Origin of the sequence: Promicromonospora vindobonensis (assembly GCF_042685865.1) — a bacterium.
Lineage (GTDB): Bacteria > Actinomycetota > Actinomycetes > Actinomycetales > Cellulomonadaceae > Promicromonospora > Promicromonospora vindobonensis.
Map to the genome: position 1 here is coordinate 968,271 of NZ_JBHUOG010000002.1, position 226,580 is coordinate 1,194,850.

211 protein-coding genes, 1 tRNA gene, 4 pseudogenes and 1 riboswitch (2 of these 217 cut by a window edge) are annotated in these 226,580 nt (G+C 72.2%); of the genes and pseudogenes, 83 read left to right on the top strand and 133 right to left on the bottom strand.

Annotated features, from left to right (window positions below; all coding sequences use genetic code 11):
- Positions 1 to 640, top strand: partial view of a tyrosine-type recombinase/integrase gene (locus ACFS27_RS17510; protein ID WP_377185370.1) — the 3' portion only. The gene continues 392 nt to the left of window position 1, outside the view; only the last 640 of its 1,032 coding nucleotides appear in the window; its start codon lies off the left edge, out of view; it ends in the stop codon at positions 638 to 640.
- A gap of 114 nt (positions 641 to 754) precedes the next feature.
- Positions 755 to 1,984, top strand: a complete 1,230-nt coding sequence (locus ACFS27_RS17515) for a phospholipase D-like domain-containing protein (protein WP_377191071.1) — start codon at positions 755 to 757, stop codon at positions 1,982 to 1,984.
- Between the two features lie 59 nt (positions 1,985 to 2,043).
- On the opposite strand, the gene ACFS27_RS17520 is transcribed toward ACFS27_RS17515, so the two are convergent.
- The 10 genes from ACFS27_RS17520 to ACFS27_RS17565 all read right to left on the bottom strand — a co-directional run bounded on the left by ACFS27_RS17520 (position 2,044) and on the right by ACFS27_RS17565 (position 9,485).
- The gene (locus ACFS27_RS17520; RefSeq protein ID WP_377185372.1) at positions 2,044 to 3,129 is read right to left on the bottom strand and encodes a mechanosensitive ion channel family protein; all 1,086 of its coding nucleotides are present in this window, start codon (positions 3,127 to 3,129) and stop codon (positions 2,044 to 2,046) included.
- Positions 3,130 to 3,263: 134 nt separating this feature from the next.
- Positions 3,264 to 3,944 (bottom strand): MBL fold metallo-hydrolase, encoded by a 681-nt coding sequence (locus tag ACFS27_RS17525; RefSeq protein ID WP_377185374.1) that lies wholly within the window; start codon positions 3,942 to 3,944, stop codon positions 3,264 to 3,266.
- 101 nt (positions 3,945 to 4,045) lie between these two features.
- On the bottom strand, positions 4,046 to 4,636 hold the full coding sequence (locus tag ACFS27_RS17530; protein ID WP_253868105.1) for a MerR family transcriptional regulator: 591 nt from the start codon (positions 4,634 to 4,636) through the stop codon (positions 4,046 to 4,048).
- Between the two features lie 99 nt (positions 4,637 to 4,735).
- On the bottom strand, positions 4,736 to 5,239 hold the full coding sequence (locus ACFS27_RS17535) for a bifunctional nuclease family protein (protein WP_377191073.1): 504 nt from the start codon (positions 5,237 to 5,239) through the stop codon (positions 4,736 to 4,738).
- 177 nt (positions 5,240 to 5,416) lie between these two features.
- On the bottom strand, positions 5,417 to 6,226 hold the full coding sequence (gene ftsR / locus ACFS27_RS17540) for a transcriptional regulator FtsR (protein ID WP_377185377.1): 810 nt from the start codon (positions 6,224 to 6,226) through the stop codon (positions 5,417 to 5,419).
- Positions 6,223 to 6,696, bottom strand: coding sequence for an FHA domain-containing protein (locus ACFS27_RS17545; protein ID WP_116675148.1), 474 nt, complete (start codon positions 6,694 to 6,696; stop codon positions 6,223 to 6,225). The genes ftsR and ACFS27_RS17545 overlap by 4 nt, the downstream gene beginning before the upstream one ends.
- Positions 6,697 to 6,918: 222 nt before the next feature.
- A complete protein-coding gene (locus ACFS27_RS17550) occupies positions 6,919 to 7,719 on the bottom strand; it encodes a DUF881 domain-containing protein (protein WP_377185379.1) in 801 nt (266 codons plus the stop codon).
- 13 nt (positions 7,720 to 7,732) lie between these two features.
- Positions 7,733 to 8,065, bottom strand: coding sequence for a small basic family protein (locus tag ACFS27_RS17555; RefSeq protein ID WP_275003637.1), 333 nt, complete (start codon positions 8,063 to 8,065; stop codon positions 7,733 to 7,735).
- Positions 8,062 to 8,934 (bottom strand): DUF881 domain-containing protein, encoded by an 873-nt coding sequence (locus tag ACFS27_RS17560; protein WP_377185381.1) that lies wholly within the window; start codon positions 8,932 to 8,934, stop codon positions 8,062 to 8,064. The genes ACFS27_RS17555 and ACFS27_RS17560 overlap by 4 nt, the downstream gene beginning before the upstream one ends.
- Positions 8,931 to 9,485 (bottom strand): CDP-alcohol phosphatidyltransferase family protein, encoded by a 555-nt coding sequence (locus tag ACFS27_RS17565; protein ID WP_377185383.1) that lies wholly within the window; start codon positions 9,483 to 9,485, stop codon positions 8,931 to 8,933. Before ACFS27_RS17565 ends, ACFS27_RS17560 begins: the two co-directional genes overlap by 4 nt.
- Before the next feature lie 363 nt (positions 9,486 to 9,848).
- Here ACFS27_RS17565 and ACFS27_RS17570 point away from each other — a divergent pair, with 363 nt between their 5' ends.
- A complete protein-coding gene (locus ACFS27_RS17570; protein ID WP_377185385.1) occupies positions 9,849 to 11,951 on the top strand; it encodes a DEAD/DEAH box helicase in 2,103 nt (700 codons plus the stop codon).
- Between the two features lie 170 nt (positions 11,952 to 12,121).
- Here ACFS27_RS17570 and ACFS27_RS17575 read toward each other — a convergent pair whose 3' ends face one another.
- The 12 genes from ACFS27_RS17575 to rpe all read right to left on the bottom strand — a co-directional run bounded on the left by ACFS27_RS17575 (position 12,122) and on the right by rpe (position 22,233).
- The gene (locus tag ACFS27_RS17575) at positions 12,122 to 12,619 is read right to left on the bottom strand and encodes a PH domain-containing protein (RefSeq protein ID WP_377185387.1); all 498 of its coding nucleotides are present in this window, start codon (positions 12,617 to 12,619) and stop codon (positions 12,122 to 12,124) included.
- Positions 12,620 to 12,624: 5 nt separating this feature from the next.
- Positions 12,625 to 13,488, bottom strand: a complete 864-nt coding sequence (gene hisG / locus ACFS27_RS17580) for an ATP phosphoribosyltransferase (RefSeq protein ID WP_377185389.1) — start codon at positions 13,486 to 13,488, stop codon at positions 12,625 to 12,627.
- A 59-nt stretch (positions 13,489 to 13,547) separates the two neighbouring features.
- Positions 13,548 to 13,811: a phosphoribosyl-ATP diphosphatase gene (locus ACFS27_RS17585; protein WP_108494143.1), complete on the bottom strand. Its 264-nt coding sequence runs from the start codon at positions 13,809 to 13,811 to the stop codon at positions 13,548 to 13,550.
- 66 nt (positions 13,812 to 13,877) lie between these two features.
- The gene (locus ACFS27_RS17590; RefSeq protein ID WP_377185391.1) at positions 13,878 to 14,504 is read right to left on the bottom strand and encodes a hypothetical protein; all 627 of its coding nucleotides are present in this window, start codon (positions 14,502 to 14,504) and stop codon (positions 13,878 to 13,880) included.
- 117 nt (positions 14,505 to 14,621) lie between these two features.
- Positions 14,622 to 15,101 carry a 6,7-dimethyl-8-ribityllumazine synthase gene (ribH, locus tag ACFS27_RS17595; protein WP_377185393.1) on the bottom strand — a complete coding sequence of 160 codons (480 nt, stop codon included), beginning with the start codon at positions 15,099 to 15,101 and terminating at the stop codon, positions 14,622 to 14,624.
- Positions 15,098 to 16,525, bottom strand: coding sequence for a 3,4-dihydroxy-2-butanone-4-phosphate synthase (ribB, locus tag ACFS27_RS17600; RefSeq protein WP_377185395.1), 1,428 nt, complete (start codon positions 16,523 to 16,525; stop codon positions 15,098 to 15,100). Before ribB ends, ribH begins: the two co-directional genes overlap by 4 nt.
- A complete protein-coding gene (locus tag ACFS27_RS17605; protein ID WP_377185397.1) occupies positions 16,522 to 17,163 on the bottom strand; it encodes a riboflavin synthase in 642 nt (213 codons plus the stop codon). The genes ribB and ACFS27_RS17605 overlap by 4 nt, the downstream gene beginning before the upstream one ends.
- Positions 17,163 to 18,317, bottom strand: coding sequence for a bifunctional diaminohydroxyphosphoribosylaminopyrimidine deaminase/5-amino-6-(5-phosphoribosylamino)uracil reductase RibD (ribD, locus tag ACFS27_RS17610; protein WP_377185399.1), 1,155 nt, complete (start codon positions 18,315 to 18,317; stop codon positions 17,163 to 17,165). The genes ACFS27_RS17605 and ribD overlap by 1 nt, the downstream gene beginning before the upstream one ends.
- 119 nt (positions 18,318 to 18,436) lie before the next feature.
- Positions 18,437 to 18,571, bottom strand: a riboswitch (FMN riboswitch).
- Positions 18,572 to 18,640: 69 nt separating this feature from the next.
- A complete protein-coding gene (locus tag ACFS27_RS17615) occupies positions 18,641 to 19,309 on the bottom strand; it encodes a DUF2306 domain-containing protein (protein WP_377185401.1) in 669 nt (222 codons plus the stop codon).
- Positions 19,310 to 19,397: 88 nt separating this feature from the next.
- The gene (locus ACFS27_RS17620; RefSeq protein ID WP_377185404.1) at positions 19,398 to 20,108 is read right to left on the bottom strand and encodes a response regulator; all 711 of its coding nucleotides are present in this window, start codon (positions 20,106 to 20,108) and stop codon (positions 19,398 to 19,400) included.
- Positions 20,105 to 21,424, bottom strand: coding sequence for a sensor histidine kinase (locus ACFS27_RS17625; protein ID WP_377185406.1), 1,320 nt, complete (start codon positions 21,422 to 21,424; stop codon positions 20,105 to 20,107). The genes ACFS27_RS17620 and ACFS27_RS17625 overlap by 4 nt, the downstream gene beginning before the upstream one ends.
- Before the next feature lie 146 nt (positions 21,425 to 21,570).
- Entirely contained in the window at positions 21,571 to 22,233 is a 663-nt protein-coding gene (gene rpe / locus ACFS27_RS17630) for a ribulose-phosphate 3-epimerase (RefSeq protein WP_377185408.1), read from the bottom strand.
- Positions 22,234 to 22,298: 65 nt separating this feature from the next.
- On the opposite strand from rpe, the gene ACFS27_RS17635 reads away from it, so the two are divergent.
- A complete protein-coding gene (locus ACFS27_RS17635; protein WP_377185410.1) occupies positions 22,299 to 22,727 on the top strand; it encodes a DUF1761 domain-containing protein in 429 nt (142 codons plus the stop codon).
- A gap of 207 nt (positions 22,728 to 22,934) precedes the next feature.
- Positions 22,935 to 24,050, top strand: a complete 1,116-nt coding sequence (locus ACFS27_RS17640) for a hypothetical protein (RefSeq protein WP_377185412.1) — start codon at positions 22,935 to 22,937, stop codon at positions 24,048 to 24,050.
- 114 nt (positions 24,051 to 24,164) lie between these two features.
- On the opposite strand, the gene ACFS27_RS17645 is transcribed toward ACFS27_RS17640, so the two are convergent.
- Entirely contained in the window at positions 24,165 to 25,730 is a 1,566-nt protein-coding gene (locus ACFS27_RS17645) for an RsmB/NOP family class I SAM-dependent RNA methyltransferase (protein WP_377185414.1), read from the bottom strand.
- Positions 25,727 to 26,695, bottom strand: a complete 969-nt coding sequence (fmt, locus tag ACFS27_RS17650) for a methionyl-tRNA formyltransferase (RefSeq protein WP_377185416.1) — start codon at positions 26,693 to 26,695, stop codon at positions 25,727 to 25,729. The genes ACFS27_RS17645 and fmt overlap by 4 nt, the downstream gene beginning before the upstream one ends.
- 180 nt (positions 26,696 to 26,875) lie before the next feature.
- Between fmt and ACFS27_RS17655 the strand changes: the two genes are divergently transcribed.
- Positions 26,876 to 27,592 carry a hypothetical protein gene (locus tag ACFS27_RS17655; protein WP_377185418.1) on the top strand — a complete coding sequence of 239 codons (717 nt, stop codon included), beginning with the start codon at positions 26,876 to 26,878 and terminating at the stop codon, positions 27,590 to 27,592.
- Between the two features lie 44 nt (positions 27,593 to 27,636).
- Here the strand turns inward: ACFS27_RS17655 and ACFS27_RS17660 are convergent, their stop codons facing one another.
- The 7 genes from ACFS27_RS17660 to mihF form a co-directional block, all read right to left on the bottom strand.
- Positions 27,637 to 28,287: an HAD family hydrolase gene (locus ACFS27_RS17660; protein WP_377185420.1), complete on the bottom strand. Its 651-nt coding sequence runs from the start codon at positions 28,285 to 28,287 to the stop codon at positions 27,637 to 27,639.
- Entirely contained in the window at positions 28,284 to 30,584 is a 2,301-nt protein-coding gene (locus tag ACFS27_RS17665) for a primosomal protein N' (protein ID WP_377185422.1), read from the bottom strand. The genes ACFS27_RS17660 and ACFS27_RS17665 overlap by 4 nt, the downstream gene beginning before the upstream one ends.
- 53 nt (positions 30,585 to 30,637) lie before the next feature.
- A complete protein-coding gene (metK, locus tag ACFS27_RS17670; protein WP_377185424.1) occupies positions 30,638 to 31,828 on the bottom strand; it encodes a methionine adenosyltransferase in 1,191 nt (396 codons plus the stop codon).
- A gap of 76 nt (positions 31,829 to 31,904) precedes the next feature.
- A complete protein-coding gene (gene coaBC / locus ACFS27_RS17675; protein WP_377185427.1) occupies positions 31,905 to 33,173 on the bottom strand; it encodes a bifunctional phosphopantothenoylcysteine decarboxylase/phosphopantothenate--cysteine ligase CoaBC in 1,269 nt (422 codons plus the stop codon).
- A gap of 71 nt (positions 33,174 to 33,244) precedes the next feature.
- The gene (rpoZ, locus tag ACFS27_RS17680; RefSeq protein ID WP_129788923.1) at positions 33,245 to 33,580 is read right to left on the bottom strand and encodes a DNA-directed RNA polymerase subunit omega; all 336 of its coding nucleotides are present in this window, start codon (positions 33,578 to 33,580) and stop codon (positions 33,245 to 33,247) included.
- Positions 33,581 to 33,674: 94 nt separating this feature from the next.
- Complete coding sequence (gene gmk / locus ACFS27_RS17685) at positions 33,675 to 34,274, bottom strand: guanylate kinase (protein ID WP_377191075.1); 600 nt, start codon at positions 34,272 to 34,274, stop codon at positions 33,675 to 33,677.
- Between the two features lies 1 nt (position 34,275).
- On the bottom strand, positions 34,276 to 34,587 hold the full coding sequence (gene mihF, locus ACFS27_RS17690) for an integration host factor, actinobacterial type (protein WP_377185429.1): 312 nt from the start codon (positions 34,585 to 34,587) through the stop codon (positions 34,276 to 34,278).
- Positions 34,588 to 35,058: 471 nt separating this feature from the next.
- On the opposite strand from mihF, the gene ACFS27_RS17695 reads away from it, so the two are divergent.
- A complete protein-coding gene (locus ACFS27_RS17695; RefSeq protein ID WP_377185431.1) occupies positions 35,059 to 37,227 on the top strand; it encodes an SGNH/GDSL hydrolase family protein in 2,169 nt (722 codons plus the stop codon).
- Positions 37,228 to 37,344: 117 nt separating this feature from the next.
- On the opposite strand, the gene pyrF is transcribed toward ACFS27_RS17695, so the two are convergent.
- From pyrF to soxR, 17 genes are all read right to left on the bottom strand, one after another.
- Entirely contained in the window at positions 37,345 to 38,280 is a 936-nt protein-coding gene (pyrF, locus tag ACFS27_RS17700; protein WP_377185433.1) for an orotidine-5'-phosphate decarboxylase, read from the bottom strand.
- Positions 38,277 to 41,663 (bottom strand): carbamoyl-phosphate synthase large subunit, encoded by a 3,387-nt coding sequence (gene carB / locus ACFS27_RS17705; protein WP_377185435.1) that lies wholly within the window; start codon positions 41,661 to 41,663, stop codon positions 38,277 to 38,279. Before carB ends, pyrF begins: the two co-directional genes overlap by 4 nt.
- The gene (gene carA / locus ACFS27_RS17710) at positions 41,663 to 42,922 is read right to left on the bottom strand and encodes a glutamine-hydrolyzing carbamoyl-phosphate synthase small subunit (protein ID WP_377191077.1); all 1,260 of its coding nucleotides are present in this window, start codon (positions 42,920 to 42,922) and stop codon (positions 41,663 to 41,665) included. Before carA ends, carB begins: the two co-directional genes overlap by 1 nt.
- Before the next feature lie 8 nt (positions 42,923 to 42,930).
- A complete protein-coding gene (locus tag ACFS27_RS17715) occupies positions 42,931 to 43,572 on the bottom strand; it encodes a PH-like domain-containing protein (RefSeq protein ID WP_377185437.1) in 642 nt (213 codons plus the stop codon).
- Positions 43,569 to 44,936 (bottom strand): dihydroorotase, encoded by a 1,368-nt coding sequence (locus ACFS27_RS17720; protein WP_377185439.1) that lies wholly within the window; start codon positions 44,934 to 44,936, stop codon positions 43,569 to 43,571. The genes ACFS27_RS17715 and ACFS27_RS17720 overlap by 4 nt, the downstream gene beginning before the upstream one ends.
- The gene (locus tag ACFS27_RS17725; RefSeq protein ID WP_377185441.1) at positions 44,933 to 45,943 is read right to left on the bottom strand and encodes an aspartate carbamoyltransferase catalytic subunit; all 1,011 of its coding nucleotides are present in this window, start codon (positions 45,941 to 45,943) and stop codon (positions 44,933 to 44,935) included. Before ACFS27_RS17725 ends, ACFS27_RS17720 begins: the two co-directional genes overlap by 4 nt.
- Positions 45,940 to 46,632 carry a bifunctional pyr operon transcriptional regulator/uracil phosphoribosyltransferase PyrR gene (gene pyrR, locus ACFS27_RS17730; RefSeq protein WP_377185443.1) on the bottom strand — a complete coding sequence of 231 codons (693 nt, stop codon included), beginning with the start codon at positions 46,630 to 46,632 and terminating at the stop codon, positions 45,940 to 45,942. The genes ACFS27_RS17725 and pyrR overlap by 4 nt, the downstream gene beginning before the upstream one ends.
- Before the next feature lie 162 nt (positions 46,633 to 46,794).
- Positions 46,795 to 47,148, bottom strand: coding sequence for an ArsR/SmtB family transcription factor (locus tag ACFS27_RS17735; protein ID WP_377185445.1), 354 nt, complete (start codon positions 47,146 to 47,148; stop codon positions 46,795 to 46,797).
- Positions 47,145 to 47,618 (bottom strand): SRPBCC domain-containing protein, encoded by a 474-nt coding sequence (locus ACFS27_RS17740; RefSeq protein WP_377185447.1) that lies wholly within the window; start codon positions 47,616 to 47,618, stop codon positions 47,145 to 47,147. The genes ACFS27_RS17735 and ACFS27_RS17740 overlap by 4 nt, the downstream gene beginning before the upstream one ends.
- Positions 47,619 to 47,835: 217 nt before the next feature.
- The gene (locus tag ACFS27_RS17745; RefSeq protein WP_377185450.1) at positions 47,836 to 49,161 is read right to left on the bottom strand and encodes an MFS transporter; all 1,326 of its coding nucleotides are present in this window, start codon (positions 49,159 to 49,161) and stop codon (positions 47,836 to 47,838) included.
- 37 nt (positions 49,162 to 49,198) lie between these two features.
- Entirely contained in the window at positions 49,199 to 49,615 is a 417-nt protein-coding gene (nusB, locus tag ACFS27_RS17750) for a transcription antitermination factor NusB (RefSeq protein ID WP_253868067.1), read from the bottom strand.
- A 54-nt stretch (positions 49,616 to 49,669) separates the two neighbouring features.
- Positions 49,670 to 50,233, bottom strand: coding sequence for an elongation factor P (efp, locus tag ACFS27_RS17755; RefSeq protein WP_377185452.1), 564 nt, complete (start codon positions 50,231 to 50,233; stop codon positions 49,670 to 49,672).
- A gap of 112 nt (positions 50,234 to 50,345) precedes the next feature.
- Positions 50,346 to 50,867: a hypothetical protein gene (locus ACFS27_RS17760; RefSeq protein WP_377185454.1), complete on the bottom strand. Its 522-nt coding sequence runs from the start codon at positions 50,865 to 50,867 to the stop codon at positions 50,346 to 50,348.
- A 16-nt stretch (positions 50,868 to 50,883) separates the two neighbouring features.
- On the bottom strand, positions 50,884 to 51,675 hold the full coding sequence (locus tag ACFS27_RS17765) for a hypothetical protein (RefSeq protein ID WP_377185457.1): 792 nt from the start codon (positions 51,673 to 51,675) through the stop codon (positions 50,884 to 50,886).
- A 160-nt stretch (positions 51,676 to 51,835) separates the two neighbouring features.
- On the bottom strand, positions 51,836 to 52,294 hold the full coding sequence (locus ACFS27_RS17770; protein ID WP_377185459.1) for a type II 3-dehydroquinate dehydratase: 459 nt from the start codon (positions 52,292 to 52,294) through the stop codon (positions 51,836 to 51,838).
- Positions 52,295 to 52,390: 96 nt separating this feature from the next.
- The gene (locus ACFS27_RS17775) at positions 52,391 to 52,978 is read right to left on the bottom strand and encodes a hypothetical protein (RefSeq protein ID WP_377185461.1); all 588 of its coding nucleotides are present in this window, start codon (positions 52,976 to 52,978) and stop codon (positions 52,391 to 52,393) included.
- Between the two features lie 126 nt (positions 52,979 to 53,104).
- Positions 53,105 to 53,593: a redox-sensitive transcriptional activator SoxR gene (gene soxR / locus ACFS27_RS17780; protein ID WP_377185463.1), complete on the bottom strand. Its 489-nt coding sequence runs from the start codon at positions 53,591 to 53,593 to the stop codon at positions 53,105 to 53,107.
- A 108-nt stretch (positions 53,594 to 53,701) separates the two neighbouring features.
- Here soxR and ACFS27_RS17785 point away from each other — a divergent pair, with 108 nt between their 5' ends.
- Positions 53,702 to 54,886 (top strand): alcohol dehydrogenase catalytic domain-containing protein, encoded by a 1,185-nt coding sequence (locus tag ACFS27_RS17785; RefSeq protein ID WP_377185465.1) that lies wholly within the window; start codon positions 53,702 to 53,704, stop codon positions 54,884 to 54,886.
- Entirely contained in the window at positions 54,883 to 56,319 is a 1,437-nt protein-coding gene (locus ACFS27_RS17790; protein ID WP_377185467.1) for an MFS transporter, read from the top strand. The genes ACFS27_RS17785 and ACFS27_RS17790 overlap by 4 nt, the downstream gene beginning before the upstream one ends.
- A gap of 43 nt (positions 56,320 to 56,362) precedes the next feature.
- On the opposite strand, the gene ACFS27_RS17795 is transcribed toward ACFS27_RS17790, so the two are convergent.
- Positions 56,363 to 57,550: an HNH endonuclease signature motif containing protein gene (locus ACFS27_RS17795; protein WP_377191079.1), complete on the bottom strand. Its 1,188-nt coding sequence runs from the start codon at positions 57,548 to 57,550 to the stop codon at positions 56,363 to 56,365.
- A pseudogene (locus ACFS27_RS17800) lies at positions 57,551 to 58,237 on the bottom strand (hypothetical protein); the annotation flags it as partial.
- On the opposite strand from ACFS27_RS17800, the gene ACFS27_RS17805 reads away from it, so the two are divergent.
- Positions 58,215 to 58,571, top strand: coding sequence for an iron chaperone (locus tag ACFS27_RS17805; RefSeq protein WP_377185469.1), 357 nt, complete (start codon positions 58,215 to 58,217; stop codon positions 58,569 to 58,571). The pseudogene ACFS27_RS17800 and the gene ACFS27_RS17805 sit on opposite strands and share 23 nt — an antisense overlap.
- An 87-nt stretch (positions 58,572 to 58,658) precedes the next feature.
- Complete coding sequence (locus ACFS27_RS17810; RefSeq protein WP_377185471.1) at positions 58,659 to 59,852, top strand: sigma-70 family RNA polymerase sigma factor; 1,194 nt, start codon at positions 58,659 to 58,661, stop codon at positions 59,850 to 59,852.
- Positions 59,853 to 59,885: 33 nt separating this feature from the next.
- Here the strand turns inward: ACFS27_RS17810 and ACFS27_RS17815 are convergent, their stop codons facing one another.
- Positions 59,886 to 61,286 carry an MFS transporter gene (locus ACFS27_RS17815; protein ID WP_377185473.1) on the bottom strand — a complete coding sequence of 467 codons (1,401 nt, stop codon included), beginning with the start codon at positions 61,284 to 61,286 and terminating at the stop codon, positions 59,886 to 59,888.
- Between the two features lie 114 nt (positions 61,287 to 61,400).
- Positions 61,401 to 62,744 carry an alpha-hydroxy-acid oxidizing protein gene (locus tag ACFS27_RS17820; RefSeq protein WP_377185475.1) on the bottom strand — a complete coding sequence of 448 codons (1,344 nt, stop codon included), beginning with the start codon at positions 62,742 to 62,744 and terminating at the stop codon, positions 61,401 to 61,403.
- Between the two features lie 83 nt (positions 62,745 to 62,827).
- Between ACFS27_RS17820 and ACFS27_RS17825 the strand changes: the two genes are divergently transcribed.
- The 4 genes from ACFS27_RS17825 to ACFS27_RS17840 all read left to right on the top strand — a co-directional run bounded on the left by ACFS27_RS17825 (position 62,828) and on the right by ACFS27_RS17840 (position 66,680).
- On the top strand, positions 62,828 to 63,400 hold the full coding sequence (locus tag ACFS27_RS17825) for an ArsR/SmtB family transcription factor (protein WP_377185477.1): 573 nt from the start codon (positions 62,828 to 62,830) through the stop codon (positions 63,398 to 63,400).
- Positions 63,397 to 64,710, top strand: coding sequence for an MFS transporter (locus tag ACFS27_RS17830; RefSeq protein WP_377185480.1), 1,314 nt, complete (start codon positions 63,397 to 63,399; stop codon positions 64,708 to 64,710). Before ACFS27_RS17825 ends, ACFS27_RS17830 begins: the two co-directional genes overlap by 4 nt.
- A gap of 83 nt (positions 64,711 to 64,793) precedes the next feature.
- Positions 64,794 to 65,804 carry an alpha/beta hydrolase gene (locus ACFS27_RS17835; RefSeq protein WP_377185482.1) on the top strand — a complete coding sequence of 337 codons (1,011 nt, stop codon included), beginning with the start codon at positions 64,794 to 64,796 and terminating at the stop codon, positions 65,802 to 65,804.
- Between the two features lie 102 nt (positions 65,805 to 65,906).
- On the top strand, positions 65,907 to 66,680 hold the full coding sequence (locus ACFS27_RS17840) for a glycerophosphodiester phosphodiesterase (RefSeq protein WP_377185484.1): 774 nt from the start codon (positions 65,907 to 65,909) through the stop codon (positions 66,678 to 66,680).
- 26 nt (positions 66,681 to 66,706) lie between these two features.
- Here the strand turns inward: ACFS27_RS17840 and ACFS27_RS17845 are convergent, their stop codons facing one another.
- From ACFS27_RS17845 to ACFS27_RS17905, 13 genes and pseudogenes are all read right to left on the bottom strand, one after another.
- The gene (locus ACFS27_RS17845; RefSeq protein WP_377185486.1) at positions 66,707 to 67,318 is read right to left on the bottom strand and encodes an excalibur calcium-binding domain-containing protein; all 612 of its coding nucleotides are present in this window, start codon (positions 67,316 to 67,318) and stop codon (positions 66,707 to 66,709) included.
- Positions 67,319 to 67,834: 516 nt separating this feature from the next.
- Positions 67,835 to 68,992 (bottom strand): 3-dehydroquinate synthase, encoded by a 1,158-nt coding sequence (aroB, locus tag ACFS27_RS17850; RefSeq protein ID WP_377185488.1) that lies wholly within the window; start codon positions 68,990 to 68,992, stop codon positions 67,835 to 67,837.
- The gene (locus ACFS27_RS17855) at positions 68,989 to 69,558 is read right to left on the bottom strand and encodes a shikimate kinase (protein WP_377191082.1); all 570 of its coding nucleotides are present in this window, start codon (positions 69,556 to 69,558) and stop codon (positions 68,989 to 68,991) included. Before ACFS27_RS17855 ends, aroB begins: the two co-directional genes overlap by 4 nt.
- A 17-nt stretch (positions 69,559 to 69,575) precedes the next feature.
- Positions 69,576 to 70,818 (bottom strand): annotated as a pseudogene (gene aroC / locus ACFS27_RS17860) (chorismate synthase).
- Between the two features lie 56 nt (positions 70,819 to 70,874).
- Positions 70,875 to 71,744, bottom strand: coding sequence for a shikimate dehydrogenase (locus ACFS27_RS17865; protein ID WP_377185490.1), 870 nt, complete (start codon positions 71,742 to 71,744; stop codon positions 70,875 to 70,877).
- A 2-nt stretch (positions 71,745 to 71,746) separates the two neighbouring features.
- The gene (locus tag ACFS27_RS17870; RefSeq protein WP_377185492.1) at positions 71,747 to 72,829 is read right to left on the bottom strand and encodes an endolytic transglycosylase MltG; all 1,083 of its coding nucleotides are present in this window, start codon (positions 72,827 to 72,829) and stop codon (positions 71,747 to 71,749) included.
- Between the two features lie 279 nt (positions 72,830 to 73,108).
- Positions 73,109 to 74,245, bottom strand: coding sequence for an endolytic transglycosylase MltG (gene mltG, locus ACFS27_RS17875; RefSeq protein ID WP_377185494.1), 1,137 nt, complete (start codon positions 74,243 to 74,245; stop codon positions 73,109 to 73,111).
- Positions 74,246 to 74,281: 36 nt separating this feature from the next.
- Positions 74,282 to 74,839: a Holliday junction resolvase RuvX gene (gene ruvX, locus ACFS27_RS17880; protein WP_377185497.1), complete on the bottom strand. Its 558-nt coding sequence runs from the start codon at positions 74,837 to 74,839 to the stop codon at positions 74,282 to 74,284.
- Between the two features lie 5 nt (positions 74,840 to 74,844).
- Positions 74,845 to 77,559, bottom strand: a complete 2,715-nt coding sequence (alaS, locus tag ACFS27_RS17885) for an alanine--tRNA ligase (RefSeq protein ID WP_377185499.1) — start codon at positions 77,557 to 77,559, stop codon at positions 74,845 to 74,847.
- 165 nt (positions 77,560 to 77,724) lie between these two features.
- Positions 77,725 to 77,979 carry a hypothetical protein gene (locus tag ACFS27_RS17890; RefSeq protein ID WP_377185501.1) on the bottom strand — a complete coding sequence of 85 codons (255 nt, stop codon included), beginning with the start codon at positions 77,977 to 77,979 and terminating at the stop codon, positions 77,725 to 77,727.
- Complete coding sequence (locus ACFS27_RS17895) at positions 77,976 to 78,386, bottom strand: DUF948 domain-containing protein (protein ID WP_377185503.1); 411 nt, start codon at positions 78,384 to 78,386, stop codon at positions 77,976 to 77,978. Before ACFS27_RS17895 ends, ACFS27_RS17890 begins: the two co-directional genes overlap by 4 nt.
- Before the next feature lie 270 nt (positions 78,387 to 78,656).
- Positions 78,657 to 79,283 (bottom strand): 30S ribosomal protein S4, encoded by a 627-nt coding sequence (gene rpsD / locus ACFS27_RS17900; RefSeq protein WP_377185505.1) that lies wholly within the window; start codon positions 79,281 to 79,283, stop codon positions 78,657 to 78,659.
- Positions 79,284 to 79,495: 212 nt separating this feature from the next.
- Positions 79,496 to 80,902, bottom strand: coding sequence for a replication-associated recombination protein A (locus tag ACFS27_RS17905; protein ID WP_377185507.1), 1,407 nt, complete (start codon positions 80,900 to 80,902; stop codon positions 79,496 to 79,498).
- Between the two features lie 128 nt (positions 80,903 to 81,030).
- Between ACFS27_RS17905 and ACFS27_RS17910 the strand changes: the two genes are divergently transcribed.
- Positions 81,031 to 83,382, top strand: a complete 2,352-nt coding sequence (locus ACFS27_RS17910; RefSeq protein WP_377185510.1) for an MMPL family transporter — start codon at positions 81,031 to 81,033, stop codon at positions 83,380 to 83,382.
- Here the strand turns inward: ACFS27_RS17910 and ACFS27_RS17915 are convergent.
- The 4 genes from ACFS27_RS17915 to ACFS27_RS17930 all read right to left on the bottom strand — a co-directional run bounded on the left by ACFS27_RS17915 (position 83,375) and on the right by ACFS27_RS17930 (position 87,189).
- Positions 83,375 to 83,995, bottom strand: coding sequence for a GNAT family N-acetyltransferase (locus ACFS27_RS17915; RefSeq protein ID WP_377185512.1), 621 nt, complete (start codon positions 83,993 to 83,995; stop codon positions 83,375 to 83,377). The genes ACFS27_RS17910 and ACFS27_RS17915 overlap by 8 nt on opposite strands.
- A 40-nt stretch (positions 83,996 to 84,035) precedes the next feature.
- Positions 84,036 to 85,274: an AI-2E family transporter gene (locus ACFS27_RS17920; RefSeq protein ID WP_377185514.1), complete on the bottom strand. Its 1,239-nt coding sequence runs from the start codon at positions 85,272 to 85,274 to the stop codon at positions 84,036 to 84,038.
- Positions 85,275 to 85,278: 4 nt separating this feature from the next.
- Complete coding sequence (locus ACFS27_RS17925; protein ID WP_377185516.1) at positions 85,279 to 86,505, bottom strand: AI-2E family transporter; 1,227 nt, start codon at positions 86,503 to 86,505, stop codon at positions 85,279 to 85,281.
- Between the two features lie 102 nt (positions 86,506 to 86,607).
- Complete coding sequence (locus ACFS27_RS17930) at positions 86,608 to 87,189, bottom strand: GNAT family N-acetyltransferase (RefSeq protein ID WP_377185518.1); 582 nt, start codon at positions 87,187 to 87,189, stop codon at positions 86,608 to 86,610.
- Positions 87,190 to 87,240: 51 nt separating this feature from the next.
- On the opposite strand from ACFS27_RS17930, the gene ACFS27_RS17935 reads away from it, so the two are divergent.
- The 3 genes from ACFS27_RS17935 to ACFS27_RS17945 all read left to right on the top strand — a co-directional run bounded on the left by ACFS27_RS17935 (position 87,241) and on the right by ACFS27_RS17945 (position 89,564).
- Positions 87,241 to 88,044 carry an NAD(P)H-binding protein gene (locus tag ACFS27_RS17935; protein WP_377185520.1) on the top strand — a complete coding sequence of 268 codons (804 nt, stop codon included), beginning with the start codon at positions 87,241 to 87,243 and terminating at the stop codon, positions 88,042 to 88,044.
- Positions 88,045 to 88,170: 126 nt separating this feature from the next.
- Positions 88,171 to 88,255: transfer RNA gene (locus ACFS27_RS17940), tRNA-Leu, on the top strand.
- A gap of 187 nt (positions 88,256 to 88,442) precedes the next feature.
- Complete coding sequence (locus ACFS27_RS17945; protein WP_377185522.1) at positions 88,443 to 89,564, top strand: DUF998 domain-containing protein; 1,122 nt, start codon at positions 88,443 to 88,445, stop codon at positions 89,562 to 89,564.
- Between the two features lie 3 nt (positions 89,565 to 89,567).
- On the opposite strand, the gene ACFS27_RS17950 is transcribed toward ACFS27_RS17945, so the two are convergent.
- Positions 89,568 to 89,705 (bottom strand): hypothetical protein, encoded by a 138-nt coding sequence (locus tag ACFS27_RS17950; RefSeq protein ID WP_377185524.1) that lies wholly within the window; start codon positions 89,703 to 89,705, stop codon positions 89,568 to 89,570.
- Between the two features lie 138 nt (positions 89,706 to 89,843).
- On the opposite strand from ACFS27_RS17950, the gene ACFS27_RS17955 reads away from it, so the two are divergent.
- On the top strand, positions 89,844 to 90,206 hold the full coding sequence (locus tag ACFS27_RS17955) for an aminotransferase class I/II-fold pyridoxal phosphate-dependent enzyme (protein ID WP_377185526.1): 363 nt from the start codon (positions 89,844 to 89,846) through the stop codon (positions 90,204 to 90,206).
- A 25-nt stretch (positions 90,207 to 90,231) separates the two neighbouring features.
- Here ACFS27_RS17955 and dinB read toward each other — a convergent pair whose 3' ends face one another.
- Both dinB and ACFS27_RS17965 read right to left on the bottom strand, forming a co-directional pair.
- Complete coding sequence (gene dinB / locus ACFS27_RS17960) at positions 90,232 to 91,488, bottom strand: DNA polymerase IV (RefSeq protein WP_377185528.1); 1,257 nt, start codon at positions 91,486 to 91,488, stop codon at positions 90,232 to 90,234.
- An 89-nt stretch (positions 91,489 to 91,577) separates the two neighbouring features.
- Entirely contained in the window at positions 91,578 to 94,142 is a 2,565-nt protein-coding gene (locus tag ACFS27_RS17965) for a DUF1963 domain-containing protein (RefSeq protein ID WP_377185533.1), read from the bottom strand.
- Positions 94,143 to 94,243: 101 nt separating this feature from the next.
- Here ACFS27_RS17965 and recQ point away from each other — a divergent pair, with 101 nt between their 5' ends.
- The 8 genes and pseudogenes from recQ (at position 94,244) to ACFS27_RS18000 (ending at position 102,350) form a co-directional block, all read left to right on the top strand.
- Entirely contained in the window at positions 94,244 to 96,091 is a 1,848-nt protein-coding gene (gene recQ / locus ACFS27_RS17970) for a DNA helicase RecQ (protein ID WP_377185535.1), read from the top strand.
- Between the two features lie 84 nt (positions 96,092 to 96,175).
- Positions 96,176 to 96,400, top strand: a pseudogene (locus tag ACFS27_RS29760) (GntR family transcriptional regulator); the annotation flags it as partial.
- Between the two features lie 102 nt (positions 96,401 to 96,502).
- Positions 96,503 to 96,838, top strand: a pseudogene (locus ACFS27_RS29765) (FCD domain-containing protein); the annotation flags it as partial.
- A 117-nt stretch (positions 96,839 to 96,955) separates the two neighbouring features.
- Positions 96,956 to 98,302, top strand: coding sequence for an MFS transporter (locus ACFS27_RS17980; protein WP_377185539.1), 1,347 nt, complete (start codon positions 96,956 to 96,958; stop codon positions 98,300 to 98,302).
- Entirely contained in the window at positions 98,299 to 99,222 is a 924-nt protein-coding gene (locus tag ACFS27_RS17985) for a dihydrodipicolinate synthase family protein (protein ID WP_377185541.1), read from the top strand. Before ACFS27_RS17980 ends, ACFS27_RS17985 begins: the two co-directional genes overlap by 4 nt.
- A complete protein-coding gene (locus ACFS27_RS17990) occupies positions 99,219 to 100,355 on the top strand; it encodes a mandelate racemase/muconate lactonizing enzyme family protein (RefSeq protein ID WP_377185543.1) in 1,137 nt (378 codons plus the stop codon). The genes ACFS27_RS17985 and ACFS27_RS17990 overlap by 4 nt, the downstream gene beginning before the upstream one ends.
- Complete coding sequence (locus ACFS27_RS17995; protein ID WP_377185545.1) at positions 100,346 to 101,917, top strand: aldehyde dehydrogenase (NADP(+)); 1,572 nt, start codon at positions 100,346 to 100,348, stop codon at positions 101,915 to 101,917. Before ACFS27_RS17990 ends, ACFS27_RS17995 begins: the two co-directional genes overlap by 10 nt.
- A gap of 130 nt (positions 101,918 to 102,047) precedes the next feature.
- Positions 102,048 to 102,350, top strand: a complete 303-nt coding sequence (locus tag ACFS27_RS18000) for a hypothetical protein (RefSeq protein ID WP_377185547.1) — start codon at positions 102,048 to 102,050, stop codon at positions 102,348 to 102,350.
- 4 nt (positions 102,351 to 102,354) lie between these two features.
- On the opposite strand, the gene ACFS27_RS18005 is transcribed toward ACFS27_RS18000, so the two are convergent.
- Positions 102,355 to 103,641: a hypothetical protein gene (locus ACFS27_RS18005; protein ID WP_377185549.1), complete on the bottom strand. Its 1,287-nt coding sequence runs from the start codon at positions 103,639 to 103,641 to the stop codon at positions 102,355 to 102,357.
- Between the two features lie 88 nt (positions 103,642 to 103,729).
- Here ACFS27_RS18005 and ACFS27_RS18010 point away from each other — a divergent pair, with 88 nt between their 5' ends.
- Positions 103,730 to 104,371, top strand: coding sequence for a hypothetical protein (locus ACFS27_RS18010; protein WP_377185552.1), 642 nt, complete (start codon positions 103,730 to 103,732; stop codon positions 104,369 to 104,371).
- 6 nt (positions 104,372 to 104,377) lie between these two features.
- Here ACFS27_RS18010 and ACFS27_RS18015 read toward each other — a convergent pair whose 3' ends face one another.
- Positions 104,378 to 104,557 carry an SDR family NAD(P)-dependent oxidoreductase gene (locus ACFS27_RS18015; RefSeq protein ID WP_377185555.1) on the bottom strand — a complete coding sequence of 60 codons (180 nt, stop codon included), beginning with the start codon at positions 104,555 to 104,557 and terminating at the stop codon, positions 104,378 to 104,380.
- Between the two features lie 161 nt (positions 104,558 to 104,718).
- Here ACFS27_RS18015 and ACFS27_RS18020 point away from each other — a divergent pair, with 161 nt between their 5' ends.
- The 3 genes from ACFS27_RS18020 to ACFS27_RS18030 all read left to right on the top strand — a co-directional run bounded on the left by ACFS27_RS18020 (position 104,719) and on the right by ACFS27_RS18030 (position 109,649).
- Positions 104,719 to 105,372, top strand: coding sequence for an RICIN domain-containing protein (locus tag ACFS27_RS18020; protein ID WP_377185557.1), 654 nt, complete (start codon positions 104,719 to 104,721; stop codon positions 105,370 to 105,372).
- A gap of 57 nt (positions 105,373 to 105,429) precedes the next feature.
- Entirely contained in the window at positions 105,430 to 105,840 is a 411-nt protein-coding gene (locus ACFS27_RS18025; RefSeq protein ID WP_377185559.1) for a nuclear transport factor 2 family protein, read from the top strand.
- A 137-nt stretch (positions 105,841 to 105,977) separates the two neighbouring features.
- On the top strand, positions 105,978 to 109,649 hold the full coding sequence (locus ACFS27_RS18030; RefSeq protein ID WP_377185562.1) for a glycoside hydrolase family 97 catalytic domain-containing protein: 3,672 nt from the start codon (positions 105,978 to 105,980) through the stop codon (positions 109,647 to 109,649).
- Positions 109,650 to 109,676: 27 nt separating this feature from the next.
- On the opposite strand, the gene ACFS27_RS18035 is transcribed toward ACFS27_RS18030, so the two are convergent.
- Positions 109,677 to 110,165, bottom strand: a complete 489-nt coding sequence (locus ACFS27_RS18035) for a heme-degrading domain-containing protein (protein WP_377185565.1) — start codon at positions 110,163 to 110,165, stop codon at positions 109,677 to 109,679.
- Positions 110,166 to 110,265: 100 nt separating this feature from the next.
- Between ACFS27_RS18035 and ACFS27_RS18040 the strand changes: the two genes are divergently transcribed.
- Positions 110,266 to 110,643 (top strand): ANTAR domain-containing protein, encoded by a 378-nt coding sequence (locus ACFS27_RS18040; RefSeq protein ID WP_377185567.1) that lies wholly within the window; start codon positions 110,266 to 110,268, stop codon positions 110,641 to 110,643.
- Positions 110,644 to 110,668: 25 nt separating this feature from the next.
- Here the strand turns inward: ACFS27_RS18040 and ACFS27_RS18045 are convergent, their stop codons facing one another.
- The 3 genes from ACFS27_RS18045 to ACFS27_RS18055 all read right to left on the bottom strand — a co-directional run bounded on the left by ACFS27_RS18045 (position 110,669) and on the right by ACFS27_RS18055 (position 114,033).
- Complete coding sequence (locus ACFS27_RS18045) at positions 110,669 to 111,487, bottom strand: alpha/beta fold hydrolase (protein WP_377185570.1); 819 nt, start codon at positions 111,485 to 111,487, stop codon at positions 110,669 to 110,671.
- Positions 111,462 to 111,950: a hypothetical protein gene (locus ACFS27_RS18050; RefSeq protein WP_377185572.1), complete on the bottom strand. Its 489-nt coding sequence runs from the start codon at positions 111,948 to 111,950 to the stop codon at positions 111,462 to 111,464. The genes ACFS27_RS18045 and ACFS27_RS18050 overlap by 26 nt, the downstream gene beginning before the upstream one ends.
- A gap of 181 nt (positions 111,951 to 112,131) precedes the next feature.
- Entirely contained in the window at positions 112,132 to 114,033 is a 1,902-nt protein-coding gene (locus tag ACFS27_RS18055) for a glycoside hydrolase family 76 protein (protein WP_377185574.1), read from the bottom strand.
- A gap of 246 nt (positions 114,034 to 114,279) precedes the next feature.
- Between ACFS27_RS18055 and ACFS27_RS18060 the strand changes: the two genes are divergently transcribed.
- On the top strand, positions 114,280 to 114,726 hold the full coding sequence (locus ACFS27_RS18060; protein ID WP_377185576.1) for an HNH endonuclease signature motif containing protein: 447 nt from the start codon (positions 114,280 to 114,282) through the stop codon (positions 114,724 to 114,726).
- A 36-nt stretch (positions 114,727 to 114,762) separates the two neighbouring features.
- Here the strand turns inward: ACFS27_RS18060 and ACFS27_RS18065 are convergent, their stop codons facing one another.
- The 6 genes from ACFS27_RS18065 to ACFS27_RS18090 form a co-directional block, all read right to left on the bottom strand.
- Positions 114,763 to 115,857 carry a GntR family transcriptional regulator gene (locus tag ACFS27_RS18065; protein ID WP_377185578.1) on the bottom strand — a complete coding sequence of 365 codons (1,095 nt, stop codon included), beginning with the start codon at positions 115,855 to 115,857 and terminating at the stop codon, positions 114,763 to 114,765.
- Between the two features lie 63 nt (positions 115,858 to 115,920).
- Complete coding sequence (locus ACFS27_RS18070; protein ID WP_377185580.1) at positions 115,921 to 116,967, bottom strand: glycoside hydrolase family 76 protein; 1,047 nt, start codon at positions 116,965 to 116,967, stop codon at positions 115,921 to 115,923.
- Between the two features lie 113 nt (positions 116,968 to 117,080).
- Positions 117,081 to 118,346, bottom strand: a complete 1,266-nt coding sequence (locus ACFS27_RS18075; protein WP_377185582.1) for an ABC transporter substrate-binding protein — start codon at positions 118,344 to 118,346, stop codon at positions 117,081 to 117,083.
- A gap of 26 nt (positions 118,347 to 118,372) precedes the next feature.
- Positions 118,373 to 119,323, bottom strand: coding sequence for a carbohydrate ABC transporter permease (locus ACFS27_RS18080; RefSeq protein WP_377185584.1), 951 nt, complete (start codon positions 119,321 to 119,323; stop codon positions 118,373 to 118,375).
- A complete protein-coding gene (locus ACFS27_RS18085; protein ID WP_377185586.1) occupies positions 119,320 to 120,207 on the bottom strand; it encodes a carbohydrate ABC transporter permease in 888 nt (295 codons plus the stop codon). The genes ACFS27_RS18080 and ACFS27_RS18085 overlap by 4 nt, the downstream gene beginning before the upstream one ends.
- Entirely contained in the window at positions 120,204 to 121,565 is a 1,362-nt protein-coding gene (locus ACFS27_RS18090) for a glycoside hydrolase family 125 protein (RefSeq protein WP_377185588.1), read from the bottom strand. The genes ACFS27_RS18085 and ACFS27_RS18090 overlap by 4 nt, the downstream gene beginning before the upstream one ends.
- 172 nt (positions 121,566 to 121,737) lie before the next feature.
- Between ACFS27_RS18090 and ACFS27_RS18095 the strand changes: the two genes are divergently transcribed.
- Positions 121,738 to 122,493 carry an SDR family NAD(P)-dependent oxidoreductase gene (locus ACFS27_RS18095; RefSeq protein ID WP_377185590.1) on the top strand — a complete coding sequence of 252 codons (756 nt, stop codon included), beginning with the start codon at positions 121,738 to 121,740 and terminating at the stop codon, positions 122,491 to 122,493.
- On the opposite strand, the gene ACFS27_RS18100 is transcribed toward ACFS27_RS18095, so the two are convergent.
- The 4 genes from ACFS27_RS18100 to ACFS27_RS18115 are packed head-to-tail and all read right to left on the bottom strand — an operon-like array spanning position 122,490 to position 128,448.
- Positions 122,490 to 125,354 (bottom strand): alpha-L-rhamnosidase, encoded by a 2,865-nt coding sequence (locus tag ACFS27_RS18100; protein WP_377185592.1) that lies wholly within the window; start codon positions 125,352 to 125,354, stop codon positions 122,490 to 122,492. The genes ACFS27_RS18095 and ACFS27_RS18100 overlap by 4 nt on opposite strands.
- A gap of 13 nt (positions 125,355 to 125,367) precedes the next feature.
- Entirely contained in the window at positions 125,368 to 126,195 is an 828-nt protein-coding gene (locus ACFS27_RS18105; protein WP_377185594.1) for a carbohydrate ABC transporter permease, read from the bottom strand.
- Positions 126,192 to 127,121 carry a carbohydrate ABC transporter permease gene (locus ACFS27_RS18110; protein WP_377185596.1) on the bottom strand — a complete coding sequence of 310 codons (930 nt, stop codon included), beginning with the start codon at positions 127,119 to 127,121 and terminating at the stop codon, positions 126,192 to 126,194. Before ACFS27_RS18110 ends, ACFS27_RS18105 begins: the two co-directional genes overlap by 4 nt.
- 7 nt (positions 127,122 to 127,128) lie before the next feature.
- Positions 127,129 to 128,448, bottom strand: a complete 1,320-nt coding sequence (locus tag ACFS27_RS18115) for an ABC transporter substrate-binding protein (RefSeq protein ID WP_377185598.1) — start codon at positions 128,446 to 128,448, stop codon at positions 127,129 to 127,131.
- Positions 128,449 to 128,579: 131 nt separating this feature from the next.
- Between ACFS27_RS18115 and ACFS27_RS18120 the strand changes: the two genes are divergently transcribed.
- Positions 128,580 to 129,626, top strand: a complete 1,047-nt coding sequence (locus ACFS27_RS18120; protein ID WP_377185600.1) for a LacI family DNA-binding transcriptional regulator — start codon at positions 128,580 to 128,582, stop codon at positions 129,624 to 129,626.
- Between the two features lie 73 nt (positions 129,627 to 129,699).
- Positions 129,700 to 130,515 (top strand): GNAT family N-acetyltransferase, encoded by an 816-nt coding sequence (locus ACFS27_RS18125; RefSeq protein WP_377185602.1) that lies wholly within the window; start codon positions 129,700 to 129,702, stop codon positions 130,513 to 130,515.
- On the opposite strand, the gene ACFS27_RS18130 is transcribed toward ACFS27_RS18125, so the two are convergent.
- From ACFS27_RS18130 to ACFS27_RS18145, 4 genes are all read right to left on the bottom strand, one after another.
- Positions 130,505 to 131,449, bottom strand: a complete 945-nt coding sequence (locus ACFS27_RS18130; protein WP_377185604.1) for a DUF808 domain-containing protein — start codon at positions 131,447 to 131,449, stop codon at positions 130,505 to 130,507. The two genes, ACFS27_RS18125 and ACFS27_RS18130, sit on opposite strands and share 11 nt — an antisense overlap.
- 131 nt (positions 131,450 to 131,580) lie before the next feature.
- Positions 131,581 to 133,020, bottom strand: coding sequence for a glycerophosphodiester phosphodiesterase family protein (locus ACFS27_RS18135; RefSeq protein ID WP_377185606.1), 1,440 nt, complete (start codon positions 133,018 to 133,020; stop codon positions 131,581 to 131,583).
- Positions 133,021 to 133,117: 97 nt separating this feature from the next.
- Positions 133,118 to 135,850 (bottom strand): glycoside hydrolase family 97 catalytic domain-containing protein, encoded by a 2,733-nt coding sequence (locus tag ACFS27_RS18140; RefSeq protein ID WP_377185608.1) that lies wholly within the window; start codon positions 135,848 to 135,850, stop codon positions 133,118 to 133,120.
- Positions 135,851 to 135,990: 140 nt separating this feature from the next.
- The gene (locus ACFS27_RS18145; RefSeq protein ID WP_377185610.1) at positions 135,991 to 137,949 is read right to left on the bottom strand and encodes a heavy metal translocating P-type ATPase; all 1,959 of its coding nucleotides are present in this window, start codon (positions 137,947 to 137,949) and stop codon (positions 135,991 to 135,993) included.
- A 9-nt stretch (positions 137,950 to 137,958) separates the two neighbouring features.
- On the opposite strand from ACFS27_RS18145, the gene ACFS27_RS18150 reads away from it, so the two are divergent.
- A complete protein-coding gene (locus tag ACFS27_RS18150; protein WP_377185612.1) occupies positions 137,959 to 138,183 on the top strand; it encodes a hypothetical protein in 225 nt (74 codons plus the stop codon).
- A 240-nt stretch (positions 138,184 to 138,423) separates the two neighbouring features.
- Here ACFS27_RS18150 and ACFS27_RS18155 read toward each other — a convergent pair whose 3' ends face one another.
- The 6 genes from ACFS27_RS18155 to ACFS27_RS18180 all read right to left on the bottom strand — a co-directional run bounded on the left by ACFS27_RS18155 (position 138,424) and on the right by ACFS27_RS18180 (position 144,775).
- Positions 138,424 to 140,145 carry an HNH endonuclease signature motif containing protein gene (locus tag ACFS27_RS18155; RefSeq protein ID WP_377185614.1) on the bottom strand — a complete coding sequence of 574 codons (1,722 nt, stop codon included), beginning with the start codon at positions 140,143 to 140,145 and terminating at the stop codon, positions 138,424 to 138,426.
- 457 nt (positions 140,146 to 140,602) lie between these two features.
- Positions 140,603 to 140,944: a metal-sensitive transcriptional regulator gene (locus ACFS27_RS18160; protein WP_377185616.1), complete on the bottom strand. Its 342-nt coding sequence runs from the start codon at positions 140,942 to 140,944 to the stop codon at positions 140,603 to 140,605.
- Positions 140,945 to 140,967: 23 nt separating this feature from the next.
- The gene (locus ACFS27_RS18165) at positions 140,968 to 141,261 is read right to left on the bottom strand and encodes a YHS domain-containing protein (RefSeq protein ID WP_377185618.1); all 294 of its coding nucleotides are present in this window, start codon (positions 141,259 to 141,261) and stop codon (positions 140,968 to 140,970) included.
- Positions 141,262 to 141,288: 27 nt separating this feature from the next.
- Entirely contained in the window at positions 141,289 to 143,610 is a 2,322-nt protein-coding gene (locus ACFS27_RS18170) for a heavy metal translocating P-type ATPase (protein ID WP_377185620.1), read from the bottom strand.
- The gene (locus tag ACFS27_RS18175; RefSeq protein WP_377185622.1) at positions 143,610 to 144,566 is read right to left on the bottom strand and encodes a heavy-metal-associated domain-containing protein; all 957 of its coding nucleotides are present in this window, start codon (positions 144,564 to 144,566) and stop codon (positions 143,610 to 143,612) included. Before ACFS27_RS18175 ends, ACFS27_RS18170 begins: the two co-directional genes overlap by 1 nt.
- On the bottom strand, positions 144,563 to 144,775 hold the full coding sequence (locus ACFS27_RS18180) for a heavy-metal-associated domain-containing protein (RefSeq protein ID WP_377185624.1): 213 nt from the start codon (positions 144,773 to 144,775) through the stop codon (positions 144,563 to 144,565). Before ACFS27_RS18180 ends, ACFS27_RS18175 begins: the two co-directional genes overlap by 4 nt.
- A 131-nt stretch (positions 144,776 to 144,906) precedes the next feature.
- On the opposite strand from ACFS27_RS18180, the gene ACFS27_RS18185 reads away from it, so the two are divergent.
- The 3 genes from ACFS27_RS18185 (at position 144,907) to ACFS27_RS18195 (ending at position 146,747) form a co-directional block, all read left to right on the top strand.
- Entirely contained in the window at positions 144,907 to 145,209 is a 303-nt protein-coding gene (locus ACFS27_RS18185) for a hypothetical protein (RefSeq protein ID WP_377185626.1), read from the top strand.
- Positions 145,210 to 145,284: 75 nt separating this feature from the next.
- On the top strand, positions 145,285 to 146,151 hold the full coding sequence (locus ACFS27_RS18190; protein ID WP_377185628.1) for a metalloregulator ArsR/SmtB family transcription factor: 867 nt from the start codon (positions 145,285 to 145,287) through the stop codon (positions 146,149 to 146,151).
- On the top strand, positions 146,148 to 146,747 hold the full coding sequence (locus ACFS27_RS18195; RefSeq protein ID WP_377185630.1) for a dihydrofolate reductase family protein: 600 nt from the start codon (positions 146,148 to 146,150) through the stop codon (positions 146,745 to 146,747). The genes ACFS27_RS18190 and ACFS27_RS18195 overlap by 4 nt, the downstream gene beginning before the upstream one ends.
- Positions 146,748 to 146,763: 16 nt before the next feature.
- Here the strand turns inward: ACFS27_RS18195 and ACFS27_RS18200 are convergent, their stop codons facing one another.
- Complete coding sequence (locus ACFS27_RS18200; RefSeq protein ID WP_377185632.1) at positions 146,764 to 150,000, bottom strand: efflux RND transporter permease subunit; 3,237 nt, start codon at positions 149,998 to 150,000, stop codon at positions 146,764 to 146,766.
- 185 nt (positions 150,001 to 150,185) lie between these two features.
- Between ACFS27_RS18200 and ACFS27_RS18205 the strand changes: the two genes are divergently transcribed.
- Positions 150,186 to 150,635, top strand: coding sequence for a MarR family winged helix-turn-helix transcriptional regulator (locus ACFS27_RS18205; protein ID WP_377185634.1), 450 nt, complete (start codon positions 150,186 to 150,188; stop codon positions 150,633 to 150,635).
- Between the two features lie 42 nt (positions 150,636 to 150,677).
- Here the strand turns inward: ACFS27_RS18205 and ACFS27_RS18210 are convergent, their stop codons facing one another.
- Entirely contained in the window at positions 150,678 to 151,166 is a 489-nt protein-coding gene (locus tag ACFS27_RS18210; protein WP_377185636.1) for a DUF5946 family protein, read from the bottom strand.
- A gap of 125 nt (positions 151,167 to 151,291) precedes the next feature.
- Here ACFS27_RS18210 and ACFS27_RS18215 point away from each other — a divergent pair, with 125 nt between their 5' ends.
- Positions 151,292 to 152,464 carry an epoxide hydrolase family protein gene (locus ACFS27_RS18215; protein ID WP_377185638.1) on the top strand — a complete coding sequence of 391 codons (1,173 nt, stop codon included), beginning with the start codon at positions 151,292 to 151,294 and terminating at the stop codon, positions 152,462 to 152,464.
- Between the two features lie 72 nt (positions 152,465 to 152,536).
- Positions 152,537 to 153,529 carry an aldo/keto reductase gene (locus ACFS27_RS18220; RefSeq protein ID WP_377185640.1) on the top strand — a complete coding sequence of 331 codons (993 nt, stop codon included), beginning with the start codon at positions 152,537 to 152,539 and terminating at the stop codon, positions 153,527 to 153,529.
- A gap of 32 nt (positions 153,530 to 153,561) precedes the next feature.
- Here ACFS27_RS18220 and ACFS27_RS18225 read toward each other — a convergent pair whose 3' ends face one another.
- The 7 genes from ACFS27_RS18225 to ACFS27_RS18255 all read right to left on the bottom strand — a co-directional run bounded on the left by ACFS27_RS18225 (position 153,562) and on the right by ACFS27_RS18255 (position 160,795).
- Positions 153,562 to 155,058 (bottom strand): aldehyde dehydrogenase (NADP(+)), encoded by a 1,497-nt coding sequence (locus tag ACFS27_RS18225; RefSeq protein WP_377185642.1) that lies wholly within the window; start codon positions 155,056 to 155,058, stop codon positions 153,562 to 153,564.
- A 43-nt stretch (positions 155,059 to 155,101) separates the two neighbouring features.
- Complete coding sequence (locus ACFS27_RS18230) at positions 155,102 to 156,103, bottom strand: proline racemase family protein (protein WP_377185644.1); 1,002 nt, start codon at positions 156,101 to 156,103, stop codon at positions 155,102 to 155,104.
- Between the two features lie 29 nt (positions 156,104 to 156,132).
- Positions 156,133 to 157,059, bottom strand: a complete 927-nt coding sequence (locus ACFS27_RS18235) for a dihydrodipicolinate synthase family protein (protein WP_377185646.1) — start codon at positions 157,057 to 157,059, stop codon at positions 156,133 to 156,135.
- Entirely contained in the window at positions 157,056 to 158,531 is a 1,476-nt protein-coding gene (locus ACFS27_RS18240) for an FAD-dependent oxidoreductase (protein WP_377185648.1), read from the bottom strand. The genes ACFS27_RS18235 and ACFS27_RS18240 overlap by 4 nt, the downstream gene beginning before the upstream one ends.
- Positions 158,528 to 158,842, bottom strand: a complete 315-nt coding sequence (locus tag ACFS27_RS18245; protein ID WP_377185650.1) for a (2Fe-2S)-binding protein — start codon at positions 158,840 to 158,842, stop codon at positions 158,528 to 158,530. The genes ACFS27_RS18240 and ACFS27_RS18245 overlap by 4 nt, the downstream gene beginning before the upstream one ends.
- Complete coding sequence (locus ACFS27_RS18250) at positions 158,839 to 160,050, bottom strand: NAD(P)/FAD-dependent oxidoreductase (RefSeq protein WP_377185652.1); 1,212 nt, start codon at positions 160,048 to 160,050, stop codon at positions 158,839 to 158,841. The genes ACFS27_RS18245 and ACFS27_RS18250 overlap by 4 nt, the downstream gene beginning before the upstream one ends.
- Before the next feature lie 64 nt (positions 160,051 to 160,114).
- Positions 160,115 to 160,795 carry a GntR family transcriptional regulator gene (locus ACFS27_RS18255; protein WP_377185654.1) on the bottom strand — a complete coding sequence of 227 codons (681 nt, stop codon included), beginning with the start codon at positions 160,793 to 160,795 and terminating at the stop codon, positions 160,115 to 160,117.
- A gap of 237 nt (positions 160,796 to 161,032) precedes the next feature.
- On the opposite strand from ACFS27_RS18255, the gene ACFS27_RS18260 reads away from it, so the two are divergent.
- The 10 genes from ACFS27_RS18260 to ACFS27_RS18305 all read left to right on the top strand — a co-directional run bounded on the left by ACFS27_RS18260 (position 161,033) and on the right by ACFS27_RS18305 (position 175,333).
- On the top strand, positions 161,033 to 162,991 hold the full coding sequence (locus ACFS27_RS18260; protein ID WP_377185656.1) for a glycoside hydrolase family 127 protein: 1,959 nt from the start codon (positions 161,033 to 161,035) through the stop codon (positions 162,989 to 162,991).
- Positions 162,992 to 163,103: 112 nt separating this feature from the next.
- Positions 163,104 to 164,813, top strand: a complete 1,710-nt coding sequence (locus tag ACFS27_RS18265) for an ABC transporter substrate-binding protein (protein WP_377185658.1) — start codon at positions 163,104 to 163,106, stop codon at positions 164,811 to 164,813.
- 4 nt (positions 164,814 to 164,817) lie between these two features.
- The gene (locus tag ACFS27_RS18270; RefSeq protein WP_377185660.1) at positions 164,818 to 165,810 is read left to right on the top strand and encodes an ABC transporter permease; all 993 of its coding nucleotides are present in this window, start codon (positions 164,818 to 164,820) and stop codon (positions 165,808 to 165,810) included.
- Positions 165,810 to 166,805, top strand: coding sequence for an ABC transporter permease (locus tag ACFS27_RS18275; RefSeq protein WP_377185662.1), 996 nt, complete (start codon positions 165,810 to 165,812; stop codon positions 166,803 to 166,805). The genes ACFS27_RS18270 and ACFS27_RS18275 overlap by 1 nt, the downstream gene beginning before the upstream one ends.
- A complete protein-coding gene (locus ACFS27_RS18280; protein WP_377185663.1) occupies positions 166,802 to 167,701 on the top strand; it encodes an ABC transporter ATP-binding protein in 900 nt (299 codons plus the stop codon). The genes ACFS27_RS18275 and ACFS27_RS18280 overlap by 4 nt, the downstream gene beginning before the upstream one ends.
- Positions 167,698 to 168,549 carry an ATP-binding cassette domain-containing protein gene (locus ACFS27_RS18285; protein ID WP_377185665.1) on the top strand — a complete coding sequence of 284 codons (852 nt, stop codon included), beginning with the start codon at positions 167,698 to 167,700 and terminating at the stop codon, positions 168,547 to 168,549. The genes ACFS27_RS18280 and ACFS27_RS18285 overlap by 4 nt, the downstream gene beginning before the upstream one ends.
- Positions 168,546 to 169,850, top strand: a complete 1,305-nt coding sequence (locus ACFS27_RS18290) for an alpha/beta fold hydrolase (RefSeq protein WP_377185667.1) — start codon at positions 168,546 to 168,548, stop codon at positions 169,848 to 169,850. The genes ACFS27_RS18285 and ACFS27_RS18290 overlap by 4 nt, the downstream gene beginning before the upstream one ends.
- The gene (locus ACFS27_RS18295; RefSeq protein ID WP_377185669.1) at positions 169,847 to 171,289 is read left to right on the top strand and encodes an aminopeptidase P family protein; all 1,443 of its coding nucleotides are present in this window, start codon (positions 169,847 to 169,849) and stop codon (positions 171,287 to 171,289) included. The genes ACFS27_RS18290 and ACFS27_RS18295 overlap by 4 nt, the downstream gene beginning before the upstream one ends.
- Positions 171,282 to 174,011 carry a beta-L-arabinofuranosidase domain-containing protein gene (locus ACFS27_RS18300; RefSeq protein WP_377185671.1) on the top strand — a complete coding sequence of 910 codons (2,730 nt, stop codon included), beginning with the start codon at positions 171,282 to 171,284 and terminating at the stop codon, positions 174,009 to 174,011. The genes ACFS27_RS18295 and ACFS27_RS18300 overlap by 8 nt, the downstream gene beginning before the upstream one ends.
- Before the next feature lie 68 nt (positions 174,012 to 174,079).
- Positions 174,080 to 175,333 carry a hypothetical protein gene (locus ACFS27_RS18305; RefSeq protein WP_377185673.1) on the top strand — a complete coding sequence of 418 codons (1,254 nt, stop codon included), beginning with the start codon at positions 174,080 to 174,082 and terminating at the stop codon, positions 175,331 to 175,333.
- Between the two features lie 33 nt (positions 175,334 to 175,366).
- On the opposite strand, the gene ACFS27_RS18310 is transcribed toward ACFS27_RS18305, so the two are convergent.
- Positions 175,367 to 176,653 (bottom strand): glycosyltransferase, encoded by a 1,287-nt coding sequence (locus tag ACFS27_RS18310; protein WP_377185675.1) that lies wholly within the window; start codon positions 176,651 to 176,653, stop codon positions 175,367 to 175,369.
- Positions 176,650 to 177,315 (bottom strand): TetR/AcrR family transcriptional regulator, encoded by a 666-nt coding sequence (locus tag ACFS27_RS18315; protein ID WP_377185677.1) that lies wholly within the window; start codon positions 177,313 to 177,315, stop codon positions 176,650 to 176,652. The genes ACFS27_RS18310 and ACFS27_RS18315 overlap by 4 nt, the downstream gene beginning before the upstream one ends.
- Before the next feature lie 83 nt (positions 177,316 to 177,398).
- Here ACFS27_RS18315 and ACFS27_RS18320 point away from each other — a divergent pair, with 83 nt between their 5' ends.
- The 5 genes from ACFS27_RS18320 to ACFS27_RS18340 all read left to right on the top strand — a co-directional run bounded on the left by ACFS27_RS18320 (position 177,399) and on the right by ACFS27_RS18340 (position 183,260).
- Entirely contained in the window at positions 177,399 to 178,085 is a 687-nt protein-coding gene (locus ACFS27_RS18320) for a TetR/AcrR family transcriptional regulator (RefSeq protein WP_377185679.1), read from the top strand.
- Positions 178,082 to 179,701 (top strand): ABC transporter permease, encoded by a 1,620-nt coding sequence (locus ACFS27_RS18325; RefSeq protein WP_377185681.1) that lies wholly within the window; start codon positions 178,082 to 178,084, stop codon positions 179,699 to 179,701. Before ACFS27_RS18320 ends, ACFS27_RS18325 begins: the two co-directional genes overlap by 4 nt.
- A gap of 83 nt (positions 179,702 to 179,784) precedes the next feature.
- Positions 179,785 to 180,054 (top strand): hypothetical protein, encoded by a 270-nt coding sequence (locus ACFS27_RS18330; RefSeq protein WP_377185683.1) that lies wholly within the window; start codon positions 179,785 to 179,787, stop codon positions 180,052 to 180,054.
- A gap of 103 nt (positions 180,055 to 180,157) precedes the next feature.
- On the top strand, positions 180,158 to 182,101 hold the full coding sequence (locus ACFS27_RS18335) for an HNH endonuclease (protein ID WP_377185685.1): 1,944 nt from the start codon (positions 180,158 to 180,160) through the stop codon (positions 182,099 to 182,101).
- 34 nt (positions 182,102 to 182,135) lie between these two features.
- The gene (locus ACFS27_RS18340; RefSeq protein ID WP_377185687.1) at positions 182,136 to 183,260 is read left to right on the top strand and encodes an epoxide hydrolase family protein; all 1,125 of its coding nucleotides are present in this window, start codon (positions 182,136 to 182,138) and stop codon (positions 183,258 to 183,260) included.
- Positions 183,261 to 183,281: 21 nt separating this feature from the next.
- On the opposite strand, the gene ACFS27_RS18345 is transcribed toward ACFS27_RS18340, so the two are convergent.
- Positions 183,282 to 183,713, bottom strand: coding sequence for a nitroreductase/quinone reductase family protein (locus tag ACFS27_RS18345; RefSeq protein ID WP_377185689.1), 432 nt, complete (start codon positions 183,711 to 183,713; stop codon positions 183,282 to 183,284).
- An 85-nt stretch (positions 183,714 to 183,798) separates the two neighbouring features.
- Here ACFS27_RS18345 and ACFS27_RS18350 point away from each other — a divergent pair, with 85 nt between their 5' ends.
- Complete coding sequence (locus ACFS27_RS18350) at positions 183,799 to 184,419, top strand: TetR/AcrR family transcriptional regulator (RefSeq protein WP_377185691.1); 621 nt, start codon at positions 183,799 to 183,801, stop codon at positions 184,417 to 184,419.
- Positions 184,420 to 184,466: 47 nt separating this feature from the next.
- Here the strand turns inward: ACFS27_RS18350 and ACFS27_RS18355 are convergent, their stop codons facing one another.
- Genes ACFS27_RS18355 through ACFS27_RS18370 form a run of 4 tightly spaced genes read right to left on the bottom strand, consistent with a single transcriptional unit; the run spans position 184,467 to position 187,515 of the window.
- Positions 184,467 to 185,390, bottom strand: coding sequence for a cation diffusion facilitator family transporter (locus ACFS27_RS18355; RefSeq protein ID WP_377185693.1), 924 nt, complete (start codon positions 185,388 to 185,390; stop codon positions 184,467 to 184,469).
- Positions 185,383 to 186,126, bottom strand: a complete 744-nt coding sequence (locus ACFS27_RS18360) for a cation diffusion facilitator family transporter (protein WP_377185695.1) — start codon at positions 186,124 to 186,126, stop codon at positions 185,383 to 185,385. Before ACFS27_RS18360 ends, ACFS27_RS18355 begins: the two co-directional genes overlap by 8 nt.
- Complete coding sequence (locus tag ACFS27_RS18365) at positions 186,123 to 186,524, bottom strand: ArsR/SmtB family transcription factor (RefSeq protein WP_377185697.1); 402 nt, start codon at positions 186,522 to 186,524, stop codon at positions 186,123 to 186,125. The genes ACFS27_RS18360 and ACFS27_RS18365 overlap by 4 nt, the downstream gene beginning before the upstream one ends.
- A 49-nt stretch (positions 186,525 to 186,573) precedes the next feature.
- Positions 186,574 to 187,515, bottom strand: coding sequence for an NAD-dependent epimerase/dehydratase family protein (locus ACFS27_RS18370; protein WP_377185699.1), 942 nt, complete (start codon positions 187,513 to 187,515; stop codon positions 186,574 to 186,576).
- Between the two features lie 80 nt (positions 187,516 to 187,595).
- Here ACFS27_RS18370 and ACFS27_RS18375 point away from each other — a divergent pair, with 80 nt between their 5' ends.
- On the top strand, positions 187,596 to 188,729 hold the full coding sequence (locus tag ACFS27_RS18375; RefSeq protein WP_377185701.1) for an L-talarate/galactarate dehydratase: 1,134 nt from the start codon (positions 187,596 to 187,598) through the stop codon (positions 188,727 to 188,729).
- 27 nt (positions 188,730 to 188,756) lie between these two features.
- Positions 188,757 to 189,452 (top strand): FadR/GntR family transcriptional regulator, encoded by a 696-nt coding sequence (locus ACFS27_RS18380; protein WP_377185703.1) that lies wholly within the window; start codon positions 188,757 to 188,759, stop codon positions 189,450 to 189,452.
- On the opposite strand, the gene ACFS27_RS18385 is transcribed toward ACFS27_RS18380, so the two are convergent.
- Genes ACFS27_RS18385 through ACFS27_RS18400 form a run of 4 tightly spaced genes read right to left on the bottom strand, consistent with a single transcriptional unit; the run spans position 189,449 to position 193,015 of the window.
- Positions 189,449 to 189,844 carry a universal stress protein gene (locus ACFS27_RS18385; RefSeq protein WP_377185704.1) on the bottom strand — a complete coding sequence of 132 codons (396 nt, stop codon included), beginning with the start codon at positions 189,842 to 189,844 and terminating at the stop codon, positions 189,449 to 189,451. The genes ACFS27_RS18380 and ACFS27_RS18385 overlap by 4 nt on opposite strands.
- The gene (locus tag ACFS27_RS18390; RefSeq protein ID WP_377185706.1) at positions 189,841 to 191,379 is read right to left on the bottom strand and encodes a tripartite tricarboxylate transporter permease; all 1,539 of its coding nucleotides are present in this window, start codon (positions 191,377 to 191,379) and stop codon (positions 189,841 to 189,843) included. The genes ACFS27_RS18385 and ACFS27_RS18390 overlap by 4 nt, the downstream gene beginning before the upstream one ends.
- Positions 191,380 to 191,427: 48 nt before the next feature.
- A complete protein-coding gene (locus tag ACFS27_RS18395) occupies positions 191,428 to 191,988 on the bottom strand; it encodes a tripartite tricarboxylate transporter TctB family protein (RefSeq protein WP_377185708.1) in 561 nt (186 codons plus the stop codon).
- 7 nt (positions 191,989 to 191,995) lie between these two features.
- Positions 191,996 to 193,015, bottom strand: a complete 1,020-nt coding sequence (locus tag ACFS27_RS18400; RefSeq protein ID WP_377185710.1) for a tripartite tricarboxylate transporter substrate binding protein — start codon at positions 193,013 to 193,015, stop codon at positions 191,996 to 191,998.
- A 168-nt stretch (positions 193,016 to 193,183) separates the two neighbouring features.
- On the opposite strand from ACFS27_RS18400, the gene ACFS27_RS18405 reads away from it, so the two are divergent.
- From ACFS27_RS18405 to ACFS27_RS18425, 5 genes are all read left to right on the top strand, one after another.
- The gene (locus ACFS27_RS18405; protein WP_377185712.1) at positions 193,184 to 194,062 is read left to right on the top strand and encodes a LysR substrate-binding domain-containing protein; all 879 of its coding nucleotides are present in this window, start codon (positions 193,184 to 193,186) and stop codon (positions 194,060 to 194,062) included.
- Positions 194,063 to 194,230: 168 nt separating this feature from the next.
- A complete protein-coding gene (gene kdgD / locus ACFS27_RS18410; protein ID WP_377185714.1) occupies positions 194,231 to 195,169 on the top strand; it encodes a 5-dehydro-4-deoxyglucarate dehydratase in 939 nt (312 codons plus the stop codon).
- On the top strand, positions 195,166 to 196,770 hold the full coding sequence (locus tag ACFS27_RS18415; protein WP_377185716.1) for an aldehyde dehydrogenase (NADP(+)): 1,605 nt from the start codon (positions 195,166 to 195,168) through the stop codon (positions 196,768 to 196,770). Before kdgD ends, ACFS27_RS18415 begins: the two co-directional genes overlap by 4 nt.
- Positions 196,767 to 198,095: an enolase C-terminal domain-like protein gene (locus ACFS27_RS18420; protein WP_377185718.1), complete on the top strand. Its 1,329-nt coding sequence runs from the start codon at positions 196,767 to 196,769 to the stop codon at positions 198,093 to 198,095. Before ACFS27_RS18415 ends, ACFS27_RS18420 begins: the two co-directional genes overlap by 4 nt.
- A gap of 29 nt (positions 198,096 to 198,124) precedes the next feature.
- A complete protein-coding gene (locus ACFS27_RS18425) occupies positions 198,125 to 199,099 on the top strand; it encodes an AEC family transporter (RefSeq protein ID WP_377185720.1) in 975 nt (324 codons plus the stop codon).
- On the opposite strand, the gene ACFS27_RS18430 is transcribed toward ACFS27_RS18425, so the two are convergent.
- From ACFS27_RS18430 to ACFS27_RS18450, 5 genes are all read right to left on the bottom strand, one after another.
- Complete coding sequence (locus tag ACFS27_RS18430; RefSeq protein WP_377185722.1) at positions 199,096 to 199,722, bottom strand: TetR/AcrR family transcriptional regulator; 627 nt, start codon at positions 199,720 to 199,722, stop codon at positions 199,096 to 199,098. The two genes, ACFS27_RS18425 and ACFS27_RS18430, sit on opposite strands and share 4 nt — an antisense overlap.
- Positions 199,723 to 199,775: 53 nt before the next feature.
- Positions 199,776 to 200,666, bottom strand: coding sequence for an SDR family NAD(P)-dependent oxidoreductase (locus ACFS27_RS18435; RefSeq protein WP_377185724.1), 891 nt, complete (start codon positions 200,664 to 200,666; stop codon positions 199,776 to 199,778).
- A 79-nt stretch (positions 200,667 to 200,745) separates the two neighbouring features.
- Positions 200,746 to 201,489, bottom strand: a complete 744-nt coding sequence (locus ACFS27_RS18440; RefSeq protein ID WP_377185726.1) for an SDR family oxidoreductase — start codon at positions 201,487 to 201,489, stop codon at positions 200,746 to 200,748.
- 128 nt (positions 201,490 to 201,617) lie between these two features.
- Positions 201,618 to 202,553, bottom strand: a complete 936-nt coding sequence (gene bla, locus ACFS27_RS18445; protein WP_377185728.1) for a class A beta-lactamase — start codon at positions 202,551 to 202,553, stop codon at positions 201,618 to 201,620.
- A gap of 127 nt (positions 202,554 to 202,680) precedes the next feature.
- Positions 202,681 to 204,078 carry a cation:dicarboxylate symporter family transporter gene (locus ACFS27_RS18450; protein WP_377185730.1) on the bottom strand — a complete coding sequence of 466 codons (1,398 nt, stop codon included), beginning with the start codon at positions 204,076 to 204,078 and terminating at the stop codon, positions 202,681 to 202,683.
- A gap of 141 nt (positions 204,079 to 204,219) precedes the next feature.
- On the opposite strand from ACFS27_RS18450, the gene ACFS27_RS18455 reads away from it, so the two are divergent.
- Together ACFS27_RS18455 and ACFS27_RS18460 are read left to right on the top strand one after the other, a co-directional pair.
- Entirely contained in the window at positions 204,220 to 205,935 is a 1,716-nt protein-coding gene (locus ACFS27_RS18455) for a sensor histidine kinase (RefSeq protein ID WP_377185732.1), read from the top strand.
- Positions 205,932 to 206,627 carry a response regulator gene (locus tag ACFS27_RS18460; RefSeq protein WP_377185734.1) on the top strand — a complete coding sequence of 232 codons (696 nt, stop codon included), beginning with the start codon at positions 205,932 to 205,934 and terminating at the stop codon, positions 206,625 to 206,627. The genes ACFS27_RS18455 and ACFS27_RS18460 overlap by 4 nt, the downstream gene beginning before the upstream one ends.
- Before the next feature lie 18 nt (positions 206,628 to 206,645).
- Here the strand turns inward: ACFS27_RS18460 and ACFS27_RS18465 are convergent, their stop codons facing one another.
- Together ACFS27_RS18465 and ACFS27_RS18470 are read right to left on the bottom strand one after the other, a co-directional pair.
- The gene (locus ACFS27_RS18465; RefSeq protein WP_377185736.1) at positions 206,646 to 207,176 is read right to left on the bottom strand and encodes a hypothetical protein; all 531 of its coding nucleotides are present in this window, start codon (positions 207,174 to 207,176) and stop codon (positions 206,646 to 206,648) included.
- 51 nt (positions 207,177 to 207,227) lie between these two features.
- Positions 207,228 to 208,232 carry a helix-turn-helix transcriptional regulator gene (locus tag ACFS27_RS18470; RefSeq protein ID WP_377185738.1) on the bottom strand — a complete coding sequence of 335 codons (1,005 nt, stop codon included), beginning with the start codon at positions 208,230 to 208,232 and terminating at the stop codon, positions 207,228 to 207,230.
- Between the two features lie 104 nt (positions 208,233 to 208,336).
- Between ACFS27_RS18470 and ACFS27_RS18475 the strand changes: the two genes are divergently transcribed.
- Together ACFS27_RS18475 and ACFS27_RS18480 are read left to right on the top strand one after the other, a co-directional pair.
- Positions 208,337 to 209,407, top strand: a complete 1,071-nt coding sequence (locus ACFS27_RS18475) for an ATP-binding cassette domain-containing protein (protein ID WP_377185740.1) — start codon at positions 208,337 to 208,339, stop codon at positions 209,405 to 209,407.
- Positions 209,404 to 210,222, top strand: coding sequence for an ABC transporter permease (locus ACFS27_RS18480; protein WP_377185742.1), 819 nt, complete (start codon positions 209,404 to 209,406; stop codon positions 210,220 to 210,222). The genes ACFS27_RS18475 and ACFS27_RS18480 overlap by 4 nt, the downstream gene beginning before the upstream one ends.
- 53 nt (positions 210,223 to 210,275) lie before the next feature.
- Here the strand turns inward: ACFS27_RS18480 and ACFS27_RS18485 are convergent, their stop codons facing one another.
- The 3 genes from ACFS27_RS18485 to ACFS27_RS18495 are packed head-to-tail and all read right to left on the bottom strand — an operon-like array spanning position 210,276 to position 212,924.
- On the bottom strand, positions 210,276 to 210,953 hold the full coding sequence (locus ACFS27_RS18485; protein ID WP_377185744.1) for a response regulator: 678 nt from the start codon (positions 210,951 to 210,953) through the stop codon (positions 210,276 to 210,278).
- Positions 210,950 to 212,137 (bottom strand): sensor histidine kinase, encoded by a 1,188-nt coding sequence (locus ACFS27_RS18490; protein ID WP_377185746.1) that lies wholly within the window; start codon positions 212,135 to 212,137, stop codon positions 210,950 to 210,952. The genes ACFS27_RS18485 and ACFS27_RS18490 overlap by 4 nt, the downstream gene beginning before the upstream one ends.
- Before the next feature lie 19 nt (positions 212,138 to 212,156).
- On the bottom strand, positions 212,157 to 212,924 hold the full coding sequence (locus ACFS27_RS18495) for a hypothetical protein (protein WP_377185748.1): 768 nt from the start codon (positions 212,922 to 212,924) through the stop codon (positions 212,157 to 212,159).
- A gap of 84 nt (positions 212,925 to 213,008) precedes the next feature.
- Between ACFS27_RS18495 and ACFS27_RS18500 the strand changes: the two genes are divergently transcribed.
- The 4 genes from ACFS27_RS18500 to ACFS27_RS18515 all read left to right on the top strand — a co-directional run bounded on the left by ACFS27_RS18500 (position 213,009) and on the right by ACFS27_RS18515 (position 216,702).
- Complete coding sequence (locus ACFS27_RS18500) at positions 213,009 to 213,656, top strand: cation transporter (protein ID WP_377185750.1); 648 nt, start codon at positions 213,009 to 213,011, stop codon at positions 213,654 to 213,656.
- Between the two features lie 196 nt (positions 213,657 to 213,852).
- A complete protein-coding gene (locus ACFS27_RS18505) occupies positions 213,853 to 215,325 on the top strand; it encodes a hypothetical protein (protein ID WP_377185752.1) in 1,473 nt (490 codons plus the stop codon).
- Positions 215,229 to 215,921 (top strand): HNH endonuclease signature motif containing protein, encoded by a 693-nt coding sequence (locus tag ACFS27_RS18510; protein WP_377185754.1) that lies wholly within the window; start codon positions 215,229 to 215,231, stop codon positions 215,919 to 215,921. The genes ACFS27_RS18505 and ACFS27_RS18510 overlap by 97 nt, the downstream gene beginning before the upstream one ends.
- A gap of 355 nt (positions 215,922 to 216,276) precedes the next feature.
- Entirely contained in the window at positions 216,277 to 216,702 is a 426-nt protein-coding gene (locus tag ACFS27_RS18515) for an NUDIX hydrolase (protein ID WP_377191084.1), read from the top strand.
- A 6-nt stretch (positions 216,703 to 216,708) separates the two neighbouring features.
- Here ACFS27_RS18515 and ACFS27_RS18520 read toward each other — a convergent pair whose 3' ends face one another.
- Complete coding sequence (locus tag ACFS27_RS18520) at positions 216,709 to 217,302, bottom strand: histidine phosphatase family protein (protein ID WP_377185756.1); 594 nt, start codon at positions 217,300 to 217,302, stop codon at positions 216,709 to 216,711.
- Between the two features lie 28 nt (positions 217,303 to 217,330).
- Entirely contained in the window at positions 217,331 to 217,978 is a 648-nt protein-coding gene (locus ACFS27_RS18525; protein WP_377185758.1) for a transcriptional regulator, read from the bottom strand.
- Positions 217,979 to 218,043: 65 nt separating this feature from the next.
- Here ACFS27_RS18525 and ACFS27_RS18530 point away from each other — a divergent pair, with 65 nt between their 5' ends.
- On the top strand, positions 218,044 to 218,388 hold the full coding sequence (locus ACFS27_RS18530; protein WP_377185760.1) for a PEP-utilizing enzyme: 345 nt from the start codon (positions 218,044 to 218,046) through the stop codon (positions 218,386 to 218,388).
- Here ACFS27_RS18530 and ACFS27_RS18535 read toward each other — a convergent pair.
- Both ACFS27_RS18535 and ACFS27_RS18540 read right to left on the bottom strand, forming a co-directional pair.
- Complete coding sequence (locus ACFS27_RS18535) at positions 218,373 to 219,554, bottom strand: FAD-dependent monooxygenase (protein WP_377185762.1); 1,182 nt, start codon at positions 219,552 to 219,554, stop codon at positions 218,373 to 218,375. The two genes, ACFS27_RS18530 and ACFS27_RS18535, sit on opposite strands and share 16 nt — an antisense overlap.
- 79 nt (positions 219,555 to 219,633) lie before the next feature.
- The gene (locus ACFS27_RS18540) at positions 219,634 to 220,017 is read right to left on the bottom strand and encodes a VOC family protein (RefSeq protein ID WP_377185764.1); all 384 of its coding nucleotides are present in this window, start codon (positions 220,015 to 220,017) and stop codon (positions 219,634 to 219,636) included.
- 92 nt (positions 220,018 to 220,109) lie between these two features.
- On the opposite strand from ACFS27_RS18540, the gene ACFS27_RS18545 reads away from it, so the two are divergent.
- The 5 genes from ACFS27_RS18545 (at position 220,110) to ACFS27_RS18565 (ending at position 224,345) form a co-directional block, all read left to right on the top strand.
- Positions 220,110 to 220,562 carry a nitroreductase/quinone reductase family protein gene (locus ACFS27_RS18545; protein WP_377185766.1) on the top strand — a complete coding sequence of 151 codons (453 nt, stop codon included), beginning with the start codon at positions 220,110 to 220,112 and terminating at the stop codon, positions 220,560 to 220,562.
- A 42-nt stretch (positions 220,563 to 220,604) separates the two neighbouring features.
- On the top strand, positions 220,605 to 221,279 hold the full coding sequence (locus ACFS27_RS18550; RefSeq protein WP_377185768.1) for a DUF1684 domain-containing protein: 675 nt from the start codon (positions 220,605 to 220,607) through the stop codon (positions 221,277 to 221,279).
- Positions 221,280 to 221,336: 57 nt separating this feature from the next.
- Positions 221,337 to 222,053 carry a VIT1/CCC1 transporter family protein gene (locus tag ACFS27_RS18555; protein WP_377185770.1) on the top strand — a complete coding sequence of 239 codons (717 nt, stop codon included), beginning with the start codon at positions 221,337 to 221,339 and terminating at the stop codon, positions 222,051 to 222,053.
- A 16-nt stretch (positions 222,054 to 222,069) separates the two neighbouring features.
- Positions 222,070 to 223,347 carry an arginine deiminase gene (locus ACFS27_RS18560; protein WP_377185772.1) on the top strand — a complete coding sequence of 426 codons (1,278 nt, stop codon included), beginning with the start codon at positions 222,070 to 222,072 and terminating at the stop codon, positions 223,345 to 223,347.
- 527 nt (positions 223,348 to 223,874) lie between these two features.
- Entirely contained in the window at positions 223,875 to 224,345 is a 471-nt protein-coding gene (locus ACFS27_RS18565; protein ID WP_357475089.1) for an HNH endonuclease, read from the top strand.
- 90 nt (positions 224,346 to 224,435) lie between these two features.
- Here ACFS27_RS18565 and ACFS27_RS18570 read toward each other — a convergent pair whose 3' ends face one another.
- Complete coding sequence (locus ACFS27_RS18570; protein WP_377185774.1) at positions 224,436 to 225,491, bottom strand: LLM class flavin-dependent oxidoreductase; 1,056 nt, start codon at positions 225,489 to 225,491, stop codon at positions 224,436 to 224,438.
- A 131-nt stretch (positions 225,492 to 225,622) separates the two neighbouring features.
- On the opposite strand from ACFS27_RS18570, the gene ACFS27_RS18575 reads away from it, so the two are divergent.
- Complete coding sequence (locus ACFS27_RS18575; RefSeq protein ID WP_377185776.1) at positions 225,623 to 226,111, top strand: GNAT family N-acetyltransferase; 489 nt, start codon at positions 225,623 to 225,625, stop codon at positions 226,109 to 226,111.
- Positions 226,112 to 226,285: 174 nt separating this feature from the next.
- A protein-coding gene (locus ACFS27_RS18580) for a metal-dependent hydrolase (protein ID WP_377185778.1) crosses the window boundary here: on the top strand, positions 226,286 to 226,580 show its beginning. Its footprint extends 527 nt past the window's final position; only the first 295 of its 822 coding nucleotides appear in the window; the start codon lies at positions 226,286 to 226,288; its stop codon lies beyond the right edge, outside the window.

The following is a 226,580-nucleotide window of genomic DNA, read 5'->3' on the forward strand; positions in this document are numbered from 1 at the left end:
CGGCACCCTGCGCACGGCCCGCACTGCGCTGTCGGCGGGTGCAGCACGCAGCCTGCTGACCACGGCGCCGTCGGACACGCCTGCCCGCACCGACCAGGACCTGGCCCTGCGTGACCGGCTGGTCGTCGCGCTCCTGCTCGTCCTCGGGCCGCGGGTCTCTGAGCTCGTCCGCACCGATGTCGACGACGTCGCGCGGGAGCCCGAGCGCACCACGTGGCGGATCCGCGGCAAGGGCGGCAACACCCGCACCGTGACGCTCTCAGCACCTCTCGCCCGTGCCCTCGAGGACTATCTCACCCGCCTGCGTCCCACCCTGGCTGCCAAGCGGCCCCAGGACGCCGACGCGCAACGCGCCCTCCTGCTGTCCTGGCGCGGCCGCCGGATCGACACGCAGGCGATCAGGGCCTTGCTGTCCCGTGCCGTCTCCCGCATGCCGGCGCCCTACCAGCGCGAGGCCACCCCCCACGCGCTGCGGCACACCACCGCCACCCTGCTCGTCGCCGACGGGTGGGACGTCAAGGTCGTCGCAGAGCTGCTCGGCCACGCATCGATCGCCACCACCGGCGTCTACCTCGACCGCATCGAGGGCGAGCTCGCCGCCGCCATCCGCTCACACCCCCTGGGAGCCGCCATCGACTGAGACCGCGTCAAAATCCGATGCCGAATCTCCGATACCGGGTACCGTGAGCCCGTGGCGTCTCGCAAGGTCCCCGGTAACCTCCCCAAGCTCACCCTCGACTTCCCGAACGGTTTCATGCAGCGTGCCCGCAGCCTCGCGACCCGGGCCGCGATCATCGCGGCCGCCGTACCCGTCGGGGCAGCGGTCGCGCTCACCGTCACCGACATGGTCCGACGGCGCGTGCACCCGCTCACCGCGAAGTTCCCCACGGAGAAGCCGCTCACCGAGCACATCGACCAGACGGCCACCACGGTCTACACCTACGGCGCCGACCTGTTCGAGGCGATGCTCGAGGCGATCCGCGGCGCTCGCAGCACCGTGATGCTCGAGTCGTACATCTGGAAGAGCGACCACGTGGGCCAGCAGTTCAAGCAGGCCCTCATCGACGCTTCCGCCCGCGGGGTGGAGGTCTACGTCATCGTGGACGGCTTCGCGAACCTCGTCGTCCCGTACTCGTTCTTCCGCTTCCCGCCCGCCGTGCACATGCTGCGCTTCCCCGTGCTGCGCCCCGGGATGGCCTACCTCAACATCCGCACCTCCGGGCGCGACCACCGCAAGATCCTCGTGGTCGACGACGAGATCGGGTTCGTGGGCGGGTACAACATCGGCTCCCTGTACGCCACGCAGTGGCGCGATACCCATGTGCGCCTCGCCGGGCCGTCCGTGTGGGAGCTGCGCAACGCGTTCGTCGACTTCTGGAACCGGCACCGCAAGCCGCGCCACCCCATCCTCCCGGACGTCGGCTCCGAGGCCTGGCTCCCCCACCTCAAGGCCGCCCGCAACGCGCCCTCTGAGCTCGTGTTCCCGATCCGCGGCCTCTACCTCGACGCGATCGACCGCGCCACCAACCACATCTACATCACCCAGGCGTACTTCATCCCGGACCACGACATCCACGCGGCGCTGCTCGCAGCGGCCGCGCGCGGCGTCGACGTCCGGGTACTGGTCCCCCACCGCTCCAACCACGTCGTGGCCGACTGGCTCGCCCGCGGCCAGTACGCGTCCCTGCTGCGCGGCGGCGTGCGGATCTTCCTGTACCAGGGCGCCATGGTGCACGCCAAGACCGCCACCATCGACCGCCGCTGGACCACCATCGGCACCGCCAACATCGACCGGCTCAGCCTGACGGGCAACTACGAGGTCAACCTCGAGATCGTCGACCCCGGCCTGGCCGGCCGCATGGAGGACGTGTTCGCCATGGACCTGTCCAACGCCCAGGAGCTCACCCTGGCGCAGTGGGAGGAACGTGGCGCCCTCGCCAAGATCGGGGAGTACCTCCTGATCCCCCTGCGCCCCCTGCTGTAACCACATGGGCGCGTCATGGGGGCAGCAACCCTCCCTGGTGCTGTCGGCCGCCCGGCGGGCTACGCCACGGCCTCCGCCGTACCCCGCACGAGGGCGCCGGCGCTACCGTCCTCCCACCGCGTCCTGGGCAGGGCGTCCGGCGCCTCGCGCTGCAGCCAGGTCACCAGCCCTTCGCGCACGAGGCACCGCAGGTTCCACAACGCGGAGCTGTCCGCCGCGCTGATCGTCGCCCGGGCCCGCACCACGCCGGACACCGCTGAGGTGACCTGGAGGTTCACCACGCGCCCGTCCCACAGCGGGGACTCGACGACGATGCGGCGCAGCTCCGCCCGCATCGGGTCCAACGGCGCACGGAAGTCCACGTCGATCTCGACGGTCCCCATGACCTCCGACGACTTCCGCGTCCAGTTCTCGTACGGCGTCGAGGTGAAGTAGGTACACGGCAGGATCAGCTTGCGCTCGTCCCAGATCGCCACGACCACGTACGCGAGAGTGATGTCCTCGATCGTGCCCCACTCGCCCTCGACGACCACGACGTCGCCCACACGGACCGCGTCGCTGAACGCGATCTGCAGCCCGGCGAACACGTTGCCCAGCGACGACTGCGCCGCCAGGGCCGCGACCACGGACAGCACGCCCGCGGACGCGAGCAGGCTCGCGCTGGCGGCCCGGGCTTCCGGAAACGTGAACAGGACGGCGGCGCATGCCACCACCGACACGAGCCCCATGGTCAGGCGGCGCACGACCATGATCTGGGTGCGCAGCCGGCGGGCGTCACGGCCGACCATGCTGGAACCGACCCGGTGCAGCGCCCGGTCCTCGATCACGAGTGCGATCGTGGTGACCATCCAGGCCGAGCTGAGGATCACGGACACGACCACCACGTGCTCCAGCACGGGGAACCAGTGGTCACCGCGGTTCGCGGTGGACCAGACGGCGATCCACATGCCGAGGACCATGAACGTGGCGTGGGCGGGCTTGCGCAGCCGCACGGCGATCTCCCGGACCGTCTCGTTGCCGCGTGCGGCGAACCGCACCAGCTTCGAGGCCAGCATCACGGCGAAGAACGCGACGGTGATCGCGAGGGCCACCCACCCGAGCGTGACGGCGAGGTTGGTTGCCTGTTCGATCTCTTCCTCTGCCACGGGCACAGCGTCGCCCATCGGCGCCACACGCCGCAAACTCCTCAAGCAGGACATTGCGGATTTCACCCCCGGGCGCCGTGGGGCGTGGGCCGCGGCACCCGGGGCAGACACCGGGGCGGGGAGTCGGGGTCGCGTCAGACGGTCAGCGACTCCCCCACCGAGAGTCGCGCGTAGGTGTACTCCCCGCCGAGCCGTGCGGTGTCCAGCCACCGTGCGGTCAGGGTGTGGCCCACCTCGGACAGGGGTGCGTCGTGGATCGGCACGACGACGGCGGCGGGGACGGTCCGCGCGAAGTCGATGGCGTGGGCCAGCTTGACCCAGGGTCCGGAGACCGGCACGAGCAGGACGTCCAGGCCGCCGTCGGGCAGCGCCTCTGGTGCGGTGTAGGAGTCGCCGGGGTGGTAGATCCTGCCCCCGGCCGTCTCGATCTGGTAGGTCACGTTCGTGGCGAGCCGGGGGACGTCGGGGTGGATCTCGGCGTGGTCGCCGCCGCCGACGGTGACCTGGGTGCCCGCGATCTGCAGGACCTCACCGGGGGTGACCTCGTGCACGCGTTCGGTGGGTGCGCCGCCGGAGGTCAGCTCGTCCATGGCGGAGCGTGGGCCCCACACGTGGGTGTCGGCAGAGGAGCCGAGGTGCCTGAGCACGGCCTGCGCGTCCAGGTGGTCGGCGTGGTCGTGCGTGATCAGCACGGCGGCGGCGCCGCTGAGCCCGCCCTTGGTGTCGGAGAAGGATCCGGGGTCGATGACGAGGGTGCCGCCGCCGTCGGGCAGGGTGAGGCTGACGCACGCGTGACCGTGGAAGGTGAGCTGCATGCTGGCAGGTTACGCCCGCGCGCCGGATACAGCAGACCGCCTGGTCGGGGTGCGTAGCGGCCCCCGTCCCAGACGGCTGAGCGGTGCGGTGCGGTGGTGGGTCAGACGGCGGACCGTGCGGCCCGGCGTTGTGCGAGCTCGTCGCCCTCGACGACGGGGACGTCGCCGGGTTCGCCCGGGTCGAGCGTCTCGGTCGGCATCTGGGCGAGGGTGCCTTCGATCTCGCGCCACACCCGGCCGACGGCGATGCCGAACACGCCCTGTCCGCCGGCGACGAGGTCGACGACCTCGTCGGGTGAGGTGCACTCGTACACGCTCGCGCCGTCGGACATGAGGGTGATCTGCGCCAGGTCGTCGACGCCGCGCTCGCGCAGGGCGGTGACGGCGGTGCGGATCTGCTGCAGGGAGACACCGGTGTCCAGGAGGCGCTTGACGACCTTGAGCACGAGGATGTCGCGGAAGCTGTACAGCCGGTGGGTTCCGGAGCCGGTGGCCGGTTTGATGCTGGGCTCGACGAGGCCGGTGCGTGCCCAGTAGTCGAGCTGGCGGTAGGTGATGCCGGCGATGTGGCATGCCGTGGTTCCGCGATAGCCGGTCGTGGCGTCCTGCTCCGTCAGGTCCTCACCGAAGAGGAGACCCTGCGCGCCGTGCGGGACCGTAGCGCGTGTGGCTCTCTCACCGCTGGTGTTCACTGTGCCTCCTGGGGTGTCGTGACCACGCTATGGCGCGTCGAAGGTGATTTCAAAGATGCGCGCCGTGAAAGGTTCGGCGTGTCGCGAGTTGGTCCGCTTTCAGCCGGTTCGGCCACCACCCTGGGGGCCACCCGGCGGTCCGAGGAAGTCCTCGGGGGTGACGTGGTCCAGGAAGTCGCGGAACCGCTCGACCTCGGCCTGCTGGTCGACGTCGACGATCTCGACGCCGGCAAGGGCCACGATCTCCGCGGAGCACAGGACAGGGCTGCCGGTGCGCACGGCGAGCGCTATGGCGTCGGACGCCCGGGAGTCGAGGTGCACGCCGTTGCTCAGGACGAGCTCGGCGAAGTAGATCCCGCCCTCCAGGGCGACGATCTCCACGCGTTCGAGCGTGACGCCGACGGCGCCGAGCACGTCGCGCAGGAGGTCGTGGGTCATGGGGCGGGGTGTGGCGAGACCTGCCTGAGCCATCGCGATGGCGCTGGCCTCGCGTGCGCCGATGACGATAGGGATGGCCAGGTCCGCGGCGCTGTCCAGCAGCAGCACGACGATCTCCTGATCGCGTTGCTGCTGTCGAACACCGATGATCTCCACGGGGACCATCGGCACGTCGTCCGGCCTCACGCTTTCACCGTACGGCTTCTCGCGGTCACTCGTCGCGCGCTCGGGACAAATTCCTGGTCACAGACCGGTCGTCCGGCGGCAAAGGTGGGTGATCTTTACGCGTGGACGCGCCGCGCGAACGGGTGTGTCACGGGCCGTGCGGTGCGCGGATGCTGCTCAGCCGAGCTCGTCGATGCCCTGTCGTACCCACGCGGCGTGCAGGCGGGTGAACAGTTCGCCCATGTCGCTGGCCATGCTCGCTGCACGGCCGCGTGCCGCGCTGGCCTGCTGGCTGCGCAGGGGTGCGACGACCTGGTCGACGAGCGCGACCTGCCGGTCGGCGGAGGTGCGGAACGAGCGCAGGTGACGAGGCTCGATGCCGAACTCGGCCAGGGCGCCCGCGATGCGGGCGACGTCGACGGCCCCGGACCCGAACGTGCTGCCCGACGCCGGCAGGAGGCCCGCCCGCGCCAGGTCCTGCACGAACTCCTCGGTGACGCCGGCGGCGTCGGCCACCGACTGCGCGGTCCAGCGGCGCCGCGCGGGGGCGGCGACGCCGGCCAGGCGCGGCGCGGGATGCTCCGCCGAGTCGGGGTCGGCGTCCATCGCGGCGAGGCGTTCCTTGATCACCTTCAGCGGCATGTAGCTGTCGCGCTGCTCGGTCAGGACGAACCGCAGGCGCTCGACGTCGGCCTGGCTGTACTGGCGGTAGCCCGACGGCGTGCGCACGGGCTCGATCAGCCCCTGCTCCTCGAGGAAACGGAGCTTGGAGTGCGATACGGACGGGAACTCCTGGCCCAGGGCGCGCAGGACGTCACTGATGCGCATCGTGGCCTGGCGGGAGATCCCGCGGGGCCACGGCGCATCGAGGTCGTCCTGGTCGTGGCCGTTCTCGTCCTGACCATGCCCGGTGTCCTGAGCCCGGTCGTGGCGCGGGACGGCGGGGCCGTGGACCCCACGATGGTCGCGCGCGGCGCCTGTCGTCACGGGGCGGGCGTCCCCGCGCCCCACTGCGCCGGCGACTGCGGGCTGGCGTGGAAGGTCAGGCGGAACTTGCCGATCTGCACCTCGTCGCCGGTGACCAGCGTGGCGGCGTCGATACGACCGCGGTTGACATAGGTGCCGTTCAGGGAGCCGATGTCGCGTACGACGAACGAGTCGCCCTCACGCACGAACTCCGCGTGCTTGCGGGACACGGTGACATCGTCGAGGAAGATGTCGGCCTGCTCGCTACGGCCTGCGACCGAGCGACCGGTGTCCAGGAGGAAGCGTGCACCGAACCCTGGCCCGCGCTGCACGATCAGCAGCGCGGAGTGCCGCGGCAGGGCGGCGACGGCGGCGGCTTCCTCCGGGCTCAGCGCCGTACGCGGCGCCTGCTCGTCGGAGGTCGGGAACGCGATGCGACCCAGGTTGGCCGTGGTATCGGGCCCGACCGGATGGGCGCTGGGGTCCGTCATCAGGTCTCCTCGGGTGCGGTGATGATGTGCTGGGTTACTACGTTCGGTCAACGGCTGGGACCGTGTCCGGGTTCCACTCAACCTACCCCGACCACGATGGACACGGGAACCAAAGTTGGGAACCAACCCGGATAAAACTACCCACGTCACGGCGGTTCCGCATGCCAGTTTCCGCAGGCCGTGCCACCGCACCCCGGATCAGGGCCCAGAACGTGGCCGGGGTCACTCCTCCTCGGCAGGCTCCGCATGCTCCGGTTCCCCCGGGATACGCAACGCATCCACCCTGACCTGGTCCGAGACCGTCGTCGTCACCTCGCCGCCCGCCTCACGGATCCGCGGCAGCGCACCGCCAGGAATCTCGAGCGCACGATCGATCGTCTCCGGGTCGCCGATGGCCGTCCACTCGTACGGGGAGCTGATCCCCGACCCGTCCAGCACCACGCTGCCACCGGAGTCCACGAAGTAGCTGGTCGTCACCAGCCGCACCCCGTTGACCTGGATCGCCTCCGCCCCCGCGTTACGCAGCTCCTCCAGCAGGTTGAACAAGACCTGCGCCTCCAACGGACGCTCACCGTCCGCCACATGGATCCGCACCCCCGGACCATGGGCAGGCAGCCTGCCCGAGAGGATGCCCTCCTGCTCCGCACGCTGCTGCGCCAGATCCCGCGCAGCCTGGTCACGACCGTCCTCCGACCGCAGCTCGTCCCGGATCTCCTCCAGGTCGGCCACCTCCGCGTCGAGCTGGTCCGCACGCTGCGTCACCTCGTCCAGCAGCCGCACCAGCTCGTCCTGGCGCAGGCTGCTGAGCTGGTCCCCCGTCGACTGCCCCACCTGCACCGCCAGGGCAAAGCCCAGCAGCAGGCACAGCAGACCCGTCAGCAGCTCCGACCGCGTACCGCGCGGCCGCAGCAGCCGCACCACCCGCTTCCAGCCGGACACCGACGGCGCCCCGTCCGCGCTCGCGGGCACGTCCGGCCCTGGCTCCTCGGTCTCGCCAGGAGCCCTGTCACGCTCGTCGTCCATGTTCACGCCTTGCTCACGCCTTGAAGATGTGCCGACGGATAGAGGCAGCGTTCGAGAAGATCCGGATACCCAGCACCACCACCACGGCCGTCGACAGCTGCCCACCCACACCGAGCTGGTCCCCCAGGAACACGATGAACGCGGCCACCACCACGTTCGACAGGAACGACACCAGGAACACCTTGTCGTCGAACAACCCGTCCAGCATCGCCCGCAGACCACCGAACAGCGCATCCAGCGCCGCCACCACCGCGATCGGCAGATACGGCTGCAGTATCAACGGGACGGTCGGCTGCAGCACCAGCCCGGCGACCACCCCCACCACGAGCCCGACGATCGCGATCATCCGTTGTCCTCCTCGGATCGGTCCTCTGATGTGTGCGCATACCGCAGCGTCGGGGAGCCCGCACCCGGCAGGTACATCCCCTCGCTCGTGCTCACCTCGTTCTCGATGCCGTACTCCGCGCTGAGCAGCTGCAAGAAACCCAGCCCCGCCGACCGCGCGAACTCCACCTGCATGTCCTCCGGATCCCCCACGGCCTCGACCGTGTACGTAGGCCCGTTCAACGGCTGCAGATCCACCAGGATCGCGTCACCCGCGTTCCGGATCGCCGACAACGACGTCAACCGCTCGTCGTTCACCGCAACCGCCTCGGCACCCGCCGCCCACAGCTCGTTCACCACGAACTGCACGTCCGCGTCCCGCACCCGCGAATCCGCCGGCGCATCACCCGGATCCACCAGCCCGCCACCCGAACCGTCCGTCAGCTCCACCACCATGCCAGGACCCCGCACCGGCACCGCACCACTCACCCACCGGTCCAGCTCGTTGACCTCCACCAACGCAGACGGCAGCAAACCACCCCCCTGCAACCCGTCCACCTCCGAACGGAGCTCCACCGACCGCCGGGACAACGACTCCACCGCGGCACTGCGCTCCTGGATCTGCTCCATCAGCACCGTGCGCCCCTTCGCCACCGACGGCTGCGGCGCTCGCAGGTCACGTACAGCGATCGTCGTCGCAGCGCCGAGCAGGATCGCCACCAGCAGCCACGTCACCATGCTCGCCCCACCCCGCCGCGACGTCGTCTCCCCCGCCTCCGCAAGCCGCTGAGCCATCTGCGCGTACCCGGGGTCCAGCGGGCGCTCCGTGACCTCGCGCAAGAGCGTCATCGACTCGTCCGGGCGACGGCCCGCCGCACCCGGTACGGTCATGCCCCGGCCGCCAGCCGCCGCACCTGCGCCACGTACTGCAGCCCCGCCAGCCAGTACAGACCGACACCCCACCAGGTGAACGCCCAGCCCACCACGTGGGCGCTCGCGCCGACCCAGCCGGGGACCTCCGCGAGCAGCAGGAGCGGGAACGCGTACAACAGGGCGAACGTCGCGACCTTGCCGACAAGGGTCACGTTGAGCGTGCCGTACCCGAGACGGGCCAGCACCGGCACCGTCACCGCCAGCAGCACGTCGCGCGCCACGATCGCCACCACGAGCCACAGCGGGACCACCTCACGCCAGGCCAGACCGATCAGCGTCACGAAGATGAACAGGCGGTCGGCGAACGGGTCCAGAATCTGCCCCAACCGGGTGACCTGGTTCAGGCGACGGGCCAACACACCGTCGAGCCAGTCCGACACGCCCGAGACCGCGAGCACGAGCAACGCCCAACCGTCCTCGCCCAGGACGATCAGCACGGCAAAGACCGGCACGAGCGCCAGCCGCACCAGGCTGATCACGTTGGGCACGGTCAGGACCCGGGAGCTCATCTCCGCCCCAGTAGACACGCACACCGCCCTTGTTCACGCCGGTTCGTCTCGGCCGCCATCCTACGGGGCAGGCGTTGCGTATCCACACTGGCGCGCCGTCCAACCGCCCAACCAGGCCCCTCACCACGCACAACATCACCCCCGTGCTGCACGTCACGCTCCCAAGACCTGTGCCGAAGCCCCCACCAGCGGATAGAGTGATGACACATCCCCATGGAGTTCGTCGTCTTCCCGTGTGTGCACACAACGTGCGAGGCAGGCCCGCAGCCTTGGCTGCGGGGAAGGTGTTTCGGGAGCGAGCGACGCGAGGGCCCTCACCTCGGCCCTGACTCCGTCACCCGACGACGAACGGTGCAGCACTGCATGTCTATCGACACCCATGACCTGATCGCGCCTGCTGAGCAGGACATCGAGCAGGCCATCGCCGACACCGGCGACCAGACGGCCCCCGAGGCCGCCACCACCTCCGAGCCCACGACCACCGAGGCCACCGCCCCGGAGGCCACCCCGGCTGAGACCACCCCGGCACAGGACGCCCCGAACGCCGAGACCGACGCGCCCCAGGCCGACGCCGACCAGGCCGACACCGCCCCGGCCACCGCGCCCGAGGCCAGCACCCCGGAACCGGCCCCCGCCCCCGAGCCCACCGGCCCGACCTTCGCGAGCCTCAACCTCCCCGCGCCCCTCATGGCCGCGGTCAACGAGCTCGGCTTCGTGACGCCGTCCGCCATCCAGGCCCGCGCCATCCCCGAGCTGCTCGCCGGCCGCGACATCACCGGCGTCGCCCAGACCGGCACCGGCAAGACCGCCGCGTTCGGCCTCCCGCTGCTCGCCGCCGTCGACCCCAAGCTCCGCAAGGTCCAGGCCCTCGTGCTCGCCCCCACCCGCGAGCTCGCCATGCAGGTAGCCGACGCCATCGAGTCGTTCGCGTCCAAGCTCGACGACGTCCGCGTCCTCCCCGTCTACGGCGGCGCCCCCTACATGCCCCAGCAGCGCGCCCTGCGCGACGGCGTCCACGTCGTGGTCGGCACCCCCGGCCGCATCAAGGACCACCTCGACCGCGGCGCCCTCAAGCTCGACGACATCCGCTTCCTCGTCCTCGACGAGGCCGACGAGATGCTCCGCATGGGCTTCGCCGAGGACGTCGAGGAGATCTTCGGCCAGGCACCCGCCAAGCGCCAGGTCGCCCTCTTCTCCGCCACCATGCCGCCGGCCATCCGCAAGGTCGCCGACCACCACATGACCGACCCCGTGCAGATCGCCGTCACCCGGCAGGCCTCCACCGTCACCTCGGTGCGCCAGACCTACGCCGTCGTACCCTTCCGCCACAAGGTCGGCTCCCTCGCACGCGTCCTCGCCACCTCCGACGCCGACGCCGCCATCGTCTTCACCCGCACCCGCGGCGCCGCAGAAGACGTCGGCTCCGCCCTCATCGAGAAGGGCATCTCCGCCGCCACCATCTCCGGCGACGTCGCACAGAAGGAACGCGAGCGAATCGTCGAGCGACTCCGCTCCGGCGCCCTCGACGTCCTCGTCGCCACCGACGTCGCAGCCCGCGGCCTCGACGTCGACCGCATCGGCCTCGTCGTCAACTTCGACGTCCCCGGCGAGCCCGAGGCCTACGTCCACCGCATCGGCCGCACCGGCCGCGCCGGACGCACCGGCGAAGCACTCACCTTCGTCACCCCCCACGAGCGCGGCAAGCTCCGCAGCATCGAGCGCACCATCCGGGCCACGCTCGAAGAGGTCGAGATCCCCTCCCCCAGGGACGTCTCCGCCCACCAGGTCAAGCGCGCCCTCGGCAAGGTCGCAGCACGCCGCGAAGCCGGCCGCCTCGACATGTACACCGAGATGATCCGCACCTACGCCGAAGAGACCGGCGTCGACCCCGTCGAGATCGCAGCAGCCATGGCGGCGCTCGCGGTCGGCGACGACGGTCCCCGTGCCCGTGCGGAGCAGGAGGAGTACGAGCGTGAGCGGACCGAGGCCAAGTCGGCAGCGGCCCGGCGCAACACCCGCGACGGCGACCGCAACGACCGGTCGGGTGACCGGTCCCCGCGCGCCCGTTCCGAGGGCGAGCGCGGCATCCGCCGTCCGGCCCGCGGCACGCGCTACCGCATCGCCGTCGGCCACACGCACGGCGTGCAGCCGGGCGGGATCGTCGGTGCGCTGACGGGCGAGGGTGGCATCACCGGAGCCGACGTCGGCAAGATCGACATCTTCGGCAGCTTCTCCCTCGTGGACATCATCGCGCCGCTCGACAACGACGCGCTGGACCGTCTGGCCCGTGCCCGCGTGGCCGGCAAGCCGCTGCGCATCACGCTCGACCGGGGCCCGGCCGCACGCACCGGCGGCGACCGGGACCGTGCACCCCGGAGCGGTGGCGACCACCGCCGTCCGGACGGTGAGCGCGGCCCCCGCGGCCGCAGCACCACCGCCCACTGGGAGGCCCGCAGCAGCCGCTGAGCCGGCTGACGCTCGACGAGCAGTCGCATGACGACGGCGGTCGAGCTTGCCGAGACCAGGTCTCGGCAAGCTCGACCGCCGTTCTTGTTGTCCGGGTGGGCCGCGCCCAGAGGTGGGGGCCGCCTCTGGGTCCACCTCGGACCCACCTAGGTCCCACCTCGTGCCTAGGGCTACCTCTGGTCGGGCTCGTCCCGGTCCGGCTCGGCGGCCTCGCCCAGCTCGGCGATCAGCGCCACCAGGCGGCGGGCCTCCGCCATGCCGTGCTCCCCGTCGGCACGCTGGATGCCCATGACGGCGAGGACGTCGCCGTCGGCCAGGTCGAGATGCACCCACGGGTCGTTCGGACCGAACCGCACGGTCACGATCTCGGCCCAGTCGAGCCGACGGCGCGTCGCGTAGTTCACCACGGTCAGACCGGTCGGGTCAGGGACGGCACGCACGGCACCGAACCGCCAGGCGATGACGGCGCCGAGCAGCCCGAACACGATGATCCCCGCCCGGTTCGCGGCGTCCGCGGTGTCGGCGGCCAGCGCGACGAACGTGCATCCCCCGGCGACGAGCAGCGCCAGCCCGTATGCCGTCGGGGTGCCGAAGCGGCCGCGGAAGGCACGGAAGCGGTTCCCGCCCCCGCCAGGGCCGGGAGCGCTGCTGCCGGTCTCCGCGCCCATGAGGTCTACAGCCGGGAGGCGTGGATCGAGGTCACGATGATGGCGCGCGCCCCGACGTCGTACAGGGCGTCCATGATCTGGTTGGTCTCGCTGCGCGGCACCATGACGCGCACCGCGCAGGCGTCGCTGTGGTGCTGCGCCGAGACGGTCGGGGACTCCTTGCCCGGAGTGATCGCCACGGCCCGCTCGAGCCGCGCCGCGGGGACCACGTAGTCCATGAGCACGTACTCCCGGGCGGTGATCACGCCCTCCAGCCGCCGCGTCAGGATGTTCAGGCCGGCCGGCTGCTCGACGTCCGCCTGCCGGATCAGCACGGCCTCGGAGCGCAGGATCGGGTCGCCGAAGACCTCGAGGCCGGCGGCCCGCAGCGTGGTGCCGGTCTCCACGACGTCGGCGATGACGTCCGCGACGCCGAGCCGCACGCTCGACTCCACGGCGCCGTCCAGGTGCACGATCGCGGCGGGCTCGACGCCCTGCTTCGCGAGGTGCTGGGCGACGAGCGTGGTGTACGACGACGCCACCCGACGCCCGGCGATGTCGCTGACCTGGGTCACCGGCGCGGTCTCGCCGGGTCCGGCGGGCGCCGCGTACCGGAACGTGGACCGGGCGAACCCGAGCCCGAGGTGCTCGACGGCGTCCGCGCCCGAGTCGAGCATCAGGTCCCTGCCGGTGATCCCGACGTCGACCGTTCCGGTGCCCACGTAGACCGCGACGTCGCGCGGGCGCAGGAAGAAGAACTCGACGTCGTTCTCCGGGTCGGCGAGCACGAGCTCGCGGGTGTCGCGGCGCTGACGGTAGCCCGCCTCGCGCAGCATCTCGGATGCGGGGCCCGACAGGGCTCCCTTGTTGGGGACGGCGATGCGCAGCATGTGTTGGTTCCTCTCTGGGGTGTACGTCGGATCTGTGAGCGCGAGGTCAGGGGACCTCGCTACAGATGCGTGTACACGTCCTCGAGGGTCAGTCCCTTGGCGACCATCAGGACCTGCAGGTGGTACAGGAGCTGGGAGATCTCCTCCGCGGTCTCGCTGTCCGACTGGTACTCGGCTGCCATCCAGACCTCTGCAGCCTCCTCCACCACCTTCTTGCCGATCGCATGGACGCCGGCATCCAGCTGGGCCACGGTGCCTGAGCCCGCCGGACGGGTCTCGGCCTTCTCGGTCAGCTCGGCGAACAAGGTCTCGAAGGTCTTCACGGGCCCAGCCTAGTCGGGCACGGGGGGCTCTACCCGCCGCCGTCCCACGTTCTGACCACGTCAGGCCTATGGCGCAGGCCACTCCAGCGGCAGCGCGCCCTGGGCGGTGGGCGTCACGACGCCCTGGTACGGGGTGAGCAGTGACGGGTCCTGGACCTCCTGGGCACCGGACAGGAGGACGATGACGGCGCCGCCCTCTCCCCCGAGACCCGTGGCGGGGTCGAGCGGGTCGCCGTCGGGATACGCGTCACCCTCCGTGCACGTCTCCGGTGTGGAGACGACGTGGACCCGGTCCCCCGCCGCGACCTCCAGCTCGGGCGGCGGCTCCGCGCCGTCCCGCAGGGGCTCGGGCCGTTCGAGCACGCGCTCGACGTCGAGCACCCAGCGGTTCGCGTCGACACCGAAGAGCCGGACCGTACCCGCCTGCTCCACCACCGTCCCCAGGAGCACGGCGCCGGCGTCGGCGGCCGCCTCCCGGGGCGTCTCGAAGGAGACCCAGTCGACGCACGCCACCCCTGGCTCGCCCATCGGGGCCGCGGTACCCGGGCCGCCCCCACCCGCGGGCTCCGCCGTCGCGCAGCCTGCGAGTCCGCCTGAAGCGGCCACCGCGACGGCGAACGCCAGGACCGTCGTGGTCAGACCCGACCTGCCGGCCGAGCACACCGCCCGCCCTCGAGCGCGTGAGGTTCTCATACCCGGTAAGTGTGCCGAGCCCCCCGTTCTTGCAGGCATGGGTGGGTCATGTCGTGAACCATGGGTGCGTCTGGAACGCTTGGCACACTATTAATGTGAGTCACTCCGACATGCAGGTCACCGTGGCGCGGGCACCAGGTCCCTGAACGTCACCGCCGTGGCGACCGCCGCCTCGGCAGCCTCGGCACCCTTGTCCTCGCGGGAACCCTCCAGCCCGGCCCTGTCCAGCGCCTGCGCCTCGTCGTCGCACGTCAGCACGCCGAATCCGACCGGGACGCCCGTACGCACGCTCACGTCGGTCAGGCCCGTCGTCGCGGCGGAGCACACGTACTCGAAGTGCGGCGTCCCGCCGCGGATCACCACGCCCAGCGCGACGACGGCGTCCGCTCCCCCGGCGGCCGCCCGCGCCGCCGCCACCGGCAGCTCGAACGAGCCGGGCACCCGGACCTCCGTCCAGTCGGCGCCGGACTCCGCCAGCGCCCTGCGGGCCCCGGCCAGCAGGCCGTCCATCACCTGCTCGTGCCAGCTCGCCGCCACCACGACGACCCGCAGGCCGCTCCCGTCGACAGTCACCTTCGGTGCTCCAGCGCCGCTCATGCGCATGCTCCTTCGTCCTCGTTCACGACTGGGCTCATCGCCAGCTTCATCTCGGCGTTCCTGCCGCCGTTCCGGTCGGGGAAGCCTGGACCGCCCCCGGCGGGCGCGGTCCTCCCTACCTCGGTGAGGTCCAGCTTCTCGATGCGGTGTCCCAGGACGGCGCGCTTCGTCTCCAGGTAGCGGTGGTTGTGCACCCCACGCCCCACCACGAGCGCGCGCCGCCCGGCGACGTCCGTGCCCGCCGCCCGCAGGCCCGACACCTTCTCGGGGTTGTTCGTCAGGAGCGTCACGCCGTCCAGCCCGAGGTCCGCCAGCATGGCCGACGCCGCTCCGTACTCACGCGCGTCCACCGGCAGCCCGAGGTCCACGTTCGCCTCGACCGTGTCCCGGCCGCCGTCCTGCAGCGCATACGCCTGGATCTTCGCCGCCAGGCCGATCCCCCGGCCCTCGTGACCCCGCAGGTACACCACGGCGCCGCCCTCTGCGGCCACCGCCGCGAGGGAGGCCTCCAGCTGCGGGCCGCAGTCGCACCGCAGGGAGCCCAGCGCGTCCCCGGTCAGGCACTCCGAGTGCACGCGCACCAGGGTCCCGCGGTCCGGTCCGTCGCGCCATGGCCCGGACGGCGCCACCGGGGTCAGCGCCAGGTGCTCGGCACCCGAGTGCAGGTCCCGGTACGCCACCACCCGGAAGTCGCCGTGCCGCGTCGGCAGCGACGCCTCCCCGACCCGGAGCACCCGGGCGGCCGGGACGTCGTCGGGCGCAGGGACGCCGGGCAGCGGGTCGATCGGCACCTGAACGGGGTCGTGCGCACGCCGCCACGCCACCAGATCAGCGACCGTCAGGACCACGAGCCCGGCCTCGGCGGCCAGGACGCGCGCCTCGGACAGGCGCAGCACGTCGCCGTCGTCCCGGACGAGCTCGGCGATCGCGCCCACCTCGCCCAGGTCCTTGCCCGCACCGCCGGCGAGCCGCACCAGGTCCACGGCGGCCTCCGTGTGGCCCGCCCGCTCCAGCACGCCGCCCGGCCTCGCGCGCAGCGGCAGCACGTGTCCCGGCCGGATCAGGTCCCGCGCGCCCGACGCCGGGTCGCCCAGCACCCGCAGCGTGCGCGCCCGGTCCGCACCCGAGATGCCCGTCGTCACGCCCACCGCTGCGTCGACCGACACCGTGTAGGCGGTGGCACGGGGGTCCTCGCTGCGCTCCACCATCAGGGGCAGCTCCAGCGCGTCGGCCCGGTGGGCAGGCATCGGCGCGCACAGGTACCCCGACGAGTGCCGCACCGTCCAGCCCACCCACTCCGCGGTCGCAGTGCTCGCGGCGAGCACGACGTCCACCTCGTTCTCCCTGCCCGCGTCGTCGGCCACGAGGACCGGTCGGCCCGCGGCGAGCTCGGCGAGGGCCTGCTCCACGAGCCCGGCGCTCATCGTGCGACCTCGGTCGCCGGCGCCGCTGGGACCTGCACACCGGCCGCCATCAGCCGCTCGACGTACTTCGCGAGCACGTCCACCTCGACGTTGACCAGGTCGCCAGGGACGAGCCGGCCGAGCGTCGTCGCGTCGAGCGTGGTCGGGATGAGCGACACGCCGAACCCCTCGTCCGACACCCACGTCACGGTGAGCGAGACGCCCGCAAGGGCCACGGAGCCCTTCTCGGCGATATACCGGGTCAGTGCGGCGGGCGCACCGAACGCGAGGTCGTCCCACCGCGGGCCGGGCGTGCGCCGCACGAGCGTCGCGACGCCGTCGACGTGCCCCTGGACCACGTGCCCGCCCAGCCTGCCGTTGGCGGGCATCGCACGCTCCAGGTTGACCGCCGCGCCCGGGACGAGGCCGCCGAGCGAGCTGCGGCGCAGGCTCTCCGGCATCACCTCGGCCACGAACGCGCCGTCGGTCACCGACGTGACGGTGAGACACACCCCGTCGACGGCGATCGAGTCGCCAGGGCGGGCGTCCGACGCGGCGAGCGGGCCCGCCACCGTCAGGACGGCGTCGGAGCCGTCGTCGCCGTCGGGCCGGGTGAGTGCGACGACGGAGCCGAGCTCCTCGATGATTCCGGTGAACATCAGATCTCCTCCGTGGTGGGCCGGCTGGGCCGACCGTTCTGGCGTGGGTAAGCAGGCTGTGGGTTCGTGAGCGAGTTCGTGACGGGCTGTGTACGGCGCGCGACCATGAGCACGTCGTCCCCGAGCCGGGTCACGTCGTGCGTGGCGAAGCGCGCCGCCGCGCCGATGGTGGTGATGCCGAGGTCCCCTACGACGGTCGGCCCCGAGCCGAGCAGCACCGGCGCGACGTACGCGTGCACCTCGTCGACGGCGTCGGTCGCGAGCAGCGCGGTCGCGAGGGTCGGGCCGCCCTCGACGAGGAGGTGGCGCACCTCGCGCTCCGCGAGCCGCCCGAGCACGACGGCGAGATCGTGCTCGGGCAGGTGCAGCAGGGCGCCGCCAGGCCCGCGCAGGCGGGCGTCGTCGGGCACCGCGGTGCGGCCGAGCACCACCCGGAGCGGCTGGTGCTCGAAGAGCCCGCCGTCGATCGTCCGGGCGGTCAGCGACGGGTCGTCGGTCAGCGCGGTCCCCGTGCCGACCGCTATCGCGTCGACCTGAGCACGGATCGTGTGGGCGTGGGCACGTGCCTGCGGGCCCGTGATCCAGCGGCTCGTCCCGTCCGCTGCGGCCACCCTGCCGTCGAGGCTGGTCGCGAGCTTCAGGGTCACGTAGGGCCGGCCGGTACGAACCGCGTGCAGCCAGTGCCGCAGCAGCTCCTCGCCCTCGTCGGCGAGGGTGCCCGTGGTCACCTCGATACCCGCGGCTCGCAGCGTGGCCGCACCGCCCGCCGCGACCGGGTTCGGGTCGCTGACCGCCACGTGCACGGTCGCGACGCCCGCGTCGATCAGGGCATCGGCGCACGGGCCGGTGCGGCCGTGGTGGGCGCACGGCTCGAGTGTCACCACCGCCGTCGTGCCCCGCGGGTCGATGCCGTGCGAGCGGGCAGCGGCCAGCGCCGCCGCCTCCGCGTGCGGGGTGCCCGCGCCACGGTGAAAACCCTCGGCGACCGGGCGGCCGCCCGGGTCGAGGAGCACGCAGCCGACGCGCGGGTTCGGGCCGTGGGACGGGCCCTGCGCGGCCAGCGCGAGGGCGCGGCGCATGGCGCTCTCGACCGCGGTCGAGACGGCGGGTCCGGCCGTGTGCTGCACGGCCCTGCCCTGCGGTGCGTTGATCATGCTGTCCTCCCCGAGCTTCGGCGCTCCGGGGTGGACGACGGGTACGCGGACGGGGCCTCTCGGCCTCGGCCCGCGCGCACGACGTCACGGCGACGCACGCCCCAGGGGACGGCGACGCCGCACGTGCTTCCTCCCATCCGGACTTTCACCGTCGGTCCTGGAGTTCCACCAGATCAACCGGTCCCCCTTGCGGAGGACGCGGGTCGCGGACTGTTACCGCCGGCTCGGAATTACACCGACCCCGGAGCACGTGTGTGCGTACTGCTGCTTGCCAGCATGCCATATCTCGCGGGGCCAGCGGCATGGCGTGCGTCACAGACCTGTCACACGCTGCGGCGCACCCGGCGCCGCCGGATCACCAGCTCGGCGACGACCGCATTGATGACCCATGCGGCGGTCATGAGGATCGTGACGGGCACCGGGCCCGGGGTACCGACGACGAGCGTGTACGGCCCCAGCAGGACCGCCTGGGTACCGGCCCCCATGGCCAGCGCATAGGCACGTGTCATCCACGCCGAGTGGGTCATGAAGTCACGCCGCAGCACCGCCCGCACAGCCAGGACGATCGCCACGACCATCACCGTGCCGACCACGTAGCGCACCCCGTTGACGACCACCGTGTCCTTGGCCGGCAGGTCGTAGAACGCAGTCATCCAGAGCCCGGTCAGCGCGACGCCGAGGCCCGCAGGGACCAGGACCCGCCCGGCCAGGCGGTGCCAGCTGCGCCGCCGCAGGCTGGGCGCGAACTGGAGGGCGCCGAGCATCCCGTACACCGTCACGCAGACGATGTGGATCAGGACCGGCAGGGGCTGGGTCACGAACCGGGCGTTCGCCGCCGTGACAGCGGGGTCGGAAGCGAGCTCGCTCACGCGGACGGCACCGCCGATCGAGGGGACGATCGTCAGCAGGAGCAGTCCCGCGAGCACGAGCCACTCGTTGCTCCCGGCCCGGGTCTTCTTCGCCTCGGACGTTGTTGCCTTGGTCGTTGTCATGTACCGAGCGTCGCGGCCGGGCAGGGCCGCGTCATCGGTCGTCCGGCCGGTCCGGCCCGGCCGAAAGTACGAGCTGCCCGGTGGGACGTCAGGGCCGTCCGGTCCGCACCCGCCCGGTGTCGTACGCCCAGAGGGCCACCTCGACGCGGTTGCGCGCGCCGACCTTCGTCATGACGTTCGCGACGTGCGACTTGACGGTGCTCAGGGTGACGAACAGCTCGTGCGCGATCTCGGTGTTGGTCCGGCCGCGTGCCACCGCGCGCAGCACCTCCTCCTCGCGTGCGGTCAGCGGGTCGAGGAGTTGCGCGGGCGGCGCGGCGAGCCCGGCGTCGGCGAAGGCTCTCAGCAGGCGAGTCGTGATGCTCGGCGCGATGAGCGCGTCGCCGACGGCGGCGGCTCGCACGGCCTGGGCCAGGAGGGCCGGGCCCGCGTCCTTGAGCAGGAAGCCTCGCGCGCCCGCACGGAGGGCCGCGTAGACGTACTCGTCCAGGTCGAACGTCGTGATGACGACGACGGCGAGCGGGTCGGCGACTCCGGGGCCTGCCAGCATCCTGGTCGCCTCGATCCCGTCGAGCACGGGCATCCGGATGTCGAACAGGCAGACGTCGGGCCGGAGCTGTCTGGCGAGCTCGACGGCGGCTGCGCCGTCGGCCGCCTCACCGATGACCTCGATGCCGTCCTGGACGGCGAGGATCATGCTGAGGCCCGTGCGGACGATCTCCTGGTCGTCGGCGACCAGCACGGTCAGGGCGCGGCCCGCAGGGTGCTCCGGACCTGGTCCTGGTGTCGGGCCGGTCACGCGTGCCCGCCCGTCAGCGGGAGGACTGCCGCAACGGCCCAGCCGCCCGCCGGCTCCGGGCCCGCGGTGACGTCACCGCCCAGCTCCCGGGCGCGCACCTGCATCCCTGCGATCCCGTTCCCGGGCGCGAACGGCGGGCTCGGCGGCACGCCGTCGTCGGAGACGCGCAGCCGGAGCACCTCGGCCTCGACCGTGAGCGCGACCTCGACCCGCGTCCGGCCAGGGGCATGGCGGCGCGCGTTGGTGACCGACTCCTGCGCGATGCGATAGGCCGCCGCGCCGACGTCGGCCCGGACGCCGCCGACCTCGCCCCGGACCGTGACGATCACGGGTGACGGCGGCCCGGCGGCCAGCCGGACGACGTCGGCGGCCTGCGGGCCGTGCCCGACAGGACCATGCCCGCCGGGACCGCGCTCGACAGCGCCGTGCTCGACGGGACCGGGCATGACGGCACCGGGGATGACGAGGCCGTCCGCGCCAGGCTCGTCCTCGCGCAGGGTGCGGACCAGGGCACGCATCTCCACGAGCGTGTCCTTCGCCTCGGTCTCGATGACGCGCAGCGCCGCTTCGAGCGGGTCGCTGCCGTCGGCACCGTCGCCACCGTCGCCACCGTCGCCGCCAGCAGGGCGCACACCGCCGGCTCCGCCGTCGGAACGACCTCGCCGGGCAGCGGCCTGGGCGAGGCCGGCCTGCGCTCGCACCGCGATGCCCGAGACGTGGTGGCCCACGACGTCGTGCATGTCCCGCGCGATGCGCTCCCGCTCCTGCGACCGGGCCTGCGCGAGCGCACGGTGCCGGGCAGCCGCCCGGAAGCGGACCGCCAGCCCGGTGGCGCCGAGCGCAGCGACGACCGACGCCCCACCCAGCGCGTCGCCACCCGTGTCGTGGCCCAGCGCCCAGGGCAGGCCGAGGGCAACGGCCAGGAGGCCGGCGCCGACGACGATGTTCCGCCCGCTCCCCCACCGGAACAGCGCGTAGATCAGGACGACGCCGAACACCGCCGTGACCAGGTCACCGGTACGCCCCATGACGAGCATCACCACGGTCGTGACCGCCGTCGTGGCGACCACGGGCAGCAGGGGGTGCGTCCGGCGCCAGAGCAGCGTGGGGACCAGGACCAGCGCGGCAGCCACCTGGAGCCAGCGCCCCGGCAGGTCGGGGCGCACCATCCCCTCGATCACCACGGCCGGGACCAGGGCTCCCACCAGCGCCCAGTCCCGCCAGACGCGCACCGGCGGATCAGCGGGTGGCGGCTCGTCCCAGACCGCGGACCAGGCTCGGCGCGCCCGGGCGAGCGGGGTCCTGCGCGTTGTCACGGGGCGACCTGGGGGCACGGGCCCAGCCTATGGGGCGGTTCTGGTGACCGTATCGGGCGAAGGTACGAGGTTTGAAGGAGTGTGCTTGGCACACTATTTATGCCAGGTGACCGCTTGAGGGCGATGTCCCAGGGACTCGGCGTGCCCTAGTGGGTGTGCTCGGCCGCCAGCTCGCGCAGGGTCGCGATCTCGGCCGGGATGTCCTCAGCCCCGTACACCGCCGATCCCGCCACGAAGACGTTCGCGCCGGCGTCGGCCGCCCGCTCGATGGTGTCGCGGGACACTCCCCCGTCGACCTGGATCCACACGTCCAGGCCGGACTCACTGACGGCCTCCCGTGCGCGGCGGATCTTCGGCAGGGTTCCCTCGATGAACGACTGCCCGCCGAATCCCGGCTCGACCGTCATCACCAGGATCATGTCGATCTCTGCGAGCAGGTCCAGGTACGGCTCCACCGGCGTCGCCGGCCGCAGGGCGACGCCCGCGCGTGCGCCGAGCTTGCGCAGCTCCCGCGCCAGGCGCACCGGCGCCTGCGCCGCCTCGGCGTGAAAGGTGACCGAAGCGGCCCCTGCCTCGGCGAAGGCCGGTGCCCAGCGGTCGGGGTTCTCGATCATGAGGTGCGCATCGAGCGGGATCGGCGAGACCTTCGCGAGCCGCTCGAAGATCGGCAGCCCCAGCGTCAGGTTCGGCACGAAGTGGTTGTCCATGACGTCGACGTGCGCGTAGTCGGCGTCGGCGATCCGGCCGAGGTCGCGCTCGAGGTTCGCGAAGTCGGCGGACAGGATGCTCGGGGCGATGAGGGCTGCCATGATGCCAGCGTAGAGCGCAATTCACCGCGGGTCCGAACGAGCAGTCCCCACAGACCGGGAGCAAGATGATCCCCGAAGTGAACTACTGGGCAGTCATCGTCGCCACGCTGTCGACGGTGGTCGTGGGCGTCGTCTGGTACACGCCCAAGGTGTTCGGCGGCCGCTGGACGGAGCTGACGAGGGTCGGCCCGAAGTCTCCGAACCAGCCGACCGTCTGGCCGTTCGTCGTGGCGATCGTGGGCGGCTTCGTGACCGCCTGGGTGCTCGCCGGCGCCACGTACATCTCGTGGGAGTTCTACGAGGGCACCTTCCTCATGGCCGCGATCGTCACAGGCGTCCTGCTCTGGATCGGGTTCACCGTCGCGCGCATCGCCATGCACGACGCCTTCGAGGGCCGCCCGGCCGCGCTCACCATCCTCAACCTGGGGCACGAGCTGGTCACGATCCTGGTCATCGCCGTGATCATCGGGGTGTGGCCGCCGGCGGGCGTCTGACGCTGCGGGCCGGCCCGTTACCGACGGACGTTCAGCGAGGTCTGATGTCCCGCGGCCGCACCTGCTGCCACACGGCCTCGCAGCGCGAGACTTCACCCGCCGACGTCCTGGTAGATCACGGGGCGGCTGTCCCGCGGAGCGCTAGTCTCCCAGCGTGATTGAGAATCCGGCCGCAGGCACCGCGAGGATCGACCACAGGTTGCCGGAGTGACGCGGCGCCAGAGGGAAGCGCGCCAGGCGAGGGAACGTCAGATCGTTGCTCGGGAAGGGCCGCCGCGGACCTCCTTCTGGGACAGGACGCGTGCTCGCGCGGCCGCGCAGTCGACGAGGACACGGACCGCTCTCAGGAGTTCGAGCTCCCGTGCTCTCGTGTCGATGGCCTGCTTCCTCCTCGCGCTCCCGATGCTCCCCGGCATACTCACGTTCAACTACATCCGGGACGGGATGATCCTGGAGGACCGCGGTGTGCGGGTCGAGGCATGGGTGGTGGACTACCGCGAGCATGCGCGAGGCTCGGACACGGTGACTGTCAGGCCTGTCGATCCGCCGTACTTCGAGACGACACTCGACCGTTGGCTGGGCAGGCCCGATGTCGGCGACCGTGTTGAGGTGGTCTTCGATCCCCGCAACCCAGGACTGGCGGTCACCGTTGATGCCCCAGCGGTCGACGGAGGGGTCATCGTCATCGCCCTCTTCGACGTCCTGGGCGGCGCGTTCCTGCTCGTTGCGCTTCTACCGGCCGGCGAGCTCGTTCGCCGCGCCTGGGCACGCGTACGCGGGGATGGTGCGCCGCACAGCGACCGCATCCTCAGACACCGACCTCCCCTCGGACGCCGACGCCGCGTCCTCGCCGGCCTCGAGACGGGACAGATCGTCTTCCTGCTCATGGTCGCCCCCGTAGTGGGCACGGTTGCCTTCGGCCTGCTCGCCGCGGAGACCACCGGCGATGCCGAAGCCCTCCGCACCTCCGGAACCCATGCACGAGCAATCGTCGAGAAGAGTGACTGGGACGGCGGAAGCTGGCTCGATGTGCGGTTCACGCCCGCGGACGGCACCGAGACACGGACCACCTTGGCAGCCCAGGACCACGTCTACTACGAGGGCGACTCCATCCTGGTCGTCTACGAACCTGCCGCACCCCACAACGCCCAAGCGGCAGGAGACAGCGGTTGGCAGTCCGAGGAATGGGTCCTCAGAAGCTTGTTCATCGTGTGTGCGTCCGCAGCGGTGGTGGCCGTCCCGCTGGCTCTCGTCGCCCTGGTCCAACGCTCCAGGAGCGTCAGTCAGACAGCGGGCGGAATCCTCGCTCCAGGCTCGAGGTAGCAGACACCCCCGTAGGGTGCGTTGCTCAGAGCGGACGTTGTCCACTCGCAGCAACCCATCCCAAGCGCCTTGGCCCACCACGGGCGACTGACGGGCACGGTGAGTGCGCGTCGCTCAGGTCGTGCGCCGCAGCAGCGTCAGGTGCATCGCGTCCGTCCCGTGGACGTGCGGCCAGAGCTGCACGTCGTCGCGGTCCGACAGCGGGATCTCGTCCGCGGCGCCGCCGGCACGCACGGCCGACCGCACGGCGGCGGGTGTGTCGAGCCGCTCGACGTCGTCGCGCTTCTTCAGCACGTCGGAGACCACGAGCTGCGTCTCCGCCAGGTGCGGGGAGCACGTCACGTAGGCCACGACTCCCCCGGGCCGCACGGCGTCCAGCGCAGAGGCGAGCAGCTCGCGCTGCAGCGCGGTGAGCGCGGCGAGGTCCGACGGCGTCCGCCGCCACCGGCTCTCGGGCCGACGGCGGAGCGCGCCGAGCCCGGTGCACGGCGCGTCGACGAGCACCCGGTCGTAGGTGCCCGGCTCGTCGGCGCCGACCTCGCGCCCGTCCCCGGTCCGGACCTCCTCGACCACGCCGTCGGGCAGCGCGGCGAGGGCCTTCTCCACCAGCCGGGCGCGGTGCGGCGCCACCTCGTTGGCAACCAGCGTCGCGCCGCGCTGGCCTGCCAGCGCCGCCAGCAGGGCCGCCTTGCCGCCAGGACCGGCGCACAGGTCCAGCCAGCGCTCGTCACGGCCCTCCAGAGGCGCGCCGGCCAGCGCGAGGGTCACGAGCTGGGAGCCCTCGTCCTGCACGCCTGCGAGGCCGTTCCGGATCGCGGGGATCCCCGAGGGGTCGGAGGCCTCGAGACGCAGCGCGGTGGGCGCCCAGCGGCCGGCGACGAGGTCGACGTCACCCCAGGCGTCCTGGTCGGACACGTCGACCAGGCCGGGCCGGGCCACCAGGGTGACGCGCGGCGAGACGTTGTCCGCGGCCAGCAGCTCGCCGATCTCGTCGGCGTCGCGCCCGTTGCCTGCCAGCGCCTCGCGCATGGCTCGGGCGATCCACAGCGGGTGCGACTCGGTGGCCGCCAGACCGGTCAGCGCGTCCGGCGCGTCCTTCTCGAGGATCGACATCCACTCGTCGAGCGGGCGCTCCGAGACCCTGCGCAGCACCGCGTTCACCATCTGTGCGGGTCCGGCGCCCACGCGGTTGCGGGCAAGGCCGACCGTCTCGGAGACAGCGGCGTGCACGGGGACCCGCATGCCGAGCACCTGGTGCGCGCCGAGCCGCAGCACGTCGAGCAGCGCCGGGTCCAGGCCGGGGAGCGGACGGTCCACGCAGGTCGACAGGATGGCGTCGTACCGGCCGCGCAGGCGCAGCGTGCCGTAGGTCAGCTCGGTCGCGAACCCGGCGTCGCGCCCGCGGATGTGCCGCTCGCGCAGCAGCGGGGGCAGCACGAGGTTCGCGTACGCGTCCGACTCGTCGACCTCGCGCAGCACGTCGAAGGCCGCCATCCGGGCCGGGTCGGTGCGCTTGCGCCGCTCCGACGGCGCCTGCGAGGTGCGCGACCGGTCGCCGCCCCTGGACCGCGCCGCGGAGCGCTGGCGCCCGGAAGAGTTGCGGCGGTCGTCGTCGAAGCTCCGGCTGCCGCCGCTGGGCCCGCCGTCCTGCGCGCCGCCGTCGCCCTCGTACGCGCTCATGCCGACACCTCCGTCGCGTCCGTCGTGGAGCCGCCCAGCACGAGGCCGGCCTCGACGAGCGGGCGCCCTGCGCCACGGGCCCAGTCGGGTGCGGGCATCGCCTTCTTCCCGACGGGTCGCACCTCGCCGAGCGCGACGGCGTGGGTCGCCGTCCCGACCAGCACCTCGTGCTTCAGCGCGCGCACCTCGCCGGGCCGCAGGTCGGTGACCTCCTGCCGCACCGCGACGGGACCGAGCCCCAGCCTGGAGCCGTCCGGCAGCACCGTCCACGCGCCGGGAGCCGGCGTGCAGCCCCGCACGAGGCGGTCGACGGCGAGCGCCGGTGCCGTCCAGGTGACGCGGGCGTCGTCGGTGGTGAGCTTGGGGGCGACGGAGACGCCGTCGGCCGGCTGGGGCTGGGGCTGGAGGGTGCCGTCCTCCAGGGCGTCGAGGGTCGCGACGAGTAGCTCGGCGCCGGAGACGGCGAGGCGGCCGAGGAGGTCGCCGGACGTGTCGGTGGGACGGATGGTCTCGGTGGCCGTGCCGAGCACGGGGCCGGTGTCCATGCCCTCGTCGAGCAGGAACGTGGTGGCGCCGGTGACCTCGTCGCCGGCGATCACGGCGCGCTGCACGGGAGCGGCTCCGCGCCAGGCGGGCAGCACGGAGAAGTGCAGGTTGATCCAGCCGAGGCGGGGCACCGCGAGCACGGCGGGCCGCAGGATGTGCCCGTAGGCGACAACGGGGGCGGCGTCGATCTCCAGCTCGCCCAGGCGTGCGATGAACTCGTCGCCGCGCGGGACGTCCGTAATGACGGGGATCCCGGCCTCCTCTGCGCGTGCGCGCACGGGGCTCGGGGTCAGCTTGCGGCCGCGGCCCGACGGCGCGTCGGCGCGGGTCAGGACGGCCACGACCTCGTGGCGCGAGCCGATCAGTGCCTCCAGCGAGGCGACGGCGGGTTCGGGGGTTCCTGCGAAGAGAAGACGCACCAGGTCAGTCTAGGTTCGGCACACCGCACGCGGGTTCTCGCAGGGGTTGCAAGGGCCGTGGCCCTCGGCACAGAGACGCTGTAGCAGCGCTACCAGCGGCTACTCGTGCCCTACCAGCGGCTACCCGGTCGGAGGACCATGATGCGTCGAACCGTGCGGCGGACCGTGCCAGGTCCACGTGTGCTCGTCCCACAGGTGCTCGTGCTGCTCGCCGGTGGCCTGCTGGCCGGGTGCGCCGACGATCCGGGGAGCGCTGGTGATCCGGTGAGCGCAGGTGGCTGCGGCACCGGCGCGGGGGCCCGTGCGGGCGATGCCGGCTTCGCCGAGGTGCTCGCCCTGTCCGCGCCGACCGCCGACTACGCCTGGTACCCGGAGACGGTGACCGCCGCTCTGCCGTCGGTCACGTACACCGGCGGCGGGGCAGGGGACGCGCATGCCTCCGAGCTGGCTGCCGTCGGCCGGTTCACCGGCTGGGAGCCCGGCGAGCCGGACCACCCGACCCTCACGACGGTCGACCTGACGTTCGCCGTCGACGAGGTGGTCGACGCACTGGGCGACCTCACCGTGCTCGAGGGCGGCACCGTCACGGTGCACGTCAGCGTCCACGGTTGCGCGGACGTCGACCGCGTGGCCGAGGAGCTCCTCGGGCTGGACGATCTGGTCCTGTTCCTGGACCACGTGGGTCCGGAGCCCTGGCCGCCGCCGGAGTGGGTCATCGTGTTCAACAGCGGCTTCCTTGGCGACGTCCACGACGACGGCGCGATCACCTGGCCCGTCGCGGACGCGATAGCGGCGAACAACGCCGCCGACCACCACCCCGAGGCCGACACAGGCACGCTCGACGATCTCCGGGCGGCGGCCGCGGAGGAACGCACCGTGGATCTCTCCACGGGCTGATGGCGGCCCGGCGGCGCCGGCTGCTCGGCGACCTGCTCGGCGACCTACTCGGCGACGGGGAGCCCCAGGGCGCGCAGGTCCTTGCGGAGGGCCTCCGTGGTCGTGAACACCACGCCGTGGAAGCCGACGCCGCGCGCCGCGTCCACGTTGACGTCCTTGTCGTCGATGAACACCGCGCGGGCGGGGTCGACCCCGAAGCGCTCGACGACCAGCTCGAAGATGCGGCGGTCCGGCTTGGCCATACCCTCACGGCCGGACACGATGACGTCCTCCATCAGCCCGATCGCCGGCGCGGCGGGCTCTGCGCTGTGGAACGTCTCGGCCTGCCAGTTCGTCAGCCCGTACAGCCGCAGCCCGAGCCCCTTGAGCTCGGCGACCAGCTCGGCCGACCCGTCGATCGGCCCCGTGAGCGACAGCTCGTAGTGCTCCACGTACCGGCGCAGGTCGTCGACCAGGTCGGGCCGGGTCCGCTCCACGCGCTCGAGCAGCACCGCGTAGGGCGTTCCGGCGTCGGCGGCGTGGTTGATCGACGCGAAGTCCACCGCCTCGAAGAACGCCTCGATCTCGGCCCGCGGCCGGCCCTCGTACGGTCCGAAGGGGTCCCAGCCGATCAGCACGTTGCCGAAGTCGTACACGACGGTATCGATCGCCGGGCCGTCGTGCGGTACCGACGGGGTCACTGGACTGGTCGTCAAAGCATCTCCTTGGGGTCGAGCTGGACACGGACCGTGCCGCCCTCGCGACGTGCCGAGCGGACGGCAAGGCTCGCCTTGAGCCTACGGGCCAGCTCGTCGCCCTGGGCAAGCGGCACCCGCAGCACGGTCCGTACGGGCAGGTCGAGGGCCTGCACGGCGGACCTGCCGCTGCCCCTGCCACCCGACGGTGCTCCGGTGCCCCGGCCTGCCGGTCCTCTCCCCGTGGCGTCGGGGTCGACCTCGACCGGACCCAGCACACCCGAACCGGTCCCTGGGTCCTCGCGCAGCCCGACCCGCGCGACGACGGCGTCGACCGCCGTCCGCTCCCCGGTCACGGCAGCGACCCGCACCGCAGGGGGCAGGTGCAGCTCGGCCCGCTCGTCCAGCTCACGCGCGGCGAAGCCCGCCGGGTCCCAGCGCACCAGTGCCTGGGTCGGGCCCGGGGCGCCGTCGCCGACGAGCAGCACCTGCCCCTGCGGCCCCGGCCGCACCAGCGACGCGGCCGCCAGCCAGCGGTGCAGCGCCTCCGTGCCGGCGGCGAGGCCCGTTCCGCCCGTCATCACGGCCGCGTCCAGCAGGAGCGCCGTGGCGTACCCGGTCTCGGCGACCGGCTCGGCACCGGGGGTCGCCACGACGAGCGCCGGCGTGGCCGGGACGGTGTCGAGCACCCCACCAGGGGCCGACGCCGACGACAGCCGCACCGGGACGCCCGTGAACGCGCGCCCGAGCTCCTCGGCGGTGCGCGCCGAGCCGACGCGGACCGACCGCAGGCCCGTCCAGCCGCACTCCTCGCAGTGCCAGCCGCCCGCGAGCCGCCCGCACCAGGTGCACTGCGGGACGCCGTCGGCGTGCGGCAGGCCCAGCGGGCCGTGGCAGTGCCCGCAGCGGGCCGCCACCCGGCACCGCGAGCACGCCACGACCGGCAGGTAGCCCGACCGCGGCACCTGCACGAGCACCGGGCCGTGCTCCAGGGCGTCCCGTGCGGCCTTCCAGGCGGCCGACGGCAGGCGAGCCGCCGCGGCGGCGCCGTCCCGCGCCAGCTCGACGGAGGTCAGGGCCCGCACCCGCGGCGCACGACCCCGCACCACGTCCCGGGTAGCCGCCAGCTCGCGGGCCCAGCCCGAGGCCAGCAGGGCCTGCGCCTGCACGGTGCGCCCCGGCGAGCCCAGCAGGAACGCCGCGCCCTCCCGCTCGGCACGGAGCGCCAGCACCTCACGGGCGTGCGGGTAGGGGGCGTGCGGCTCGGCGAGGGTCTCCTCGCCGTCGCCCCACAGGACCACCAGCCCGAGATCGGCGACCGGGGCGAACATCGCGGCCCGCGTGCCCACCACCACCCGCGCGGTCCCGCGCAGGGCGCGCAGGAACGCCCGGTAGCGGGGAGCGGGCCCGTCGTCCGCGAGAAGCCGCACGACGTCGTCCTCACCGAGCCCCGCGCCCGCCAGCGCGGCGGTCACCCGCGCGACGTCCCGGGCGTCCGGCACGACCATCAGTACCCCGCGCCCGCCGGCGGTGCACGCCCGCACTGCCTGCGCGACGGCGGCCGCCCAGTGCGGCGTGCCAGTGTCGGTGCTCGCGTCCGTGCTCGCGTCCGTGCCTACGCCTGTGCCCAGGTCTGTGCCCACGCCCGACAGCGCCGACCAGACGGCCCGCGGCGCCTCGCCCGCCTGGATACGGCGCAGGTACGCCTCTCCCCCGCGGTACGGGACCCAGGCGGAGGACAGCGGCGGCGTGGTGGCGACCTCCGCCGCGGGCTGCTCGGGCGCCGGCTCCTTCTCCACCCGCGCGTGGCGGGGCGGCAGGGCCAGGCGCAGAACGTCGGCGAGCGTGCCCGCGTACCGGTCCGCCACCGCCCTGCACAGCTCCAGCACCTGCGGCGTCAGTACCTGCTCGCCGGACACCACCTTGCGCAGCGGCACGAGGCGGCCGTCATGGTCAGAGGTCTCCTGGCGCGCCACGACGTAGCCGGCGACATCCTGCCGCCCGAACCGAGCCTTGATGCGGACCCCAGGCTGGGCCTCCTGCGCCATCGTGGCCGGGACCAGATAGTCGTACGGCTGGTCGAGGTGCGCCGGCTGCAGGTCGAGCACGACCCGGGCCACCGGAAGCGTCTCGCTGATCGGGATGCCGTTGGTCTCCGCCTTGTCGAGCGGGTTCGTGCCACGGCCGCGTCCACGGGCTGGCGCCGCGCCCACCTCGTCCAGCCCGAGCAGCGCGCCGTCAGGCAGCTCATCGTGCTGCACCGCCTCGTGCTGCACAGCCTCGTCTGGCGACACCGCCTGCCCCACGTCCCCGTTCACGTCCCTATCCCACCACGCGCCACCGACATCCCGAGGCGCGTGCCGAGCAGCCGTCAGAAGAGGCTCAGCAGGTCCTCGACGCGGTCCGTGCGCTCCCACGTGAAGTTGGGCAGGTCGCGCCCGAAGTGCCCGTAGGTCGCCGTCGCGCGGTAGATCGGCCGTAGCAGGTCGAGGTCTCGCACTATGGCGGCAGGGCGCAGGTCGAACACCTCACGGATCGCCGAGGTGATCATCTCGACGGGGACGGTCTCGGTGCCGAAGGTCTCGACGTAGAGGCCCACGGGGTGCGCCTTGCCGATCGCGTAGGCGACCTGCGCCTCGCAGCGCCGCGCCAGCCCTGCCGCGACCACGTTCTTGGCCACCCAGCGCATGGCGTACGCGGCGGAGCGGTCCACCTTGGACGGGTCCTTGCCCGAGAACGCACCGCCCCCGTGCCGCGCCATGCCGCCGTAGGTGTCGACGATGATCTTGCGGCCCGTCAGCCCCGCGTCACCCTGCGGCCCGCCGATGACGAACTTGCCCGTCGGGTTCACGAACTGCTTGGCACCGGCCCACTCCAGGCCGGCCGCGTCCAGCACCGGGGCGATGACGGTCTCGGCCACCTCGACGTGCAGCTTCTCCTGCTGGACGTCGGCGTCGTGCTGCGTGGAGAGCACCACCGTGTCGATCGCGACGGGGCGGTCGCCGTCGTACCCGACGGTCACCTGGGTCTTGCCGTCGGGGCGCAGACCGAGCAGCTCGCCCGACTTGCGCACGGCGGCCAGCCGCTCGGAGAGGCGGTGCGCCAGCCAGCCGGCGACGGGCATCAGGGAGGGGGTCTCGTCCGACGCGTAGCCGAACATGAGCCCCTGGTCGCCGGCGCCCTGCGCGTCCATGGGGTCGAGGTCGCCCGTGTCGTCGCGCATCTCCAGGGCCTTGTCGACGCCCTGTGCGATGTCGGGCGACTGCTGGCCGATCGACACCGAGACACCGCACGAGTCGCCGTCGAACCCGATGGCTGACGACGTGTAGCCGATGCCGCGCACCACGTCGCGCACGATCTGCGGGATCTCGACGTAGGCCTCGGTGGTGACCTCACCGGCGACGTGCACCAGGCCGGTGGTGACCATGGTCTCGACCGCCACGCGCGACGCCGGGTCCTGCTCCAGGAGCGCGTCGAGGATCGCATCACTGATCTGATCGCACACCTTGTCCGGATGACCCTCGGTCACGGACTCGGACGTGAACAGACGCAGCTCGCTCATGCGCACCAGCCTACGGTCTCGCACAGCGAACAGTCGATCCTGAAAGGTGAGACGGCGGTCACGGCCGAGCCGAGAACTACGGCAGCAGCTTGACGACGGCGTCCCACAGGGCGTCCGCCACCTCGCGCTTGGTCCCGGCGGCCTGCCCGACGACGTCGCCCGCCCCGTCCAGGACCGTGACGTCGTTGGTGTCCGTACCGAAGCCCCGTCCCGAACCGACGGCGTTGACCGCGATCAGGTCGGCGCCCTTGCGCCGGGCCTTGGCACGACCGTGCTCGAGCACGCTCCCGGAGGCGTCGCCGGTCTCGGCGGCGAAGCCCACCACCACCTGACCGGGCCGAAGCCGCTCGCGAGCGAGCTCCGCGAGGATGTCCGGGTTCTCGACCAGCTCGATCGGCGCGGGGCCCTGCCCCGGCACCTTCTTGATCTTGGCGTCGGGGGTGGCGGCGGGGCGGAAGTCCGCCACCGCTGCGGCCATCACCACGACGTCGGCGTCCGCACCGGCGGTGCGCACCGCGTCGCGGAGCTCGGCCGTCGACTCGACCTGCACGACGGCGCAGGGCCGCTCGCCCGTCCGGACCTGGTCGGTCACGTCCTGCGCGAGGTTGGCCGCCACCAGGGTCACGTGGGCGCCCCGGGCAGCGGCCGCCTGCGCGAGCGCGACCCCCTGCCTCCCGCTCGACCGGTTGCCGATGAACCGCACGGGGTCGATCAGCTCCCGTGTGCCGCCCGCCGAGACGACGACGTGGCGCCCCGCCAGGTCCTGGGGCTCGGCGGGCTCGACGAGCAGAGGCTCGGCCTGCGCCGGTCCGGCCGGCGACCCGCCGACCAGGGAGAGCGCCTCGCGCGCGATGTCCTCCGGGTCGGGCAGCCGGCCCGGGCCCGTGTCGGTGCCGGTCAGCCGGCCCGCCGCCGGCTCGATCACGTGCACGCCCCGCTCACGCAGGGTGGCGACGTTCGCCCGTGTCGCGGGGTGGTCCCACATCTCGGTGTGCATCGCCGGGGCGAACACCACCGGGCAGCGGGCCGCCAGGAGCGTCGTGGTCAGCAGGTCGTCGGCAAGGCCGAGCGTGGCACGCGCCATGAAGTCGGCGGTCGCCGGTGCGACGATCACGAGGTCGGCGCCCTTGCCCAGCGCCACGTGCTGCACGCCGGGCACGTCGTCGAACACCTCGGTGCTGACCGGTTCGCCCGACAGCGCCTCGAAGGTCGGGGCGCCGACGAACTCGAGAGCCGCGCGCGTGGGGATGACCCGCACGGCGTGCCCCTGCTCGCGCAGCAGGCGCAGCAGGAGCACCGCCTTGTACGCGGCGATCCCCCCGCTCACGCCGAGGAGGATCCTCATCGGTGGTCACCCTTCGGCACGCTCATCAGACAGCTCATCAGCCAGCTCGGGTACCGCGGGTCAAGCCCCGGTCAGGCCGGGAACTCGGGCAGCGGCTGCTCAGCCTTCGCGGCCGCGGCGGCGTCGGCCTGCGCCTGGACCTCCGCCGGGTCGACCTCTTCGATGGTGAGGAGGCCCTGGGTGATCTCGCGCATCGCGATGGAGAGCGGCTTCTCCTGGTTGCGGGTCTCGACGAGCGGACCCACGTTCTCCAGGAGGCCCTCGTTGAGCTGCGAGTAGTACGCGTTGATCTGACGAGCACGCATGGACGCGTACAGCACGAGGCCGTACTTCGAGTCGATGCGCTCGAGCAGCTCGTCGATCGGCGGGTCGGTGATGCCCTCGGGGGCTGCGACGGTTCCGGCCATGGTGAAGCTCCAGAAGTCTGAGGTGAGTGGGGGAAAGTCCGAAGGACGAGTCTACCTGCTCTGTCGCACGGAGGTGTCGGGCGACATGCCCGCCCTAGCCGGCGACGGGTGTGGAAGACCCCACACCCATGACGGAGACCAGCTCGTCGGTGGCGCGGTGGACGTTGTCGTTCACGATCGTGACGTCGAACTCCTCCTCCGCCGCGAGCTCGACCCGGGCGGTGGCGAGCCGACGCTCACGCTCCTCGGAATCCTCCGTACCGCGGCCGACGAGCCGGCGCACCAGCTCGTCGAAGCTGGGCGGTGCGAGGAAGACGAATCGGGCCTCCAGGCCCGAGGTCGTGACAGCGGAACGCACCTGGCGCGCGCCCTGGAGGTCGATCTCCAGGAGGACGGGCACCCCGGCGGCGAGCTTCTGCTCGACCGGCCGGCGTGGCGTTCCGTAGCGGTTGCGACCGTGCACCACGGCCCATTCGAGCATCTCACCGGCGGCGACCATACGGTCGAACTCCTCCGGCGACACGAACAGGTAGTGCACTCCGTCCACCTCGCCCGGGCGCGGCGACCGGGTGGTCGCCGACACGGACAGCCAGACTTGCGGATAACGGTCCCGCACATCGGCGGAGACCGTGCCCTTGCCCACTGCTGTGGGGCCTGCGAGCACGGTCAGCCGTGCGGGTTGTGTCGTACTGATCTCAGCCAAACCTCTCGATGAGCGCCGCCGACTGGTGCGGTCCGAGGCCTCGGACGCGGCGGGTCTCGGCGATCCCGATCTCTTCCATGATCGCCTTGGCCTTAACCTTACCGACCCCAGGCAGCGACTCGAGCAACGAGACGACCTTGAGCTTGCCGACGACGTCGTCCTTCTGCCCCTGCTCGATGACCTCCTTGAGGGACCCTTGCGAGTACTTGAGCTTGTTCTTGATCTCTGCCCGCGCGCGTCGCGCCTCGGCCGCCTTCTCGAGTGCTGCCGCACGCTGCTCGGGTGTGAGTGGAGGTAGTGCCACGCAAGTCACCTACTCGTCTCTCGACCGGTCTCCTGGCTCGGACACCCGTGGCCCTCGCTCGGGCACAATGCCCAAGTCCGTGACCTGGTCCGCAACCGGTCTGGTGTGAACTGCTGCATCGAAAGTAGCCACCGGGTCAGTGGTCGGCAATCGCAGAACGCCACTTCGTGAAAATTCATGCAGACGCGCGATTAGTCATTTAGTACATATCGCACGAAAAGGCCCCCATTAACGACCGTTGAGGCGATCCGGGTGCGGAACAGGCGCGAGACTTCCGGCCGACTTGCCTGCTGTTCGCGAGCACGCACCGAGTGCCACATCGTGCCCTCGACCTTGCATGTTGTCTGCCCAGGACCCGCGACGAAGGTGGACCGGCCATTGACGACGAATCAACGGTCGCCGTAACGTCCATCGACACTGACACCGATGTCATGGCCAGAGGAGTGCCGCGTGCCCCGAAGCAGCAGATCGATGAATCGTCTCGCCTCGCTCACCGCAACCCTTACCGCAGTGTTCGCCCTCTCCACCGCCCTCGCCGTCGGACCGGCAAGTCCTGCCCCCGCTCTGTCCCAGCAACCGCCGGGCTCCGCCGACCGTCCGACCTGGGTCGGCACCTGGTCGGCGGCCCCCAACGGCGGCACCGGCACCACCGGGTACGCCGGATTCACGATCCGCAACCTCGTGCACACCAGCGTCGGGGGCGATCGCGTCCGGGTGAAGCTGTCCAACGCGTTCGGCACCGAGCCGGTGCTGGTGGAGCACACCACCGTCGGCATCCAGCGGCTGCCCGGATCGGCCGCCGTCGCCGCGGGCACCCTGCGCGACGTCACCTTCGACGGCACCACGGCGGTCACCATCCCCGCGGGTGCCGAGATCTACAGCGACCCGGTCGCGCTGCGGCTCGGCGCCGCCTCCGACCTCTTCGTCACCACCTTCACCCCGCAGCCGTCCGGGCCGGTCACCTACCACGCCGAGGGCCTCGCGACGTCGTACTTCGCCACCGACGGGGCCGACCATGCCGCGAGCGTGGACGGGAGCGCCCTGACCGAGACCACCACCGCACTGCACTACGTGACCGAGGTCGACGTCGAGCCAGGGCAGAGCCCCGGCGCCGTGGTCACCCTCGGTGACTCGATCACCGACGGCGTGGGTTCCGGTCGGGACCTGAACCGTCGCTACCCCGACGTGCTCGCCGCACGGCTGCGCGCCGAAGGTGGCGACCTCGGCCGGATCGGCGTGCTGAACGCGGGCATCAGCGGGAACCGGGTGCTGCTGGACGGTGCGGGGGTGCGCGCTACCGAGCGGGTCGAGCGCGACGTCCTCCAGCGGGCCGGTGCCAGCAGCGTGATCGTGCTGCTGGGCATCAACGACATCCAGCAGGACCCGCACCAGCTCGACCCGGACAAGATCATCGCGGGCCTCCGGCAGATCGCCCGCGACTCCCGGGACGCCGGTCTGACGGTGATCGGCGGAACCATCACCCCGTTCAAGGGCTGGTTCAGCTACAGCCCCGAGCAGGAGGCCACCCGCCAGGCGGTGAACGACTGGATCCGGACCAGCGACGAGCTCGACGCCGTGGCCGACTTCGACGAGACGATCCGTGATCCGCAGGACCCCCAGCGGATGCTGCCGCGCTACGACAGCGGCGACCACCTCCATCCGGGTGAGGCGGGGCTGGCGGCGATGGCCGGGGCCGTCGACCTGACCCGGCTCGGCACGCCGGGGAAGGTGCTGCCCGGTGAGCCGGCACCGGTGGAGCGCTCGATCGGCGTCGCGAGCTCCCCGCAGTCCGCCGTTGCCATCGCGGGGCGGCCCGCCGAGGTCGGCTTCAGCGTGCGGGCCGTCGTCCAGAAGCCGGGTTCCGTCGCGGGGACCCTGACCACGGTCGTCGACGGCCACCGCACGGTGACCCCGTTCGAGACGGCCAGCGAGGGCAGGCTCACCCAGGTCGACCTCAGCCCGACGGTGCGGCTGCCTGAGGATGCCGGGCCGGGCACCAGGACCGTCCGGTTCGAGGTCGCCGTGGAGGGAGGCGGGCGGGCCGTCACGACCTCCGAGCTGGAGCTGGTGGCCGTCGGGTGCGCGCAGGACGACGACGTCTGCCCCGTCGACCACGACCACGACCACGACTCGATCGCCAGCGCGGCCGACGACCGCGACGGCAACTTCGACGGGCAGGGGTGGAGCTACGCGGCAGAGACCCTGCCTGCGCCAGGCGCCACCATGCTGGCCGAGATGGCGTACGCGTTCCCGAGCGGCGCCGACGGCGACGACAACACCGTCGTGGCGGACGGGAAGACGATCGATCTCCCCGACCTGAGGTCGGACCGCCTGCACGTGCTGGCGTCCGCAGGCAACGGCTCGGTGGACGAGACCGCCACGGTCACGTACACCGACGGCAGCACGGCAGACGTCTCGCTCGCCTTCAGCGACTGGGCCCAGGGCGCGGGGAGCGGCGAGCACGTGGCGGTACGGGCTCCGTACCGGCTGCGTGCCGGGGTGGGGCGGGACGGTCCTGCCGTCAACATCTACGGCCGGGCGAACGAGCTCGACCCGTCCCGGACGGTGTCCGCCATGACCCTGCCCGACGAGTCACGACTGAAGATCTTCGCCCTCACCCTGGAGGTGGCGGCCCCGTAGCCGAGGCCCGGAACGACTCTCCCGGCCAGACCTGCACGGTCTGGCCGGGAGAGTTTTCGTCAGGACCGACGGGGCTGGGCCGCCCGGTCGCCCGGTCGCCCGGTCAGGGCCGACCGGTCAGGACCGCAGCGCTTCCTGCGCCTCTCGTGCGGCCGCGTGTGCGGCGCGCACGAGCTCGTCCGGACCGGGCCCGGCGCCGAGCACCGCGCGGGACGACGACGCCAGCACGTTCCGCCGGGCGTCACCGAACGTCGTGGCGAGCTCCCGCTCCCCCGCGCCCTGCGCACCCACCCCGGGGGCGAGGAGCGGGCCGTTGACGGCCACCAGGTCGGTTCCCGTGGCCCGGACCGCGTCACCGATCGTCGCGCCCACCACGAGCCCGACGGAGCCCATGGGCTCTGCCCCGGCGTTGAGGACCGCCGCGCGCGCGGCCATGAGCGCAGCCACGGTGCCGCCGGCCGCACCGCCCGGAGCACCCTCCGGTCCGCCGGTGCGCGCGTGCTGCACCTCGAAGCCCTCCTTGTTGGAGGTGAGGCACAGCACGAACAGCCCGCGGCCGGTGGCAGCGGCCAGCTCGACCGCCGGCTGCAAGGAGCCGAACCCGAGGTACGGCGAGACCGTGAGCGCGTCGCCGGCCAGGGGCGAGCCGTCCGCGAGGAACGCCTCGGCGTAGGCGCCCATCGTCGAGCCGATGTCACCGCGCTTGGCGTCCACGATCGTCAGCGTGCCGGTGCCCCCGGAGCCCGCGGCGCGGGCCGCCGCGACGACCTCCTCCAGCACCGCGAGCCCACGCGAACCGTGCCGCTCGAAGAACGCCGCCTGCGGCTTGAAGGCCGCGACCTTGCCCCCGAGCGCGTCCACGACCCGCAGGGAGAACTCACGCAGGCCGTCGACGTCGTCGGGCAGGCCCCACGCGTGCAGGAGCGACGCGTGGGGGTCGATGCCGACGCACAGAGGGCCGTGGGCGTCCATCGCGGCGGCGAGCCGTGCGCCGAAAGGCGCGACAGGCCTGGCCTCGACGGGCCCGGTCTCGACAGGCTCAGCACCGCTCATGCGTTCGCCGCCACCGTCGCGGCTACCTTGGCCGCCGCCAGCCGAGCCACTGTCGCCGCCTGGTGCTCCTGGAGGCTCGCCACCTCGAACGGGCCCGCGAGCACCGCCTCGATGCCCTGCACGGCGGCAGCCAGCTGGTCCACCGTGGTGGCGATCGGCTTGTCCGCCGCCGTCGTGGCCGCCCGGATCTCGTAGCCGTCGGCGCGGGCGCCCTGGCCGGAGGGCGAGTTCACCACCAGGTCGATCTGCCCCTCGGTGATCAGCCCGACGACGGTGAGCTCACCGTCCGGCCCGCGGCCCTCCGTGTGCTTGCGCACCACGGTGGCCTCGATCCCGTTGCGACGCAGCACGGTGGCGGTGCCCTCGGTCGCCAGGACCTTGAACCCGAGCTCCACCAGGCGCTTGACGGGGAAGACGACGTGCCGCTTGTCGCTGTCGGCCACCGACACGAACACCGTGCCCGACGTCGGCAGCCCGCCGAACGCCGCCGCCTGCGACTTCGCGAACGCGTGCGGGAAGTCCTTGTCGAAGCCCATCACCTCGCCGGTGGAGCGCATCTCCGGGCCGAGCACCGAGTCGACGACCAGGCCCTCACGGGTGCGGAAGCGCTTGAACGGCAGCACCGCCTCCTTGACCGCCAGCGGCGCCCCGAGGTCGAGGGTCGCGCCGTCGTGCTCCGGGAGCATCCCCTCGGCTCGCAGGTCGGCGATCGAGTCGCCCACCATGACCCGCGCCGCCGCCTTGGCGAGCGGCGTGCCCGTCGCCTTGGAGACGAACGGCACCGTGCGCGACGCACGGGGGTTCGCCTCCAGGACGTACAGCACGTCGCTCACGAGCGCGTACTGCACGTTCAGCAGGCCACGCACCCCGACGCCGCGTGCGATGGCCTCGGTGGAGCGGCGGATGCGCGCGATCTCGGCCTCGCTCAGCGACACCGGCGGCAGCACGCACGCCGAGTCGCCCGAGTGGATGCCCGCCTCCTCGATGTGCTCCATGACGCCGCCGAGGAACATCTCCTCGCCGTCGAACAGGGCGTCGACGTCGATCTCCATCGCGTCGTCGAGGAACCGGTCGATGAGCAGCGGTGCGGCCAGCGTGCCGTGCGCGCCGGAGTCCGCGTGGCTCACGGCCGCAGCGGCGAGCGCGCGCTCCACGTACCCGGTGAGCTGGTCCTCGCTGTAGACGATCTCCATGCCACGGCCGCCCAGCACGTACGACGGGCGCACGAGCACCGGGTAGCCGATGCGGTCGGCGATCTCGCGCGCCTGGGCGAGCGACCGTGCGGTACCGAAGGCCGGGGCGGGCAGGCCCGCGTCCATCAGGACCTGGCCGAAGATGCCGCGGTCCTCCGCCGCGTCGATCGCCTCGGGGCTGGTGCCGAGGATCGGCAGGCCGGCCTCGGCCAGGCGCCGCGCGAGCCCCAGCGGCGTCTGCCCGCCGAGCTGCACGATGATGCCCTTGACGGGTCCGGCGGCGAGCTCCGCCTGGTAGACCTCCAGGACGTCCTCGAAGGTCAGCGGCTCGAAGTACAGGCGGTCGGCCGTGTCGTAGTCCGTCGAGACGGTCTCAGGGTTGCAGTTGACCATGACGGTCTCGTACTTGTCCTTCAGCGCCAGGGTGGCGTGCACGCACGAGTAGTCGAACTCGATGCCCTGCCCGATGCGGTTGGGCCCGGAGCCGAGGATGATCACCGCCTCGCGCTCGCGGGGTGCCACCTCGGTCTCGGAGTCATAGCTCGAGTAGTGGTACGGCGTCTTGGCCGCGAACTCGGCGGCGCACGTGTCCACGGTCTTGTAGACCGGGCGGACGCCGAGCGCGTGCCGGATCTCGCGGACCGTGACCTCGCCGGACGAGCCCATGCCGCGCAGCCGTGCGATCTGGGCGTCGGACAGGCCGTGCCGCTTCGCGTGCCGCAGCACGTCCTCCGTGACGGTGGGCGCCGCGGCGACCTCGGCGGCGACCTCGTTGACGAGCTGGACCTGGTCAAGGAACCACGGGTCGATCTTGGTGGCGTCGAAGACCTGCTCGAGCGTCGCGTCGCCCGTCGCGACCGCGCGCAGCGCCTGCTGCACCTGGACGAGCCGCTGCTCGGTCGGCCGCTCGATCTCCTTGAGCAGCGTCGCCAGCTCCTCGCCGGCGGGGGCCGCACCGTCCCAGTGGAACGTCACGCCGCCCTTGTCGATCGAGCGCAGGGCCTTGCCGAGCGCCTCGGTGAAGTTACGACCGAGCGCCATGGCCTCGCCGACGGACTTCATGGTGGTGGTCAGCGTGTCGTCGGCGGCGGGGAACTTCTCGAACGCGAACCGCGGGACCTTCACGACCACGTAGTCGAGCGTCGGCTCGAAGCTCGCCGGGGTGACCTTCGTGATGTCGTTCGGGATCTCGTCCAGCGTGTAGCCGACGGCGAGCTTGGCGGCGATCTTCGCGATCGGGAAGCCGGTGGCCTTGGAGGCCAGCGCGGACGAGCGGGACACGCGGGGGTTCATCTCGATGACGATGATGCGCCCGTCGGCGGGGTCGATGGCGAACTGGATGTTGCAGCCGCCGGTGTCGACACCGACCTCGCGGATCACGGCGATGCCGATGTCGCGCAGCTTCTGGTACTCGCGGTCCGTGAGGGTCATCGCGGGGGCCACGGTCACGGAGTCGCCCGTGTGCACGCCGACGGGGTCCACGTTCTCGATGGAGCAGACGACCACGACGTTGTCGTCCTTGTCGCGCATCAGCTCGAGCTCGTACTCCTTCCAGCCGAGGATGGACTCCTCGAGGAGCACCTCCGTGGTGGGCGAGTAGTGCAGGCCCTGGCCGACGATGCGGTGCAGGTCCGCCTCGTCGTAGGCGAGGCCGGAGCCGAGGCCGCCCATCGTGAACGACGGGCGCACGACCATCGGGTAGCCGAGGATCTCGGCGGCCTTCAGGGCCTCCTCGATGGAGTGCACGATCTCGGAGCGGGCCGACTCGCCGCCGCACTTGGCGACGACGTCCTTGAACTGCTGGCGGTCCTCGCCCTTCTGGATGGCGGGGATGTTCGCGCCGATGAGCTCGACGCCGTACTTCTCGAGCACCCCTGCCTCGTCGAGCGCGATGGCCGCGTTCAGCGCCGTCTGGCCGCCAAGGGTGGGCAGCAGGGCGTCGGGGCGCTCCTTCGCGATGATCGTGGTGAGGACCTCGGTCGTGATGGGCTCCACGTACGTGGCGTCCGCGAACTCGGGGTCGGTCATGATCGTGGCCGGGTTGGAGTTGACCAGGATGACCCGCAGGCCCTCCTCGCGGAGCACCCGGCAGGCCTGCGTGCCGGAGTAGTCGAACTCGCAGGCCTGGCCGATGACGATCGGGCCGGACCCGATGACCAGGACCGAAGAGATGTCGGAACGGCGAGGCATCAGTGGTTCTCCTCGGTGTTGAGCTGAGCGGTGTTGAGCTTGATGACCGGCGGCCACGCCGCCGGGTTCGTCAGGAGGCCGACGAACCGGTCGAACAGGTAGGCGGCGTCGTGCGGGCCCGCTGCCGCCTCCGGGTGGTACTGCACGGAGAAGGCCGGCAGGTCGAGGCAGGTCAGGCCCTCGACGACGCGGTCGTTCAGCCCGACGTGGGAGACGACGACGCGGCCGTAGCGGCCGCCGTCGTGCGGGGCGGTCGAGCCGGACTCGTCGAGCGGCGCGTCGACGGCGAACCCGTGGTTGTGCGCGGTGACCTCCACCTTCGCGGTGGTGCGGTCGAGCACGGGCTGGTTGATGCCGCGGTGCCCGTAGCCGAGCTTGAAGGTGCCGTAGCCCAGTGCCCGGCCCAGGAGCTGGTTGCCGAAGCAGATGCCGAAGAACGGGATCCTGCGGTCCAGGACGGCGCGCAGCAGCTCGACCTCGTGGCCGGCGGCGCCCGGGTCACCGGGGCCGTTGGAGAAGAACACGCCGGAGGGGGTGCCGTCGTCGGGCAGGGCGGCCTCGACGTCGGTGATCGTCGAGGCCTGCGGCACGACGACGACGCGCACCCCGCGCTCGGCGAGGCGCACCGGTGTCATGGTCTTGATGCCGAGGTCGACAGCGACGACCGTCGCGACAGGGGCCTTGCCCTCGAACTCGCCCCTCGGCTCGACGGTGTAGGCCTCGGTGGTCGAGACCTCGCGAGCCAGGTCGGCACCGGCCATCTGCGGGGACGCCTGCACCTGGGCGACCAGCTCCTCGACGGGCCGCGGGTAGCCGTCCCTGACGAGGTCGTCGCCGGAGAAGATACCTGCGCGCATCACGCCCTCCTCGCGCAGGCGGCGGGTCAGGGCCCGGGTGTCGATCTCGGAGATGCCGACGATGCCCTGCTCGGCGAGCTCCTCACCGAGCGAGTGCTGCGCACGCCAGCTCGACACGCGCCGCGCGGGGTCGCGCACCACGTACCCGGAGACCCAGATCTGACCCGACTCCGGGTCCTCGTCGTTGACCCCGGTGTTGCCGACGTGCGGTGCCGTCATGACGACGATCTGCCGGTGGTAGGACGGGTCGGTCAGCGTCTCCTGGTAGCCGGTCATGCCGGTGGAGAACACGATCTCGCCGAACGTGGTGCCGGTGGCGCCGTACGCCCTGCCGCGATACGTGGTGCCGTCCTCGAGTACCAGTGCTGCGGATGTGGCTGCGGACGTAGCTGCGGGTGTCATCGGGATGGTCACCGGGCCTCCTGCTGGTGCGGGTCCTGCTGGTGCGGGTACTGCTCGTGCGGGTACTGCTCGTGCTGGTACTGCTCGGAGTGCTGTGCCTGGGCCGGCTGCTGGGCGGCGAGCAGGTAGCGGACAGCGTCGACGAGCCCGCCCCGGTCCTCGGCACGCCGGGTGCGGAGCCCGGTGTCGACGAGGGCCGCCGCGACGTCGTCGGCCGCCGGGACCGCCCAGGTCAGCACGACGAGGCCGTCCGGGCCGACGTACTTGCCCGCCATGCCAGGGGCGAGGCCTGCACTGCGGATCGCGTTCACGGGCACCCACAGGTCGTCGGTGCCGTCGCGCTCGACCAGGACACCGCCGTCGTGCACGGACACGAGTGCGCTCGACCGGTCGCCCAGGCCGTGGGCGCCGACGCGGGCGAGCCAGTCGCCGTGCAGCGTGGTGGACACGTAGACCGCCTCGAGCGGGCCGAACCGCACGGGGCCGACCCCCTCCGCCCCGTCGGCGGGCCCGTCCGCACCGGGCACGGCCGGTGGCCGGGGCACGAGGGTGGTGGTGCGCTGCGCGAGCCGGCGTCGGCCGATGAGGGTCACGTACAGCACAAGGAAGATCGCGAGGGCGACCAGCAGGGCGACGGCGAGGATCTTCATCGGGTGGCTCCTTCGAGGTTCTTGTCGTCGATGACCGTGCCGTCGACGACCGTGCCGTCCAGGACCGTGGCCCGGCCGCGCAGGAACGTCGCGACCACGCGGCCCGGCAGCTCCATGCCGGCGAACGGCGTGTTGTCGCTGGCCGTGACCTGGGTCCGGCCATCGATCGCGCGGATGGCGTCCGGGTCCACCAGGGTCAGGTTCGCGGGCTCGCCGACGGCGACCGGGCGGCCCTGGCTCTGCGTGATCCGGCCGATGCGGGACGGGTTCTCCGACAGCACGCGGGCGACGTCGGCCCAGGTCATGCGGCCGGTGTCGACCATGGTCTGCTGCACGACCGACAGCGCGGTCTCCAGGCCCGTCATACCGAAGGCTGCCGACGACCACTCGCAGTCCTTGTCCTCGACGGGGTGCGGCGCGTGGTCGGTGGCGACGATGTCGATGGTGCCGTCGGCCAGGCCCTCACGGACCGCCTCGACGTCCTTCGCGGTGCGCAGCGGCGGGTTCACCTTGAACACCGGGTCGTAGTCACGGGCGAGGTCGTCCGTCAGGACCAGGTGGTGCGGCGTCACCTCGGCGGTGACGTCGATGCCGCGGCCCTTGGCCCAGCGGATGATCTCCACCGAGCCGGCGGTCGACAGGTGGCACACGTGCAGCCGTGAGCCCACGTGCTCCGCCAGCAGCACGTCGCGGGCGATGATCGACTCCTCGGCGACCGCCGGCCAGCCCGTCAGCCCGATCTGCGCGGAGACGACGCCCTCGTTCATCTGCGCGCCCTCGGTGAGGCGCGGCTCCTGCGCATGCTGGGCCACGACGCCGTCGAACGCCTTGACGTACTCCAGGGCGCGGCGCATCAGGACCGGGTCGTGCACGCACTTGCCGTCGTCGGAGAAGACGCGGACGCGAGCGGCGGAGTCGGCCATGGCGCCCAGCTCGGCGAGCTTCTCGCCGCCCAGCCCCACGGTCACCGCGCCGACGGGGTGCACGTCGACCCAGCCCGCCTCCTGGCCCAGGCGGTACACCTGCTCGACGACGCCCGCCGTGTCCTGCGTCGGCGTCGTGTTGGCCATGGCGTGCACGGCGGTGAACCCGCCGGCCGCGGCGGCCCGGGTGCCGGAGAACACCGTCTCGGCGTCCTCCCGGCCGGGCTCGCGCAGGTGCGTGTGCAGGTCGACCAGCCCGGGCAGCAGGACAAGGCCTGGTCCGTCGCCGGCGGCGAGCTCGGTGGCGCCCTCCGGCACGTCGACCGTCCCGGCCGCGCCGATGGCGGCGATCACACCGTCGGCGAGCACGACATCGACCGGGTCCGTGCCGTAGGGGCGTACCCCACGCAGGACGTAGGCCGTGGTTGAAGCGGTGCTCACAGGGTGTTCCTCTCGTCGGTGCCGGCGCTGTCGTCGCCGGAGAGCAGCAGGTACAGGGCGGCCATCCGGACGGCGACGCCGTTCGCCACCTGCTCCACGATCACGGAGCGCGGGTGGTCGGCGGCCGCCGCCGAGATCTCCAGGCCCCTGTTCATGGGCCCGGGGTGCATCACGATCGCGTGGTCGGGCAGCACGGCCAGGCGACGGGCGTCGAACCCGAACTTGCGGCTGTACTCCATCGGGCTCGGGAAGAACGAGCCCGAGCCGCCCGACATCCGCTCGCGCTGCACCCGCAGCATCATGACCGCATCCGGCTGCCACTGCTCGAGCGTCTCGTCCAGGTGGTAGGAGACGCGGCACGGCCACGCCTCCACCCCCACCGGGACCAGCGTGGGCGGCGCGACCAGAGTCACCTCGGCGCCGAGGGTGCGCAGCAGGTAGACGTTCGAGCGGGCCACGCGCGAGTGCAGCACGTCGCCCACCACCGCGATCCGCAGCCCGGCCAGGTCCGCACCCACAGAGGTGTCCGTGCCGCGGCCGTCGGCGCCCACGTTGCCCACCAGGTGGCGGCGGATCGTGAACGCGTCCAGCAGCGCCTGGGTGGGGTGCTGGTGCATGCCGTCACCGGCGTTCAGGACGCCGGCGTCGAGCCAGCCTGCGTGCGCGAGCTGGTGCGCTGCGCCGGAGGCCGAGTGGCGCACCACCACGGCGTCGGCGCCCATGGCGTGCAGGGTCAGGGCGGTGTCCTTCAGGGACTCGCCCTTGGAGACGCTGGAGCCCTTGGCCGAGAAGTTGATGACGTCGGCGGACAGCCGCTTGGCCGCCGTCTCGAACGAGATCCGGGTACGCGTGGAGTCCTCGTAGAACAGGTTCACCACGGTACGCCCGCGCAGCGTGGGCAGCTTCTTGTTCTCCCGGGACTGGGTGGCGGCCATCTGCGCGGACGTGTCCAGCAGCAGGATGGCGTCGTCCTTGGACAGGCCCTGGGTGGTCAGCAGATGCTTCACAGCGCGGCCTCGCTCTCGCCGTGGCCGGTGCTCTCGCCGGTACCGGTGCCGGCGGTCGCGGCCCCGCTGATCACGACGGCGTCCACACCGCCGTCGACATCGGCCAGCCGGACCCGCACGCGCTCTCGGCGCGACGTCGGCAGGTTCTTGCCCACGTAGTCCGCACGGATGGGGAGCTCACGGTGCCCGCGGTCCACCAGGGCGGCGAGCCGCACCACCCGCGGGCGGCCGAGGTCGTTGAGCGCGTCCAGCGCGGCGCGGATGGTACGGCCCGAGAACAGGACGTCGTCGACCAGGACCACGACCTTGTCGTCGATGGTGCCGTCGAGGCTGCCCGGGAGCACCGTCTGCCCGACGGCGCGGGTGGGCTGCCTGCGCAGGTCGTCGCGGTACATGGTCACGTCGAGGGTGCCGTACTCGCCGCCGAAGGTGGGCTCGATCTGCGCAAGGCGCTCGGCCAGCCGGTGGGCCAGCTGGACGCCGCGCGTCGGGATGCCCAGCAGGACGAGGTCGGCTGTGCCCTTGTTCCGCTCCACGATCTCGTGGGCGATCCGAGTCAGCGCTCGAGCGATGTCCGCCTCGCCGAGCACCGTCCGCTCGGCGACGACGCCGGGGTCCGTACTCGGGGCTGGGCCCGACGACTGGCTCGGTAGGGCGCTGGATTCGGGCATGCGGCTGCCAGGATTCATCTGGCGACCTCCTTCTCCGCCTCACTGGACGGGATTAAAGGGAGTCTGACAGCCACCACCTTAACCTGCCGGACATGTGCCGGATGCCGGTGCGGAAGGCGGCCTTTCTCACACCGCCGCCTCCCGCACCGTCGACTCCCACACCGTCGCAGAGGTCGACGATCAGGTGAGGTTCTCCGCTATGCGCGCGATGCGGGTCAGGCGAGTCTCCCAGGCGTCCCCGATACGCTCCAGCCGCCGGCCCAGCGCCGTCAGCTCGGCGCCGAGCGCGCGGTACCGGCGCTCGCGGCCCACCGTCCGCGACTCGACCAGCCCTGCCGTCTCGAGCACCGCCAGATGCTTGGCGATCGCCTGCCGGGTCACCGGCAGGCGATCGGCCAGGACCGACGCCGTCAGGCCGGCCGCGCCGTCGTCCTGCGCCAACGTCTCCAGCACCGCCCAACGCGTCTCGTCGGCCAGGGCGGCGAACGCCGCGACCGGCGAGCCCTGCGATCCGGGTGAGGTTGCCGAGCTCACCACGCGCGCGCCTCGATGTACTCGACGAGCTCGTCCAGCTCGCCGTCCCAGCCCTCGCGGTTGCCGTCCAGGGCGGCCCGCAGGGCGTCGTCGGTGGCACCGGTGAAGCCGGTCTCGTGCACCGTGAGGTACGTGCCGTCGCCATCGGGCCGCAGGGTGAACTCGGCCTCCGTCATGCGCTCGGGCTCGTCGGGCGACTGACCCCAGCGGTAGGCGAGCAGGCGGCCCGGCTCGGCACGGGTGACCTCGAAGGGGAACCAGCCGTACCCCTCGAAGTGCAGCCGGCCGTGGGTGCCGACGGCGAACGGTCCCCCGTCGTCGGTCTCGCACCCGTCCCCGAACCAGCCCGCGACGTGCTCGGGCTCGGAGAGTGCACGCCAGACCGCCTCCGGGTGGGCGGCGACCCGGACGGTGCGGGTGACGGATCGTGCGTCGAGGTCGACGGTCGCGCGGGGCTGGGTGGTGGTCATGGGTTCCTCCGAGACAGTGATGTGCGATGACAGTAATGTGCAATGAACTGGTTGCACATCGATCATGCACCACGGAGGGCCCAGGTGCAACTGTTGGGTTGCACGGGGCTGGCGGGGTTGGCGGGGTTGGCGGGGTTGGCGGGGTTGGCGGGGTTGGCGGGGTTGGCGAGGCTGGCGGGCGGCAGCCCGGACCTGGCACCGGCCGGCGTGGCCGGCGTCAGTCCCGCAGCACCATGGCCGCCAGCCCTGCCGCGACAGCCACCAGCGCGAGCACCATCCCCACGGTCCCTGGCCAGCCGGCCAGGGCGAAGCCGACACCCCCGAGCCAGCCGAACACGCTGGACCCGGCGTAGTACGCCAGGTTGTAGACGGCGGCCGCCTGGGTCCTGGCCTGCGGTGCGGCGACCGGCGTCCAGCCGCTCGCCACCGCGTGCGCGCCGAAGAACCCGGCCGTCAGCACCACCAGGCCCGCCAGCACGAGCGGCAGCCACCCGGACAGCGTGGCCACCACCCCGACCGCCATGATCCCGGTCGAGACGATCAGCACCCGGCGCCGACCGTGCCGGACCACGAGGCGCCCCGTCCGCGCCGACGACCACGTCCCGGCCAGGTACGCGAGGAACACGAGGCTCACCACGCCGGACGAGAGCCCGAACGGCTCGTCGGCCAGGCGGAAGCCGAGGTAGTTGTAGACCGCGACGAAGCCACCCATGAGCAGCAGGCCCTGGGCGTCGAGCACGAGCAGCCGCGGACTGAGCAGCACGCGCAGCCGCCCGAGGCTGCGGTCGCTCCCGGGGGCGGCCCCGGAGCCGGTCCCGGGGGTGGTCTCGGGGGTGGTCTCGGGGGTGGTCTCGGGAGTGGTCTCGGGAGTGGTCTCGGACCTGGCCTCGGGACTGCTGGCCCCTGCGTCGGAGCCGGTCCCTGCGCCGCCCCCCGACCGCCTGCCCAGCGGACGGTCCCGCGGTGCCAGCCAGACGAAGACGCCCGCCGCGACCAGGCACGCGACCGCGACGGCCCCCACTCCCGCTCGCCAGCCGAAGAGCTCTGCGACCCCGCCGGACACCAGGCGCCCCAGGAGCCCGCCCATGGACGTGCCGGCCACGTAGGTCCCGGCCGCGCGCGGCACGGCAGACGCCGCGCCGGACTCGGTGAGCATCTCGGTCAGGTACGCCATGGCGACGGCGGGCACCCCTGCGACGAGCAGCCCTTCGACGGCACGGCCCGCGATGATCAGGCCGAACGACGGCGCGAACGGGACGGCCAGCCCGACGGCGGTCGCCCCCAGCATCGCGATGGTCATCGACCGGACGCGTCCGATGCGGTCGGCCACCCAGGCCCACGGCAGCACACCCACGGCCAGGCCGAGGGTCGCGGCGGAGACGAGCAGCGCGGTAGCGGAGGCCGACGTCGCGAGCTCGCGGGCGGCGTCGGGCAGGACCGACTGCGGCGCGTAGAGCTGTGCGAACGCAGCAGTCCCGGCGCCGAACAGTGCGACGAGCAGACGTCTCTCGTCGAACCGTTCAGCGCCGGGACCGGTGCTCACGCGTGCCGGCGGCCAGCGCCCGCGGTCATGCCCACCCTCACGCCAGCAGAGTCGGCTTCAGGTCCTTGACCCGGCCGAGCAGGCCGTTCACGAAGGCCGGCGAGTCGTCGGTGGACAGGTCTCCGGCGAGGTCGACCGCCTCGTCCAGCGCGACGGCGTCGGGCACCTCGTCGTTGAAAAGAACCTCCCAGGAGCCGATCCGCAGCAGCGCCCGGTCGACCGCCGGCATGCGCTGCAGCGTCCAGCCCTGCGAGTACGTCTCCAGCACCTCGTCGATGCGGTCGCGGTTGGCGACCACACCCTCGACGATGTCGACCGTGTACTGCGGCACGGCCGCCTCGGTGTGCGGAACTGCCACACGGTCGGCGAGGAGCTTCAACGGGTCGATGCCCCGCTGCTCCGCCTCGAAGAGGATGTCGGCGGCGCGCTTACGCGCCTTGGTGCGTGCGCCCATGGTCTCTCTCTGCTACGAAATCTGCTACGAAACCTACTGGTGGGCTGCTGTGCGTCAGTCCGTGACGCGGCCGAGGTAGTCACCCGTGCGGGTGTCGACCTTGACCTTGACACCCTGCTCGAGGAACAGCGGGACCTGGATCTCCGCGCCCGTCTCGAGGGTCGCAGGCTTGGTGCCGCCCGTGGAGCGGTCGCCCTGGAGGCCCGGCTCCGTGTACGTGATCTCCAGGACCACGGACGTCGGGAGCTCGATGTAGAGCGGCGTGCCGTCGTTCGAGGCCAGCATGACGTTCATGCCCTCGAGCATGTAGTCCTTCGCGTCGCCGACAGTCGCCGCGGACACGTTCACCTGGTCGTAGGTGTCGGTGTCCATGAAGACAAAGTCCTCACCGTCCATGTACAGGTACTGGAAGTCGCGGCGGTCGACGTTGGCCGTCTCGACCTTGATGCCTGCGTTGAACGTCTTGTCGACGACCTTGCCGGACAGCACGTTCTTCATCTTCGTTCGGACGAACGCTCCACCCTTGCCCGGCTTGACATGCTGGAATTCGATGACCGACCAGAGGTTGCCGTCGATCCGGAGCACGGTGCCGTTCTTGATGTCGTTGGAGGTAGCCACGTTCGTCTTCCTGTGTCGGTGAAGGTGTACCCAGGGCACGCCTGCAGGGAGCAGGCGGCTGGGGTGGTCAAGCGAAGGTGTCAAGCAGCAGCGGTCAAGTCTAACGGACCACTCAGACCACGAGCACATTGATCGCCACGAGCCCGAGGAGACCCATCGCGACGGACCAGATGAGCGAGGCGAGCGTGCCCACGACGAACCGCTCCGACGCGATCGGCTGGTCACGCAGCTCCGCGTAGCGACCCAGGCCCTTGATCGCGACCACCACCGCTATGCCGTACGGGTAGCCGGCGAGCAGCGCGCCTGTGATTGCCAGGCGCTCCAGCAGGCCGAGCCACGCGCCGCCACGCAGGATCGCCATGGCGTGCGGGTTCATGGTGCCCGACGGGGGCTCACCGCCGTCTCCCGCCTCGCCCGGCAGAGAGACCCCACCGTCGTCGCCCGACTCCAGCGCCTGCGGGAGGATCGGCGGCTCGTAGCGCGCCCAGGGCAGGTCTCCCCCGCTCGCCCGGCGGAGCACCCACGGCACCACCCACGACCCCACGACGACGCTCAGCAGCAGGGTGACCAGCCAGATCGCTACCGCCGCGACCCAGCGCCACCCGTCGATGTTCTCCATCATTTCCCAGGTCACGGCGTGACGTATCCCCTCAGTTCTTCGCGCGCTTCATCTTCTTGCGTTTGCCCGGTTCGGCGACAGGCCCGGTCACCTCGTCCGCCTCGACGATCACTGAGCTGCTCAGCTCGGCGAGCAGCCGCACCACTATCGGGCGTACCGCTTCCTCCTCATGCCAGAGGGCCGCCCGCACCCGCTGACTCACCGCCTGCTCGCTGACCTTCAGCGACTGAGCGACAATCCGCTGCCGTCCCGGCTTGTCCTCGAGCGAGGCGAGCGTATCGGCGACCTCCCACCCTTGGGGAGTCCGGCGCGCACGAATTGCGGCGAGTAGACGCAGCAGGGCCTCGACCTCGCCGGCGAGATCCGGTTCGGCAGCGGCCTCCGCAGTGTCCCCTGCGGCGCGAGTGGCTGCGGCGGACCGGGCCGGGGCGACACGATCCGGTGCACCTGACGACGGGCCCTCCACCGCCACCGACATGCCCTTGCTGCGGGTCTTGGCCCGCTCAACAGCGTCGCGGGCACGATAGAAGGCGAACCCGCGCGCTTCCCGCGAGACGACAGGCAACGGTCCGTCGACCTGGCCGACGCCGATGCCGATGCTCCAGCCCTGGTCCCGCAGCAGATAGAGGGCGAGGTCGACGGCGAGGGCCGCGCCTGCACGGCCTGCCTCGAGGATGCCCTGGATCTCGTCGCCGACCGTGCGCTCGAACGGCACCACGAGCCCTTCGCGGTCGCGGATGAGGTGCGCGATCTCGGCGAGAATCTCAGGAACACGGTCGGCCGCGTAGGTCGAGCCACGCTGGTCGACGGTCAGGACGATCACATGTCAAGGCTAAAGGCTTTAGTACTGTTGATCAAGCTATAAAGCTTTAGTTCTTCTGGTCAAGCTTCCAGGCTTGATCTTGCAGAGTCAGCCCATCACCTGCTGCGCGAGACCAGATGGCATCGGTGATCCTCGCCGTACTCGGCAGCCAGCTGGACGACTACGCCTCCAACTTCCGTGCGATCGCCGACAGCGCCAGCCGGTAGGAGTCGAACCCGAACCCCGCCACAGTGCCGGTCGCGACCCCCGCCACCACGGAGTAGTGCCTGAACGACTCCCGGGTGGCCGGGTTGGAGAGGTGCACCTCGACGAGCAGAAGGTCCGCTGTGGTGACCTGGGCGGCGGCGTCACGCAGCGCGTAGGAGTAGTGGGTGAACGCCGCAGGGTTGAGCACGACGTGAGCACCGGCGTCGACGGCCTCGTGGAGCCAGCCGACGATCTCCGACTCGCCGTCCGTCTGTCGCACCTCGACCTCCAGGCCGAGCTCCGCACCCCACTTCGCACCGGCGATCTCGAGGTCCGCCATGGAGGCGTGACCGTAGATCTCGGGCTCGCGGACGCCGAGCCTGCCGAGATTGGGACCGTTGAGCACCAGGACACGGGGCAGTGCAGAAGCCATGGCCGCGAGCCTAGTCGGCGCCGACCCCTGTCGCCGTCGCACGCCACCTCCTCGGAGCGCGCAGCGTCAGATCTTCCCGCGTCAGATCTTGCCGCGTCAGATCTTCCCGCGTCCGTTCACGACGCGGTGCCCGCCCGTCGCCTCGGCGATCCAGCGCGGCACGTCCGCCCTGAGCTCGTCCCAGCCCCAGAACACGAAGCCCAGCCGGGCGAGCGCTGCGCCGTCGGCCTGCCACTCGGTGACGGGCGCGACGGCACCGCACGTCCGGCACTCCAGGTCGGCCTCACCGCCCTCGCGCCAGACGGCCGCAGCGTCGTCGAACCAGCGCAGGCCCTCGTCGTCCGTGCACGTCGGGCCGAACTCCTCCGGTGGCCCGTAGAACTCGCGCCGGACCGAGCACCGCGGGCAGGTCACCGCGTCGACGCCGATCTGCGCACCGTTGTGGACCTCCCGGCCCACCCGGACCTCCACGCCCCACGGCGACTCCCCCGAAACCGACACATCCACGGTGTCCGCCCACGCCGGGCCCGCCGGGTAGCCGTCGGCGCCGAGCGCCGCGTCGGGGGACAGCTCAGGGAGGATGACCTTGCGCGCCACCAGCGCTTCCACCACCCGCCGCGCCAGCTCCGGCGCATCGGCCTCGGTCGCGTCCAGATCGGCGACCCACTCGTAGTACGTGCCCACAGCTCTCCCTCGGTCCCGGCACGGCCGACGTCGCCCGCCTGCCGGCGGGTCGCGTGCTGATCGGTGGTGCGCAGTCGCTGGTGTCGGTGTCCAACGTTCGCGCACGCTACCGGTGGTCACCGACACTCACACCGGATCCGGCTCCAGCCCTTCCACCAGCAGGGTCCGCGGACCGGGACCGGCCTCGGCGAGCTCGTCGTGCGGGTTGGTCAGCGCACACCGGCGCAGCGAGAGACAGCCGCACCCGATGCAGTCGGTGAGATGGTCGCGCAGCCGCGACAGCTGCTCGATCCGCGCGTCGAGGTCGTCGTGCCAGGCCTGCGAGATGCGGCGCCAGTCCTTTGCGGTGGGTGTCCGGTCCCCCGGGAGGGTGTCGAGGGCTGCGCCGATGTCCGCGAGCGGGATCCCGACGCGCTGCGACACCCGGATGAACGCCACCCGCCGCAGCGTCTCGCGTCGGTAGCGCCGCTGGTTGCCCGACGTGCGCCGGCTCGCGATCAGGCCCTTGCGCTCGTAGAAGTGCAGTGCGGACACCGACACGCCGCTCCGCGCGGCGAGGTCGCCGACGGTGAGCTCGTCGCGATCCCACGGGACATTGGGGTTGGCTGCTTCCACGTGCTGCCTCCAGCGGTTCTCGGTAGCCCCGGACGGTCGCCGCGTGGTGCGTCGGACCGGACAGGGAGGAGTTGACCTCAACTTTGGTTCAGGTTAAAGGATGACGGCATGGACGCCATCCGACACCACTCCTTCGGCCCTCCTGAGGTCCTCACCCTCGAGCAGATCCCGGACCCCACCCCTGGCCCGGGCGAGGTGCTCGTCGACGCGGTAGCGCACGGCGTGCACCTCGTCGACACGACCGTGCGGCGCGGCGAGAGCGGTCCCCCGCTCCCCCTGCCGAGCCTCCCGACCGTGCCCGGCCGCGAGATCGCGGGCACGGTCACCGCCGTCGGCGCCGGGGTCGATGCCTCGTGGGTCGGCCGGCGCGTGGCGGCCCATCTCGGCCGCGTGCCGGACGGCGGCGGCTACGCCCGGCGGGTCGCCGTCGCGGCCGAGAAGCTGCACGTGATCCCCGAGCGCGACACCGGCGCTCCCCTCGATCCTGCCGACGCGATAGCCATGATCGGTACCGGCCGGATGGCGATCTACACGCTGGACATCGCGGCAGTGACCGCCGCCGACGTCGTCGTGGTGACGGCCGCCGCAGGCGGGCTTGGCACACTTTTTATCCAGGAGGCGCTGAACTCCGGCGCACGCGTCGTCGCGCTCGCCGGAGGTGCGGCCAAGCTGCAGCTGCTGCGGGAGCTGCTGCCCGACGTCCTGCCCGACGCCCTGCCTGGTGCTCAGCCTGGTGCTCAGCCTGGTGCTCGGTCCGACGGAGAAGCGGTTCCTCTCCCGGGACCCGACCGCCTCGCGCTCGTCGACTACACCGTTCCCGACTGGGTCGACGCCGCCCGCGCGGCCCTCGCGGGCGCCCCTGCCACGCTCGTGCTCGACGGCGTGGGCGGAGAGCTCGGCACTGGCGCCGCCGCACTGCTCGGGCGGGAGAGCACGAACGGCGAGGCGACCGACGACACCGCGCCGGCAGACGTCAGCGCGCTCGGTGGCATCGGCGGCACAGGCCCGGCGACGCCGCGGCTCGTCGCGTACGGCTGGGCCTCCGGCGCACCCAACCGCTACACGTCCTGGGCAGGAGCTGACCGGATCGAGTCCTCCGTCGAGGTGCGCTACGCCCTCGGGCCCGATGCTCCCCCGATGCCCGACCAGCGTCCGTACCAGGAGCGCGCGCTGGCCAGAGCCGCGTCGGGCCAGTGGCGCGTGGTGACGCACCGTGTGCCGTTCGCCGAGGCTGCACGGGCACACCGCGAGCTCGAGGAGCGCCGCACCACCGGCAAGGTGGTGCTGGTGTGACCGCAACCGCCCCGACCCCGGACGCGCCACCCACCGCGGCGTCGAGCACGCTGGGCGGCGTCACGCTCGTGAGTGCCACGCTCGGGACCGCCACACTGGGGCCTGGCGCGCAGCGCCTCGTCCTGGCGGGCATGATCGCGCTCTGTTCGCTCGGGGCGTTCGAGTCACTGGCGGTGTCCACGGCGATGCCGACGGTTGCGGTCGACCTGGACGGCCTGCGGCACTACACGCTCGCGTTCGCGGTGGCGTTCGCCACCAGTGTCGTCGGCATGCTGGCGGCCGGGCGCTGGTGCGACCGCAGCGGCCCGACGCCGGCGATGTGGACCGGGGTGGCTCTCTTCGTGGCCGGGCTCGTCGTCGCGGGGACGGCGACCGGCATGGGCGCCCTCGTCGCGGGACGCGCGGTGCAGGGAGTCGGCAACGGACTCTATGGGGTGGCGTTGTACGTCCTGGTGGCTCGCGTGTTCGCGCCCGAGCGGCGGGCCGGCGTGTTCTCGGCGTTCGCCGCCGCGTGGGTGATACCCGCCATCGTGGGGCCCGGCCTGGCCGGGCTCATCGTGGAGCACCTGGGCTGGCGCTGGGTGTTCCTCGGCGCCGCAGCGCTCACCGTCCCGGCCGCAATCCTGATGCGGCCCGGCCTGGCTGCGGCCCGCGCCGACCGGCCCGGGTCGGCCAGCGGTCCGAGAGGCGACGCCCTGGTCGCCTCCGCGGACGAGGACAGCGGAGCACAGGCCAAGGCAGGAGAGACCGAGGCCGGGCAGACCGAGGCAGGACGGCTGGCGCCTTCCCCGCTGCCCGCGCTGCGCCTCGCCCTAGCTGTGCTGCGGGCCGGGCGCGGGTTGCCGGCCGTCATCTCGGTGCGAGCCCTGGTGTCCGCGGCGTTCGTGGGTGCCGAGGTGCTGCTGCCCCTGGTCCTGGTGCACGAGCGCCAGCTGAGCCCCGCGAGTGCCGGCCTGATCCTGACAGTGGGGGCGCTCGGCTGGTCGGTGGCGTCGTGGGTGCGTGGCCGCGACGGGCTGCACCTGAGCCATGCAGGTTACGTGCGGCTCGGCGGGGGTCTGCTGGCCCTGGGGATGATCGGGGCGGCGGTACTCGTGCTCCCGGGAGTGCCCGCCGGGTTCGGGATGGCGTTCTGGGTGCTGTCCGGCAGTGGGATGGGTCTTGTCTACCCGACGCTGTCCGTTCTGACGCTGGAGCTGGCGGCGCCGCACGAGCAGGGTTCGGCGTCGTCGGCTCTGCAGGTGGCCGACGCCGTCGCTGCCGCCGTCGCGTCCTCTGCGACCGGTGCACTCCTGTGGGTGCTGTACGACGTCACGGGGCTGCCCGCGTACGCGGCGGTGCTCGGGCTGACGGGCTTGCTGTCGACGGTCGCCGTGCTGCTGGCAGGCCGGACTCGTGCCATCCCGGAGCGGGTGGTCGCGGAGGCGGCCTGACTCACCGGTCAGGCCGCCTCGTCGGCTGCCGGGTCCCTGCGGGTCAGGCGGCTTCGGCGTCCGGCGGCGGTAGGCCCTCGATGGCGTCGGGTAGGTGGATGCGGTGGCCGCGGGCGTCGGTGAAGGCCCACCCGGTCTCGATCAGCATCCCGGGCGTGTCGGCGTGAGTGGGCTTGCCGGTCCAGTGCATGGTGATGCCACGCGTGTCGACGAGCTGGTGATGGAACCAGCACAGCAACGCACTGTTCGCGACCGAGGTGTCGCCGCCGTCGGCCCAGTGGGTCACCGCGTGGTGGACCTCGCACCGCGACGGCGGCTGATCACACCCCGGATACACACAATGCTCGTCCCGGGCGATCACCGCGCGACGCATCTGCCCCGTCACCGTCCGTCGCGCACGTCCGACATCCAGCGCGGCACCGTCCGGCCCGAACACGATCCTCGTGACCGCGCTGTCGCACGCCAGCCGGCGCACCAACGCCCGCGGTGCACGCCCGCGGGTCTCCGTGAACACGGGACCTCCCGCTGACAACACCCCGGACACCATCACCGGGCCCGCCTGGTTCCCGGGTGCGGGCGCCTGCCCACACGTCACGCACAACCCGTCACGGGTGCGGGTGACCTGGGTGACCAGCTCCGTCCACGACACCGTGACATTCAGATGAGGTGCGATCGCCGCGCCCGGAGAGGCCTGGTTCGTGTCCAGCACGATCCGGGCCACGTCAGCCAGGCCTTGCGCCCGACGCTGGGTGCTCGTGCGGGTGTCCTCCGCCGCAGGTGCGCCCGTGACCGCGTTCACCGCCGCCGAGACCAGCAGACCGTGCTCATCGGTCAGGAACCCCGCGACGTGATACCCACCAAACGTCTTCGACAGGTCCAAGAACTCCCCCGCCGCGGCCTTGTCGTCCTCCACGTCATCGGTGTCCGGATCGGTCACCGACGCGAACCGGCGCGCCACCACCCGGAACTGGTCCGCGTTCAACCCGCCCGCCTCCCGCAGCACCAGACCCTCCCCGGTCACCAACACCCCACCCGCAACCGCTGTCTCGAGCACCGCGGTAACCAGCTCACGCGTGCACGTCCCGTCCGGATCATCCACCGGATCCGGGAAATCGACCGGCACCGTCTGCACGAACTGCTCCGGGGTGGTCGCCTCCCCGGTCCGGGTATCGATCAGCCACGCCAACGCATCCGTACGGGTCTCGCTGGTCGGCGCGACCTCCGTCAGCACCCGCGCATGATCGACACCCAGAGTCCCCGCGACCAACCGCTTCCGTGTCACCGGTAGCGCGGTCGCCAGGCGGCGGGCAATCGTCACATCCCTCCCCGCCGTCGCGGCGGACACGCCCTCCTGCAGCCGCAACCAGGACCTGAACGTGCGCGCCGTCCCACCCGAGCGCCACGACCCCTCCGCCTCGATCCGCGGCAACAACGTGTACCGCACCCCATCCAAACGACCCGCCACCCGACGGACCCGGGCATGCGCCTCCACCAACCGGGCAACAGACGGCGCGTCCCACCCATCCAGCACCCCGGGACCGGCCAGGTTCGCCAGGTCACCCACCGCGTCCTCGATCCGAGCCAACACCTCCTCGATCGACCCCGCACGAGGCAGACCACCGGGCGTGCCGTTCGCCGACTGACCCACTGGTCCCCACCCCCTGCCCCGTGTCCGGTGACCCTGTGGTCCACCTACCCCCCCATTCTCTCGAACATTCGTACGACGCGCACGTGCATTCTGAAATCTGTGGATAACTCTTCGAGTGCGGTAACCAGTCCTCCCGAAGATTGCAGCGGCCGCCGGGCCACGCCGAAATTCCCGGCAGGGACCCCAGCAGAACCCGCACGGCGACGCCCGCCTCGCCGAGCACCGTCCCCGGGACCATGCTGTGGTCATGGACGAGTTCAGCGCGTACATCGCGAGCCTTGACGGTTCAGTGCGGAACGCCGTCGAGCACGTACGAGCGCGGGCGCTCCAGCTCGTACCCGAGGCAGAGGAGGGCAAGAGCTACGGCATGGCCGCACTGCGCTACCGCGACAGCCCGCTCGTGTCGGCGCAGGCCACGGCGAAGCACATCGGGCTGTACCCGTTCAGCCCGCCGGCAATCGAGGCGCTCGCTCCGGCCCTGGCGGGCTTCTCGACGTCGAAGGGAACCATCCGGTTCACCCCCGAGCAGCCGTTGCCCGACGACGTCCTGGACCGGCTCATCCTGTTCCGGCGCGACGAGATCGATGCGATGCGCTCGCGCTGATCGATGTCCCCGTAGCCCGATGCGGCCGTGCTGTCACGTTCGACGCACGTATCTCGTCATCGGAGCATGACGCGAGAGCATGTCCTCATGACGGAACCCGACACCTCGCAGCCGGGCAGTGCGCGGGCCGGCCATCCACAGCCCGACACCGCACGGCCCAGCGACGCACGAGCCAGCGCCATCCGCCTCGACGGCGCGGCGCTGGACCGGCTGCGCCCCCTGGCGTTCTCCGTGGCCTACCGGATGCTCGGCAGCGTGGCCGAGGCCGAGGACGTGGTGCAGGAGGCGCTGATCCGGCTCTCCCAGGCCGATGATGTGCGTAATCCGGATGCGTTCGTGACCACCGTGACGACGCGGATCGCCATCGACGTGCTGCGGTCCGCCCGGGTGCGGCGGGAGTCCTACGTGGGCGAGTGGCTGCCCGAGCCCCTGGTGGGACCGGTGCAGTCGAACCTCCCGGTCGCCATGGCCGCCTTGCCGCCGGACGCCGCCGCCCACGCCGAGCTGGCCGACGATCTCTCGACGGCGTTCCTGGTGCTGCTGGAGACCCTGACGCCGACCGAGCGGGCGGCGTTCCTGCTGCACGACGTCCTGGGCTTTCCGCACAGCGACGCGGCCGAGGTCATCGGCACGAGCGAGGTCGCTGCCCGTCAGCTGGCGTCGCGGGCCCGACGGCGGATCGCGCGGCAGCGCGGCGACGTCGGCGGGCGGGCGCCGTCGGCGGACACGGCCGCGAGCGCCGATCCGGTCCGGTCCGGCACCCCGTCGGGCAACCGGTCGAGCAGCCGGCCGGGCGACCGTTCGGACAGAGCGCGCGGGGACAGAGTACGCACGGACAGAGCGCGCGCGGACGAGCTCGTGACCCGGTTCCTCGCGGCGTGCGAGGAGGGTGCGGTGGACTCGTTCCTCGAGCTGCTCGCCGAGGACGTCGTGCTCACCGGTGACAGCGGCGGGAACGTGCCTCCGGGGATGTCGCTCGCCCGGCCGGTCGCGGGGCGGGTCGCGATCGCGCGTCTGCTCGCTGGCTTCATGCGCCGTGGGGGTCCGTTCCGCTTCGAGCGGGCCCTGGTCGGTGGTGAGCCGGGTCTGCTCATCATGGCGGACGAGTCCATGGGCGGCGGCCTGATCGGCACCTGGGCGTTCGAGGTGTCCGACGGGCAGCTCGCTGGAATCCGGGGGGTGATCAACCCGGAGAAGCTGCGGCACCTGGCGCCTCTGGCGGATCTGGGCCGGATCCAGGCGTGGTTGCGGGGCCCGGGACGGCGCCGGCCGGCTCGCTAGTCCGGGAGCCGGGGGCCGGCGCCGTCGCGCCTCCTAGCGCGCGTCGGCGAGCGGAGCCTCCCGCACGAACCACATCAGGATGAGGCCGAGGAGCACGACGGCGATGATGCCGAGGGTGCCCCAGATGGTCGCTCCGGTGGCGGCGATCGTGATGGTCCACAGCGCGCCCGACATCCATGAGGTGGCGCGGCCGGTGGTGGCGTAGAGACCGAAGATCTCCGACTCCTTGCCTGCCGGCGTCACGCGGGCGAGGTAGGAGCGGGACGCGGACTGTGCCGGGCCGACGCATGCGGACAGGACGAGCCCGCCCACCCAGTAGACGATGGGCCCGAGGTCGCGGAGGAACACGACTGCGAGCCCGGCGACGACGATGATGCTGAGGGTGCTGAGGATCACCGCCCGGGGGCCGAACCGGTCGTCGGCGCGCCCCAGCAGGACCGTGCTGATGCCGGCCACGAGGTTGGCGGCGATGCCGAAGATGATGACCTGGTCGGCGGAGAAGCCGAAGCTGACGCCGCCGATGATGGCGCCGAACGCGAAGACGCCGCTCAGGCCGTCGCGGAACACGGCACTGGCCAGGAGGAACCAGAAGGTGCGGCGCGAGGTCCGCCACAGGCCCTTGATGTCGCGGTAGAGCACCCCGTAGCTGGCGAAGAACCCGACCTTGGGCCGGCCCTTCGTCGGTGGTAGCTCTGGCACGAAGGCGAGTATCGGCCAGGAGAACGCGAGCGCCCAGAGCGCGCAGCCCACTGCGATCACGCGGAAGGCGAGGCCGTTGTCGGTGGGCATGCCCCACCAGTCCGCGGCGTTGGCGACCACCACGAACACGAGGGTGAGGATGCCGCCGACGTATCCAAGGCCCCAGCCGAGGCCGGATACCTTGCCGACGGTCCTCGGCGTGGCGACCGAGACCATCATGGCGTTGTAGTTCACGCCCGCGATCTCGTTGAGCACGCTGCCGAGGCCGATCATGGCGGCGCCGAGCACGAAGTACGCCGGGTCGGCCTCGACGAACCACAGTGCCAGCATGCACAGCACCATGCCGACCGTGCCGCCGGCCAGCCATGCCTTGCGTCGGCCGGTGGCGTCGGCCCGCTGCCCGAGCACGGGAGCGAGGACGAGGATGAGTACACCGGCGAGGGTGTTCCACAGGCCGACGCCGCTGGTCAGCTCGGCGAGGCCGCGCTCGTAGGCGGGGTCGTCGGGGCCGAGGGCCACGACGGCCGGGTCAAGGAACGACTCGGTGGTCAGGTACAGCGCGGTGAAGACGAACGTGAGGATCACCGTGTTGAACGGCTGGGTGCCCCAGTCCCACAGCGCCCAGGAGTAGACCTGGCGGCGCGGGATCCGCACGCCCTCCTGCAGTTCCAGGCCCATCGTGGGGGGCGCCACCGGGCCTGCCGGTGAGTCGGATCGGGGTGCGGCGTCGGTCATGGCCGCAGTCTGCCCGCGTCGCGTGAATCGTGGGTGCTGGGCCGGTCACGATCTCATACCGACCCCGCACGACAGAGCGCGGCAGCCGGCGGGTGAGGGCACGCCAGGTGCGTGTCAGACGGCGAGGTTGTGCCGCCCGATCTGCCCGGTCTCCGTGACGCCCGCGAGCGCCATGGTGAGGTCGAGCTCGGCCAGGACGTGCTCGGTGACGGCGCGTACGCCGTCGGCTCCCGCGAGGGCGAGGCCGTAGACCCAGGGGCGACCGAGGAGGACGGCGTCGGCGCCGAGGGCGAGCGCGGTGAAGACGTCGGCGCCGGTGCGGATGCCGGAGTCGAACAGGACGGGGACGGGCGGCTGTGCCGGGTCGGTGCCCGCGTGCGTGCGGACGGCGTCGGCCACGGGGGCGAGCGTGTCGAGGGCGGCGACGGCGTTGTCGACCTGGCGCCCGCCGTGGTTGGACACGATGATGCCGTCGGCTCCGTGGTCGAGGGCCGCGCGGGCGTCGTCGGGGTGCTGGATGCCCTTGACGAGGAGGGGCAGGGTGGTGCGTTCGCGCAGCCAGGCGAGGTCGGTCCAGGTCAGGGTGGAGCGGGAGAAGACGTCGAGGAAGGTCTCGACGGCGGCGCGTGCGTACGGCTGGGTGAGGTTGCGCAGCGTGGGGCCGGGGTGGTGGGCGGCCATGGACAGCAGGGAGCGGACGGCGGCGACGGTGGGCCGGGCCGTCGTCGTTCCTGGGTCCGACGACGCCGTCGCGCGCACGCGTGCCTCGACCAGCTGCTGGAACACCGGGTCGCTCAGGTACTGGGCGATGCCCTCTGCACGGGCGAACGGCAGGTAGCCGAGGTCGAGGTCCATCGTGCGCCAGCCGAGGACGTGGGTGTCGAGGGTGACGACTATCGCAGTGCAGCCGCTGGCCTCTGCGCGGGCGACGAACGACTCGACCAGGGCGTCGTCGGACGACCAGTAGAGCTGGAACCAGCGTGGGCTGTCACCGAGTGTCGCGGCGGTGTCCTCCATGGGCGTGGACGCCTGGGAGGAGATGACGAGGGGCAGGCCGAGGTCGCGGGCGGCGTCGGCGAGTGCCGGCTCGGCGTTGCGGGGCGCGGCGCCCCGGCCGCCGCGGCCGAGCTGGTGCTGCACGGCGACCTCGAGCGCACCCACCGGCGCGAACAGCACGGGTGCGGGCAGGTCTCGCCCGAGCATGGTGGTGGCCAGGGACCGCTGTCCGACGTCGACCATCTGCCGCGGGACGATCCGGTACCGGCCGAACGCCTCCCGGTTCGCCGCCACGGTGCGCTGGGCGCCCGCGCCCCCGGCGAGGTAGGACCAGGCGGTACGGGTCATCCGACGCCTGGCGGCGGCCGCGAGCGCATCCGGGCTGGTGGGGACGACCGGCCGGTGGCCGTACACCCCGTTGCGGTAGATCGACGACTGCACTGTTCGGCCGATATTGCGCATGCCGGACATCTTGTCACGCGGCCGCGCGCCTACGATGTACAAGACCTCTTGTACAACTGCTCTTGTGGAACTACCGTCTGAACATGCCCACCGACGACGTACGCAAGCTCACCGAGGCCAAGGCGCTCGCCGCGCTCGCCCACCCCACGCGCTCGCGGCTGCTCGACATCCTCACCGTCGACGGCCCCGGCACGGCATCCGCTCTCGCCGAGCGGACCGAGCAGGCGGTCGGCAGCATCAGCCACCACATGAAGGTCCTGGCCGACGCAGGGCTCGTCCAGGAGGCGCCGGAGCTCGCGCGCGACAGACGGGAACGCTGGTGGCGCATCACCCCCGGGCGGGTGTCGTGGTCCCGCACCCAGGTGGCGCACGACCTGGCCTCCGCCCGCACCGCGGTCGCGGCAGAGAAGTTCGTGCTCGCCACGCAGGTGGAGCGCGCCAGCGAGTGGCTGGAGGTCGCCCAGAACGTGGACGAGTGGGACGAGGCCGCGTTCGCCACCCAGGGATGGCTGCACCTCACGTCCGACGAGCTGCGGCAGGTCAACCAGGAGGTGCTCGACATCATCGACCGGTGGAGACACCGCGACGTGCCCGACGACGGCCGCGAGCGCGAGACGATCTTCCTGTTCGCCCGCGGGTTCCCGGCCCAGCCGTGAGCGCGCCCACCGGCAACGCACCGGCCGGGGCGGCGCTCGGCACGACCACGCCGCTGTCCCGGAACGGCTCGTTCTCGCTGCTGTGGCTCGGCGAGGGCGTGAGCGTGCTCGGCAACACCATGACGTCCGCGCTGCTGCCCCTGCTGGCGGTCGTCTCCCTCGACGCGGGACCGCTGTGGATGGGGCTCATCACGGCAGCGGCCTGGCTGCCGTGGCTCGTGATCGGCCTGCCGGCGGGCGCCTGGGTGGACCGGCTCCCGGCCAAGCGGGTCATGATCGTCGCAGACGTCGTCGCCGCAGCATCTCTGGCCTCGGTGCCCGCTGCCTGGGCTCTCGACCAGCTCACCCTGACGCACCTCGTCGTTGCCGCGCTGCTGAACGGGGCGTGCACCGTCTTCTTCCGTACCGCCTACGTCGTGTTCCTGCCCCAGGTCGTCGCGCCGGAACAGCTCGAGGCGGCGAACGCCCGCCTGTTCGGCACCGAGTCGGCGATGCAGCTCGTCGGGCCGGGTGCCGGCGGCCTGCTGGCGCAATGGCTCTCGGCGGCCCTCGGCCTCCTGGTCGACGCCGTGACCTTCCTCGTCTCCGCCGTCTGCCTGTGGCGCATCAAGCCGGCGCACGCACGGCCGCCGTCGGACAGCGGCACGGCGAGCGAACCGTTGTGGGCGCGGATCCGCGAGGGCGTGGCGTACGTACGCAGCGACCGCTACCTGCCGTGGTTCGTGCTGATCGGTGGGCTGTCGAACTTCGGCCTCACCGGCTACACCACGCTCTTCGTGCTCCACCTGGTCCGGGACCTGGACCTGGAGCCGGCCCAGGTCGGGCTGACGTTCGCCCTGGCCGCGTGCGGGGGGCTGCCCGGCGCCGTCATCGCGACCTGGCTCAGCCGGCGTCTGGGGAACGGCCGAGCCTCGACGATCCTGCTGCTGTGCTCGGGCCCCGTGGCGCTGCTGGTCGGCCTGGGACAGCCCGGGTGGGGCGTCGCGGTACCGGTGCTGGGCAGCTTCCTCGCCGGTCTGTTCATCGTGGCGGGGAACGTGATCCGCGGCGCCTGGCGGCAACGGTACGTCCCGCCCGAGATCATGGGGCGCGTCATGACCACCATGCAGATGATCAACTTCGGCACCATGCCGCTCGCGGGGCTCGCGGCGGGCTGGCTCGGTGGATCCCTCGGTGTCCGGGAGACCATCCTGCTGATGGCGGCCATCCACTGCCTGGCCTGCTTCATCGTGCTGATCAGCCCTCTGCGGCCGCTGCGCGAGCTGCCCGGCCGGCCCCCTGCTGCCGCCGACGGGCCCGCACCCCGGTAGCCGGTGCACGACCCGGACGGGAAGCTCGACCCGACCGGCTCGTCGTACCGCACACCAGGCTCCCACCGGGCTACGATCCACTCGTGCCTGTCCCGCCCCTGCCCGCGTCGCCGCAGGTCACGCTCGGCTGGCGCACCGACCGCCTGCTCGGCGAACCGTTCCAGGAGACCCCCATGGGGCCCGCGACGCTGGTGCGGTACCCGCACCCGGACGACGCTCCCCCGCCCCGCGCCGCCGTCATCCACGTGCACGGCTACAACGACTACTTCTTCCAGGACCACGTGGCCCGTGCGTTCGCGGCGGCCGGCTACGCGTTCTACGCCGTCGACCTGCGGGCCGCCGGACGGTCGCTGCAGCCCGACCAGCTCCCCCACTTCGTCATGGACCTGCGCGAGCAGGCCACCGACATCGCCGCCACCGCCCGGACGGTGCGCGCGCTGGAGCCGGGGCTGCCGCTCGTGGTGCACGCGCACTCGACGGGCGGGCTCACCGCAGCGCTGTGGGCGCACGCCCACCGCAACGCCGCCGGGGCCGACGCCGGACCCGACCTGCTGGTGCTCGACTCGCCGTTCCTCGATCTGCAGGCGCCGCACTGGAAGCGCACCTTCGGGACGCGAGTGCTCGACACGGTCGGCCATCTCGCCGCGACCGCCGTCGTCAGCGACGGCCCGTCGCGGTACGCGGAGCACCTGCTCGCGGCCAACGGCGGGCGCTGGACGTTCGACACCACCCTCAAGCGTCCGGAGGGAGTGCCCAGCAGGGTCGCCTGGTTCGTCGCCGTGCGGCGCGGCCAGGCGCGCGTCGCCGCTGGGCTGGACATCGCGTGCCCCGTGCTGCTCGCCCGGTCCGACTCGTCCGGACCGGACACGCTCGACAACCCGCTGCTCGACGCACAGGACACCGTGCTCGACGTGCGGCAGATGGCCGCGCTCGTGCCATGCCTCGGTCAGGACGTCACGGAGCTCGTCGTCCCCGGCGGCGTGCACGACCTGACGCTGTCGGCCGACGGACCGCGCGAGGCCTACCTTGCCGGCATGTTGGAATGGACGAACAGCCGGGTGGGCGCCGCCGTCGGCGTCCGGGACATGACATAGCGAAATGACATAGCGACACGACACAGCACCGATCAGCAGACCAGGACGCAGCACCGAGACCTGCAGCACCGAGAGATGCTGCCGAGACATGAGGGACAGCCAGTGACCTACTTCGAGGGGCCGTTCCAAGCCCTCGCCCATCGCGGGTTCGCACACGCTTCGGCCGGCACCGAGGGCCTGGAGAACTCGCTGGCTGCGTTCGGCGCCGCCGTCGACCTCGGCTACCGCTACGTCGAGACGGACGCGCACGGCACGGCCGACGGCGTCGCCGTCGCGCTGCACGACGAGTCGCTCGACCGCACCACCGACGGCGCGGGCCTCGTCGCCGAGCTGCCCTGGTCCGAGGTCAGCGAGGCGCGCATCGGCGGCGTCGAACCCGTCCCGCTGCTGGAGGACGTGCTGGGCGGCTGGCCGGAGCTGCGGGTCAACGTCGACGTCAAGCACAACTCGAGCATCGGGCCCGTCGCCCGGGCGATCGAGAAGACCGCGTCCTGGGACCGCGTGTGCGTCACCTCCTTCGACGCGGCGCGCCGCCGCGCGACCCTCGCCAAGCTGTCCCGCCCGGTCACGACGTCGGCCGGCCGCAAGGAGATCGTGGCCTTCCTCACCGGGGTGCGGCTCCATGTGCGGCCCCTGGCCCGCCGGGCGCTGCGCGACGTCGACGCGCTGCAGGTCCCGGTGGGCGAGGGAGCCGTCACGGTGGTGGACATCGCGTCGATCGACGCAGCGCACGCTCTCGGCAAGAAGGTGCACGTCTGGACCATCGACGACCCGGACGAGATGAACCGGCTGATCGACGAGGGCGTGGACGGCCTGATCACCGACCGCGCCGACCTGCTCAAGGACATCCTGATCGAGCGGGGCCTCTGGGAGTAACCGACGCCGCGCCGTCGGCCCCCCGCTCACTCGCAGCCGACGCCGTCGCCGTCCCTGTCCAGGTGGGTGCCGTAGCCGGGATCCCCGCTGTACACCGGCGCTGCCCCGGCGGCCCGTGCTGCGTCGCAGTTGTCGTAGTACTCCGCGCCGCCCGTTTCCGCAGCGCCCTCGTCCGACGATCCGCCTGCCGCGCCCGCTGGTACGGCGGCCTCCGCCGCCTCCACCGCCGCCTCGCGTTCCTCGACTTCTGATTCCCTCGTGTCGACCTCAGCCTCGGCGGTCCTGACCGCTTCCTCACGGCCCGTCACCTCCTCCTCGCCCTGCGCGACGGCGGATGCTCTGGCCTTGACGTCCTTCCGGTCGGACGAGAGCTTCGCCTGCTCCTTCTCGAGTGCTTCCTGGGCCCCCGCGAGAGCCTTGACCTCAGCCTTTGCCGCTGCCCTCTCGGAGTCCGCATCGGCTGCCACCGCGGACGCCGACGCCTCGGCCGCGGCAATCGCCTCGGCACCCTGGTCGCCACTGCCGATGCCGAGCCCGAAGAGGAAGACCACGACCATCGCCGCCACCCCGCCGAGGACCAGCAGCGGCTTGCGCCGGGGCGACCTCCGCGCTTCTTCGTCCGGGACGGCGACGGACACGGCATCGCTTCCGATCAACGCCGTGTCCGGTACGTCGACCCACAACTGCCAGCCGGGCGGCAACTTGCTCGGATCGGGTTTCCACTCGAGATCAGGGTTCCAGTCCACAGGTGGAGCAGGCCAGCCGGGTGGGAGGTTGTAGACCTTGCGCACGTGAGCACCCTTCGGTGAGCGCACGGCCGAGGCCGCATGCGTCGGTTCCCCTGTGCCCCGGACGGTAGGCCCCACGGACCCACTTAGCGCTCAAAGTAGGACAAGATCACCCGCGATGTCTCCCGGTCACGGGGTTCGCCGGGGGTACGCGCTGCACCGACGTGCCTGTCTCCGTCGAGGTCAGCGGACCGGTCACCGCGATCGCAGGCACCAGCTGACAGCCGTAGCTCGCCCGCTGCGCGCGGGGGCGCGCTGGGAGACTGTACGAATTCGGGGTCGGTTGCCCTGAGTAGACATTGTCTACTCAGGGCAACCGACCCCGAATTCGTACAGTCTCCCCCGGCCTGGTTGCTCGGGGCCCGCTCAGCCCAGCGTGAGCGTGACCGGCGTACCCGGGCCCTTGGCCGGGGGCTCCTTGGACACCTCCGCGTAGGCGGCGGCCAGGAGCGTCGGGTCGGGGCCCTCCAGGCGGACCGGCTTGGCGACGTCGTCCAGCACGACGAACCGCAACAGGTCGCCGCGCGTCTTCTTGTCCCGGCGCATCGCCGTGAGCAGCTGGTCCCAACGGTCGCCCCGGTAGTGCACCGGCAGCCCGAGCGAGGACAGCAGGGCGCGGTGCCGGTCCGCGACGTCGTCGGGCAGCTTGCCCGCCATGCGCGCCAGCTCCGCCGCGAAGACCATGCCAACGCTCACCGCGGCGCCGTGGCGCCACTGGTAGCGCTCGGCCAGCTCGATCGCGTGGCCCAGCGTGTGTCCGTAGTTGAGGATCTCGCGCAGCCCTGCCTCCTTCAGGTCCTCGCCGACCACCTGGGCCTTGACCCGGACCGACCGCTCGACGAGCTCGGCGACGACGGCCCACGTCTCGTCGGACGCGTCGGCACCCGCCCAGTTCCGCAGCTCGTCGACGTGAGCCTCGACCAGGTCCAGGATCACCGGGTCGGCGATGAAGCCGGTCTTGACGACCTCGGCCAGACCCGCGACCAGGTCCCACTTGTCGAGCGAACCGAGGGCCGCCAGATCGCACAGCACACCGGCCGGCGGGTGGAAAGCTCCCACGAGGTTCTTGCCCTCGGACGTGTTGATGCCCGTCTTGCCGCCGACCGCGGCGTCGACCATCGCGAGCAGCGTGGTCGGTACGTGCACCACGCGGATCCCGCGCAACCACGTGGCGGCCACGAAGCCCGCCAGGTCAGTGGTCGCTCCCCCGCCGACGCCGACGACGGCGTCCGACCGCGTGAAGTCCAGCTGGCCGAGCAGCCCCCACAGGAACGCCGCGACCTGGGGCGTCTTGGCCTCCTCGGCGTCGGGCACCTCGGCCACGAACGCCTCGTAGCCGCCGGCCTTCAGGTCCTCGGCGATCGTGTCGGCCGTCGCGGACAGCGCGGCCGGGTGGATCACCATGACCTTGCGGGCCGCGCCCACCAGCGACGGCAGCTCACCCAGCAGGTGGCGGCCGATGACGACGTCGTAGGGGGCGTCTCCCTGCACGGTGATCCGTGTGGGGGCGCTGTCGGTGCTCACGTGGTGCTCTCCTCGGTACTCTCGTGCGTGCCGCGCTTCGGGTCCACCAGCTCGGGGACCCCCTGGTCGAGGCCCAGGGCCTCCATGATCTCGGCCGCCACCTGCTCGCCCGGCCGCTCGCTCGACACGATGGTCAGGGTCGCGAGCCGCTCGTAGGTGGGCCGCCGCTCGGTCATCAGCTTCTGCCACTGTGCGCGCGGGTTGCCCAGGAGCAGCGGCCGCGCCTGGTTCATACCGACGCGCTGTGCGGCGATCGCCAGCGGCACGTCGAGGAAGACGACGTGGCCGCCGTCGGCCGCGTACTTCTCGAGCGCCTCCTGGGTGGCGGGGTTCATGATGGCGCCGCCCCCGAGCGACAGCACGCCGTCGTGCTCTGCGAGAGCGGCCAGCACCGCCTCGCGCTCGAGCTCGCGGAACCGGGGCTCGCCGTCGTCCACGAAGATCTCGCTCACGGGCTTGCCCGCTGCCGCCTCGATGTCCGTGTCGGTGTCCCGGACCGTGACGCCGAGGCCCGCCGCAAGGATGCGGCCGACCTTCGACTTGCCGGACCCGGGCGGCCCGATCATGACCACGACGGGCGCGCTCACTGCAGCAGCTCCGGGATCGCGGCGAGGTAGGACCGAACGTTGCGGCGCACCTCGGCCACGGAGTCCCCGCCGAACTTCTCGCTCGCGGCCTCGGCCAGCGTGAGCGCGACCATCGCCTCGGCGACGACGGCGGCGGGCGGCACCGCGCACACGTCGGAGCGCTGGTGGTGCGCCACGACGGGCTCACCGGTCGCGACGTCCACGGTCGGCAGGGCGCGAGGCACCGTGGAGATCGGCTTCATCGCGGCGCGCACGCGGACGATCTCGCCGTTCGACATGCCGCCCTCGATGCCACCTGCGCGGTTCGTCGTGCGGCGGATCCGGCCCGGCCCGTCCGCGGTGCCCTCCGCCCCGGCGTCCCGCACGATCTCGTCGTGGGCAGCCGTGCCGCGCCGGCGCGCGGTGCGGAAGCCGTCACCGACCTCGACGCCCTTGATCGCCTGGATGCCCATGAGAGCAGCGGCGAGGCGCGCGTCGAGCCTGCGGTCGCCCTGCACGTAGGTGCCGAGGCCGGACGGCACGCCGTAGGCGAGCACCTCGACCACGCCGCCGAGGGTGTCGCCGTCCTTCTTGGCCAGGTCGATCTCCTCGACCATGAGCTTCGAGGACGCGGCGTCGAAGCAGCGCACAGGGTCGGCGTCGAGCGCGGCGACGTCGTCGGGGGTCGGCAGCTCTGCATCGTCGGGCGCTGCGGCCCCCCCCGATGGCGACCACATGGGAGACCAGGCGGATGCCGAGGGCCTGCTCGAGGAACTTCGCCGCGGCCACGCCGAGCGCGACGCGGGCCGCGGTCTCGCGCGCGGAGGCGCGCTCCAGCACGGGCCGGGCGTCCTCGAAGCCGTACTTGCGCATACCCACCAGGTCGGCGTGACCGGGGCGGGGGCGCGTCAGCGGGCGGTTGCGGGCCACCTCGCGCTCGTCACCGGTCCCCGCGTCGACCAGGAGCGCCTCCGGCGGCACCGGGTCGGCCGACATGACGTCGGTCCACTTGGGCCACTCGGTGTTGGCGATCTCGATCGCGAGCGGGCCGCCCTGCGTGATCCCGTGGCGCAGACCACCGAGCACCCGCACCTGGTCCTGCTCGAACTTCATCCGTGCCCCGCGGCCGTAGCCGAGGCGACGGCGCGCGAGCGCGCCCTGAATGTCCTGGGTCGTCAGCTCCACCCCAGCGGGCAGACCCTCCATCACCCCCACAAGGGCTGGACCGTGCGACTCACCCGATGTCAACCAACGCAGCATGGCGCGATTGTTTCACGCGTGTCACGCAGTCGGCGCCCGCTGTCCAGAGGGCGGCGTCAGCCGAGCGCCGCCCGCAGCGCCTCGTCCATCGCTGCCAGCGGCGCCGGACGCCCTGTCATCAGGCGCACCTGCTCGGCGGCCTGGTGCAGCAGCATGCGTTCCCCGCCCACGGCGTCGGCCCCGAGCGTGGCCCACGCCGCCTGCAGAGCGGTGGGCCGCGGGTCGTAGACGACGTCGAGCAGCACGCCGCGAGGCTTCTCTCCCGCACCCGTCGACAGGTCCGTCAGCAGGGGCGCCCACGTGTCGGCCGCGTACTTCGGCGTCGTGGAGACGACGGCGTCCGCGGTCGCGAGGGCCGACGTCGTCGCGTGCTCGTCGAACACCTCGAACGACGGGCTCACGCCCATCCGGGCCACGGCCTCGCGCAGCGGCCCGATCCGGTCCAGCGACCGGACGAAGACCCGCGGCGAGGCGCAGCCGAGCTCCGCGACCGCCGCGAGGGCCGACGCCGCCGTGGCGCCCCCGCCCAGGACCACGGCGGCCGCGACCTGGCGCGGGCCGAGCCGCTCCCGCAGCGCAGCGACGATGCCGTGCACGTCGGTGTTGGTGCCTGTCGTGGTGACCGCTCCGCGGACGGTGGAGAACAGGACGGTGTTCACCGCGCCGACCGCCTCTGCGAGGGGCTCCACGTGGTCCAGCAGCCCGATGACCGCGTGCTTGAGGGGCATGGTCAGGCTCAGGCCCGCCCAGTGCTCGTCCAGGCCTCGCAGGAAACCCGGCAGGGTCTCCTCCGTGACGTCGTGGACGCCGTACTCCCAGCCGTCCAGGCCCAGCGCCCGGTAGGCCGCGGTGTGCAGCACCGGGGACAGGGAGTGGGCGACGGGGTGGCCGAGGACCGCGGCGCGACGCGTGGTCGTGGTGCTCATGATCAGTAGCCGTTCTCCGCTGCCCAGGACTGGTACTCGTCCTTGAAGACCAGGAACTCGTCGTAGTTGTCGGTGAACTTCGTCTCCTGCGTGTCCAGGTTCACCGTCACGTACCACCGCCACGGCCCCTCGGGCGCGTTCAGGACCGCTTCGAGCGACGCCTTGCTCGGTGCGCCGATGGCGGTAGGGGGCAGCCCAGGGACCACCCGTGAGGCGTACGGGAACGACTCGTCCTGGAACTCCTCCGTCGTGATCTCGTGCGACGGCTTCTTGCGGCCGTAGGAGTCGATGGCGTCCAGGCCCAGCGCCTCGCCAGCGGCGAGCCTGTTCTCGATCACCCGGGCGACCTCGCCCCGGTAGTCGTCCGGCGCTTCCCGCTCGACCAGCGACGCCTTGATGATCAGATCGTTGCGCTGGTCGGCGGGCACGTCCAGGCCGTCCAGCTCCTGCACGGTCAGGGCGACCATCTGCTTGAGCACGTCCGCCGCGCTCGTGCTGTCCGGCCTGACCTCGTAGGTGTTGGCCGCCAGCCAGCCCTCCAGCTCCCCGCCGGCCTCCGCCGGCAGGCCCAGCGCCTTCGGGTCCGCCAGGGCCGCCTCGACGTCCGCCTGAGGCCAGCCCTGGTCGATCATCGTCTGCTGGACCTGCGCCACCGTGTGGCCCTCGACGATCGTCAGGCCGCTGCGGTCCACGTTGTTCTGCGCCAGCAGCTCGACGGCGGACGCCGCGCTCATGCGCAGCTTCATCTCGCGGGTGCCTGGCTGGATCGCCGCTGCGTCCGGGTTGGCGTTGAACGCGTGCACGAACGCCTCGGCGCTGGCGACCACGTCCTGCTCCGCGAGCTCGGCGCCGATCGTGTAGCCGTTGCCCGAGGGGACCTCGACCGTGACCGGCTCGCCGCCCGTGCCCTCGTAGTCCTCGGCTGCCAGCGGCGTACGCAGGCCGAAGAGGTAGCCGTCGTTCTTCAGGGTCCACGCACCGAGCGCGCCGAGCACCAGCAGGACGGCCACCACAGCGATGACCAGCGGTCGCTTCGACTGCTTCGACCGCCTGTTCGGCCGCCTGTCCCGCCGGCTGGTGTACACGTCCCGATCCCCTCGTCCCCCGCGAGAGCCACTGGCGTGCCGCGGTGGCCCCTGATAATTCACTCCGGGCAGGGCCTCGGTCACGCTCGCTCCATCCTCTGCACTGCCTGGATCTGGTCGATCCACGCCTGGTCACCGACCGGGCGCGCGACACCGTGATCGCATGTCACGATCACATCACAGCCCGGGTGCCGCGAACGCTACCCCGATCGGTACATTCCCGGCCAACTCCCGGGATTCACCGCCGTGAACCGTCAGGACCCCGCCTCACCTGCGAATTCACCCGTGCGCTTCCTGCCAGGCGCGCAGCTCCTGGACGTTCCGCTGGTGCTCCTCGAAGTCCTCGGCGAACTTGGTCTCGCCGGTGTCGAGGTTGACCGTGACCCAGAACTTCCAGTCGCCCGGCGTCGGGTTCAGGACCGCGTCGATCGCCACCTCGCCCGGGTTGGCGATCGGGCCGGGCGGCAGACCGGTGTGCTCGTACGTGTTGTACGGGTTCTTCGCGTCGTTGAGGTCGTCCCGCGTCAGCTCCGTGCCGGGCTTGCCGGCTCCGTACGCGACCGCCGCGTCGATCTCGAGGAACGTGTCGTCGTCCAGCCGGTTCTCGATCGCGCGGGCGATCTTCGGCTTGTCCTCAGCGTGCAGGCCCTCGCGCTCCACGAGCGACGCCTTGACCAGCACCGCCTGCCAGTCCTCTGCGGGGACCTCCTTCTTCCCGAGCATGGCCTTGGTGCGGTCGACCATCCGCGACAGCAGGCCGACCGCGGTGTCGTCCGGCTTCACCATGTACGTGTCGGGGTACAGCCAGCCCTCGACCTCGCCGTCGGCCTGCTTCGGCACCCCGATCTTGGCCGGCTTCTTCAGCGCGGCCGCGAAGTCCTTGGCGGGCAGCCCCGTGACCTGGACGGCACGGTCGACGATCTGGTCGACCGTGTAGCCCTCGGGGAGCGTGAGCTGCAGGTCCACGGTGTCGTTCTTGACGAGCAGCGCCACAGCGTCCCGCGCGGGCATCTCCTCGAGCAGGGTGTGGGTGCCCGGCCGGATCAGCACGGAGTCCGGGTTGGCCTCGAACGCCGTCGCGAAGGCGGACACGCTCGCGACGACACCGGCCTCGTAGAGCGACTCGCCCATGGCGGTGCCCGTGGCGCCCTCGGGGATCTCGACGTCGACCGGGTCACCACCGGGCCCGTCGAAGTCCTTGGACTCGAGCGGGTTCGTCAGGCCCGTCAGGGAGTCGAGGTTCATCCAGACCGCGTAGCCCGACCCGCCGACCAGCACGAGGGCGACCAGGAGCACGACGAAGGAGCGCCCGTGCCGGTTGCGCCGGCGTCGACGCTGGGCTCTCCTGCTGGATCTCGGTTCTGGGAACGCGGGGTCTGCCTGGCTACGCGGGGGCGCCGTGAAGAGGTCCGTCACCGGAGACTCACTGTCCTTCGTTGGGGGGCCACTGGGTCAGTCGTGCGTGTCGTGCACCGTCCGCGCCTCGACGAGCTCGCCGGCGCGCTCCCCCTTCGCCCGCTCCGCGTCGAGTGCAGATTGCAGAATGATAACGGCTGCAGCCTGATCAATCACGGACCTGTGCCGCTTACTTTTCCGGCCGGCCGCGTGGAGCGCCTGATGGGCCGAGACGGTGGTCATCCGCTCGTCCACGAGGCGAACCTGCGCGCCCTCGCCCGCCGCCGCCAGAGCGACGTCCAGGCGGGCCGCGAAGGCTCGTGCGTCCGCGGTCGCTGCGCCCTCCTTGCCCGACAGGTGCCTGGGCAGCCCCACGTAGACGACGGCGGCGAACCGCTCCTGCGCCTCCGCGACGATCCGGGCCACGTCGGCGGTGGTCCCCCGGCCGTCACGGACGCGCGGGACCGTCTCCACCGGGGTCGCGACCAGGCCGTCCGGGTCGCTGGCGGCCAGCCCGATCCGGGCCATCCCGACGTCGACCCCGAGCCGGGCCCCACGCGGGAGGCCAGGCTCGGGCTCGACGGGCCCGATCACCGAGGACACGGGTTCGGCCACCGGCGTCAGGCGCCGACGGCGGCCAGGCGCACGCTCTCGGCGATGCCCGCCAGCGCCTCGCCCAGCTTGGCCGGGTCGGTGCCGCCGCCCTGGGCCATGTCCGGCTTGCCGCCGCCACCGCCACCGAGCGTCTGGGCCGCCGTGCGGACCAGGTCGCCTGCCTTGTAGCCCGCGGCGCGCGCGGCGGCGTTGGTCACGACCACCACGACCGGCCGGCCGGCCGACACACCACCGGCGGCGGCGACGACGGGCTCGGCCTCGCCGAGGCGCGAACGCACGTCGAGCACGAGGGCACGCAGGTCGTCGGACTGGGCCTCGCCCGCATCGTGCGCCACGACGCGGACGTCGCCGACCCGGGGAGCCTCGGCGGCGAGCTTGCCCGCCGCGGCCAGCAGCTGACCCTGACGCACCGCCGCGAGCTCCTTCTCGGCCTCCTTGAGCCGGGACACCAGCGAGCCCACGCGGTCGGGGAGCTCCTCGGCCCGCGTGTTGAGCAGGCCCGTGAGCTGCCCGACCAGCGCGTGCTCCTTGGCCTGGAACCCGTAGGCGCCGTCGCCGACGAGGGCGTCGACGCGACGCACGCCGGAGCCGATCGACGACTCGCCCAGCAGCGTCACGCGGCCGAGCTGTCCCGTCTGCTTGACGTGCGTGCCCGCGCACAGCTCGCGCGACCAGTCGTCGCCGATCGAGACCACGCGCACGACGTCGCCGTACTTCTCGCCGAACAGCGCCATCGCGCCGGCCTCGCGGGCCTGGGCGATCGGCATGAGCTCGTCGGTGACCTCGAGGTTGTCGGCGAGGCGCACGTTGACACGCTCCTCGATCTCCGACAGGGCCGACGACGGCACGGCCGACGGCGAGCGGAAGTCGAACCGGATGCGGCTCGGGGCGTTCTCCGAGCCGGCCTGCGTACGGTCAGGGCCCACCAGCTCGTGCAGCGCCTTGTGGATCATGTGCGTGGCCGAGTGGGCACGGCTGATGGCCTTGCGGCGGGCCGTGTCGATCTGGGCGGTACCGGGGTCGCCCAGCGCCACCGTCCCCTCGATGAGGCGGCCGCGGTGCACGCTCAGTCCCTTGATGGGGCGCTGCACGTCGTCGACCTCGATGGTCGCGCCGGCGTCGAGCACGATGGTGCCGTGGTCGGCGAGCTGACCACCGGCCTCCGCGTAGAACGGGGTGCGGTCGAGGATCACCTCGACCTCGGCGGGGGCCGTGACCGCAGGGGCGGGCACGCCGCCGCTCAGCAGGCCGGTCACGCGCACGGAGGCGTCGGTCTGGGTGTAGCCGAGGAACTCGACCGGGGCCGACAGCTCCTTCTCCAGGGCCTCGTAGGCCGCGACGTCGGCCCCGCCCGTGCGCTTGGCGAGGGCGTCGGCGCGGGCGCGGGAACGCTGCTCCTGCATCAGCGAGCGGAAGGCGTGCTCGTCGACCTGCACGCCCTGCTCTGCGGCCATCTCGAGGGTGAGGTCGATCGGGAAGCCGTAGGTGTCGTGCAGCTGGAAGGCGGCCTCGCCGGGCAGCACCAGGCCCCGGTCGCCCGTGCCGCCCTGGTCGGCGGCGCGCCGCTTCAGGTTCGTCACGGCGTTGTCCAGGATGGTGGTGCCGGAGACCAGCGTGCGCCGGAAGGCCTCCTCCTCGGCGTAGGCGACGGCGGAGATCTGCTCGAAGTTGGCTGCGAGCTCCGGGTAGGACGGCGCCATGGCGTCCTTCGAGACCGGCAGGAGCGACGTCAGGGCGAGCCCGTCCACGCCGAGCAGGCGCATCGCGCGCACGGAGCGGCGCAGCAGACGGCGCAGCACGTAGCCGCGGCCCTCGTTGGACGGGCGGACGCCGTCGCCGATGATCATCAGGGAGGAGCGGACGTGGTCGGCGACGACGCGCATGCGTACGTCGTCCTCGCGGTTCTCGCCGTACCTCTTGCCGCTGAGCTTCTCGGCGGCCTCGATGACGGGGAACACCTCGTCGATCTCGTACATGTTGTCCTTGCCCTGCAGCAGGAAGGCAACCCGCTCGAGACCCATGCCGGTGTCGATGTTCTTGTTGTCGAGCTCGCCGAGGACCCGGAAGTCCTCCTTGGACTTCACCTCGTCGATGGCGTACTGCATGAACACGAGGTTCCAGATCTCGACGAAGCGGTCACCACCCTCGTCGATCAGCGGGCCGCCGTCGGGACCGTAGGCGGCGCCGCGGTCGTAGAAGATCTCCGAGCACGGGCCGGCCGGGCCGGGCTGGCCCGTGTGCCAGTAGTTGTCCTTCTTGCCGAGCCCCTGGATGCGCTCGTCGGGCAGGCCGACGATGTCCTTCCAGAGCTGCCGGGCCTCGTCGTCCTCGTGGTAGACGGTGACCCACAGCTTGTCGGGGTCGATGCCGAGCCTGCCGTCGTCGAGCGAGCCGGTCAGGAAGTCCCAGGCCATGCGGATCGCGTCGGCCTTGAAGTAGTCGCCGAACGAGAAGTTGCCGTTCATCTGGAAGAACGTGCCGTGGCGCGTCGTCTTGCCCACGTCCTCGATGTCGAGCGTGCGCACGCACTTCTGCACGCTCGTGGCGCGCTTCCACGGCGGCGTCTGCTGCGCCGTCATGTACGGGATGAACGGCACCATGCCCGCGATGGTGAACAGCGTCGACGGGTCAGGGGAGATCAGCGACGCAGACGGCACCACCGCGTGACCCTGAGCTTCGAAGTAGTCGAGCCAACGCTTGCGGATCTCGGCGGTGCGCATGAGGTCAGTGGTCCTTCTTCTCGGTCGTACGGGGGAATGGGCGCACGGCATGCGTAAGGTTCCTTACGCAGCTCGCGCGGGTCCTATTCTGCCGCTGGTAGCGGGGCAGACGGAAACTGAATGATCGGCAGCTGATCGATCCGGCGGGGCGACGAAGCCGGAACGCTACCGCTCGTCGCGCGGGAGCTCGCCCCGGAGGGACGCCATGAGCTGGGCCTCGCGCTCGGCGCGGGCCGTGGTGAAGTCCGACCGGAACGAGTGCGCCATCCGGTTCAGCCGCACGCCTGCGTCGTCCACGGCAGCCGCGGCGCGCTCGCTCACGGCTTCCGGCGTGTAGCGCGCGACGACCTGGCGGCCCTTGCGGATGACGACGACCGTGACGGTCACCCCGACGCCCACCCAGAACAGCCGGCGGATCATGCGCCGGCCCCGGTGGCGCCCGCGTTGGGGTCGGCGTGCTTGCCGGCCCGGCCCTTGGCCTGGCCGAAGGCCTGGCGGACGCCGTAGGAGAAGGCGGCGACCTTGACGAGGGGCTTGCCGAGCGTCGCGGCGTAGAGGCCCGTCAGCGCGGACACGTTCTCGCTGACCGACGCCGCCGACGTGGTGATCGTGTCGACCTTGACGAGCTGCGTGTTCGCGGACGCGACGGTGCTGGCGGCCTCGTCGAGGATCGGCACAGAGTGCTCGGTCACGTCACGGACGCTCGACCGCGCCTCGTCGAGGAGCTTGCCCAGCTTCCACAGGGGGACGGCGAGAAACCCCACCAGGAGCACGAACGCGATCGCCGCGATCAGTCCCGCCACGTCTCCGAGGTCGCCGAAGGTCATGCGCAAACTCCTACCTGAAGGTCCGCTGGTGGTCAGCTGGTGTCCGGCCTGATGTGTCTGCACGGAACCGTTCGTCACCCTATCCCGGACGCCACCGCCGGCGCCGCCCGACGCCAGCGCGCCGCGAGACGGGGCCGTGTTCGCGCGGGTCCCACAACCGAGCACGAGCCCCTTCTCGCCGGGCCGCACCCCACAGGTCACCGCAACGACAGGACGCCCCGCCTGCGCCGAAGCGCGGACGGGGCGCCCTGGACTGCTGGGCAGACCGGATCAGCGAGCGTAGAACTCGACGACCATCTGCACGTCGCAGGTCACGGGGACCTCGGCGCGCTTGGGCGCACGGCTCAGCGTGGCCGTCAGCTTCTCGATCTGGACCTCGAGGTAGCCGGGGACGGCCGGCAGCACGTCGCGGTGCGCACCGGCGGCTGCGATCTGGAACGGCACGGTGGCCTGGCTCTTCGGCTTGACCTGGATGGTCTGGCCCGGCTTCACGCGGAACGACGGGCGGTCCACGATCTTGCCGTCCACGAGGATGTGGCGGTGCGTCACGTGCTGACGCGCCTGCAGGATGGTGCGGCCGAAACCGGCGCGCAGCACGACGGAGTCGAGACGCGTCTCGAGGTCCTCGACCATGACCTCACCGGTCAGGCCGGCCTGCTTGCGGGCGTTCTCGTACACCTTGAGCAGCTGCTTCTCGCGGAGCATGTACTGCGCGCGCAGACGCTGCTTCTCGCGCAGACGCACCGCGTAGTCTGACTCGGTGCGACGGCGGGCACGGCCGTGCTCACCGGGCGGGTAGGGGCGCTTCTCGAAGTGCTTGACGGCCTTGGGCGTGAGCGCGAGGCCCAGCTTGCGGCTCAGGCGCACCTGACGGCGCGCACGGGTCACAGAAGTCACTGTGAAGTCCTGTCCTGTAGTAAGTGAAGGTCACACCCGGACACGGCTCTCCCGTCAAGGGAGACCACACCGGGTGCGGGACCAGCCGATGGAGCGTGGCGATCAGATCAGCGATCGGACCGTCACGTTCGCGGGGCCGAGGTCCCAGGGGCTGCCATGGGCAACCTGAATATCTTAGCGCACGTCAGCGCTTCGGCCCGCCGTGGGGCTCGTCACTGCCGGCCGTCCTCGCTGCCGAGGATCCCCCGGATGCGTTCGAGGCGCTCCGACACCTGCCGCTCGTAGCCGCGGTCGCTGGGGTCGTAGTAGCGCGACCCCGCCAGCACGTCCGGCAGGTACTGCTGCGGCGCGACGCCGTTCGGCCAGTCGTGCGCGTAGCGGTAGCCATCGCCGTGCCCCATCTCCTTCGCTCCCGCGTAGTGCGCGTCGCGCAGGTGCGGCGGCACCGTGCCGACGCGCCCGGCGCGCACGTCCGCCAGCGCGGCGTCCACCCCGAGATAGGCGGCGTTCGACTTGGGTGCCGTAGCCAGGTGCACCACGGCCTCCGCCAGCACGATGCGCCCCTCCGGCATACCGATGAGCTGGACCGCCTGTGCCGCGGCGACGGCAGTCTGCAGCGCCGAGGGGTCTGCCATGCCGACGTCCTCGGCCGCGGAGATGACCAGGCGCCGGGCGATGAACCGTGGGTCCTCGCCTGCGGCCACCATGCGGGCCAGGTAGTGCAGCGCCGCGTCGACGTCGGAGCCACGGATGGACTTGATGAACGCCGAGATGACGTCGTAGTGCTGGTCCCCGTCGCGGTCGTAGCGGACGGCGGCGACGTCGACGGCGCGCTCGACGTCGGCCAGGCCGATGCGGGGCACCGCGTCCTCGCCCTCGGCGGCCGTCGACGAGACCTTGTCGGACAGGACCGCGCCCGCAGCGGCCTCCAGGATGGTGAGCGCCTTGCGGGCGTCGCCGCCGGCCAGCCGCAGGAGGTGCTCCGTCGCCTCCTCGGCGAGCTCGACCGCTCCGCCGAGGCCGCGGTCGTCGGCGACCGCGCGCAGGACCAGCTCGCGGACGTGCTCCGTCTCCAGTGGCCGGAGCGTGAGCAGCAGCGAGCGGGACAGCAGCGGGGAGTTCACCGAGAAGCTGGGGTTCTCCGTGGTGGCGGCCACGAGGGTGACCCAGCGGTTCTCGACGCTGGGCAGCAGCGCGTCCTGCTGGGACTTGGAGAAGCGGTGCACCTCGTCCACGAACAGGACGGTCTCGTCGCCGCCGGTGGCGAGCCTGCGCCGGGCGTCCTCGACCACCTGGCGCACGTCCTTGACACCGGCGGTGACGGCGCTCAGCTCCACGAAGCGGCGCCCGGACACCGTGGCGACCAGGTAGGCGAGCGTCGTCTTGCCGGTGCCGGGCGGTCCCCAGAGGATGACCGACGACGGTGCCGAGCGGGTGGAGCCCTGGCCCGATGCCGGTTCGATGAGCCGGCGCAGCGGCGAGCCGGGGACGAGCAGGTGCTTCTGTCCGGCGATCTCGTCGATGGACGCCGGACGCATGCGCACGGCGAGGGGGGACGACGCCCGCGCGGCCGGGGTACCAGCCGTGTCGGTCGTCGCGGCATCGAAGAGGTCAACCATGCCCCCAGCCTACGGACGCCCACCGACATCCTCGGCCACGCGGCCCGTCGACGCTGGTCAGAGGCACTCCTCTGGTGTGCTCCGGCGCTCGGCGCGCGAGAAGGCGAGCACGGTGAGATGGTCGCTCGGTGCTCACTTCGCTGTTCGACGCGCTGGGCCGCACCGTCGCTCGCCGTCCGCTGACGACAGTCGCCGTCTGGTTCGTCCTTGCCGCCACCGGGTTCCTCGCTGCTGCCACCGGGCTCGGCGGACCGAGCCTCCTTGACCGGGTCGCGGTCTCCGCGCCGTCCGCCCCTGGCTCGGACAGCGCGGCTGCGGAGGCCGTCCTCGCCGACGCCGCGCCCGGCGGCGGCGCCGTGTCCCTCGTGGTGGAGGGTGTCGAGCCGGACGACCCCGCCGTCGCGTCGACGATGGGCGCGCTGAGCGCTCGGATCGCCGAGCTCGACGGCGTGGCGACCGTCGTCAACCCGTACGTGCTCGACGGCGGGCCGGCCAACCCGGCGGCACGTGACCTCGTGTCGGAGGACGGGGACGGCTTCGTCACCTACGTCCTGCTGGAGGACGGCACCGGGAACGTGGCGCGGGCCGGCCGTTCGGAGGCTGCCGCCGCACGCGACGCGGAGGCCGAGCGCGCCGTCGTCCACGATGCCGTGGTGGACCGGCTGGAAGCCGTGCCTGCCGCGCTGCGCCGGGACGCCGGCGACGCCGCAGCGGCGGCGTCCGGTCTGGTGACCAGCACCGACCTGGTGGACGACGCGGTGCGCGACCAGGCGAGGGACGACCTGCGCACCGGCACGCTCGTCGCGCTGCCGGTGGCGCTGGTCGTGGCGGCGCTCGCGCTCGGCGGGCTGCTGGCCGCTGCCGTCCCGCTGGCCGCTGCGATCGCGGCCCTGGGCACGGGGCTCGGCGTCCTGTACGTGCTGACGTTCCTGCCGACCCAGGCCGTCGTCGTCGACGCCTCGCTGCCCGCGGTCGTCGCCATGCTCGCGACGGGGGTCACGCTGGGCAACGGGCTGTTCCTGACGGCGCGGTTCCGTGAGGAGCTGGCGGCCCTGTCCGGTCTGGCCGGCGAGGCACGCCTGCTGCGGCGGCGACGGCGCGACGGCGTGGTGGTCGAGGCGGTGGCCCGCGCCAGCGCGACGGCCGGCCTGGCGGTGACGCTCTCGACTCTTGCGCTGGTGGCGGCCGCGGCCGGGCTGCTCGTGCTCTCCCCCGCTGTGGTGCTCGGGGCGGGGGCGGGCGCCCTGGCCGCGGCACTGCTCGCTCTGCTCGCGGCGGTCACGCTCGTGCCGGCGCTGCTGGCCCTCACCGAGCGCCGGCTGGCACGCCCCGGTGCGCTCCACCTCGCGGCGGTGGGCCTGCTGGGGCAGCGGTACCGGGCAGCGCGGGAGGGTGCGGCGCGCCCGCGGCGCGTGGTCGCCCGCTTCGTGCGCCGGCGCCGGTGGGCGGTCGCCGTCGGCTGCCTGGCCGTGCTGCTCGGGCTCGCTGCCCCCGCCGTGGCGCTGCAGGTGCGTTCGACGAGCGCCATCGAGCTGCTGCCCGACGACGCCGAGCAGCGCCGCTTCGTCGAGACCCTCGCCGCCTCCTACCCTGCCAGCGAGGGCGCTGAGGTGACGGTCCTCGCCCGGGCGGCCCCCGACGACGTCGGGCCGCTGGCCGCCGAGATCGGGGAGCTGGACGGCGTCAGCCGCGTCGACGAGCCGAGCGCCCTCGACCCTGCCGAGGCGGGGACCCCGCAGATCACCACGCGGACCGACCACACGGTGGTGGGGGTGCACACCGGTGCGGCGGACGCCACGAGCCAGGAGGCCCAGGACGTGGTGCGTGCGGTGCGCGGGCTGGGGGCGCCCTACGAGGTGCTGGTCACGGGCCGGGCCGCGACCCAGGTGGACCTTGCCGAGACGCTCGCGCAGCGCGGGTGGCCCGCCGCCGCTGCGGTGGCCGTCGTGGCGGCGCTGCTCGTGCTGCTCGCGACGGGCTCTGCGACCGTCGCCGCCACCGCCGTCGTCTCCGGGGTGCTGACGCTCGGGGTCTCCCTCGGCGTGCTGGTCCTCGCCTTCCAGCTCGGTGCGCTGACGCTGCCGCTGGGGGTGGCCTCCGTCGGCGGGATCGAGGCGAACGTGCTCGCCACCGTCGCCGCCCTGGCGTTCGGGCTCGGGTGCGCGCACACGCTGCTGGTGACGTCGCGGGTGGCCGAGCTGCGCGCCGCCGGAACGCCCGACACCGAGGCGGTCCGCCGTGGTCTGCATCGTTCCGGGCGGTCGGTGCTCGCGGCCGTCTTGGTGGTCGTGGTGGTGTGCGCCGCGTTCATGGCCGGTGGCGGCCTGGTCATCAACGAGACCGGGTTCGCCGTCACCGTCGCCGCGCTGGTCGACCTGCTGGTCCTCGCCCTGCTCTGGCCCGCCGCCCTGGCCGTGCTGGGCCGCCGGGCGTGGTGGGCTCCGCGCGCGGTGCGCAGGGCCCACGCCCGCCTCAGCTGACGCCGGGCCGGACCCGGGTCCGCGGGGCGTCGGCGGGCCAGGGCTCGTTGGGCTCGCGCGGGTCCTCCGGGAGGACGGTCCCCACCCACGCGTCGCGCCGTACGCCGCGCTGCAGAGCGTGCTTGCGCAGGGTGGCCTCCACGCGGAACCCGAGGCGCCAGGCCACCCGGCGGGACGCCCAGTTGCCGACGTACGCGACCCAGCTCACGACCGACAGCCCCAGCCCCGCCGGGTCGAGGGCCCAGTCGACGACCAGCCGGGACGCCTCGGTGCACAGGCCGCTGCCACGGACGTCGGCCGCCATCCAGTAGCCGAGCTCACCGGCGCGCTCCTCCCCCGGGCTCCCCTCGCACGTGAGGCCGACCATGCCGATCAGCGGCCCGTCGACGTCGCCGGGCGCGCGCACCGCCCACGTGTACACGGAGCCCTTCGCCCAGCCGTCGGCGACGTGGTAGCGCACGAACCCCTCGGCGTGCCTGCGCTCGTACGGCACCGGCACCACCGTCCACTCGGCGACGTCGGGGTCCTGACAGGCCACCGTGATCGCGTCGACGTCCGCGTAGGTGGGGACGGACAGGCGGACGTGCTCAGTGGCCAGGACGAACGGTTCCATGGGTCGATCGTGCCACAGAAAGAGGCCCCGACCTGCAGCTTTACCGTTTCGCGCCGGTTGCGGGACCGTCCGTGGCAGAGCCGTCCGTCGCACGCTCGGCCCGCGGCGCCGGGTCCGCGGCAGGCGGGCCCGTCTCGTCGTCGGGCGGGCCGTCGTCGGGCGGGCCGTCGTCGGGCTCCGTGCGCAGCGTGGTGAACACGGACCACGCCACCGCGATCAGGGGCACGGCGACGATCGCGCCGAGGATGCCGCCCACCACCGTGCCGCAGGTGACCCCGAGGGCGACCACCACGGGGTGCAGCGAGACCTGCTTGCCCATGATGAGCGGCTGCAGCACGTGCCCCTCGAGCTGGCCGATGCCCGCGATGCCGAGCGTGACGACGAGGGCCGCCAGCAGCCCGTCGGCCGCGAGCGCCACCACCGCCGCGATGATCATGGCCAGGGGCGCGCCGATGAGCGGGATGAACGTACCGATGAAGACGAGCACCGCGAGCGGCGCCGCCAGCGGCACGCCGACGATGGACAGGAAGATCCCGGCCAGGATGCCGTTGGTGATGGCGACCAGGACGATGCCGCGGGTGTAGCCGGAGAACGTGTACCAGCCGGCGCCGGCGACGGCGTGCCACCGGTCCCGGGTGCGGGCGGGCACCTGGGTCATGAACCAGCGCCACATCGAGGCGCCCGACGCGACGAAGAAGACGGTGCAGAAGATCGCGAGGACCAGCACCGCGACGCCCTCGACGATCGATCCGGCGCTCTCGGCGGCGCGGCCGACGAGGCTCTCGGCGTTCTGCTGGAGCCAGTCGGCGGCGTCGTCGATCCACTGGTCACGCGTGTCGACGTCGACGTCGACCCGTAGCGGGTTGTTCTCGATGAGGTCGACGATCTGGTCGATGCCGGTGTTGAACTGTCCCGCCAGCCGTTCCCACTGGCCGGCGACCGAGATGACCACGTAGGTCAGCAGGCCGCCGACCACGAGCACGCCGGACAGGATCGCGGCGGCCGTGGCCAGGGCGCGTGGCATGACCCGGTGGTAGAGATCGGTGAGCGGGTTGAGCACGGCGGTGAAGACCAGTGCCAGGAATACCGCCACGAAGACGATGAGCACCTGGGTGACCGCCCAGAACACCAGGGCCACTCCGGCGACCAGCACGATGAGCCGCCAGGACCAGCCGGCGGAGGTGCGCAGCCAGGACGGCGGGACAGGCTCGTCCGGCAGCCGGCCGCGGCGTGCGGCGGCTGCGCGTGGTGCGGGGTCGGGCGGTGCGGGGTCAGGCACCGAGTCAGTTTGCCTCATGGGCGGCCGCTGCGCCCTGTGCTGGAGGCCGTGTCGGGTCCTGTGGTGTGTCGGGGGCGGCTGCGTCGAGCGCCGTCCTGCGGAGCGTGCTGAACACGGCCCAGGTGACCGCCGTGAGCGGCACGGCCACGACGGCACCGAGCAGGCCGCCCAGCACCGAGCCGCCGGCGACCACGAGCGCCATCACCACGGGGTGCAGCGAGACCTGCTTGCCGGTGATGAGGGGCTGGAGCACGTTCGCGTCGATCTGCGCCACCACCACCATGCCGATCAGCACCACGAGCGCCAGCACGGGGCCCTTGGCGGCCAGTGCGACGAGCACGCTGACCACGATCGCGGCGACGGGGCCGATCATCGGGACGAACGCCCCGAGGAACACCACGACGGACAGCGGGAGCGCGAGCGGTACTCCGACGACGGTCAGGAAGATCCCGGCCATGGCGCCGTCGGCCAGCGCGACGAAGAACATGCCGCGCGTGAAGCCGGAGAACGCGGTCCAGCCGGCGGTCGCGGCGGTCTGCCAGCGGTCGTGCCGGTCCGCGGGGACCAGGGACAGTGCCCACTGCCACATCCGGCCGCCCTGGGTCAGGAAGAACACCGTGCAGAAGATCGCGAGCACGACGGCGGTGGCGCCCTCAGCTATCGACCCGGCGCTCTCGGCGGCGGTGCCAGCGAAGGCTCCGCCGTTGTCCTGGAGCCAGGCGCCGCCGTCGGCGAGCCACTCGTCGGGTCCGCCGAGGCCTGCCAGGACCGGGATGCCCGTGAGCAGGCCTGCCAGGTCGGTGAGGCCGGTGCCGAACTGGGTGGCGAGCTCGTCCCAGCGGCTCACGACCGACGAGACCACGTACGTCACCAGCCCGCCGACGGCGAGCACCGCGGTCAGCAGGGAGGCGGCCATGGCGAGCCCGCGGGGCATCACGCGGTCGTACAGGTCGCCGAGCGGCAGCAGCACGGTGGTGAAGACCAGGGCGAGGAACAACGCGACGAACACGAGCTGGACCAGGCCCACCACGTAGAACACCACGGCCACCGCGACCACGATGCCGACCAGCCGCCAGGCCAGGTCGCCGGTGGACCGGATCCAGGGTGCGCCGAAGGTGGTCCGCTGCGAGGGCTGCGTGGCTCCCGGGTCCGGCGCTGCCGGCTGCGGGGTGGTCGGCGACTCCGCCGCTGTCGTCGGCGCTACCGTCGGCGCGTCAGCCGTCATCGCCATGCTCCCACTATTGTTTTGGGCGAATTGTCCAAGCGGACGTTAGCGGCAGGTCGCGGCTCGCGACAACTGGCGCGCGACCGGAGCCTACGGCCACGAGCCGGGTCACCGCTCGTACTCGGGCGGCGGCCGCCCGGATCCGTGCTCGCTCGCGAGGATCGCGTAGTTCAGCTCGGTGGCCCAGGCGCCGTCGTCGGGCCGGATGTCACTCTCGACCAGGCGTGCCTCCAGTCGCATGCCGAGGCGCTCGCACACCCTGGCAGACGGCGTGTTCTCCTCGTCGAGACGCGCGAACACCCGGTGGAAGCCGTAGGTGCCGAACGCGAGCCCGAGCGCCGCACGGACCGCCTCGGTGGCGTACCCGGCGCCCGCCACGTCGGGGCGGAACCCATAGCCGACCTCGGCCTGCCCGGTCCCGGGCGCCCACTTCAGGAGCACCTCGCCGATGACCGAACGAGCGGCGCGGTCGACGACCGCGAGGACGAGCACGTCGCCCGGCATGGTGAACGGGGCGCCCGACCAGTCGACCAGCTTGCGCTCGGCGAGCTCCCGCGTCCACGGGGGCTGGAACATGTAGCGAGCCACTTCCTGCCGCGAGCGCCAGGCGAGGAACGCTTCGGCGTCCGCGGGGGTGACCGGGCGCAGCTCGAGACGTTCGGTGGTCAGGGGCCAGTGCGGGGTCGTCACACCTTGTGAGTGTGCCAGCAGCTCGTGGGTGGTGGCACGTACGGTGGCTGGATGAAGATTCTGGTGACCGGCGCGACCGGGAACATCGGCCGGATGGTCGTGGACCAGCTGCTCGTTCGCGGCGCCGAGGACGTCAGGGCCTTGACCACCAACCCCGCGCGGGCGCAGCTGCCCGACGGCGTGGAGGTCGCCGTCGGCTACCTGCGCGAGCCGGGGACGCTGCCGGCGGCGTTCGCCGGCGTCGACCGGCTGTACCTGGCCCCGGTCCTCGAGACCGTGACGGAGACGGTGCGGCTGGCCAGGGAGGCGGGCGTGCGGCACATCGTCGACCTGTCGGGTGACGAGACCACCGACTGGCAGCCGGTCGCCCAGGCGGTCGAGGCGTCCGGCCTGGCCTGGACGCACCTGTACGCCGGGGAGTTCGTCGAGAACACGACGGTCTGGGCCGACCAGGTCCGGACCACCGGCGGGGTGCGTGAGCCGTACCCTGACGCGGCGAACGCGCCGGTGGCCATGGACGACATCGCGCGCGTCGCCGCAGCGGTGCTGCTCGGGGAGGGTCATGAGGGCCGGGTCCACACCCTGACCGGGCCCGAGACGATGACGCGCGCCGAGCGCGCCCGCCGGCTCGGCGTCGTGCTCGGGCGGGACGTGACGTTTACGCGGGTGCCGCTGGACGAGGCCGCCGCCGTGCTGGACCCGGTGATGGGCGAGTACGCCCGGTGGTACCTCGAGGGGTTCGCGGGGATGGTCGAGCGCCCGCAGGTCGCCACGACCACCGTCGCTGACGTGACGGGGGAACCGGCCACGACGTTCGAGCAGTGGGCCGCTGCGAACGCCGACGCCTTCCGCTGACCGGCTCTCGGCCCGAGTAGACGTACGCGACCCAGGTCACACGCTTTTCGATTCGGAACCGACCCGACCTGCGTGCTATGTTTTTCCACGCACCGAGAAGGCGGAAACGCCGGGAACGGTCCACCTGTCCGGGTGGCGGAATGGCAGACGCGCTAGCTTGAGGTGCTAGTGCCCTTTATCGGGCGTGGGGGTTCAAGTCCCCCTCCGGACACTCGTTGAGACAGCGACGAAGAAGGCCCTTGACCCGCGGAGACGCAGGGTCGAGGGCCTTTTTTGTTCGGCCCGGCCGCCAGCTCCCTCCCCCACCGAATCATCCGGTTCGGGTGACGCGGGCGAAGGGCGCCGCCGAGAGTGTTGATCCGGTTCGCCGCAGCGGCGAGCAGAACCGGAGAACCGAGATGAGCCAGCCGTCACCGATCGCACGCATCCTTCGTCACCCCGTCGCGAGCACCGAGTCGCGTGAGTCGTCAGCACTTCTCACCGGCGCGGGTGCCTTCGTGCCCGGTACGCTCGTGGGGCTCGTCGTGTTCTGGGGTGACGGTGTGCCGATCTCGGGCCACGGCTCGATCGGCAACTTCGTCGCCATCGGCGGAGCGCTCGCCGCGATCGTCGCGTTCCTCCTCGGACGGGTGCTGCGACGTGCCCAGCTGCGAAGCGACCAGTCCGGGGGCGCGGGCCTGCCACGGCCGCGCTGGTTCGACGTCGCGGCCTTGACGATGGCGCACGCGGCCATCGCGATGCTGGGATGGATCGGGCTCGCATCCGTGGTGAGCGAGAGCTTCGTCGGAGCGACCGTGTACACGACGTCCGCCGCGCTGCTCGCCGGTGTCGCCCTGGCCGTGACCGCCTATCTGGCGTTCCTCTCCGCCGTGAACCTCACCCCGATGCTGCTGTCTCTGGTCCTGGCGCTCTTCCTCACTGTCGGCGCTCTGACCAGCATGCTCAGCACCTCCGACCCGTCCTGGTGGAAGGAGAACCTCAGCGCGCTCGGGATCAGCGACGACATCTCCGCGATGGCGTTCAACCTGACGCTCGTCATCGCCGGTGTCATGGTCACGACGATCGCGCACTACGCGACCGCGCCCCTCCCGCGCTCGACCGGCACGGAGGCGCGGAGCAAGCGCCTCGTCCGGCTGGCGCTCGTGCTCATCGGCGTGCTCCTCGCCTGCGTGGGAGTCTTCCCCGCCGACGAGTTCCTGGGGGTGCACAACACCTCCGCCACCGGGATGGTGATCGTGTACATCGCGCTGGTCGTGCGCCTGCGCCGGCTGCTTCCGTCGGCACCGAGGATCTTCGTCCTGCTCGGCTACGTGTACGTCGGCGTCATCATGCTCCTGGCGGTCTTCCTCGTCACCGGGTACTACAACCTCACGGCTGTCGAGCTCGTCGCGGCGGTGCTCATCTTCAGCTGGATCATCGTGTTCCTGCGCAACACAGAAGCGGTCGCGACATCCCGCCCGGAGTCGTCGTCGCCTTGGCGTCCCGGCCCGATGACGACACGACCAACCGCCACCTCGTGACCGTCAGCCCCGGGAGGCGAGGCCGGCCACGGCATCGTCGAGCGGGATGTCGGCGAACCGGCCGGTGTCGTACGGACCCATGGCCGCGAGCGTAACGACGGCCGGCCCGGCGTGGTCGACCTGACGTTCGGCGACCCGCACGAGATGCCGCTGCCCGCTACCCGTGGACCCTGATCGACTACAGCTACGGCAAGGTGCTGCTCGCCCCCGGCCAGCGCCTGGGCTATCTCGCGCTCTCGCCCCTGGTCCCCCGCGCCGAGTGCCGAGCTGCGCGCCGCGATGCTCCCGCTCCAGATGGGGATGGGCTGGGGCTTCCCCGACGCCCTCATGCAGTACGCGGCACCCGCTCTGGAGACGGTCTCCATCGACGTGGCGGAGCTCGGACGCCCGCGCGACCTCATGGTGGGCGCGCTCGGCGAGGCCGGGTACGCGCTCACCGTCCCGGAGTGCACGTTCTACCTGTGGGGCGCGGCACCAGGTGGTGACGCGGTCGCCTTTGTCGCCGCGCTCGCCGAGCGCGGCGTGTTCGTGCTGCCGGGCACCGTGTTCGACAGTCCGGACCACTTCCGGATCAGCCTGACCGCCACCAGCGCCACGCTCGAGCGGGCGCTGCCTGCCCTGCGCGAGCTCGGACCCGGCTGAGACCCCTTCACGTCAGAGATCGTGGTCAGAGATCGTGCTCGGCGAGCTCGCGGAACTCGTCGGGCACGGCGCCGCCGCCGCGCAGCACGACGGGCAGGTAGCCGACGGCGTCCCCGCCGAACCGCGTCCGGATCTGGTCCATCGACTCGTCGACGGCGCTCCGGGCCGCCCCCTGCGCGGAGCCTGGGCGCCACGGGTCCGGCGGCTCGAGGTCCAGCTCGAGCTGGACCGCCCGCTGGTCACCGAGGTTCGAGACCGAGACGCCGAGGAGCGTGATCTCGCACGGTGCGGCGTCCTTGATCGCGGACCAGGCCAGCCGCTCGGCGATCTCGGTGAGCGTGAGCGTGGCCGCGACCGGCACCGGCAGCGTGAGGGACCGTGTCGCCCGGCGCATGCCCGCGAAACGTACCGCGACCGTCACGGTGCGGCCGGCACGCCCCTTGGCCCGCAGCCGCCGCGACACCCTGTCGGACAGGTGCGCGAGGACCGCCCGGACGCCTTCGAGCTCGGGGCGGCGCCGGCTCAGGGCGGACTGTGCCCCGACGGAGCGTGCGCGGCGGGCGGTGACGACCCGGCGGGGGTCCTCGTCCTGCGCCATCGCGCTGAGCTTGTGCCCGACGGCGTGCCCCAGGATGTGCTCGACCGCCGACGACGGGGTCCGCGCCAGCTCACCGATCGTCCGGATCCCCAGGTCGGCGAGGCGCTGCTCGTTCACCGGCCCGACGCCCCAGATCAGACCGACGGGGAGCGGGTCAAGGAAGGCCCGCTCGACGCCCGGGGCGACGACGACCAGACCGTCCGGCTTGGCCACCTGCGAGGCGATCTTCGCGAGGTGCTTGGTCCGCGCGGCGCCGACCGAGATCGGGAGGCCGACGTCGGCGCGCACGCGCTCCCGGATCCGCGCCCCGATCGCCGCCGGCGGGCCGAACAGGTGCGTCGCGCCGGACACGTCGAGGAACGCCTCGTCGATCGAGATCCGCTCGACGGTGGGCGTGACGTCCGCCAGGACGGCCATCACGGCATCGCCGAGCCGCTGGTACTCCCGGAAGTGACCTCGGACGAACACGAGCTCGGGGCAGAGCCGGGACGCCCGCCAGCCGGGCATCCCGCCCTGCACCCCGTGCGCCTTGGCCTCGTACGAGGCTGCGAGCACCACTCCCCCACGAGGCCCGCCGCCGACGGCGATGGGCCGCCCGCGCAGAGCGGGGTCCAGCAGCTGCTCGACCGACGCGTAGAACGCGTCGAGGTCGGCGTGCAGGATCGTGGCGCCGGACACTGGCATGACAACCATCATACTCGAACGCCTGTTCGAGTATGATGGTGATCCCCAGCCGGCACGAGGGCGGGGCGCACGCCCGGGCGCCGGGCCGATCAGGGGTTGGCGTACAGCTGCACGACGACGCGGTCGAAGCGCCGCGCCTCCAGGTCCTGGCGGGTGATGGTCCAGTACAGGATCCCCATCGGTACCCCGACCCACTGCGCGAGCACCACCCAGTCCTCCGGGCGGGTGAGCTCCTCGCCGGGCTCCTGGACCGCCGAGCCGCGAGCCGGGTCCCCGTAGCCGTCGAAGTCGTACGCGTGGCCGCCGAGCTGCCACCGACCGCCCTCGTCGGACTGCTCGGACCACACGTCCTGCAGCGTCCTCGCGAACGGGTGCCCGGCCAGTGTCTCGTCGTCGAGCGGGCACGACGGCAGGGACACACCGGGGACCAGCCGCAGGTCGCCGGTGTGGCGCAGGTCGCCGTCCAGGTCCTCTGGCGAGTCGCACCCGTAGGGCTCGTAGTCGAGCGAGACCTCCCGCTCCTCGACCGGCGTCCCCGCCGGGACGTACACGGCGCCACCAGGCAGGAGAACGTCGTCCAGCTCGACGTTCGCGAACAGGAGCACCTGGCCGTCGGGCGGGAACGGCAGGTCGGTCGCGCCCGGCGGGATCGCCGCCAGGTCGAGCGTCGCGATGAGCTGGTACTCCGAGCGGTCGTCGGGGCCGTACACCGTGGCGGGTGTTTCCACGTCCGGCGGGAGCAGCAGCGGGCTGCCGAGCCTGCCGACGACCGGGCCACCGCCGTCGGCCGCCGTCCGCAGGGTCGGGCGTGCCAGCCCGAGCCACCGGTCGACGTCGTCCGCCGGGACTCCCCGGTCGAGCGCCTGCTCCCGGAACTTGTCCAGCCACCACAGCGTCGCAGCGGGCAGGGTCCGCGCCGACGGGTGGAGCACCCCCTGACCGAACTCCCATCCCGGCTCCGGCCCCACCACGTTGGGCTCACCCAGCTCCGCGAGCCACTCCGCGGCGGACGAGCGCGTGCTCCCGTCGGGGCCGGACAGCGCGTCGAGCGCGGACGCCCGGGCACCCGGGTGGTCACCGAGGACGCGGCGGGCCGACAGGCGGTGGCGGTTCGCGGCGAGCGCCATCGAGGTCAGGCGCGGGACCAGCGGCTCGGGGACGGCAGGGAACCGTTCGAGGATCGTCAGGATCATCGTCGTCGTGTCGACGGCGGACTGGTCCGGGTGCCGCTTGCCGTCGCCCTTGTCGAGGTACTCGTCCGCAAGGTCCAGGCGTTCGGCGAACAGCGGCCACCAGCGCTCGGCGTCCTGCGGCGTCAGGGCGGCACCGATCTTCCGGCCGGTGTGGGTCGTGCGGGTGACCAGGAGCCCAGTGGTCCGCCGGTCCGCGTCGGGCGTCCCGGCGGCGCGGCGCGCGTCCCGCAGGGCACGGACGTCCGGCAGCAGCGCCAGCCGCCCCACGACGTCGTGCCAGGTCCGGTCCTCGTCGGGGCCGCTTCCTGCCGCGAGGATCCGTAGCTCCTCCGCGAGGCCCGCGTCCTGGGGCGCTGCCACAGGGGGCACGCGGACGGCGGCCTTCGCCGAGCGCAGCACCCGCACGCGGTAGACGGCCCGGCGCAGCAGCCGGGCGCGCTCCGGGTCCTCCGACCCGCCGTCGGCGTGGCCGTCACCGTCACCGTCACGGTCACGGTCACGGTCACGGTCACCGTCACCGTCAGCCAGGGCCTCCTCGATCGCCACGACGCCGTCGGCGAGGTCGGCGAGACGCGCCAGGGCGTCCGGCAGCCGGTCCGACGACGCGGTCCGCAGGTGCGGCCGCAGCAGGTCCACCTGCCGGGGCCCGTCGAGCCGGGACAGCGCAGCCAGCGCACTCGCGCGGACGCCTGCGTCGGCGTCGACCGCCAGCCCGGCCGCGAGGCCCGCGTGCGCTTCCGGGCTGCGCGCGCACCGGGCTGCCACGTCCCTCCGGACGTGGTCGGCGAGCCCGGTGACGACCTCCGCGAGCGCGTCCGAGTGCCGGGCGAGAAACGCGACGCCCGCGTCGCCCGCCAGGAGCTGGTGCCTGCGGTGCGCCCCGTTGCGGGAGTCCGCGTACAGCAGCGCCGACAGGGTCGCGTGCACGGCGGTCCGTCCGGGGGCGGCACCGGCGCGGGCGACCTCCGCGACGACGTCCGGGCTCCACCGCCGCAGGACGCTCTGGGCGTCGGCCGCGTCGACGGCGCCGCTCGCCCGCACGACGTCGTCGGCCAGCACCAGGAGCCACGACGGCTCGCCCTGGTCCGGGGCACGGCCGGACGCCGCGTGCAGCACCTGCCCGAACCGGGCGAGCACGTCGGCCGGCGCGGTCCGGTAGACCGTGCGCCGTGCGGCGTCGGCCGCCTGGCGGGTCCATCCGGGATGCAGGTCCGCGACGGCCGCCACCTGCTCGGCTCGCCGGTGGACGACGGGCGCTGCGACCATGCCGGCGTCCACCGAGTGCGTACGAAGCCTCGCCAGCGCCTCCGGCTCGGTACCCCGCAGCACGTGCTCGACCACCGGCTCGAAGACGTGCGACACCTTCAGCGGCGCGAGGCAGTCCCGCACCGCTGCTGCCACCCGGTGCGAGCTGTCCGCACCACCGTCCGGGTCGGCAATTTCTCGTTCAGATTGGTACATACCGGGAGTTTAGGGGCGGGCCCTGACACGCCCTCCTGCCCGACCGGACCTGGCGGCCTGCCGGGCGGCCCGTGTCAGCGACCCCTGGCACACTGGCCGCCATGACGATCCCGGACGCCGCCCTGACCACGCCGGCCCTCGATGTGCTGCGTGAGGTCTTCGGCTACGACGCGTTCCGCGGCGACCAGCAGGAGATCATCGAGACGGTGGCCGACGGCGGCGACGCCCTCGTGCTCATGCCCACCGGCGGCGGCAAGTCGCTGTGCTACCAGATCCCCGCGCTCGTCCGGCAGGGCACCGGCGTGGTGATCTCGCCGCTGATCGCGCTCATGCAGGACCAGGTGGACGCACTGGACGCGCTCGGCGTGCGGGCCGGGTTCCTCAACTCCACGCAGGACCCGGACCAGCGCCGCGCGGTGGAGCAGGCCTACCGCTCGGGCGAGCTCGACCTGCTGTATCTCGCGCCCGAACGGCTCGGGGTCGAGTCCACCGCCCGGCTGCTCGACCAGGGCACCATCGCACTGTTCGCTATCGACGAGGCGCACTGCGTGTCGCAGTGGGGACACGACTTCCGCCCCGACTACCTGCGGCTGGGCGAGCTGGCCGAGCGCTGGCCCGGCGTCCCGCGGATCGCCCTGACCGCCACCGCGACCCAGCACACGCGCGAGGAGATCGCCACCCGCCTCGGTCTGACCGAGGCCCGGCGCTTCGTCGCCAGCTTCGACCGGCCCAACATCACCTACCGGGTCGCCCCCAAGGACAACCCGGGCAGGCAGCTGCTGGACCTGCTGCGCACGGAGCATCCGGGTGACGCCGGGATCGTGTACTGCCTGTCGCGCGCCTCGGTGGAGAAGACCGCTCAGCAGCTGAACGACCAGGGCATCCGCGCGCTGCCCTACCACGCAGGCCTGCCCTCCCACGTGCGCGCCGCCAACCAGTCGGCGTTCCTGCGCGAGGACGGCGTGATCATGGTCGCGACCATCGCGTTCGGCATGGGCATCGACAAGCCCGACGTCCGGTTCGTCGCCCACCTCGACCTGCCCAAGTCGGTCGAGGGCTACTACCAGGAAACCGGCAGGGCCGGGCGGGACGGCCTGCCGTCCACGGCATGGCTCGCCTACGGCTTGGCCGACGTCGTCCAGCAGCGCAAGATGATCGCGGAGTCCGACGGCGGCCTCGCTCACCGCCGCAGGCTCTCTTCCCACCTGGACGCCATGCTGGCGCTGTGCGAGACCGTCGAGTGCCGCCGCGCCCAGCTCCTGCGCTACTTCGACCAGGACCACCCCGGCAGCTGCGGTGCGTGCGACACCTGCCAGAACCCGCCGGAGGCCTGGGACGGCACCGTCCCGGCGCAGAAGCTGCTGTCGGCCGTGTTCCGGCTGGACCGCGAGCGCAACCAGCGCTTCGGCGTGGGGCACGTGGTCGACATCCTGCGCGGGAAGTCGACGCCCAAGATCACCCAGTGGGGGCACGACCAGCTCACCGTGTTCGGCGTCGGCGAGGACCTGGCGGAGGGCGAGTGGCGGTCGGTGGCACGTCAGCTGCTGGCGCTCGGCCTGCTGGAGGTGGACTCGAACCACGGCACGCTGCTGCTCACGGACGCCAGCGCGGAGGTCCTCGGCCAGCGGCGCGAGGTGCGGCTGCGGCGCGATCCGCGGCCCCAGGGCGGTTCGCGCAGGCCCGCACGCTCCGGTGGCACGCGCCCGGAGGCCGCCACGCTGTCGGACGCCGACCAGCCGGTCTTCGAGCGGCTGCGGGCCTGGCGGGCGGCGGCGGCCAAGGAGCAGGGCGTTCCCGCCTACGTGGTGTTCCACGACGCGACGCTGCGCGCCGTGGCCGCCGAGCGTCCGGCGGACCTGGACGCGCTGAGCGGGATCAGCGGCGTCGGCCAGGCCAAGCTGGAACGGTACGGCGAGGGGATCCTGGCGGCGCTGCACGCACCGGAATAGGCCGCAAGGGAGCGACCACCCGGGGTTCCGGCACAGCGTCTGGGCGGGGCAGGCGACGCATCATGCCCTCGCGCGTCATATATGATGTACGACGTGCCTACGATTCCCTCCGCTCCGGTCGCCCTGCCCTCGCGCACCGAACACGCGCTCGCGACCATCAAGGAGGGCATCCTGAGCGGCCGCCTCGCCGCCGGGCAGGCGCTCGTCGAGGCGGACCTCGCGCAGGAGCTCGCGATGTCGAAGACCCCGGTGCGCGAGGCGCTCAAGACCCTGGAGATGAGCGGGCTCGTCGTCGTGCGGCCCTACGTCGGGGTGCGCGTGCGTGAGCTCACGCAGGCCGACGCCGTGGCGATCTACGAGACACGACTCCTGCTCGAGCCAGAGGCGACGCGGCGCAGCGTGCTGGGCGGCGTCGACACCGCAGCGGCACGGGCCGCGCTCGAGCGCGCCGACGCCGCGACCGAGCCCGCACAGCGCAGCCTCGCGAACCGCGCGTTCCACGCCGCGCTCTGGGCCGCCGCGAGCAACCCGATCCTGGTCGGCATCCTGGAGGGCCTGCGCGACCAGGCGGCGCTCGCCGCCGTCACGACCTGGGCGCGGCAGCCGAGCTGGCGTGACGAGGCGCAGGAGCACGCACAGATCCTTGCGGCCGCAGAGGCGTCCGACGCCGACCTCGCGGCCGACCTGACCCGCCGGCACATCGCCGGCTTCCTCGACCGGCTCCGCCAGGGAGGTGCGACCGTCTGACCCGCAAGTCCTGATCTGCGAGGTACGGCCCGTTCACCGCCAAGTTCCCGGGCCGCACCTCTGAAGCGAGTGCTCCGAGACGGAGCACCACACGTCACTCGATAACAAGGAGCAACGATGCTCAATAGTACAAAGCAGCCTGCGCCCGCCGCAGCCCGCGCCCGCCGCAGCCAGATGCGCTGGACGATCGTCGCGTTCTCCGCGCTCGGGCTCACCATCGCCTATCTCGACAGGGCGGCGCTCAGTGTCGCGCTGCCGTTCATCTCGGAGGACTTCCACATCAGCCCTGCCGTGCAGGGTGTGCTGCTCTCCTCCTTCTTCTGGACGTACGCCCTGTTCCAGGTGCCCTCGGGCTGGCTACTGGACAAGTTCGGGCCGCGCGTCATCTACCCGATCGCGGTCGGCTGGTGGTCGCTCTGGACGGCGCTCACCGCCTTCGCGACGGGCGTCACCAGCCTGATCGTCTTCCGGCTGGGCCTCGGCATCGGCGAGGCGCCCGTACAGCCCGCGAACATCAAGGTGGTCTCCACCTGGTTCCCCCGCCGCGAGCGGGCCTTCGCCTCCAGCCTGTTCGACATGGGCCAGCAGATCGGCTCCGCGCTCTCGATCCCGCTCGTCACGTGGATCGCGGTCTTCGCCGGCTGGCGGTGGACCTTCGTCGTCATCGGTGCGGTCGGGCTCCTGTGGATCGTCGGCTGGCTCGCGATCTACCGCGCCCCGCAGAACCATCGCCGGGTGAACGCGGAGGAGCTCGCGTACATCCGGTCCGACCAGGCCGAGATGGTGCGGCACAGCGGGGAGCCGGTCCGGTGGAGCGATCTGCTGCGCGACAACCAGACCTGGGCGCTCATGCTCGGCTACGTCTTCCGGTCCCTCGCCGGCGCGTTCTTCCTGACCTGGTACCCCACCTACCTGCTCGACGAGCGCGGGTTCACCGAGGCGGAGTTCGGGATGGTCGGGGCCCTGCCTGCCGTCATCGCCATCGGATCGACGGTGCTGGGCGGGATCGTCTCGGACCGCATGCTCGCGTCCGGGCTGTCCCCCAACATCGCGCGCAAGGTGCCGATCATCTCGGGGCTCGTGCTGAGCGCGTGCATCGGTTTCAGCCCTTTCGTGGAGAGCAACGTCGTGCTGATGGTCATCCTGACCGTGTCGAGCGCCGCGCACTCCTTCGCCGGAGCCGCGATCCTCAGCCTGCCCGCCGAGGTGTCCCCCAGCCCCGAGCGCGTCGGGTCGCTCGCCGGCTTCCAGAACTTCGGGTCGCAGGTGGGCAACCTCATCAGCCCGATCGCCATCGGCCTGTTCCTCACGGTGTCCGGCGGCTCCTATCTCTGGCCCCTCGTGTTCGCGGCGGTCAGCTGTCTGCTCAGTGCCGCGATCTACGGGTTCTGGGTCCGTATCAAGCCTGTCGAGCAGGCCGACGAGCAGGAGCTCGCCGGCACCCCGCAGAACGGAGAATCATGACCGGGTACCACGACATCGTCGCGCGCCTCCAGACGGTCGTCGGCATCCCCGTCGTCCCCTACGGGTCCGACGGCGGCGTCGACCTCGCGCTGACCGCCACGCTCGCCGACCGGCTCGTCGGCTCGGGGCTCGGCGCGATCACGCCCAACGGCAACACCGGCGAGTTCTACGCCCTGTCGCCGCCCGAGCGTGCCGACGTCGCACGGACGGTCCTCGACGTCGTCGGCGACCGCGCGGTCGTCATCGTGGGCGTGGGGCTGGACCCCGCGACCGCGAAGGCCGAGGCGCGGCAGGCCGCCGAGCTGGGCGCGCACGCGATCATGGTGCACCAGCCCGTGCTCCCGTACATGTCGCGCGCCGGCTGGGTCGAGTACACGGCGGCGGTCGCGAGCGCCGTACCCGGTCTCGCCGTCCTGCCGTACGTGAGCTCGCCGGCGATCCGGGGCACGGACATCGCCGCACTGGTCCAGCAAGCGCCCAACGTAGTGGGGCTCAAGTACTCCGTACCCGATCCTGTCGCCTTCGCCGAGACGGTGCAGGAGACCGATGCCGACCTGCTCTGGATCGCGGGGCTGGCCGAATCGTACGCACCGTCGGCCTGGCATGCGGGAGCGCGGGCCTTCACATCTGGCCTCGTAAACGTGGCGCCAGAGATCTCGTTCGGCCTTCTGGATGCCCTGCGGCAGGACGACACGGAGCGAGCGGCGGCCGTGTGGCGCCGGATCCGCCGGTTCGAGCAGCTGCGCGCCCGCGACCGGTCGGCCGACAACGTCTCCGTCGTGAAGGAGGCCATGCACCAGCTGGGCCTGTGCGACCGGTCCGTGCGGCCACCGAGCACGACTCTGCCGGACGCCGACCGGGCTGACATCGCGCGCATCCTCGAGGACTGGAACAGCAACGACCGGAAGGCTCGCGCATGAAGATCGACAGGCTCACCACCTACCGGCAGCGGGTAGGTGACCGCCCACGCGTGCTGCTTCGAGTCACGACCGACGACGGCATCGACGGCTGGGCGGAGATCTACAACCACGGACCCGATCTCGCCTATCCCGCGATCATCGAGTACATCGCCGGCCAGATCGCCGGGATCGACGCGTCACGCGTCACCTTCGTGAACCAGCTGCTGCACCAGTCGGCACGGTTCCCGCAGGGGGCGCTCGGCCTCGCGGCCATCGCAGCGGTGGACCACGCGCTGTGGGACATCGCCGCGAAGGCCGCAGGGGTGCCCGTGTACCAGCTGCTCGGTGGCCGCGTCCGGGACCGGGTCCGGGTCTACGCCGGGCTGTACTCGGCTCCCGACGTCTCCGAGCTGCGCGATCGCACGGGCGGGCTGCACGCGACGCTCGGCGTCGACGCCTTCAAGCTCAGCCCCTACCGGCGCGACCTGCACCGGTCGCGCTTCGGGCTGGTCGCGAGGGAGCTCGGCAACTGGTTCGCGGACATCCGTGAGGCGCATCCCGACGAGTGGGAGTTCGCGTTCGACGCGCACGGCTGCCTCTGGGAGCCGCGGCAGGCCGTCGATCTCGCCGCGGCGCTGGCACCGAACGAGCCGATGTTCCTGGAGGAGCCGATCCGCCCCGAGTACCTCCCCGCATGGGGCCGGATCCGCGCCGAGATGGCGGTGCCGCTCGCGACCGGAGAGTCGCTGTACTCGCCGAACGAGTTCCTCGCCCTCCTGACCGCGCAGGGCGCAGACATCATCCAGCCCGACATCGCGGTCGTCGGCGGGCTGACCCAGATGCGCAAGATCGCCACCCTCGCCGAGGCGCACGACGTCCCCGTCGCACCGCACAACCCGCTGGGGCCCCTCGCGACGGCGGCCAACGTGCACTTCGCGGCGGCGACGTGGAACTTCTCGATCCTCGAGTACAAACCCGATGAGGTGTCGTGGTGCCACGACCCCTACGTCCCGGTCGACGGGCACCTCGAGCTACGGCCGGACCGGCCCGGCTGGGGCATCGAGATCGACGAGGCGGCGCTGGCCCACGACGACTGGGTGCACTGGGAGCGCAGGGTCCCGGTACGCACGGACGGGTCGACGGCATGGATGTGAACGGCACAGAGGTGAACGGCACGGAGGTGAACGGCATGCACGTGACACCACCGGGCGCGCAGCCGGTGGTGAGCCGCGACGCGCGCACCGGCGAGCAGCGTGAGCTCGGGACCTACGAGACCACGCCGGACGAGCTCACCGCCCTGGTGGACCGCGCCTCCGCAGCGGCGGACGCGCTCGCCGTCGTACCGCGCGAACGGCGAGCGGACGTGCTGGACGTGCTCGCCGACAGCCTGGAGGGTGACCGCGACGCTCTCGTCGCGGAGGCGGACCGCGAGACCGCGCTCGGCCCGGAGCGGCTCGGCGGCGAGATCACCCGGACGGCGTACCAGCTGCGCTTCTTCGCCGACGTCGTGCGCACGGGTGCCTACCTCGAGGCGACGATCGACCACGCGGGCCCTACCCCCATGGGCCCGCGCCCCGACCTGCGCCGGATGCTCGTGCCGCTCGGCCCGGTCGCGGTGTACGCGGCGAGCAACTTCCCGTTCGCGTTCTCCGTACTGGGTGGCGACACCGCGTCGGCGCTCGCTGCGGGCAACCCCGTCGTCGTGAAGGCGCATCCGGGGCACCCGGCGACGTCCGACCGCGTCGCGAGGCTCGCGGAGCGGGCCACCGTGGCGTGCGGTGCGCCTGACGGCACGATCACTCTGGTGCACGGTTTCGACGCGGGGCTCCGGCTCGTGTCCCATCCTTCGATCCGGGCGGCAGGGTTCACGGGATCGTTGGCCGGCGGGCGTGCGCTCGCCGACGCCGCGGCGGCGCGCCCGGCGCCGATCCCGTTCTACGGGGAGCTCAGCAGCATCAACCCGGTGCTCGTCACGCCGACCGGCGCCCGCGCGGACGCCGACGGCTACGGCCAGGGGCTCGCCTCCTCCGTGCTCCAGGGCGGAGGGCAGTTCTGCACCAAGCCGGGCCTGCTGCTCGTCCCGACGGGCGAAGCCGGCGACCGGGTGGTCTCTGCGCTGGCCCGGGCGATCGAGCGAGCGTCCGGGTCTGCCGCACTCACGGCGGGGATGGCGGACGCCTACGAGAAGGGAGTGACGGCACGCTCCTTCGACGCCGCCGTCCGGGCGCGGGGCCAGGGTGCAGGCACGGGGACCACGCGACCGGCCCTGCTCGAGGTCGCGGCCGGGTCGCTCACCGCGCGGCTCGTCGACGAGTGCTTCGGGCCGCTCGCCGTCGTCGTCCGGTACGACTCCGAGGCCGAGGCGGTGGCCGTCGTCGAGCGGGTAGAGGGTTCCCTCACCGCGAGCATCCTCACCGGTGGTGCGGGCGACCGTGACCTGCCCGCGGCGCGCGCCGCGCTCACGGCGCGCGCCGGACGAGTGCTCTATGACGGCTACCCGACGGGCGTGGCCGTCGGCTGGGCCCAGCACCACGGCGGGCCGTGGCCGTCGACCAACACGCTGCACACGTCGGTCGGCGCCACCGCTGTCCGCCGGTTCCTGCGGCCGCTCGCGTGGCAGCAGGCGCCGCAGCATGCCCTTCCTCCCGAGCTGCGGGACGGCGCATCGCTTGTCCCCGTGCGGATCGACGGGACCCTGGTGCTGCCCGAGGGGTGACCGGCGGTGCGGGGGAACGGAACGTGCAGTGGCCGCTCGCCGAGCCCCTGGACGCGTAGCCATCCCGGCTCCGCCGACCTACGCTGGAAGTTTCCATGGTTCCGCGACGACGACGTGGTGGTGGCACCTGATGAGCTGGAACCTCCGGTTGCGGTCGGCGCGTGCGCCGGACCCTCTGGTGACGCTGCGCCTGCAGGTCAGGCTCGGGGAGCTCGCGGCCGAGCTGCGTCGCGTGGAGGAGGATCCGGCCGTGTACGCGCGGGCCCACCACTGGCTCGCCGTACAGGGCGCGTACGACGGGCTGCTGCGGGAGGCCTGCCGCCTCGCAGGCCTGCCCACGGTGACGGCACCGCTGCGCGCGGGCGACCACGCCGCGGCGGGTGAGCGGCTGCGGGAGGAGCTGGAGCTCAGCTCGCGCGGCTGGTCCTGGTGAGGGCTCAGCCCGCGTCAGCAGTGCTGCCCGGGGCCCCCGGCACGGCAGGCACCGGGGGAAACATGACCACCAGGGGGTGCGGCATCATGATCGAGCGGTCGGGCTTGCCCGACCCGGCGGGGGCCGCGCCCCCCGGCAGCCACACCAGCGCCGGGTGCACGGGTCCGTCGCCGGCCCGGTCCCGAAGCCAGGCGGCACCCTCCCCCACCCAGGTGAAACCCGGCCGCCCAAGGACCGCGCGATAGATCTCGCCCGCGCGAACGGGGTGCCGTTCCGCAAGGTCCCGGAGCGCGAAGCCGGGCACGTGTCCCGCGTCCAGGAGGGCCGACACCTCGCGCACCGCCGACGCGTCGACCGGCGCCGTCGACCGGTGCAGGTCGGCGAGCATCCCGTACGGAGCCCCGAGCAGGCGCAGCCCTTGGACGGGGTCGTGCACCGGGTACCACGTCCCGCCGTCCGGCCACGGCTCGCCGTCCTCCCACGGCTGGTCCAGCGCCTCGCGGAGGTCGCACAGGTCACGCTCCAGCGACAGGCCGGGCCACCACTCGTCCCAGAGCTGCGACGACTCCCAGAGCTCGTCGAGGAGATCGGCCAGCCGGGAGCCCGGCACGGGCTCGCCGCTCCGCCCGAACAGGCGCAGAAACGTCTGGTGCTGTGCCTGGAGCACCGCACGGGCCTGCTCGGCGAGCACCGGGTTCCGGAACGGCAGCGCCGGTGCGCCGCGGACCAGCTCGGACATCAGGCCGAGCATCGCCGGCCGCTCTCGTGACGCGTACAGATCGATGGCGCCCGCCAGCATCCAGGCGCCGCCGACCGGGAGGACGTGTCCGGCAACGTACCGTCCGCTCCGCAGGTCCGCGCGGCGCACGGGCGTCCTCGGGTCGACGTGCAGCGTGTACTCGAGGTCGTCGCCGAGGCACCTGGCTCGCACTCCGGACCCCGCACGGTGCACGATCTCGAACACGCCGTAGGCACCGCCCGTGCGCCAGGCCTCGAGCAGCCGCCGATCGGGCTCGTCCAGGTCCGCCGACCAGTCGGCGTAGCGGTCGATCAGGCGCATCCCGTACGGCGGCACGTCGAAAACGACCTGTGCGACGGCCTGGAGCACTCGTCGGTCGCCGTGATGGTGCGTGCACAGCCCGGGGTCGCGGTTCCCGTGCATCTGTGCCAGGCGCCGCACGTTGGCGGCGGTGCGCTCGGCGAACGGAGGGCTCAGCGCGTAGTCGAGGAGCTTCACGTACAGCGCGGACGCGCACCGCAGCTCGGTGGTCAGGTCATCGTCAGAGTTCATAGAAGCATCATCCGCCACCATCATGACCAAACGGCATCTTTATCCACAGTTCTATGGCGGCTCCGGACCGAAGCCATAAGGTCAGGGCATGTTCCCCTGGCTCGAGATCGCCGGGTGGGTAGGTTCCGCCCTCATCGTGCTGTCTCTCACGCAAGCGCGCGTGCTCCGTTTCCGCTGGCTCAACCTCACCGGCTCCCTGGTCGCGACCGCGTACAACGCGATCCTCGGGATCTGGCCGTTCGTCGCGATGAACGCCGCGATCAGCCTCATCAACACCTACTGGTTGTGGCGGCTGAACCGCGAGCGCCACGACGCGGCCGTGTACGAGGTGGTCGAGGTGGCGCCCGACGATGCGTACCTGCTGCACGTGCTGCGCACCCATGCGGCGGACATCGCCGCCTTCGCCCCGCGGTTCATGCCGGTTCCCGGGCCGGGCGAGGAGCGTTCGGCGTTCCTGGTGCAGCGTGGAGACGAGACGGTGGGTGTGGTGGAGGTGCGCGACGCCGGCGAAGGAGTGGGCGTCGTCGAGCTCGACTGGGTGACCAAGCGGTTCCGCGACTTCACACCCGGTGAGTTCGTGCACCGCCGCAGCGGGATCTTCGCGGCGAAGGGGTTCGACCGCGTCGTCGTGCCGCAGGCGGACGGCAGCGACCAGGCCTACCTGCGCGGCGTCGGCTTCCGTCCCGAGGGCTCCGCGTGGGTACGGGACGTCGCGGGCGCGACGGGCTGAGCCTGCTCAGGTGACTTCCGCCCCCTTGGCGGTGGCGTACGGCAGGGCACCGCGCACCGGGCGCTGCGCCTTGTGGGACGAGACGTTGACGATCGCCCCGCCCCGCCCGTGGGCCAGGAAGTGCCCGACGGCGGTATGGCAGCCCGTGATCGCGAGCGAGAGGTTCGCGATGATGTGTGCGAGCACGTCGGCCGGAGGGGCGGTGATGGCCGCGTCCCGGAAGGCGGCAGCGTGCGATGGTGCGGTCCCATACCTCGAACCTGCCGTCGTCGCCGGAGGACCCGCCCGACGGAGTAGGGTGCGGCTCGCATGCGCCAATGCCGTCAGGCACGAAAGGAATCGCACGGGTGTACGACCAGGTCGCGCCACGCCGGCGCACCCCACTCAGCATCTTCGCGTGGGCGCTGGCCGTCCTGCTGGCGCTCGCGGCGGTGATCGGGACGGGCTGGGTGCTGACCCGCGACCTGTCCGGCTCGCAGGCACAGGCCGGGCAGAGCACTCCGCCCGCCGTAGGGACACCCGAGGCGAGCCGGGTGAGTGCCCCCGCCTCCCCGGACCCGTCGCCCACAGCGGGCTCCCCGTCCACCTCACCCGCACCGAGCGAGCCCCCGCCGCCGGCGGTCGTCCCCCTGCGGAGTGCCGCGTCCGGCCGGTGTCTCGACGTGCCCGGTGGTGCGGCCGTCGACGGCGCTGCTCTGCAGATCCACGACTGCACCGGAGCCGAGGGGCAGCAGTGGACCGCCTCGGCCTCCGGGGAGCTGCGCACGCTGGGCGCGATGTGCCTCGACGACCCGGGCGGCGGAGCGCCCGGCGGGCCGGTCACCATCTGGACCTGCCACGGCGCCGCGAACCAGCAGTGGGCCCCGCAGGCCGACGGCACGGTGCGCAACGCGGCCACCGGGATGTGCCTGGACGTCTCAGGTGCGGGCACGGACAACGCGACGCCGGTGATCGTGTACGACTGCCATGCCGGGGACAACCAGAGATGGTCGACCTCGTGACTCCGTGACCCCGGCCTGAGCCCGGCAGTGTCACAGGCTCCCGATGCCGTCGCCGCCATGACCGAATCGACAGACGTGGTCCGTGCCTACTGGCAACGCATGCACGCTCGCGACTGGACGGGCCTGCGCCGGCTGCTCGCACCCGACGTCGTCGTGGAGTGGACCGCCAGCAACGAACAGTTCGTCGGCCCGGACGCCGTCGTCGGCGTCAACCGGGAGTACCCGGAGGGCTGGTCGATCCGGGTCCGCGGGGTCGTGGCCGACGGCGACACGGTCGCCAGCGACGTCGAGGTCCCCATGGACGGCGTCGGTGTCTTTCGTGTCGCCGCGTTCGCCAGGGTCCGCGAGGGCCTGCTCGTCTCGTCGGTGGAGTACTGGATCGGTGTTGGCGACGACGAGCCGCCGGCATGGCGTGCCAGGTACTCCCGACCAGCCGACGATGCCCCGCTGCCCTATCCGCTGGGCTGATGCGACGGCGCCGGCCGCTACTCGCGGGCCGGTCTTGACAGCAGTCCGGTCCCGGGGAAAACTCACCACAGTCACTGGTCTGCATCGAGGCAATCAGCGGCTGGCCGACCGATCGACGACGACGTCCTGGAGCAACTGTGATTCGACGTGTGCGTGCCCTCGCCGACCAGCCACGAGACAGGCGTCGACGCGGGTCGGCCCTGACTGCGACAGCCACCGCCGTCGCGCTGCTCCTGCCCGCCACCGTGGCCACCGGCGTCCCGGCGCACGCGCAGGACCGGGTAGCGGTCCTCGACGGGTACCAGGCAGCCTCCCCCGACAGGTCGATCGAGCTCGGTGTCGAGGTGGTCGACGGGACGCTGACGTACGAGGTGGTGCGCGACAGGAGGACGACGGTGATCGAGCCGTCGGCGCTCGGGTTCCGGTTGCGCGAGCCCGCGCTCGACCTGACGACCGGCCTGACCGTCACGTCCACCGAGCGCGACGTCGTCGACGAGACCTGGACGCCCGCCTGGGGCAACGACGCGCGGATCCGCAACAACGCCAACGAGCTCACCGTGCACACCGTGCACGAGGCATCGGGCGTCGAGCTCGACGTGGTGTTCCGTGTGTTCGACGACGGCGTCGGGTTCCGCTACCACTTCCCTGAGCAGGAGGCCCTCGGCGACGGCGTCGTCGTCGCGGACGAGGCCACCGAGTTCGCCCTGCCCGCCGACCTCACGGCGTACTCGATCCCCGCCGGCACGAGGTGGAGCGCGGACGAGCAGCACTACCGCACCCAGCCGCTGCCCGACGTCGCCTCGGCGCAGACCCCGATCACCCTCTCGCGCACCCCGGACGACCTCTTCCTCGCGGTGCACGAGGCCGACCTCACCGACTTTCCCAGCATGACCCTGCGCAGAGAGGGCGCACCGGGCACGCTGGCCGCCGAGCTCGTCGCGCTCCCGAACGGGGACAAGGCGGTGATCGACGTCGGTGCCGACGGTTTCAGCACGCCGTGGCGCACCGTCACCGTCGGGCGGAGCGCCGGCGACCTCGCGGAGTCCCACCTCATCGAGAACCTCAACGACCCGTGTGCCGTCTGCGACGTCGACTCCGACGGCGACGGCAGGGCGGACACCACCGACTGGATCGACCCGGGGACCTACGTCGGCGTGTGGTGGGAGCTCCAGCGCCGGCACACGACCTGGACCGCGGGGCCACGGCACGGCGCGACGACGGAGCGCATCAAGGAGTACGTCGACCTGGCCGTCGAGGCGGGCGCCAAGTACGTCCTGGCCGAGGGCTGGAACGAGAACGCCGGAGGCAGCTGGACCAACCAGGACTTCGTCACGCCCCAGGCCGACGTCGACCTCGACGAGGTGCTGGCCTACGCGGAGGAGAACGGCGTCGGCTTCATGGCGCACAACGAGACGCGCGGCTACGTCGACTACTACGACGAGCACATGGACGAGATCTTCGCCCAGTACCAGGACTGGGGGATCCACGCGCTCAAGACCGGCTACGCCACCCGCTTCGAGCTGGGCGGCGTGGACCGCAGCCACTACGACCAGGAAGCGGTACGCCACTACCAGCGGGCCATCGAGGCAGCTGCCAGGCACGAGATCTCGATCAACGCCCACGAGGCCATCAAGCCGACCGGCCTGTCGCGCACCTACCCCAACATGATGACGGGGGAAGGCGTCGCAGGCATGGAGCAGCACAACTACATGGGCGCGAACGGCAACCCGCCCGAGCAGGCGACGATCCTGCCCTTCACCCGCTGGATCGGCGGCCCTGCCGACTACACCCCCGGCGTTCTCGCCGTCACCTGGGACCCGGCGGGCCTCGGCACCCGCGTGCAGTCGACGACGGCGAACCAGCTCGCGCTCTACCCGACGTTCTCCAGCCCGCTCCAGATGCTCGCCGACACCCCGGAGAACTACGCGGAGCACGCCGAGGCCTTCGCCTACCTCAAGGACATGCCCACCCGGTGGGACGAGTCCCACGTGCTCGACGCCGCGGTCGGGGACCATACGGTGACAGCGCGCCGGAACGGCGGCACCTGGTACCTCGGCTCGGTCACCGACGAGAAGGACCGCGCCGTGCGGGTACCGCTGACCTTCCTCGACCGCCGCACGACCTACGTCGCCGACCTCTACTCCGACGCGGCGGACGCCTCCTGGAAGGGCAACCCGACCGCCGTCGAGGTGACGCGCGCCCTGGTCGACTCCACCGACACGCTCGAGGCCTCCATGGTCGGCGCCGGCGGGCAGGCGGTGAGGCTGAGGAAGGCGACCGCCGCGGACCTCGAGGAGCTTCCCGACTACGTCGCCCCGGCCTTCTCCCTCGACGGAACGCCAGAGGTCTCCTACGACCCGGTCGGTGACACCGTGACCGTCACGGTCACCGTCCGCAACGAGGGGACGACGGTGGGCCAGGCCGCTGTCGCCGTCGACGGCGAGACGGTACCGGACGCCACCGCACGCGTCGGCGGCGGCCGGACCAGGACGTTCACGTTCGACCTCCCTGCCGACGCCGTCCCCTACCGGGCCGCGAACGAGCTGAGCGTCGTCGACGCCGACGGGGGCTCCGACGGCTCCACCGCCGTCGAGCTGCTCCCCCGCCCCGACGGACAGCTGCTCGACCTGCTGGAGCGCGAGGCACGACACCTGGCGCCCGCCAGGGCGTCCCTCCTCGTGGAGCACGCCGACCGGGCGCTCACCGCGGCGGAGGAGGGCGACCTTCCCGCGACCCGGCTGGCGATGCAGTCGGTCCGCCACGTCACGCTGACGTCGAGCGTCGACGACGTCCCGGTGGAGCCGGGGACCGAGATCGAGCAGTCGGTCGAACCGTTCCTCGGCGACGCCGCCGGACTGTTCGGCATCCTGAGGCTGATCCGTGACGCCGAGCACGGTGGCGCCGTCGACGGAGCCACCGCTTCGGCGCTGCGCGAGCCCGCCGCAGCAGCGGCGACCCACGCACGCACCGGCGACTCCGCGGCGAGGGCCGCGGCCCTCGAGGACCTGACGGACCGGATCGAGGCCGCCGAGGGCGACGAGGCGACTCTCACGACCCTGCGTGCTGCCGTCCGGGCCCAGAGCGCCGAGCACATCGGGGAGGCCGAGGCAGGCACGCTCGTCGGGGGCGCGCGGACCACCACAGAGCATCCCGGCTACACGGGCACCGGGTTCGTCCGCGACCTCACGCGAGTGGGTGCCGGCGTGCGGTTCACGTACGAGACCGCGGTACCGATGACCGTCGAGCTGTCGTTCCGGTACGCCAACGGGATGGTCGTCGCCCCGCTCGACCGGCAGCTCTCCGTGTCCGTCGACGGCGGGGCGGCGCGGCCGGTCGCCTTCCCCAACCTGGGGCAGGACGCCGACCGCTGGCGGCGCTGGGACCACTCCCCCGCCCTGCCGATGACCCTGGCACCCGGCCGGCACGAGATCCTGCTGCACCACACCGCAGGGGACACCGGCCACGTCAACCTCGACCACCTCCGGGTCACGGCGACACCGGGGGTCCTCCCGGGCGCCCAGGCCGAGGCCTGGGCGCCCGGAGCGACCTACACCGCGGGCGACCTGGTCACGTTCGACGGCTCGGTCTGGGAGGCCTCGTGGTGGACGCGCGGCCAGGAGCCGGGCAGCCCGGACGGGCCGTGGCAAGAGGTCACCGAGGCCTTCGACGGCACCGCCGTGTGGACGCCGTCGCGCATCTTCGACGACGGCGACGTCGTCCTGCACGACGGAGCGCTGTACGAGGCGAGGTGGTGGAGCCGCGACCAGGAGCCGGGTGGCCCCGACGGTCCGTGGCGGCCGATCGCCTGACGCCACCGCGGCCCGCGTCGCTACGGGCTACGCCGCGGGCTGCGAACCGGCCAGCTCCCGCAGCGCCTCGACGACGAGGGCGTGGTCGTCCTGCTGGGCCAGACCGGAGACGGTGACGACGCCCACGATGCCCACCCCGGCGACGCGCACCGGAAAGGCCCCGCCGTGTGCGGAGTACTCCTGGAACGCCAGGCCGTTGTCGGCGTTGAAGTCCCGGTCCTTCGCCCGCGCGCGCAGGCCCACCAGGTACGACGACGCCCCGAACCGGTAGACGACCCGCACCTTGCGCTCGATCCACGAGTCGTTGTCCGGCGTGGTGCCAGGCCGGGCCGCGTGGAAAACCTGCTGCGTGCCCTTGCGGATGTCGACGGCGACGGGCAGGTCACGCTCGGTCGCGAGCTCGACGAGCCGCACACCGAGGTGCCAGGCCTGGTCGTGCGTGAACGAGGTCAGGACGATCTCGGCCTCCTGGGCCTCGACCTCGTGGACGGCTGCGGTGACATCGGATTCGCTCATGCCCCCATCCTGCCCTGTCCGAAACGTCCGGACCGCGTTATAGTCAGAGGTTCGGAGTCAGGAAGCGGCTCCAGGTCCGCAGCGGATCTGGGAGGTCCACGTGTCATCCTTCAACCACCCTCGGGAAACCTACGCGGACAGCGCAGCGACTGCCGCCGGCCCCGACCGGATGGACGAGACCGTGTCCGCGGCACTCCTCGGCGAGACGATGATCGAACGGGCCAAGACCGTGGTCGTCGTGGCCCGGCGCGTCGACGAGGACGAGGCCGCACGGATCCTGCTCGACGCCGCCAGCAAGGCGCACATCCCGGTGCGTCTCGCCGCCGACCAGGTCATGTGCGCCTTGCAGGCCGACGACGACCACGCGGGCATCACGCAGGAGACGCTGGCGCACGCGCTGGGTTCCGTCCGGCCCGTGGAGCGCCCGCAGGAGGACGACCCGCTGCCGACCGGCCCCCCGGCCGGCCGTGCCGCCTGACCGGCCTGCCTGGCGTGCCGCACCCTCAGAGGGCACCGGCGACGAGTTCGCGGACCTCCCCCGGCTGCGCCATGAGCATGTCGTGGCCTGCGTCCAGCTCCGCAACCCTGACATGCGCAGGCAGCCCGGCAAGATCCCGGCGAACGCCCCTCCTGAACGCCTTCATCAGCTCCCCGCCAGGGCTCCCCTGCGGATCCCGGGTCGGGATCACCACCAGGGCGCGGCAGGCGAGCCCGTGCAGCAGAGGAATCGTGTCGCGGAACTCCGGCGTGCGGCGGACCTCCTCCAGCAGCCGCACAGCGGGCCGCGCGTAGGTCTGCCCGTCCCGCTCGACGAGCGCCCGCCGGGCGACCATCCCCTGCAGCTCGACGGGCAAGGGCCTGCCCATCGCCGCAGCCTGGGCATCGAACGCGGCTTTGAGGTTCGCCAGCTCCCGATCCCTGGACACCGGGTCCATGCCGGGGTAGTTCTCCGGGGCGCTCTCGGCGGACCGCAGGCCGTCCAGCGTGACGACAGCCGGGCACTCGGGGTGGCGCAGGGCCCACTGCACGGCGAGCATCCCACCGAGCGAGTGCCCGACGACCGCCGGGCTACCCAGGTCGAGGTGGCGCACGACGGCTTCGATGTCGTCAAGGACCCGCTCCCATTCCCAGGGTCCTTCGCCGGACAGGCCGTGGCCTCGCAGGTCCATGGCCACGGACCTGCGCCCGTCGAGCTCCAGCCGCTCCCAGTCGTCCAGGGTTCCGCCGAGGCCGTGCAGGAGGAGCACCGGCTCGCCCTCGCCGCCGGAGTCGCGCACCGCGAGGGGGATCTCGTGATCAGTGATGGTCACGTCGTACGACATGGCGCTCCTTCGGTCGGTTGAGCCGGGCCTGGACGGACGACGTCGTCACACCGCCGTCCGGATGTCGCTCGAGCTTCGAGCGCTTGACGAGGTCGTGGACCCCCTGGCGGGTGATGCCGAGCATCGCCGCCGCCACGCTGTACGGCACGGCGCCCCGACCCGGATGCCCGACCCGCCGCGCGACCACGCGCCCGAAGGCGGTGCCCCACCACTCGGCGGGCGGGTCGAACGGGCCGTCCGCAGGAAAGAGCGCGGCGATCAGCCGCGAAGCGGTGTGTACCGCGAGCTCGTCATCAGGGCCGAGGAGCTGCGCCGCCCACACCTCGGCCTCGATCCGCGACCGGTCCCGCACCGGCCCTACCGCCTCGCCCGAACCGAGCAAGATCTCCAGCGGATCGATGATCCGCCGCTCGACCAGGCTCAGCAGCTCGCGCGCCAGCTCGACATGCGTCTCCGTGTTCACTTGACAGACAATAGCAAGTACTTGTCATCACACGTCAAGTAGTTGGAGACCGTGGCCCGCGAGACACGCGCCACGACGTGACAGGCCTGGCCGAAACGGCCCGCGTGCCGACACCGGCCGACACCCGCTCACTGCGGGCGCCGGCCGGCCAGGGGTCAGGACGTCGGGTCAGGACGTCGGGTCAGGACGTCCCGAACTGGGCCGAGACGTGATAGACCCCGCCGCCCCAGCCGTCCTGCGTGAAGGCGTCCGTCATCCGGATGTAGACCGCCTTGTCCGGCCCGAGGTAGGGCGTCAGGTCAAGGGTGTGGTCGGCCTTGTTGGAGCTGTCCCGGATCTGCTCGTCCTCGGCCAGGACCGTGGTCCAGCTCTCGCCGTCGGGCCCGACGTCGACCACGTACTGGTTGTCGATGGTCAGGGTCGCCTCGGCCGACGTGGCCTCAGCGGGGAACGGGAACTTGTAGATGAAGTGGCTGGTGCCGTCGGCGAACCGGCTACCGACGTGGCTCAGCCCCGAGCCGCCGGCGTCCCAGAGCCACGCGAGCTCCTGCGTCGACCCGGCGTCGAAGTCGATGGTGCTCGCCACCTGGATCGTGGCCCGCGTGGTGTAGCTGAGGCCGGGCCGCGCGGTGACGGTCACGGCCACCGGGTAGCTGCCGTCCTCGGTGTCCGGGGGTACCGAGACGTCCAGGGGAACGCTCGTCCGGGCGGGGACGCCGGCGCCTGCCGGTTCCAGGTCGACCCGGCTCCTGACCGGGTCGACGGTCCAGCCGTCCGGACCGGTGACGCGCACGTCCACGCGGACCGGCTGCCGGCCCGGGGACGTGGCTGCCACCTGGACCTCTGTCCGCACGGACGAGGCGGCGCCCGGGCTCGGCATCATGACCAGCTGCGTCGGCGACATGGTCGCGGACAGGGACCGGCGAGGCGTCTCCTGCGGGACGTCGGCGATCAGCGCGCTGAGCGCGCTGGCCTGGGTGCGCCAGTCGAAGACGTTCGGCGACGCCTCGGTGCTCGCACCTGTCCAGCGCAGCCCCAGCCGCTCGGAGGAGTCGCGGTCGTTCGCCCAGATGGTCTCGGCCTGGCGGTCCACGAACTCCTCGTAGCGCGGCGCGCCGGTGGTGTCGGCGAGCTCCGTGAGGTAGCGCATGAAGATGCCCTTGAACTGCTTCTGGTTGTCGTCGCACGTCCGGCCCAGCGGATCGCACGACTCGGTCAGCACGCCGTCCGTGACCAGCTCGTCGGACTCGAGCGCTGCGTCGGCCAGCCGCTGCGCGGTGGCCAGCAGCTCGGGGTCGCCTGTGGCCCGCCACAGCTCCAAGGGGGCGCCGATCGCCAGACCCTGGTTGTAGCTCCACACCGTGTCGTTGTTGCTGGCGCAGTTGTCGGTCAGGCCGTCGTTGACCAGGCCGTCCGCGTTGATCATGCCGCTGCCGACGTACCAGTCCCAGGCCTCCTGGGACCGCTCCAGCCAGGCGGTGTCGCCGGGGATCCGGTTGTGCAGCTCGGCAGTCAGGCGCACCCACTGGCCGTTGGTGACGGCGTTCTTGTAGGTGCGCTCCTCGTTCCACCAGATCCCGCCGCCGCAGGTGCTCGGGTCCCAGAAGCCGTGCATGAAGTCGGCGATGGTGCCCGCCATGTCGAGGTACTTCTGGTCGCCCGTCAGGTCGTAGGCGGTGACCCAGTTCAGCGCCCACCAGCCGGCGTCGTCGATGGCACGGCTCGTGAAGTTGCCGTAGATCTCGTCCGTGGACCGCTCGCCGGCAGGGAACGGGCCCTTGTTGGTCTCGAAGCTGTGGTCCAGCTCGTCGACATAGCTGCGGTCACCGGTGCGCTTCATGTAGTCACCGATGGTCTGCAGGGCGACCGCGGAGTTCCACCAGCTCGACGGGAACCACGCCTTCTGCTCGTCGTAGGAGTCCAGCAGGACTTCGGTGGCTACCCGTGCGCGGGCGACCTCGGCAGCTCCGGCCACCGCGGGATCCTGCGGCGGCGGGGCAGCTTGGACGGCGACCACCGGCTGCAGGCCGACGAGCACGACGAGGCTGAGCAGGACAAGGCGGATGCGACGCAGCATCGTCATCGATGAGCTCCTCCCCCGGGCGCAACGTTGCATCCCGGATTCACAGCAAAACCTACATTAGGAAAGGGTGAAATGCACCCACTGTGCGGATATCTTTCGCCGACCAGGTCGCCGGGCGCAGTCCCGCCTGGCAATGCCTCCTGACCGACCCCGTCACTCACCGGGATCCTGACCGACTACTCCACCACCACCTACCAACCCGGCAAGGTCCTCCGCACCGCGGTCGAGACCAGAGACGAGACCTGCATGTTCCTGACGTGCGACACCCCGGCCGTCTGGGGCGACCTCGACCACATCCAACCCTTCGACCACGACCACGCATCCCAGCCTCAGGGAACCCCCGGTCAGACCCGCGCGCAGAACCTCCAGCCCCTGTGCCGCAAGCACCATCTGCTCAAGACGCATGCGGGCTGGGGCGTCGTCCGTGACCCCGTCAGTGGTGTCACGACCTGGGTCGCCCCGACCGGCCACGTTCACGACCGGCGACCAACGGTGCTGGATCTGCGCGTCGCGCTCGATCAGGTCGACCCCGACACCAGCTACGACCTCACCCTCCGCGCCCTGACCGGCCGGTCGCTGCCGCGTCCCTACGCCACCACCGAGCCGGGCGTGGTGCCGACCGAGACAGGACCCACCGATACAGCACGGACCCGACCCACCGGTCCGCCCGTCACCCGTAGGCCGCCCTTCTGAGTGAGCCGCAGGCACGCGCGTGTGGGCGCGACGAGCTCAGCGCGTCGAGCTGCCCGGCACCAGCTCGGTCGGCAGCGTGACCTTGGTGACCTGCCCGGCGTCACGAATCTGGGCGAGGACGAGGTCGACCGCCTCGTGCCCCATCCGCGCCTCGTCCTGCCGGATGTGGGTGAACCGGTACCGCGCCTGGTCGTAGAAGGCGTCCGGGTGGTCGAAGCAGACGATGCCGAGGTCGTCCGGCACCGTCCGGCCGGCGCGCAGCGCGGCCTCGCGCAGCAGGACGGCGATGTTGTACTCGGTGGCGACCAGGCCGGTCAGGCCCGGGTTGGCGCTCAGGAACTTCTCGAGCTCTGCGAGGTCGTCGTCCGGCGAGACTCCGCTCCCGGGAACCGTCGACCGAACCTGCCGGAACTGGTGCGCCGGGTCGAACGGGACGTGCCGGGTCGCGTGGGCGTCGACGACGCCGTCGAGCCGGTCCTGCACGGTCGAGACGGTACTTGCCGCCGACACCAGCCCGACGTGGTCGTACCCCGACGCGAAGAGGACGTCGGCGGCCTGCCGCCCCGCCGAGACGTTGTCGGAGCAGACCGACGAGACCGGTACGCCGTCGAACACACGGTCGAGGATGGCCACGGGGAACGACTGTGTGATGAGCTCCAGCACCGCAGGGGGTACGTACTGCGACGAGCTCGGCTCGAGGATCAGCCCCTGGACGCCGTCGGCCACGAGTGCCCGCACGATGTCGTCCTCCGCCTCGCGGTTGCCGAGGCTGCGCTTGACCACGACGTTCGCGACGGTGCTCGACGCGTCGAGCAGCCCGGCGAGCACCCGCGTGCCGAAGGTGTCGTCGAAGTCCGTCAGGACGCAGCCGATCAGGGGCGTGGGGCCGCTGCCGGTGCTGACCGTGGTCGTGGCGGCCTCGCTGACGACGATGGTGCCGAGCCGGGGCCTGCGCGTGATGTAGCCGTCGGCGCGCAGCAGGTCCATCGCACGCTTGAGCGTGATGGCACTGACCCCCAGCTGCTTGGTCAGCTCGGCCTCTGCAGGCATCCGGTCGCCGACACGGTACGTGCCTGCGTGGATCGCATCGCGGAGCTTCTCGTACACCTCGAGGTAGAGCGGCTGGCTCACAGGTGCCCTTTCACCGGTCGGACCTGGCCAATGAATCTACCGTGACCCGCTGCACAATCTGGGTCACCGACGCGCCTCGACGCCGGCGCGCAGCTCGAGCGCCATGACGGCGCTGAGCTGGGTCGAGTAGAACACCGGCGGCTCCGCCGGCTTGCGCCAGTCGTCGCCCGCCAGCAGGTATCCGTCGCGGCGTCCCGTCTCCCACAGGCGGTCCGTGCTCGTGCGGACGAAGTCCAGCAGCGGAGCGGCGTCGGGGGACGTCGGGCCGATCCGGTCCAGGAGCGTACCCAGGTACCGGTAGAGCACCCCCTTGAACAGGCCCTCGTCTCCCCCGGCGCCCTCGCTGCCGACGACGCCGTCCGGCGCGAGCTCGCGCACCGCCGTCACGGCGGTGCGCAGCGCCCGGCCGACCAGCTCCGGCTCGCGCAGGACCTCGTCCAGCGCGACGGCCGCCCCGATGTACAGGCCCTGGTTGTAGGTGAAGCGCCACTGGGTGTCGATGCGGCCGTCGCCCTCGCGGTTGATCCCGTCCTCGACGAAGCCGTCGGGGCCGACGAGCGTGCTCGTGATCCAGTCGAAGGCCACCGTGCCGTAGTCGAGGTACCGCTGGTCCGGTTCGTGCTGGTGCAGGCGGGCCGACAGGATCGCGAACGGGCCGTTGGCCGGCGTGTTCTTGTAGTACGGCTGCTGCTTGCGCCAGGCGACGCTCGCGCCGTGGGTGTCGTTCCACCCGTGCTCGACGACGTGCTCCCAGATGGCGCGGGCGTCGTCGAGGGGCTCGGCCCGTCCCGTCGCCCGCGCCAGCCGTTCCAGGGCCAGCGCGTACCAGAGCATGTCGTCGAAGTAGTCGTTGAACAGCGACCCCCCGTTGCGGCCGCGCAGGTTGGCGTTCGTCGCGTCCGCCGCCGTGAGCCACTTCTGGTCCCCGGTGCGGCCGTACGCGTCGAGCCGCACGTCCAGGACGTGCGCCAGCCACCAGTAGTTGAACGTCGAGTTGTCCCCGACCGGGTAGGTGTTGTCGAGCAGCTGCGGCTCGGCAGCACCGAAGAAGTGGTCGAGGCTCCGCTGGGCCAGGTCGGCGCGGGCGGGCCAGGGGTTCGGGTTGTCCATGGGTACGTCGAGCGTCCTCACTGCGCGTGGCACGCGCGTTGTCACTGCGCGTGGCACGCGCGTTGTCATTGCGCGTGGCACGCGCGTCGTCATTGCGCGTGGCACGCGCGTCGTCACTGTGCGTTGTCGGCGAGGATCCGGTCGCCGAGCTCCTGCGCCTCCTTCAGGGCCGTGGCCGCGTCGGTCTCGCCGCTCAGGAACTTCTCCAGCGCCGGGATGAGTGCCTTGCCCTCGACGTCGGACGCGCCGGGGATGTTGGAGCGCACCTCGGCGTACTCCATCGTCTCGATGAACGCCTGGTACCGGTCGTCCTGCGTGAAGTACTCGTCGTTCGCCGCCTCGATGTTCGCGGGGATCCAGCCGGAGATCTTCGCGAAGTCGACGCTGTTGGCCGGCTCGGTGGTCCACCACTTCATGAACTCCCACGCGCCGTCGGGGTTCTGGGCGCCCTCAGGGATGACCAGGCCGAACCCTCCCATGCCGGCGCCCTGGTCGCCGGCAGGGCCCACCGGCGGCTGCACGATGCCGTAGCTCACGTCGGCCTCGTCCAGCGCGGTGAGCGCCCACGGCCCGTCGTACTTCAGCGCCAGCTTGCCCTCCGCGAACGAGTCGACGCCCTCGCCGAACCCTGGCTCGTACACGCCGGCGTCCAGCAGGTCCTGCCAGAACTCGAGCACCTCGAGGCCCTCTGGGCTGTTGAACGCCGTGGTGGCACCGTCGTCGCCGAACATCTGCCCGCCCGCCTGCTTCAGCCAGATGTTGAACAGGCCAGGGTCGTCCAACGCGAAGCCGGCGATGCTCAGCTTGCCGCCCTCCTCCTCGGTGGCGGCCTCGGCCGCTGCCTGGAGCGAGGTCCAGTCCGTCGGCGGCTCGACGTCCGCCGCCTTCAGCAGGTCGGTGTTGTAGAAGAGGGACCGGTTGTCCACGAGCAGCGGCAGGCCGTAGGTCCCGCCGTCGACGACGAGCTCTCCCATCGCCTGGTCGTAGAACTGCGTGACGTCGACGCCATCGGCCTCGAGGTACTCGTCGATCGGCGCCAGGGCGTTCTTCGGGACGTACAGCGGGGTGCTGTACCGGTCCCACAGGACGACGTCGGGCACGCTGCCGGACGCGAGCGCCGTCAGCAGCTTCTCCTCGACGAGCTCCTGTCCCACGTACGTGACCTCGTACTCGTCCTGCGCGGCGTTGAAGGCGTCGGCCTGCTTCTGGAGCTGCTTTGCCTGGTCCCCCGACCAGGAACCCCAGAAGGTGACCTCCTCCGGCCCGCCGCCCGCACCGTCGTCGGACGCGCTGCCGCAGGCGCTCAGGGACCCGGCCAGAACTGCTGCCGTGACGAGGGCCCCGGCGATCCGTGCTCCGTACCGTGTTGCACGCTTCATGACTCTGCTCCTTTGCAGGGTGTCGCTCATTTCGTTCCCGAGTGGGCGAAGTTCTCGATGATGTAGCGCTGGGCGAAGACGAAGACGAGCAGGACCGGCAGGCTTGCGAGGATGGTGCCGGCCAGGAGCGGCCCGTACTCGGTCTGGTACTCGTTGACGTACCCGGCCAGGCCCACCTGGACGGTGAGCATCTCCGGGTCGTTGAGGGCGATCAGTGGCCACAGGAAGCTGTTCCAGCCGGCCTGGAACGTCAGCACGCCGAGCACGGCGAGGCCCGCCCTGGCCAGCGGCAGGTAGACGTTCCAGAAGATGCGGAACTCGCTGGCGCCGTCGATGCGCGCGGCGTCGCCGAGCTCGTCGGGCAGCGCCTGGAAGAACTGGCGCATGAAGAACACCGCGAACGGCCCGGCGGCGAACGGGATGAGCACGGCGCCGTAGCTGTTGATGAAGCCGGCTCCGCCCTCGCCGAACAGGTCGTTCCCGCCGACGAGCGGGAACCGGCGCAGCACCAGGAAGGTGGGGACCATCGTGATGATGGCCGGCACCATCATCGACCCGAGGAACAGGGAGAACACGACGCCGCGGCCCCGGAAGGTGAGCTTGGCCAGGGCGTACCCGGCCAGGCCGCCGAAGAACAGGTTCGTTACCGTGCCGCCCAGCGCGATGATCGCCGAGTTGGCCAGGTACCGGCCGAAGGGCCCGTCGGTGAACAGGGTCACGTAGTTCGCGAGGGTGGGGTTGTCGGGCACGAACTGGAGGTAGGACGAGAGGATCTCGCCCTCGGGCTTGAGCGACGTGGACAGGGTCCAGATCAGCGGCATCACGGTGGTCAGGCTGATCAGCACCACCGCGAGCGTCCACACGGACCTGCCGAGCACCGCGCGGGCGGTGAGCGGCCTGGTGGTCAGCACGGCGGCGCCCGGTACGGGTGGTGCAGGGAGGGGCCTGGTGGGGGCCGGCGTGGTGGGGGCGCTCATCGGTCGTTCTCCCGTCCGGTGGCTCGGGCGTTGGCGATGGAGAAGGCGAGGATGACGAGGAACAGCACGAAGGAGAGCGCCGAGGCGTAGCCCATCTCGAGCCGCCCGAACCCGCGGTCGTAGATGTAGTAGACGAGGGTGAGGGTCGAGTTGCCGGGTCCGCCCTTGGTCAGCACGTAGGCCTGGTCGAACACCTGGAAGGCGGCGATCAGGAGCAGTGTGAGGATGAGGAACGTGGCCCGCGAGATGGCAGGCCGGGTCACGTGCCAGAACACGCGGAGAGCTCCGGCGCCGTCGACCCTGGCGGCGTCGACGAGCTCGCCGGGGACGCCCTGGAGCGCGCCGAGGTAGATGATCATGTTGGCGCCGAAGCCGGCCCAGACGCTCATCATGACGATGGCGATCATGGCCCAGCGCGACTCGTACAGCCAGGCCGGCCCGTCGATGCCGAACCAGCCGAGCACGGCGTTGAGCAGGCCGTACTGCGGGTTCAGCAGCCAGAACCAGATGGCGGCGGTGGCGACGGTGGACGAGACGACCGGGATGTAGAACAGCGTGCGGAAGACCCGGGACACCCGGGTGCTGCGGTTGAGCAGCAGAGCCGTGCCGAGGGCCACGACCAGGCCCGCCGGTACGTACAGGACGGTGTAGAACGCGGTGTTGCGGACGGAGACCCAGAAGATGGGATCGTCGACGATGCGCGCGTAGTTCGCGAGCCCGACCCACTCGAAGTCGCCGATGACGGCGTAGTCGGTGAGGCTGAGCCCGATCGCCATGACGACGGGGAGCAGGAGGAAGACCACGAACAGCACCACCGGCACGGCGAGGAAGATCCACGCGCTGATCGTCTGCTGGCGCCGGGTGGCGCTGACGGCGGCGCTCACCGGGCTGCCCGTTCCGCGGTGGGTGCGCTGACCGGACGGTGGTAGGTGCGCAGGCCGGCGGCCTGGAGGGCGAGCTCGCAGAACATCGCGTTCGCCCAGGAGAACCACTCGCGCGTGTAGGTGGCCGGGTCGTCGACGTGGAACGACTCGTGCACTGCGCCGGTCCCCGCGTCGGTCGCCAGGATCAGGTCGAGGAGCCGGTGGCACTCGTCCGGGTCGGTGGTGGTCAGGCCCTGGATCGCCAGGGCGATCGGCCAGACGTGCCCGGCAGGTGTGTGCGGGCTGCCGATGCCGGACGCCGCCGTGCCGCTGTAGTAGTACGGGTTGGCGTCACTGAGGATCAGGTCACGCGTGGCCGTGTAGAGCGGGTCGTCGGGGGCGCACCAGCCCAGCATCGGCAGGGAGAGCAGGCTGGGCGAGTTGGCGTCGTCGCCGAGGAACACCCCGCCGCGGCCGTCCACCTCGTACGCGTACACCGGATGGCCGGCCGGGCCGGGGACGACGCCGTGCTCTCGGATGCCGCGCTCGAGGTCGGACCGCAGCGTGGCGGCGTCGTCGGCCAGGACGTCGTCGTGCAGGACCTCGGCCGCGATCCGGCCCAGGTAGCCGAGCGCGACGGCGGCCAGGGCGTTGCCCGGCACGTTGTAGCCGTACCGGCAGGCGTCGTCGCTGGGCCGGAACCCGGCCCAGGTCATGCCGGTGAACGCGACCTCCGGTCCGCGTCCGGCGCGGACCAGGGTGTCCGACGGCGGGCAGTCGGTCCGCTCGAACGTGTACGGCGAACCCTCGTGGTGCCGCTGCTCGGCGCGCCACAGCTCGACGACCGTGCGCGCGACCTGCCCGAACTGGCCGAGGTGGTCCGTCCGGCCGGTGGCGCACCACAGGTCGTAGGCGAGCTGCACCGGGTAGGCGAGGGAGTCGATCTCGTACTTGCGCTCCCACACCCACGCCGACTGCCAGCCGTCCGACTGCCCCGTGCGGTCCCGGTGCCCTGCCCCGGTGGGCCCGTCGTTGAACGCGTTGGCGTAGGCGTCATGCAGGATCGAGGACTGCTGCCGCCGTGACACCGCCGCGATCGTGTCCGCGAGCCGTTCGTCCGCAGCGGCGAGATGCAGGAAGGGTGCGAGCTGCGCGGTGGAGTCCCGCAGCCACATCGCCGGGATGTCCCCGGTGATCACGAACGCCGTGCCGTCGGGGTGCCGGGTGATCGTGCGGGCGAGCGTGTCCGACATGCAGCGTCCGACGGCGTCCGCGACACGGTCGCCGAGCCGGTCGGCCACCGCGGTGACGAGCCCGGCGAGGATCTCACGGGTGTACAGGGCGGGCGGGCCCGATCCCACAGTTCTGCCGAGCGTCATAGTCCGAACCCCATCGTTCGTCTCCTGATCGGCCGAACCGACGTTGGTCCGGCCTGCCGAGCAGCGTACGAACGGATTACCACTATGTCAACGTATCTCAATAGGGGTAATAGCATCGAGCGTGCCCCAGGTAGCCTGCCGGAGAACCGCCCATCGACGAGAGGCACCAGCCATGGCACGCGACCTGGACGGGCGCACGGCAGTCGTCACCGGCTCTGCCAGGGGCATCGGTGCCGCGACCGCCTGGCGGCTCGCGGAGGAGGGCGCCGACCTCTTCCTCGTCGACATCTCCCCCACCGTGCTCGAGCTCCGCGATGAGCTGCGCGCCGCGGGCCACCGAGCCGCCGCGTCGGTCATGGACGTCGCCGACGAGGCGGCCTGGACCGCGGCGGCCGCCGCCTGCCGGTCGGAGCTGGGCCCGCCGCAGATCCTGGTGAACAACGCCTACGCCACCAGGGTCGCGTCGCTCGAGGACACGCCGCTGTCCAGCTGGGAGCACCAGCTCCGGGTCACCCTCACCGGCGCCTATCTCGGCACCCGGGCGCTGCTCCCCGACCTGACGGCGTCGGGTCGCGGCGCGATCGTCATGGTCTCGTCCGTGCACGCGCGCTTCGGGCTCCCCGGCCGCGCCGCCTACGCCTCGTCGAAGGCGGGGATGACCGGGCTCGCCCGGCAGCTCGCCGCGGAGTACGCCCCCGCCGTGCGGGTCAACAGCGTGCTGCCGGGACCGGTCCTCACGCCCCACTGGGACGGCGTCGGCGAGGCCGACCGGGCCAGTGCCGCGGGGGCGACCGCCCTCGGACGCCTTGGCGAGGCGTCCGAGGTGGCCGATGCCATCACCTATCTCTGCTCCGACCGCGCCTCGTACATCACGGGTGTCGAGCTGCCGGTCGACGGCGGCTGGAGCATCACCAAGGACTCCGTCTAGCGAGCTGCCGGCGCCGCCCGGCGGGAGTTGAGCTCGTCGAGCACCGTCCGCAGACGCTCGGGCGCGGCGGGCGGGAGCCGCACCAGCTCGTCCCCCAGGGTGCGCTGGTCGGTCCACTCCTGCAGCGAGCGCAGGTTGCCGTCCCACTTCCCGGCGAGGGCGTCGACGGCGTCAAGCACCACCGCGTACGCCTCCGGGTCGTCGGCGATCTCGCCGAGCGTCGAGGCGAGGGTGACCGGCTGGGGCACCGCCTGCTGCCGGGGGTCGGGGACAGTCCACTCGTGGCGGCCCGACCCCACCTGGATCTCGCCGTCGACCGTTCCGGGCAGCACGATCACGGCCGACGTGTTCGCCGGTACGACGGCGTGCACCACGATCTGCCCGCCGTGCGCCGCCCAGCCGGCCTCTGCCGTCCCGTACGCGGTCTCGTAGCGTGCCGAGGCGTGGTCCAGCCCCGCGATCGGGACCGGCGCGACCCGCAGCCTGCGGTAGCCGGGCGCGTCCGGGGCGAGACCGGCGACCGTGCGGTGCAGCCAGTCGGCGACGGCACCGAAGGCGTAGTGGTTGAACGACGTCATCTCGCCGGGGTTGATGCTCCCGTCGGGCAGCATGCTGTCCCACCGTTCCCAGACCGTCGTCGCCCCCATCGTCACGGCGTACAGCCAGGACGGCACGCCGGTCTGGAGCAGGAGGCGCCCCGCGACGTCGGCGTGGCCGGTCGAGGTCAGCGCGTCCTGGATGATCGGCGTGCCCACGAACCCGGTGCCGATGCGGTAGCCCGCCCGGCGCACGAGCCAGGCGAGCCGGTCGCCCATCGTGGCTCGCGTCGCCGCGTCCACGAGGTCGAACGTGATCGCCAGCGCGTAGGCGGTCTGCGCGTCGGAGACCACCCGCCCGGCCGGCGTCGTGTACTCGCGGACCCAGGCCAGCCGGGCCCGCTCGGCGAGGTCGCCGTACGTCCCGGCGGCCTCCGGGTCGCCCAGCTCGCGCGCGGCCGCGGTGACGAGCTGCAGCGAGCGCACCACGTAGGCGCTCGCCACGATGTCGGGGTCGGTCTTCGCGCCGGCCGGGTCGTCCGGGGGTGCGTCCGGGTCGAGCCAGTCCCCGAACTGGAACATGCCCTCCCACAGGAGCCGGTCGCCGGCCAGGCCCACCAGCACGTCGGCCCAGGCCCGCATGCTCGGGTACTGCTCGGCCAGGGCACGCCGGTCGGCGAACCGCTCCAGCAGCGTGGTCGGCACAACGGTGGCGGCGTCGCCCCAGGCGGCAGCCGGCTTGGCGCCGAACGGCAGCACCATCGGCACCACGATCGGGCAGACGCCGTCGCGCGCGGCCTGCTCAGCGGCGACGTCGCGCAGCCACGAGGCGAGGAACGCGTCGCTGTCGTAGAGGTAGCTCGCCGTCGGGCCGAAGACCTGGATGTCGCCGGTCCAGCCGAGGCGCTCGTCGCGCTGCGGGCAGTCGGTGGGCAGGGAGACGAAGTTGCCGCGCATGCCCCAGACCACGTTCTCGTGCAGCCTGTCGACGCGCTCGTCAGAGCACTCGAACCAGCCGGTGCGCCGCATGTCGCTGCTGATGACGACGGCGGTGACCGCCGCACGGGCCGTCGAAAGGTCGAGCTCGCCCGGCCAGCCGTCGATCTCGGCGTAGCGGAAGCCGTGGAAGGTGAACTCCGGCTCGAAGACGTCCTCCTCCCCCGAGAGCACCAGCTGGTCCGTGGCGGCCGCGAGCCGCAGCGGGCGGACGCCGAGCTCGCCGTCCTCCAGCACCTCGGCGTGCCGGAGCGTGACCACCTGTCCGCGCTCGCCCGTGACACGCACCTGGAGCCTGCCCACCAGGTTCTGCCCGAAGTCCAGCACGGTCCGTCCCGACGGCGTGGTGATCACGTCCTGGACGGCGAGCTCGTCGACCCGCCGCACGGGTTCCGCGATGGCCGGCTCCGGCACCACGTCGGACGGGTGCACGTCGACGCGGGGCCACGCCGAGTCGTCGAACCCCGGCCCGCTCCAGCCGGGCAGGGCGCGACGCGCGTCGATCCGCTCGCCCGCGTAGATGCCGCTCGCCACGACGGGGCCCACAGCGGCACCGCGCCAGTCCGGTCCCGTCGTCAGGACGCTGGTCGTCCCGTCGGCGAGCTCGACGTGCAGCTGCACCGCGACGGCGGGCCGCTCCCCGTAGAAGGTCCGGGCCGCGCCGTGGAAGCCGTACCGTTCGGTCCACCAGCCCCCGGCCAGCCGCACGCCGACGGCGTTCGCGCCGGCGCGGAGCAGCGCCGTCACGTCCGTCGCCTCGTGCACCAGGCGGTGCTGGTAGGCGGTCCAGCCCGGCTTGAGCAGGGCGTCGTCGACGTCCTGCCCGTTGATCTCCACCTGGTAGACGCCGTGGGCCGACGCGTAGAGGGTCGCGCGGGCGACGTCGGCGCCGAGGTCGAGCTCGGTGCGGAGCAGGCCGGGCGCGGCAGGCCCTGCGGCCCCGTCCTGCGCGGGGGCCAGCCCGACGAACGGGGCCGCCCACTCGCCGTCGGCCAGGAACACCGCGTGCACGGTGACGGGCTCGCTCCAGGGCGACGTCCCGCCGTCCACGCCCGTGACACGCACCTGGAGGGTGTGCCGGGCATGCGGTCGCAGCGGCTCGAACGGCCACGCGACGAACCGGGACTCGTCGGTGTCCAGGCGTGCCACGCGCTCGCCGGCCTGTCCGCCGTCGAGCCGTACCTCGGCGCCCGCCTGCCACCAGCCGGGCACCGCGGACTCGACGGTCCAGCTCAGACGTGGGTTCGGGGTGTCGGCGAAGTCGCCGTCGGTGCGGCGCTCGACGCGCACACGGCTGACCGCCGTCGTACTCGGGGAATCGTTGTTCACAGGTGAACCTCTCTCAGCCCTTGACCGCGCCGGACGTCATGCCGGCGACGATCTGGCGGTTGAAGAAGATGTACATGACCAGGGGCGGCACGGTGATCAGCAGGATGTCCATGAACAGCAGGTTGAACTGGCTGACCATCTGGCTCTGGAAGTTGTAGAGCGTGAGCTGGACGGTCGCGTTCTCGTCCCCGGGCAGGAAGTACAGGGGGTTCGTGAAGTCGTTGAACACGGCCACCGCCTGCACCACGACGACCGTGATGATCACGGGCCGCAGGAGCGGCAGGATGACGGAGAAGAAGAGCCGCAGGGGCCCCGCGCCGTCGATGATGGCCGCCTCGTCGAGCTCGCGCGGGATGGTCGCGACGAACGCGCGGAACAGCAGGATGCAGAAAGACAGCCCGAACGTCGCCTCGATGAGGATGAGGCCGGGCATGGTCTTGAACAGCCCGAGGCGCTGCAGCACCCAGATCGTCGGGACGACGGCGGGCGGCACGATGAGGCCGGCCAGCACGAAGAAATTGACGACCGGGTTGAGCCGCGAACGACGGCGCTGCAGCAGGTACCCGACCATCGCCGCGAGGAGCACCATGATCACGACGCTGACGACGGTCAGCACCGTGCTGTTCACGAAGGCCCGCACGACGATGCCGTCGCGTGTGGCGAGCACCTCGGCGAGGTTCTCGGCGAACGCCCAGTCCTGCGGCCAGGAGAACTCGAGCCGCGACGCCGACGCCGCGTCCTTGGACGCCGTGAGGAAGATGAACGCGAACGGGACGAGGAAGACCACCACCGACGCGAGGATGGCCACCAGGCCGGCGACCCACGATCCGGTGCGCCTCATCGGTCGACCTCCTTCCGGTTCAGCAGCATCGAGATCGGCACCATGACCGCCGTCACGACCAGGAAGAGGATCACGTTGCCCGCGGTGGACAGCCCGTAGAAGCCCGCCTGGTACTGCTTGTAGATGACCGACCCGATGACGTCGCTGGTGAACCCGGGGCCGCCGCCCGTGGTCGCCCAGATCAGGTCGAACGACCGCAGCCCGCCGATGAGGGAGAGGATGATGACGGTCGCCGTGGCGGGCTGTACCAGGGGCAGCGTGATGGAACGGAACTGCTGCCAGCGGCTCGCGCCGTCAACCCGTGCGGCCTCGTAGTACTCCTGCGGGATCGCGACGATCCCCGCGATGTAGATGAGCGTGGCGATACCGAGCCCTTTCCAGACGTCGACGGCGGCGATCGTCAGGAGCGCCTGGTTCGGGTCGGTGAACCACCCGGGCCCGTCGATGCCGAACGCGGCGAGCATCGTGTTGACGACACCGTCGAACGGGTCGAGCAGCGCCTTGAACGTGATGCCGACGCCGATCGTCGAGACGAGCACGGGGAAGAACACGACCGACCGCAGGTACCCGCGCCCGACGAGCTGCGAGGTGAGCAGCACGGCCAGCGCGAGCCCGAGCACCACCTTGGCACCCGACGTCACGAAGCCGTACACCAGCGTGTTCACGAAGCCCTGTGAGAGCTGCGGCTCCGAGAAGAACTGGACGTAGTTCTCCAGGCCGATGAACTCCGTGTCGAACAGGGTCCAGCGGGTGAGGCTGAAGTAGAACGAGGCGAACGTCGGGACCGCGAAGAACACCAGGTACAGCGCCGCGGCGGGCAGGTAGAACCACGACGGGTAGATGCTGCGCTGGGTGGCCGAGGTGGAGCCCGCCGCACGACGGCGACGCCTGCCGGGCCGGACCTCGGTCGTGACCGCCGCTACCATCCCTCCCCTACCATCCCTCGAGGCCGAGCTGCTTGGCCTGATTCTCGACGTCCTGGTCGTAGAACGCGGCGGCGTCCTCAGCGCTGCGGATGCCTGAGCCGACCTCGACCATGACCTTCTCCAGGTTCGGGCCCTTGACCGGGCTGAGGAACTCCAGCGCGTTCGCGGTGGCCCCCTCGTCGAAGTACGCCTGGATGTCGGCGAGCATCGGCGGGGCGTCGTCGGGCAGCTCGCACGTCCCTGCGTACGGGCCGGCGGGCACGAGCAGCTCGTTCTGGATGTCGCACCCGGCGTCGCTGTTGACGAACGCGACGAGCTTCTTCGCCGCCTCCAGCTCAGCGCCCTCCGTGGACGCAGGGACGTACACCGCGTTCGGCTGCCAGATCGTCGCCCTGGTGTGCTCCGCCTCGGGGGCGGGGAGCGCGAAGAAGCCGAGGTCGTCGACACCGTCCGGGGTGTTCTGCATGATCGTCTGGACCACGCTCGACAGCATCGGGTAGTGCGCGCCCTCGCCCTCGGCGATCATCCGGGCGCCGTCCGGGAACGTCGCGGAGGCGAAGTCCTCGTTGAAGTACCCCGCCTCGGCGACCTCCTGCTGGTGCTGGAACCCGAGCAGAGCGGGTTCCTCGGCGTAGGAGCGCTGGTGCGCCGTGTACTGCTCGGCCCACTCCGGGTCGACGGCGAGCACGTTGGCGAAGTCGCCCAGCACGAAGAGCTGGCTCGTCCACGTCTCGCCGTAGGTCTGGATGACCGGCGCGACACCGTCGCCCTCCGCGGCGATCTGCTCGTTGTTCGCCATGAACTCGTCCCAGGTCTCCGGGACCTCCAGCCCGAGCTCGTCGTAGACCGACCTGTTGTAGACGACACCGCCGGCGAAGGAAGCGCCCAGCGGTGCGCCGTAGGTCCCTTCGTCGGTGCTCACGACGGGCCGGAACTCCTCGGTCAGCGAGCCGACCCACTCCTGGTCGCTCAGATCGACCAGGGACGAGTCCGGGTTGAGCGCCTGGAGCAGGGACCCGGAGTTGTAGTAGAAGACGTCGGCCATCTCGCCCGTGGACAGCCGCGTCTTGACCAGGTTGTCGCCCTCGGTACCGCCCGGGCGGATCTCGACGCTCACGCGCACGTCGGGGTTCTCGGCCTCGAAGGCCTCGGCCAGGGCTTCGGCGGTCTCGGGGTTCGGGGCGTCGTTGCTCGTGAGAAACGTGATCTCGGTGGTGCCACCGTCCGCGGCGGACGACGAGCAACCGGCGAGGACGAGCAACGGGACCGCTGCGGCGGCCGCCGCCACGCGACGACGAGTGCTCCGTTCACGAACTGCAGAAGACATCTCTCTACCTCCTTGTAGAGCGAAAGGATCGTAGAGCGATCTACACTCCCTCGATGAATCCTTTCAGCGGTTCCACGCTAGCGAGGGCCGCTGTAGAGTGTCAACCGATCTACAGAATCGGGAACAGAGCCGTGACCTCAGCAGAACCCAAGCCGGGCAGGCCGTCCACGATCGAGGACGTCGCCCGCGAGGCGGGTGTGTCGCGGGCGGCCGTCTCCAAGGTGATCCGCAACGCGTACGGCGTGAGCGACCGCATGCGCACCCAGGTCGAGGCCGCCATCGAACGGCTCCAGTACCGCCCGCGCGTGGCCGCCCGGGCGATGCGCGGCGCGAGCTTCACTCTCGGGTTCGAGATCCCCCAGGTCGGCAACGACTTCCTCACGATGATCGTCGACGGCGCGACCGAGGCGCTCGCCGCGACCCCGTACCAGCTGATCATCGCCCCGCTCGGTCGCGACCAGAAGGGCGACGTCGCGATCAACAGCCTCGCGGACCGCCAGGTCGACGGCATCGTCGCCATCTCGCCGCGCGTCGACCCCGCGTGGCTCGAACGGATCGCAGAAGGCACTCCCGTGGTGATGATCGGGCGGCACGACAGGTCCGACCGCTACGACACGATCACCGGGGACGACCGGTCCGGCGCCGAGCAGGTGATGTCGCACCTCGTCGAGCTCGGCCACCGCAGGATCACCCACCTCACCATCCACCCCTCGCGACCCGAACCGCCGTGGGCGGGTCAGGCCGGTGACGAGCCGCACGTCATCCGTACCACCGTCTACCGCGAGCGCATGCGCGCGCTCGGCCTCGAGCCGACGGTGGTCCACACCCTGTTCGACGGTTCGGAGGCCCGGACGGCGACCCACGCGCTCCTCGAGTCCCCCGAGCCCCCGACGGCGGTCTTCGCGGGCAACGACACCCTGGCGATCGGCGTGCTGAGCGCCGTCGCGGAGGCCGGGCTGGGCGCCCAGGACGTCGCGGTCGTCGGCTACGACGACATCCCGATCGCCCGCCACCCGCTCGTCTCGCTCACGAGCGTGGACCAGAGCGGCGTGGCCATGGGGCACGAAGCGGCACGCCTGCTGCTGGAACGGCTGGAGGGGCGGACCGAGGCGGTGCAGCTCGAGATCGCGACCGAGCTCCGCGCCCGCCGGTCGAGCACGGGGTCCCCGCGCCCGTGAGCAGGTCCGGCCGGAATGCGCCCGGCCGGTCGCCCGTTGGGGTGGACGTGAACCTCTCGTCCGAAGACCTCGCATGAGCATCATCGACACGGACCGCCGCGCCAAGGACGATGCCCACGGCGGCGTGCCGCCGGTGGCCGACGCAGTGACCGACACGCCTCAGCTGGACGATCCCGTGCTGGACGATCCCGTGCTGGACAACCCTGCCTGGTCCGCGCTCTCGGGAGCGCACGCCCACCTGGCCGAGGGCGGCGACCTCGCCCGCCGGTACCCTGCCGACGTCTCGCCGTTCGCCGCCGTCCGGACCTGGGACGACCCTGGTGTCTGGGACGCGGTGCTCGACCTCGTCGGGTACGGCGCCGAGTTCCCGGCGCCGCCCGAGCCGGTGGTGCTGCCGCCGGGCTGGGTCCGCAGCGATCCCTTCGAAGGAGTCCAGCTCGTCGAGACCGACCGTCTGCACGGCAGGCCCGACGACGAAGCGGTGGTCCTCGGTGCCGCCGACGTCCCCGAGATGCTGGACCTGGTGGCGCGCGCGCAGCCGGGACCGTTCCTGCCCCGCACCTACCTGCTCGGCCGCTACGTCGGGATCCGGCGCGACGGGCATCTCGTGGCCATGGCCGGCGAGCGTCTGGCGCCCACCGGCTGGACGGAGATCAGCGCCGTCGCCACCGACGAGCGGTACCGCGGGCAGGGTCTGGCCTCGCGCCTGGTCCTCGACGTCGTCCACCACATCCACGAGCGCGGCGCGCGCGCCATGATGCACGCCTCGGCGGGCAACACGAACGCGATCCGGCTCTACGAGAGCCTCGGCTTCCGGCTGCGCCGGCGCCTGACGTTCGGCACCGTACGCACGCCGGACAGCAGAGGCGGCACACCGGTCAGTGGCTGACCGGCTCGTCCTTCTTCTTGCGGGACGGCAGCAGGTGCATCACCGCGACCACGGCGGCGCCGACGATCAGGCCGACGATCGCCGAGCACAGCGTGTTGAACAGCCAGCCGAGCGTGCCACCGAGCGCGCCGGTGCCGTCGTGGATCGCCACCTCGAGGTGGTGCACCCAGTCGTACGGCGCCGGCACCCAGCCGGTGCCGTCCACCCCGAGGTTGACCAGCAGGATGTGCCCGCCCACCCAGAGCATGGCCACGGTGCCGACCACCGAGATGACCGCGAGGACCCGTGGCATCGCCTTGACGAGCCCGCGGCCCAGCGTCTTGGAGAACCCGGAGTCGTTCTCGGCCAGCCGTAGCCCGACGTCGTCCATCTTCACGATGGCCGCGACGATGCCGTAGACGATGATCGTGATGACGAACGCCACCACGACCAGGATCGCCAGCCGGGACCAGAAGGGCTCGGTGGCCACCTCGGCGAGCGCGATCACCATGATCTCGGCGGACAGGATGAGGTCGGTGCGGACAGCGCCCGCGATCATCTTCTTCTCCGCCTCGGGGCTGACCTCCGTGGCCGGCAGCACGGCGTCGTGGTGACCCGAGACCTTGTGCCAGATCTTCTCCGCGCCCTCGTAGGCCAGGTAGGTGCCACCGATCATGAGGATGATCGGCAGCAGCCACGGCAGGAACTGGCTGAGCAGCAGCGCGGCCGGGAGGATGAAGAGCAGCTTGTTGCGGATCGAACCGATCGCGATCTTCTTGACGATCGGCAGCTCACGCTTGGCCGCGACGCTGCGCAGGTACTGCGGCGTGACGGCGGTGTCGTCCACGACGACGCCCGCCGCCTTCGCGGTCGCCCGGCCCGCGGCCGCGCCGACGTCGTCGATCGACGCCGCGGCCAGCTTTGCCAGCACGGAGATGTCGTCCAGCAGTCCCATCAGGCCACCCACGGTGCACCCCGCTCCGATCGATGTGTCGTCATGCCCCGCACCTTATGCAATCACGGCCGGTTGCCTGGCATCGGACGCCCGGTGCGTTCGTGTGTCCGGGACCGTGGCGGTGACGTGCGTCAGCGCCGCACAGGGTCGAGCTGGACGAAGTCGAGGTTCCAGTTCTGGTAGGCGTCCTCCGGCAGGGCGAGCCGCAAAGTGTGCGTGCCCTTGGTCAGCCGCTGGGTCACGCCGCTGCGCTGGAGCTCCTGCTTCGCGTGGCTCGTCGTGTTCCACACCTCGACGGGGGCGCTCGGCGCGCCGTCGTCGAACGACACCGTGTAGGCACCGGCAGGCGAGTACGGCGACGAGGCCCGCACCGACAGCTCGTACGTGCCGTCGCGCGGGACCTCGACGTCGTAGGTGAGCCATTCGCCGCCGCGCATCCAGCCGAGGCTGACCGCTCCGTCGACGTCCTGGATGTCGACGCCCTCGCCGGGTCGCATCTGTAGGTTGCTGCGGTTGGCGGCGTCGAGGTCGTGGTAGCCGACGCCCTCCCCGGGCAGGAAGTCCTCCGCCTGGACGCGCACGGCGCCGCGCGGCAGGGGGTCGCCGGTGCCGGTGCCGAGCCAGCGCTCGAGCTTCACGACGTCGTCGGTCTGGAAGATCGTGGTGTTGTAGCTGCGCACGAGCGTCTCCCAGCCCCGCAGCGGGTCGATCAGCGAGGCCTCGTCGGTCATACGCTCCGACAGGCCGTTCCACATCGTGTTGCTCCAGACGCGGCTCCGGGCCGCGACCCGGTCCAGGAACGGCCGGCGCGCGACGGCGTCGGTGGCGGCGTCGAAGTTCACCTCGTACGCGACCGGCTGGTCGTCGCCGAACTCCTCGACCGCCGCCAGGTTCGCGTCGGTGATCATGTGCAGATAGACGGCGCCGCGGTGCGTCGAGCGGAACTCCTGGACCTGGTCGACCGGCGCGTCCGACTTGTAGAGCCCGTTGCGCACCGTGCCGGTCTCCACCAGCACGTCCCAGATCTCCTCCCGGAACGGCCAGCCCTTGTCGAGGTTGACCAGCCCGCGGTCCTCGGCGAGCCGCATGGCCTGCGCGAGCGTCGGGACCCGCTCGTCGGTGAGCTCCGCCTGGGCCCCGCCCAGCCCTTTCTTGAGCCGGAGCTGCTGGACCTGAGCCAGCGTGAGGCTGTCCACGCGGCCGGTGCCGTCGGTGGTGCGGTCCACCGTGGTGTCGTGCATCAGGACGGGAACGCCGTCGGCGGTCAGCCGGACGTCCAGCTCGACGATCTCGGCGCCGTCCTCGAACGCCGCCAGGATCGCGGGGACGCTGTTCTCGGGAGCCGAGCGCCACTGTGCGCGGTGCGCCGCGGTGAGGATCCTCGCGTCCGGACCGTGGTCGAGCAGGTCCCGGTAGGCGCGGTCGGCGGGCGTGCCGCCGCCAACGGCACGCTGGGTTCCGGTCTGCTGCGTGCCCGTCTGTGCAGCGACGACGGAGACCACCGTGCTGGACAGCACCAGGGCGGCCGCGGAGACGACGGCTCCTGCGCGGATGCGGATGCGTGGGTTCATGGCTGTGACTCTCGCGTCGCAGCCACGCGCCGCGGCGAAGACGACGCGGCGCGTGGCTGAACAGTCGCTGAACCCTCAGGCGCTCAGGCCCGCGGGCTCACCCGCACTCGACGCGAGCGTCGGCCCAGTCTGCGTGGTCGAAGTTCTTGTTGTCGCCGCCCTCGGAGACGGCCAGGCGCAGCCGGCGGACGTCGGTGACGTCGACGTCGAGCGGCACGCCTCCGTCGGCCGCGGTCAGCACCGGGGTCTCGGCCAGCAGGACGCCGTCACCGTAGACATGGAACCGGACCGATCCGGGCCCGGTCACCTCGTCGTCGATGCCGACCACCGCACGGAACGTCGTGCACGTGCCGCCGAGCCAGGCGGTCAGGGTGCCGGGGGCATGCATACCGACGCCCTTGGCGTAGGTCACGCCGGCGAGGGTGATCGGCTGCCCGTCCCCTGCGCCGGCCTCGCCGTTCGACGCGTCACGCTCGACCGGGCCGTAGCCGTTGGACTGCTCGATCCAGTCGAGGTCGGAGAGGTGATGGTCCCCGGTCAGCGCCGGCGGCGTCACCCACAGCGTGGCCTGGTTCGCCGCTGTGTAGCGACCGGTGCCCGAGTCGCCCGCCGCACCGGCATCACCCGTGGCGCGGTAGGTGACCACGACCGGCACCTCGTGCGTACCCGTCGCGTCCTCCGGGACGCGCACCTGCCAGGTGATCCGGGCGTCCTGACCAGCGGAGAGCCGGGTGACGGTCCGGGTGCCCTGGTCCGCCGTCCAGCCGTCCGGCAGCTGCGGGGTCAGCCGCACGCGCGTGACGTCGCGGTCGGCCACCGAGAACGTGGCCTCCACCTCGACCGTGCTGCCAGGTTCCACGTCGGCCTGCACCGGCTCGACGGCGAGCGCTGCCTGGGGCCGCGCCTCGACGGGCTCGAGGCAGGTGCTGCGGCCCTCGGTCGCCGGGCACACCACCGCGGCGAACCCGCCGTTGTTCGCGGTCGGGACCTCGAGCGTCTCCCCCGTCGCTGCCCGGACCGTGGTGTGCACTGTGGCGGACCCGTTCGCGCCGTCGTCGGCGAGCAGGTCGACGACGACGTCCTGACCGCCTCTGGCGAGGCCGTCCAGCGGCAGGCGCAGCGGCTCGCCGGAGCCCGCGCGCATACCGCCGACGAACCATCGGTCCCCCGACCGGCGGGCCAGCACCGCGTCCTGCCCCGGCGTCCCGCTGAGCAGCCGCACCTCGTCCCAGCTCGTGGGGAGGTTCTGCAGGAACGGCATGGCGTTCGGCTCGTCCGCGTACCCCTCAGGCTTGTCCGAGATGTGCTGCCAGCCCGACTCGTACACGACGCTCATCGCGACCTGCTGCGCCTTGGACGTCTTGTCGTTGTCGCGGGAGAACACCACGGGCGTGAAGTCCATCGATCCGGTGACGTTGCGCGTGAACGGCACGATGAGGCTGCGTTCCGGGCTGATCCCGTTCTCCATGCCGCGCACCGACTCGTAGCTCATGATGTGCGGCCACGTGCGCTGCATACCGGTCGGCAGGGCCGACCCGTGGAAGTTGATCATCAGCTCGTACCGGGCGGTGTCGCGGGAGACGTCGTCGTACCAGCGGTGGATCTCCTGCGAGTCGGAATCCATGAAGTCGACCTTGAGACCGCTCACGCCCCACGACTTCAGGCGCGGCAGCCACTCGTCGCGCTGCTCCTGCGTGCGCAGGTCACGGCTGTGGAACCAGGCGATGACGTCGACACCCTTGGTGTGGGCGTAGCGGACGGTGCGCGGCACCCACCTCGCGTCCCAGCCCTCGTCCAGGAGCACGTACTCCCAGCCGTTGCGCGCCGCCAGGTCGACGAAGTCGCGCTGCCGAGCCTCGTCGCGCGGGCTGCCCGGGTCGGTCAGCCAGCTCCAGCTCGAGCGGCCCGACTTGATCCAGGACGTGTCCCGCCCGTCGAGCTCGCTCGGGGTGGCGAGGTCGTCCACGAGGCTGGAGCCGACGACGGCGGGCAGGTCGCCGACGATCGCCACCCGCCACGGCGTCGACAGGTCGCCGGTCGAGGTGACGGGCCGGCTCTCGAACAGGTCGACGTCGTACCGCAGCGAGCCCGGCGTGTGCGTCAGGTGCGCTCCGGAGTAGTCGCCGTGCAGGTCGGCCTCCGTGACCAGCACGTACCGGTCGGCCTGCTGGAAGAGCACGGGGAAGCCGACGCTGGCGCCGCCGTTGCCCGCAGCGGCCGTCGTGGTGGTCCATTCCGCCTCGTAGTTGACCGCGTACGACCGCTGCATCCACGCGGGCCCGTCCGTGGCCGGCTCCCAGGCGCCGGACTCCTCGTCCACCCGGTGCTCACCGGCGCCGTCGACCAGGTAGCGGTAGGCGACCCCGTCGTCGGACACCCGTACGGCGATGCCGATGCGCGCTCCGTCGGCGTCCGAGAACGTGAAGACCGACTCCTCGTGGACGTACGAGCGGCGCGTGCTCTTGCCCGTCGTCATCGTGTACGAGTCGGAGACCGTGCGGTCCTGCCGGTCCACGAACGTCAGGCCGGTCGTGAGGTCGCCGTCGCTCCCGCGCAGGCCCAGGCGCGTGGCCGAGAGCACCGTCTCGCCGCCGGCGACGACGTCCAGCGCCACCTCCCCGGCCCCGTCCAGGCGCAGCACCCCGTCCAGGTCGGAGCTCCGCGGGCCGCCCACCCGCCATTGCGTATCGGCATCGGTGTCGTCGGTGACGGTCGCGGGGGACGCGCTCGCGGCGCTCCCCACGACGACCAGGCCGCTCGCGATGAGCGCGAGGGCTGACACCGCTGTCACTGCACGGACCGCCAAGCGGCGCGCGGGTACGAGCTTCACGAGGTCTCCCTTGACTCCGGAATGTGCACGGCGCCCGGTGCGCCGTCGGTCAGGCTAAAGAACCTGGTCGGCCCGGTCAACCGTTTGATCAGACCTATGAGCGAGGATCCCTGGCGGGCACGAACCACCAGCGCAGGCGCTCACTGCCCGGCTCGGCCGCCAGGCCGGAGGTCGAGCCGGCGCAGCAGCTGGGCGTTGAGCGCCACCACGACGGTGGAGAGCGACATCAGGATGGCGCCCACCGACATCGGGAGCACGAACCCGACCGGCGCCAGGACCCCGGCGGCGAGCGGCACCGAGATCAGGTTGTACCCAGCGGCCCACCACAGGTTCTGCTTCATCTTGCGGTAGCTGGCCCGCGACAGCTCGATCACCGACAGGACCGACCGCGGGTCGTCGCTGGCGAGGATGACCCCGGCGGACGCGATGGCCACGTCCGTGCCTGCACCGATCGCGATGCCGACGTCGGCCTGCGCCAGCGCCGGGGCGTCGTTGACCCCGTCGCCGACCATCGCAACCTTCCGGCCCTCCGCCTGCAGCTGCTGGACCTTGGCCGACTTGTCCTCCGGGCGGACGCCCGCGAAGTACCGGTCGACGCCCAGCTCGTCGGCCACCGACCGGGCGACCGCCTCGGCGTCGCCGGTGATCATGACCACCTGGACGCCCAGGTCGTGGAGCCTCCGGACGGCGTCGGCGGACTCGCCGCGCACCTCGTCCGCGAGCTTGATGCCGCCGATCACCGCCCCGTCGCGCAGGACGTGCAGGATGATCGCCCCGTCACCACGCCAGGCGTCGGCCACCGACAGCTCGGCCTGGCCGCTCTCCTCGAGCAGACGCGGCCCGCCGACCCGGATCTCGCGCCCGTCGACCGTGGCGGTGACCCCGACGGCGGGCGACGACGAGAACCCGGAGGCCCGGGGAACCGTCAGCCCACGGTCCTGGGCGGCGCGCACGATCGCCTTCGCCAGCGGGTGCTCGCTGTCCGACTCCGCTGCGGCGGCGAGTGCCAGCAGCGTGTCGCCGTCGACGTCGCCGGCGGGCTGCGCCTCTGCGACGGTGGGCTCGCCCTTGGTCAGGGTGCCGGTCTTGTCGAACAGCACGGTGTCGACGGTGCGCATGCTCTCGAGCGCGAGCCGGTCCTTGACCAGCACGCCGCCGCGGGCGGCCCGCTCGGTGGCGATCGAGACGACGAGCGGGATGGCGAGCCCGAGCGCGTGGGGGCAGGCGATCACGAGCACGGTCACGGTGCGGATGACGGCGTCGTCCGGAAGACCCACGAGGGACCAGACCACCGCGGTGACCGCGGCGGCGCCGAGGGCGAACCAGAACAGCCAGCCGGCCGCGACGTCCGCCAGGCGCTGTGCGCGCGACGACGAGCTCTGCGCCTCGGTGACCAGCCGCTGGATACCGGCCAGCGCGGTGTCGTCGCCGGTGGCCGTCACCTCGACCCGAAGCCCGGAGTCGGTGGCGACCGTCCCGGCCGTCACGGCATCGCCCTGGCCGCGGGAGACGGTGCGCGACTCGCCCGTCACCATGGACTCGTCCATCTCGGCCTGCCCCTCGACGACGCGTCCGTCGGCGGGGATGCTGCCACCCGGCCGCACGACGACGACGTCGCCGACCATCAGGTCCGCCGGGGCGACCGTGACGATCTGGTCGCCGTCCACGCGCTCGGCCTCGTCCGGCAGGAGGGCCGCGAGGGAGTCGAGGGCCGACGTCGTCTGGGCGAGCGACCGCATCTCGATCCAGTGGCCGAGCAGCATGATCACGATCAGGAGCGCGAGCTCCCACCAGAAGTCGAGCTGGTGGTCCAGCAGGCCGAGGCTGGCCCCCAGCGAGGCGACGAACGCGACGGTGATCGCGAGCCCGATCAGGAGCATCATCCCCGGCTTGCGGGACCGGAGCTCGCCGACAGCCCCCGTGAGGAACGGCGAGCCGCCCCACACGTACATGACGGTGCCGAGCAGCGGCGAGACCGCGTTCGCCCAGGTCGCGTCCGGCAGCTGGTACCCGAGGAGCATCGCGAACATGTCGGAGAACGCGACGACCGGCACGGCCAGGACGAGCATGATCCAGAACAGCCGGCGGAACTGGCCCACGTGGTCGCCGTGGCCGGCGTGGCCTCCATGGCCGGCGTGCTCTCCGTGACCGCTGTGGTCGCGGTGCTGCGCGTGGTCGCTGTCGTCAGCATGGCTGTGACCGGCGTGATCTCCCTGATCCACGTGGCCCTGGTGTTCCTCGTGACCGGTGGAGCCCGTGCGGTCCTGACGGTCCGTGTGGTCAGCGCGCACCCGGTGGTCGACGTGACCGCCGTGACCGGCGTGGTCGTGTGATTCGCTCATACGTCCCTGTATACCCCTAGGGGGTACCGCCGTCAAGCGGGACCGGCCGATGATGAGCACCCGTAGAGCCCTCCCCTGGTCTGCCCTGTCCGCATGCCGCCAAGCCCAGGACCCACCTCGGGCCCTACGCCAGGGTGGACGCCCTCGACCCCCGACCACGGGTCCGCGTCCACCTGCCGGGCGGCTCGGGCGCCAGCATGGAGGGCGGTGTGCGGAACGGGTGCTGGCGGGTCAGGTGCCGGGGCTGGTGCCGGGGCTGGTGGTGTGGCTGGTGGTGTGGCTGGTGGTGTGGTGTGGGTGTCCGTTGCGGTCGGTGAAGTGCCAACCGTTGTCGAAGTGCATGGTGATGCCTTGGCTGTCGACGAGGTCGTGGTGATACCAGCAGAGCAGGGCGGCGTTGTGCACGCTGGTCTCGCCGCCGTCGGCCCAGTGGCGTACCGCGTGGTGGACCTCGCAGCGTGAGGGCGGCTGGTCGCACTGGCCAAGGACGCAGTGTTTGTCGCGGGCGATGACGGCCCGTCGTAGCTGTCCGGTGACCGTGCGCTGAGTGCGGCCGACGTCCAGGACCTGGGAGTCGGGTCCGAACACGATGCGGGTGACCTGGCTGTCGCACGCGAGGCGGCGCAGGAGGCTGGTCGGGACCGGATGGTTGGTCTCGGTGAACACCGCGGGTGTCTTGATCGCGGGCACGCCCAGACCGTTGAGCCCGACCACACCCGCGGTACCGGTACCGGCCAGGCCCGCGCCGCTACCCCCCGTGGCGCCGGGACTGGTGCTGGTGATGCACGTGGTGCTGGGGCCGGTTGGTGCGGTGGTGCCTGGGGTGGGTCGGGCCTCGCCGATCTGCTTCTTCGCCGCCAGGGCTTGGAGCTCGGTCCAGGACACGGTGACCGACAGGTGCGGCCGCACGGAGGCCCCGGTACCGGTGTGGGCGTTGTCCAGCACGACGCGCGCGATATCGGCCAGGGCCTGAGCGCGACGCTGTCCGGGAGTGCGGTCGTCACCGGTGGCCGGCGCGCCCATGACCGCACCGATCGCGGTGGTCAGGACCAGACCGTGCTCCTCGGTGAGGAACCCGGACAGGTGATACCCGCCCAGCGTCGGGGAGACATCCAGGTACTCACGGTCCTTGGCCTTGAGGTAACCACGCTCGTCGGCCTCGGGATCGGCGTGACGCGCGAAGTAGCGCACCAGACCCCGGAACCGGTCCGGTCCGTTGCCGGTCGACCAGTCCAGCAGCTGTTCCTCCCACGTCGGGAACCCGACCCCCGGTGGGAGAGCGTTCTGCGTCGTCGAGTCGTCGACCCCACCATCGCTCCCGCCACCGGTGCCACCACCGGTGCCACCACCGGCGCCGGGCCCGTCCGCGTCTGCGGCGTCCGTGCCGTCTGCGGCAGGCCCGTCCGTGCCCGGTCCGGTGGTGCCCGGTCCGGTGGTGCCCGGTCCGGTGGTGCCCGGTCCGGTGGTGCCCGGTCCGGTGGTGCCCGGTCCGGTGGTGGCCAGGTCGACCGCCGGCGCCCTGAGGGCCTGGGTGCGCTCCGGGCTGGTGGTCGCGACATCGACCAGAGCCCGCACCTTGTCCTGGCTGATGCGTCCGGCGAGCGCCCTGGTCAAGGTCGCGGGAAGGTGGTCACGCAACGCCCTAGCGGTACGCACGTCACACCTGGCGGTCGTGGTCCGCACGTCCTCGGCGCGGGCGAGCCAGACCGCGAACGTCCGAGCACCGGACCGCGCCCACAGCCCCGCGGCCTCGATCCGGGGCAGCACCGACCACCGCAGCGCATCCACCCGAGCACCCACCACCCGCAACCGCGCCGAAACCCCCACCAGACCCGAGAGCGCGACATCGTCCGCGGTGACCGACCGGGCCAGCTCGTCCAGCAGCCCGTCCATCTCCGTCAGTACGTCCTCCACGGAGCGCGGACCCGCACCGTCGTACTGGCCTGCCGCCATCGCCCCCACCCCTTCCGCCACCGGCGTCGAGTGCCATGGGTCATGACTTCATGACCACCACCCGATTCTATCGAACATCTGTCCGCATATCTGGGTGGACAAGGGATCTGTGGATATCTTTTCGAGCCGATGGCCGAAGAGGTCAAGGAGGCCTCCGACGGCGCGGCCGACACACGACGGACCGGGCGCGCTGAAGAACATGCGCTGAAGAACACCCCGGACCACGAGTGGCACGACAGGCCGCTGGCACCGCGCCCTACGGCGACGTCGGCGGTGCTCACGCAGCGGAGCACCTGCGTCTCGTCCTCTCCGGGCCGCAGGCCGCGACCATGAGAGGGGCGACCGCGAGAGGGGTGACCGCCACCTCGTGTCGGGGGTCGGCCCACAGATGGCCGACCGCCGACAGGAGGTGACGGTCTCAAGGGAACCCCCGCCCGCCGAGGCAGAACCCGGGCCCTCAGGACCGGACGAGCCGCGCTATCGCGTCGGAGGCCTCCTTGACCTTGGCGTCCGCCTCGGCGCCCCCGGTCCGGGCGGCGTCCACCACGCAGTGCTTGAGGTGGTCGTCCAGCAGGCCGAGCGCCACGCTCTCCAGCGCCTTGGTCAAGGCCGACACCTGCGTGAGGATGTCGATGCAGTACTGCTCCTCGTCAACCATCCGGTGGATCCCGCGCGCCTGGCCCTCGATGCGCTTGAGCCGGGCGAGATAGTTGGCCTTGTCGGTGATGTAGCCATGGGTGGCCTGTGCGTCACCCTCCCCGTTCACGCCAAGGGCGCCAGGGGATCCTGTTTCGGTCATGGTTCCCATGGTGTCATCTCAGGTCAGACCGCCGCCGCGTACCTGGCGGGGTCGGCGTCGAACGGGGCCTCGCATCCGGCGCAGCAGAACCAGTAGCGCTGGCCCTCGTAGTCGCGGAACAGACCCTTGGCCTCTGCCTCCGTCTTGATCACGGTGCTGCCGCGCATCACGGGGCACTCGGCCAGCTCGTCGGCCGTCGGGCCGAGGAGGTTGCCGCCGGGGTGGCTCGTCGCGGCCGAGGGTCCGTGGCCGCCGCAGTGGCCGCCGTCGGCCTGGCCGCCTGGCTGGTGCTGGCCGTGGTCGTGGTCGTTTCCCATGGTGGGTTTCCCTTCGTTGGTGGGTGATCAGGCGTCCTGCAGCGTCCTGGCCTCCGGCCGGGACGCAGCGCGGACGCGGGGGGCCGCCGTACGGCTCGAGAACGAGCGCAGACGGAGGCTGTTGCCGACGACGAAGACGCTGGAGAACGCCATCGCCGCGCCGGCGAGCATGGGGTTGAGCAGGCCGAGCGCGGCCAGCGGGATCGCGGCGACGTTGTACCCGAAGGCCCAGAAGAGGTTCGTCTTGATCGTGCGGAGGGTGCGGCGCGAGAGCCGGATCGCGTCAGCGGCCGAGCCGAGGTCCCCGCGCACGAGGGTGATGTCGGCGGCCTCGATCGCTGCGTCCGTTCCGGTGCCCATGGCCAGGCCCAGGTCGGCCTGCGCGAGGGCGGGGGCATCGTTCACGCCGTCGCCGACCATCGCGACGACCTTGCCCTCCGCCTGCAGCCGGGCGACCACGTCCGCCTTGTCCTGTGGCATCACCTCTGCGATGACCTCCGTGATGCCCACCTCGGCGGCGACCTGCTCCGCCACCGCGCGGTTGTCGCCCGTGAGCAGCACTGGCGTGAGCCCGAGCGCGGTGAGCTGCGCGACTGCGGCGGCGCTGGTCGGCTTGATCCGGTCGGCGACCACAAGGATGCCGCGGGCCTGACCGTCCCAGCCGACCGCCACGACGGTCTTACCTTCACCCTCAGCTTGAGCCTTAGCCTGGGCCAGGTGCACGGGCAGGTACTGCGACCAGTCGGCGAGCAGGGCCTCCCTGCCGACGACGACTGCGTGGCCGTCGACGACGCCCTGCACGCCCAGTCCCCGGACGCTCTCGAACGACTCCGGGGCCGACAGGCTGCCGACCTCCTGGGTCGCGCCCTTGGCGATCGCCTGCGCGACGGGGTGCTCGGAGGCGTCCTCCAGGGCACCGGCGAGCCGGAGCAGCTCCTCGCGACTCGTACCGGCGTCCGGGACGACGTCGAGGAGGGTCATCTTGCCGGTGGTGACGGTGCCGGTCTTGTCCAGCACGACCGTGTCGACCCTGCGGGTGGACTCCAGCACCTCGGGACCCTTGATCAGGATGCCGAGCTGAGCCCCTCGTCCCGTGCCGACCAGCAGCGCGGTGGGCGTCGCCAGCCCGAGCGCGCAGGGGCAGGCGATGATCAGCACAGCGACGGCGGCCGTCAGCGCGGCGGTCGCGGGGAACCCGCCGCCGAGCCAGACGCCGAGGGTGCCGACGGCGATCGCGATGACCACCGGGACGAAGATCCCGGAGACCCGGTCGGCGAGGCGCTGGACCTCCGCCTTGCCGGACTGCGCGTCCTCGACGAGCTGCGCGATCCGGGCCAGCTGCGTGTCCGAGCCGACCTGCGTGGCACGCACGACCAGCCGGCCGCCCGAGTTCACGGTCGCCCCTGCCACGGTGTCGCCGACCCCGACCTCGACGGGGACCGACTCCCCCGTGAGCATCGAGGCGTCGATCGCCGACGAACCGGTGACGACGACGCCGTCGGTGGCCACCTTCTCGCCCGGCCGCACGACGAACTCGTCGCCGACGGCAAGGTCCTCGACGGGAACCCGGGTCTCGGTCCCGCCGCGCAGCACGGCGACGTCCTTCGCACCGAGCTCGAGCAGCGCCCGCAGCGCCGCGCCGGCCTGCCGCTTGGACCGCTTCTCGAAGTAGCGCCCGGCCAGCACGAACATCGTGACGCCTGCGGCCACCTCGAGATAGATGTTGGCGGCACCGTCGGAGGGCGCGATGGTCAGCTCGAACCCGTGCGTCATCCCCGGTACGCCGGCGGTGCCGAGGAACAGCGCGTACAGGGACCAGAGGAACGCGGCCGACACGCCGAGCGAGATGAGGGTGTCCATCGTCGCCGCGCCGTGCCGCAGGTTGGTCCACGCGGCCTGGTGGAACGGCCACGCCGCCCAGACGATCACCGGCGCGGCGAGCGCGAGCGACGCCCACTGCCAGTACGTGAACTGCCACGCGGGCACCATCGCGAGGGCGATCACCGGCACGGCCAGCACGATCGAGGTGATCAGCCGGTTCCGCAACGAACGGAGCTCGTCGTCCCGCGCGTCGACGGCGTCGCCGCCGCCCTTCGGGGCCTCCTTCGGCGCCGGGAGCGCCGCGGTGTAGCCGGTCTTCTCCACCTCCGCGACGATGGCGCCCAGGTCATAGCCCGCAGGGGCCGTGACCTTTGCCTTCTCGGTGGCGTAGTTGACTGTGGCGCTGACCCCGTCGAGGCGGTTGAGCTTCTTCTCGATCCGCATGGCGCACGACGCGCAGGTCATGCCACCGATCTCGAGGTCGACGGTCGTTCCCGGCTCGTCCGTCCGGGATGTGGTGTCGGACATCATTCCCTCCCTGTCGCGTCCAGGACGAAGTGCGCGGTGCGCACCACCCCGTCGACCTTGAAGTCCAGGTACAGCAGGTAGCGGCCCGGCGTGGGGGCCTCGGTCATGAACCCGATGTCGGGGCCGGACCTCGAACCGGGCGCCGGCTCGTCACCCTCCGGGTGCACGTGCAGGTAGGCCAGGTCGCCGTCGCGCAGAGCGACGAGGTGCCCGTAGGCGCCGAGGTACGGCTCCAGCGTGGTGACCGGCTCGCCGTCCTGCGTGACCGTCACGGTGAGCATGGAGTCACCGCTGGTACCCAGGTCTCCCGTGAGCGTTGCGGTGTACCCGTCGACGGTGTCGCTCGTGGAGACCGACGTCGCGGGCTCCGGTGCCGCCCGTCCGCCGACGTCGACGGTGCGGCCGAGCGTCACGTTCTCACCGGTCACCTCGGGGACGAAGTCGGTGAACACCCGGTAGCTGCCCGCCGCGTCCCAGGTCCACGGGACGGACCAGACGCCGTCGGCCGACATCTCGGGGTGCACGTGCCGGAACCGGGTCCCGTCGGTGCGCACCACGATCAGGTGCAGCTCCTTGTCGTGCTCGGTCTCGAACGCGGTCACTGCGCCACCGTCCGCCGAGGTGATCGAGAACGAGAGCGTCCCGTCCTCGCCGACCCGGTCGGGAGCGCTCACCGCGCTGAGGAGCAGCCCGTCCTGCTCGAGGGCGAGCCCGCGCACCGGGGCCGCCGTGGCGTCACGTGCGTGCTCGCCCGCCTCCTGCTCCGTTTCCATGTCCGCGCCCACGTCCGTTCCCATCTCCATGTCCATGGTGTCCGGGTCGCCGGCCTCCTCCGCCGTCGTCGACCAGGCGGCCACGGACGCCTTGGGCACGACAAGGCCCGCGACGGTGAACGCCGCGACGAACAGCGCGACGAGGCCGGCGCCGTAGACGCCCAGGCGCTGGGGCGCGTTCACGAGACGCGCTCCGCCTCGTACCCGGCCTCGTCCACCGCGGCCAGGACCGCCGCGTCGTCCGGCGCGGCGCCGCTCGTGACGACGAGCCTGCCGGTCGCGGCGCTGACGTCGACGTGCTCGACACCGGGAAGCCCGCCCACCTCGCCACGGACCGCCGTCTCGCAGTGCCCGCAGGTCATTCCGGTCACCTGGTACTCGGTCGTCGCCATCGTCATCTTCCTTCCGCTCGTTGCTACCCCTAGGGGGTAGCCGTATGACGGTACCATATACCCCCCGGGTGTATTTCGGTCAAGGCGAGGGGACCGCACGGCCGGCCCGACCGGGCGGCTAGGGTGCGCGCATGGACCTCATCACGACGGCGGCCCTCGTCATTCTGCTGTTCGCCACGATCACCGTCACCGGGAACCTCCGGTCGGCCGCACGGACCGCTGAACGGGTCGAACGCAAGCTGGACCTGGTGATCAAGCACCTCGGCATCGAGGGTCCGGCCGCCGAGGGCATACCGCCGGAGATGGTGGCGGAGATCGACCGGTGCATCTGGTCCGACCGACGGGTCGAGGCGATCAAGCTCTACCGCGAGGCGACCGGCCAAGGGCTGGTCGAGGCCAAGCAGTGGGTCGATCGGCGCGCTGCGTCGTTCTGAGCACTCCCCCAGGCGCCGCCTGGAACCACCACATATTCCTTGACACGAATATTCTCGATAGGGAATACTCGTGCCATGGACACCCTCCTCACCGCTCTCGCCGACCCGGCGCGCTGGCGGCTCGTCACCCTGCTGGCCGAGCGGCCGCGCCCGGTCGGCGTCCTCGCCCAGCTCGCCGGCGCACGCCAGCCGCAGACGACCAAGCACCTGCAGACCCTCGAGCGTGCAGGCCTCGTCACGTCCCAGCGCAGCGGCCAGCGCCGGGTCTACGCCCTGCAGCCCGGTCCCCTGCGCGACCTGGCGGCCGCGCTCAGCCGGCTCGCCGCCACCGCGGACGACGTCGGCGGCGCGCGTGAGACGTTCGACCGTTACGGCCACAGCATGCACGCGGAGCGGCTCGCTGCCGAGCAGCCCGGGTGGGCCGACGACCGCTCGTTCACGTTCCGGCGGTCACTGACCGCACCCCCCGAGCAGGTCTGGCACCACCTCACCGAGCCCTCGCTGCTCGCCCGGTGGTGGGCCCCCGACGACCTCCGCGTCTCCGGGCTCGTCTTCGAGGCGCGGCCAGGCGGGCGGGTGGCCCTCGAGTACCGGGACATCGACGACGCCGACGGCTCCGACCTGGTCGTCGGGCGCGCGGAGGGGGTGGTCGACGTCGCCCGGCCCGCCGAACGCCTCGCCTACCGGTCGTCCCCGCTCCTGGCCGACGGCGGCGTCGCCTTCACCGCCCACGTCGACATCGGCCTCCTGCCCACGGACTCGGGCACCGACCTCGACGTCCGCTACGGCATCACGCACAGCACCGTCGACTCGGCGGACTTCGTCGCGGGCATCGAGATCGGCTTCGGCCAGAGCCTCGACAAGCTCGCGGCGGCCGTCGCCGCGGGCCCTGACCGGACCAGCAACGCAGACAGCGACACCACCACGAGGAGCACACCATGAGCGAGCAGATGGGCGGCCGCAGGGTCGTCACCAACATGAGCATCTCCCTCGACGGCCGCTACGCAGCGGCCGACCCGCTGGACATGGGGTGGGTCCTGCCGTACGCGGTCACCGACGTCGCCCGCGATCACCTGACGAACCTCTGGGAACCGGCGACCACCGCCCTGCTCGGGCGGGTGAACGCCGAGGGCTTCCTCGGGTTCTGGCCCTCCGTCATCGGCCAGGAGGGCGCCGACCCGCGCGACGTGGCCTTCGCGAAGTGGCTGGTCGACGTCGACAAGGTGGTCCTCTCCTCGACCCTCGACGAGGCGCCGTGGGAGCGGGCGACGATCGTCGACAGGCCGACCACCGAGGCGGTCGCAGATCTCAGGGCCACCGAGGGTGGCGACATCCTCGTGCTCTCGAGCGCGAGCGTGATCAAGGCGCTGCTGGCCGCCGACCAGGTCGACCGGTTGTCGCTCGCGATCTTCCCGGTCTTCCTCGGGGCCGGGCCGCGGCTCTTCGACGACGGGCTGCCCGCCGGCACGTGGGAGCTCGTCAGCCGGACGGCGGGCGAGCACGGCACGCTCGTGCTCGTCTACGACCGGGTCCGCTGAGGCAGGCGGGCGGAGCCTAGCGCGCTCCTCCCGCTGCCAGCTCCTCGGCGACCCGCGCCGCGTGGGCGGCCTTGGCCTGCGCCTTCTCCGCCCGCCGCGCCGCGCGTGCCGCACGCTTCGGGGTGCGCTCGCCCGAGCGCCGCTCGAACAGCGAGTAGATCACTGGCACCACGTACAGCGTGAGCAGGGTGGAGGACACGAGCCCGCCGATCACCACCAGCGCCAGCGGCTGGGAGATGAACGCCCCACCGCCGGTCAGGCCGAACGCCATCGGCGTCAGGGCGAGGATGGTCGCCGCAGCCGTCATCACGATCGGCCGCAGCCGCTGCCGCGACCCCTCCTTGACCGCTTCGTCCAGCGGCCGGCCCTCTGCCCGGTACTGGTTGATCAGGTCGATCAGCACGATCGCGTTCGACACCACGATCCCCACCAGCATCAGGGCACCGATCAGCGCCGCGACGTCGAGCGGCGTGCCGGTCAGCAGCAGCGCGCCCAGCGCGCCGGTGGCCGCGAACGGCACAGAGACCAGCAGGATCAGCGGCTGCCCGATGCTCCGGAACGTCGCCACCATCACGAGGTAGACGATGAGGATGGCGGCCAGCAGCGCCAGGCCGAGGTCCGCGAACGCGTCCGCCTGGTCGGACGCCACGCCACCGATCGTCACCTCTGCGCCGCTCGGCAGGTCCAGACCGTCGATCTCCTCCGTCAGGGTCACGGTCAGCGCGCCCAGGTCCTGCCCTGCGGGCGTCACCGCCACGGTGGCGCTGCGCTCGCCGTCCAACCGCGTGACCGCAGCGGGGGCCGACACCTTCTCGACCGTGACGAGGTCGCTCAGCGGGACCACGCCCGCCGCCGTCGGCACCTCGACCTTCTCGATCTCGGCGGTCGTCGAGGGCATGTCGCCGGCCACCACGACGTCGAGCTGCGACCCGTCCAGGTCCATCGTTCCGATGCTCGCCTCGTTCATCGCGCCGGCCAGCAGGCCGGAGACCGTCGACTCGGTGAGCCCGACCTCCGCCGCGGCGTCCCGGTCCACCGTCACCTGCACGCTGGACTGCTCGGCGGCGAGGTTGTTCGTCACGTCGTCGACGCCGTCCAGGTCCGTCACCGCGTCCTCGACGGCGCTCGCGGCGTCGGCCAGCCCTTCGGCGTCCGGCGCCGTGACGACCAGGTCGACGGTGGTGCTGGCGAAACCGGCGTCGCCGGCGGCCACCGTGACCTCGCCGTCGGGAGCTGCCTCGTCGAGCGCGTCGCTGACGTCGTCCTGCACGGCCTCGCCGTCGGCGTCCTCGTCCAGCGTCATCGCGAACGACGCGCTGCTGCCGCCACCACCCATGCCGAACGCTGCGGCCATCCCGTCGCCCGAGCCGACGGTGGTCTGCACCGTCTCGACGCCGTCGACGTCGGCCAGGACGGCCTCGACCTCTCTCGCCGCCTCGTCCTGGGTGGCCAGCGACGTGCCGGGTTCGAACTCCTGCGTCACGGAGAGCGTGTCCTGGCCGGCGGCCCCGATGAAGTTGGTCTCCATCCGCGGCACCAGTGCGACCGTGCCGGCGAGCAGCGCGATGGCGACACCCAGGGTGACGGCCGGGCGGCGCAGCGCCGCGGACAGCGACGGCACGTAGGCACGCTGCCAGACGCCGCGGCGCTCCTTGAGCTCGGCAGCCTCCCGCAGGGCGACGCCGCCGTCCGTGGAGGCGGGGACCTTGATGAACCAGTAGGCCAGCACCGGCACGACGACCAGGGCCACGACGAGGGAGGCGCCCATCGCGATCGCCACGGTGACGGCGAACGGCTGGAACAGCTCGCCGGCCATGCCCCCCACCAGTGCGATCGGGGCGAACACCGCCACGGTGCAGATCGTCGAGGAGGTGATGGCCGTGCCCACCTCGCGCACCGCCGTGACGATCCCGTGCACCCGGTCCTCGCCGTACGACAGGTGCCGTTTGATGTTCTCGATCACCACGATCGAGTCGTCCACGATGCGCCCGATCGAGATCGTCATGGCCGCGAGCGTGAGGATGTTCAACGTGTACCCGGTCAGGTTCATGACCGCGAACGTCACCGCGAGCGACAGCGGGATCGAGATCGCCGAGACCAGCGTGGCGCGCAGCGACGCCAGGAACACCAGGATCACCAGGACCGCGAAGAGCAGGCCGAGACCGCCTTCCGTCGTCAGGCCCTCGATCGACTCCTCGATGAACGGCGCCTGGTCGAACGTGACGGCGGTGCTCACACCGGCGTCGGCGAGCTCGTCCTCGACGTCGGCCAGCACGTCGTGGACCGCGTGCGACACGTCCACCGTGTTGCCGTCCGGCGTCTTGGTCAGCGCGATCGCGAGCGACGGCTCACCGTCCAGGCGGGAGTAGGAGGAGGGCTCCACGTCCTGCACGCTCACGTCGGCGACGTCGCCGAGGTGCACGACGTCGGCGGGGCCCGCCGGGGCGTCGGGCGCCGCCGGTGCGCCGGGCGCCGTGGGCGCTCCCGGTGCCTGGGCGGCATCCGGCGCGGTCGGCGCGGCCGCCGAGCCCGCGGAGGGGACGAGCGGCAGGTTCTTGAGCTCCTTGACGGAGTCGACGGAGGTCCCCACCTGGACGCTGTTCGTCTCGCCGTCCTGCGTGACCGCGCCGACGGGGGTGACGGTCCCGTTCTCCTGCAGCACCGACGAGAGCTGCGCGGCGGTGAGGCCCGCCTCGGCGAGCTTCTCGTCGTCGGGGTCGATCACCACCTGCTGCTCCGTGGCGCCCGTGACGGTCACGTCACGGACCTCTGTGATCCCCGACAGCTCTGGTACCAGCACGGAGTCGATCGCGTCGGTCAGCTCCTGCTCGTCCCCGTCCCCGGAGACCGCGAGCTGCACGACCGGCAGGTCGTCGAGGGAACCGGCCATGACCTCTGGCTCGACGTCCGCCGGGAGGCCCTGCAGGCCGCTGAGGGCCGAGGCCACCTCTTGCTCGATCGCGTCGATGTCGGTGCCGTACTCGAGCTCGACGGTGGTCACGGAGATGCCCGTCGAGACGGTCGAGCTCACACCGGTGACGCCGTCGATGCCCTGGACCGCCGTCTCTACCGGTTCCGTGACCCGGTCCGCGACGATCTCCGGCGCGGTGCCGGGATAGCCGGCGGTGACCGCGACCATGGGTACGTTGATCGACGGTATGAGTTCCTGCCGGAGCTGCCCCATGCTGAAGATGCCGACGAGAAAGACGGCAATCGTCGCGAGTGCGACGAGCGCACGATTCGCGAGCGACATTCGGGCAAGACGAAACACACTGCCTCCAGAGCTGGGGATACGCCGGGTCGTCCACGACTCCTTCGGCGCAGTATTTTGCCTAACGCAAAGGATCCGTCCCGGGTTCCCGCCTCGCAACTTCGGTTCCGGTCGCGGCGCCCCGCCCCCCTGCCCCAAGGGGGTGAAGTCCCGGTTAGGGTCAGCCCGTGACCGACCAGACCCGCGACCAGCTCATCGCCGAGCTCGCCACCCTGCACCGCCGGCTCGGCGAGGAGTTCTTCGCCACGCGGCTGCGCCCCCTGCTGGAGACCGACCTGACCGTGCAGCAGCTCCGGGCGCTGGCGCTCGTGCAGGTGGACCGCGAGTCGACGCCGCAGCGGCTCGCCGAGGCGCTCGGCGTCTCCGCCGGGACGGTCTCCGGGATCCTCGACCGGCTGACCGCAGCCGGCATGACGGTCCGCACCCCGGACCCGGCGGACGGCCGGGTCCGCCGCGTGACCAGCACGGAGCGAGGCACCGAGGCGATCCGGCGGCTCGTCGCGCACGACGAGGACCTGCCCCCCGACCTCCTCGCCCTGCTCGACGTCGACGACCTGCGCGCGCTCACGCGGGGCACCCGTGCGCTGCTGGAGGCGGCCCGCAAGCTGGCGTCGTAGGCGGAGGCGGGGCGAAGCGGAGCGGGGAGGGGCGCGCGACCGTCAGGCAGGGGTTCGTTCAGCCCGGATCGATCGCGCCCACTCCAGCATGCGCGCCTCGTAGCCGTCGGCGGGAAACGTGCCGTCGACCGAGAGGTCCGCGATCGTCACCACGGCGGGCACCGAGCGCACCGGTGCCGGATCGAAGGTGGGCAGCGGACCCGCCTTCCGCCGATTCGCGCGGAGCATCTCCGCTCCGAGCGCGTGCACGGCGGCAAGCCCGCCGGCCAGGAACGTCGTGACGACGTGCCACTGCCCACCCAGCACGGTGGCCGAGGTCCGCGATGGATGCTGCAAGAAGTAGCACGCGACGTTGAGCCCGTGGAACGAGCCCCACGGCTGGAGACGCTGGTGGTCGAGAGCCAGCAGCCCGTGGAAGAGGTCGGTGCACGAACCGAGCCGCACTCCGGCGCCGCACTCGGCGCACTCGGTGTCGGCGCACTCGGTGTCGGCGCGCTCGGTGTCGGCGCGCTCGGCAGTCCCATCGGTCATGACGCTGACCATAGGCGTTGAGGCACGGTGGCCCGCAAGGTGATTCGGGGTGCCCGTCCGCGCCGTGCTGGGCAGTCGCGTCGACGCCATGACGGCTACGGAACGGCCGACGTAGGCTGACCACCGTGCCGGACACCTTTCCCGCCCCCGAGCCGTTCGTCTCGCAGACCACCCCCGAGGCGATCGAGGACCTCCGCACCCGCCTACGGATGACCCGCTGGCCAGACGCCCCCGAGGACGCCGGCTGGTCGCTGGGCACCGACCTCGACTACCTGCGCGAGCTGGTCGCGTACTGGGCGGACGGGTTCGACTGGCCGGCCCAGGAAGCGGCACTCGCGCGGCTCCCCCGCTTCCGCGCGCGGATCGGAGGGCTCGGGATCCACTTCGTCCATGCCCGCGCGGTCGCGCCGACCGGACCGGTGCTGCCCCTCGTCCTCAGCCACGGCTGGCCCGACTCGTTCTGGCGGTACTCGAAGGTCGTCGCGCTCCTGACCGATCCGGGTGCGCACGGAGCCGACCCGGCCGACGCGTTCGACGTCGTCGTCCCCGACATGCCGGGGTTCGGGTACTCGGACCGGCCGACCGGCCCGCCGCTGAGCTCGATCGCCGTCGCCGGGCTGTGGGCGGAGCTGATGCGAACGCTGGGCTACGAGCAGTTCGGGGCGGCAGGTGGAGACCTGGGCAGCCACGTGAGCCGGTACCTCGCGCTCGACCACCCCGACCGGGTCGCGGCCGTGCACCGCACGGACGGGGGCCTGCCGATCTTCGCCGGTGACCCCGCGACCCTCACGCGCGAGGAGCGGGCCTGGTTCGCGGAGGCCGCCACCTGGAGCGCGACCGAGGGCGCCTACGGTGCGATGCACCGCACCAAGCCCCAGACCGCCGCCGCTGCGCTCAACGACTCCCCCGCCGGCCTGGCCGCCTGGATCGTCGAGAAGCTCCACTCGTGGAGCGACGGCGGCGTCGAGCACGGCCTGACCCGGGACGAGATCCTGACCAACATCACCATCTACTGGCTCACGGGCACCATCGGTTCCTCCATGCGGATGTACCACGCGAACTCGGCGATCCACGCGGAGCAGCTCACGCGCCGGGTCGAGGTGCCGTCCGGGTTCTCGGTGTTCCGCGGCGACGTCGTGCGCCCGCCGCGCGCCTGGCTCGAGCGCACGGCCAACGCCGTGCGGGTCACCGAGCCGGAACGCGGTGGGCACTTCGCGCCGTTCGAGGAGCCGGAGCTCTACGCCGAGGAGCTGCGCGAGTTCTTCCGCCCGTACCGCGGCGGGACCGGCAGGGCGTGACGTCTTGTCGTCGCCGACCCCGAAGCGAACGGCGACACCACCGTTCTTCCACCCACGCCCGAGGAGCCACACATGCAGACACGAACGCTGGGATCCGGAACGAGCAGCCTCGAGGTCTCGGCCATCGGGCTGGGCTGCATGGGCATGAGCCAGGGCTACGGCCCCAACCCGGGGACCCGCGACGAGATGATCTCCGTGCTGCGCGGGGCCGTCGACCGCGGGATCACGCTCTTCGACACGGCCGAGGTCTACGGCCCGTTCGTCAACGAGGAGCTGGTCGGTGAGGCGCTCGCACCGGTGCGGGACCAGGTGGTCATCGCGACGAAGTTCGGCTTCGAGCTCGATGACGAGGGCCGCAGCATCGGGACGGACAGCCGTCCCGAGCACATCAGGCAGGTGGCCGACGCCGCCCTGCGCCGCCTCGGCACCGACGTCATCGACCTCTTCTACCAGCACCGTGTCGACCCTCAGGTGCCGATCGAGGACGTCGCAGGAACCGTCGCCGAGCTCATCGAGGCGGGCAAGGTGCGGCGCTTCGGCCTCTCCGAGGCGGGAGCGGACACCATCCGCCGCGCGCACGCGGTCCAGCCCGTCACGGCGCTGCAGAGCGAGTACTCGCTCTGGACCCGCGACCCCGAGCCGGAGATCCTGCCGACGCTCGAGGAGCTCGGCATCGGGTTCGTCCCCTTCAGTCCTCTTGGCCGGGGCTTCCTCACGGGCGCGCTCGGCGCCACGCTCGCCGACGGCGACATGCGCGCAGGTCTCCCGCGCTTCAGCGACGTGAACCGCCAGGCCAACCTGGCCTTCGTCGAGCTGCTCCGCAGGGTCGCCGCGCGCAAGGGCTGCACGACGGCGCAGGTGGCGCTCGCCTGGCTGCTCGCGCAGCAGCCGTGGATCGTGCCGATCCCTGGCACGCGTCGCACCAGCCGTCTCGAGGAGAACATCGGTGCGGCCGACGTCGAGCTCACCGCAGGCGACCTGGCCGAGATCGCGGCCGGTGCCGAGCAGATCCGGGTCAGCGGCGAGCGCTACAGCGAGGCGATGCTTCGCATGACGGGACTGTAGGGCTGCCCTGAAGCGGCCGGCCGGCCCGGCCGTCACCAGCCCAGCGAATCACCCCGCACGGCGACCGTCCGCGGCACGTCCCAGGGGTTGTCGTCGCGCAGGGGCGGGGGCAGCAGCTCCTGCGGGGCGTCCTGGAACGCGACCCCGCGCAGGAACCGGCCGATCGCGGCGGTGCCGACGGACGTCCCGTCGGTGGTCGTCGCGGGCCAGGGCCCGCCGTGCTGCATCGCCGGAGTGACCGCCACCCCGGTGGGCCAGCCCCCGAGCAGGACGCGCCCCGCATGCCGGGCCAGCCGGGTCACCAGCTCGCCCTGCTCCCCCGCGGTCTCGCCGTCGCCGAGGTGCAGGGTCAGCGTGAGGTTCCCGGGGAACAGCTCGGCCACCGCTGCTCCGAGGTCGGTGCCGGGCGGGTACTCCACGATCACGGAGAACGGCCCGAACACTTCGTCCAGCAGTGCGGCGCCGGCGCTCCGCAGCAGGTCGAGCGGCGCGGCGACGAAGGTGGGCGTCACCCAGGCCTGCCCGTCGGCGTCGCGCCGGAACCCGCCGCCGTGCACCACGCGCAGGTCCGTCACGGCGCGCACCACCGCGACCCGCCGCTCGTACCCGTCCGCGATCGACGGGTTGAGCAGCCTGTGCTCCGGCACGGCCGACGCCGCCGAGCGGACGGCGTCGTCGTACCCGGTGCCCTCAGGGACGAGCAGGAAGCCGGGCTTCGTGCAGAGCTGGCCCGCCGAGCCGGAGACGCTCGCCACGTACCCGCCGAGCAGCTCGTTCCCCCGCTCGCGCAGTGCCTGCTCGGAGACGAGCACGGGGTTGACGCTGCCCAGCTCGCCGAAGAACGGGATGGGCTCGGGCCGCCCCGCCGCCCGGGCGGCGAGCAGCTGCCCGACGCGCTGCGACCCGGTGAACGCCGCTGCCCGCACCGCGGGGTGGTCCACCAGCGCCACCCCGGCGTCCTGCGACGTGACGAGCTGCAGCGTGAACTCCGGCAGGCCTGCCGTCACGAGCGCGGCGGCCACGATCTCCGCGACCCGCTCGGACAGTCGTGGGTGCCCGGGGTGCGCCTTGACGATCACCGGGCAGCCCGCCGCGAGCGCCGCCGCCGTGTCCCCGCCGGCGACGGAGAACGCGAACGGGAAGTTGCTCGCCGCGAAGTTCAGCACCGGCCCGACGGGCCAGAGGGTGCGTCGCAGGTCCGGGCGGGGGCCGAGGACGAAGTCGGGGTCTGCCTCGTCGAGGCGGACGTCGAGGTAGGCGCCGTCCGCGACCACGTGCGCGAACAGGCGCAGCTGCACCTGCGTGCGCTTGAGCTCGCCGCGCAGGCGCGCCTCGGCGAGGCCGGTCTCCGCCTGGGCGGTCGCGACCAGCTCGTCCGCGTGGTCCGCCAGGGCGGCCGCCGCGCCGCGCAGGGCGGCGGCGCGGACCGCTGGGGCGGTCCGGGCCAGCCCGTCGAACGCCTCCTTGGCGTGGCGGGCCACGTCGTCGACGGTGGGGTCACAGTGTTCGGGCGCCGCGGTGGCGGTCATGGGATCGAGCTCCTCGCAGGTGGATCACGGAAGAGAGGCAGGTTCAGAAGACGAAGCCCGTCGGGAACGGGTCGCTCGGGTCGAGCAGGTAGCTGGCCGTTCCGGTCACCCAGGCACGTCCGGTGATGGTCGGCACGACGGCGGGCACGCCCGCCACCGTCGTCTCGGCGACCAGGCGGCCGACGAACCGGCTGCCGATGAACGACTCGTTGACGAAGTCGGTGTCCAGGGCGAGCTCGCCGCGGGCCCAGAGCTCGGCCATCCGGGCCGACGTCCCGGTGCCGCACGGCGACCGGTCGAACCATCCCGGCCAGATGGCCATCGCGTGGCGGGAGTGCCGCGCGTCCGAGCCGGGGGCGATCAGCTCGACGTGGTGGCAGCCCTCGACCCCGTCGAGCGCCGGGTGCTTGGGCGGCGCGGTCTCGTTGATCGCGTCCATGATCGCGAGGCCGGCGGCGAGCAGGTCCTGCTGGCGGGCCCGGTCGAAGGGCAGGTCCAGGTCGTCCAGGTCGACGAGCGCGTAGAAGTTGCCGCCGAACGCCATCGAGTACGGGACGGCGCCGTAGCCGGGCACCTCGACCTTCTGGTCGAGGGCCGTCACGAAGCTCGGGACGTTCTCGATCGTGACGGCGTCGGCGTGGCCGTCGCTGACGGCCACCTTGGCGACCACCAGCCCTGCGGGGGTGTCGAGCCGGATCTCGGTGACCGGCTCGACGACGTCGACCATGCCCGTCTCGACGAGGACCGTCGCCACGCCGATGGTGCCGTGCCCGCACATGGGCAGGCAGCCGGACACCTCGATGTAGACGACGCCCCAGTCGCAGTCGGGCCGTGTGGGGGGCTGCAGGATGGCGCCGCTCATCGCGGCGTGCCCCCGCGGCTCGTTCATGAGGAACAGCCGCAGGTCGTCCATGTGCTCCATGAAGTGCAGCCGGCGGTCGTTCATCGTCTCGCCGGGTATCTGCCCGACGCCGCCGGTGACCACGCGCGTCGGCATGCCCTCGGTGTGCGAGTCGACGGCGGTGATCGTCCTGCTCGAACGCATGGCGCCCTCCTCTCCTCGTGATCCAGCACTCAGCGGGGGGTGCGGGCGGCGATGTAGGTGAGTGCTGCTTCCGTGTCCTTGCGTACCTGGGCCTCGTGCTCGGCGCTGAGCGGCCCACGGGGCGGGCGGGTCGGCCCGCCGTAGCTCTGCCCTGCCATGTCGATCGAGAGCTTGATCGCCTGCACGAACTCGACCTTGGAGTCCCACCGGAAGGCGGGCACGAGGTGCTTGTACAGCTCCAGGGCCTCGGCGATCCTGCCGTCGGTGACCAGGGTGTAGATCTCGACGGCCTCCCGCGGGAACGCGTTCGGGTAGCCGGCGAACCAGCCGGTCGCGCCCGCCACCAGGGACTCGAAGAGCAGGTCGTCGGCGCCCGCGATCACGTCGAGGTCGGGGGCGAGCTCCTTGATCTCCAGCACGCGCCGCACGTCGCCGGAGAACTCCTTCACCGCCACGACGTTCTCGAGCTCGGCGAGCTCCGCGAGGATGTCCGGGGTGAGGTCGACCTTGGTGTCGAACGGGTTGTTGTAGATCATGATCGGGATACCCACCTCGTTGACGGCGGCGTAGTGGGCGAGCACCTCCGACCGGTTCGCGCGGTAGATGGTGGGCGGCAGCAGCAGGACGGCGTCGGCTCCGTCCTCCGCTGCGATCTCGGCCCAGTGCCTGGCCTGGTGGGAGCCGACGCCGTGCACCCCTGCGACGACCAGCCCGCGGCCGCCCACCGTCTGCACGGCCGTCTGGACGACCTTGCGGCGCTCGTCGTCGGTGAGCGACGAGTACTCGCCCAGCGAGCCGTTCGGGCCCACCCCGCGGCAGCCGTTGTCGAGCAGGAACTCGCAGTGCGCGGCGAACCGCTCGTAGTCGACGGCAAGACCCGCCGGTGCGGAGTCGTCCGGCGTGAAGGCGAGGGTGGTAGCGACGATCACGCCGCCGAGGTCGAAACGCTGGTTCATATCCGGTCTCCTCCGGTTTGGGGTGCTGTGGGGTTTGCTGTCGTGGGCACAGAACTGGGCACAGAACTGGGCACAGATGCAGTGGGGGTCGCCGAGGGCAGGTCGGCGAGGTCGCCGAGCCGTACCGGGACGACGAGGGGACGGCGGTCGACGGACGGCGCCGGATCACCGAGGAGCTCCTGGAGCGTGCGGCCGCACAGGCGCGCCTGGCACGGGCCGAGCCCCGCGCGGCTCGTGAGCTTCACCGAGCGGGTCTCGTGCGACGCGGTCAGCTCCACCACCTCACGGACCCGGCCGTAGGTGGTCTCCTCGCAGCGGCAGACGACGGTGTCGTCGCGCAGCCAGCCGGTCCATCCGCCGCGCACACCGTGCGCCGCCTCGATGCGGGCGGCGAAGCCTCGAGCGCGGTCCCGGGCGCGGACCGTCCGGCGCGCGTCGGCCGCACCGGTGTCGCCGCCCGCTGCCGCCGTCCCGGCCACGGCGCCCTCCGCGAGCGCGGCGTCGGCGCCGCCGATGCCCGTGAGCTCGCCGGCCGCCCACACTCCGGGGACGGACGTGGCCTGCGTGTCGTCGACGACCACGAACCGGTTCGGCGCGAGGGCGCACCCGGCGGCGATCGCCAGCTCGAGACGCGGCGTGAAGCCGTGGCTGACGCACACCGCGTCGGCCTCGACCACCCGCTCCGTGCCTGCGACGGGAGTCCAGCGCTCGTCCAGGCGGGCCAGGGTCACCGCCTCGACCTGTCCGTCGCCGTGCGCGGCCACCACTGCCTCACCGGGCCGCCATGGCACACGGTGGCGCACCAGGTCACGGACGTACCCGGCGAGCTCGCCGGCCTTTCCGACCGCACCGGCGAGCTCCAGGGGACGGCTCAGCCAGCCGCGCACGAGGGCGCCGACCCGGGCCGCCTCGTGCACGCCGACGACGGTGGCGCCGGTCTGCAGCAGGGACGCCGCGACGGGGAGGAGGAACGGTCCGGCGCCGGCGACGACGACGCGCCGTCCGACGGCCACCCGCTCCCCCTTCGCGAGCGCCTGCGCCGCACCTGCCGAGTAGACGCCGGGGAGCTGCCAGCCGGGGAACGGCAGGGTCCGGTCGTGGGCGCCGGTGGCCAGCACCAGGGCGTCCGGCTCGAAGGTCCGCGCGGCTCGCCCCGCGCCGTCGGGCTCCCCGAGAAGGACGTTGAGGCGGATGCCGCCGTCGAGGCGCTCGAGCGACCACACCTGCGCCGACGGGAGCACCGTCACGGCGGGGTGCGCGCGGAGCGCGTCGCTGAGCCCGCCGAACGTCGACCACTTGTGGTGCAGCAAGCCCTCGCGGCCGGCCGGCCGGTCGGCCGGCAGGTGGCGCCAGTACTGGCCGCCGAGCCCGTCGGCGGCGTCGAGCAGCGTGACCTGTGCCCCTGCCACCGCCGCCGCTCGGGCGGCGGCGAGCCCCGCGGGTCCTGCGCCGACCACGACCACGTTCCTCATGCGGTGACCTCCGGTCCGCCCTGGCGGGCCACGACGTCGCCGTCCTGCGCACGCCGCAGGCAGGCGCGCACGTCGCGCAGGCCGTTGACCTCGACGAGGCAGTCGAAGCACACGCCGATCCCGCAGAACACACCGCGGGGCGCGCCGTCGGCGGTGGTCCGCCACCGGCGCCGTCCGGCGCCGAGCAGCACGCCGGCGATCGTCTGCCCGGCCGTCCCGGTGACCGGCTCGCCGTCCACCCAGATGGTCAGGGGGCTGTCGGCGGCGGGCCGGGCGGGGTCGAGCTCTGCGGGTAGCCGGTACGACGTCATGACCGCACCTCCTGCGCGGGTGGTCGGGTTGCGCCAGGCTCGGCCTCGACAAGGCTCGGCCGGTCAGCGGCGAAGGGTCGCGGGTCGGTCGGCGGCTCCAGCCCGAGGAGCTGCGCGGCGACCAGGTCACCGGTGGTGGGGGCCAGCCCGACACCGGCTCCCTCGTGACCGGTGGCGAACCACAGCCCGGCGCGGACGGGGTCGGGGCCGATCACCGGGAGGTGGTCGGGCATGTACGGGCGGAAGCCCAGGTAGGACCGCATGACGTTGGTGCGCGCCAGGAACGGGAACACCGCGACGGCCCGCCGCGCCATCTGGGCGAGCACCTCGGTCCGCAGCCGGTCGTCGAACCCGACCTGCTCCCGGCTCGACCCGATCAGCACCGTCCCGCCCCGCGTCGACTCGACGACGGCGGACGTCTGCAGCTCGGCGCCTGCCGACTGCGTGGCGGCGAAGTAGTCGCCGTCGTAGACCTTGTGCCGGATGCGCTGTGGCATCGGCGAGGTGACGAGGACCATCCCGCGACGCGGCCGCACGGCGATCCGTGAGCCGAGCCGTTCGGCGACCTCGCCGGACCAGGGTCCGGCCGCCACGACGACGGCGCCGGCGGGGATCTCGCCCCGCGAGGTGGCGACGCCGGCGAGCTCCCCGTCGGCGCCGAGCAGCGGCCCGGTCACCTCGACGCCGGTGCGGACGTCGGCGCCGGCTCGGCGCGCTGAGGCGAGCAGGGCCTCCGCGGCAGCCACCGGCTGCACCTGGGCGTCCTGCGGGTAGTGGACAGCGCCCAGCACCCCGGGCGCCAGGTCCGGCTCCAGCTCGCGCGCGCGGTCGGCGCCGACCTCGACCGCCTCGACGCCCGACGCGCGCTGGGCGGCGGCGAACCGGCGCAGGCCGGTCAGTCCGTCGGCGGAGGTGACGACCACGAGACCCCCCTTGGCGTCGTGCTCGATGGACGGGAACCGCGGCCCGAGCTCGCCCGCCAGTTCGTCCGCCAGGGCTGCCCACCGGCGCAGCGACACCTTGGCGAGCTCCAGCTCCGGGCCCGGCCCTTTGTCGGAGACCAGCAGGTTGCCCTCACCGTGGGCGCTCGTGCCGGCGGCGGCAGCCCCGCGGTCGAGCACGACGACCCGGGCACCCGCCCTGGCGAGGGCTCGCGCGCACGCCGCGCCGACGATCCCTGCACCCACGATCACGACGTCCGCTGCCACATCCACCCCTCGTTGGCCTGGTCCCTGTCCTGCTTCGGTCCGTGCTGCCGCCCGTGCCGGGCCGTCAGTCCTCCGGCTTGCCCGCCCACGTGCCCAGCGAGTGCCCGATGTGCCGCTCCATGAGCGCCTTGGCGCCGGGGCCGTCACCGGCCGCCAGCAGGTCGAGCAGCTCGTGGTGCTCCTGGGCCGAGCTGGCCAGCGTGCCGTTGGCGACCATGGTCGACAGCCCGAGCAGGCGCGCCCTGTCCCGCAGGTCGGACACGATCTCTCCGGCGACCGGGTTGCCGAGCAGCCCGGTCAGCCGCAGGTGGAACGCCTGGTCCGCCTGCAGGTAGGCGATGAGGTCACCCGTGCGCGCGCGCTCGACGATCTCGTCGGCCAGCGCGCGAAACTCCTGGAGCTGCCCCACCGGGAACGACTTGGCCAGCCGCTCCATCCAGACCGGCTCGATCACCAGGCGGACGGCGGCGACGTGCCGCAGCGTCTGGTCGCTCACGCGCGTGACGCGGAATCCCTTGTTCCGCACCGCCTCGAGGAAGCCCCGGCGTTCCAGGTCGAGGACCGCCTCGCGCACCGGCGTCGCGGACACGTCGAACCGCGCGGCGAGGGTCGGTACGGAGACGAGCTCACCGGGCTCCAGCTCGCCCGCCACGATGGCCGCGACGAGGGCGCGATGGACCTGCTCACGCAGGCTCGCGACCGGCGGGAGACGACGGACGGACGGGGTAGGTGATGCTGCGCTCATGAAGCACTCCTGGGTGGTCAGGCAACGCTAGTAGTATATTACACGAGGCGTGGTTCGCCCCGTCAGTTCGGCCTGAAGGGTACCCGAGCACGCACGCGCGAGCGGCTCGCAGGGGCCTGGAGGCCGTTAGATGCGCCGAAACGCGACGTTTACATTCACCCCATCGACACCACTGTCGTCCATCAGTAAAATATCACGCATCACATATCGTAGGCCGACACTTCGAAGGCGAGGACGATGCCGAGCGACACGACGACCGGGGCCGCTGCCCCGACCACAGCACCTGTCCGCGTGGCGGGCCCGGCTGCTCGCCGGCTCGGCGCCGACGACGTGGTCCTCACCGACGGCCTCCTGGGCCGGTGGCAGCGACGGAACACCGACGCGACCCTGCCGCACGTCATCGACGAGGTGCGGGCGTCCGGCGTGCTGGACAACCTCCGGCGCGTGGCGTACTCGACCGGGGAGCCGTTCCGTGGCCGCTACCCGTTCTCCGACACCGACGCCTACAAGACGCTCGAGGCCGCCGCGTACGAGCTGGCCCGGCACCAGGGGGCCGACAGCGGCAGCACGGCCTCCGTCCGCGCCTTCTACGAGGAAGCCCTGGCACTCGTCACGGCCGCACAGGCCGACGACGGGTACCTGTCGTCGTACCACCAGGGCGCCGACGCGAGCGTCCCGCCGTGGTCGGACCTGGCTGGTGGGCACGAGCTGTACAACCTCGGCCACCTCGTCCAGGCGGCGCTCGCCGCCGCACGCCGGCTCGGCGACCACCGGCTGCTGGCGGTCGCGCGCCGGTTCGCGGACCTCGTGGTGGACCGGTTCGGGCCGGCCGGCCGCGCGGAGTACTGCGGTCACCCGCAGATCGAGGCGGCGCTCGCCGAGCTGTACCGGGAGACGGGCCACGAGCCCTACCTGCGCCAGGCCGAGCTGTTCGTCGAGCGGCGTGGCTCCGGGCTCTTCGACGCGGCGCCGTTCGGCCCCGCCTACTACGCGGACCACGCGCCCCTGCGGGACCTGGAGACCGTCACGGGGCACGCCGTACGGATGGTCTACCTGGCCGCCGGCGCCACCGACGTCGCCATCGAGCGGGGCGACCAGGCCCGGATCGACCACCTGACGCGCCTGTGGGACGACATGGTCCGCACCAAGTCCTACGTGACGGGCGGGATCGGCTCGCGGCACTCCGACGAGGCGTTCGGCGACCGGTACGAGCTGCCCCCCGAGCGCGCCTACGCCGAGACGTGCGCGGCGGTCGGGACCATGCAGTGGGGCTGGCGCCTGTTCCTGGCCACCGGCAGCGCCGCGGTGCTGGACCACGTGGAGCGGGTCCTCTACAACGGGTTCGCCGCCGGTGTGTCCCTCGACGGCACCCGGTTCTTCTACGACAACCCGCTGCAGCGCCGGCCCGACCACCTCGACGGACGCCCTGCCGACCCGGCCGAGCCCCTGCGCCGCCGGTGGTTCGGCTGCGCGTGCTGCCCGCCGAACGTGGCGCGCTGGATCAGCGGGCTCCAGGACCACGTGGCCCTCGAGACCCCGGACGGCCTGACCATCGCCCTGCCCACCGCCTGCCGGGTGCGGTCAGCCGCGCTGTCGGTCGACATCGCCACCGACTACCCCTGGGACGGGCGGGTCCGCGTGCGCGTGCTCGACGCCAGCACCGCACCCGCGACGCTGACGCTCCGGGTCCCCGGCTGGGCGACGACGCCGCAGGTCACCGTCGACGGCACGCCGGTCGACGCAGCGGTGCGCGACGGGTGGCTGCAGCTGACCCGCGCGTGGCGACCCGGCCAGGAGGTCGTGCTCGACCTGCCGATGCACCCGCGGCTCGTCGTCTCGCACCCGACCGTCGACGCCACCAGGGGCGCGGTCGCCGCGGTGCGCGGGCCGGTCGTGCACTGCCTGGAGCAGGCCGACTCCCCCGCGCCGGTCGACGACGTCGTCGTGCACACCGTCGGCGCGGCGGCGCCGGCCGGCGAGCACGCTCTCGACCCGCTCCTGGGACACGCCCTGACCGCACACGTGAGCCGGCGGCCCGCGCCGTCGGACGACCCGTACCCGGACGCGGACCGACCAGACCCCGACCGGACAGACCCACCGACCCCGTCGACGACGACGCAGGTCGCGCTGGTGCCCTACCACCTCTGGGCGAACCGCGAACCCGGGGCGATGCGGGTCTGGCTCGGGCACACCTGACCTGAGCCGGACCGCCCGGGGGCTCCTGCCCCCACGTCCTACCCGTACGACCTCGACGCGACTGCGTCACCGACCGAGTCACCGACCGAGTCACCGACCGAGAGGCCACATCGTGAAGCTCCATCGGATAACGACAGCATTCCTCGCTGCCGCCACGACACTCGCCCTCGCCGCCTGTGGCGGCGCCAGCCAGGACGACTCCTCAGGGGGTGGTGGAGGGTTCACCGCAGAGCCCGCAGAGGGTGGCACCGTCCACGTGCTGCAGAACGCCGACTTCTCCTACCTCGACCCCGCACGTGGCTTCGACGGCGGGGTGAACAACTTCTACCGGCTCGTCTACCGCCAGCTCACGACGTCGGCGCCCGGCTCGGCCGAGGACCCGAACGAGATCGTCCCGGACCTGGCCGCCGGCCTCGGCGAAGTGTCCGACGACGGCCTGACCTGGACGTACCGGCTCAAGGACGGCCTGAAGTTCGACACCGGCGATCCGATCACGTCCGCGGAGGTCAAGTTCGGCATCTCCAGGGCCTGGGACCCCGAGATCGGCATCGGGTCGCCGTACCTCAAGCAGGTCATCGACGCCCCGAAGGACTACGCGGGCCCGTACGAGTCGGGCGACCTGCCGACCATCGAGACGCCCGACGACGCGACGATCGTCTTCCACCTCAAGGAGCCGTTCCCCGAGTTCGACGCCGTGCTCGCCCAGGTGAACGCCACCCCGTTCCCCGAGGGGACGGGTGAGGGCGACGAGTTCGTCCACGAGATCATCGCCTCCGGTCCGTACCGGCTGGCCGAGTACGTGCCCGGCAGCACCATCAAGCTGACCCGCAACGAGAGCTGGGACCCCGCGACGGACGAGGTCCGCACCGCCAAGCCGGACGGCTGGGAGTTCACGATCGGGCTCGACCCCGCGACGATCGACGAACGCCTCATCGCAGGGCAGGGGGCGGACGTCAACGCCATCGCGGGCACCGTCCAGCCGGCGACGCTCCCCCGGCTGCAGACGCCGCAGCTCCAGGACCGGGTCCTCGAGCTGCCCGGCATCTGCACCACCTATATGGGCCTGAACACGACGAAGAAGCCGCTCGACGACGTCCGCGTGCGCCAGGCGATCAGCTACGCGATCGACCGCACGGCCATCGTGAACGCGAGCGGCGGCAACCAGCTGGGCGCGCCCTCCACGACGATCCTTCCCTCGACGGTCGCAGGCCACAAGGACTTCGACCTGTACCCGTCGCCGGACGGGACGGGCGACGTCGAGGCGGCACAGGAGCTGCTGGACGAGGCCGGCCTGTCCGACGGGTTCACCCTCACCCTCGACATCCGCTCGCAGGAGTCCATGCAGGCCCAGGGCGAAGCCGTCCAGCAGGCGCTCGAGCGGATCGGCATCACCGTCGAGCTCAACCTGATCGACACCGCCACCTACTACGAGACCATCGGCACCCCGTCGCAGCAGCACGACGCCGCCATCACCGGCTGGTGCCCCGACTGGGCGTCGTCCGCGGCCACCTTCATCCCGCCGCTGTTCGACGGCCGCACCATCTACGAGAAGGGCAACTCCAACCTCGCCCAGCTCGACGACCCGGACGTCAACGCCCGGATCGACGAGATCAAGGCGATGACGGACATCGACGCCGCGAACGTGCAGTGGGGTGACCTCGACGAGCAGATCCTCGAGCTGGCGCCGGTCGTCCCCCTGATGGTGGCCAAGACCGTCTCCCTCCCCGGCGAGAACGTCACCGGCCTGCACTCCTCGGCGAACGCCGCGACCGGCGGCATCGACTACGTCGGCGTCGGTCTCAAGGACCCCGAGAAGGGCTGACCCCATGACGTCCTCCCCGACTGACCTCACGGCTGTCCAGGCCGCGGCGGCCGGGACCGGCGACACCGACCAGGCGCCGGCGGCCGACCAGGCCGCCGGCGCCCTCCGGGCCGGTGCCGGCGGGACCTGGCAGGCGCTGCGCCGCGACACCGGTGCCATGCTCGGCCTCGGCTACATCGCCTTGATCACGCTCGTCGCGATCTTCGCGCCGGTCCTCACCGCGATCAGCGGCTGGACCCCGTACGAGTTCGACCAGTCCGCCATCGACCCCGACCTCGGCGGCATCCCGATCGGCCCGTGGGGTGGGATGGGCGCGGAGCACTGGCTCGGCGTCGAGCCGGGCAACGGCCGCGACATCTTCGCCCGCATCGTCTACGGCGCGCGGGTCTCCATGGGCATCGCCCTGTCGGCGACGGCGCTGACCACGGTGCTCGGCGTGTCGCTAGGGCTCGTGGCGGGCTACTTCGGTGGCCGGGTGGACCTCGTCGTGTCGCGCGTCATGGACTTCCTCATGGCGTTCCCCGCCCTGATCTTCATGATCGCCGTGCTGTCCGCCCTGCCGGCGAGCAACCGGTCGGCGCTGCTCGTTGTCGTGATCTCGGTCTTCGGCTGGCCCTACCTGGCCCGCATCGTCCGTGGCCAGACCATGTCGCTGGCGCAGCGTGAGTTCGTCGAGGCGGCCCGGGCGGCAGGGGCCAGCGGTACACGCATCGTGTTCCGCGAGATCCTGCCCAACCTGCGCTCGACCATCATCGTGATGGCGACGCTGGCCGTGCCCGGCTACATCGGCACGGAGGCCGGCCTGTCGTTCCTCGGTGTCGGCGTCGTCCCGCCCGCACCGAGCTGGGGCCAGATGATCGCCGCGTCCGTGAAGTGGTACGCCGTCGACCCCGCGTACTTCCTCGTGCCCGGCTTGTTCCTGTTCCTGCTCGTGCTCTCGTTCACCGTGCTCGGTGACCGCCTGCGCGCCGTCGTCGACGCTCAGGAAGGTCGATGATGCCCCGGTTCCTCCTCACCCGCATCTCGTCCGGCCTCGTGGTCCTGCTGCTGGTGTGCCTGTTCACGTTCGTGGTGTTCTTCGCGCTCTCGCCCGACCCGGCGGTACAGATCTGCGGCAAGAACTGCACGCCGGAGCTCATCGACCAGATCCGCGGGAACCTCGGCCTGGACCAGCCGTTCTGGACCCAGTTCTTCCTCTTCGTCGTCGGGATCTTCGCCGGCCGCACCTACGGCGACGGCGCCGCTGCCGTCGAGTGCGCCGCCCCGTGCCTCGGCTACTCGTTCCAGTCCAGCCAGGCGGTCTGGGACATGATCGTCCAGCGCCTCCCGGTCTCCGCGACCATCGCGGTGGGCGCCGCCGTGCTGTGGCTGCTCGCCGGCCTGGTCGGCGGGCTGCTCAGCGCGGTCAAGGAGGACACGTTCCTGGACCGGTTCACCACCGGCCTGTCGCTGACCGGCATGTCGATCCCCAACTACGTGCTCGCCCTCGTGCTGCAGTACGTGCTGGTCGTCAGGCTCCAGTGGCTGCCCTTCCCCCAGGCGGTCCGGTTCGCGGACGACCCGGCGGCGTGGTTCGGGAACTTCGTCATGCCGTGGATCGTGCTCGCCGTCGGGTATGCGGCCGCCTACACGCGGCTCACCCGAGCCAACGTGCTCGACGTGCTGCGCGAGAACTACGTGCGGACCGCCTATGCGAAGGGCCTGCCGCAGTCGCTCGTGTGGCGGCGGCACGCCCTGCGCCCTGCACTGACGCCCGTGGTGACCATCTTCGGCATGGACTTCGCCGGCCTGCTGGGCGGGGCGCTCATCACCGAGACCGTCTTCGGGATCAACGGCGTGGGCAAGATGGCCGCCGACTCGATCGCCCGCAACGACCAGCCGGTGATCATGGGCGTCACGCTGCTGGCCGGGTTCCTCGTCGTCGTCGGCAACATCGTGGTCGACGTCGTCTATACCGCCATCGACCCGAGAGTGCGGGTGAACGCAAGATGACCACCACCGGCAGGACCACCACCGGCGCGCTGCTCGAGGTACGGGACCTCACGGTCACCTTCCCCACGCCGCGCGGCCCGCTCGACGCCGTCAGGTCCCTCGACCTCGATCTCGAGCCGGGCGGGGCGCTCGGCATCGTCGGCGAGTCCGGCTCCGGCAAGTCCATGACCAGCCTCGCGATCATGGGCCTGCAGCCCCGCGCGGCGCACCGCACCGGGAGTGTCCGGCTGCGCGGACGCGAGCTGGTCGGCATGTCGGAGGCCGACCTGCGCCGCGTGCGCGGCGACCGCATAGCGATGGTCTTCCAGGACCCGCTGTCCTCGCTGAACCCCTACTACACCGTCGGGCTCCAGATCGAGGAGGCGTACCGCGCCCACCGCCCCGGCGTCACCCGCCGGGAGGCGCGGAAGGTCGCGATCGCGGCCCTGGAGCGGGTGCACATCCGGGATGCGGCACAGCGTGCGCACCACTACCCGCACCAGTTCTCCGGCGGCATGCGCCAGCGCGTGATGATCGCCATGGCACTGAGCACCGAGCCGGAGCTCCTGATCGCCGACGAGCCCACCACCGCACTCGACGTCACGGTCCAGGCGCAGATCCTCGACCTGCTGCAGGAGATCCGGCGCGAGACCGGCACCGGCCTGGTGCTGATCACGCACGACCTCGCGGTCGTCAGCGAGATCACCGAGCACATCGTCGTCATGAAGGACGGCGTGTGCGTCGAGCGAGGCGCCGTCGAGCAGATCTTCACCCGGCCGCAGCATCCCTACACCCGGGCGCTGCTCGACGCCGTGCCCCGCATCGACGACGAGATCGGTGAGCTGCGCGCGGTGGCGCCGGGTCCCGCCGTCGTGCCCGAGAACCCGGCCACCCCCACGAACGGAGGTCCCGCATGAGCGAGCCGCTCCTGAGAGCCACGAACCTGGTCAAGGAGTTCCCGGTCCTGGGCACCGGCGGGCTCCTGCGTGCTCCGGCGCGGTTCCGGGCCGTCGACGACGTGAGCTTCGAGATCCGCACGGGCGAGACGCTCGCCCTGGTGGGCGAGTCCGGCTCGGGAAAGTCGACGACGGCGCGGCTGGCCGCGCGGCTGCTGGACGTCACGTCCGGCACCGTGGAGCTCGACGGCGAGGACGTCACCCGGCTGGGACGCTCCGCCCTGAACCGGTTCCGCAGCGAGGTGCAGGTCGTCTTCCAGGACCCGTTCTCCTCGCTCAACCCCCGGCACACCGTGGAGCGGATCGTGACGGCTCCGCTGGTCTACCAGCAGCGGACGATCCCCGGCGGCGCCCGCGCGTTCACCCGGTCGCTCATGGAGCGGGTGGGGCTGGACCCGGACCACTCCCAGAAGTACCCGGCGCAGTTCTCCGGCGGGCAGGCGCAGCGCATCGGGATCGCCAGGGCCCTGGCGGTCGGACCGCGCGTGGTGGTGTGCGACGAGGCGGTCTCCGCCCTCGACGTGTCCGTCCAGGCCCAGGTGATCAACCTGCTGCGCGACCTGCAGCGCGAGGAGGGCCTGACCTACCTGTTCATCGCGCACGACCTCGCGGTGGTGCGCCAGATCGCCACGCGGGTCGCCGTGATGACGCAGGGGCAGATCGTCGAGGAGGGCGAGCGCGACGCCGTCTTCGGCGCACCCCGCCACGAGTACACCCGCACGCTGCTCGACGCCGTCCCGCGGATCCGCCCCGAGTGGGAGCGGCAGCGCCGCGCCAACGCCGGCGGGCCGGCCGGGGCCACGGCATGAGCGCGGGCAACGGGCCTGGCTGGACGTCCTACCTGCTGCCAGGCATCGGTGTCCGCGAGCGCCGCCTCGCGGTGCCGCTCGACCGGTCGGGCCGGCTGGACGGCGTGGTGGAGCTGCTGGTCCGTGAGCTGGTGGATCCGGTGCGGGCCGCCGACGACCTGCCGCTGCTGGTGTACCTGCAGGGTGGCCCGGGCGGCGCGAACCCGCGTCCGGTGCGCAGGGACGGCTGGCTGGACGTGGCGCTGCGTGACTACCGCGTGGTGCTGGTGGACCAGCGCGGCACGGGTGGCAGCTCGCCGCTGGACGGCGAGGTGGTGGCCGGCCTGGGTGCGCGCGCGGGTGCGGACCTGCTGGCGTGCTTCCGGGCGGACTCGATCGTCGCGGACCTGGAGGACGTGCGCGCGGAGGTGTACGGCGGGCGTCCGTGGACGACGCTGGCGCAGAGCTTCGGCGGCTGGATCACGCTGACCTACCTGTCCGTCGCGCCCGAGGCGCTCCGCGCCTGCTACATCGCTGGGGGCGTGCCGGGCACGCCGCCGGACGCCGCGGAGGTGTACCGCAGGACGTTCGGCCGGGTGGTCGGGCGGACCGGTGAGTACTACCGGCGGTACCCGGCGGACGTCGGGGCGGTGGGGGCGGTCGCGGACCGGCTCGCGGAGGGCGACGTCCTGCTGCCGGACGGTGACGTGCTGACGGTGCGCCGGTTCCAGTCCATGGGGATCGACCTGGGCATGAAGCCGGGTACGGAGCGGCTGCACTGGTTCGTCGAGAAGGCGTTCGTGCGTCCGGGCCGGCTGTCGGCGGGGTTCTTGCAGGAGGCGATGGTGCGGACGTCGCAGGCGGACGGGCCCCTGTTCTGGACGCTGCAGGAGTCGATCTACGGCCACCGTGACAACGGACCGATCGCGTGGGCGGCGCAGGCGGAACGGGACCGTCGCCCGGAGCTCGACCCGGACCGGCGTCCGCTGCTGTTCACGGGCGAGATGGCTTTCCCGTGGATGTTCGACGAGATCCGGCTGCTGCGGCCGTTCGCGCCCGCGGTGCATGAGCTGGCGGCGCGCACGCAGTGGTCGCCGCTGTACGACCTGGACCGGCTGGCGACCAACGAGGTGCCGGTCGCCGCGGTGGTCTATCACGACGACATGTTCGTCGACGCGGGCCTGCAGCTCGACACGCTCTCGCGCGTCGGGTCGTCCCAGGCGTGGGTGACCAACGAGTACGAGCACGACGGGATCGGCGACGGGCGCGTGCTGGAGCGCCTCCGTGAGCTGGTCCGCGACCGAGGAGGAGAGATCCGATGAGCCAGCACACCACCCCTGACCGGCCGCCCTACGCAGGCACCCGCGCGCCCAGGCTGGTCGAGAGCGCGGCGTTCAACGCCCAGATGGCACGCGGGTGGGCTGCCCCCGACGTCGTCGTGCCGGTGACGCCGGGGGCGCCCGCCGCCGCGGCCGCGCACCGGGAGCGGCTGTCGGCAAGGATCGGCGCGAGCGACGTCGTGGTGAGCGCCGGGCACGCGAGCCTGCGCAACGGCGACGTGCAGCACGGGTTCCGCGCGGACAGCGACTTCGTCTGGCTCACGGGGGCGCAGGCCGAGGGCGGCGTGCTCGTGCTGCGGGCCAGCGGCGGGAGCCACGATGCGACGCTGTACCTGCCGCCGCCGGCCAAGCCGGGCGACAGCGCGTTCTTCGGCGACGCGGCCTACGGCGAGCTCTGGGTCGGCCCGTCGCCGGACCTGAGCGACTGGGCTGAGGCGTTCGGTATCACCGTCGAGCCGTTGTCCGCGCTCGACGCGGCGCTCGGGACGATGGACGGGGCGCTCGCGGCGCCGTCGGTCGACGGCGCCGTGGTGCGCCGGTTCGGCCTCGAGGCGTCCGCGGAGCTGGCCCGCGCCCTCTCGGACCTGCGGATGATCAAGGACGACTGGGAGATCGCCCAGCTGCGCGAGGCGGTCGACCACACGGTGACCGGCTTCGAGGCGGTGGTCGCGGAGCTGCCGCGCGCGATCGGCGGGCTGGGCGAGCGCTGGCTGCAGGGCACGTTCGACCGGCACGCGCGCACGTTCGGCAACGGGCCGGGGTACACGACGATCGTGGGCTCGGGTCCGCACGCGCCGACCCTGCACTGGGTGCGCTGCGACGGCCCCGTGCTGCCGGACATGCCGCTGCTGCTCGACATGGGGGTCGAGGCGAGCTCCTTGTACACGGCGGACGTGACGCGGACGATCCCGCCGTCGGGCAGCTTCAGCCCGGTGCAGCGCGAGGTGCACGACCTGGTCGAGAAGGCGCACCGCGCGGGCATGGCGCAGATCCGCCCGGGGGTCGAGTACCTCGACTTCCACTTCGCCTCCATGGAGGTGATCGCGCAGGGCCTGCACGACTGGGACCTCCTGGACGTCTCGGTGGACGAGGCGCTGTCCCCCGGCGGGCAGCAGCACCGGCGCTGGCTCGTGTGCGGGATCGGCCACCACCTCGGTCTCGACGTGCACGACTGCGCCCACTCCGACTACCCCGCCTATCAGGCGGCGCCGCTGGCACCTGGCGTGGTCATGACCGTCGAGCCCGGCCTCTACTTCCACGCGCACGACGAGACGGTGCCGCCGGAGCTGCGCGGCATCGGCGTCCGGCTGGAGGACGACCTGCTGGTCACGGCCGACGGCGCCGAGGTGCTCTCGGACGCCCTGCCGATCGACGCCGCCGGCATCGAGCGCTGGACCAAGGAGCGGATCCCGGATGCCTGAGCCGATCACCGCGGACCTGAGGGCCGCCGCCGTCGCCGAACCGTTCCCGCTCGACGCCGTCGCGCTGCACGACGGCGTGTTCACCCGCGCCCGGGACCAGCTGCTGCACCTGGCGCGCACCTACCCGGTCGACCGGGTGCTCGCCGTCTTCCGCGCCAACGCGGGCCTGGACACGCGCGGGGCGCTGCCGCCCGGCGGCTGGGAGGACTTCGGCCACCCGGACGAGGAGGCGTGGGGCCCCGACGAGTACCCGGGGCGCGAGGCCGCGCCGACGGCGAACCTGCTGCGCGGCCACTACGCGGGGCACTTCCTGTCCATGCTGGCGCTCGCCCACGGCGGTGCGGACGACGACGTTCCGGACGACGACGCACCGGGGCCCGGCCTGAAGACCGTGCTCAAGGCCAAGGTCGACGACATGGTCGAGGGCCTGCGGGAGGTCCAGGAGGCGCTGGCGGCGTCGGGCCGCTACAGCCATCCGGGGTTCCTGGCCGCGTACGGCGAGTGGCAGTTCTCCCGCCTGGAGGGCCTGGCCCCCTACGGCGAGATCTGGGCGCCGTACTACACCTGCCACAAGATCATGGCGGGACTGCTCGACGCGTACCGGCACGCGGGGTCGCGGACCGCCCTCGAGATCGCCGCCGAGATGGGGCGCTGGGTGCACGGCAGGCTGTCCGTCCTGCCAGCGGACCGGCGCAGGGAGATGTGGTCCCTGTACATCGCTGGCGAGGCCGGCGGCATGAACGAGGTGCTGTGCGACCTCGCGGTGCTGACCGGCGACAAGCAGTTCGTCGAGACCGCCCGGCTCTTCGACCTGGACTCGCTGCTGGAGGCGACGGCGGCGGGCCGGGACGTGCTGGACGGCATGCATGCCAACCAGCACGCCGCGACGCTCCTTGGCTACCTCGCCCTGCGCGACCTGACGGGCGAGGCGCACTACCTCGACGCCGTCGTGAACATCTGGGACATGGTCGTGCCGGGGCGCACGTACGCGCACGGGGGTTCCGGCGAGAACGAGCTGTGGGGCCCGGCGGGCGCCGTCGCCGCCGACATCGGCAACCGGAACGCCGAGACCTGCGTGACCTACAACCTGCTCAAGCTCGCCCGCGCCCTGTTCGGGCGCACCGGCGAGGCCCGCTACGCCGACTACTACGAGCGGGCCGTCACCAACCAGGTGCTGGGCTCGCGGCGCGACGTCGACTCGGACGAGTCGCCGGAGGTCACGTACATGTTCCCGGTGCACCCCGGGGCGCTGCGGGAGTACGACAACATCGGCACCTGCTGCGGCGGCACGGGGCTGGAGAACCACGTCACGTACCAGGACTCCGTCTACTTCCGGTCCGTGTCCGGCGCCGACCGCACGCTCTGGGTCAACCTCTACGTGGCCTCGACCCTGCGCTGGGCCGAGCAGGACGTGCGCCTCGTCCAGGAGACCGCGTACCCGCTGGAGGGCACCAGCCGGATCCGCGTGGACGCCACCGGCGACCTCGACCTCCGGCTGCGTGTCCCCGCCTGGGTCACGGGCGACGTCACCGTGACGGTCGACGGCGAGGCTCAGCCCGTGGCCGCAGTGCCAGGGACGTACGTCTCCCTCCGGCGGGAGTGGCGTCCGGGCACCGTCGTCGAGATCAGCATGCCGCTGACCCTTCGCGAGGTCCCGGCTCCCGACGACACCTCGCTGGTGACGCTGGAGCTCGGCCCCACCGTCCTGCTGGCCCGCAGCGCCGCCACGACCTGGCTCCCGGTCGCCGCCGCGACCTGGCGGCGCCTGGACGGGACGCTCGACGCCCCGCTCACGCCCGCGGAAGACGGCGCGTGGCGGCTGGGTGACCTCGTCCTGGAACCGGCGTGGTCCGGGTCGGACGCGCGGTACCACATGTACCTGCGCCGGTCCGACGCCCGCATCGCGTTCGCCGGGCCGGGTGCCGACTCGGGGGTGCCGAACGTGGCCCGCCGGGACGGCAGCACGTTCCTGGACGTCCTCTGGTCGGACGGCGGCTTCGTCACCCGCGCCGAGTTCCTCCGGGCCGTGCTGCGCACCGGCCACGAGTTCGTGGGGCTCGGGCTGCTCAGCGCCGCCGAGGCCGCCGACGTCCTGCGGGCCGCGGCCCGGTCCGGCGTCGGCAGGGCCGCGGACGGAGCAGCGGATCGCGCAGAAGCCGCCCGCGAGGAGGCCGCCCTCCTGGCCGAGGCACCCACCGCCGCCCGGGACGGCTCGGCGCCCCGCGTCGAGGTGGTCCCGGCCACCGCGCCGAGCGTCACCGGCTGGTACCACCAGCCCGCCGAGCTCATGGTCACCGCACGGGCCGACGCCGGCGCGGCCACCGTCGAGGTCCGGGTCGGCGACGGGCCGTGGGAGCCGGCGGGACCGGGGCCGCTGCGGCTCGGTGACGGCGTGCACACGGTCAGCGCCCGCGCCGTCGACGCCGAGGGGCGCGAGCGCCACGTCGTCAGCGAGGTCAGCGTCGACACCACTGCGCCCCTGACCACCGCCACCGCCCGGCGCCTGGGCGCGCGCGGGGTCGAGGTCAACCTCACCGCGACGGACGACGTGTCCGGCGTCGACAGCATCCGGTGGAAGGGACCGGACACGTTCTGGGCGACGTTCCGCGAGCCGTTCACGCGCGCCCTCGGCGACGAGCCCCAGGTCATCGAGTTCAGGGCCACCGACCGGGCCGGCAACGAGGAGCCGGTACGGACCCTCGAGCTCCCGCCCGCCGGCTGATCCCGGCCGACCCGACTGGTTCGACTGGTTCGACTGCACGAGCACCACGACAAAGGAGCTGGAACCTCATGCACACGACACGACCTGCTCGGAACGTCCGGGCGCTGCCCATCGGGGCGGTCGCCGCCCTCGCCGCCGTGGCCCTCGGGGCCGGACCGGTGGCCGCACCGGCGAGCGCCGCGACCGAGTCGTCCGCCGCGACGACGACAACGGCGGCGACGGCGGCGGCGGCGACGTCCGCGTCCGTCGACGGCTGCCGGCTCCCTGCCGCCGTGGACGGACTCGGCTCCGGGTTCCCGCTCGACGAGCAGGCGCTCCCGGCCACCGGCACGCTCAAGGCCGCGATGCTGTTCGTGGACTTCGAGGACCATCCGGCGCCCGCCGGTTCGCTGGGCGAGGCGGAGGCCAACCTGGCGCCGGGCGTCGAGTACCTGGAGCAGGTGTCGGGTGGACGGCTCGACGTCACGACGACGGCGTCGGACGGGTGGGTCCGGATGCCCGAGCCGTCCACGGCCTATCCGTTCGAGCGGGGCCTGACCTACGAGGACCACGTCCGGTACATCGGCGACGCGGTCGCGGCGGCCGACGCCACGTACGACTTCTCCGACGTGGACGTCGTCTGGGTGTCGGCCACGCGGGAGGCACCGAACATCACCTACTCGCCCACGACGAACTTCCTGGACGTCACGGCGGACGGCAACCACCTCACGCACGCCGTCACGTTCGGGTACGACCAGTGGCGCTGGGGCGGGCTGGTCCTGGCCCACGAGACGGGGCACACGCTCGGCCTGCCCGACCTCTACCTGTTCGAGGCGCCGCCGGAGGACCCGGGGAACTGGCACGCGGCGGCGGGCGGCTGGGACCTGATGGGCCTGATCTCGGGACAGGGTCCCGAGTTCCTGGGCTGGCACCGGTGGCAGCTCGGCTGGCTCGATGACGATCAGGTCGTGTGCGCAGACCCCGGGCGGACGACCACCGCACGGCTGAACCCCGTCGCCCGCTCCGCCGATGCTCCTTCGTGGCAGGACGCGATGGTCGTGTACCCGCTCTCGGAGACGCGCGTCGTCGTGGTCGAGAACCGGCGGCCGGTCGGGTACGACGAGGGCATCGCCGCGGGCGGCGCGCTCGTCTACACCGTCGACACGTCCGTGCGTTCCGGCCACGGGCCCGTGCGTGTGGTGGACTCGACGCCCGGTTCTGCGGACGGGCTGGACGACGCCCCGTTCGCGCCGGGCACGTCCTGGACGGAGCCGACGACGGGGGCAGTGCTCTCGTTCCACGCCGGACCCGGGGACACGTCCCGGGTCACGATCAAGCCCTGACCCTTGACCGCCCCGCCGGGTTGGTCGAGCAGGTCAGACCCGGGCCAGGTGGCGTTCCAGTGCGTCGACGGCCGCGCCGAGGCCGTTCTCGGCGCGGACCGTCGCGCCGAGCTCGGCCGCCCGGACCGCCATCGACTCGTCGGAGACGGCTCGCCCGAGCGCCTGAGCCAGCCCGTCCGGCGTGAGCCGCGACTGCGGCTGCCCGGCCGGCGCGACGCCGATCTGCTCCATCCGGCGCGCCCAGAACAGCTGGTCGCCCAGGAACGGGCAGATCACCTGGGGCTGCCCCGAGGCCAGCGCGCCAGAGGTGGTGCCGGCCCCGCCGTGGTGGACGATCGCCGCCATCCGCGGGAAGAGCCAGTCGTGCGGCGCCTCGTCGAGCACCAGGACGTCGTCGCCGAGCTCCGCGGCGTCGATCCCGCCCCAGCCGGTCACGAGGACCGCCCGCACGCCCGAGCGGCGTACCGCCTCCGCGACCGTCCGCCCGACGCGGGCCGGCTCGGTGCCGGACATGCTGCCGAACCCGATGTAGACGGGCCGATCCCCCGCGTCCAGGAAGGTGTCGACCCCTTCCGGCGGTGTCCATTCCGGAGACTCCGGCACGAACCAGAACCCGGTGGTCCGCACCCAGTGCGGGAACTCCAGCGGGCTGGGCAGCACGTGCGGACTGAACGCCTGCAGCACGAGGGTGTGCTCGCCGTCGGGCCGCCGTGTGATGTCGTGCTGGTGCCGCCGGCGCGGTAGCCCGAGGGTCTCGGAGCGCCACCTGTCGCCCATCCGGGCCAGCATCCGCAGAGCAGGGGTGGTCAGCGCGTAGCTGAGGCGGTTGAGCCGCTGCGGAAACCTGGCCGGCAGCTGCGGGGCGGGAAAGCTGCTGGTCGGGACCCAGCCGGGCTGGAAGCAGACGGGCACAGCCGGGACGCCGAGCTTCTCTGCGAGGTAGTGCATCGGCAGTCCGCTGTGGTGGATGACGACGTCGATGCCCGTGTCCGCCGCGGCGATGTCGGCAGCGACGCTCGCGTCGACGTACACCTTCTCCATCAGCGGTTTGCTCAGGCGCATCGCCCGCACGCCGGCCACCTTGCCGCGCAGCCCCCGGTAGTTGGTCTCGATCGCTGCGCTGATCTCCGGGTCGTCCATCAGCGCCTTCGTACCGTCGTTGAGCGGCGCGAACGGCACGTCGTACCGCGTGACCAGCTCGGCCATCTCTTCGGGCGCGGCGAGCAGGACGTCGTGCCCCGCGCGGCGCAGCGCGTCGCCGAGCGCGACGAACGGCTGGACATCGCCTCGGGTGCCGTGGGTGATCATGAGCGCCTTCATGGGTTCTTCCGCTCCTTCGCGACCGTGTCCCACGCCCCGAGCGCACGCTCGTCGGCGAAGACTCCGTGAGTGAACATCTCCAGCGCGACCCGAGCGTGCTCGACGGTCGCGTCGGTCTCGTACAGGTCCTCGATCCCGAGCACGCGCTCGAGATGGTCGGAGAAGGCGAGCGGCGCGAGCAGCCAGCTCACGTAGATCGCACCCCGGGCGCGTGGGTTCGACGTCGGCCGGGCCCAGCCCTCCCGTTCGCCGTCGGTGAGCCAGGCGGTGGTGACCTCGACGATCTCGTCGAACAGCGCGGCCGCCTCGGGCGTGCCGTCGAGAAAGGCGCGGGCGAGATAACGGCGGACCGGGGTCGCGACCTCGAGCATGGCCGCCAACCCGGTGGCATCGCCGGACATCACCCCGTCGGGCGCCTCCCCGCGGCCTGGGTCGTCCGTCCCACGCACCATCGACACCACGTACGCGTCGCACTCGCGGCGTAGCGCCGCCATGGATCCGAAATGGTGCACGACCAGCCCCGGGGAGACGCCCGCCGCCGCGGCGATCGCCCGTACCGTCACCCGGTTGACCCCGTGCCGCCCGAACAGGTCGAGGGCGGCGTCGCGGACCCGGGTCCGGCCGGCCGGGTCGTTCCGTGTCGAGTCATCGGGTGCAGCCACCCCGCCAGACTAAACAAACGTTTAGTCCGAGCACACCTCCAATACACTTGTATGGTCGGCAATACGTACGTACTGTTGGCGGCATGCCGACCCATCAGTACTCGGAGAGCGACCTCAGCGCGCGGGCCCGGATCCGCGACGCGGCGCTGGAGCAGTTCGCGCTGCACGGCACCAGCGGGGCCACCATGCGCGGGATCGCCCAGGCGGCGGGCGTCTCCGTCGGCCTGGTGCAGCACCACTTCGGGACGAAGGACGGGCTGCGCCTCGCGTGCGACGAGCTGGTCGTCGAGGTGTTCCGCCGCCGGGTGCTGCACCTGGCGAAGAAGGACCAGCTCGCCGACGCCGACGCGCTGGGCGAGCTCTTCGACGAGTCCCCGCTCCTGCTGCGCTACCTCGCGCGCGCATCCCTTGACGGCTCTGCGGCGGCCGACGAGGTGTTCGACCAGCTCGCCGACGGCACGCAGGACTTCCTCACCGAGACCTGGCCGGACCGCTTCCCCGAGGGCAGCGGCGACGCCAGGGACACGGCCACCGTGATGACCGCCATGCACTCAGGGATCGCGCTCCTGATCGGCCAGGTCGCCCGGCGGTTCGGGCAGGAGCCGGAGGAGGCGATCGGCTCGGCCCGCGTCGCCATGGGAATCATGAACCTCTACGCCGCGATGGGCGAGTTCGCACAGTCCACGACCGGCAAGGACGTCCGGGCCGCCGTCGAGGACCGCGGGTCCGGTGCTGACCGCCGTCGGACCCGGCCGGAGGAGGCGCGATGACCGCCATCACCACCCGGAGCTCCGCGACCGCCGTCGGAGCACCAGCCACAGCCCGCCGACGCGCGCTCGCAGGAACACGGCTGCTCCTGGCGACCGCGCTGCGCCGCGACCGGCTGCTGCTGCCGCTCTGGGCGCTGCTGATCGTCGTGGTCGCAGTCGGCGGCGGCGCCTCCGTCGGCTCGACCTACCCGACCGAGCAGGCGGTCCAGGACCGGTACGCGCAGATCCAGGCCCTGCCCATGTTCGTCCTGTTCCAGGCCCAGGCGTTCACCGCGACCCACGAGGCGCTCGTCGCGCAGCAGGCGTTCGGCGGCACGACGATCTTCGCGGCCATCGGCGCCGTGCTCTTCGTCGTGCGGCACACCCGGTCCGAGGAGCAGCGCGGGCGCCTGGAGCTGGTGCGGTCGTCCGCCGTCGGGCACGCGGCCCCGCTGGCCGCCGCGGTCTCCCTCGTCGGTCTGACCGGCCTGCTGATCGGCCTGGCCTCGGCCGCGGGTCTCGCCGCCACCGGGCTCCCGCCGACGGGGTCCGTGCTGCTCGGCCTGATCGCCACGGGTGCCGTCTGGATCGCGGTTGCGGTCGCCGCCGTCCTGACCCAGGTCTTCGAGCACGCGCGCACCGTCGGCGCGGTCGCCGTGGTGATCGTGTACGGCCTGCACTTCGTCCGAGGCGTCGGCCACCTGACCGACACCGCCTGGCTCACCTGGGCCTCCCCCAGCGGCTGGCTCGAGGGCACCCGCGCGTACGCGGGCGACCGCTGGTGGCCGCTCGCCCTGGTGCTCGCCACCGTCGCAGCTGCACTGGCCCTTGCCTTCGTCCTGTCGGCCCGCAGGGACCTGGGCGCCGGGCTGATCCCGGCGCGCCGGGGACGCGCGACCGCCCCCGCCTCCCTGAGCGGTGTCGCCGGCATGACCTGGCGGCAGAACCGGATGCCGTTCCTCGTCTGGACGCTGGCCTTCGTCGCGCTCGGCCTCGCGTTCGGCAGCGGAGGCGCCGCAGCCGTTGCCGACTATGCCCGATCGCCCTGGGCGGCGGACTATGCGGCCGCCATGGGCCTCGACGACCCCGCTGCCGCGCTCTTCGTCTACGTCGAGTTCGTGCTCGTGTTCCCTGTCGCCGCCTACGCGATCCTCACGCTCCTGCGCGTACGGCACGACGAGGTCTCCGGCATTGCCGAGCTGACGCTGGCGGCCCCGGTGGCACGTGTCCGCTGGGTGGCCGCGTCCGTCGGCGCGGCCCTGGCCGGCTCGGCGTCGATCCTCGCCCTCCTCGGCCTCACCCTGGCGGCGACCGCGCCCGACGTCGACGGCGTGCTGCCCGTCGCGCTCCGTCTGATCCCGGCCGTCTGGGTGCTGATCGGCGTGGCCACCCTGACGTTCGGGATCGCGCCGCGGGCGACCGTCCCGGTGGCCTGGCTGGGACTGACCATCGGCGTCTTCGGTGAGATCCTGGTCAAGGCAGGCCTGCCCGACGTCGTCTACCTCACCACCTCGCCGTTCGCGCACGTCAGCCCCTACTACACGACCCCCTGGTCGCCGTACGTGCTCCTAGCGCTCGCGGCCGGCCTGATCACGGCGGGGCTCGCCGGGGTGCGGCGGAGAGACCTGCCGCGCTGATCCCGGAGCCAGGTCTCGTGTCCGCCACGATTCACCCCGTGCGGCGCTGGCCGGGGTGCCCGCGGGCCGTGACCATGTCAGTCATGACCGATACAGCTGGAACCGGGAAGCGGCAGACGACGGCGAACAGGTCCGCCGTCCCGATCACCGTGGGCCTGGGCGGGCTGATCCTGGGCGCAGGGCTGTTCTCCGTCGGCGGCTCTGGCGCCATGGCGGTGGCCGTGGTGATCGGGAGCGCGGTCTTCCTGATCGGCCTCGTCGCGCTGCTCGACGGTGTGCACAAGCTGGTCCAGAACCTCGACAGCGCGACCCAGGCGATCCTCGAGCAACGTTCGGCGCCACCGGCCTCGTGACCGCAGCGGCCCCGGGTGTGTCAGTGGTGGAGGCTATTGTCGAACACACGTCCTTGGTAATGAGACTGGTCTTCTATCGTTCTGGGTGGAGGAGGTGGGGTACATGTCCGCAGCAGGATCCGAACACGGCCTGACCGGCGCGCTCCTGGCCGGGCTCCCGGACGATCCGTTCGCAGCCGACCCGGCCTGGAACGACGACGTCCGCGGTGAGCTGGTGCTGCGGGACGGGGTGCTGGTGCGGGTGGTGGTCGAGGACGAGGCGCCGTCGCGTGGGGTGTTCGGGGACGAGCCGTTCGACGAGGCCTGGTACCGGAACACGACGCAGTACCGGGACCCCGACACGTCGCCCGTCCCGGACCCAGCACTGGTGCTGCCGGCGACGGGTGTGCCGGTGATGTCGTGGCCCGAAGACGTCCTGCGCCACGCCCTGCACGACGCACCGGGCGTCCGCCTGGCACGGGTGATCGCCGAGGCGATCGACCTGGACAACACACTGCACGGCGATCCGCACGGCGGGGCACCCACCGAAGGGGCCGCGGGCGGGCCTTCGGGCGGCCTGCATTCGGGTGCGCTCGGCGGCCTGTCGGACGACGCGCTCGGTGATCTGGTCACGGCGTGCGGTCGCATGCAGTCCTGGATGGCCGGCGTGCAGGCGATGGTCGTGGCCGAACGTGCCGCGCGGGAGTCGCACGTGCTGGCACACAACTCGCTGGTCGGGCAGGTCACCGCCGAGCTGGTGGTCACCGAGAGGGAAGCCACCCAGGTCGTGGTCCGCGCCGAGTCCGGCGCCCGGCACCCCAGCGTGATCACCGCCCTCGTCGCAGGGCGGATCGACGTGCCCAAGGCGCAGGTCCTGCTGCGCTCCGCCACCCAGCTCACCGTCGCCGAGCGGGCCGAGGCGATCGCGCGCTACCTGCCCCACGCACCCCGCCGGACCTGGAGATGGCTACAGCACAAGATGCTCGCGTTCGCCGAGGCCCGTCACGGCGCTGCACGGACCGCAGAGCACGAAGCCGGGCGGCGGTGTGTCCAGCTTGATCGTGCGGAGAACGCCATGGGCTGGCTGACCGCCTATCTGCCCGCGATCGATGCGGCAGCGGTCTGGGGAGTGGTCGACGACATGGCCCACCAGCTCCGCCACACCACCGGCGAGGAGCGCACCCTGGGCCAGCTGCGCGCCGATTCCCTGACCGGAATCATCACCGGCCGCCTCCTGCCCGCCAACCGCTTCACCACCACCGAGCTCGGCACCGAGACTGGCACAGGGACCGGAACAGGCACCGAGCCAGCTCCCGAGACTGGCACGGGGACCGGTGTGCAGGAGATCGTGCGACCGGTGCGGATCACGCCCACCCGTCCCGTCATCCGAGTCACCGTCCCCGCGACCGCCCTCCTCAACCTGGACGACGCACCCGGACACCTGGACGGCTACGGACCCATCCCCGCCGACATCGCCCGCACCATCGCCACCGACGCCACCTGGCAACGCCTCCTGACCGACCCCGTCACCGGGATCCTGACCGACTACTCCACCACCACCTACCAACCCAGCAAGACCCTTCGCAACGCCATCGAGACCCGGGACGGCACCTGCACCTTCCTCGGCGGCTGCGACACCCCCGCCACCCGCTGCGACCTCGACCACATCGAGCCCTTCGACCACGGCCAGAAGAACAAGAACAAGAGGGCCGACAAGGACGGCGACGGTGACCGTGGGAACGGGCGGGGGCAGACCAGCGCGCAGAACCTGCACGCGCTGTGCCGCAAGCATCACCTGCTCAAGACGCACGCCGGCTGGGGCCTCGTCCGCGACCCCGGCACCGGGATCACCACCTGGACCACGCCCACCGGGCGTACCCATACCCGGCCGCCCACGGTGCTGGACACCCATGTCGAGCTCGACCAGATCGACCCCGACACCAGCCACGACCTGACGCTCCGCGCCCTCACCGGGCGACACCTCCCACGCCAGTACACGACCACCGAACCCGGCACCGCACCCACCAGCCCGACCACGCCCACCGATTCCGACGAACCACCCTTCTGAGCGAGCGTCAGCGGCTCGGCATAACGTCTCCTGCATGAGCAAGCCGCTGAGCAAGCCACGGCCCTTCACCGTGCATGTCCCCGACCAGGTCCTGACCGACCTGCGGGACCGGCTGGCGCGGAGCCGGATCCCGGACGACTCACCCCGGCGCCCTGCGTCGGGCATGACGGCCGCCTACCTGCGCGAGCTGGTCGACGACTGGATCGGGTGGAACTGGCGGGCGCGGGAGGCATGGCTCAACGCCCACCCGCAGTTCCTGGCCGAGATCGGCGACGTCGACCTGCATTTCGTGCACCTGCGTTCCGAGCGGCCGGACGCCCCGGCGCTCCTGGTGCTGCACGGCTGGCCGCACACGTTCGCCCTGCAGCTCGACTTCGCCGACCTCCTGCCCGACTTCGACGTCGTCGTCGCGAGCCTGCCCGGGTTCGGGTTCTCCGCGCCGTACACGGCGGGCGAGATGTCCGAGAAGCGGCTGGCGGTCACCATGCACACGCTGATGACGGACGTGCTCGGCTACGAGCGGTACTTCACCTACGGCGAGGACGTCACGGCCAACGTGAGCGACCTCATCGCCGCCGGCTACCCGGAGCACGTGGCGGGGATCGTGGCCACGCACGCGCACTTCCCCACCGACGAGGAGCGCGCCGCCCTCACCGACCCGGCGGCGAAGGAGTTCTTCGACGAGCTCGCCGCCCAGCACAGGACCGACGGCGCCTACGGGCACGTGCAGGCCACCCGGCCGGACACCCTCGCGACCGCCCTCAACGACTCCCCCGCCGGCCTGCTGGCGTGGCTCACCGAGAAGCTGGTCGAGTGGAGCGACACCCCGCGGGGGGACCCTGCCGCGGTGGAGCGGCGCATCTCGCGGGACCGCATCCTCACCGAGGCCACCATCTACTGGGCGACGCAGACGATCGCATCGTCGTTCCGGCCGTACTACGAGGGCGCCGACCAGCCCGGACCGATCCCAGCCACCGGCGTGCCGGCGGCCGTGTTCATCCAGCGTCACGAGCGGACGTACCCCGAGTCGCTCGCGCGCCGCCACTACCTCGACCTGCGCGTGTTCGACCGCCTCGAGGAGGGCGGACACTTCACGGTCGGCGAGGTGCCGGGCGAGATGGCGGCGCGCGTCCGGGAGTTCGTCCGGTCGGTCGGCTGACCGGTGACCGAGCGGGTGGGCTCAGGCCGTCGGCTCGAGCCGGATGACCGGGAACTTGCGGTCGGTGTGGGTCTCGTACTCCTTGGCGTCCGGCCAGTACTCGGCCCAGATGCCGTAGAGGCGCTCCCAGTCGGGCTCCCCCGGCCGGACCACGGTGGTCTTCACCCGGATGGTCTTGTCCCCGACCTCGATGGTGGTCTCGCCGGGGCCGTCCTCGACGTTCGCCACCCAGGCCGGGTCCTTGGGCGCGCCACCGAGCGAGCCGGTGATCACGTAGGCGTCGCCGTCGGTCGCGGCCACGAGCGGCGTCACGTACTCCTTGCCGCTGACCCGCCCCGCGTGGTGCAGCAGCACCAGGCGCTTGCCGGTGAAGTGCCCGCCCGCGACGTCGTCGCCCAGCACGCCCGCGTTCGCCCGGAACGCCTCGATGACACCGGTGTTCATGTCTGCCATGTTGTCCTCCACAGTCTCGGTCGGCCGTACCGGTCGACGTAACCGGACTTTACCCCGCTTACCCGATTCCCGATAGCATCCGGGAATGGGTACACCGCTGATCTGGGGCGCTCCGCACCCCGAGCGCGCCGACGCGGCGCGCAACCGTCAGCGGCTGCTCGCCACCGCGCGGGAGCTCCTGGCGGAGGACAGGCCGGACTACCTCACGATGGACCGGCTCGCCGAGCGCTCCGGGCTGGGCAAGGGCACGGTGTTCCGGCGGTTCGGGACCAGGGCGGGAATCTTCCAGGCACTCCTGGACGACAACGAGCGCGCGCTGCAACTGCAGATCCTCTCGGGACCGCCGCCGCTCGGCCCCGGCGCCCCGCCGGTCGACCGCATCATCGCCTACGGATCCGCCCGCATCCGCTTCCTCGCGGAGAACCAGGACATCGCCCACGCCGCGATCGGCGGCCGCCAGCCGGGCGGCAGACGCCCGCCGCTGTCCCAGATCCACATCCGGGTGCTGCTGCGCGACCTCGACCTGCCGGGGGCCGACATCGACCTGCTCGCCGGCCAGCTCGCGTCCGCGCTGGAAGGGCCGCTCCTGGTCCAGCTCTTCGACGCCCGCGAGCAGGACCGGCCCGCGCTCACCGCCGGCTTCGAGGCGGGCTGGCGCTACCTGATCGAGCGCGTCTGCGGTCCGGCGGGTACGACGGCGGACTGACCTGCGCCAGGGCCCGGCCCGATCGACGTCGACCCGGCGGGCCACAGTCACGCGTGCGTCGGCGCCTCGTGACGAGCATGCTCTGCCGGTTCGAGCTGGAAGGTCGAGTGCTCCACCGGCACGTCGAACTCGGTGGCCACGCACCGCTGCAGGGCGTCGAGGACCGGTGGCGCGTGCCCGTCGCGGAAGCAGGCGTCGCGAACCACCACGTGCGCGCTGATGGTCGGCAGCCCGGTGGCGACCAGTGACGCGTGCAGGTCGTGCACCGCCTCGACGTTCTCCACCTCCAGCAACCGGGCCCGCACCTGGTCGAGATCGATACCGGCAGGCGTGGCCTCCAGCAGCACGTTCGCGGAGTCGGCCAGGAGCTTGGCCGCCCGGGGCAGGATCAGTACGGCGATGAGGAGGCCCGCCACGGCGTCGGCCCGCTGCCACCCGGTGGTCGCGATCACCACGGCTGCGAGGATCACCGCCACCGAGCCGAGCGCGTCGTTCACCACCTCGAGGAACGCTGCCCGCAGGTTGAGCGACGCCGACCTGCCGCCCGCCAGCACGAGCAGCGCCACGACGTTCCCGACCAGGCCGACGATGCCGAACGCCAGCAGGCCCGGTCCGGGCGCCTGCGCCGGACCCGCGAGACGGCTCACCCCCTCGATCAGCGCGTAGATGCCGACGGCGAGCAGCACGGCGGCCTGGGCCAGCGCCGCCAGCACCTCGGCCCGCCGGAAGCCCCAGGTCCGGCGCGGTGACGGCGGCCGCAGCGCGAGCGACGCGGCGAACAGCGCGATGCCGAGGCCCGCGACGTCGGTGAGCATGTGCCCGGTGTCGACAAGGAGCGCGAGGCTGCCCGTGACCGCTGCGCCGACCGCCTGGGCCAGGAAGACCGCCGCCGTGATCCCGAACGCGAACGCCAGGCGCCGCCGGTTGCCCTGTTCGCCGTGCGCGCCGTGGTGGTGCTGGTGATCAGCCATCGGCACCAGCCCTCTCGTGGTCGGCTTCCTGGTCGCACTCGGCATCGTGGTCATGGCCGTGGTCGTGCTCGAGCTCGCCCTCCCAGGCCTCGCGGCCCTCGTGGATGGCGAAGGCCGCGATCACGAACCCGGCCACCGGGTCCACCCAGCCTGCACCCGTCAGCGCGAAGACCACCAGTCCGAGCAGCGTGGACACGGACAGCAGCACACAGATCCGGGTCTCCGCGGCGTCGGCAAGGATGAGCGGGTCCGCCAGGGCGAGCCCGACGCGGCGCTTGGCCGCTGCGAGCAGCGGCATGACGACGAGCGACGCGAGCAGGAGCCCCACCGCGACCGGCGAGTTCTCCGGCGTCTCGCCGACCACGAGGCTGCGGATGCCCTCGACGGTGACGTAGCCGGCAAGCAGGAAGAACGTGATCGCCACGAGGCGCAGCGTGATCCGCTCCTTGCGCTCGTCGGCCTCGCCGTGCCGGAGCCGGGCGGCCAGCCGGAGCCCCACGAGCACGGCGGCGATGGACTCGATGCCGGAGTCGATGCCGAACCCGATGACGGACACCAGGCCGGCCAGGATGCCCGCCGTGATCGCCACGACACCCTCGACCACGTTGTAGGCGACGGTGAACTGCGCCAGGCGCAGGCCGCGCCGCGTCAGCTGCTCCGTCGTCCGCGTCATGGCCTTCGCGTCGCCGGGTACCGCCACCTCAGCTTCCGCGTTCGCGTCCGGCTGCGCGCTCATGATGCGCCGTCCCGTGCGGTCGCGTGCGCGGCGGAGCCGTCGACCCCGTACACCGGGCACAGTGCGACCGAGTCGCCGGTCAGGGCGAGCAGCCGCTCGGCGGACTCCAGCACCGCGAGCGTCGCCTCCGGGTGCGTCAGGGAGAACACGGAGGCCCGTCCCTGCGGGTGGGAGTCGACGAGCCCGCAGTCCCGCAGGCAGGCCAGGTGCTTGGACACCGTCGACTGCGCCAGGCCGAGGTGCCCGGTCAGGTCGACGACCCGGTGCTCACCGAGGGCCAGGTGCCGCAGGATCGCCAGCCGCGACGGGTCCGAGAACCCGTGGAACAGGCACGCCGCCACTGCCATCGCCACTGGACCGTCCGGAGCACGATCGCTCCTCACCTCTGTCATCGCCATACGGCGATGCTAGCACCGCGGTTCCGCACCAGCCGTCTTGCAGGGTGCGTCACGTCGTCGCGCGGGCCCTCCATGCAGGCGCCGTCGCGTCCAGGACCTGCGTCCACGGCGTGGGCCGGACGCCGAGCACGTTGCTGGTCTCCGAGGTGTCCGCGACGAACGGCCGGTCGAACTGGTAGAGCACGCCGAGCGCCTCGCGCGCCACCGGCATCGCGAGCCCTCCGGCACGCAGCGCGAGGCGCGGCACGCGCCGCAGCCGCGGCTCGCCCGTCCCCGCCCGGGACCCCAGCTCGCGCAGCACCTCACGGACCGTCACGGGCGGGTTCGACGGCACGAGCCACGGCGAGCCCCAGGCGCGGTCGTCGACGCCGAGCGTGATGAGGGTCGAGACCACGTCGTCGACGGCCGTCCACGTGTGCGGCTGGTCCGGATCCGCGAGGACCGGTGCCGACTTTCCCGCGAGCGTCGCCGCGGCGTACACCGGCAGGACGCCGTGGGCCTCGGTCACCGATGGCCCGATGTAGTCGGAGGCGCGCGCCTCCGTGACGCGCACGCGGCCGGCCTGGTGCGCGGCGAGCGCGTCGTGCCAGACCTGTGCCCTGACCTCGCCGAGGGGGCTCGACGGGGCCAGGGGCCGGTTCCGGGTCATCGGCCCGTCGACCGGGCCGTAGCCATAGAGGTTCCCGAGGCTGACGAGCACCGCCCCGGATGCCTCGGCCGCGTGCAGCACCGACTTCGCCAAGGGCGGCCAGCCCCGCTCCCAGTCGGGGTACGGCCCGGGGTTGGCGCAGTTGTACAGCACGCCGGCGCCCTGGGCGGCGTGCGCGAGCGCCGCCGCGTCGGTCGCGTCGACCGCGAGCCGCTGGACGCGGGGAAGGTCGGGTCCGACGCCGGAGCGGGTCACCACTCGGACGGTGCGACCGGCCTGGGACAGCCGGTACGCGAGTGCGGCGCCGACCGGGCCGGCGCCGACGACGAGATGCGTGGTCATGGGCTCAGGGTCCCATCCATATTCGTCATACAGGTTCGCAACTTGTATGCTCGCTTCTGAACCCGCCGCAAAGGAGCGCCATGACGTACCAGCCCGACGCCATCAGGACCGTGCAGCTCTCGACTGTCACGCTGCCGCTGGCCACCGCCATCTCCGACGCCAAGGTCTTCACCGGCCGCCAGAAGCCGATGACAGAGGTCGTGTTCCTCTTCGCGGAGATCACCACGGAGCAGGGGTTCGAGGGCCTGGGGTTCTCCTACTCCAAGCGCGCCGGTGGCCCCGCCCAGTACGCGCACGCCAAGGAGGTGGCGCAGACCGCCGTCGGCGAGGACCCGAACGACATCGCCAGGCTGTACACCAAGCTGTTGTGGGCGGGGGCTTCGGTGGGCCGCTCCGGGGTGGCCACCCAGGCGCTGGCCGCGATCGACATCGCCCTGTACGACCTCAAGGCCAAGCGTGCGGGCCTGCCGCTGGCCAAGCTGCTCGGCGCCCACCGCGACTCGGTACGCACCTACAACACGTCCGGCGGGTTCCTGAACGCGAGCATCGAGGAGGTCACCGACCGCGCGAGCCGGTCGATCGCCGAGGGGATCGGCGGCATCAAGATCAAGGTCGGCCTGCCCGACGGCGCCCGCGACCTGGCCCGGGTCGCCGCCGTCCGGGAGCACATCGGCCCGTCCGTGCCGCTCATGGTCGACGCCAACCAGCAGTGGGACCGCAGCACCGCCCTGCGGATGGGTCGGCGTCTCGAACAGTTCGACCTCACCTGGATCGAGGAGCCGCTGGACGCCTACGACGCCGAGGGCCACGCGGCGCTCGCCGCCGCTCTGGACACCCCGATCGCGACCGGTGAGATGCTCGCGTCGGTCGCGGAGCACGAGCGCCTCATCGCCACCCGCGCGTGCGACATCATCCAGCCGGACGCCCCGCGCGTCGGCGGGATCACGCAGTTCCTGCGTCTGCTCACGCTGGCGGACCAGGCCGGGCTGGACCTCGCACCCCACTTCGCGATGGAGATCCACCTCCACCTTGCGGCGACCTATCCGCGCGAGCCGTGGGTGGAGCACTTCGACTGGCTCGACCCACTGTTCAACGAACGCCTGGAGACCAGGGACGGGCGCATGCTCGTGCCCGACCGACCGGGTCTCGGCGTCACGTTCAGCGAGCAGGCGCGCGCCTGGACCACCGACAGCGCGGTGTTCGGGGCTCCCTGAGCACACCCGAGATGGAAGCATGGGCACATGGCCAAGACCCTGAGCGGCACCCTGGTGGAGTCGCTGCGGACCCGCATCGTCAACGGCGACATCGCGTCGGGCGAGAAGCTGCCCAGCGAGCCGCGCCTGGCGGCCGAGCACCAGGTCAGCCGCACCGTCGTGCGCGAGGCGATCGCCCGCCTCAACCTGGAGGGGCTGGTGCACACCCGGCGCGGCAGCGGCAGCTACGCGCTCACTCCCCCGGCGGACGACGCCGACGGGGGCCCACGGCTCGCCCGGTCGCTGGACGACCGGCTCGCCCTGGTCGAGTACCGCCTGGCGCTGGAGGCAGAGGCCGCCGCGCTCGCGGCGTCCCGGCGCACGCCGGCCCAGCTCGCGGCGCTGACCGACCGGCTCGACGCCCTGGCTGCCTCCGCCGGGCATCCGGCGACCGCCGTGCAGCACGACTTCGCCTTCCACCGGCTCGTGGCCGGGGCCGCTGGGAACAGGTTCCTGCTGGAGGCCCTGGACCGGCTCGGGCCGCAGATGATCGCCATGCCGCGCGGCCGGCTCGACCGGAACGGCGGCAGCCCGCACGACGGCGGCCGCTTCACCGCCGTCGTGCAGGAGCACCGGGCGGTGCTGGCGGCGCTGGAGGCGCAGGACCCGCTCGCCGCCGCCGCCGCGATGCGGGTCCACCTGGCCGGCTCCCGGCGCAGGCTGCTGCAGGAGTCCGGCCTCTAGGACGCCGGCTTGACCGCCAGGACCGGGTGGTCCGCCTGGAGCAGGATCCGCTGCGCCACCGAGCCCATGATGAACTTGCCCACCGTGCTGCGCCGCCGCAGGCCGATCACGATCAGCGACGCCCCGTGCTCCTCGGCCAGGTCGAGGATCTCGTCGGTGAAGTCGTCGCGGTGCGTGCCGCGCAGCACCTTCGCCCGCACGCCGGCGTCCGCCGCCTGCGCGAGCACCCGGTCGAGGTCCTCCGGCGCTGCGACGGTCGTCTCGATGACCGAACCTTCCCGGGCCGAGTTGACGATCAGCAGGTCCTCGTCCCGGAGCCCGGCCTCGGTGATCGCCGCCTGCACGGCGGCCTCCCCGGCGGGTGTGGGGACGTACCCGACGACGATGCTCATACTGACTCTTCCTCTCGGTTCTTCGCGGGCGCGTCGCCCGCCGACGGCCGGACCGCCCGCCGCCCGCGCACGGACTGGATCAGGGGCAGCACGGCGACCACGACGAACACCACGAGGAGCGTCGCGGAGATGGGCCGGGTGAGGAAGCCGGCAGCGGAGCCGTCGAACATCAGCAGCGAGCGCCGCAGGTTGGACTCCAGCAGGGAGCCCAGCACGAACGCGAGCACGAGCGGCCCTGGTTCGAAGCCGAACTTCTTCATCAGGTAGCCGACGGCGCCGAACACGACCACCAGGAGCACGTCGAAGACGGAGTTGTTGATGGTGTAGGCGCCGATCATGGTGATCAGCGCGGTGATGGGCGCGAGGATCGCCGCGCGTACGCGCAGGATCCGGACGAAGACGCCGACCAGCGGGATCGACATGATCAGGAGCAGCACGTTGCCGATGTACATCGAGTTGACGACGCCCCAGAACAGCTCGGGCTCCTCGGTCACGAGCTGCGGGCCCGGTGTGACTCCCTGGATGAGGAGCGCGCCGAACATGAGCGCCATGGTGGCGTTCGCGGGGATGCCGAGGGTGAGCAGCGGGATGAACGAGCTGGTGGCGGCCGCGTTGTTGGCCGTCTCGGGCCCCGCGACACCCTCGATGGCGCCCTTGCCGAAGCGGCTCGGGTCCTTGGCGCGCTTCTTCTCGGCCGCGTAGGCGACCATGGAGGAGATGGTGGCGCCTCCACCGGGGAGGATGCCGAGGAAGAACCCGAGCACGGATCCGCGGGCCACGGCGCCGGACGACTCCTTGAGGTCCTTGCGGCTCGGCCAGACGTTGGTCACCTTGCCCGGCGCCGACACGGCGCGGTGCCGTTCCTCCAGGTTGTAGAGGATCTCTCCGAGGCCGAACAGGCCCATGGCGACGGGGACGAAGTCGATGCCGTCGGCGAGGCTCAGGCTGTCGAACGTGAACCGCTCGGCGCCGGTGAAGGCGTCGCGGCCGATCGTGGCGAGCAGCAGTCCGATGGCGGCGGCGACCAGCGCCTTGACCTTGGAACCCGAGGCGATGGTCGCGACAAGGAGGATGCCGACGAGGGCAAGAGCCGTGTACTCGGGCGGCCCGAAGTCGAGAGCGAAGCCCGCGACGAGCGGCGCGAGGAAGGTCAGCCCGATGATCGCGACGGTGCCGCCGACGAAGGAGCCGACGGCGGCGACCCCGAGCGCCGTACCGGCCCGGCCCTGCTTGGCGAGCGCGTACCCGTCCAGGACGGTGACCACGGAGCTCGCCTCCCCGGGCAGCCGGAGGAGCACCGAGGTGATGGTGCCGCCGTACTGGGCGCCGTAGAAGATCCCCGCGAGCATGATGATCGCGGTGACGGGTTCGACGCCGTAGGTGAGCGGCAGCAGGATGGCGATGGTGGCGGCGGGGCCGAGCCCGGGCAGCACACCGATCAGCATGCCGATGACCACCCCGACCAGGCAGTACAGGAGGTTGGTCGGTTCCAGCACGACGGCGAAGCCGGCGGCGACGTTCTGCAGCGATTCCACGTGCGATTCCCTTGGGTGGGGTCAGAGCTGGCGGCGGTGTCAGCTCGGTCAGAAGAGGTGCGGGACGTTGGTGCCGAGCGCCCCGACGAAGACCGCGTAGAGGACGCCGACGACGAGCACGGAGTACAGGACGGCCGAGCGCCAGGACTCGCCGCCGAGGAGCTTCATCCAGACGAGGCTCAGCAGCAGCGACGGGATCTCGAACCCGATCACTGGCAGCAGGGCCACGAGGCAGAGCAGGGTCGCGAGACCGATCAGCGGGAGCCACGAGTACCGGGAGAACGTCTCCCCGTCGCCGCCCCGTCGCCCGATCAGGGCCTGGGCGAGGGACAGCACGACGACGGCGACGCTGATGGCCAGCGGCCACAGCCCGGCACCGGGCTGCGCGGGGGTGCCGAGCCCGAGGGCCACCGCTCCCACCGCCCCGGACAGGCCGACGGCGGCGGTCACCAGGCAGGCGGCGAGGTTGGCCACCGGGCCGGCGGGCGGGGGCGTTTCGTCGGCCCACTCACCGGCGGCGCCCGGCGCGGGCTCGCCGGTCTTCCCGACCGCACTGCCGTTCGGACCGCCGTCCACGAGTACCTCGTCCTTCTCGGTTGCCGTTCCCACGGGTGGCTCAGCCTTCCGCGAGGCTGATGTCGTACTCGTCGGTGAGCGCCCGGTACTTCTCGGCGAGCTCGGTCCACTCCGTGGTGACCTCGTCGCCGGAGATCTCGTGCGGGGTGAGCAGGTTGTTCTCGTTGAACGCCGTGTAGGTGTCCGAGGCGATGGCCGCGTCGATCGACTCCACGAGCCGGGCCTTGACTTCCTCCGGCAGGCCCTTCGGCGCGGCGACCGCACGGTACTGGGAGACCGGCACGTCGTAGCCCTCCTCGACGGCGGTCGGCACGTCGGGGAGGAACTGGTTGCGCTCGGCCGAGAAGGCCAGCAGCGGCACGACCTTGCCGGCGTCGATCTGCGGCTTCGCCTCGCCGAGCTGCACGGTGGCGACCTGGACCTGGTCCCCGACGACGGCGGTGAGCGCGGGCGAGCCGGAGTCGAACGGGACCGCGGTGCCGTCGATCTCGGCCTGCGCGAACAGCGCTGCCTGCGCGAGCTGCGAGCCCGTGCCGACGCCGGTGGTGCCGTACGTGATGTCGCCGGACGCGTCCTTCAGGTCCTTCAGGTCCTCGAAGCCGGACTCCGCGCTGGCGAGCAGCACGTAGTCGTCCTGCGAGAGGCCCTTGAGCACGTCGAGGTTGCTCAGGTCGACGGCCTCGTCGTCCGACACCGCCAGCGGCGTGATCGTGATGAGGGAGGCGTTCAGCAGCACCAGCTCGTGACCGTCGGCGGGCTTGGCAGCGACCTCTTCGGTCGCCAGCGCACCGTTCGCCCCTGCCCGGTTGATGACCGGGACCGACACCCCGAGGTCCTCGGCCATGCCATCGGCGACGGCCCGGGCGATCAGGTCGGTGGATCCGCCGGCGTCCTGGCCCACGGTGATGGTCACGGGACCGGTCGGGAACTCGGCGCCCGCGGCGTCGGCTCCGCCTGCCACGTTCCCGCCGCACGCGGCGAGGGTCAGGGCGGCGCCGGCGGCGGTCGCGCCAAGGAGGGCCCTGCGGGTGCGCTGGGCCGGGCGGGTAAGAGATGTCATCACAGCTCTCCTCATTGAGATCTTGTACAGATGGAGACCTTGGGCGAGCGATCCGGGGACCGCCCGCGACCGGAGGAAAGGCGTATCCCGGTCGGGCGTTGAGCATAGGAAGCCCATACGATGCCTGTCTAAGCCTCTTACTGCATTGCTTGATTCTCGGAAGGCATCGTGTACACCCTCGATCAGGTCCGCTGCTTCGTGGCCGTGGCGGAAGAGCTGCACTTCGGCCGCGCCGCCGAGCGGCTCACCATGACCCAGCCCCCGCTGAGCCGTCAGGTCCAGAAGCTCGAGCGCGCCGTCGGGGTCCCGCTCCTGGAGCGGGACAACCGGCACGTCGAGCTGACGACGGCGGGCGCCGTGTTCCTTCAGGAGGCCCGCCGGCTCCTCACCGCCGCCGACGGCGCCCCGGCGCTCGCCCGGAAGATAGCCGCCGGCCGGGCCGGCGTGCTGCGCCTCGGGTTCACCGCCGCGTCCGGGTTCAGCCTGCTCGGCACCCTGGTCCAGGAGATCGCCGAGTTCATGCCGGACGTCGACCTCGACCTCCAGGAGCTCGTCACCGTCGAGCAGATCGAGGCGATCCGGCGCGGTGAGCTCGACCTCGCGCTCGGCCGGCCGCCGTTCGACCAGGAGAGCTTCGACTCGCGGCTGCTGCTGTCGGAGGACCTGGTCCTCGCCGTACCGCACCGGCACCCGCTGACCCGCCTCGACCGGCCCGTCTCCGCCGCCGACCTGCGGGAGCAGCCGGTGATCGGGCACCACCCCACCAAGGCCCGCTACTTCTACGACATGGTCGTGCGCTACATCGCCGTCGAGCACACCGGCGTCGTGCACGTCGTCAGCCAGATCCTGACCATGTGCTCGCTGGTGGCAGCGGGCCGCGGCGTGGCGTTCGTCCCCGAGTCGGCCCGCCTCCTCGGTCTGCCCGGGGTGACGTTCCTCGAGCTCGCCGACGTGCCGCACGGCGTCGTCGAGCTGCACGCCATCTGGAACCGCGAGTCGAAGAACCCGGCCCTCCACGAGTTCCTCCGCTTCCTGCACCCCGTCTGACCCCACCCGTCCCACCCCGCTGCGGGTGAATTGATGCTGGCCGGGTATCGGCCGATGCCATATCGGGCTTGGACAGGCATCGTCCGACGTTCTTAGGTTGGCGGCGTCCAGCCGGACCACGTCCGACCCAGCACGCCATCGCCGACGTCTGTCACAGGAGGGGCCACCGTGGCCACGTACGCACCCCAGGAGCTCGCCACCGTCCTCAAGGACGGGCTGCTCTCGTTCCCCGCCACCCCGTTCGCGGGGGACGGTGAGGTCGACGAAGCGCGCTACCGCGAGCACATCGACTGGCAGTCGAGCTTCGACATCGGCGGCCTGTTCGCCGCCGGCGGTACCGGAGAGGGGTTCAGCCTGACCCCCGAGGAGTCGGCCCGCGTGGTGCGGCTCGCCGTGGAGACCGCTGCGGGCCGCACCCCCGTGCTCGGCAGCGCCGGTGGCAACACCGCCCAGGCGATCCAGAACGCGCGCGCCGCCGAGGCCGCCGGCGCCGAAGGGCTCCTGCTGCTTCCCCCGTACCTGACCGAGTGCGACCAGGACGGCCTGCTGGAGCACGCCTCGGCCGTGTGCGCGTCGACCAGCCTCGGGGTGATCGTCTACAACCGCGGCAACGCCGTCTACTCGGCGCAGACCGTGGCACGGCTCGCCGAGCGGCACCCCAACTTCATCGGGTTCAAGGACGCGCTCGGCGACATCGAACAGCTCGCCCGCGTCTACACCCTGAACGGCGACCGGCTCTTCTACCTGGGCGGGCTGCCCACCGCCGAGACGTTCGCCCTGCCGCTCCTGCAGCTCGGCATGAGCACCTACTCCTCGGCCATGTACAACTTCGTGCCCGAGTTCGCCCTCGCCTTCTACCGGGACGTGCGCAGCCTGGACCACGCCGCCGTCACCGAGAAGCTGGGCCGGTTCGTGCTGCCCTACCTCGACATCCGGGACCGCACCAAGGGCTACGGGGTGTCCATCGTCAAGGGCGGGCTGAAGGCCGTCGGCCGGGACCTGGGCAGCGTCCGCCCGCCCCTGCAGGACCTGGCCGCCCAGGACCTCGCCGACCTCACCACGCTGATCAAGTCCGCCGACGTCCACCCCGAAGGAGACCCGCGATGACCACCGAGCTGACCGGCCACTCGATCGTCGGCGGCGCGCCCCTGGCCGGCACGGCGGGCACCCTCGCCGCGCAGGACCCGGCAACGGGCCAGGCCCTCGAGCCCGCCTACTCGCTGCTCGGCGAGGACCAGGTCGCCCGGGCGACCGCCGCAGCGCAGGAGGCCTTCGCCTCCTTCTCCGCGCTGGCACCAGAGCCCCACGCGCAGTTCCTGGAGCAGATCGCCGCGAACATCGACGCCCTGGGGCCCGACGTCGTCGCCCAGGCCATGCGCGAGACCGGCCTCCCCGCGGCCCGCCTGACCGGCGAGGTCGCCCGCACCACCGGCCAGCTGCGCCTGTTCGCCCAGGTGGTGCGCCAGGGCGACCACCGCGGCGTGCGGATCGATCCCGCCCAGCCCGACCGCGCTCCCCTGCCCCGCGCCGACATCCGGCAGCGCAAGGTACCCCTCGGCCCCGTCGCCGTGTTCGGCGCGAGCAACTTCCCGCTCGCCTTCTCCACCGCAGGCGGCGACACCGCCTCTGCGCTCGCTGCGGGCTGCCCCGTGGTCGTCAAGGCGCACAACGCGCACCCCGGCACGGCCGAGCTGGTGGGTCACGCCGTCGCCGATGCCGTGGCGCAATGCGGACTGCACCCGGGCGTGTTCTCCCTGGTCTACGGCCCGGGGAAGGTCGTGGGCCAGGCCCTCGTGACCGATCCGGCCATCCAGGCCGTCGGCTTCACCGGCTCCCGGTCCGGCGGCCTCGCGCTGGTCGCCGCAGCGGCGGCCCGCCCCGTGCCGATCCCCGTCTACGCCGAGATGAGCTCGATCAACCCGACGATCCTGCTCGACGGCGCCCTCGCCGGCGACATCGACACCCTCGCCGCCGCGTACCTCGCGTCGGTGACCGGCTCGTCCGGTCAGCTCTGCACGGCGCCAGGGCTCGTGTTCGTGCCGGACGGCCCGCGCGGCGACGCCTTCGTCGAGGCCGCCGGGCGCGCCGCCGCGGCAGCGGCAGGGCAGACCATGCTCACCGCCGGCATCGCCGAGGCGTGGCAGCAGGGCGTGGACACGCTCGCCGCGCAGGACGGCGTGCGGCTGGTCGGGGCAGGCTCTCCCGGCGACACCCGCAACGCGCCCGCGCCCGCTGTGTTCGCGAGCGCCGTCCCGACCCTGCTGGACAACCCGGTGCTGCAGGCCGAGATCTTCGGCGCGGCGTCGCTCGTGGTCCGGTACGCGGACGACGACGAGCTGCTGTCCGCCGTCGAGCGGCTGGAGGGGCAGCTCACCGTCACGCTGCACCTGACGGAGGCCGACCAGGAGACCGCGACCCGGCTGCTCCCAGTCCTGGAGCGGACGGCCGGCCGCATCCTCGCGAACGGCTGGCCCACCGGCGTCGAGGTCGGGCACGCGATGGTGCACGGCGGGCCGTTCCCCGCGACGTCGGACAGCCGCAGCACCTCGGTGGGGACCCTGGCGATCGAGCGGTTCCTGCGCCCCGTGGCCTACCAGAACCTGCCCGAGTACCTGCTGCCCGAACCGGTGCTGCCGGACAACCCCTGGGGTCTGACGCGCCGGGTCGACGGCGTGCTGCGGCCTGCAGTGCAGGAGGCGGTCCGGTGAGCGCGCATCCCACCGTCGCGCGCGTCGAGGTGGTGCCCGTGGCCGGGCACGACTCGATGCTGCTCAACCTGTCCGGCGCGCACGCGCCGTTCTTCACGCGCAACATCGCGATCGTGACCGACTCCGACGGCCGCACCGGGCTCGGCGAGGTGCCCGGCGGAGAAAGGATCCGGGCCACGATCGAGGAGGCGGGCCGGCTCGTCGTCGGGCGGCCGGTGGCGCGGTACCGCAGCTTGCTGCGCTCCGTGGCGAGCGAGTTCGCGGACCGTGACGCGGGCGGCCGTGGCCTGCAGACGTTCGACCTGCGGACCACCGTGCACGCGGTCACGGCGCTGGAGTCGGCGTTGCTCGACCTGCACGGCCAGGACCTGGGTGTGCCGGTGGCGGAGCTGCTCGGCGACGGCGTCCAGCGCGAGAGCGTGCCGATGCTCGGCTACCTCTTCTACGTGGGTGATCCGGGCGCGACCGACCTGCCGTACCTGCGGGGCGACGACCCGTCCGACGCGTGGGGCCGGCTGCGCCGCGAACAGGCGATGACGCCCGACGACGTCGTGCGGCTCGCCGAGGCCGCCCAGGAGCGCTACGGGTTCGGCGACTTCAAGCTCAAGGGCGGCGTGCAGGCAGGCGACCTGGAGGTCGACACGGTCGTCGCGCTCAAGGAGCGTTTTCCCGATGCCCGCATCACGCTCGACCCGAACGGCGGCTGGCCGCTGGCCGAGGCGGTCCGACTCGGTCGGCGCATGCGCGGCGTGGTCGCCTACGCGGAGGACCCGTGCGGCGCGGAGGGCGGGTTCTCGGGCCGGGAGGCCATGGCCGAGTTCCGCCGCGCGACCGGCCTGCCGACCGCCACCAACATGATCGCGACGGACTGGCGCGAGCTGGCGCACGCCGTGCGCGCCGGCGCCGTCGACATCCCGCTGGCCGACCCGCACTTCTGGACCATGGCCGGCTCCGTGCGTGTGGCGCAGCTCTGCCACGAGTTCGGGCTGACCTGGGGGTCGCACTCGAACAACCACTTCGACGTCTCGCTGGCGATGTTCACCCACGTCGGCGCGGCGGCACCCGGCGCGATCACCGCGCTGGACACGCACTGGATCTGGCAGGACGGGCAGGGCCTGACGACGTCGCCGCCCCAGATCCGCGACGGCGCGATCCGGGTGCCGACGACGCCGGGCCTCGGCGTCGAGCTGGACCGCGAGCGCCTGGCCGCCGCCCACGAGCTGTACCTGGCGCACGGGCTGGGGGCGCGCGACGACGCGGTGGCGATGCAGTACCTGGTGGAGGGTTGGACGTTCGACCCGAAGCGGCCGTGCTTGATTCGATGACCGGTCCGACGACGCGGGTGGGCTGACCGATGGGTGGCGTCCTGCTCGGTTTCGCGATCGTGCTGGTGCTGGTGGCCGTGGGGTTCGTGGCCGCGTGGCTGCTGCCGGGCGAGGCCCACGCGATGCAGCGTGGGATCTCGCCGCTGGTCTACTACATCACCAACCCGGCGCTGATGTTCCTGCTGATGTCGAACGCGGACCTCGGCGCCGTCCTGCGTACCTATACGCCGATCGCGCTGATCACGGCGGCGGCGACGGGGATCCTCTACGCCGTGGTGGCCGGTGGGCTGCTCCGGCGTCGCGCCGGGCCGGTCGCGGCGGGCGCCATGGCGAGCTCGTACGTGAACGCCGGCAACATCGGCGTGCCGATCGCGCTCTATGCCGTGGGGAGCGCCGCCCCGGTGGTGTCCGTGCTGATCGCGCAGCTGCTGGTGATCGCTCCGCTGTACCTGGCGGTCTTCGCGTGGTGCAGGCACCGGGCGGACCGAGCCCTCGGCGACGGTACGGGCGACGAGGGCGGGGCGGGCGGCGGCACCGGCGGGCTGGGTGCCACGCTGGGTCGGTCGCTCGCCAACCCGGTCACGGTCGCGACCGCGCTGGGGCTGGCGGCCGCGACCTTCTCCGTGGACCTGCCCGCGGTGCTCGCGCAGCCGGTCGAGATGCTCGGCAACGCGTCGGTGCCCCTCCTCCTGCTGCTGTTCGGCCTGTCGCTGCGCGGCCAGCGTCCGATGGGCCGGGAGGCGCGGGCAGAGGTGCTGCTGGGCACGGCGCTCAAGGCCCTGGTGATGCCGGCGCTCGCCTGGGCGACGGGCCGCTTCCTGTTCGGGCTCGACGGCATCGAGCTCCTGGGGGTGGTGCTCATGGCGGCGCTGCCGACCGCCCAGAACGTCTTCCTGTTCGCCGGCCACTTCCGTCTGGCGACCACGTCGGTGCGTGACGTCACGCTGCTGAGCATGGTGCTGGCGCTGCCGGTGTCCCTGGTGGTCACGGTGCTGCTGGGCTAGCGACGGGCGATGCCGCCGAGCAGGTTGTCCACCAGGGACTCGACGAAGCCTTCGGTGAGCGGCTCGTCCGGGATCAGGAGCCGGTGGTAGACGGCGCCCCAGAGCTGGTCGACGACCACCTGCACGTCGACGTCGTCCCGGAGCTGGCCCTGCTCCTGCGCCCGCACGAGCCGCTCCCCCGCCAGTGCCCGCCGCCCGGACGAGTACAGGTTCCGGTACGCGACGGCGAGGTCCTTGTCGGTCTGGGACTCGCCGATCAGCTCCGCCAGGATCCGGCCTCCCGGCGTGGTGGTCATCAGCCGGACGAACGCGTGGAGCTGGTCCAGCAGGTCGGCGCGGATGTCGCCGGTGTCGGGGAAGGCGAGCGTCTCCTGGACCGCGTGGAAGTAGCCGTCGAGGGCCAGCGCGCCCTTGGACGGCCACCACTTGTACAGGGTCGTCTTGCTGACGCCGGACAGGCGGGCGACCCGCTCGAACGTGAGGTCGGCGATGCCCTCGCCAAGCATCAGCTCCCCCACGGCCCGCAGCACGTCCCCGCGGACCTCGTCGGCCGGACGGCGTCCGCGGCCCCTGCTGCGGGCACCCGGCACGTCGACGACGGGTGCCGTCGGGTTGTTCTCCACGTCTGTTCTCCTCCTGGGTCCCTGGACGGCGCCAGCCAGTCTAGGTCTGGATGCTAGCTCCGGACCGTGAGCAGGTCGCCGAGCCCGACACGGTCGAGGAGCTCGCGGCGCGTCCGGTCCGCCAGCTCCGAGACCGCCTGGGAGCCGTCGTCCGCCGGGTCGATGTGCACGCGGTACGGCCGCCGGCCCGCTGGCAGGGCGACGATGCGCGCGATCTCGTCGGAGACCAGCGAGGCGTCGGCGCCCTCGGGCGCCAGGGCGGCGAGCTTTTCAGCGACCTGGTCCATCAGCCCGGCGTACCGGGTCTCGTACGCCGCCTCGACGTCGCCGTCGGCCGGGTGGCCTGCGTGCGCGAAGTGGTTGGTTCCGCTGGTGAACGAGCCCGGAACCACGATCGAGGTCTCGACACCCCAGCGGGCCAGCTCTCCGGCGTAGGACACCGCGAGGGAGTCCATGCCGGCCTTGGCGGCGAAGTACGGGGCCAGGTACGGCGGGGTGCCGCCCTTGACGCTGGAGCTGGACACCCAGACCACGAGCCCTTCACCGCGGTCGCGCATGCCGGGCAGGACCGCCCGGTTCACGCGCTGGGTGGACAGCACGTTGATGTCGTACAGCTGCGCGAGCTGCTCGGGCGTGAACGCCTCGGCAGGCCCGACGACCATGTGCCCCGCGTTGTGGATCAGCACGTCGATGCGCCCGTGCTCGGCCTGGACCGCGGCCACCGCCGCATCGATGGACTCCTGGGAGTTCACGTCGAGCTCGATGGCGCGCAGGTCCGCGCCGTGCTGCGTCGACCAGGCTTCGGCGGCCTGCACGTGCGGCGCGTTGCGGCCGTCGGTCTGCCGCATCCCCGCGTAGACGGTGTTGCCGGCGGCCGCGAGGGCGCGGGCCGTGAGGGCTCCGAAGCCGGAGGAGGCCCCGGTGATGACGATGACGTTGCTCATGACAGCTCCTTCTGGTGGTGGTGAACCTGGTGATGGTGAAAAGGCTGGCCGGGCGGGTCCTGGAGGACGAGGCGTCCGGTCAGGCGATGCCTCCGTTGAGGTAGATGATCTGGCCGTTGACCCAGCGGGCGGGCCCGGCCAGGAAGGCGACGGTCTCGGCGACGTCGTCGGGCGTGCCGAGCCGCTCCAGGGGCGCGAGCCCCGCGAGGGTGCTGATGGTCTGCTCGTCCTTGCCGTCGAGGAACAGCGGCGTGGCGGTCGGTCCTGGGGCGACCGCGTTGACCGTGATGTCCTTGCCCCGCAGCTCGCGGGCCAGCACCAGGGTGATCGCCTCGACAGCGGCCTTGGACGCGGCGTAGGGCGCGTAGCCGGGGTGCTGCAGCCGGGTCTGGCTGGTGGAGAAGCCGATGATGGCGCCACCCGGCCGGACACGGCGGGCCGCCTGCTGCGCGACCACGAACGCGCCGCGGACGTTGGTGCGGTGCATGCGGTCGAGGTCGGCCAGGTCGAAGGTCGCGACCGGGCCGATGACCATGATCCCGGCCGTGTTCACCACGACGTCGATCCCGCCGAACGCGGCCTCCGTCGCGTCGAGCACCGCGGCCATCGCCTCCTCGTCGGCGACGTCCCCGCCGACGGCGATCGCCTGCCCTCCGGCGGCCTCGATCTCGGCCACGAGGGCCTCTGCCGTGGCGTGGTTGCCCGCGTAGTGGACGGCGACCGCGAAACCGTCCGCGGCGAGCCGCTCGACGACGGCGCGGCCGATCCCGCCCGACCCTCCGGTGACGAGGGCGACACGTGTGGTGCTGGTGCTGGTGCTCATGACTGCTCCTGACGCTCCGATGTGGACTGTGCGTTCATATAACCACAGATGTGTACGGCGCGTCCATATCTGTGGCGAACGACTCGTCCGGGCGGACCGAGCCGCTCTGGCTCAGCGGCGCAGCGGGCTCAGCGGCCCAGCGCCTCCACGGCGACCGTGGAGACCTCGGCCAGAAGGGCGTCGTCGGGCTCCGCGTCGGGGTCCTCGGTCCGGGTGAGGATCGCCAGCACCACCGGGTCCCCGTCGGGCGGCCAGAGCACGCCGATGTCGTTCCGGCCACCGTTGCTCGAGGTGCCGGTCTTGTTCCCGACGACCCACCCGTCCGGCACACCGGCACGGATGGTCTCGTTCCCCGTCGTGCTGCCCCGCAGGGCCTCGACCAGGACCGTCCGCCCTGCGTCGTCCAGGACGTCCCCGAGCACGTAAGCCCGCAGATCGCCGGCGAGGGCCCTGGCGGTGCTGGTGTCCCGGTCGTCGCCGGGCGTCACGTCGTTCAGCTCCGGCTCGTAGCGGACGGGCATCGTCGTCTCGTCCCCGATCGCCCGCAGCGCGTCCTCGAGCCCGCTCGGTCCGTCGAGCGCGTCGAGCAGAAGGTTCCCGGCCGTGTTGTCGCTCTCCTGGACCGCCGCGTCGATGATCTCCAGCATCGTCATGCCGGTCTCGACGTGCTGCTCGGTCACCGGCGAGTACGCCACCAGGTCGGCCGCGTCGTAGGTGACGACCTGGGCGAGCTCCTCGGCGCTGCTGCGCTCCAGGACCGCCCCGGCGGCCAGGGCCTTGAACGTCGACGCGAAGGCGAAGCGGTCGTCCGCACGGTGGGCGACCTGCGTCCCGCCGCCGGTGTCCACCGCGTACAGGCCGACGACGGCGCGGTACTCCTCCTCGAGGCGACCCAGCTCGTCGGCGACGTCGACGACCGGCGCCGGCGGGCTCGCCTGCTTGGTCGCGGTCGGGCCGGAGGCCGTCGTCGCCGGCGGCTCGGTGGCGCTGCCGGGAGCGCAGGAGGCCAGGACGAGTGCGGCCGAGGCGACAAGGGGCGCCAGCCGTCGCAGGTTCCGATGCATGCGACCAGTGTGCTGTCCGAGCCGGCCGGGCGCCGTCCGGCACGACGGGACGCGTCGGCCGGCGGGGCAGACGGCGGTCCAGGCACCCCCAGAGTGCCTGGACCGCCGCCGGTCAGATCCGCGGTCCTCAGACCGCGGCCGGCTCGACCACCTTCTCCCGGGAGCCGCTTGCTCGCCCGTCGGCGCCGGTGGCAGCGTCGCCGTCGGGCTCGTTGCCGTGCGCGTCGTCCACCATGCTCTCGTCGAACGGCATGGCGCCGGAGAGGACCTGGTCCACCCGCGCACGGTCGATCTCGCGCGTCCAGGTGCCGATGACGACCGTCGCGACGGCGTTGCCGGTGAAGTTGGTCAGCGCCCGCGCCTCGGACATGAAGCGGTCGATGCCGACGATGATCCCGACGCCGTCGACCAGGTCGGGACGGTAGGTCTGCAGGCCGCCCGCGAGGGTCGCCAGACCGGCGCCGGTGACGCCGGCGGCACCCTTGGACGCGATGATCATGAAGGCGAGCATGCCGACCTGCTCGGGGATCGACAGGGGCGTGCCGAGGGCTGACGCGATGAACAGCGACGCCATGGTCAGGTAGATCGCCGTGCCGTCCAGGTTGAACGAGTACCCGGTCGGCACGGTGATGCCCACGACGGGCTTCGAGACGCCCAGGTGCTCCATCTTGGAGATGAGCCGCGGCAGCGCTGCCTCGGACGACGACGTGCTGACGATCAGCAGGTACTCGCGGGCGAGGTACTTCATGAGCCGGAAGATGTTCACGCCGGAGACGAGCCGCAGCACGGTGCCCAGCACGAGGACGATGAACAGGATGCAGGTCACGTAGAACCCGAGCATCAGCGTGCCCAGCGCGAGGACGGCGCCCCACCCGGTCTCGCCGACGACGCCGGCGATCGCGCCGAAGGCACCGACCGGCGCCACCCACAGGATCATCGTCAGGACCCGGAAGACGATGCCCTGGATCAGCCGCACGGCGTCGAGGGCGGGGCGCCCGCGAGCGCCGAGCTGCTGGATCGCGAACCCGACGAGCAGCGCGACGAACAGGGTCTGGAGCACGGAGTCGCCCGTGAGCGGCGAGACCAGCGTGGTGGGGATGATGCCGAGCGCGAAGTCCACGAGGGACTCAGCCTCGCCCTCCGCCTCGTAGGAGGCCCCCGCGATGGACAGGCCCTCGCCCGGGTGCAGCACGTTGCCGACGACCAGGCCGATCACGAGCGCGAACGTGGACATGGCGAGGAAGTAGAGCAGTGCGAGCCCGCCCACGCGGCCCACCGTCGCGGCCTTGGCGATGGAGCCGATGCCGAGCACGATGGTGCAGAAGATCACGGGCGAGATCATCATCTTGATGAGGGCGACGAACCCGGTGCCGAGCGGCTCCAGCGCCACTCCGGTGTCCGGGGAGGCCAGACCGACGATGACGCCGGCCACGACGGCCACGATCACCGCGATGTACAGGTAGTGACTCTTGTCGAGCCGGCGGCGCGGGGTGGTCCCGGTGCCGGCGGGCTGCGTTACCGCCATGGTGTGTTCCTCTCACAACGCTGTGTGGTCAGCGACAAGAGTGCTGGCGGCGACGGCGTATCCCACCATTGCGGCCATAGTGTTCTCAGCCGGTGTTCTCGGCCGGTCGGCGGCAGCGCGGGGCCGGGCCACAATAGGTCCGTGGCGCAGCGGCGAGGTGCGAGCATCGCGAGGTGGTTCCTCGCGGTGCACACTGCGTTGCTGTTCGCCGGCGCCGTCGTCGTGTTCGGGCTGCTGGCGCTCGATGCCAGGTCCTCGGCGGAGACGCACGCGGAGCAGGAGAGCACCGACCTGGCCGCGACGATCGCGGCGGAGCCGCTGGTGATCGACACCGTGACCCGGGCGCACGCCGCCGCGGACGGTGACCGTGCGGGTTCGGTCGCCGAGGCGTCGGGCCGGCTGCAGCCGCACGCCGAACAGGTGATGGCGGTGACCGGCATCGACTACCTGACGATCATGGACACGGACCGGACGCGCTATACGCACCGCAACACGTGGCAGATCGGCCGCTCGTTCGTCGGTACCACCGCCCCGGCGCTGCGTGGCGAGAGATTCACCGAGGTCTACGACGGCACGCTCGGCCCGTCGGTGCGTGCGGTGGTCCCCGTCGTGGCCGGCGACGGCGAGGTGGTCGGCCTGGTCTCGGCCGGGGTGACGCTCGACCGGCTGCGGGACAGCATCGTGCCCCGGCTGTTGATCGTCGGGATCGGTACGCTCCTGGCGTTCGGCACGGGCGCGGTGGCCGCGACGCTGCTCGCACGCCGGCTGGACCGGATCACGGAGAGCAAGGGCCCTGACGAGCTGGCGCACCTGTTCACCGCGCACGAGGTGGTGCTGCACTCGGTGGAGGAGGGCATGCTGCTCGTCGAGGACGGCACGGTGGTGCTCGCCAACGACGAGGCGCTGCGGCTGCTGGACGTCCCGGACCTTTCCGTGCCGTTCGCCGTGGCCGACCCCCGCCTGTCCCCGGCGGTCCGCGACGTGCTCTGCGGTGCCGTGCCCGATGGGCCGGTCCGGGTGGGTGACCGGGTGCTGCTGGTGGGTCGCGACACCGCCGCCGCGGCGGGCCGGAACGTCGGCGAGATCGTCTCGCTGCGGGACCGCACGGAGCTGCAGCGGGTCACCGGAGAGCTGTCCTCCGTGCGCACCATCTCGGAGGCCCTGCGCGCCCAGACCCACGACTTCAGCAACCGGCTGCACACCATCGCGACCCTCATCGAGCTGGGTCGCAGCGACGAGGCGCTGCGGTTCGTCGCGAGCGAGCGCGACCTGGGCCAGCGGCTCACGGACCGGGTGGTGCAGGCGATCGAGGAGCCCGTCATCGCGGCGCTCGTGCTCGGCAAGGCAGCGCAGGCGCGCGAGCGGGCGGTGGAGATGCACTTCGAGACGCACCTGGCGCCGGGCACGCACTGGGTGGAGCCGGTGGACGTGGTGACGGTCCTCGGCAACCTGATCGACAACGCGATCGACGCCGCGGCGGCCCGCGCCCTTGCGGGCACGCCGGACGAGGCGTGGGTTGAGGTCTACCTCGCCAACGGCGACGACGGGTCGCTGGTCTTCCAGGTCTCCGACAGCGGGGCGGGTATCGCGCAGTCCGACGCGGACCGCATCTTCGACCACGGCTGGAGCACCAAGGACGCGGCGGCCGGCGGGCGCGGCTACGGGCTGGCGCTGGTGCGTCAGGTGGTGGAGAGCCTCGGCGGCGACATCGAGGTGTCGCAGGGCACCGGACCGAGCGCTGGGGCCGTCTTCACGGTCACGCTCCCCCGCCCGGCCGCCGTCGCGCAGCAGGCCCCGCGGGAACGGTCGGTGCCTTCGGCTCCGTCGGCGCGGGTACTCGGCACGGTGCGCCCGTGATCCGGGTCCTGGTCGTGGAGGACGACCACGGCACGGCCGCCGCGCACGGCGAGTACGTGCGCAGGGTGGAGGGGTTCGAGCTGGCCGGGGTGGCGCACACGGCCGGCGAGACCGTCCGCGCGCTGCGCGACGCCCAGGCCGCCGGGCAGGAGGTGCACCTGCTCCTGCTGGACATGAACCTGCCCGACCGGCACGGGCTGGTCCTGTGCAGGCAGCTGCGCGCGGCGGGCCTGGTGGTAGACGTGATCGCGGTGACGGCGGCGCGCGAGCTCGAGACGGTGCGCGAGGCGGTGGCCATCGGCGTGGTGCAGTACCTGATCAAGCCGTTCGTGTTCGGGCTGTTCGCCGAGAAGCTCGGCGCCTACCGCAAGTACTTCGAGCAGATGCGCTCACCGGTCTCGACGCTCAGCCAGCGCGAGGTGGACACCGCGTTCGCCGCGTTGCGCACCTCCAACGCCGCAGGGCTGCCGAAAGGGCTGTCCCAGGACACGCTGGACGCCGTGTCGGACCTGCTCGCCCGGCGGCCCGGCGCGCTCTCGGCGAGCGAGGTGGCCGACGAGCTCCACCTGGCGCGCATCACCGCCCGCCGCTACCTGGAGTTCCTGGCGGACGCCGGGGTCGCCACCCGCGCGCCCCGTTACGGGACGCGCGGGCGACCGGAGCTCGAGTACGCGCGGCAGCGCACGGCCTGACCCGGCGCCCTGCGGTCGTCAGGCGCCGACGGCGGCCGTGATCCGGTCGATGTAGGCCTGCTCGCCCTCGCTGACCGCCACCCGCCTGCCGAGGAGTCCGGGCTTGCGGGTCTTGGTCGAGCTGACCACCCGCGTCGCGATCCGGACCAGCCACTCGCCGTACGCGGCGAGGTCCTCCTGGTCCGCACGCTCCCTCAGCAGCGCGACCGAGGCTGCGGTCAGCTCGACCGCCTTCGCCGTGTCCCGCTCCGGGTTCGGGCGGGGGTCCTCCGGCACGGCCACACCCTCTGGTGTGCCCACCTTCGCGGCCAGGGCCCCCTCCTCCGGCTTCTGCCTGGCGCGGTCGCGCAGCGCGATCGCCACCGACTGGATGAAGCCGTTCTCGTGCTCCTGAGCCTCCCGGAACACCTTGGCACCTGACGCCGCCTCCCGGAGGAACCTGATCGCGCCCGGTCTGCCGTCCGCGAGGGTGGCACCCTTCAGCACGGCACCCGGGGCGTCCAGGATCTGGGCCAGCTCGTCGTCGCTGAAGTCGGACAGCTTCGTCATGCGCGCGCTCTCTGTTCTGTGCGAGGAAATCGGCTTCGGAACGCGCACAACCTACTGCCTGCCGGCCTCGCGTGGCGCCGCCGCCGCGTACCGGACGGCCAGCGTGCGGGTCGCCTCGACGAGCTCGGGCGGGCCCACGACCTCGAACGACACGTCGAACGCGCCGAACCGCCCGGCCAGCCCGCCCCACGACCAGGAGCCGAGCACCACGCGGCAACGGGGCGCTCCGTCGACGTCGGGCAGCGGCTCGCACAGCCCCTGGCCGCCGACCCATGGCGCCACGTCGGCGGCGCGCGCGTGGAGCACCACCTCGCCCCGCACCGGCGATGTCGACCCGCTGATCCGGGAGCCGACGAAGCCCGCGACGTCCCCGCCGGGCACCTCCCTGCGGGTGAACCGTGGCCCGGTCCCGGTACGGAGCGTCAGCCGGTCCACCCGGAAGAGCCGCCAGTCCCCACGGTCCAGGTCGAACGCGACGAGGTACCAGCGCCCCTCCGACGTCACCAGGTGGTGCGGCTCGACCCGGCGCGGCGGCCGGAAGGCGTCGTCCCCCTCCCCGATGGCGGCCATGGTGCCGCCCGCGTAGTCGAAGCGCACGACCTCGCGAGCCTGGCACGCGGAGCCCAGCGCGAGGAGCACGTCGGGATCCACCGCCGGCTCGTCCGACCCGGTCCGACGCCGCACCGTGGTCACCTCGAGCGCGTCCAGCCGCGCCCTGAGCCGGGCCGGCATGACCTGCCGGATGGTGGCCAGCGCCCGCAGCGCCCCCTCCTCGGCGCCGGGGATCGTCCCGGTACGCAGGGCGACGGCGACCGCGACGGCCTGCTCGTCGTCGAACAGCAGCGGCGGCAGCTCGGCACCGGCGTCGAGGCGGTAGCCGCCGTCGGGCCCCTTGGTGGCATTGACGGGGTAGCCCAGCTCGCGCAGGCGGTCGACGTCGCGCCGCACCGTGCGCGGGCTCACGCCGAGCCGGTCGGCGAGGAGCGCGCCGGGCCAGTCGCGTCGGGCCTGGAGGAGCGACAGGAGAGCCAGGAGGCGTCCGGAGGTCTCGAGCATGGATTCAGCATCGCACGCGGTAGAGGTCAGAACCTGACCGCTACTACCGAGAGGGTGGTGCCGTAGCCAAGGCCGAACGATCCCGACCGCAAGAAGGAGACACCGTGATCCGCACCCACGCGCTCACCAAGGACTTCGTGGTGAGCCGCACCCGCACCGTGCACGCAGTGCGTGGCATCTCGCTCGACGTCGAACCCGGCGAGCTGGTGGCCGTGCTCGGCCCCAACGGCGCAGGGAAGACCACGACGCTGCGCATGCTGACCACGCTCATACCGCCGACGTCGGGCACCGCCGAGGTCGCCGGCTACGACGTCACGACCCACCCCGACCGGGTCCGCGCCGCGATCGGCTACGTCGGCCAGGGCGGCGCGGGCGGCGCCGCCCAGCTCGTGCGCGACGAGCTCACCGCCCAGGGCGAGATCTACGGCCTCGACCGGCGCACCGCCCGCGCCCGCGCCTTCGAGCTGCTCGAGGCCCTCGACCTGACCGAGCAGGCCGACCGCAAGGTCGAGAGCCTGTCCGGCGGGCAGAAGCGCCGCCTCGACGTCGCCGTCGGCCTCGTCCACGAGCCGTCGCTGCTGTTCCTCGACGAACCGTCGACCGGGCTCGACCCGCACAACCGGGCCAACCTGTGGGAGCACATCCTGCGGATGCGGACCGCCGCCGCCGAGCCCATGACGATCGTGCTCACCACCCACTACCTCGACGAGGCGGACACGTTCGCCGAGCGGGTGCTCGTCGTCGACCACGGTCAGGTCATCGCGGACGACACCGCCGACGCCCTGAAGGCCGAGCTGGCCGGTGACCTCGTGACGCTCCGCGTGGCCCCGCAGCACGCGGCGGAGCTGGCCGCCGTCGCGGAGCGCGCACCGGGCACCCGGTCGGTCCGGACGACCACCGACCGCACGGAGGGCACCGTCGAGATCCGGATCGCGGACGGCCCCGGTGCCACACCGGGCCTGCTCCGCGCGGCAGACGCCGCCGGCCTCCCGGTGCGCCGCGTGGACGTCGCGCGACCCACGCTCGACGACGTGTTCCTCGGCCTGACCGGCCGCAGCCTGCGGGAGACGGCGGTCGCCGACGGCCCGGACAGCGAGGCCGGCGAGGACTCGACAGGCGCGACCACCAGCAGCTCCGACAACGCAGGCCCGACCAAGAAGGAGGTCCTGGCATGAGCGCCGCGACCCTGACCCCCGGTACCTCGTCGGGCGTGGCCCGCCCGCTCCCCCGCCGCAGCTTCCTGCGCGACACCCGGATCGTGCTGGTCCGTGAGCTCCGGCCCGTGGCCCGCGACCCGTTCTCGCTGCTGTTCGGCCTGGTCCAGCCCCTCGTGTTCCTCGGGCTGTTCGGCCCGCTGCTGGCCGGTTCGGCGGGCGAGGCGCTCGGCGGCGACGTCTGGCTGTGGTTCGTGCCGGCCGTGCTGGCGATGACCACGCTGTTCGGCACGTCGGTGACGGGCTCGAACCTGCAGCTCGACCTCTCGTCGGGCGTGCACGAGCGCATGCTCGTCACCCCGCTCTCCCGCCCGGCACAGCTCGTGGGCCGCGCGCTCAAGGAGATGGTGCCGATCGTCGCCCAGTCCGCCGTCGTGCTGCTCGTCATGCTGCCGTTCGGCCTGCGCCCCGACCCGTTCGGCGCCGTCCTCACGCTGCTGCAGCTCGCGGTGCTCGGGATCGGCGTCGGTTCCCTGTCGTACGCGCTGGCGCTCGCGGTGCGCAAGCAGGAGTGGATGTTCTGGGTGGTGCAGCAGACGTTCCTGTTCCCGGTGATGATGCTGTCCGGGATGCTGCTGCCCCTGGAGAACGGTCCGGCGTGGATGCAGGCGGCGTCGGCCGTCAACCCGCTGCGGTACGTCGTCGACTCGGGCCGGGCGGCCTTCGCCGGCGACCTCGTGTCTTCCACTGTGGCCTGGGGCTGGGTGGCCGCGGTGGCCACTGCCGTGCTCGGGCTCGTGGTGGGCGTGCGCGCGATGGTCCGCTCGGCGGACTGAACGACGGCTCGTGGTTCGTCCGGGCGCTGCTCGTGGTTGCCGGCGGGGCGGCGTCAGTCGTCCCGCCGGCCGACCAGGCCCGTGGTGTAGGCGATGATCACGAGCTGCGCGCGGTCCCGCGCACCCAGCTTGGCCAGCAGCCGGCCGATGTGGGTCTTGATCGTCGCGGGGCTGAGCTGGAGGTGGTCCGCCAGCTCGGTGTTGGACAGTCCGCGCGCGATCAGGCCGAGCACCTCGAGCTCGCGGTCGGTGACGCCGTCGAGCGTCCGGGCCAGCGGCCGGCCCGGCTCCGGCCGGCTGGTGAACTCGGCGATCAGCCGACGGGTGACCGACGGCGCCAGGAGCGCCTCGCCCGCCGCCACCACCCTGATCGCGTGCAGCACGTCCGCCGGCGGGGTGTCCTTGAGCAGGAAGCCCGCCGCCCCCGCACGCAGCGCCGCGTAGACGTACTCATCCAGGTCGAAGGTCGTGAGGATCAGGACGCGGACACCGGCCATCGTCGCGCCGGAGCAGATCTCGCGCGTGGCCTGGATCCCGTCGACTCCCGGCATGCGGATGTCCATGAGCACGACGTCGGGCAGCTCTCGTTGGGCGAGCTCGACCGCCTCGGCGCCGTCCGACGCCTCGCCGACGCCGGTCATCCCTGGAGTGTGGTCGATCAGCAGGCGGAGGCTGCCGCGGAGCATCGCCTGGTCGTCGGCCACGAGGACGCGGACGGGGTCCGGGGTCATGCGCGCACCTCCCCGTCGAGCGGGAGCCGCGCACGGACCGCGAACCCGCCGTCGGGACGTGGTCCCGCCTCGACGCTCCCCCCGTACAGGCGGGCCCGCTCCCGGATCCCCGTCAGGCCGTGCCCGCCCGACGGCGCCGGCTCCGACCGGGCCGCGCCGGCCTCCGGTCCCTCGTCGACGACCTCGACCAGGACGTCCTCGCCGTCCACGACGACCGAGACGCGGCAGCTCGTGGGGGCCGCGTACCGGACCGCATTGGTCAGGCCCTCCTGCACGACCCGGTAGACCGTGAGCTGGTCTCCCTCGGGGAGCGCCTCGGCACCGACGACGGTGAGGTGGACGGCGACCCCGGCCCGCCGCGCGTCGTCGGCCAGCGCACCGAGGTCACCGAGGCCCGGCGCAGGGCCGAGCGGCGCGTCGCTCGTGCGCAGGACGCCGAGCGTGCGGCGCATCTCCGTCAGCGCGGCCCTGCTGGTCTCCTCGATGGCTCGCAGCGCACTGCGTGCCTCGTGCGGATCGGCGTCGGCGACGTGGGCCGCCACCCCGGCCCGGACCGCGATCAGGCTCAGGTTGTGCGACACGATGTCGTGCAGGTCGCGGGCGATCTGCAGGCGCTGCTCGTCCAGCGCCCGGTCCGCCTGGCGACGCGCCTCCCGCAGCGCCTCCGCACGCCGGCTCCGCACGACGCGGCCTGCCGCCCACGAGCCGCCGACCATCAGCAGCACCAGGGCGGCGACGCCCACGGCGTCCTGCGGGCTTCCCGACGGGGTGCGGACTGCCTCACCCACGTACACGCCGCCGACGGCGACCGGTAGGGCGACCGCGAGCGTCGCCACCGACCGGCGGGCGTGCTCGGCCAGCCCCACCAGGTAGGCCGCCAACCCGGCTGCGGTGTAGGGCTCGCGCGTGATGTCGAGGAGCGTCGCGGCGGTCAGCGCCAGGACGACGACGCCGAGGACCGGTACCGGCAGGCGTCGGCGCAGCGCGACGGACAGCCCGACGCCCGCCGCGACGACCCAGGCCAGCCACGCCGGGCCGTCGTAGGAGGGCTGTCCGTCGCCGCCTGGCAGGTGAGCCATGCCGACATAGGCGGCGGTCAGGGCGAGGCCAACCACGAGGTCGACGACCCAGAGCTGTCTGCCCGCCGCGCCGCCCATGGCGTGACCGTATCTGCTCTCGCTCACGACGCGCTCACCGAGCCGCTCAACCAGCCTGGCCGGCCGCGAACAGCACCCCGAGCACCAGCACGGCCAGGGCCGCCCAGCGCAGCGCGACCGCCGCACGCGGACGCGGGGGCCGCAGCAGCTCGCGCAGACCCAGGGGGACGAGCGCGCCGGCCAGCCCGGCGAGCGCGACCAGGGACAGCACGGTCGTCCCCTTCAGCAGACCGAGGGGCAGCGCGGACGTCAGGGCGAGCGCAAGCGCGCCCACCGGGCCCAGCACCCTGGTACGCCAGGTACCGACGGCGAGCACCAGCCACCCCACGAGGATCGGGAGGTTCAGAGCGGAGAAGATCTGGAACGAGCCGTACGTCGCCGAGACCGCCTCCGTGGCGACCGACACCCCCGCGGCGTCGGCGAACCGGAAGGCCATGTGGTCCATCCCGGCGTGGAACACCCTGGCGACCGTCCCGGAGAGCACGAGCGCCCCGCCCCACAGTCCCCACCCGGGGCTACGGGCGGCGACACGCCCCGCCAGGAGGACGACGGCCGGCCAGAGCAGCAGGTGCCCCGCAGCGAACAGGGCGTACGAGGTGGCGATGAGCCCTGGGTGGTGGTCGAAGGCCGCGAGCTGGGTCGGGAAGAAGAAGTCGAACCGGACCCGCAGCAGGGCGCCGCCGAGCAGGAGCAGCGGTCCGACGACCATGGCCACGCCGCCGACCCAGCGACCGGGAAAGATGTCAAAGGGCTCGACGGGCAGGAGGGGCGCGCGCCTGGCGGTGGTGGCGGTCGTACGGGGAAAAATCCTCATGTCCTGAGCGTGCCGTGGCCGGATGGGGCAAGTCGTCGGACCAGGATCCGGACCTCCGGATCAGACCTGGGTACTACGCGGACAATGGGCACCGTGACCAGGGCTACCGTGACCGGCGCCGGCGACCCACGAATTGCCCGGCTGCGCCGCACAGTTCTGGCCGTCGCGGCCCTCAACCTCGCCTACTTCTTCGTCGAGCTCTCCGTTGCGCTCACCGTCGGGTCGGTCTCCCTCCTCGCGGACAGCGTGGACTTTCTCGAGGACACCGCCGTCAACCTGCTGATCCTCGTCGCGCTGAGCTGGCCGCTCGCCCGCCGGGCACTGATGGGCAAGGCCATGGCGCTGATCATCCTTGGGCCTGCAGCGGTGGCCGCCTGGGAGGCGGCGCAGCGGTTCGCCGCGCCAACAGCGCCCGACGTCGTCCCCGTGGTGCTGGCCTCGCTCGGCGCGATCGTCGTCAACGGGACCAGCGCCTGGCTGCTGGCCCGGGTGCACCACCACGGGGGCGCCCTCGGCCGCGCAGCGTTCCTGTCCGCCCGCAACGACGTACTGGTGAACGTCGCGATCATCGCCATGGGCGTGGTCACCGCGTGGACCGGTTCAGGCTGGCCCGACCTGGTCCTCGGCTGCGCGATCATCCTCCTCGCCCTGCACGCGGCGCACGAGGTGTGGGAGGTCAGCGAGGAGGAACGCCTGGCAGCCAAGGCGCTCGCGGGTGAGGACGTCGGCTGACCCGAAGGCTTCCCCGTCGGGCCCGCTGCGCAGACGCGCGCCGGTACGGCATCCGCCTGCGGAGCGCCCGTTCTTACGCAGCGGGCAGAAGAACAGGTGGATGTGGTTGGCGCTCGATAGAATCGAACATGCGTCCGCAGGAATGGCGCAGCTCTTTAGGTGTATAGATCAGATTACCCGGTGAGGAGTGTGCCGTATGCGCGAGGGACTGCCCGACGAAGGCATGGCGGGCGCGCTCCTGGACGGCTCCGGCCGGGATCACGCTGCGGGTGAGGCGGCTGTGCGGCACCGGATGCTGGTGCGTCCGGTCGCTGACGATGCGCTGCCTCCGGGCGAGCCGCCTGATGATGTGCCTCCCGACGAGGCGTGGTTCGAGGAAGCGTGGAGGGCCTGGGCGACCGTTGAGCAGGTCGGAAAGGACTCTGCTCCGGACGCGGGATCAGGTACGGAACCGGGCGCCGGACCGCCGTCGGATCTACCGCCGGGCTCCGTGTCGGGATGGCCGCCGGACAGTGTCCCGGTGGCGGTGTGGCCGGAGGATGTTCTGCAGGAGGCGGTGCGGGGTGTGCCGGGAGCGCGGTTGGCGCGGGTGGTCGCGGAGGCGATCGACGTGGACGGCAACCTCGACCACAACCCGGGCGAGGACCCGGGCCTGCCGGGCTCGAGTGTGCTGGGTGAGCTGTCGGACGACGCGCTCGGTGACCTGGTCACGGCGTGCGGGCGGTTGCAGTCCTGGGCCGCTGGTCTCCAGGCCCAGGTCGTGGCCGAACGCGCCACCCGCGAGTCCCACGCCCTGGCCCACAACTCTCTGGTCGCCCAGGTCACCAGCGAGCTCGTCGTGACCGAGTCCGAAGCCGCAGAAGTCGTGGTCCGGGCGCAGGCCGGTGCCCAGCACCCGAGCGTGATCACCGCACTGATCACCGGACGCATCGACGTCCGCAAGGCCCACACCCTGCTGCGGTCCGCAGCACAGCTCACCACCACCGAACGGGCCGAGGCCATCGCCCGGTACCTGCCCCAGGCACCCCACCGAACCTGGAAATGGTTACAGACCCGGATGCTCGCGTTCGCCAAAGCCCGGCACGGCGCCGCCCAGACCGCACGCACGGAAGCACAACGCCGGTGCGTACAGCTGGACCGCGCCGAGAACGACATGGGCTGGCTGTCCGCCTACCTCCCCGCCGTCGACGCCGCCGCCGTGTGGGGTGTCGTGGACGACATGGCCCACCAGCTACGCCACACCACCGGTGAGGACCGCACCCTGGGACAGCTGCGCGCCGACTCCCTGACCGGCATCATCACCGGCCGCCTCCTCCCCGCCGACCGCTACACCGACACCACCGAGCCCGACGACAACGAGCCCGGCACCCATCCCACCGCCGGCACGAGCACGAGCACGAGCACGAGCACGAGCACTGACTCACTGATGCCGCAGCCGAGGTCGAGGCCGACAACTCAAACGAGGGCATGGTCGCGGCTGAGGCCGGCTGCACCGAGAGCGCGGACGCCGACACGCCCGTGTGCACCTGCGGTGGCCGGGCCCCCGTCCAGCAGGTCGTGGTCCAAGAGATCGTGCGACCGGTACGGATCACACCGACCCGCCCCGTCGTACGCGTCACCGTCCCCGCCTCCACCCTCCTCGGCCTGGACGACGCCCCCGGACACCTGACCGGCTACGGACCCATCCCCGCCGACACCGCCCGCCTGATCGCGAACGACGCCACCTGGCAACGCCTCCTGACCGACCCCGTGACCGGGATCCTGACCGACTACTCCACCACCACCTACCAACCCGGCAAGGTCCTCCGCACCGCGGTCGAGACCAGAGACGAGACCTGCACCTTCCTGTGGGGCTGCGACACCCCCGCCACCCGCTGCGACCTCGACCACATCCAACCCTTCGACCACGAACACAGAAACGAACGCAACGACAGCGGACAGACCAACGCCCACAACCTCCACCCCCTGTGCCGCAAGCACCACCTGCTCAAGACCCACGCCGGCTGGGGCATCGTCCGCGACCCCCTCACCGGCGTCACGACCTGGACCACCCCCACCGGCCGCACCCACACCCGACCACCCACCGTCCTGGACACCCACATCGACCTCGACCACATCGACCCCGACACCAGCCACGACCTCACCCTGCACGCCCTGACCGGCCAACACCTACCCCGCAGCTACCAGACCACCGAACCCGGAGCCGTACCGACCGACAAGACCGATCCAGCCGCACCGACCGACCCGGGCCAGCCACCCTTCTAAGCTGCCGGGCCCGGTCCGGCCAGGTGGTCCCCGCCGCCGCCTCCGGGTCGTGCCTCATCCCCTGGACCCGCATCAGCATGCCGAGCGGACCAGGTGAATCGTCGATGAGGCGCAACGCCTGCCGAAGACACTGGTCGCAGACGCGACGCAGCTCTGCGGTCATCTCGTACGCGTCGAGCACCACGACGAAGCCCGGGAACGGGCCGTGCCCGTCGGGCACTGCGGTGTGTCCGGGACGCACGCGACCTCCGGTGGACCGGGCGAGCGGCCAGGGAACCGTGCTGCCCCCTATGCATGGTGCGCACCCCTCCCGGGGGACATGATGTGCACCATGTTCACCAGCACAGAGGCCGCGATGGACCTGCGGGTCGCCGCGTACGCCGTCATCACCGACGACCAGGGCCGCATGCTGCTGCCGCACTGGAACGAAGGCACGCGCAGCGGCTGGACCATGCCGGGCGGCGGGATCGACCCGGGTGAGCACCCGGCCGACGCCGCCGTCCGGGAGGTTTTCGAAGAGACCGGCTACCGCGCCGAGCTGGACGGGCTGCTCGGCGTCGACAGCTCCGTCATCCCCGGCCCGGATCGGGTCTTCCCGTCGGACCGCCCGGTGCACGCCCTGCGGGTCGTGTACCGGGCGCACGTCACCGGCGGGGAGCTGCGCGTCGAGAAGGACGGCTCCACCGACGGCGTCGCCTGGCACACGCCGCAGGAGATCGAGGCGCTCGAGCGGGTGCCCCTGGTGGACCTGTCGCGCCGCTGGGCCGGCCTCATCGACTAGTACGCGCTAGGGGCGCTGCGAGGGCGGGAAGCCCGTCCATCGCAGGTCCTGCGGCAGGTGGCCCATGTCGTTGAACAGCACGACCGTCGGCGGCAGGCCTTCGCGGTACTCGAGCACCGTCAGCGCGGTGTTGCCGCTGTTCAGGCCGAGCCACCGCGCGGGCGGCGCGTCGAGGGCGTGCCGCAGCAGCCACGCGACCTGGAACGCGTGGGTCACCAGGACCTCGTGGGTCTCGGTCTCGGTGGGCTTCGCGAACCGGTCCACCAGCTCGGCGGCGAGCCGCTCGCCCGGCGCACGCTCGGCGTCGTCGTAGCCGTCGAAGAACCCGGCCCAGGCCCGCGGCAGGTCCGGGGCTGCCGGGACGTACGGCACGTGGTCGACCAGCTCGGCGGCCGCCGTGACGGGCACGCCCGGCAGGTGCTCGCCGATCACGTGCGCGCTCGCCGCGGCGCGCGGCAGGGGCGAGTGCCAGACGGTGTCGACAGGTAGCCCGGCGAGCCGCTCGCCCAGCAGGCTCGCCTGCCGCCGCCCGACGTCGGTCAGGTCGCCGAACGCGTCCGCCGCACCGTGTCGTGCGAGGTAGAGATGTCTTGTCGCCATCCGAAGAACCTACTGCCCGCCCCTGACGCTACGCGCCCCGCTGGATCCCGAGGGTGGAGATCAGGTCCTCGTGCAGCTCCATCCACACGGCGTGGCACGACCCGATGCCGGTGCCCGCCACCCACTCGCCCTGCCCTGACCGCGCCTTGCCGAGAGCCGCGGAGAACCGGGTGTCGTAGCCTTCGAACCGCACGAGCACCGAGGCCAGCTCGGCGACCAGCGGTGCGAGCTCGCGGTCCAACGCCCCGAGCTCCCCCAGGACCTGCGCGTCCCACTCCGGGTCGGTGTGCGTGTTCGGGGTGAGACGGTCATCGGCCTCCGGGCGGAGCTGCCAGTCGGTGCAGGCCTGCAGCAGACGGGCGTTCAGCGGCACGAACGACTCGTGGACCCGCTCGACGACGGGCCGGGCACCCGTGCCGTCCAGCTCCTCGGCCAGCCGCCGGTCGTCCTCGGCACGCCCACGGTCGGTCATGGACCAGCCGGCGGTACCGGCGAACGCCGCCTGTCTGACCCAGCCGTACGCCTCGTCGTCGAGCAGGGTCTCGCGGGTGTCCGCCTCGTCGAGGTCGAACCGTGCGGCCACGGCGTCGTCGTCGGCCATGCCCTGGATCCGGACGGAGTGGAGCACGAGCAGCTCGTGCTGAGAGGATCGGGCGAGGTCCGGGTTGTGCGTCATATTTCGCACCGTGCATCCTCCTGTGACCGGTGTCAACGCAGGTAGGTACGCTCAGGGAGGAAGCCATGGCGAGCTCCGCCGTCTCGCACACCACAGGAACGCCCGGGAGCCCAGGGCGTGCATCCGGGCCGGCACGTGTGGTGCACGGGCCCGACGACTTCGCCAGGGTCCGGGCGGGCGACGTGCTCGTGTGCCGGTTCACCGAACCGGCGTGGACGGCGCTGTTCGGCGTCGTGGCCGCCGTCGTCACCGAGACCGGCGGCGTGCTGTCCCACGCCGCGATCGTGGCGCGCGAGCACGGGATCCCCGCGGTGCTCGCGGTGCCCGGCGCGATGACGACGCTGCGCGACGGCGAGACGATCACCGTCGACGGCGACGCCGGACGGGTCAGCGCTCACGAGGTGAGCTGAAGCCGCCGCTGGAGGAGCGCCGAGACCGGACGGTAGGAGGCCAGGCGCAACGGCAGGTCACGCAGCCAGAGCCGGAGCGGGTCCGCCGGGGCGTATAGTCCCTTCACCTGGCGTCCGAGCCTCTGCTTGCGCTCTGCCTCGGGGCGGATCTGGTCCTCCCACTCGCGCAGCGCGGCGGGCAGGTCGTCCGCGTGCCGCTCGAGCGCACTACCCAGAGCGTCGGCGCCCGCGACGGCCAGCGACGAACCGAAGCCGGCGAAGAGCGTGACGCACCACGCGGCGTCGCCCAGCAGGACCACGCGCCCGCTGCTCCAGCGGTCGACGACCATCTGGCTGATGGTGTCGAAGTACACCGACTCCGCGCCCGCCAGCTGCGCCAGCACGTCGGGCGCAACCCAGCCCATGTCACCGTAGGCACGAGGCAGTGCGACCTGCGGCCCGTCGGCGAGCTCGTCCATGGGCCGCTCGGTGCGGTAGCCGAAGAACGCCACCGCACGGTCCGAGCCGAGGCTGACGACCGCCAGCGTGCGTCCGGTGTCCGTGAGCGAGGCCGTCACGCCGGGCTCGACGCCCTCGGGAAGCGTGTCGAGCGTGAACACGCCGGCCATGTGGTTCAGGTCACGGCGCAGGTCGTCCTCTGCACCGAACACGAGGCGCCGGGTCGCAGAGTGCAGCCCGTCGGCGCCGATGAGCAGGTCGGCGCGTTCGACCGTGCCGTCGTCGAGCCTGACGTCCACGCCGCTCGCGTCCTGCTCGACGCGCACGATGCTGGTCCCGAACCGGATCCGCACGGTGTCGGACGCCTGATCGGTGACCGCCTGGTAGAGCACGTCCTCGATGTCGCCGCGCAGGAGGTTCAGCGATCGGTCCCCCACCATCGCCCGGACGGTCGGCCCCGGCACGGAGAACCTGGTGCGGCCGTCCGGCCGTACGTAGTCCATCCGGTCGGGGGTGATGTGCCGTTCGATGAGCTGGGGCAGGATGCCCATCCGCTCGGCCGCGTCGTAGCCCATGCCGGCGAAGGTCACGGCGTACCCGCCCGAGCGGCGCGCAGGCGTCCGCTCGGCCACCAGAACCTCCCAGCCCGCCTGGTGCAACCGCAATGCGGCGCCCAGCCCAGCGATACCTGCGCCGACGACGACTGCGCGGGGGCGGTGTGTGGTCATGCCTGACCTCCTGGATGAGGGCGAGCGACCGTGCCGGCCGCTCTCGCCTCCTCATGAAAACACAATCTCACTTTCGTTTTCAAGGCCCGGTCGGAGGCTGGATCAGGTCCCACGGCATGCCGTACAGGTCCTCGAAGACCGCCACCGTCCCGTACTCCTCGTGGCGCGGCTCCTCACGGAACCGCACCCCCGCCGCCGTCATGCGGGCGTGCTGTGCCGCGAAGTCATCGGTCTCGAGGAAGAACGCGACCTCACCGCCGGCCTGCCGGCCGACGGCGCCCACCGCGTCGGTCAGCGCGAGCACCAGCCCGGTCCCGCCACCCGCAGGGCCGACGACGACCCGGCGCCAGCCGGACGCGCTGGTCTCGTCCTGCCGCAGGACGAAACCCAGGGCGTCGAGGAAGAACGTGATCGCCTCGTCGTGATCGCGGACGAGGTAGGTGACGTCGGAGAGTCGCAGCATCTCGCGATCCTAGGCCTCGTTCGGCGCGCGCCTCGCCCGCCCGGACCAGCACCGCCTCCTATCCTGGGACCACCCCACCCGGAAGGCACGACATGAGCTTCAGCCACCCCACCGGCACACGCGGCGCCAAGCAGCCGGGCCGCACGTTCCGCTGGATGAACCGGCTGCTCATGGGCCGTGCCCGGCGCACCGACCGCACGACCATGGGCATGAACCTCCTGGTCCTGACCACGGTCGGGCGCAAGAGCGGTCAGCCCCGCGAGACCCCGCTCGCCTGGTTCCCCGGCCCTGACGGCAGCTGGCTGGTCGTCGCGTCCGCAGCCGGCGCACCCGCCAACCCTGCCTGGTACCTCAACCTCGCCGCTCACCCGGACCGGGTGACCGTCGAGCACGCGGGCCGCAAGGTCGCCGTGACCGCACGGGAGCTGCGCGGTGCCGAGCGCGCCGACGCCTGGGAGAAGATCACCACCGAGGCGGACCAGTTCCGCAGGTACGAGGAAGCCACCGACCGGGAGATCCCGGTCATCCGGCTGACACCGCGGTGAGCGCCCGGGTGCGTGTCAGTGCTCGTGGGTAGTGTCGTGAGCATGACGCACGCTGCCACCACGTCCCCGGCCACCACAGCCCTGCAGACCGCGGACTGGCGACGGCGCGTCTTCGCGCTGTACGCCGGCGTCCGCGTCCGTGCGGCCGAGGACCCGGCCGCCGCGCACGCCTACTGGGTCATGACCCGCGACGAGCTCTTCGCGACCCATCCGGCGTCGCCCGTCCTGCCAGAGGACAAGCCCGGCTTCACCGGCCTGTCCGTCGCCCCGTACGACCCGGCCTGGCGCCTGACCGCCCCGATCGTGCCGGCGGAGCCCGGACCCGACGGCGCGCCGCGCCGCCTCGACGTCCCCACCGGCACCGACGGCGTCGTCCCGTTCGAGCTGCTCGGGAAGGTGGTCCTTGACGGGCTCGGCTCGCTCGACGTCTGGCGCCTCGCCTCGTACGGCGGCGGTCTGTTCGTGCCGATCAAGGACACGCTCGCCGGCACCCCTGGCGGCACGTACGGCGGCGGCCGCTACCTCCTGGACACCATCAAGGGCGCGTGGCTGGGCCACGCGGGCGGGTACGACGACGGCATCGGCGAGCTGGTCCTCGACCTCAACTTCGCCTACAACCCCTCCTGCGCCTACGACCCGGCATGGACGTGCCCCCTCGCCCAGCCGGGCAACATGCTCGACGTCCCGGTCCCGGTGGGCGAGCACACCCCGCACTGAGGCACGCCGGCCTCGGCGACGTTGGCGTCCCGTCCCGACTCCTGGTTGCCTGGGGCCATGACTACCGTCGGGCACGCGGACGAACCGCACACCGAAGGCCTCGCCGAGCGGCTGAACTGGCTGCGCGCGGGAGTGCTCGGCGCCAACGACGGGATCGTGTCGGTGGCGGCCGTCGCCGTGGGCGTGGCGGCAGCGACCACGCAGACCGGGCCCATCCTCACCGCGGGCCTCGCCGCCCTCGTGGGTGGGGCGATCTCGATGGCGCTGGGCGAGTACGTCTCGGTCTCCAGCCAGTCCGACAGCCAGAAGGCGCTCATCGCCAAGGAGAAGGCCGAGCTCGCCGCGATGCCCGACGTAGAGCTCGCCGAGCTGGCCGAGCTCTACGAGGCCAAGGGCCTCTCCCCCGGCACCGCCCGCCAGGTCGCCGTCGAGCTCACCGAGCACGACGCCCTGTCCGCGCACCTGGACGCCGAGCTCAACATCGACGAGGACGAGGTGGTCAGCCCCTGGAACGCGGCGCTCGCGTCCGCCGTGGCCTTCATCCTCGGCGCCGTGCTGCCGCTCGCGGCGGTGCTCCTGATCCCCGAGCCCTGGCGCGTCGCCATCACCTTCGTCGTCGTGCTGGGGGCGCTCGCAGGGACCGGCTGGACGGCCGCCTGGATCGGCGGCGCACCGCGCGTGCGGGCCACAGCACGCGTGGTGGTCGGCGGTGCGCTCGCCCTGGGGGCGACCTTCGCCGTCGGCTCCCTGCTCGGCACGACGGCGATGGGGTGAGTACCGTTAGCGCCCGATGAACACCATCGACATCAACCCGCCCCCTGCCGGCTCACCCTCGTCGGCCTACGGCGTCCACTCCGAGGTCGGCCGCCTGCGCAAGGTCCTGGTCTGCGCGCCGGGCCTGGCACACCAGCGCCTCACCCCGTCCAACTCGGCCGACCTGCTGTTCGACGACGTCCTGTGGGTGGAGCGCGCCCAGCAGGACCACGCCGACTTCGTGGCCGAGCTCCGCAGCCGCGACGTCGACGTCGTCGAGCTGCACGCTCTGCTCGCGGAGACGCTCCGTGTGGCCGGCGCCCGCGACTGGCTCCTTGACCGCAAGATCGTCCCGGAGATCGTGGGCAACGGACTGGTCGACGCGACACGCGAGTACCTCGAGTCCCTGCCCGAGCACGAGCTCGCCCGGTACCTGATCGGCGGCCTCGCCGTCGCCGACGTGCCCGAGCTGCCGCCGGGCTTCCGCGCGCTCGCGGACATGAGCCCCGACGCGCGTGAGTACCTCATGCCGCCGCTGCCGAACACCCTCTTCACGCGGGACACCACGTGCTGGATCTACGGCGGCCTCACGCTCAACCCCCTGTACTGGCAGGCGCGCCGCGACGAGACCCTGCTCATGAAGGCTGTCTACGCGTTCCACCCCGACTTCGTGGGCAGCCGCGTGTGGTGGGGCGACCCTGAGACCAGCCACGGCGAGGCCACCTTCGAAGGCGGCGACATCATGCCGATCGGCAACGGCACCGTCCTGATGGGCATGAGCGAGCGCACCTCGCGCCAGGCGATCACCCAGGTGGCGGCGTCGCTGTTCGAGCAGGGCGCCGCCGAGCAGATAGTGGTCGCCGGCATGCCCCGGCTGCGTGCGGCCATGCACCTGGACACGATCATGACGTTCGTCGACGTCGACACCGTCACCGTCTATCCGCGGATCGTGGACCGCGTGCACCCGTTCGTGCTGCGCCCGGACCCCGGTCCGCTCGGGGTCTCGGTGACCGACGCCGGCGGGTCTTCCTTCCTCGATGTCGTGGGGCAGACCTCCGGTCTGGGCGAGCTGCGGGTCATCGAGACGGGCGGCGACGTGTACGAGTCGGAGCGCCAGCAGTGGGACAGCGGCAACAACTCCGTCGCCGTCGAGCCCGGTGTGGTGTTCACCTACGACCGGAACACCACCACCAACGACCTGCTGCGCAAGGCCGGCGTCGAGGTGATCGAGATCGCGGGCGGGGAGCTCGGCCGCGGTCGGGGCGGCGGCCACTGCATGACGTGCCCGATCATCCGGGAGCCCGTCAGCTGGTAGGCATGCGGCGGCGCGACACGCCGTGGCGTCGCGCCACGCCGGAAACTTGATGCATCCTTGGGTTGCAGTTCCGGAAAAGCCATAGACGCTACCAAGTCCTCGTTGTACCTTTCTTCACACACGGACTTCGCGCCGTGGCGGCCGGTTGTGTGTCTGCACCTCCTGCCGGAGCACCGATACGAGTCAGATCCGAACAAGACGGAAGGACGAGATCCACGATGGTCCGCACCAGCGTTGCACTCCAGGCCTCAGGCCTGTGCACGGTCAGTGCTGCCACCGCTTCGTCCTTCCCGACCACTGCACAGCACCTGCGGGACGGCCGTGAGGCCATACGAGGCGCCATACGCCGCTGATCCGGTTCTGCCGGACCAGTGAACGTGAGCCGCCTCGGGATGTCTGTTCCCGGGCGGCTCTTGTCGTCCCGGGACCGGACAGCACACAGCACGACCCGAACGACCAGCGAAGAACGAGAGCGAAGAACGAGAGCGAAGAACGAGAAGGACAAGCTCACCGGAAGGAGCAGGCCCGTGGCCGACGTCCTAGTCCTCAATGCCGGCTACGAGCCGCTGCACCGGGTATCGGTCCGGCATGCCATCCACATGCTCGTGCGCGAGGTCGCGGTCGTCGAGGAGGCGGTCGACGGCCGCTCCTTCGGGCCGTTCCCCTTACCGCGCGTGCTCCGGCTGGTCCGGTACGTCACGATGCGGTGGCTCTACAAGTCGGGCGGGGCGCCCGCGTGCACCAAGCAGGGTGTCAAGCGGCGCGACGGCCTGTGCGCGTACTGCGGCGGCCCCGCCGAGACCGTGGACCACATCCTGCCGCGCTCGCGCGGAGGCCCATCGACGTGGATGAACCTCGTGGCAGCGTGCTACCCGTGCAACTCGCACAAGGCAGACCGCACGCCGGCGGAGGCGGGCATGGTGCTCCACGTGACGCCACACGTTCCACGCGCCGAGTACGCGCGCGCCATCCGGCACCGGGCGGCCCGGGCCGCCTAGGTGCAGCTGGGGCATGCTGCGGTCGGCAAAGGGTCAGGAGGTCGGCAACTCAGGTTGCCGACCTCCTGACCTTTTGCCGATCCCGCGGGTCTACAGCGCGCCCGCCAGCAGCTCGAGGGTCTGGGTGCGGCCAGGGGTCGCGTCCATCGGCTCCCCGTCGCGCGAACCGGCGACGGGCACGAGCATGACCTCCTCGACGCCGTGCCGCTCGGCCAGCCCACGCACCTCTGCGGCCACCTGGGCCCCGTCGCCGATCAGCCAGCGGGCCCGCATCGACTCGATCGACTGGGCGAACGCACCGTCGGCCGGTTCGCCGGCCGTGGCACGCACGGCCTCCTCGACGGTCTCGAGCGCGCCCAGCTTCTGGCCGGAGCGCAGCTTGGCCATCTGCCGCAGCTGCGGCAGCGCACGCTCGTGCGCGTCGTCGGACGTCGGCGCGACCACCGCGTTGGCCGTGAGGAACGTGCGCGGCTCCGGGTGCTCCGCGGAGGGGCGGTAGCCGTCGCGGTACAGGCCGAGGATCTGGTCCATGCCCTGGCCGGAGAAGTGGTTGGCGAACACGTAGGGCAGACCCAGCTCCGCGGCGAGGCGCGCCGAGTAGTCGCTGGAGCCCAGCAGCCACACGGTCGGTACGCCCGCGGCGGCGGGCGTCGCCCGCACGTCGTAGATCTCGCCGGAGGTAAGTCGCAGCTGGGCGCCGTCGGGCCCCATGAGGCTCAGGATGTCGGTGACGTGCTGCGGGAAGCGGTCGACGTCCGCCGTCGGACCGGTGGCCCGTAGCAGCGACGTGATCACCGGGTCGCTGCCCGGCGCGCGGCCGATGCCGAGGTCGATCCGCCCCGGAGCGACGGCCTCGAGGGCCGCGAACTGCTCCGCCACGACCAGCGGGGCGTGGTTCGGCAGCATCACGCCGCCCGACCCGACCCGGATGCGCGAGGTCCGCGCGGCGGCGGCCGCGATCATGACCGGCGGCGACGACGCCGCCACGGCGGCCATGTTGTGGTGCTCCGCGAACCAGTAGCGCTCCAAGCCGAGGCGGTCGGCGAGGACCGCCAGCTCGAGCGAGGCCGCCAGGGCCTGAGCGCTGGTCTGGCCCGAGCGGACGGGCACGAGGTCAAGGACGGACAAGCGTGGCGTGGTATTCATCGCCTCTGACAACCGTTCCGCGCCCCGGCATGTTCCGGGCACGGCAGGCCGCTCCTGTATCACCCACGCGATGTCCCTGGTATCGCGTGAGGTCATGGCGCCCACCCCCTCGGGCCTGACATGATCGCGAGGTGTCTGTTGATGTGCGCGCCGCGACCGACGACGACGTCGATGCCGTGGTCGACCTTTTCCGTCAGTACCTCAGGTTCTACGACCAGGAGGTGCCCGACGCCGAAGCGCGCGCCTATCTGACCGCCCGCCGCGATGCGGGCGACAGCGTGCTGCTCGTCGCAGTACTGGAACCGGAGGGCAGCGAGCCCGAGGCCTCGGCCGCGGGCCGCGGCGTGGTCGGGTTCGCGCAGAGCTACCCCACCTGGTCGTCCGTGAGCCTGAGCCAGTCGTGGGTCCTCAACGACCTGTTCGTCTCGCCCGCCGCGCGCGGGACCGGCGCCGGGCGCGCCCTGGTGCAGGACACGTGCCGCCGCGCCAAGGACGCCGGTGCGGTCCGCGTGTCGCTGGCCACCGCGTGGGACAACGTCGCGGCGCAGGGGCTGTACGAGTCGGAGGGCTTCGTGCGCGAGGAGCACTTCCACCGCTACGCCTACGTGACGGGCGCCTGACCGCTCCGACTCGTTGCCGGGAAGGTGCGTTCGGCCTGCTCAGGCCGCTGGGCGCGCCATCGCGGCCGGTGTCGGTGACCCACGCTAGGGTTTCCTCCGGCCGGGGACGAACCCGGTCGGACAGGCCACCGAACACGTCGGGGAGACCCGGGAACTGGAGCGCACACCACCATGATGGGAGGCAACCACGCCGCGACGGGAGCCGCGGCCTGGGTAGCAGTCACCGCGTCGACGCCGATCGCCTTCGGCTGGTACCCGGGAGTCACTGACACCGGAGTCATCGCGGGTGCCCTCGTCTGTGCCGGGGCCGCACTGCTGCCCGACGCCGACCATCACTCCGGCACGATCGCGAACTCGCTGTCGCCCGTCTCGGACGTCGTGGTCAAGGGAATCGAGGCCGTGTCCGGCGGGCACCGCAAGGGCACGCACTCGATCCTCGGTGTCGCGGTGTTCACGGCGATCGCCTGGG

Bases quoted from the DNA above. Each gene is read 5' to 3' on its own strand.
- ACFS27_RS17515 (WP_377191071.1), top strand. From the start codon at position 755: ATGCAGCGTGCCCGCAGCCTCGCGACCCGGGCCGCGATCATCGCGGCC.
- ACFS27_RS17525 (WP_377185374.1), bottom strand. From the start codon at position 3,944: ATGCAGCTCACCTTCCACGGTCACGCGTGCGTCAGCCTCACCCTGCCC.
- ACFS27_RS17535 (WP_377191073.1), bottom strand. From the start codon at position 5,239: ATGGTCCCCGTGGAGATCATCGGTGTTCGACAGCAGCAACGCGATCAG.
- ACFS27_RS17545 (WP_116675148.1), bottom strand. From the start codon at position 6,696: ATGACGGACCCCAGCGCCCATCCGGTCGGGCCCGATACCACGGCCAAC.
- ACFS27_RS17550 (WP_377185379.1), bottom strand. From the start codon at position 7,719: ATGGACGACGAGCGTGACAGGGCTCCTGGCGAGACCGAGGAGCCAGGG.
- ACFS27_RS17555 (WP_275003637.1), bottom strand. From the start codon at position 8,065: ATGATCGCGATCGTCGGGCTCGTGGTGGGGGTGGTCGCCGGGCTGGTG.
- ACFS27_RS17560 (WP_377185381.1), bottom strand. From the start codon at position 8,934: ATGACCGTACCGGGTGCGGCGGGCCGTCGCCCGGACGAGTCGATGACG.
- ACFS27_RS17565 (WP_377185383.1), bottom strand. From the start codon at position 9,485: ATGAGCTCCCGGGTCCTGACCGTGCCCAACGTGATCAGCCTGGTGCGG.
- ACFS27_RS17570 (WP_377185385.1), top strand. From the start codon at position 9,849: ATGTCTATCGACACCCATGACCTGATCGCGCCTGCTGAGCAGGACATC.
- ACFS27_RS17575 (WP_377185387.1), bottom strand. From the start codon at position 12,619: ATGGGCGCGGAGACCGGCAGCAGCGCTCCCGGCCCTGGCGGGGGCGGG.
- hisG (WP_377185389.1), bottom strand. From the start codon at position 13,488: ATGCTGCGCATCGCCGTCCCCAACAAGGGAGCCCTGTCGGGCCCCGCA.
- ACFS27_RS17590 (WP_377185391.1), bottom strand. From the start codon at position 14,504: ATGAGAACCTCACGCGCTCGAGGGCGGGCGGTGTGCTCGGCCGGCAGG.
- ribH (WP_377185393.1), bottom strand. From the start codon at position 15,101: ATGAGCGGCGCTGGAGCACCGAAGGTGACTGTCGACGGGAGCGGCCTG.
- ribB (WP_377185395.1), bottom strand. From the start codon at position 16,525: ATGAGCGCCGGGCTCGTGGAGCAGGCCCTCGCCGAGCTCGCCGCGGGC.
- ACFS27_RS17605 (WP_377185397.1), bottom strand. From the start codon at position 17,163: ATGTTCACCGGAATCATCGAGGAGCTCGGCTCCGTCGTCGCACTCACC.
- ribD (WP_377185399.1), bottom strand. From the start codon at position 18,317: ATGATCAACGCACCGCAGGGCAGGGCCGTGCAGCACACGGCCGGACCC.
- ACFS27_RS17615 (WP_377185401.1), bottom strand. From the start codon at position 19,309: ATGACAACGACCAAGGCAACAACGTCCGAGGCGAAGAAGACCCGGGCC.
- rpe (WP_377185408.1), bottom strand. From the start codon at position 22,233: ATGGCAGCCCTCATCGCCCCGAGCATCCTGTCCGCCGACTTCGCGAAC.
- ACFS27_RS17635 (WP_377185410.1), top strand. From the start codon at position 22,299: ATGATCCCCGAAGTGAACTACTGGGCAGTCATCGTCGCCACGCTGTCG.
- ACFS27_RS17645 (WP_377185414.1), bottom strand. From the start codon at position 25,730: ATGAGCGCGTACGAGGGCGACGGCGGCGCGCAGGACGGCGGGCCCAGC.
- metK (WP_377185424.1), bottom strand. From the start codon at position 31,828: ATGAGCGAGCTGCGTCTGTTCACGTCCGAGTCCGTGACCGAGGGTCAT.
- coaBC (WP_377185427.1), bottom strand. From the start codon at position 33,173: ATGAGGATCCTCCTCGGCGTGAGCGGGGGGATCGCCGCGTACAAGGCG.
- rpoZ (WP_129788923.1), bottom strand. From the start codon at position 33,580: ATGGCCGGAACCGTCGCAGCCCCCGAGGGCATCACCGACCCGCCGATC.
- ACFS27_RS17695 (WP_377185431.1), top strand. From the start codon at position 35,059: ATGAATCGTCTCGCCTCGCTCACCGCAACCCTTACCGCAGTGTTCGCC.
- pyrF (WP_377185433.1), bottom strand. From the start codon at position 38,280: ATGAGCGGTGCTGAGCCTGTCGAGACCGGGCCCGTCGAGGCCAGGCCT.
- carB (WP_377185435.1), bottom strand. From the start codon at position 41,663: ATGCCTCGCCGTTCCGACATCTCTTCGGTCCTGGTCATCGGGTCCGGC.
- carA (WP_377191077.1), bottom strand. From the start codon at position 42,922: ATGACACCCGCAGCTACGTCCGCAGCCACATCCGCAGCACTGGTACTC.
- ACFS27_RS17715 (WP_377185437.1), bottom strand. From the start codon at position 43,572: ATGAAGATCCTCGCCGTCGCCCTGCTGGTCGCCCTCGCGATCTTCCTT.
- pyrR (WP_377185443.1), bottom strand. From the start codon at position 46,632: ATGAATCCTGGCAGCCGCATGCCCGAATCCAGCGCCCTACCGAGCCAG.
- ACFS27_RS17740 (WP_377185447.1), bottom strand. From the start codon at position 47,618: ATGACCACCACCCAGCCCCGCGCGACCGTCGACCTCGACGCACGATCC.
- nusB (WP_253868067.1), bottom strand. From the start codon at position 49,615: ATGGGCGCACGCACCAAGGCGCGTAAGCGCGCCGCCGACATCCTCTTC.
- ACFS27_RS17770 (WP_377185459.1), bottom strand. From the start codon at position 52,294: ATGGCTTCTGCACTGCCCCGTGTCCTGGTGCTCAACGGTCCCAATCTC.
- ACFS27_RS17785 (WP_377185465.1), top strand. From the start codon at position 53,702: ATGGACGCCATCCGACACCACTCCTTCGGCCCTCCTGAGGTCCTCACC.
- ACFS27_RS17805 (WP_377185469.1), top strand. From the start codon at position 58,215: ATGGACGAGTTCAGCGCGTACATCGCGAGCCTTGACGGTTCAGTGCGG.
- ACFS27_RS17810 (WP_377185471.1), top strand. From the start codon at position 58,659: ATGACGGAACCCGACACCTCGCAGCCGGGCAGTGCGCGGGCCGGCCAT.
- ACFS27_RS17815 (WP_377185473.1), bottom strand. From the start codon at position 61,286: ATGACCGACGCCGCACCCCGATCCGACTCACCGGCAGGCCCGGTGGCG.
- ACFS27_RS17820 (WP_377185475.1), bottom strand. From the start codon at position 62,744: ATGCGCAATATCGGCCGAACAGTGCAGTCGTCGATCTACCGCAACGGG.
- ACFS27_RS17825 (WP_377185477.1), top strand. From the start codon at position 62,828: ATGCCCACCGACGACGTACGCAAGCTCACCGAGGCCAAGGCGCTCGCC.
- ACFS27_RS17855 (WP_377191082.1), bottom strand. From the start codon at position 69,558: ATGATCGGGCCGCCCGGGTCCGGCAAGTCGAAGGTCGGCCGCATCCTT.
- ACFS27_RS17865 (WP_377185490.1), bottom strand. From the start codon at position 71,744: ATGAGCACCACGACCACGCGTCGCGCCGCGGTCCTCGGCCACCCCGTC.
- alaS (WP_377185499.1), bottom strand. From the start codon at position 77,559: ATGCGCACCGCCGAGATCCGCAAGCGTTGGCTCGACTACTTCGAAGCT.
- ACFS27_RS17890 (WP_377185501.1), bottom strand. From the start codon at position 77,979: ATGATCCGCCGGCTGTTCTGGGTGGGCGTCGGGGTGACCGTCACGGTC.
- ACFS27_RS17895 (WP_377185503.1), bottom strand. From the start codon at position 78,386: ATGACCTTCGGCGACCTCGGAGACGTGGCGGGACTGATCGCGGCGATC.
- ACFS27_RS17905 (WP_377185507.1), bottom strand. From the start codon at position 80,902: ATGGTTGACCTCTTCGATGCCGCGACGACCGACACGGCTGGTACCCCG.
- ACFS27_RS17915 (WP_377185512.1), bottom strand. From the start codon at position 83,995: ATGGAACCGTTCGTCCTGGCCACTGAGCACGTCCGCCTGTCCGTCCCC.
- ACFS27_RS17925 (WP_377185516.1), bottom strand. From the start codon at position 86,505: ATGGCGATGACGGCTGACGCGCCGACGGTAGCGCCGACGACAGCGGCG.
- ACFS27_RS17935 (WP_377185520.1), top strand. From the start codon at position 87,241: ATGAAGATTCTGGTGACCGGCGCGACCGGGAACATCGGCCGGATGGTC.
- ACFS27_RS17945 (WP_377185522.1), top strand. From the start codon at position 88,443: ATGAGCCAGCCGTCACCGATCGCACGCATCCTTCGTCACCCCGTCGCG.
- ACFS27_RS17955 (WP_377185526.1), top strand. From the start codon at position 89,844: ATGCTCCCGCTCCAGATGGGGATGGGCTGGGGCTTCCCCGACGCCCTC.
- dinB (WP_377185528.1), bottom strand. From the start codon at position 91,488: ATGCCAGTGTCCGGCGCCACGATCCTGCACGCCGACCTCGACGCGTTC.
- ACFS27_RS17965 (WP_377185533.1), bottom strand. From the start codon at position 94,142: ATGTACCAATCTGAACGAGAAATTGCCGACCCGGACGGTGGTGCGGAC.
- recQ (WP_377185535.1), top strand. From the start codon at position 94,244: ATGACGATCCCGGACGCCGCCCTGACCACGCCGGCCCTCGATGTGCTG.
- ACFS27_RS17980 (WP_377185539.1), top strand. From the start codon at position 96,956: ATGCTCAATAGTACAAAGCAGCCTGCGCCCGCCGCAGCCCGCGCCCGC.
- ACFS27_RS17985 (WP_377185541.1), top strand. From the start codon at position 98,299: ATGACCGGGTACCACGACATCGTCGCGCGCCTCCAGACGGTCGTCGGC.
- ACFS27_RS17990 (WP_377185543.1), top strand. From the start codon at position 99,219: ATGAAGATCGACAGGCTCACCACCTACCGGCAGCGGGTAGGTGACCGC.
- ACFS27_RS17995 (WP_377185545.1), top strand. From the start codon at position 100,346: ATGGATGTGAACGGCACAGAGGTGAACGGCACGGAGGTGAACGGCATG.
- ACFS27_RS18000 (WP_377185547.1), top strand. From the start codon at position 102,048: ATGAGCTGGAACCTCCGGTTGCGGTCGGCGCGTGCGCCGGACCCTCTG.
- ACFS27_RS18005 (WP_377185549.1), bottom strand. From the start codon at position 103,641: ATGAACTCTGACGATGACCTGACCACCGAGCTGCGGTGCGCGTCCGCG.
- ACFS27_RS18010 (WP_377185552.1), top strand. From the start codon at position 103,730: ATGTTCCCCTGGCTCGAGATCGCCGGGTGGGTAGGTTCCGCCCTCATC.
- ACFS27_RS18025 (WP_377185559.1), top strand. From the start codon at position 105,430: ATGACCGAATCGACAGACGTGGTCCGTGCCTACTGGCAACGCATGCAC.
- ACFS27_RS18035 (WP_377185565.1), bottom strand. From the start codon at position 110,165: ATGAGCGAATCCGATGTCACCGCAGCCGTCCACGAGGTCGAGGCCCAG.
- ACFS27_RS18045 (WP_377185570.1), bottom strand. From the start codon at position 111,487: ATGTCGTACGACGTGACCATCACTGATCACGAGATCCCCCTCGCGGTG.
- ACFS27_RS18055 (WP_377185574.1), bottom strand. From the start codon at position 114,033: ATGACGATGCTGCGTCGCATCCGCCTTGTCCTGCTCAGCCTCGTCGTG.
- ACFS27_RS18060 (WP_377185576.1), top strand. From the start codon at position 114,280: ATGTTCCTGACGTGCGACACCCCGGCCGTCTGGGGCGACCTCGACCAC.
- ACFS27_RS18070 (WP_377185580.1), bottom strand. From the start codon at position 116,967: ATGGACAACCCGAACCCCTGGCCCGCCCGCGCCGACCTGGCCCAGCGG.
- ACFS27_RS18075 (WP_377185582.1), bottom strand. From the start codon at position 118,346: ATGAAGCGTGCAACACGGTACGGAGCACGGATCGCCGGGGCCCTCGTC.
- ACFS27_RS18080 (WP_377185584.1), bottom strand. From the start codon at position 119,323: ATGAGCGCCCCCACCACGCCGGCCCCCACCAGGCCCCTCCCTGCACCA.
- ACFS27_RS18090 (WP_377185588.1), bottom strand. From the start codon at position 121,565: ATGACGCTCGGCAGAACTGTGGGATCGGGCCCGCCCGCCCTGTACACC.
- ACFS27_RS18095 (WP_377185590.1), top strand. From the start codon at position 121,738: ATGGCACGCGACCTGGACGGGCGCACGGCAGTCGTCACCGGCTCTGCC.
- ACFS27_RS18105 (WP_377185594.1), bottom strand. From the start codon at position 126,195: ATGAGGCGCACCGGATCGTGGGTCGCCGGCCTGGTGGCCATCCTCGCG.
- ACFS27_RS18110 (WP_377185596.1), bottom strand. From the start codon at position 127,121: ATGGTAGCGGCGGTCACGACCGAGGTCCGGCCCGGCAGGCGTCGCCGT.
- ACFS27_RS18115 (WP_377185598.1), bottom strand. From the start codon at position 128,448: ATGTCTTCTGCAGTTCGTGAACGGAGCACTCGTCGTCGCGTGGCGGCG.
- ACFS27_RS18125 (WP_377185602.1), top strand. From the start codon at position 129,700: ATGAGCATCATCGACACGGACCGCCGCGCCAAGGACGATGCCCACGGC.
- ACFS27_RS18130 (WP_377185604.1), bottom strand. From the start codon at position 131,449: ATGGGACTGCTGGACGACATCTCCGTGCTGGCAAAGCTGGCCGCGGCG.
- ACFS27_RS18135 (WP_377185606.1), bottom strand. From the start codon at position 133,020: ATGAACCCACGCATCCGCATCCGCGCAGGAGCCGTCGTCTCCGCGGCC.
- ACFS27_RS18155 (WP_377185614.1), bottom strand. From the start codon at position 140,145: ATGGCGGCAGGCCAGTACGACGGTGCGGGTCCGCGCTCCGTGGAGGAC.
- ACFS27_RS18160 (WP_377185616.1), bottom strand. From the start codon at position 140,944: ATGACCGAAACAGGATCCCCTGGCGCCCTTGGCGTGAACGGGGAGGGT.
- ACFS27_RS18165 (WP_377185618.1), bottom strand. From the start codon at position 141,261: ATGGGAAACGACCACGACCACGGCCAGCACCAGCCAGGCGGCCAGGCC.
- ACFS27_RS18170 (WP_377185620.1), bottom strand. From the start codon at position 143,610: ATGTCCGACACCACATCCCGGACGGACGAGCCGGGAACGACCGTCGAC.
- ACFS27_RS18180 (WP_377185624.1), bottom strand. From the start codon at position 144,775: ATGGCGACGACCGAGTACCAGGTGACCGGAATGACCTGCGGGCACTGC.
- ACFS27_RS18185 (WP_377185626.1), top strand. From the start codon at position 144,907: ATGGACCTCATCACGACGGCGGCCCTCGTCATTCTGCTGTTCGCCACG.
- ACFS27_RS18190 (WP_377185628.1), top strand. From the start codon at position 145,285: ATGGACACCCTCCTCACCGCTCTCGCCGACCCGGCGCGCTGGCGGCTC.
- ACFS27_RS18195 (WP_377185630.1), top strand. From the start codon at position 146,148: ATGAGCGAGCAGATGGGCGGCCGCAGGGTCGTCACCAACATGAGCATC.
- ACFS27_RS18200 (WP_377185632.1), bottom strand. From the start codon at position 150,000: ATGTCGCTCGCGAATCGTGCGCTCGTCGCACTCGCGACGATTGCCGTC.
- ACFS27_RS18210 (WP_377185636.1), bottom strand. From the start codon at position 151,166: ATGACCGATGGGACTGCCGAGCGCGCCGACACCGAGCGCGCCGACACC.
- ACFS27_RS18220 (WP_377185640.1), top strand. From the start codon at position 152,537: ATGCAGACACGAACGCTGGGATCCGGAACGAGCAGCCTCGAGGTCTCG.
- ACFS27_RS18225 (WP_377185642.1), bottom strand. From the start codon at position 155,058: ATGACCGCCACCGCGGCGCCCGAACACTGTGACCCCACCGTCGACGAC.
- ACFS27_RS18230 (WP_377185644.1), bottom strand. From the start codon at position 156,103: ATGCGTTCGAGCAGGACGATCACCGCCGTCGACTCGCACACCGAGGGC.
- ACFS27_RS18235 (WP_377185646.1), bottom strand. From the start codon at position 157,059: ATGAACCAGCGTTTCGACCTCGGCGGCGTGATCGTCGCTACCACCCTC.
- ACFS27_RS18240 (WP_377185648.1), bottom strand. From the start codon at position 158,531: ATGAGGAACGTGGTCGTGGTCGGCGCAGGACCCGCGGGGCTCGCCGCC.
- ACFS27_RS18245 (WP_377185650.1), bottom strand. From the start codon at position 158,842: ATGACGTCGTACCGGCTACCCGCAGAGCTCGACCCCGCCCGGCCCGCC.
- ACFS27_RS18255 (WP_377185654.1), bottom strand. From the start codon at position 160,795: ATGAGCGCAGCATCACCTACCCCGTCCGTCCGTCGTCTCCCGCCGGTC.
- ACFS27_RS18260 (WP_377185656.1), top strand. From the start codon at position 161,033: ATGCCGAGCGACACGACGACCGGGGCCGCTGCCCCGACCACAGCACCT.
- ACFS27_RS18270 (WP_377185660.1), top strand. From the start codon at position 164,818: ATGACGTCCTCCCCGACTGACCTCACGGCTGTCCAGGCCGCGGCGGCC.
- ACFS27_RS18275 (WP_377185662.1), top strand. From the start codon at position 165,810: ATGCCCCGGTTCCTCCTCACCCGCATCTCGTCCGGCCTCGTGGTCCTG.
- ACFS27_RS18280 (WP_377185663.1), top strand. From the start codon at position 166,802: ATGACCACCACCGGCAGGACCACCACCGGCGCGCTGCTCGAGGTACGG.
- ACFS27_RS18285 (WP_377185665.1), top strand. From the start codon at position 167,698: ATGAGCGAGCCGCTCCTGAGAGCCACGAACCTGGTCAAGGAGTTCCCG.
- ACFS27_RS18290 (WP_377185667.1), top strand. From the start codon at position 168,546: ATGAGCGCGGGCAACGGGCCTGGCTGGACGTCCTACCTGCTGCCAGGC.
- ACFS27_RS18295 (WP_377185669.1), top strand. From the start codon at position 169,847: ATGAGCCAGCACACCACCCCTGACCGGCCGCCCTACGCAGGCACCCGC.
- ACFS27_RS18300 (WP_377185671.1), top strand. From the start codon at position 171,282: ATGCCTGAGCCGATCACCGCGGACCTGAGGGCCGCCGCCGTCGCCGAA.
- ACFS27_RS18305 (WP_377185673.1), top strand. From the start codon at position 174,080: ATGCACACGACACGACCTGCTCGGAACGTCCGGGCGCTGCCCATCGGG.
- ACFS27_RS18310 (WP_377185675.1), bottom strand. From the start codon at position 176,653: ATGAAGGCGCTCATGATCACCCACGGCACCCGAGGCGATGTCCAGCCG.
- ACFS27_RS18320 (WP_377185679.1), top strand. From the start codon at position 177,399: ATGCCGACCCATCAGTACTCGGAGAGCGACCTCAGCGCGCGGGCCCGG.
- ACFS27_RS18325 (WP_377185681.1), top strand. From the start codon at position 178,082: ATGACCGCCATCACCACCCGGAGCTCCGCGACCGCCGTCGGAGCACCA.
- ACFS27_RS18330 (WP_377185683.1), top strand. From the start codon at position 179,785: ATGACCGATACAGCTGGAACCGGGAAGCGGCAGACGACGGCGAACAGG.
- ACFS27_RS18335 (WP_377185685.1), top strand. From the start codon at position 180,158: ATGTCCGCAGCAGGATCCGAACACGGCCTGACCGGCGCGCTCCTGGCC.
- ACFS27_RS18340 (WP_377185687.1), top strand. From the start codon at position 182,136: ATGAGCAAGCCGCTGAGCAAGCCACGGCCCTTCACCGTGCATGTCCCC.
- ACFS27_RS18345 (WP_377185689.1), bottom strand. From the start codon at position 183,713: ATGGCAGACATGAACACCGGTGTCATCGAGGCGTTCCGGGCGAACGCG.
- ACFS27_RS18350 (WP_377185691.1), top strand. From the start codon at position 183,799: ATGGGTACACCGCTGATCTGGGGCGCTCCGCACCCCGAGCGCGCCGAC.
- ACFS27_RS18355 (WP_377185693.1), bottom strand. From the start codon at position 185,390: ATGGCTGATCACCAGCACCACCACGGCGCGCACGGCGAACAGGGCAAC.
- ACFS27_RS18360 (WP_377185695.1), bottom strand. From the start codon at position 186,126: ATGAGCGCGCAGCCGGACGCGAACGCGGAAGCTGAGGTGGCGGTACCC.
- ACFS27_RS18365 (WP_377185697.1), bottom strand. From the start codon at position 186,524: ATGGCGATGACAGAGGTGAGGAGCGATCGTGCTCCGGACGGTCCAGTG.
- ACFS27_RS18370 (WP_377185699.1), bottom strand. From the start codon at position 187,515: ATGACCACGCATCTCGTCGTCGGCGCCGGCCCGGTCGGCGCCGCACTC.
- ACFS27_RS18375 (WP_377185701.1), top strand. From the start codon at position 187,596: ATGACGTACCAGCCCGACGCCATCAGGACCGTGCAGCTCTCGACTGTC.
- ACFS27_RS18380 (WP_377185703.1), top strand. From the start codon at position 188,757: ATGGCCAAGACCCTGAGCGGCACCCTGGTGGAGTCGCTGCGGACCCGC.
- ACFS27_RS18385 (WP_377185704.1), bottom strand. From the start codon at position 189,844: ATGAGCATCGTCGTCGGGTACGTCCCCACACCCGCCGGGGAGGCCGCC.
- ACFS27_RS18400 (WP_377185710.1), bottom strand. From the start codon at position 193,015: ATGACATCTCTTACCCGCCCGGCCCAGCGCACCCGCAGGGCCCTCCTT.
- ACFS27_RS18415 (WP_377185716.1), top strand. From the start codon at position 195,166: ATGACCACCGAGCTGACCGGCCACTCGATCGTCGGCGGCGCGCCCCTG.
- ACFS27_RS18425 (WP_377185720.1), top strand. From the start codon at position 198,125: ATGGGTGGCGTCCTGCTCGGTTTCGCGATCGTGCTGGTGCTGGTGGCC.
- ACFS27_RS18435 (WP_377185724.1), bottom strand. From the start codon at position 200,666: ATGAGCAACGTCATCGTCATCACCGGGGCCTCCTCCGGCTTCGGAGCC.
- ACFS27_RS18440 (WP_377185726.1), bottom strand. From the start codon at position 201,489: ATGAGCACCAGCACCAGCACCACACGTGTCGCCCTCGTCACCGGAGGG.
- bla (WP_377185728.1), bottom strand. From the start codon at position 202,553: ATGCATCGGAACCTGCGACGGCTGGCGCCCCTTGTCGCCTCGGCCGCA.
- ACFS27_RS18450 (WP_377185730.1), bottom strand. From the start codon at position 204,078: ATGGCGGTAACGCAGCCCGCCGGCACCGGGACCACCCCGCGCCGCCGG.
- ACFS27_RS18465 (WP_377185736.1), bottom strand. From the start codon at position 207,176: ATGACGAAGCTGTCCGACTTCAGCGACGACGAGCTGGCCCAGATCCTG.
- ACFS27_RS18470 (WP_377185738.1), bottom strand. From the start codon at position 208,232: ATGCTCGAGACCTCCGGACGCCTCCTGGCTCTCCTGTCGCTCCTCCAG.
- ACFS27_RS18480 (WP_377185742.1), top strand. From the start codon at position 209,404: ATGAGCGCCGCGACCCTGACCCCCGGTACCTCGTCGGGCGTGGCCCGC.
- ACFS27_RS18485 (WP_377185744.1), bottom strand. From the start codon at position 210,953: ATGACCCCGGACCCCGTCCGCGTCCTCGTGGCCGACGACCAGGCGATG.
- ACFS27_RS18495 (WP_377185748.1), bottom strand. From the start codon at position 212,924: ATGAGGATTTTTCCCCGTACGACCGCCACCACCGCCAGGCGCGCGCCC.
- ACFS27_RS18500 (WP_377185750.1), top strand. From the start codon at position 213,009: ATGGGCACCGTGACCAGGGCTACCGTGACCGGCGCCGGCGACCCACGA.
- ACFS27_RS18505 (WP_377185752.1), top strand. From the start codon at position 213,853: ATGCGCGAGGGACTGCCCGACGAAGGCATGGCGGGCGCGCTCCTGGAC.
- ACFS27_RS18515 (WP_377191084.1), top strand. From the start codon at position 216,277: ATGGACCTGCGGGTCGCCGCGTACGCCGTCATCACCGACGACCAGGGC.
- ACFS27_RS18520 (WP_377185756.1), bottom strand. From the start codon at position 217,302: ATGGCGACAAGACATCTCTACCTCGCACGACACGGTGCGGCGGACGCG.
- ACFS27_RS18525 (WP_377185758.1), bottom strand. From the start codon at position 217,978: ATGACGCACAACCCGGACCTCGCCCGATCCTCTCAGCACGAGCTGCTC.
- ACFS27_RS18530 (WP_377185760.1), top strand. From the start codon at position 218,044: ATGGCGAGCTCCGCCGTCTCGCACACCACAGGAACGCCCGGGAGCCCA.
- ACFS27_RS18535 (WP_377185762.1), bottom strand. From the start codon at position 219,554: ATGACCACACACCGCCCCCGCGCAGTCGTCGTCGGCGCAGGTATCGCT.
- ACFS27_RS18540 (WP_377185764.1), bottom strand. From the start codon at position 220,017: ATGCTGCGACTCTCCGACGTCACCTACCTCGTCCGCGATCACGACGAG.
- ACFS27_RS18545 (WP_377185766.1), top strand. From the start codon at position 220,110: ATGAGCTTCAGCCACCCCACCGGCACACGCGGCGCCAAGCAGCCGGGC.
- ACFS27_RS18550 (WP_377185768.1), top strand. From the start codon at position 220,605: ATGACGCACGCTGCCACCACGTCCCCGGCCACCACAGCCCTGCAGACC.
- ACFS27_RS18555 (WP_377185770.1), top strand. From the start codon at position 221,337: ATGACTACCGTCGGGCACGCGGACGAACCGCACACCGAAGGCCTCGCC.
- ACFS27_RS18560 (WP_377185772.1), top strand. From the start codon at position 222,070: ATGAACACCATCGACATCAACCCGCCCCCTGCCGGCTCACCCTCGTCG.
- ACFS27_RS18570 (WP_377185774.1), bottom strand. From the start codon at position 225,491: ATGAATACCACGCCACGCTTGTCCGTCCTTGACCTCGTGCCCGTCCGC.